We start from the raw sequence: 230,686 nt of genomic DNA, 5'->3' as shown, positions 1-230,686 counted from the left end.
AATATTACACTTGGTGTGAATTATTTACTTTTTGCAGCTAAGTTTTTGAAAAAAATTGCTCCCTGGGTGGACATTGAGGTGAACGAAGAACATTTTAAAAAGAAACAGGGAACATCCGGAACAGCAGTAAAAATAGCAGAAGCTTTGGATGTTGATACAGACAATATAAATTCAGTGAGGGCAGGAGGTATCGTTGGGAAGCATGAAGTGATCTTTGGTTTTCCTTATCAAACCGTGCGCTTAATCCATGAATCGATCTCAAGGGAAGCGTTTGGAAACGGCGTTGTTTTTGTTGCTGAGAATCTGGAAGACAAGCAAAAAGGATTATACAATTTTGAAGATATTTTGTCGCCTTATTTTGCGGTTTAGTTATACTGCAGATTAATTTTACCCCAAAGAGTTAAAGCGTTGGACTTACAACTTAAAAGAGATACTTTGTTTCTCGGCGGCTTTGCAAGATTAAATTTTAGGCCTTTTAAGTCTGAAAATGTTTGCAAAACCGCCGAGATGCAAAGTTTTATTACTTTCTAAAAATAATAGCTTTTGTATATTCAGCATTCATTTTGGCAATCGAAAGAATAGAAATGCCTTGCGGACATTCGATTTCGCAGGCTCTGGTATCTGAACAATTTCCAAACCCTTGAGCATCCATTTGCTGTACCATTGTTACAGCTCTTTTTGAAGCTTCGATTTTTCCTTGCGGAAGCAACGCCAAATGGGTTATTTTGGCACCCACAAACAAAGCAGCACTGGCATTTTTACAAGTTGCGACACAAGCGCCACAACCAATACAGGCGGCAGCATCAAAAGAAGCTTCGGCAGTTTCGTAAGAAATCGGAATACTATTCGCCTCAGGCGCCTGACCTGTAGAAGCGCCAATAAAACCACCGGATTCGATAATCGCATCAAAGGCAGACCGATCAATTTTTAAATCCCTTAAAACCGGAAAGGCTTTTGCGCGAAAGGGTTCTATATAAATAGTATCGCCATCTTTAAAACTTCGCATGTGCAGTTGGCAGGTTGTCGTATTTTTTAAAGGACCGTGTGCTCTTCCGTTAATCATAACACCACATTGTCCGCAGATTCCTTCACGGCAATCGTGGTCAAATTCTATAACGCGTTCTTTTTTCTGAATTAGCGATTCGTTCAAAAGATCCAGCATTTCCAGAAAAGACATGTGTTCCGAAACTTCGTCGATTTCATAATCTATCATTTTTCCTTTGTCGGAAGCGTTAAGTTGTCGCCATATTTTAAGATATAGTTTCATATTCTAAAGCTTTTGATTATTTGTAACTTCTAACTGCCAGTTCAACTGATTCAAATACCAGAGGTTCTTTGTGTAATTCCGGTTTTTGTCCTTTTCCTTTCCATTCCCAGGCAGAAACATAGCAGAAATCTGCGTCATTGCGAACCGCTTCGCCATCAGCAGTTTGGTATTCTTCCCGAAAGTGTGCGCCACAAGATTCTTCTCTTTGTAAGGCATCATAACACATTAATTCGGCCAATTCGATATAATCGGCAATTCGTCCGGCTTTTTCGAGTTCACTATTTAGAGTATCATCTCCGGTAATCAGTAAGTCTTTTTCAAAAGAAGCTTTTAAGGCTTTTATATCTTCAATAGCTTCTTCAAGTTTTTCTTTGCTTCTCGAAAGTCCGCATTTTTCATAGAGCAGCCTTCCAATTTTTTTATGAAAATAATCTGTCGAAAGCGTTCCTTTACTATTTAAGAATTTATCTAATTGTGCTCTGACTGATTTTTCGGCTTCTTCAAAAGCAGGATGATGAATATCTGGTTTAGGCGCGTTTAATTCTCCTGCCAAATAATTCGGAATCGTGTAGGGTGCAATAAAATACCCATCAACACAAGCCTGAAGTAATGAATTTGCTCCCAGTCGGTTTGCTCCATGATCGGCAAAATTGGCTTCGCCTAAAGCAAATAAACCCGGAATAGAAGTCATTAATTCATAATCAACCCAAAGTCCGCCCATTGTAAAATGTGCTGCGGGAGAAATAAGCATAGGTTCCTTATAAGCATTGATTCCGGTAATTTTCTCGTACATCGCAAAAAGATTGCTGTATTTGGCTTCGATTTTATCCTTTCCCTGAGCTTTAATAGCATCCGAAAAGTCAAGGTAAATAGCGTTTTTCATTGGACCAACACCATGTCCGGCATCAATTCGTTCTTTTGCTGCCCTTGATGAAATATCACGTGGAGCCAGATTTCCGAAAGAAGGATATTTACGTTCTAAGTAATAATCCCGTTCTTCCTCGGGAATTGTATTTGGATTTCTGTCGTCCTGAGCAGTTTTAGGAACCCAGATTCGTCCGTCATTACGAAGCGACTCCGACATTAAAGTAAGTTTTGACTGATTGGCTCCGTGTTGCGGAAGTGAAGTAGGATGAAACTGAATCCAGCTAACGCCTGCCATATAAGCACCTTTTTTATGTGCTCTCCAAATAGCAGAACTGTTGCATCCCATTGCCAGTGTAGAAAGATAATAGACTTTTCCGTAACCGCCTGAAGCCAGTACAACGGCATCTGCAACATGACGTTCAAGCTCACCGGTTTCAAGGTTTCGTGCAATTATTCCTTTTGCTTTTCCGTCAATAACGATTAGTTCCAGCATTTCATGTCGGGTATGTAAGTCTACTTTCCCTAAAGATACCTGTCGCAATAATCCCTGATAAGCTCCCAGTAAAAGCTGCTGTCCGGTTTGTCCGCGTGCATAAAACGTTCTGGAGACCTGAACGCCTCCAAAAGATCTGTTATTAAGATATCCTGCATATTCTCTGGCAAACGGAACGCCTTGAGCTACAGCATGATCAATTAAATGTGCAGAACATTCTGCCAGACGGTAAACATTGGCTTCGCGAGATCTGAAATCACCACCTTTTATGGTGTCATAAAACATTCTGTACGTGCTGTCTCCGTCGTTTTTGTAGTTTTTGGCAGCATTAACACCGCCTTGTGCTGCTACGGAATGTGCTCTTCGGGCGGAATCCTGAAAACAAAATGACTGAATGTTATAGCCTTGTTCTGCCAGCGATGCAGCACAAGAAGCACCGGCAAGACCGGTTCCAACGACAATAATATTCAGTTTTTTTCTATTGGCAGGGTTTACGAGTTTAGCTTTTGCCTTGTAGTTATTCCATTTTTCTGCAAGAGGACCTTCTGGTATTTTGGAGTTTATCATTTCTTTTTGGATTTAAAATGAAACTAATCTTTAAGAAGCTGTAATTTACTACAAAATATTGATTTTTAAAAGGCTAATTGGTTATAAATCTTCCATAATGATAAAAAAGGGAATTAACACATAGCAACAAAGCTTTAAAATTAAAAACAGAAAAAGATTTCTAAAAAATAATGAATTTATCACATCGTAATGTGTTTTATCATAAGTGAAACTTTTTGCAGTTTATAAAACTATGTTGCTATATGTTTAGAATAATGAGTTCAATTTTATTGTTTACTAATTGATATTGCTTTAGTGGTAAGATTGGTTTTTACAAAATAAATTCCTGTTGGATGTTCCGAAATAGAAATTAGACTTCCTTTTCCTTGTTTAATTTTAATTCCTAAAGGCGAATAAACACTCCATTCTGACTCTTTGGATAAATGAAATATTCCGGTTGAAGGATTAGGGAAAACGGTAATTTTATTTGATTCTCCATTTGGATTTTCAATACCCAGATTACAGTTATGTACCATAAAAGGTGAATTGTTTTTGGTATTATTTCCAATTGAATTGCTTACGGTTAATGAAACAGTTTTTGTTCCTTCTGTACCATAAATTACAGTATGAGGACCAACTCCTGTTGCTGTTTGAGGTTGTGCGCCTTCACCAAAATTCCAGGTATAATTATCAACTGTTCCTACAGAAACGGAGGTAAAAGTAACAGCGGTATTTAAACATCCCATTTGTGGGCTTACTTCATAATCTGCAATAGGAGCAGTGGTGCTTCCCGTTAGAACAAATTCCATTTTATTGATGTTGATGTCTCCTTCTTCAAAAAATAAAGTAATAACATGTGTTCCCTGAGTTAAAGGTACATTAGGAATCGTGGCGGTTTGCCATGCCTGAAACCCTCCGGTATTAGGAATATTAACGGTTCCGGTTACATTGACACCATCAACTTCAAGATGTAATTTTCTGGTATTGTAAGGTGATGAAATTCGTAAATTGATATTATAATTACCAGTTGTATTTACTCTTGAAGTATATTTAAGCCATTCATTTTTGGCTACATAGGCAATATTGAATCCGCCTTCACTACAAACTTCAGTTCCTACGCCATCGCCAGGTCTGTAGGCTGTATCACCACCGCCATTGCTGTCGAAATAAGCTCCGGGACCAACATCATAATTTTCGGCTTCTATTACTCCCGGAATTTGTGCCACAAGGCCTAAGTAAGGTGCATTAGGAAGTGTTGTTGCGGTATAAACTGCCGTATAAGTTACAGTTCCTGTTGCAGGGGCTTTAAAAGTCTGATTGACTGCTCCGCCATGATTCCAATGATCAAAATCATACCTGATATTGCCAACATATTGTGGAGTAGGTGCATTTAAGGTTTGTACAGCAGCATTTGCAACAACTTGTTTTGTTGAAGGCGCTGTAACTGGTTTTTGATTAAATTCTAAAGCTAATAGAGCAGGAGTACTTGTTACAGTCACATCAACTAAATTAGGTTTAATGTCAACAAAAGCAGAACCTGTTAAACCATTACTATCCGTTACTTTTACAGTAAATCGATACCACACATTTGGTGTTTTTTCACCCTGATTTGATGCAGTAAAATCTCCAAATTTTACGCCTTGAGGACTTGCTCCCGGATGTGAATGTCCGGCTCCGGGAACATCTTCATGAAAAAGATCAATATTCCAGGAATAAGCACTGGCAGGCATTACACCATCTTCAATGTCTGTTGCTGTTGCTTCAAAGTGAACGAGATCATCCGCATTCCATTTTAGTGTTGGTAACGGAGATACGATACTTACTGTTGGTGTATTATTAAAAGGAGTTACGGTAAGAGTTGCCGCATTACTTGTCGCATTTCCGGCAGTATTGGTTACAATAACTCTGTAAGCTCCTGCATTTACATTTGTTACATTCGAAATCGTGTAAGTGGCTGCATTCGCTCCGGGAATATCTGTATTATTAAATTGCCATTGATAGGTGAGTCCCACACCACTTGCTGAAACTGTAAAAGTTGCAGGAGTAGTTTGCATAATGGATTGTGATAAAGGATGATTTACGATAGTAGGTGCAGCAGTTGTAATATAATCAAGTTTGATTAAAGCGCCATTGTTTCCGTAAGCACAATAATAAATATAACCATCGTTGCCTAACATCATTCCGAGTGCTTGTTGTTGGGGAGCGGAATAAAATTCGGTAGAAACCGGATCTGTAACATTCGGGTCGAAATAACGGATTTCGTTTCTCACATAATCTTTAATGATAAATTTATTTTCAAGATTTGGATAACGCGGTGTAGTAGGGTTGTACAAAACACCATTTGTTAAAGCGTTTCCAATACTTCCTGTGGCATAAGTAAAGATAGGATTGGTAAATAAATTGATTTCGGTTTGTTTACCGTCACCTCCCTGCGGATGCCCCCAGGCATAATTACGAATTACCGGATTGCTGATTTCATTAATTTCTTCCCAGGAAGTTCCAACATCCAGCACAAATAATTTATTGGCTTTTGGATTGGCTACTAATCTCCAGGGATTTCTAAAACCATATACCCAGATACTTTGTCTTTGTAGAGACCCGCTTCCGTAAAAAGGATTTCCGGGAGCGGGTTGCCCATCCTCGGTAAGACGAAGGATTTTTCCTTTGTAAGTATCAAGATTCTGAGCATTTGTATTTAATTGACTATCACCAACGGTAACATACAGAAATCCGTTAAAGAATTTAAGATCACCGCCATTATGAAAGCCATCTCCAATAGGTTCCAGTAATAAAATTTCCTGTCTGCTTATCACCTGATTAGCATTGTCTATTTTAATTCTTTCAATGCGATGTCTGATTACGTTTTCATTAATTGCATAAAACACATAAATGTAACCATTTGTGGCAAAATCAGGATGTAAAGTTAGTCCCAGTAATCCTTGTTCCTTATCTGTAATAGTGTTTACTGTAAAAACAGTTGAGACAGTATTATTCTGAAATACTTTTACAATACCGGCTCTTTCAGCAATAAATATACGTCCGTCAGAAGATTGTTCCAGGGCTAATCCTTCTTTGATTACTGCTGTGGGAGCTACATTTTGTGTAATATATTGACAATTGGCCTGCCAGGAAACCAGTAAAAAGAAAGCAGAGCATAAATACACAAACTGTCGCCTTTTTCGAAAATTGGAAAGTAGATTTTTTTTCATAATTATTAAGAATGAATTTATAATTTGGGTAATCAAATATAAGTTTTCTTTATAATTATCTCATAACCAATAATTTCATTAAGATGTAAATTCCCCAATCTGTATAGTACAGTGATTACATCTGATAAGGATTTGATGTGTTCTGTAACTGTATGTTTTGTCTGAATTGAAGAGAAAAAAATCTGATTACTGCTTGATAAACTTTTCTACATTGGGAATTTTCTGCAAAGATTTTGTGTTTTCTTCGAGAAGTTTAGCAGCAGCTTTGTTTATTTTTTTCGACGGAATTGATTTCCACTTTTCTAAATCTTTTTCGTAATCATTATGAAATAAGTAGCGTGATAAATCTCTTATGACACAAAAAGCGGCGATTGAATGCCCATTTTCGCTATCGTAATTGCCATTATTAATAAAAAACTGTAATCTTTTGTATAAGCCGTCCTGAGAGTATAGAGATAACTCAGTCAATTTTCCTCTGTATTCTAAATCGGCAGAGCCAACACCTTTTAAATTTGGAAATAATTTGTAGTCAGCAAAATGTCTGCCTTCATGTCCAATATAACTAACTCTAAAAGCTTCTGACTTTAAATCATATGATTTTTTTACACAAAATAACGCTTCTTTTGTTGCCCATCCGGCAGGATAATAACGTCCTAAAGTAGCATATTCGCTCCAGCCCAGCGTTACAAAATCATCCATAAAAAATACTTTTACCGGAGTTTCCTTACCATCATAATTGAGGTTATAAATAGTATCTTTTTCTGTTTTCCAGACTAATAAATCATATAAACCTCCTGTTTTTCCAAATCCTGTAGTATGATATCCTAAATCAGAAATGTATTTTTTTTGATAGATATTGATACTGTCTGCATTTAATGTTAAGTTTTTTGCCGGAGGAAAGTTTGTTTTAAGAAAATTAGAAACATTTTTCATGATGAGTGTATCGGTTTTCTTTTCTTTATTCAAGAAAGAAAATCTCCAGTAATCTCTGTAAATCTTTAATAATTCATCTATTTTAGATTTTCGGGTTTCTAAAAAATCACTTTTATCTTCTTCAAATTTAAATCGGTTTTCGAAATCAGTTTTGAATTTTAAGTCCTTTTTAGCTATTTTTTTAGTTGGATCAACTTCCAGTAATGGCAAAGCCAGTCTGGGATTTCCATCTAAGGCAAGAGAATAAATTTTCGTATAATCGAGTTTTATACTGTCATTTTGATTGGTTTGAGCTTTTAATTTCGAAAATGAAATGAAAGTAAAAATTAGTAAAGTAACGAGTTTTAAGGTTCTCATAATAAAAAGATTAAGTTACATCAGGTTTGATTGAATAATGGTTTTTTATCTATAGAGACTATTTTTTTGATTTTGTTACAGTTTTGTTTCTCACTTTATAAAAAAATAAACCCGACAGGTTTTTAAAACTTGTCGGGTTTAGATTTTGTTAGAGGATCTAATGTCCAATAATTTCTTTTCTGTGCAAAGTTCCCCATTCATTCAATGCTCCAATAACATTGTATAAAGTGTGGCTGTGTTCTGTTCTTGCATATTCTACAGTTGGAGGAAATGTATCATATACTGTTCTGGTAACGAGTTTATTTATTTCCAGATCTTTAAGCTCTTTCGAAAGCATTTTGTCCGTAATTCCGTTTATATCTTTAGAAATTTCCTTAAATCGTTTAGGTCTGTTTGATAATGCAATCAAAATAGGCAATTTCCATCTGCCACTTAAAACTTCCAGGGCATCTCTTACCGGTAATAATGCTGCAAGACACTCCTCTGGCTGACAGTCCATTTCTTTTGTTATTTCGCTCTTTGTTTTCATGTTTATGATGTTACTATCCTCAAGGATAGCGCTATCCTTGAGGATAGTACTATAAAAGAGATAGCAAATGTAGATAAGTTTGTATCACAAAACAAAATTATACTAAGTATGAGTAAAAAGATTCTGAATATAGTAACAAGCGTCAAAGGAGATGCTTCATTTAGCAATAAATTATCGAATGCCGTTCTGGAAAAACTTGCAAAAGAATATCCACAAAGCGAGGTACAAACTTTTGATCTTTCTAAAACACCATTACCTTATCTTGATGAATTACAGCTTAATGCATTTTATACACCTGCAGAAACACATTCTGAAAACCAGCTGGAATCTATTAAGCTTTCTGATGATGCCATACAGGATTTATTAGAAGCCGATATTATTGTTATTGGTGTTCCAATCTATAATTTTGGAATTCCTGCATTATTAAAAGGATGGATTGATCAGGTTGCCAGAGCGGGTAAAACTTTTAGTTACGATGAGAATGGGCCAAAAGGTTTAATAAGCGGTAAAAAAGTTTATTTATCGGTTGCTTCAGGAGCTGTATTCTCTGAGGGGCCGTACAAAAGTTATGATTTTGCAGAGCCGTACTTGCGTGTTGTTCTTGGGTTTTTAGGAATTACCGATGTGACTACTTTTCGGGTAGAAGGAACTGCTATCCCTGATTTTGCTGATAGTGCTTTACCAAATGCTTTGGCTGCGGTCGAAGAATTTGCTTTCTAAATTGAAAAATAATACGATAGTTGAACATTTTCGTATGCATAAACCCAACATACTTTATCCTTAGGATTGAAGATTGTTGGGTTTTAAATTGTTTTAAAAAAAGATTGTTCAACACGAATTACACTAATTTTTAGTCACAAAAGTTTAAAAATGATTGGTGAAAATTCGTGGCTAAAAAAAAGAAATCTACTTTATTACTTCTCAATAATCATAGTAACACCTTGTCCTCCTGCAGCACAAATAGAGATAAAACCTCTTCCGGAACCTTTTTCGTTTAATAGTTTTGCCATAACACCAATGATTCGGCCTCCGGTTGCGGCAAAAGGATGTGCGGCAGCAAGGCTGCTTCCTTTTACATTAAGCTTTGTTCTGTCAATAGCTCCAAGAGATTTTTTTAAGCCTAATTGAGCGCTTAATTCAGGACTTTCCCAAATTTTTAAAGTAGCCAAAACTTGTGCGGCAAAAGCTTCGTGAATTTCATAATAATCAAAATCCTGTAAAGTCAATCCGGCTTTGTCGAGCATTCTGCTGGCAGCAAATAAAGGAGCTAATAAAAGATTTTGCTGATTTTTGACATATTCAATGGCAGCAATTTCAGCAAAAGTAATGTAAGCCAAAACAGGCAACCCTTGTGCTGCAGCCCATTCTTCACTGGCTAAAAGAATACAAGAGGCACCATCTGTTAGCGGTGTAGAATTTCCGGCGGTCAATGTTCCGTTTACTTTATCAAAAGCGGGTTTTAATTGAGATAATTTTTCAATGGTACTGTCTTTTCTTAGATTATTGTCTTTTTCTAATCCGTTAAAAGGCGTAATCATATCGTCAAAAAAGCCTTCATCATAGGCTTTAGCCATCTTTAAATGACTATTAAGGGCTAAATTATCCTGATCTTCTCTTGAAATTTTATAGTGTTTGGCGGTAATTTCGGTATGACCACCCATCGAAAGTCCGGTTTGCGGTTCTTCATTTTTAGGGACCAAAGGCGATAAATCTTTTGGACGAAGTTGTAAAAACAACCTGATTTTTTCTCCTAATGATTTTGCTTTTCTGGCATTGAGTAAAATCTTTCTCAGTTTTTCGCTTACCGCAATTGGCATATCACTAATAGAATCTACACCTCCGGCAATTCCTGAATCTATTTGACCCAACGCAATTTTATTAGCAATATAAATGGCACTTTCGATTCCGGTATCGCAGGCTTGTTGCAAATCACAAGCAGGAGTTGCAGGATCAAGTGACGTTTTCATTACACATTCTCTGATTAGATTATTGTCGTAAGTATGTTTGATTACTGCACCTCCGGCAACTTCGCCTAATAATTTTCCCTGTAAATGGTATTTATCAATAAGACCATTGAGTGCAGCAGTCATCATTTCCTGGTTTCCAACTTCGGCGTAAGCTGTATTGGCGCGTGCAAACGGAATTCTATTATAGCCAACAATGGCAACTTTTCTAGTGGTGGAGGTATTGTTCATAGCAGGATTTTTTGTTTTGCAGATTAAAGATAAGCAGAGTTATTTATTATTTAATGTTTTGTGTGACATATTGTTTTAGTTTTTGTGCGATTAGGATTAGGATTTGTTTTTTACAATTATATTTATTTAGATTGATTAAAAATAATTTGGATAACAGATATTTAGCTTTTACTTTTGCGTGCGAAATCAAAACCAATTAAAATGAATATCACAATTATTAGAAAAGTTCTATTTTGCCTGATGTTTTTGACCTCGTTATCCATGATAGGTCAGGAGCTGGGAAAAGTAACCGGAAAAGTTTCTTTAAACGGAAATGTACCGGCAGAAAATGTTTCTGTTGTTCTTAAAGGAACAAAATATACAGCCGTTACGAATGAGCACGGACAATACGAAATTAAAAACGTCAGACCTGCTGCTTATACGATTAGCATTCGTGCTGTAGGCATACATGCAATCGAAGATCAGATTACAGTAAATGCTAAACAAACAACGATTAAAAATTTTATGCTTTCTGAAAGTCAGGAAGATCTTGATGAAGTTGTAATTACGAAGAATAAGTACAAGCAGGATAAACCTTCATTGTCATTACGTCTTCAGACTCCTGTACTTGAAATTCCTCAAAACATTCAAATTGTAAGCGGACAAACTTTAAAAGACCAGCAAATTATCAGTATGAGTGACGGAGTTATTCGTAATGTGAGCGGTGCCGTACGTTTAGAGCACTGGGGAGATTTGTACACAAACATTACAATGCGTGGATCTCAAATTCAGGCTTTCCGTAACGGATTTAATGTTGTTTCTTCTTTTTGGGGACCACTTACAGAAGATATGAGTTTTGTTGACCATATCGAATTCGTAAAAGGTCCTGCAGGATTTATGCTTTCGAGTGGCGATCCAAGCGGACTTTATAATGTGGTAACTAAAAAGCCAACCGGAATTACTAAAGGTGAGGCTACCGTAATGGCAGGAAGTTATGATTTTTACCGAGCGAGTGTTGATCTTGACGGAAAATTGGATAAAAAAGGAAAATTATTGTATCGTTTTAATGCAGCAGCGCAAAAAAAAGGTTCTCATCGTCCGTTTGAACACAATGATCGTTATGTAATTGATCCGGTGATTACGTATCAGGTAGATGATAAAACAAAATTTACAGCTGAATATAATTTTCAGTATGCAAATATGACAGAGATTGGTTCGTACTATGTGTTTGGTCCGGGATCTGACGGATATGCAACTTTACCTGTTGGATTTACGATGACGCAACCAGGATTACCTGATACTAATATTCAGGATCACAGTGGTTATTTAATGTTTGAGCATAAGTTTGACGATAAATGGAAGCTGACTGCGCAGACTTCTTATTTTAAATACATACAACAAGGTTATAGTTCATGGCCAAGTTCTGTTGGGCCAACTGCAGATCTTGCAAAAAATGAACTGATTAGAAATGTTGGTATTTGGGATGCAGAAAGTAATATGTATTTAGGTCAGATATTTTTGAACGGGAAATTCAATACAGGTGGCGTTACTCATAAAATACTAACCGGAGTAGATTTAGGAAGTAAAGATTATATGGCTGATTGGGGACAATCACATGATCTTGATACCAAAGTCAATCCGTTTAATTTACTAAACCCAAATTATGGTACTCCGTCTAATGGATTCCCTAATTTTGATCATACTACACCGCTTTCAGTAAGAGCGAAAGCTGCCGGTGGTTTAATAAATACAGATTATGCTTCGGGATATGTTCAGGATGAACTTGGCTTTCTGGAAAATAAATTAAGACTTACTCTAGCTGCAAGATACACCTGGATTAAACAGGCAAGCTGGGGTGGCGACCCAATTTCTGACACTCATATTACACCTCGTGCCGGTTTAAGTTTTTCTGTAACAGAAAGTTTAGCTGTTTATGGATTGTATGATCAGGCTTTTATTCCGCAAGCCGGAATTATAAAAAGCGGAGATAAAGTAAAACCTCTTACAGGGAATAATACGGAATTTGGTATTAAAAAAGACTGGTTTGACGGAACCTGGAGCACAACATTATCTGCTTACAGCATTTTAAAACAAAACGAACTTACATCTGATCCCTCAAATAAACCGGGAGAAATGTATAGTGTGGTTTTGGGTGAAAAAAGAGCAAGGGGAGCTGAATTTGATTTGAGAGGAAAAATTTTGGATGGTTTTAATGTGATTGCTAATTATGCTTTTACTGAATCGATAGTGCTTTTATCCAATACGCCAAGTATTGCTCAGGGAAGTATTGTTCCGGGATATGCAAAACATACTGCAAATGCATGGTTAAATTACAGTATTCAAAACGGTACATTTAAAGGTTTTGGGGCTTCTATTGGAGGAACTTATCTTGCAGGACGCCAAACCGATAACTGGGGTGTAGGTCTTGAGAAACTTCCTAATTATTTTAAACTGGATGGAGGTTTGTCTTATGATACTAAGAAGTTTAAAATTACGGCAAATGTATTCAATATCTTAAACGAATACCTTTATAGTGGTTCTTACAATGAATATCTTAAAGCCTATTACTGGCAAACAGAACAGCCAATTAACTTTAGAGTTGGTTTAACATATAAATTCTAAAGTATAGTTTTTTTACTTTATATAAAAGCATCCGTTGTAATGGCGGATGCTTTTGTTTTTTGAGGTTAAAAGTTTTAATATAATACAAACTCTTTTAATCTTTAAATCTGGGATAAAAAAGTTATCCTTTTTGAATTAACGGAATAACCTTAGATCCTATAAGTTCTATAGCACTCATTAATTGTGTATGGGTTAGTCCGGCATTATCCATTTGGAATGTAAACCTTGAAATTCCGCCAAGTGATTCGCTGTGACGTAAAATTTTCTCAGCAATACGTTCAGGATCTCCAACGATTAAAACGCCCAGATCATCAATAAGCATATCAAATTTATCTTTTGTTACCGGCGGCCAGCCGCGTTCTCTTCCTAGTTTTGTCCAAAGCTCGGCATAACCCGGATAATATTCTTCGACGGCTTTTGAAGTAGTGTTTGCCACAAAACCAGGCGAATGCAATCCTACTTTTAGCTCTTCGGGTTTGTAGCCTGCCGCTTTTCCGGCTTCACGATACAAATCGATTAAAGGGCGAAAACGATGTGTCTGTCCTCCAATAACGGCAACCATCAAGGGTAAGCCTAAAGAACCTGCCCTTACAAAAGATTCAGGAGTTCCTCCAACACCTAACCAAATAGGCAACTCTTTTTGTAAAGCTCTCGGATAAACAGGAAGATTGTTTAAGGCAGGGCGAAATTTGCCCGACCAGGTTACAAATTCATTATCTCTAATTTGAAGTAATAAATCTAATTTTTCTTTAAAAAGGGCATCATAATCGTTTAAGCTAAATCCGAAAAGGGGATAGGCTTCAATGGCAGATCCGCGGCCTACTACAATTTCGGCTCTTCCTTTTGAAATTAGGTCCAGAGTTGCAAAACTCTGATACAATCGCACAGGATCAGCAGCACTTAAAACCGAAACAGCACTTGTTAGGCGAATACGCTTTGTTCGGGCAGCAGCGGCACTTAATATTACGGCTGTAGCCGAATCTAAAAATTCCTTTTTATGATGCTCGCCAATTCCAAAAACGTCAAGTCCGGCCTGATCTGCCAGCTCGATTCTCTGTAGTAATTGTTCCATTGCATCGACACTACTTAAAGTGTTGTTGTCTCCGTACATTGCCGAAGCAAAGCTGTCTATTCCTATTTCTATCATAATAGTAAAGGTATTAAATTTTTATTTTTTCAGGAACATAAATTTGTTTTTAAAACGACTTAAAAATAATGATCTGTACCCTTAAATTAAATAGTTTTTGTATCTGTATCCGGTTGCTTTTGAGTGGTAATTTTGAATAGTAATTTAATAACTATAGCAATGGATACCACGACTACCACTAACATTCAATTTGATCAGATCAATTTATCATCCTTAAAATCTGTAGTGAATATTTACCAAAACAAAATGAATCATAACGATCATTTTGAAACAAAACTTTTGCCATTTACAAACCATTTCGGACTTCCGTTAAGTATTGCTTCTTTCGAAAATAGAGTAGTAGGTTACGCTTTTGTGATATTTAATAAAGCGGGAAAAACTGAAATTAATTCGTACTGGGAAAAAGAATTTTACAGCATTGAAGCAGAGCATGATTTGAAACTTCACGCCGAAAAAACGTTTGACTCGATGTTTAAGGATACTGAAACACGCATGATTAAATTTCAAAACGCTACCCAAAGATTATCAAATTGGTTAAATAGTTGCAATTAATATTAAAGGGTTACAGATGTAATTTTTGTAAATTTACCAGATACAGATTTAGAAATGGCAAAAGAGATTTTATACTTAAAAATTGCAAATATCATTGAGGAACAAATTTTCTCCGAAACTTTAAAAATCGGAGATAAGCTCCCGTCTATTCGTGCCTTGCAAAAATTGCACGATGTAAGTCTGAATACTATTAAGCAGTCATTTTTAGAATTAGAAAGTAAATCACTGATTGAATCCAGACCAAAATCAGGTTTCTATGTGAGTAAAACGTCTAACAGAAAGTTGTCTATTCCGTCAATGAATAAGCTCAAATTAACAGAGCAAAAAATGACTTCGGAAGATTTGATCGCAAAGGTTTTTGACAGTTTGAGCGATAAGAATATTACCCGGTTTTCTATTGGAGTTCCGGATCAGAGTTTGTTGCCTATTGCCAAGCTTAACAAAGGTCTTGTTAAAGTAATGCGTAATTTAGAAGAAAGCGGTACGAGTTATGAACCTGTTCAGGGAAGTGCCAATTTAAGACGAAATGTGGCAAAATGGGCGATTGTACTGGAAGGAAAACTGACAGAAGATGATTTTGTTACGACATCAGGAGCCATGAATGCTATTTTTAATTGTTTAATGGCCGTTACGAAACGCGGAGACACGATTGCGATTGAAAGTCCGGTTTATTTTGGAATAATTCAGGTTGCACAAAATTTAGGACTTAATATTATCGAATTGCCAACACATCCTACTACGGGAGTAGATTTGGAGGCTTTAAAAAAGGTCATTCATAAAGTTGATGTATGTTGTTTTATGAGCAATTTTAGTAATCCTCTGGGGAGTCTGATGCCGGATGAACATAAACAGGAACTGGTAAACATGCTTACCCATCATAATATTCCTTTGATTGAAGATGATTTGTATGGCAATTTGTTTTTTGGAACTACTCGCCCAAAGCCTTGTAAATATTACGATGAAGCAGGAATTGTGATGTGGTGCGGATCTGTTTCAAAAACGTTGGCACCCGGATATCGGGTAGGCTGGGTGGCACCCGGAAAATTTAAAGATAAAATTATTAAGCAAAAAATGGCCCAGACGGTTTGTATGCCTTCGTTATATCAGGAAGTAATTGCTGATTTTCTGGAGCATGGCAGATACGATCATCATTTAAGGACTTTTAGGAATACATTGTATACTAATTCGCTTCATTTTCAGCGTACTATTGAAGATCATTTTCCGGAAAATACCAAAATTTCACAACCTCAAGGTGGTTCTTTTTTTTGGCTTGAATTAGATAAAAGTATTGATACAGCTGTTTTGTATGATAAAGCAATCCATCAAAAAATAGGTTTTGCTCCGGGCAGAATTTTTACACAACATGACCAATACCATAATTGTATGCGCCTTAATTTTGGTCTGGAATGGAAAGAAAAGGTAGAACTTGACCTGAAACGTTTAGGACAATTGATAAAAAACAGCCTTTGAGGTATTATATTAAATTGAGTTTCTAAAGTTTATTTTAACACATAGAAACATAGGGTTAGTAATAAAAAACTATGTTTCTATGTGTTTAATAATTTACACACCACATTTAATTATTTTGCAAATCGTTTGTGAAAAGTGAAATTTTTATCTCTAATTTACTTTTTAATTTAATGAGAAAATCCAAATGAAACACTAATCAGAATGATTAAAATAACAATTAGCGTAATGGTTACATACAGATAATCTTTTTCTAAAAGGAAAGAAAACAAGGATAGTAAAACACGCAATACCGGCGTTAGAAAAAGTAAAATAATCCCAACAAATATTAAAGATTCTCCATTGCCCTGAATGGCACCGTGATAGATCGATGAGATTACCTCAAAGATGTTTTGGTCATTTTCATGAAATACAGAATAGTTTTCGATATCTGTACTGTGTCCCATTAAATATACAATTCCGCCAATAAAAGCTACTGATAAAGAAATCCAGACACCGTAGCGTAATAAATTCCCAATAATGGATTGAAAATCTTTTTCTCCAAATTTTTCGTGTTGCATAGTCTTAGATTTTTCCATTAAGTCCGTTGTATATCATGTTCACTGCAAGTACAAAAATCAGGCAGGCAAAAAAGATTCTTAGTTTTTTTGGGTTTGTTCGTACCAATACTTTGGCTCCTGCCATAGCGCCAAACAAAACACCTATGACAACCGGCATACAAATTCCCGGTTCGATATATCCTTTTTGGATGTAAATTACAGAACTTGCCATTGCAGTAACTCCCATCATAAAATTACTGGTTGTAGTCGAAACTTTAAACGGGATTCTCATGATATTGTCCATGGCAATTACTTTAAAAGCTCCGGAACCAATACCTAATAATCCGGACATCATTCCGGCGATTCCCATCATACCAAAACCGCCTACTACATTTTTGGTTCCGTAATGAATTACTTCTCCATCGTGTGAAGGATAAGTTCCTTCTAATCGTAATTTTTTGGCCAAAGGACTGGATTCTAAAACAATGTGCTCTTCTTTTTTACGAAGTGAATTTATAGCTGAGAAAATCAGGGTAAGTCCAAATAAGACTGCGATGAATGAGGTAGGAGCTATGGTAGAAAGCAAGGCTCCACAAACGGCTCCGATGGTTGTGGCAATTTCGAGAAAAATTCCGAGTCGCATATTGGTAATTCCTTCTCTGACATAAGCTGCGGCAGAACCTGAAGAAGTTGCAATTACCGAAACCAAAGCTGCACCAATTGCATAATGTATGTCAACGCCAAGAATGACTGTTAAAAGGGGAATTATGATAATTCCGCCACCTAAACCTGATAATGAACCAATAAAACCTGCTAAAAAAGCACCAAGAATCATAATCAGGGTAAATGTAAGTACTGTCATTCGAATAAATTTTGTTGCCGCTAATTTACGAATTGATATTAGTTCCTGAAAAATTTAGGGACTTAATAAAAACTTAAAAAAAACACAAAGGCTGAAAAAAGGATGATTTACAGCTGTATACACATTGGTAAAATTAAATACGGAACAGGTTTTTGAAACCTGTAAAGAGAAACAATATCAATTTTATTCTAAAATTTATTCAGTAAGGATTTTGCAAAAAATAGTTTTGAGCGTATTTACAGAATTTCTCTTTCAGGGAATAAATATTTTATAAAAACAATTGCCCTAGCCCGGACAGGAACGGCATCCTTTGTCTCCCTTCTTTAGGGAGGCAAAGATATAGTGGATGGCCGGATTAGCTTCTAATCAATAAAACGAATAAACTATTTATGATCGACTGCAAAAGAAGTTTTGCCAATAACGGAAAGCAATAAAGCTGCCGCAGCGCTGGTTAAAACCGAATAATCGAATGGAGCTTTAATAGTTGATGAAGTTGCCATTGCGATTGCAAAAAGCAGGAGCAGGGCTGATGTACCTAAAGCTGAAATTCGGGTTTTGAAACCAATGATTAAGGATATTCCAAATACGATTTCGAAGAATGTTGCGAGAGCTCCCAATATTCCTGCTACAGATTTACTGGTAAAAGAGTTTAAGGTTTGGGTGTAGTTGATAAAATTATCCCAATTTCCCCATGCTACTCCGGGTGTTCCGGGAGCGCCCCAAAGTCCGAAGCGATCTGCAACTGCCGAAAGCATGGTGATTCCTAAAACAACTCTTAAAATTAAACCTGCCTGTGGTATTGATATGTTTTTCATTTGGATGATTTTTATATAAAAATAGAGATGTTTAAGGAAATAGAGGAGAAAAATTCAATTTCTTTTAACTCATTTAAGAAACATTAAAACCATCTTCTTTGTCTTTAAACGCCCAGGTTGCCATAGCTTCGATAACCGGCAACAGTCCGTTTCCGGAAGCACTTAAGCTATACGTTACAAAAGGTGGTACAACTGGTTTTGCTTCGCGAATCACGAGATTATCGGCTTCGAGTTGTTTGAGATGTTGAATTAACATTTTTTCGGTCACGGCAGGAATGGCTCTTTTTAGTTCGCTATAGCGCAACGGACCACTGGAAAGATGATATATAATAATAGGTTTCCAATAACCTCCAATTTTTTCCATTACATAAGTTACAGGACATTTTTCTAAGGCATATTGCTTATTTTCCTGAATTGTTGACGATTCTTTGATGGCTGTCATAGTGCATACTTTAGGGTAAGTACTTGTATAAAAGTAAGTACAAATATACCTTTGTTACTGCTAATAAAAAAATAATTTAGAGATGAAAATTACAATTACAGGTTCATTAGGAAATATAGGAAAACCTTTGACCACAAAACTTATAGCTTCAGGACATGAAGTAACTGTTGTGAGCAGCAATACAGAGAGAACAGCAGCTATTGAAACTTTGGGTGCCAAAGCAGCAATTGGCTCTGTAGATGATATTGCTTTTTTGAAAAGCGCTTTTGCTGAAGCCGATGCTGTCTTTGCGTTGACACCACCCAATATGGGAGGAGTTAATATTATTACTAACACTACAAACGCGGGTAAAGCTCTGGCAGAGGCTATTCAAGATGCAAGAGTGAAACGTGTTGTCATGTTAAGTAGTATTGGTGCTGATTTGCCGGGAGAAACTGGTCCAATTACCGGATTACATCATATTGAAAAAATTTACGAAGGAGTTGCAAATACTTCATTTACGTTTCTTCGTGCCGGATTTTTCTTTACTAATTTATACCATGATATTCCAATGATTAAAGGTGCCGGAATTATTGGATCTAATTATCCATTAACTATTATGATTCCGTTTGTACATCCTGAAGATATTGCAACTGCTGCAGCCGAGGAATTACAAAAAACATCAGGAGCAAGCGTACGTTATATTGTGAGTGATGTTCGTACCCCAAATGATGTTGCAACTGTTTTAGGTCTGGCAATTGATAAACTGGAATTACCCTGGGTTGAGTTTACTGATGAACAAGCGCTTGGCGGAATGAAACAAGCAGGTTTACCGGAGGAAATAGCTGAATTGTATACTGAAATGGGAGCAGGCTTAAGAAACGGGAAAATTCAGGAAGATTTTCTGAGTCATAAAACTGCTGTTGACGGAAAGATTAAACTGGAAGATTTTGCAAAGGAGTTTGCTGAAAAATTCTAAATATCTGATTACTATTTGTAAAATGATATCAAAAAGGGAATAGATGAAAGTCTATTCCCTTTTTGATTTTAATAAATGATTTCTTCAAAATAGAAATCATTATTTCCAGTTGAAATTATTTTATAGTGATTGCCATATTGGGTGTTATGATATCACCAGAAACTCCGGAATATCTTTGTGCATATATTTCTATGTAATCGTTATTAGATAATTCAACAGATCCGTTTATTGGAAGAACGACAATATCATTTAAAACGGCACCTCTTCCATAAATTTTATATTGTGTTAGAGGAGTACCATTTTTTGAAATGTAAATGATATAAACTGCTACTCCCGGAACCTGAAAAGATATTGACCCCGCAATTTGAAAAATTCTTTTCTTTTTACCCATATAACGCAGTCTGTTGTTGTTATTTGGTGATGCATCCAATGCAAATCGGAATAAATTATAAGAGGTTGAATTTCCAAGAACTTTTACTGTATTACTTGGATTTGAAAGGTTGAATGTTGTAGCGGCTCCAGATCCAACAGTATAGTCCATTGCAAAGTCACCTACTGCATTTGCATCTGCTTCTGTAGGTAATCCGGCAGATCTTACAGTCCAGTTGTTGTTAAAATTATATCCTGAATAAGTCCCTACCGTATATGGTTTTACATACCCAGCGCTATTAGCACCCGTAAATACTACTGATTCTAATACAGCGTCACCGCTTATAACCGGGTTTCCGGATACATCAAATCCTATTGCTGAACCATCAACCTGACTAAAACCGCCTTGTTTTTCTACCAGCACAAAAGTTCCGGTTAGTTTTTCATAAGTTCCGGTATTATTGCCAAACCATCCTAAATTGCTTAGTAATAATTGTGTAATGTTATTGTAGGTAATTCCGTTTGTATTTCCGGTAAACTGGATAATACTAAGAAACACTAATCCAAAACCGGATATGGTGCCTACGGTATTAGAATTTGAAACAATACAATCTCTAAAGATTAGATTTTGAGTTGCGGCTCCGCTAAGATTAAAAACATTACCGGCAGTAGCCGTTAGTGTTAAGCCTTTAATGCTTCCTCCATTTGCGCCTTCAAAGATATTCCCTGAAGATCTTATAATGACATCGTCATTTACATCTAATCCCTGAATGTAAGCATTGTTTAAGTCTATAGGAAAGTTAAATGTCACGGTTCCATTAATTTCATATAAGGTATTAGAGCTTAATACATATTTACTTCCTCCGCCGGCAGCAAGTTCAGTAGCGAGAACAGTAGCTAAAACATCTGTAGATTTGATACGTTTGAAATTGATTCTACCAGGTGAACCACTTACAATTGGCAGCCAGGTTGAAGTACTGGATGAATAATAATAGAATAATTTTAAATCAGTATCGTATACCATTAGTCCATCTGCCGGGGTTGTGATGGCATTACGCTGTACGGTGGTCATTCTTGGGGTTAACATCCCTTTTGTGGTAGAGGTAATATCCAGAACAGAACTTGCATTTGGTGTTACTGTTCCAATTCCTATTTGTGCATTTCCTGTTAAGGTAAAAAGAATAAAAAAGAATAATAATAATACTTTATGATTTTGAAGAGTAGGTTTAGTGATCATAATTTCTAATATTAAATTAATTATTGGATTTTTTGGATATGATTATTTAGTGGAATTTGAAATGATAATTTTTTCTTTAAATCGCTGATTATTGTTGGTTAAAAACTCTACGAAATAAACTCCATTACTTAATCCGTTAGTCGAAAAATTGTAATATTGCTCAGTTCCCAGATTTTTTTTAGATAAAACCATTTTGCCCGATACATCATAAAGTTTAAATGAACTTATAGTTAAATTGTTTGGATTGGAGGCTTTAAGATTACTGTTAATATTATCCTGCGTAATAATAAACTGTTTTGTTATATTGTCATCAATACCAAGTGTTGTTTCCTTTTTAAAAACAATCTTAAATCGGTCAGAATATGTTCCCGGAGCAACTGTAACTTCATAGGATCCGTTTTTTACATCATGATAAGATGTATCCAGTGCATCATAGATATAAATAATTTGTGAAGGGTTGAAGTTGAGTACTTCTGGTATATAAAATTTAAAAGTACTACTAGTGGTTACTTTTACATTAAGATCAATTTTCTTTGTTTCATCAAAGTTTACTCCCTGAATTACGTAGCTGTTATCTTCTAACCAAAAAGTTACATCATTGGGAAGGTTTTCGTCTACATTTAAAGCATCAATACCAATGTCGATTCCGTCTGTAGCCTCTGGTACAAGAACCAATGCTAATTGTCTTGTAAACTGGTTATTGATAATTGTGTTTAATTTAAAATGAGGAACGATGTCATCAATAGTTTCTTCAGATTTTTTTGTGTTTTCTGTACTTTTTTCCTTTGGAATGTTTTTTTCGAATTGTGATGATCCTGCACTTTCTTTAACAAAAATACGCTGAGTATTTTTGAACGTTGCAGTTCCGTTAGCATTCGCATAAATTATAAATCCCTGACCAATAGGAGAATATCTTCTGTCTATTACAAGTCCTGATGATAAACCGGTGGTATTGAGAGAACCATCTCCATTATAAGAATTAAAAGTTGCGGGAACATAAACCCCTGAAGAAGTTAAATTTACAGGAGAATATGTGCCATAACCTCCTCTGTAATTTACTAAAAGATGAGAATTGACTGTTTTATCCTGTTCCCAAAAATAAGCAATTCCGGCAGTGGCTGTATTGGATGCATCTAATAGAAAAGCATTCAAATGTAATGCAGATGGATATGGATTTCCTGTTAAGGTGGAGTTATTTGCACCCAAAGTGATAGTAATACTACCATCATTTGGTTTTCCTCTAAAGTCATATCGCTGTGCACTACCAGGGTTATTTGTTATTCCGGTTCCTTCAGGATCTGTCGCATCCGTTCCGCTGGTACCTTTCATGGTAAAACCTTCTCCGGGAGCTAAAGTTGTCGCTCCTCCTACAAAGATCCACTGCGAATAATTATTTGCATTAATTAGTTTAAAAATCCACCCTGAAGCAATTGCAAGTGGATTAGAAGTTCCGTCAGAATTAGTATTAGGCAGAATAACGGGAGCGATTGAAGTAGTTGAGGTAGTTGGTCTTGCTAACATCGTAATGCCAAAATTTTCATTTCCGGAAGTAACAGAAGCATTTCCAACCGGTGAACACCAATAATTGTAATTAAAATTATTCGAAGTGCCTTCCTGATAAACTGATAATACACCAGCTCCGCTATTGGATGAAACCCCGGTAGTTCCTTGTAATAATTGAGAATTATTTCGCAAGTATAAATTTGAGGTTGAGGCTAAATTTATGTCCTGTTGTACGTATAAAACCTCATTTTTAACATACATGTTTGCGTTAGGACTAAAATAAATCTGTGAGATACTTTTTGTAGAAATCAGTATCAAAATAAGTAATGTTGTTTTCTTCATAACCTGTTACTTTTAGTGGACTAATAATTCGGAATTTCAATTTATCATCTTGATTTTATTCTTCTTTCTGATAGAAATTAGAGGAAGATTATAGTTTGACTTTTTAGAAAAAAAATGCCTCATATCTACATATTAGTAATATCCAGATTTGATATTTATAGGTACAGGAGTACCTGTCAGAAGAGATATTGATTGTAATGGTAAAGGGAAGGGAGCAACATACATTTTAGTTGCAAAACTAATAAACGGTACTAATGGTGACTTTAACTTTTTGATATTCATATGATAATTTTAGATTTGGGTGGATAAAATTCATAAAAACGGAAATTATTTTACTGAGAAAAATAACAGTAAGAATTATTTTATAAAAAGTAAGAACGGCTTATAGTAAAATTATATTTTTCAGAAAATCTGTATAATATGTAATTTTTTGGCTACGAAATAATAATGGCACAATGTGTTAAATCATAAAAATATCTTGTAAAAAATAGCTTACTTTTGATGTAGGAATTGTATTTTTCGTATTTTTTTAACAAATACACTTTGTAGTATAAGTAAGATATTTGATTAAATATATTGAAAAAAATCCTATTTATTTTAAAATGTAGACGATTAATTGAAGTGATTTCCTATGTCAATATCAAAAAACGTTTAAGTCTAATTATAAAAAAAAGGAAACAAGAAAAACTTTATAGAAAGAATAAAGAATGTTCTTAAAAGAAAAAAAGAGCTGATCGTAAAATCAGCTCTTTTTTATACTATTTAAGTTTGTTATAATTTATGAAAGCATATCATTAAGAATCCAGCCAGTTTTTAAAATTATTAATTTCTTTTTTGCTTAAAATAATAGGTTCTGTATCCGGAACAATTACATTTAATAAGATTTCGATTTTCTGGCTCGAATGTTTTATTATTTCCTGGATATGATGGCGGTTGATAATGTATTTTCGATTTATTTTAAAGAAAAGTACAGGATTAAGTTTGTTTACCAAATCTTTTAGATTGCTGTTATATAAATAACTACTTCCTGTATTAGTATAAATAAACATATGTTTTCCTGTGGCATAAAAATAAGTGATCGAAGTATCATTTATAGAAAGAAGTTTGTCTCTGTGATTGACCAAAAAATGATGCTGAATACTACTCTGATTTTCAATTTCAACCAAAGATTCTACAATTTGGTTGGTATTAAAAGTATTTTTTATGTTTTTATACTTTAAGAGTGCATCTAATAATTCTTCTTCTTCATAAGGTTTTAAAAGATAATCTATGGTAAAGTGTTTAAAAACTTTTACGGCATAAGAATCGTAAGCAGTAATAAAAATAACGGGACACGAAATAAGAGTTTGCTCGAAAATATCCAGGCTTTTGCCATCGCCCAAATGAATATCCATAAAAGCAAGATCAACGATGTTTTCTGTAAAAAAGGCGACAGCATCTTTTACTGATTTTAGTATGGTTATTTCGTTTATCGAAATTATATTTTGTTGTTCTAATATTGATTTCAGATAGCTTGAAGCCAGATGTTCGTCTTCAATAATAACTATTTTCATTTCGTTTAATTTTCTGTAAAGTTAAAAAAAAAGCTCCGTTAAAAACGGAGCTAATTTTTTTTACAAATCAGGATTATTTAAACGTGCATCCAGAGGGAATGGAAGCGTATAACGCGGATCATTTTCTATTAACGTATAATTATCACCATTGAAAGTATGAATGATTTGTTTTTGAGTTGTTCTTCTTAAATCAAACCAACGGTGGCCTTCTACAGCAAACTCACGTTGTCTTTCCTGAGCAATAAAATCAAGAAGCTGAGTTTGTGTCATGGCAGCAATCGATGTACTTAATGTATTAAAAGCTGTTGCAGTATATCTGTTTTTGATAAAAGCTATTACAGTTGTTCTTGCTGTTGCAAGATCGTTTAATTGTGCTGATGCTTCGGCTTTAGTCAAATACAATTCAGATGTTCTAAAAGTACATTTTTGAGCGATATCACCACCTTTTCTAAATCTGTATCTGCTTCCGCTTGCCTGATAATACAAAGCAAAACGCAAATCGTTTGTTTTGTCATAAACGCCTGTTAAAGTTGGCGCAGCATATGATGTTCCTTTTAAAAGATTAATAAAAGGATCCTCAAGTGCTAATATAGATTCTGGTCCGTTGTAAAGATTTGGTAAAGCAGCAGTAGTGTTTAAGTTGATTAAAGCACTTTTGTATGTCATTGCTTTATCTGCAGCAGCAATAGCTTTTGCCCATTCTTTTCTGTATAAGAAAATACGAGATTCCATTGCATACAAAGCAGCTTTAGAAAAACGGTAGTTTATACCTGCTGTCTGAGTGTCTAAATTCAATAATTTGCTAGCCGCTTCATCATCAGATAAAATCTGGTCGTAAATAACAGCAACACTTTGAGGAACGTAAGCCTGCTCTAAATCTATTTTTAAAGCCAACGGAACACCTCTGTCTGTTGCAGCTGTTGCAGCATTAAAAGGTTTACTGAAGATATTCAATAAATCAAAATAAGTTAATGCTCTTAATGCATAAGCTTCTCCTATTAGTTGATCTTTCTCTGCAGAAGGCGCTAATTTTGCGCTTGCTTCATTGATGATAACATTGGTATAGAAAATTCTGTTGTACAAAGCAGCATAAGGAAAACTGTTTGTAGTTTTATCAGGATTGGCATCGTTCCAGATATAATGATCTCTGTAGAAAGTAGCATTATCATTAAATTCATCTAAAACCAATTCGTCTGCTCTGATAGCAGATAATGCTTTATGAATAGCAGTTGTAGAATAGCCGCTTGTCATTACTGCTCTGTAATCAGTTAAAGTTTCCGGAATTACTTTACCTACCGGCTCAACATCAAGATAATGATCACAGCTTACAGTAGTAATGGCTACACCGGCAAAGAATACGTATTTTAATATATTTTTCATTTTAAATCAGATTAAAAAGTTAGGTTACATCCTAAAGATATTGATCTTGGGATTGGTTGTGCATAGATATTTCCGTACGTTTCAGGGTCAAAGTAACCTTTATAATTAGAGCTGATTACAAATAAGTTTCTTCCTTCGATACTAAATCTAACATTATCCATAAACAATGTTTTTGTCGCTGTTTTAGGCAATGAATATCCTAAACGAACGCTGCTTAAACGCATATAGCTCATTTCATGAACCCAGGTATCTAAATAGTTGTAAACATTAAGTGGTGCTCCTGCTGGAGAAAACCATTGGTAAGCCATCCATGAATCTCCTGTTCCTGAAGTTGCACTAGTAATTCCAGGTATGTTCGAACCTGTGTTAGTAGGCGACCATGCATTAAGTATATCTGTAGTGTAATTTTGACCACGATCTACTTGTGTACCATTAAAATTTGGTCTTTCAACAACAGTTTGTTTAAGATTGAAAGTGGTAGCAATAGTAAGATCAAAATTATGAACTTTAAATGTGTTGATAATACCACCAGTAAATTTAGGATCTGCATCTCCAACATAAGTAAACAAATCTCTTGTTTGTTCATCTGTAAGTTTTGATTGCGAGAAAACTCCAGGGAAAAAATCTGCATAAGGATCAAAAAGACCAAAAAGAGTTTGCGTGTTTACAGTTTCTCCTTTTTTATTTACAAATAAAGGGAAACCACTTTCGTCAATTCCGTTAGTTTTTAATGCAAATACAGCATTAACAGGTAATCCTTGTCTTGAAGGTAAATAGCTGTTAGATCTTATCTGGATACGATCAACAGTACTCTTATTATGAGCAAAATTAATAGTCGTGTTCCATTTAAAGTTCGGACGGTCAATGTTTCTTGTAGACAAAGAAATTTCATACCCTTTATTCGTTACCTGAGCCCAGTTAGCGTTTGTAAACTCAAAACCGTTTTCAACAGGAAGTGATTGTAAACCAATTAAATCAGTACTTTTTCTTCCGTAAACATCAGCTACAATGTTGATACGATTGTTGAATAAACCAAGATCCATCCCAAAGTTGGTATTCTCCGTTTTTTCCCATCTTAATTTATCATTTGGAGGAGAAATTACAGTAATAACAGGTTCTGATTGTCCAGGTAAAATAATAGTTGTCTGATTTGTTCCAACAACATACGGAGAAGTATTTTTATCGATATTTCCTTGTAAACCGTAAGATGCACGTAATCTTAAATTAGAAACTATTTCGCTATCTTTTAAGAAATTTTCTTCAGATACTGCCCATGAACCAGAAACTGCCCATAATGGTAAGTATTTGTATTTAGGATCTACACCAAATAAATCTGAACCGTCGTAACGAACACTTCCAAAGAAAGTATATTTTCTGTCATAAGTATAAGATGCTGTTGCGAACATTGATGCAAATGCATTTTCGTTTTCACTCTTTAAATACGTTCTATAGTTTAGATTAGATGCATAAGCCTGAGTTGGAAAAACAATTTGAGTTGTACTCAATGTTTTCGGGTCGAAACCAAAACCTTTTGTATTAATAGCTGTGTTTTTGTTTTTTCTTAATTCATTACCCACCATAAATTCTAACTCATGTTTTCCTCCAAGAGTAGTACTATAGTTTAACATCGTTTTCCAGTTATATTGAAAAAAGTCAGTGTTTGAATTTTGAATAATTCCCCCAACAGGAAGGAAATAGCTATAAGCTCCATTTGCAAATACACTTGTTTTTTCTCTTTCTTTTCTTGTAAAGTAAGTGTCTTTACCAGCATATTTTTCAGAAGCATTGTTGTCAAACTGTAAACCAATTTGTGTACTTGCTTTTAATCCTTTTACAATATTATAATCAACGTCAAGTAATGCTTTTATTGATCTTGTTGTCAATTCGTAATTGGTATTTTCTCTTTCTTCTAAGTAATTAAAAGGAATATATACACTTCCATTTCCATATCCGGTCATGTCTTTATCATAATTATAACTTCCATCAGCGTTTATTGGAGCTAAATATGGATTTGCATTTCTGGAATAATTAGCAGGATTGGTAAAAGTGTCTGTATCTGAAATATAAGATGATTTTTTGCTTTGTGTACCAAAAATTCCAACACCAACATGTAATTTATCAGTTACATCAAAGTTGTTTTTTAAGGTAAGGTTGTATCTGTCAAAACTAGTTCCGATAGTAGCACCTTCTTCGTTGTAAGCTCCTAAAGAGAAATAGTAATCAGATCTTTCTCCACCACCAGATAAACTTAATGTATATTGTTTGTTGATGGCACTTCTATACAATAAATCGCCCCAATTGGTATTGATGTTTCTTAAAGCGTTGATTGAGTTTTGTGTTGTTGGACTTAGAGACGAAAAACCTCCCGATCTGTAGGCTCCTAATTCATTAGCCTGTTTAAGAATGCGGGAAATTTCTCCGTTACCGTCTCTGTAAGTCAAATCTTCTCTTGAAGCCAGCGAAAGTTCAAAATCTACTTTTTGAGAAGAATTTAAAAGGTTTAATTTAGAAAAATCAGGTTTTTGAGTCACGAAAGTATTGACATTCAAATCTACTTTCATACTTCCTTTTTTTCCTTTTTTAGTCGTTACCACGATAACACCGTTTGCAGCTCTTGCCCCGTAAATGGCAGTTGCAGCAGCATCTTTTAATATGGTAATATCTTTAATATCTTCAGGATTTAAACCTGCGATAGAAAAATTGCTTAAAACATCGATATTGTCTTTGTCATAATTTTGAGGAACATCATTTCCTTCAAGTGGTAAACCATCTAAAACCCATAACGGATCCTGTGCACCATTAAGAGATGCAGTACCACGGATTCTGATTTTAGAGATCGTTCCCGGAGCTCCCGTTTGTTGTGTTACAGCAACACCTGCAACCTGACCAATTAACATTTGATCTAAACTCGCCACACCCGCTTGTTTGATATCTGCCATTTCAACTTTTGCAACAGCTGATGTCAGTTTTCTTTTTTCGATCTTTTGGTAACCTGTTACCACGATTTCTTTTAATTCGGCTACATCAGATTTTAAAGAAATAGTATAGTTATTTTGTGAAGTAATATCAATTGTATAAGGTTGGTAACCAATATAAGTTACTCTTAAACTTTTCATATTATTGTTGATTTTAAATTCAAATGTACCGTCAAAATCAGTTACGGTTCCAAGACTCGCACTTTGTATAACACCTTTTTGTTGTGTATTGTTTGATACGGAAGTGTTTTCGACAAAAACAGTAACTCCCGGTATCGGTAGTCCATCTGCGGCATCAAGTACTTTTCCCTTAATAGTCCTTTCCTGCGCATACCCCGACAGGGCAAGAAGGAAACTCAGCATGTAAAATAGATTCTTCATTAGGTTATTTTTGGATTGTGTTAAATTATAGTGTGTTGTTTAATGCTCTTTCTATACGTTGAATCAGGTCAAAATAATGGTTTTTGGTTTCCTGATTTCCAATGTTTCTTTTCGTTTTCAGTAATTGAAGAATCTGATTTAATTCTCCTTTTTTATCAGAGGTAACTTCAGAAACCCTTTTTAGTGAAGACTGATTAATGTTACGTGCCATTTTAGCTTCATCTAAATAATCACATAAATGAGGCATGCTTAAAGTCTCTTCTAACTGAATAATTTTCTTGGTATCTGTTTTTTCAAAAAGTTTATTGGTTGAAACAATCAATACATCCACATAGTTTTTCTGAGTCATACGCTCCATGATCGTAAGTGATTTATTCTGGATTGTAGGAGCAAAAATGCTTTGGTGAAGTGTTTTGAATAATTGAGTTACCGTGTATACATTTTCTTTAGCTTCATTACGCTGAAACAACTCATTTTCTGTAATTCTCAATAAACGATCATCACTTAATAAATTGTACATAATTCCGTATTGTAACTCTCTTGCCAATGTATATGGCGTGTACTCATAAGGTCCAAGCGGAGAATCTTTTAACGGATTTGTTTTGTCTAAAATCGGGTTAAAGAACAACCATTCCGGAAGTTTAATACTATTGTTTAATAAGTACGAAACCGCTCTTTTCTGGATCGCTGCCGGAACTGCAACATAACTTGGTTTGTTGTCTCCATGAACTGTTGTGTTCAGGTAAATTCCTCCAACATTAGATAATACGTGATAGTTGTAAAGATTCCATTGTCCGATGGCACCAATATAAAGTTTACCGGTTTCATAGTAAGACGCATCTTTGTCATACGTCCATTCCAGGATTTTACCCACAACTCTTTTAAGATTTTTAAGTCCGTATTCGCTAGCTTTCATAGCATCATCACCTAAATCTTCTGATTGTGAACGCGGATCAATAGTGCTGTCACCATCTTGTTGTTCTCCATAGAAATAAACTGGATCATTTTGGTGTTTCGAAATCAATGCGTTCAAAGCATTGTGTTCTTCTGTTTGGTCAGCATACCATCTGTAACCCCATTCGATAGCATATTTATCGTATTCACCAATTTTTGGAGTAATTGCTTCTACATGATCTTCAGGCTGTGCAATATAATTGTAACGTGCATAATCCATGATCGATGGTGCAGTTCCGCCCATTTTTGCCGTAAAAGCCGGAGATCTCAAAGATTCTACAGGATAAGCAAATGAAGCTCCCATATTATGTTTTAAACCAAATGTATGACCTACTTCATGAGACGATACAAAGCGAATAGCTTCTCCCATGTGTTCATCACTAAATTTGTTTCCTCTTGCTTTTGGGTCGATTGCCCCGGTCTGAATACGCATCCAGCTTTGTAATGATGTCATTACATTATGCCACCAGATAATATCAGACTCGATAATTTCACCACTTCTTGGGTCTACAACTGCAGGTCCCATAGCATTAGATTTTTGAGAAGCTACATATGTAATTACAGAATAACGTACATCATCAATATCAAAATCAGTATCTTCTTCAGTTGGTTCCTTAGCAATTACAGCATTTTTAAAACCTGCTCTTTCAAAAGCTGCCTGCCAGTCACGAACACCAGCAATGATATAAGAACGCCATTGTTTTGGTGTTGATGGATCGATATAGTATACAATAGGTTTCTTAGGTTCTACTAATTCGCCTTTGCGGTATTTTTCGATATCCTCTTTTTTAGGTTCTAATCTCCAGCGTGTGATGAGTTCTTTCTCCAGCATCGCATGCTGACTGTCGCTAAAATACCAGTGTTTTTCAGAGAAATATCCAATACGCTTTTCTGCAAAACGAGGCTGCATGGGTACTTTATCCAATAATATAATATTAGAAGTTACACCAAGCGTAACCGAAAGGGCAGGACCACCTTCGCTTACAGAAGTCGTAAGCTGGGATTTAACCACAATATTTTTAGGGAAAGTTTTCACACCTTCTATATACGAAAGGTCAGATTTTACAGATCCTCCAAAACCAATGTTGCTTAAAACATCATTGAAACTTTTTTGCTTTCCGTCAAAAACCTTATTTGCTTTAATAACTACCGATGTCGAATCGTTGTTTTTGGTTTCAATATCAAAAACTTCTATAATAGATTCAGAGAAGTTACTGTTTACCGAAGCCGTGATAGCGTCTCCAACCGGAGATGAAACTTTAGGTACAGATGATTTTACCCAAACTTTCTTAGCTACTAAGTCTTTATGAAAAGTGATGATCTTATTTTCATAATTCATACCTTTATTTAATCCTGCATCATTAACCGGTAAAGGAACATTTGAGATTTTGTTTACTATTAAAAATTCTCTTTGAAAAAGCGAATCGTTGATCTCTAAATATAAATCTGTTTTTACCTGAATCGTATTGAACAATCCTTTCTTGAAAGTTCCTTTTTTTATAAGATCATCATATTTTTGTCCTTTCGAATTTTTTAATGAATCTTTAACTTGTTCTGTCTTGTCTTCTTTACTCTTTTTATTCTTTTTTTGAGCAATCATAGTACCTGTATTCAATACTAACAACGCTAATGCGATATTTTTTAGATTCCTCAACAATGCCTTTTCTCTCATAGAAAGTTAAGTTTAGGTTAATTTTTGGCTAAAAATATTGCACGGATAACGTTTAAAAAAACAAAAAGGAGTGAGTGGCTTTTTTTCGGGAGTGAATGTTTTTTTTTATCCAATTAAAGGTAAAATGCAAGTAAAATCGCCATCTTTTTTGAAAGCTTTAAAATCATTTTTACCATAATAATTATAGATACTTTCTAAGTATTTGTGACCAAACTTAGATTCTTTCTCGATGTTTTGCTTTTCGTTTAAATTATTGGTAATAATTACAGCGTTTTCTTTAATATCAATAGTGATATTTAAAGGATTTTCTTCAGAAGCGATATTGTGTTTAATCGCATTTTCAACCGCGATCTGAAAAGCAAGATAAGGCACTTTTTTAGCCAGTATATTTTCGTTTTCAATATGAATAGTAAAAACAAACTCTTCGGTAAAACGGGTTTGCTGCAAAAAGATATACTTTTCTATAAAAAGTAATTCTTCCTGAACTGTTACTATATTATTAACAGGAGGATTGATCAGATAGCGATAGATTTTAGAAAGGTTCAGAGTAAATTTTCGCGCCACACTGGTATTGCCTTCAATTAACATATAAAGCGAATTCAGGGAATTAAATAAAAAGTGCGGATTAATTTGCTCCTTTAACTGATGTAGCTGAATTAAGGCTTTCTCTTTATTGATCTTTTCATTTTCTAAAAGCAAATTGTTTTTTTCTTCCGAAAGCAATTGTTTTTCCCTAAATGTTTTGCGGGTAAAAAGAGTAAACAAATAAAAGAATACAATTAAGATTGCTGTAGTAATGATATAAATTAAAGAGGCGTATTTTTTAACCGCATTCACATCCTCGTTTGTAATTTCTTTAGCAAAGTTGACAGAAATATACCAGTTTGTACCTTTTACATTGAGTCGTTTGGTGTAACGCACAATATCCAGTTTCAGATATTCTGATAAAGCAATCCTTCTGCTAAAACTATCTTTTTTCTTAAAAGTAGTATCCTGCACCGGAAAATTTGTAATCTTAAAAATATTCTTTTTGAGTAGTTTTACTTCGGGATGATAAATAATCGTTCCTTTTTTATCAAATACAAAAGCATAATTGGGAGCTTTTTGATCAATTGTAGAGAAATACAATTGCAGCGATTGCAGGTCAATATCGTAACCGTATCGAACTATGGTACCATTTTTAGCAATATACCTGTAATAAATGCGCCAGAAAAAGTTTTGCTGATCTTCGACAATACTATTAAACTCATGCAGTTTTCCATATTTTGCGACAAAGTCAGTAATCGAATTTTCGAGATCAGGATTGTTTTTAGCACTCGTAAATTCTATTTTTTGATCGTTGATCTGGAACCAGTTGTTCTTAACCAGACTATCATTGGCATGAATGGTACTTAATACTTTTAAGTTATCAGCTAAGTTGGCAGCATTGCTAATATCGACCACGCGTTTTAGTTCGTTTTGAGTATCTAAAAAACGGGTTAATTCCTGAGCAATAACTTCCTGTTTCTTTACAAAACTGCGTTGCGCAGTTTCAGTATTCGATTTTTCGGTGATTTGAGTCATTAAACCACTCAATATATAAATAGAAAGCAGCGTAAGAACAGTGAAAATGATTCCTAAAATAAAGAAGTTCCTGCCGGAAAAGGTATTTTGCAATGTAAATTTCAAAAGTAACTATTAAAAAAATAAGAGAATATTTAAGCTCTTATTGCAATGTGGTATTAATTTTTTCGTGTGCAAATATAAAACTTTTTGACTGATACACTTTTAGTTATGAAATCTTAACACATATTTCGGGTAGTCGTTTAGTAAAAATCTTGTTAAGAGAGAAAAGGGGATGAAATTGTTTCAGGTTTCAGGTTTGGCTTGAGTAGATTTAACCGCAAAGAGCGCAAAGTTTTTTTATTTTTCTGTAAGTTTAGAAAGCACAAAGTTCGCAAAGCTTTGTATTTAAACTTTGCGAACTTTGCGTAAAACTTTGCACTTAAATTACAAAGTTATCCTATTCTCATTTCAAACCTGAAACCTGAAACAAAAACTAAGAAATCTGAAGATGTTCCAGTTTTTTACCTACCAGAGTTTTTTCTCCAACAATTTTAAAACCTAATTTCAGATACAGTTTTTTGGCTCCCGGATTTTCTTCTTCAACCAATAAACCCAAAGTCTGTTTATTTTTGGTTACAAATTCTTCAATTAAAAACTGTAATATTTTAGAACCAATTCCTTTTCCCTGACATTTAGGATTTACGCCTAGAGAATCAATGTAAAATTCACCACTTTGAGTTTCATCTTCAGGATCAAAACCAGGATTAAAATGACTTCTCACATATTCAACAATTGGTTTTCTGAGTTCATGTAATTTTCCTCCGTCATAAACCGCAACAGCACCTATAATTTCGTTTTCATCTACAGCCACAAAACAATTTTTATAAGAGTATTGATTGTCTTCTGATGCTACAAAACGGAGCATAAAAGCATAAGCCTTATCATAGTCTTTTTTACCAATAAATTTATAGATTATTTCCTCCATGGCCAGCAATAAATGTGTTGCTACAGATTCTGAATCTTCAAAAGTTGCTTTTCTAATCATCATGTTTTTTCTTTTAGATGCTACAAAATTACGGTAACTTTTAAATATTAGCTTTTTTTAGCCATTTAATGCTAAAACAGATCGTATTTTTTGAATTTTTGACAAAATGAAATGGGATGAAAAATTTTTTTAATTTAATTTAAATTGTTTAAAATCAGGTGTTTATGTATATTTTTTGAAACGCTAAAATCCAAAATTACATCAAACACAAATCCATTTTAAAGTTGATGTTTAAGACCAGATTATCTTTTGCTGAAATCATTTTTTGTAATAAAAAAGCTAATTTTTAAAGCTTTGTTGTTGATAACTGTTGCTTGTAATAGTAAACCTTAAACCGTTTTTTTGTGTTGATAAGTCTATTTAGAAAAGTTATAAATAGCTGATGTGTCGGGTATTAGCCAATATTATGTTACTGTTAATAAAAAGTGCTTTTTTGCCCCTTTTCAGGAGGTTGAAAACTGTTGATAATTGAACGGATTTTTAACATCAAAAGTAGGCCAAAAGAAGAACTGTGGGTTAATTTTGTAATGATAAAAATGATGTTTAAATCCCCAATAAAACAATTCATTTTTATTCCAGGTAAGTCACCATTTAAATACTATATATATGTCTATATTCGATAAAAGAATCAATTATAAACCTTTTGAGTATCCGGAGGTATTGCAGTTTACAGAAGCCATTAACAAAGCCTACTGGGTTCACACCGAAGTTGACTTTACGGCTGATACACAGGACTTTCATTCGCATCTGAATGATGCTGAAAAAACGGCTATAAAAAACAGTTTACTGGCGATTGCACAAATTGAGGTAGCTGTAAAAAGTTTTTGGGGAAATATATATGAACATTTTCCAAAGCCGGAATTCAATGGTTTGGGAACTACTTTTGCCGAATGTGAATTCAGACATTCAGAAGCCTATTCGCGTCTTTTGGAGGTTTTAGGATACAATGATGAATTCGAAAAACTGATGGAGATTCCGGTAATCCGCAAGAGAATCGATTATCTGTCAGATGTACTTAAAGATACCAAGTCTCAGGACAATAAAAAATACGTCGTATCACTGATCTTGTTTAGTATTCTGATCGAAAATGTTTCTTTATTTAGTCAGTTTGCCATTCTGTTATCGTTTACAAGATTTAAAGGATATATGAAAAACGTAAGCAATATTATTGCGTGGACTTCTATAGACGAGCAAATTCATGCCAATGGTGGTATTTTTATCATTAATAAAATACGCGAAGAATTTCCGGATTTCTTTGATGAGGAAACTTTAAACCTTGTTCGTGAAAGCGTTAAAAACTCAATAGCCGTAGAAGCTGATATATTAGACTGGATATTTGAAGAAGGTGAAATCGAAAGTATCAAAAAAGAAGATTTGGTGAACTTCATGAAATTTAGAATCGACGAAAGTCTGACTCAAATTAATATTCCAACCATATTTAATGTTCCATCTGAAGATTACAAAGCGATGGCATGGTTTGAAGAAGAAGTTTTTGCCAACAGTCTTGATGATTTTTTTGCCAAAAGACCTGTAGAATATACCAAGCACGACAAAAGTATAACCGCAAACGACCTCTTCTAAAATAGCAAATTACAATTATGAATACAATAGATACAACTTCAGGAAACAGCCTTCCGTTAAGTGAAGCAGATAATAAAATGTGGTGGAAAAACTCTGAAAGTGAACAAATTTTAAATCGTGGTTACCTTTTAAAAGGCGAAACTGTAGAAGGTGCAATTGACAGAATTTGTACAGCTGCAGCAAGAAGACTTTATAAACCGGAGTTAAAAGATTCTTTTGTAGAAATGATCGAACGTGGCTGGATGAGTATCAGTTCGCCGGTTTGGGCGAATATGGGAACAGAACGCGGATTGCCAATCTCATGTTTTAATGTACATGTTCCTGATGAAATCGAGGGAATTACACATAAATTAGGCGAAGTTATCATGCAAACTAAAATTGGTGGCGGAACATCTGGTTATTTTGGGGAATTGCGCGAAAGAGGAAGTGCCGTAACCGATAACGGAAAGAGTAGTGGAGCTGTTAGTTTCATGAAACTTTTTGATACAACTATGGATACGATTTCTCAAGGTGGCGTTCGCCGTGGTGCTTTTGCAGCCTATTTAGATGTTGATCATCCGGATATCGAGGAGTTCCTGAAGATTAAAAGCATCGGAAATCCAATTCAGAACTTGTTTACCGGAATTTGTGTGCCTGATTACTGGATGCAGGAAATGATTGATGGTGATGCAGATAAAAGACAGGTTTGGGCTAAAGTGCTGGAAAGTCGTCAGCAAAAAGGATTACCTTATATCTTTTTTAGTGACAACGTAAACAAGAATAAGCCACAAGTTTATAAAGATAAAAACCTGCGTATTAATGCCAGTAACCTTTGTAGCGAAATCATGTTGCCATCAAGCTTTGATGAATCGTTTATTTGCTGTCTTTCATCAATGAATCTGGAGCTTTACGAAGAATGGAAAGATACCGAAGCTGTTAAGTTAGCGATCTTTTTCCTTGATGCCGTTTTACAGGAATTCATCGAAAAAACCGAGGGAAATTATTATTTGGCAGCAGCGAATCGTTTTGCCAAAAGACACCGCGCCCTTGGACTTGGTGTTTTGGGCTGGCATTCGTATTTGCAAAAAAATATGATCCCGTTTGAAGGAATGGAAGCCAAAATGAAAACCACAGAAATATTCAAACATATTAGTGATAAAGCCGATAAAGCGACTCAGGATCTGGCCAGAATTTATGGTGAACCGGAATTGCTTAAAGGTTACGGAAGACGTAATACAACTACAATGGCTATTGCGCCAACGACTTCATCATCGGCAATTTTAGGACAAACATCGCCAGGAATTGAGCCTTTTAGCAGCAATTACTATAAAGCAGGATTGAGCAAAGGTAATTTTATGCGTAAAAACAAATACCTTAAAATTTTACTGGAAGAAAAAGGTCTTGACAATGAAGAGGTGTGGAGAGAGATTATGCTTAATGGCGGAAGTGTTCAGCACATGACGCAATTGACACAAAACGAAAAAGATGTCTTTAAAACCTTTAAAGAAATCAGTCAGTTAGAAATTGTACAACAAGCAGCAATTCGTCAGAAGTTTGTAGATCAGGGACAAAGTTTAAATCTTAATATTCCGGCAGAATTGCCAATTAAGGATGTAAACCGCTTAATGATCGAAGCATGGCAATTGGGAGTTAAAAGTTTGTATTACCAAAGAAGCCAAAGTGTCTCTAAAGAATTGGTTACAAGTTTGGTAACTTGCAGTAGTTGCGAATCATAAAAATTTAAGCCGGATTTATTGTCCGGCTTTTTTATTGTAATAATTTTTGTCCACGGATTATACAGGGAGAACGGGTTTTCGCTGATTTTATGTTTTAATCTGGGGAATCTTTATCAAAGTTGCTATCCACATTTTTGTCATCCCGAGGAACGAGGGATCTTCGCAAGCAGCTCGACAATTTAAGAAAAATACTTTGCGTTAGTTTCTTGCGAAGATCCCTCGTTCCTCGGGATGACAATGATAGTGGTTACTTTGTCGAATTATGGATGCTATCAATTAATTCTTCAAATAAAAAAATAACAAAAGACTGCCTTTCTGAGACAGTCTTTTTGGATAATAAAAAAACAAAATATTAGTGGCTTTTACTATTTTCAAAACCAAGTAAAGTAATCATATAAGGCGTATTTGATACTTTTATTTTCCTTGCAATGTTCATAGTGGATAAGTTTAGCTGCAATAATTCTCCTGTAGATGGAGAGGTAATGTAGGCAAACTTTTCTGTTAACTGCATTTGCGGCTTCAAAGTAGCATCACTTGCAGTTTCCGGAATTATTTTTCCTTCTTTTTCAACCTGTAAAGTTGTTAAGTTGAATAATTTAAATTCACCTGAAAACAGTAAAACGCCTAATTTGCTGGTATTGTAACTTACTTTGCATTGCATAATTGTAGTGCTTTGCAAAATAGGTTTGATGGTTGCATTAACAATATCGATTAAATAGGCTCCTTTTGCGGCTGTGAAACCTATAAATTTTCCTTTGGCCTTAGTTTCTAAAATTGTTCCAAACCAGGCAGTTCCAAAATCTTCAGGATAAGTAATAAGTTTTTGTTTCCCAGAGCTTTCTACCACAAGTACACCACTTGCTGAACCAAAAACAGCATAAGTTCCATCAGAAGCATTTCCGTGAATTCCTTTTGTGGCAACAGTAGATTCGAACAGCGTTTTACCGGTATTATCAATAATTTTTACTTTTTCAGGCAATGTTCCTGCAACCGAATTGTCTTTTTGGGTAATCGCATAAGTTCCGTTCAAAAAAGTAGCCATAGCGCCGTGATGTGCCAATAAACCTGCATTGACTACCCTGAATTTAGATCCGGCGGAATTGATTTCAGATTCTTTGGCTACAGATAAAGTACCGTCTCCGTCATTAAAAGTTAATAATTCTCCGATTTTGCTTTTAAAATGAGTAGGCATAAGTGATTGCCCGATTAAAGCACCAAATTTTGGAACTCCGTCTACATCGACATGATCACCGTGACTTTCGAATCCGCTGTCAAAAGTCTCAACCGTATTGTCTGCTCTGTGAATAATTCCGGCATATCGGCCCGATTCTGTTGTGTAAAGTGACGATTTAGCAAATTTAGCATTAAAGGAAGATGTTGTGGCATCAAACGGATTTACGAGTGTAATTGCCGTTGTTTTTTCATCAGAAAGTAATACCCGTAAATATTTATATTCTGTAGATGCTTCATCAGGAGTTGGAGTAGTGTTCTCATCGTCATTGCTGCAAGAGAGCGCAAAAGTGGATAAAACAAATAGGAAAACGACTTTGAAATAATTGTTTTTCATGATAAACGTGTTTAAATTAATTTAGGTTTTAATAGAATTTACAGATTATAATTTGATAGTAACAGGCATAGATTTGTAGACACTCAGATTGTAAGTCGTGTTTTTATAAAGTATAACCCAGTTGTATTGTCCGGATTGCCACGATTTGTCTGCCGTTGTTGGGTTCGCCTCGGCATCTTTGTCAGCACCAACCACAATACTTTCGCCGCCCCAAACATCATTGATCTTTTGCAGCGTAGCAATTTTTGAAGCTGCCGGAAGACCTTTATGTTCTGCCTTTGTGATGATGATGACTTTTTTTAAATCAAGATTATCGATGCTTTCAGGATAATAGTTAAGGCTCTTTTTTATTAAAACAGAATATAAAATTCCATCACCCATAATCTGACTTACTTGTGCATGAGCAGTAATTTTATCGTTCTTTTTAAAGATCAATTCCGGTTCTACCCAGGTATTCATGTAATAAATCAGATCATCGTTTCGCGAAAGCATATCACGGCCAATTAGCGGATCTGCAGGCATATTTGCAGGATCTGTAATAGTAAGTTCTTCTTTGATTTCGAGTTGGGATCCGTTTTCATCCAGTACAATAAACGAGAAATCATATTTGCCTTCGGGAGCATCGGCAGGAATATTAAAATGCTTGTGTACGTTGGTGTTTTTGGCTCCTTTGTATTCTGCAAAAGATAATTCGAACTTCCAGTCTTTGGTGTATTTTTCTCCTTTTTTTGGAAGTATTTTGAGTTGTACATCGGCTATTTTATTCCCGGCAATCACATCGGCATTAAAATGGAAATCACGGCCAATTAAGGCTCGTTTATTATTGGCAGTTCCAATTTCAACATTTGTAGCTGTTGGTTTTGGAACTTCGTTAGTATCGTCGTTATCACAAGCTGTAAATGCAGTGCTGACAACCAGGAACAGAAAAAATAATTTTGCTTTTTTCATAAGGAAATGAGGTTTGTTAATTGGATTCATATGAATTGTTTTGATGGATTAAAAAAGGAATTTTTACAGACAGAATAATGTTCCTGCCTGCTTCGGGAAGTTCGATCAGCCTGTAAAAGCTGGTATGATTGAGGTATTTTGTGTTAAACAAGTTTTGAATTTGCAGACTGATTATAAAATCCTGTTTTCCTGCTTTTGCTTTAGTTCCCAAAGCAAGGCTGAAAACATTACTGCTGGCGGTTTTCTTTTCCGGAGGAACAATTTGATTTTGCTGTGCGGTGTATCGATAATCCAAAGAAAAATAAGTGTCTTTTAAATTTTTGATTTCCGGATTATAACTCAGTCCAAACAAAACCGAAGCAGGCGGAGAAAAGGGCAGTGTATATCCTTTTTTGCTTCCTGATAATTGTTCAGAATACAGATATTCAGCCAGAATTTCACCACTTAAATTCCTGAGAAACTGATAGCGCATTTGCAATTCGCCTCCATAACGCATGACTTTGCTTTGCTCATATTCGAAAACCTGATTGCCTGCGCCGTAATAAATATCATGTTGCGAAGTAGGATTGAGGTAAATATAATTGGGGAAATAATTAAAAAACGGACTCAACTGTACAGACCAGTTGTTTTCCTGCCATTCTGCACCAAGATCTAATTGATAAGAACGTTCTGCCGACAGATTAGGATTTCCTTTTTCGAATCTGAAATAATGATAATTCACTCCGTTTGAAGCCAGTTCCTTGGCAATAGGCATTCTAAAACTCGTTCCTAAATTGGCTTTAAGAGCCCATTGCCCCGGAGTATAATTTATACCCGCAGACCAGTTGAAACTGCTGAATGTTCTGGTAAGTTCTTCAGATCGTTTTAAGTATTGCAGACTAGTCTGACCATTTTCGGTGACTTCGCTCTGAAACCAATCGATATAGGGTTTCATTTCGATTTTGCCATAATCCAGACGAATTGCACCATGAAACAGCCATGAATCATTAAGCTGAAACTTGTCATAAACAAACAATCCGGCATTCGATTGCTTAAAAGCAGGGATTAGAAAACTCCAGCCGTTAATTGCATTTTGTTGTTGCTCGCCATTGATCCCTAAAGTAAATTGATGCTGACCTGCCGAAAACTCATCTTTGACAGCTACAGAAAAAACGTTTTTATCATATTGTCTCTCTAAATCTTTTGGTGCATACATATCCTCAGGATAAAGTGGAGGCATATAGCCATGATTGACGTAATGGCTCCATTCCCGACGGAAATTTTGCTGAAAACCCAATTGCGTTTCCAGCTTATGAATTCCTGCTGAAAAAGAAGTGGTATTACTGATTTTAGTATGTGTCACTTCCTGAAAAGGCAGCTGTATATCCCGACTCGATTTGTCATGAAGTGCGGTATCAACGTTTCGGGGTTCAAGGCCGTGAGCATTGGCAAAAAAGCCACTTTTGGTGTAAATGTTACTGACATAAAAAACAGATTTAAATTGAGCAGTAACATAGCCAATACCTCCGTGCAAATCGAGTTCCCGTCCAGCTGTATTACGTAAGTGATTTTTGTAAAGCGGAACTGCATAGTTGTAAACTTGTACAATATCTGTAGGAACACGGTAATCGCCGTAATCCATAGCAGTTATTCGCGTATCAAAGAACCATTTTTCGTTTCGTCCAAATAAATTGAAAGATCCTCCAAATTGCTCGTTATTGCTTTTTCCGGTAAAATCAATACTTCCGCCTAAAACATTTTTAGCAGGATAAGGGACAGGTTTTATGTTTACTGCACCACCAATAGCATCAGACCCATACATAAAAGAAGCCGGACCTTTGATGATTTCAACCCGATTTACAGCATATTGATCGATTTCTAAACCATGATCTGCGCCCCATTGTTGTCCCTCGTGTTTAATTCCGTTTTCTACAACAATAACCTGATTAAAACTCAGTCCGCGAATTAACGGTTTTGAACCTCCGGATCCAATAGAAATGGTTTTAACACCCGGAAGTCTTTGCAAAGACTGCATAAGGCTTCCGCCGAGATTTCGCTGGATAAAACTACTGTTAACCGTTTCGATATTAAGTGATTCTTCTTTTTTTCGACGCGATTCATAATAATCTGTAATCACAACTTCCTGTAATTCTTTTACTTCCGGATGCAGAAAAATGTCAGATAGTATTATTGAACTTTTATCCAAAGAAAGCTTGACTTCATAAGCAGCATAACCGGCATAATGTATTGTTAACCTCGTAGGATTTTCAGGCAATTGAGCAAAGAAAAAATGACCTTTTTTATCGGTAATGGTGCTAATTGAAGACGGAAAAAGGGTAACAATAGCGCCCTCCAGCGGTTTATGTCCGTTGGAAAAAACGCTACCGGATATACGAACAGATTGCGCCAATGCTTTTGTAACTATAGCAAAACAACAAAGCAGCAGGAAAAAAGTTCGTAATCGATCTGAATTAGTATCGTTCATTAAAAACTGTTATAAAATTTTAATACTTAAACCTTTAATACTTTGCCAGCCTTCTTTATCGGTTAAGCGAATCATGAAATGATAATCGCCCGGATCAATATCTGTCGGGATCGTAATTTCCTGAACAGCTTCGTAGCTTTTTTGTCCGTTTGGAATCGTAACCGAATTGATGTACAACATTGGATTCACGGGTTTTTTGACAGGTTCTGGAGCACAATTGTTGACTTCGGTGCTGTGTGTATGATGGTCAAAATTGTGGTGAATGTCCAGACTGTAAGATCCCAAAGCAGCATTATCTGTAAATTTTGCCCTGAAAGTAATTTTTTGCCCGCGAGAGATTTCGCTGCACTGTATTGGGAATGCATTTGAAGCCGAAATATCAATTACAGGGTATTCTGTATCAATTTCGTTGTTGTCACTGCTGCAGGATACAAGAGCAAAAAGACTTATTACAAAGACAGTAAGAGTTTTAGTTTTCTTCATTTTGGTTCGTGTTTAAAGGGTTCATATGTGTGAAATTTGAATTACTACGAAAGGAAATTTTTATAGCAGACAGTAAAAGAAAATCAATTCTATAACCATTGAACAGGCTATAAAACAGGATTTCTGCTATCTGATTTTTGAAAAGTAAAAGGAAGTTGTAAAATGAAAAAAGTAAACGCAAAACGAACTATAGCAGTGCTTAAGCGCTATTCAATTTCAGGATATTGAATTTAATAGCAATAGAAAATAAAGGATAAGACTATTAATCCCGATTTGATTTTAGACAAAGCAATTTTACTCCAACAGGAGAAACTTTGACAAAATCAGAATAGGAAATCGTTTTTCCGGACCATAAAAGATTATCAGAAAAAAGGGAATAGTAAGAATCCGGAAAAAGTAAACTCTTTTTCGGCATTATTTAAATCTAAAACCTAATAAATACAAATCAGCTTGAATTGAAATGATTTACTTTCTATGATTTTAGACAACGGGAGGTGCTCTGAGAGAAAATAAAGAACCCTTAAAAAACTCAGAAAATGAGTCAGCATAAAAAGGTACAGAATGAATTACAGTACTATTTTTATAAAACTGAAAAGTTACAAAAGAGAAAGTTCCAACAGGACTAAACTTAAAGTGGCAAATAGCACATTCTTCGTTAGAATGATCGTGTACTTTAAATTCACTTTTATCAGAATGGTAAAGTTGTTTTATGCTTTTATGCGAAGCATCATGACTTTGAATATGTTCATAAGAATGTATTGCCGGAAATAGTATTGCAAATACTACTATTAGCGGCATTAAGAGATTAATAATTTTAAATTTCTTTTTCATTCTGATGAATCAGTACTTAACAGTAAAGTTTATGCAAATATAAAACTCTTATTTACAAACGCAACATTGTTTCATTAAAAAATAAATCAAAGTTAAATTTTATTAGTTGTAAAGTATAAAGCCTTTATATTCAATGACTACGTGGCTAAATGGGGTGTGAAAAAATGCCTGAATCAGACCTTAGATTTTAACCTGCTCAAAGTTTCCTGCGAAATATTAATGTACGAAGCGACAATTTTATTGGGTAAACGTTTTACAATTGCGGGGTTTATTTTAAGCAGAAGCTGGTATCTTTCGAGTGCATCCATCGTAGTAAACGACATTAGTCTGTTTGTATTATTCACATAAGCCCTTTCTAAATAAGCGCAATAAAACGGCATCCATTCCGGTATTGTTTTGAGCAAATGATTAAAATCTTCATGGCTGATATACAAAAGTTCAGATTTTTCGATTACCTGAATGTATTCTGTTGAAGGGATTTTGGTAATAAAACTCACTAATGCGGTGGCAATTTGGTTTTCGAAAGCAATATAACGTGTTACATCCTTTCCTTCTTCGTTGATATAATAGATTCTCAGACATCCTTTTCCAACAAAATAAGTATTCTGACTTGTTTGTCCTGCCGTAAGTAACAGCTCGTTTTTGCCCTTTTTTAAAGGTTTAAAATAAGATAAAATCGTATGGAGATTTTCATCAGAAACCTCAATACGATTTTTTATATAATCACCAAGTTGCTCGTATATCATATTTTACTAGTAATCTCTCACAAATTTGCGATAGTAAATAACATCTTCTATAGATAAAACTACCAAATCGTGTTGTACCGCAAAGCTAATGATTTTGTCAAGTTTAGCCATACTTCCATCTTCGTTCATTAACTCACATAAAACGGCTTCGGGTTTTAAACCTGCTAATTTCATTAAATCTACGCTGCCTTCAGTATGTCCGTTGCGTTCCAAAACGCCGTTGTTTTTTGCACGTAACGGAAAAATATGTCCGGGTCTTGCCAGATCAGATGGTTTTGCATTTAATGCACTAGCCGTTCTAATGGTAGTAATTCTATCTGCTGCCGAAACTCCCGTTGTAACACCTTCTTTTGCTTCGATTGTTATCGTAAAAGGAGTCTGGAAACTACTGGTGTTTTCTTTTACCATATAAGGCAATTCGAGTTCATCTGCTTTTTCATTAGTCAGGCAAAGACATACAATTCCGCTGCATTCACGTATCATCATGGCCATATCCTGAACGCTGATATTTTGTGCCGAAAAAATCAGATCACCTTCGTTTTCTCTGTCTTCATCATCAATTAATAAAAAACCTTTTCCGTTTTGTAGCTGTCTGATTGTATTTTCGACACGTTCTACACTGGTTAAACCAAATTTTTCTAACGGATATGCTATTGTACTGATCATTATATTCTGATGTTTAATAATTAATGAGCAGCAAATCTAAAGTTGTTTCAGATGTAAAAGTTTGATCTAGGTCAATAAAATGGGCTTTGAATTTGACGGTTTATTTTTTGAAGCCGGACAAATCAAAACAGTTCAGATATTCTCATGTTCCTCATTTGAATCTGTTTACTACAGAACACCATACTTTTACCAAAACCCGTATAAATACGCATTGTCTTCTCTTTTTTTATTAGTATATCTTCCTCTCCGGATGCTATTTATCAACTTAAAATGCTCACTCTGATTATGTTTATTTTGTTAGTCTTTTATATCAGGAAAGAGACCTTGTAAAATAAGGTTTACTAATTTGTGCTAAAGTTTGGTAATTAAACCAGAAGCTGTGAGAGTTACTAAATAAATCCCATAAGAATTTTGTATCTTAGGCGTATGAACTAAATTTTACCCTGATCATCAACTACTTCCCTGATCAGAATTAAAATTACAAAACGATAAACAATGCCCTGGAATCCCGAAATTTATAATAAGTTTAAAAATATTCGTTATCAGCCTTTTTATGATTTGATTGATTTAATTCAGCCCGTAAACGGAATGAAAGCCATAGATTTAGGTTGTGGTACAGGAGAACAAACAGCAATTTTAGCTCATAAATTTTCGCAGGCAGATTTTCTGGGTGTTGATTCTTCGGCAGAAATGCTGGAACAATCAAAGGCTTTAGAAACTGATAATTTGCATTTTCTGAAAGCGACCACCGAAGAAATGATACAATCCGGCGAAAAATGGGATTTGATTTTTAGTAATGCCGCTTTGCAATGGTCAAATGATCATGAAACCTTATTTTCAGAATTGATCGATTTGGTAAATCCAAAAGGTCAGTTTGCGGTACAAATGCCGGTTCAGCCAGAAAACAAACTCAATAAAATTCTTCTCGAACTGGTAAACGAAGAACCTTTTCAATCTTACTTAAAAGAATACAAAAGAGATTCTCCGGTTTTAAGTATCGATGAATATGCACAAATCCTTTTTGATGGCGGACTGGAAAATATAACGATCCTGCAAAAAGTATATCCAATAATTGCAAACGACCACGATACACTTTATAGTTTTATTTCAGGTTCAGCTTTGATTCCGTATATAGAACGTCTCGAAGGCGAGCAGCAGGCACTTTTTATTAAAACCTATAAAGAAAGAATTGCGGAACATTTTCCTAAGCTTCCTGCAATATATTCTTTTAAAAGACTTTTGCTTTATGGAAGAAAAAAGTAATATTAGATTGTTTTTCAGCCATTAAAAAAGAAATAAAAACACCATAAAAAAACTCCCGCTTATCTTGTAAACGGGAGTTTTGTTTTAAAATATTAAAAGAAAAATATATTATTCTTTATACAGGATAATAGTGGCTTTATATCCGGTACCCACATTCCATTGACTAGCCTGAATAACAGTGCCTTTATCATCAAAAACCTGAAATTCGGCAGTATTAGGCGAAGCAGAACCTTCGTTTAAGGCTTCAAAATCTATTTTGTTGATTCCTTTTACCAAATCTATTTTGAATCCCTGAAAATCTCCATTTAATAAAACTTCAGGCACAATGACTTTATCATTCAGGTACACTTTGATTTTATCGCCATCTACAAAAGCAGCATCACGATAACGAATGGTCGAAACGGATGAGTTGGTTACAAAACCTCCTAAATATTCATTTCGTCTGTAAAAAATTCCCTCAACATTGGCTTCCGGTTTGTAGAGATTATTGTTTTTATAAAGATCCTCAGGATTAATTTTTAAAACAGTTGGCTCCTTTGGAAGCGGATTTTCCGGAGGTGGAGGAGTTTCTGTTGGAGGTATAGGTTCTTTAAACTCAGAATTTTTTGAAGGAATAGGTTTGTATTTTCCATTCACTTCCTTTTGTGCATATCCGTTTAACGTAATACCAATTATAATAAGTAAAAAGTGTAATCTTTTCATATGTAAATTAAATGCAATTAATAAATAATATCCTTTTATATAAACAGGTAAACAAGGCATTTATTGCCCTTATAAGGTTCTTATATTAATTTGAATACTTACTAAGTTACGCATTAAAATTGGTTTTTTAATGGTTATTTTTTATAGTATGGTTTTGGTTTACAGTTTTTTATGTTTGCTAAATGCTCTTTTTAAGACAAGACTAAATAATCTGTTTTACATTCAGAAAAAAGTTAAACTATAAATGGAGTTTACATTTTAATTTTTTACAGTTGCTGAAAGGTATTAAAATGAATGTTGAACTTTTTGTGCATTTGTATAATCTAAATATAAAAATGGAGTTATGAATGGCTTAACCATTTTTAGGCACATGTTTAATTTATTTGTCAATATATACTTATTTTAAAGGTTTTCAGCGATATTGGAACAACCTAAACACTTCTTAATGTAGTGTTTTTTACACGCTTATTTTACTGGGATTTTCTACAAAAAAAGACTGATTTTCAGTTGACAGATAACAAAAAATATTGTTCATTTGCGCTTTAATTTAGAATAAGTATAAATAAGAATAATATGAAAAAAATAATACCAGTTTTTCACTCTTCTTTTAAATTTCTATTTCAGAAAATAGAAAGTTTAAAACTTAATTTTACTCTTTTAATTTCGTTTTTTCTGTTGATGAATATTGGTTTGCTTCAGGCTCAGACATCGTATACAGGGCAAATTACAGGTGTTGTGATCACAAACGACGGAACAGCAGGACAAGGAGTAGTGGTAAAATTAAGCGAAACCAATAAAAGCGCCGTAACCAATTCTGCCGGAAATTATGAGTTTAAAAAACTTCCATTAGGTAAATATACGGTAGAAGTGATCATGAACGGATATGCGCCAACCGTTGAAACTGTAGAGATTTCAGAACAGTCTCCATCAGCAGTGGCAGATCTTAAGTTAAACTCTTCTTCTCAGAATCTTGAAGATGTCGTAGTTCGTTCGGGAGGAAATCGTTTTGCGAAAAAAGAAAGTATCGATGTGGCTAAAATGCCATTAAAAAACATCGAAAATTCGCAGGTTTATATCATTGTAAGCAAGGAATTAATGAAGGAACAAGTAGTAACAGATTACAACAGTGCGTTTAAAAATGTTCCCGGTGCCGGTATTGCCGAAGTTCGAAACCAAGGCCGTACGACTTCAATGTCAAGAGGTTTTCCGACTCCGCAAGTGGTTAGAAACGGAGTAGGAAGTTTTACTTATACCACGATTGATCCTTCAAATTTAGAGCGTATCGAGGTTATTAAAGGGCCATCGGCAACGCTTTTTGGAAGTACATTGTCTTCTTTTGGTGGTTTGTTTAACCGCGTTACAAAAAAGCCTTTTGACACTTTTAAAGGAGAAGTTTCATATTCGGCAGCGAGTTGGGATCTTAACCGTTTAACATTTGATGTAAATACGCCACTAAATCAGGATAAAACTGCTTTATTGAGGATTAATACGGCAATGCATAGCGAAAGAAGTTTTCAGGATGCCGGATTTAATAAAAACTTTTCGTTTGCGCCAAGCTTTTCCTATGAAATAAACGATAGATTAAGCCTTTTGATTGATATTGAATTTAGTGCTTACAAAGCTACTTCGCCAACCAGATTGGCTCCGTATGCAAAAGGAACAGCAACGAGTATCGAAGATCTTCAGATTCCGTATAAACTATCTTTTGCCAACAATACAATTAATTATACGAGTCAGCAATACAATATATTCGCTCAGTTAAAATACAAAATGTCTGACGAATGGACTTCGCAAACCGTTATATCACGAACAAGATCATCATCTGATGGTTATGTGGTAGCTTTGCAAATGATGTCTAACACGACCATAAGACAACAGGTAACATATCAGGAATCTCCATTTTACGGAACTGATATTCAGCAAAATTTTATCGGAAAGTTTAATATCGGACCACTTAAAAACAGGGTAGTAGCAGGGTTCGATTTTTACAGCCTTCGTGCCACGCGTAATGATGCTATTGTAAACATGCCGGCAATGGATTATAAAAAGCCGGGAGATGCTTATAACAATTTCAATATCGAAAGAGTTGCGCCGCTATTTGCAACGGCAAAGTTCAACAACTTTGTGTCTAACAATGAAAATACCTATAGTGCTTATGCATCAGATGTTTTGAATGTAACTGACCGATTAATCGCGATGGCAGGATTACGTGTCGATCGTTATGAAAATAAAGGAACCTATTATCCAAGTCGTGATTCTATTGCAGGAAATTATAATCAGACAGCATTATCTCCAAAATTTGGTTTGGTTTATCAGCTTATGAAAGATAAAATTGCTGTTTTTGGAAATTACATGAATGGATTTAGCAATGTTTCCGGTTCTGATTTTAACGGAAACACCTTCAAACCTAATCAGGCGAATCAGTTAGAAGGAGGGTTTAAGTTTGATTTAAACAAAATATCAGCAACTCTTAGTTATTATGATATTAAAGTAACAGATATTACCCGTGATGATCCGGATCATGTCAATTTTTCAATCCAGGATGGTACCCAGGTCAGCAGAGGTTTCGAGGCTGAGTTGATTGCAAATCCTATTTCGGGATTAAATATTGTGGCGGGTTACACTTATAATGACAGTAAATATACCAAGAGTAACGCCAGTGTCGAAGGTTTGCGCCCGTCTACTTCCGGATCGCCGCGAACGGCTAATTTATGGGCGAGTTACCGTGTAGTAAATGGTTCGGCTAAAGGTCTGGGAATTGGTTTTGGAGGAATTTACGGAAGCGAATATTATCAAACCAATACCACTACTTTTAAGTTTACAATTCCGTCGTATACCGTATTAGATTGTTCTCTTTTTTATGATCAGCCAAAATACAGACTGGGTATTAAAGTAGACAATCTGACAAACGAAAAGTATTGGTCATACCGCCTTGCTGCTCAAAACCCAACACGTATTACAGGAAATATAACGTTTAAATTTTAAAACGGTTTCCTGAAAAAGAATAATTAAAAAGAGGAGAACTTAGGTGGAAGTAATGCCACTAAAGTTCTCCTCTTTGATTTTAATATGATTTGAAATTCCGCTTTTAATGCGAAACGAATTTTAGTCCAATGATAGAACCAATCAAAGTACTGAGAAAAAGTATTCTTAAGAAAGTTACAGGTTCTTTAAACACAATAATTCCGAGTAAAACAGTTCCAACAGCACCAATTCCTGTCCAGACCACATAAACAGTTCCTATGGGCAAAGCCTGAATAACTTTGATTAAAAGTCCCATACTCATTACGATCGAAATAGCAAAAGCCACATACCATAAATACATTTCGTTTCCTGTAGTTTCTTTTGCTTTTCCTAAACAAAAGGCGAAGATTACTTCAAATAATCCCGCAATCACTAATAATATCCAATTCATCTTTTTATATTTTGGTACAAAATTCCGAAATGGAGTACTGGGAAAATTTTACAAATGTTAAAAAATGAAATTATTTTATTTCAGACCTTATGCGGCTTAAACTTACCTGAGTTATGCCTAAAAACGAAGCAATATGTCCTAATTGTATGCGTAAAAGCAAATCAGGATTGTTTTGCAGTAATTCTGCGTAACGTTCTGTAGCGGTACGAAATTGTCTGGATATCAAACGTTCTTCTGTTTTAAGCAATTCTTTTTCGGCAAACTTTCTTCCCCAGTTCGCAATGTGAATATCATTGGCAAAAAGTGTTTGTAGTTTCTCGGTTTTCAAATGATACAATTCACAATCTTCCAATAATTCGATATCTTCGTAACCTTTCTCATTGGCGACATAACTTTTCATAGACAAAAGTGTGTCTCCTTCTTTGCCAAACCAAAATGTCACTTCGTTGCTGTCTCTGTTGGCATAAGCCCTGGCAATCCCTTTTTTGATGAAATAAATACTGGTTTCTATTTTTTCGGCTCTTATCAGGATATATCCTTTTGGATAACTGATTTCGTCGACACAGTTTTCAAGCAAAAGTCTTGATTTTTCCGGTAAAGAATATATCCGATTTAGTATTTGTGGTATTTCCATTATCAGAAATTATTTTTAGTTTTAAAAAAAGCTGGTGTTTTTAAATCTCTTTTGTTAATCGATCCATTTCTTTCAGTAGCGTTGGAATCCTAAATTCACCCGCCATACTTTCGACTTTTTCGAAAGCATCTTCCAGATCAATACCAATGGCTGTAACATATAAAGGCTTTTTACTATCGCCTCTTACCAAAGCTTTTTTATCTTTTTCGATTGAGGCAAAATTGGTTTTGGCAACACCAATTATTGGAATTTCCCTGTTTAGTTTTTCATACAAATGTCCGCCTAAACCATATTTTTTATCATCATCCAGATAAACAAAACCATCTATAATAATAACCTGAACCGTTTTTAAATCGATTTGATTTAATAAACTCAAAATACAGGGCAATTCTCTGCGATAAAATTCTCCCGGAACATAGTCTTCTACATTTTCGATTATTTCAGTGTGAACTTTGTAGTTTTCACTTTCATTCCAGTTTAAAAATTCAAGACAAACAGTTTTGGCTTTTCCGTCAAAATAATACGTATCAAAAGCCAGTATTTTAGCATTATGGGTCATAGTTTTTTGGGTTTCATAGTATCAACGATATTTGAGATTGTGGTACTATTTTATTTTAGATATGAAGATAAACATTGCGTTGTAGCGCAATGTCTGCTGATTTTACAAATGCTAATATAAAACTAATTTCAGGATCAGAAATAAATTATTTTTGAGTTGTATTTAAGATTCTCATGAACAGGATTTTTTCTTATTTTGATTTAGGACAGAAGAAGCACAATCAATGAAAAAAAAGTTAATTTAAGAGAATGTATTATAACGACTACAAAAAAATAATCTGAAATTAATAATATTTCAGCATTTTATAAATTATGCTGGTATAAATTAAATTTCTATTATTGAATTCTTATAAAATGGTAAAACTTGCTTAGATCTTACTTAAGGTTAGGAATTATTTTGCCACTTGCCTTAAATTTGTGAGGTGCGAAAAATTATTAGTTACATATTCATCTTTCTAATTGTTTCCAATATTGGATTCTTTCAGCAGTTTTATAAATTGCCGGTATTGATCGAACATTACAATGAACATCAGCAAAGACATAATGTAAGTTTTATTAATTTTCTGGAAATGCATTATTGGGGAGAAGACATCAACGATAATGATTCTGATCGCGACATGCAGCTTCCGTTCAAGCATATTTCCAGCGCTTCGTTTCAGTTGGTATTTATTCCCACAGAAAAACACTCTTTTGATATTCCTTTTAATGCTGATTTTTCAGAATCAGACATAATTCCGTTTACTTCAAACTTATATTCTAATCCCGCTTTATTTTCGGTATTCAGACCTCCTTTGGCATAATTTAATTTTCTAAGATTTTTATTGTGGTCATGACATTTTTATGTTTTGGCTATAACAGTATTATTTCAAAAAAATTAAATAAAATTATGCTCAATAAGATCATTCAATTTTCAGTTAAAAATAAACTGGTAATTGGGGTTTTCACTTTGCTGTGGATTATCTACGGTGTTTTTGAAGTTACCCGTTTACCAATTGATGCCGTTCCTGACATTACCAACAATCAGGTTCAGATTATTACAACTGCTCCGTCTTTGGGAGCAGAAGATGTAGAACGTTTAATCACTTTCCCTATCGAGCAGGCGATTAGCAATATTCCGCAGCTTAAAGAAAGCCGAAGTATTTCCCGTTTCGGACTTTCGTTAGTTACGATTGTATTTGCCGATGATACCGATGTATATTGGGCACGTCAACAAGTGGCAGAACGTTTGCAAAAAGTAGAAATTGCAGAGAATGCCAGTATTCCAGAAATGGCTCCGGCAACAACAGGTTTGGGCGAAATCTACCAATATGTTTTAAAACCACAACCCGGTTATGAAACCAAATATTCTCTCGAAGATTTACGTACCATTCAGGATTGGACGATTCGAAGACAACTTCTGGGAACTCCCGGAATTGCAGATGTGGCAACTTTTGGAGGAAAGCTAAAACAATACGAAATTGCTGTAAATCCGTCGAGATTAAAAGCACAAAACCTGACTATAAAAGAAGTTTTTACAGCCTTAAGCAGTAATAACGAAAATACGGGAGGTGCTTATATTGAAAAAGGCCCAACTGTATTATATATCCGAAGTGTTGGATTAAAGCGAAATATTAAAGACATTCAAAATATCATTGTCAAAAATACACAGGCAGGAACGCCAATTTTAATCAAGGATATTGCCGAAGTAAAAATGTCCTCGGCGATACGTTACGGCGCTTTAACGACAGATGATATTGGTGAATCTGTTGGTGGAATCGTGATGATGTTAAAAGGCGAAAATGCCAATAATGTTATCGTCGATGTAAAAAAACGTGTTGCCGAAATCGAAAAAATTCTGCCAAAAGGCTTAAAAATAGAACCTTTTTTAGATCGTACCAAAATGGTTGACAATGCGATTGGTACAGTTGAGAAAAACCTGATCGAAGGTGCTTTGATTGTTGTTCTGGTTCTGGTGCTTTTTCTGGGGAATTTAAGAGCAGGATTTATCGTGGCTTCTGTTATTCCGCTAGCGATGCTGTTTGCCATTATTATGATGAATACTTTCGGCGTAAGCGGAAATTTGATGAGTCTTGGTGCTCTCGATTTTGGTTTAATTGTCGATGGCGCCGTGATCATTGTCGAAGCAATTTTACATCACATTCATAGTGCCAAAAAATACAAAGGAATCGATACCATTTCGCAGGAAGAAATGGATAAAGAAGTGACAGGTTCTGCAGGACGAATGATGAATGCTGCAGTATTTGGACAAATCATTATTTTGATTGTTTACCTGCCAATATTATCACTTGAAGGTATTGAAGGGAAAATGTTCAAACCAATGGCACAAACCGTTGCATTTGCCATTTTGGGTGCATTTATTCTGTCACTTACTTATGTTCCAATGGTAAGCGCTTTGTTCATCAGCAAAAAGGTTAGTCATAAACTGAATCTTTCTGACCGAATTATGATAAAATTGGAAGGGCTTTATGAAAACTGGCTGTCCAAAGCTTTAATGATGAAAAAAGGAATTGTCATTTCGGCCTTTGTTTTATTCGGGATTGCTTTGCTGATTTTCAGCCGAATGGGAGGAGAGTTTATTCCGCAGTTAGAGGAAGGAGATTTTGCTGTAGAAACCCGATTGTTGTTAGGAACTAATCTTTCGACAACAACAGAAACCATTCAAAAAATTTCAAATAAACTTAAAACTGAATATCCAGAAGTCGAAAAAGTCGTTTCGAGAATAGGAAGTGCTGAAATTCCAACCGATCCAATGCCTATTGAAGGCGGTGATATGATTATTGTGCTAAAAGATAAATCAGAATGGACAAGTGCTTCTTCGTTTCCCGAACTGGCAGATAAAATGACCGAAACCGTAAAACAAACAGCTCCGGGAGTTACAACAGGTTTTCAGTTTCCGGTACAAATGCGTTTTAATGAATTAATGACCGGAGCCAAACAGGATTTGGTTTGTAAAATTTACGGAGAAGATTTAAATAAACTAGCTGAATATGCTGAAAAACTTGGTTCAATTAGTAAAACGGTCGAAGGCGCAACAGATTTGTATGTTGAAAAAGTAACCGGAATGCCTCAAATCGTGATTGATTATGACTGGGCAGAAATGGCGAAATACGGGATTTATGTTTCAGATATCAATCAAACCGTAAATGCTGCGTTTGCAGGAGCTGTAGCCGGAAGTATTTACGAAGGCGAAAAGCGTTTTGATATGGTTGTAAGAGTTGAAGCCAGCGGAAGAAAAGACATTTCGGATGTTAGAAATCTATTAATTTCTACGCGTTCGGGAATGCAGATTCCGTTGTATCAGGTGGCTTCGGTAAAAGAAGTGGAAGGACCTAATCAAATTCAGCGTGAGGATGCTAAAAGAAGAATTATTGTTGGATTTAACGTAAGAGGCCGTGATGTAGAATCGATTGTGGAGGAATTACAGAAAAAAGTCGACAGTCAAATCAAATTTGATCCGGGATATTACATTACCTATGGCGGTACTTTCGAGAATCTGCAACAGGCAAAATCACGTTTGGGCATTGCTGTTCCGGCAGCTTTGTTTATGATTTTGGCTTTATTGTATTTTGCTTTTAGATCTTTTAAAGAAGGAATTATCATTTTTACCGCTATTCCGTTATCTGCAATTGGTGGTGTTTTTGGACTTGCCTTGCGAGATATGCCTTTTAGTATTTCAGCTGGTGTTGGTTTTATTGCTCTTTTTGGTGTAGCCGTATTAAACGGAATTGTTTTAATATCTGAATTTAACCGAATACAAAAGCAGGGTGAAATTACAGATGCGTTTCAAATTATCATTACAGGAACCAAAAACAGGTTACGTCCTGTATTAATGACCGCTGCGGTGGCCTCTTTAGGGTTTCTGCCAATGGCTTTGAGTAACGGAGCAGGAGCAGAGGTTCAACGCCCGTTAGCAACAGTTGTTATTGGCGGATTGATAACAGCAACTTTGCTGACTCTTTTTGTACTTCCGGCAATTTATTTAATGACGTATCATACTAAAGTATTTTCGAAAAAAATCAAAAAACATAAAATGGATAAACTGAGTTTATTGCTTATAGCTTTATTGATTACAGTTTCAGTACAATCGCAGCAAAAACCTGTTTCTCTGGATGAATCTTTGTCGATTGCACTTCAGAATAACAGAAGAATTAAATCGGCTCATCTTAATGAAAAGTCTAAAGAACAATTGCAAAAATCGGCTTATGATATTCCAAAATTGGCTTTAGATGCCGATTATGGTCAGTTCAACAGCGGCGTTAATGATTCCCGTTTTGGCGTGAGTCAGACTTTTGCTTTCCCTACTTTGTACAGTAATCAGAAAAAAGCTTTGCAGGAAAATTATAATGTTGCCAAAGCTGCTTCACAACTGACTTCGCAACAGATTAAATCGAATGTGAGAAGCTTGTTTTATTATTATATCTGGCTGAATAGTAAAAAAGAATTATTGGCTTACGCCGATTCTATCTACAGGTTAATGGAACAGAAATCTGATTTGCGTTATAAAACGGGAGAAACTAATGTATTAGAAAAAAGCGCTTCTCAATCGGCAAGACAGTTTTATACCAATCAGCTTACGATGGTCAATAAAGATATTGCAATTACGTTGAAATCTTTTAATACCATATTGCAGGATAGTGTGGTGCATGTTCCGGCTTCGGCAAACATTAAAAATGATTTTGCTATTTTGTTAAACGAAAAAATTAATACAGCAGAACTTCCTCAAATTCAACTTTCAAATCATGAAGCAGAAGCTGCAAAATGGAAATGGAAAGCCGAACAGGCTAAATTAATGCCGGATATTACAGTAGGATATAATAATTTAAGCATCATTGGTGCACAAACCAGTGCTGCAGGGCAGGAAGTATATTACGACAGCAGCCACAGATTTAGTTATGTGAATTTGGGATTATCTATTCCGCTATTCTTTTCGAGTCAATCTTCACGCAATAAAGCGGCAAAAATCGAATACGAAAATTACAAAATGATGGCCGAATCGGTAAAAATCGAAATGACAACAGAAATCGCCAACGCTGTAAGTGAAGCCGAAAAGTATAAAGAAAGCCTTTATTATTATGAAAACGAAGGACTTAAAAATGCGACTGTTATTATTGATGCGGCAAATAGTCAGCTGGAAAACGGTGATATTGATTACTTGCAATGGGTTTTAGTTGTAAATCAGGCGATTACCATCAAAAATGAATATCTCGACAGGATTAACGATTACAATAAAGCGATCATAAATCTTCAAACTCTCACTAATTTATAAGATAATGAAAACATATATCATCACGATTTTTGGTCTTTTGTTTCTGGTTTCGTGCCATAGTGATAAAAAGAATCAGGAGAAAGAAACAGTGCAAAAACAGGAAAACACCATTCAGTTAAGCAACGAACAAATTAAAAATGCAGGACTTGTTGTGGGAAATCCGGAAGAAAGAACAGTAAAAGGAATATTACAGCTTCAGGGAACTGTAACCGTTCCGCCAAAAAGTGTCGTTTCGGTTAGTATTCCGCTTGGCGGCTATATAAAAAAAACAAATTTAATGGCAGGAATGCATGTTCGAAAAGGGCAATTATTAGCCGTTGTCGAGGATATGCAATACATACAACTGCAACAGGATTATCTTACGGCGAAAGAAAAATTTCAGTTGGCTAAAAGTGAATACGACCGCCAAAAAGAGCTAAATGCGAAGAAAGCAAGCAGTGATAAATTGTATGAACAAACAGCTACAGAAATGCAGACACAGCGTATTTATATGGCTTCGCTGGCACAAAAATTATCGTTATTAGGGATTAATGTAAAAACGCTTTCGGCTTCAAATATCAGTAAAACGGTTTCGATTGTTTCGCCTATAATTGGTGTTGTGTCTAAGATTAATGTAAATGTCGGGAAATATATTGCCCCAACAGATATGCTTTTTGAACTAATGGAAATGAGTGATATTGTATTGGTTATGAATGCTTTTGAAAAAGATGTTCATTTGCTTTCGACAGGACAAACAGTAAGTGCTTTTACGAATGCTAATCCTTCGAAGAGATTCTCTGCAAAGATTGCGTATATCAACCGCAGTCTTAACGACGATCGTGCTGCTGAAGTTATTTGTAAAGTTAATCAATACGATAACGCATTAATTCCGGGACTTTTTATTAATGCTGAAGCAGAATTTGAAAACGAAAAAGCCATTACAGTTCCGGAAGATGCAGTAGTAAGATGGCAAGGTAAGTTTTTTGTTTTCGCTTTAAGCGGAAATAATCAATACAAAATGGTTGTGGTAGAACCGGGAACTACGACTGATGGTTTCCGTCAAATTAAATCTTCGGTAATTGATAAATCGTCAAAAATTGTAATTAAGAATGCTTATACGCTTTTGATGACTTTTATGAATGGCGGAGATGAATAGGTAAGTCGAAAGTTTAAAAGTCATAAAGTCAAAAGAACTTATTTTAATTAATGTTGTTAGAATCAATTTGTAGCGTTCTCTCTGATTTTTAAACTTAGGATACTATATGTGATTTTTGCTTAAAAAAGAAAATTTAGTTAATTGTTGGTAAGAGGGCAGTCCGGATTTGGACTGCTCTTTTCTTTTTAAGTAGTCTGAACCCCAAAAATATATCCTACAAGTGCTGACATTACCATTGCAAAAGTTCCCCAAATACAAATACGAAGCACTGCTTTTAATATGTTTGAGCCTCCTACTTTAGCCGCTAAAATTCCTGAAAAAGCCAAAAAGAGTATCGAAAAGGCATATTGATAGAATACCATATCGTGTATGGGAGCAAAAATTGCCACCAAAACTGGAAGCAATCCTCCAATAATAAAGGATACAGCCGATGCAAAAGCAGCTATTAGTGGATTTGCCTGTGTGATTTCGTTTATTCCCAGCTCATCTCTTGCGTGTGCTTCGAGCGCATCATAAGCCGTTAGTTCCATAGCAACCTGTCGGGCTAAAGGTTTACTTAGACCTCTTTGTACATAAATATCAGTGAGTTCTTCGAGTTCGATTTCGGGCATGGTTTTCAGGGCATGACTTTCCCTTTTTAAATCAGCTGCTTCAACATCAGATTGTGAACTTACAGATACGTATTCTCCTGCTGCCATAGAAAGAGCTCCGGCTACCAAACCTGCTACTGCGGCTAGTAAAATAGGCTCTCGTGTAGTAGTGGCTGCAGCAACACCAATAACTAAACTGGTTGTAGATAAAATTCCGTCGTTTGCACCCAAAACAGCTGCTCTTAACCAGCCGCTTCTATTGATATAATGATTTTCAGCTTCCATTAGTACGCTTTTTGTAATTTCATTATGAAGTTACTCCAAAAAAGCGTTTGGTTACCAGAGAAAGGCTAATAGAATGATTCTAAATTTTCAGAGGAATAGATAGATCTTTGCAATATTGAGCTACTGAGGTGAGGATTGATATTTTTTCTGAATCAAAATATATTTCGCTCCTCCGGAGCTTTTTTATTTTTCTTATTGCAATTCTATAAATATTTTACCCCGCTTGGGGTCTTGCGGATAGAATAATTTTTTATAAATATTCCAGCTATTTTTTCAGAATCTAAATATATTTCGCTTCTATGGAGCTTTTTTATTTTTCTGATTGCAATTCTATAAAAATTTTACCCCGCTGGGGTCTTGTGGATAGAATAATTTTTTATAAATATTCCAGTTTCAGAGAAGCGAAATGTTTATAGCAAAGAATAGATCTTTGCAATATAAAGCTCCATAGGAGCGATATTTTTTCAGAATCTAAATATATTTCGCTTCTATGGAGCTTTTTTATTTTTCTTATTGCAATTCTATAAATATTTTACCCCGCTGGGGTCTTGCGGATAGAATAATTTTTTATAAATATTCCAGCTTCAGAGAAGCGAAATGTTTATAGCAAAGAATGGATCTTTACAATATAAAGCTCCGGAGGAGTGATATTTTTTTTCAGAATCTAAATATATTTCGCTCCTATGGAGCTTTTTTATTTTTCTTATTGCAATTCTATAAATATTTTACCCCGCTGGGGTCTTGCAGATAGAATAATTTTTTATGAATATTCCAGCTTCAGAGAAGCGAAATATTTATAGCAAAGAATAGATCTTTGCAATATAAAGCTCCATAGGATTGATATTTTTTCTGAATCAAAATATATTCCGCTCCTCCGGAGCTTTTTTTATTTTTCTTATTGAAATTCTATAAATATTTTACCCCGCTGGGGTACTTTAAAGAATAGTCACCACTTTTTCAAATCGCCCGTGATGGCTTACCGAAACATCCTGAATTGTATTTTGAGAAGTGAGTAAGTAGGGAATACCATTTTTATCTTTTAGAATAGACTTTCTTTCGATTTCTGTTACATTATTCAAATGGTCTAAAAGATTAGCTGCAATACTATGAATATGGTCTGTAGAAAGAGTTGTTTTGGTATAATAAACATTTTCAAAACAGGTAACAATGCCTGTAGCAGTATTCTGGTTTTGCGATGTGATAGAACAGACGAGTTTTTGTGGTATGTATTCCCTTATTCTGGTTTGCCGGTTATAAATTTTATAAGCTGCTTCTTTCATGCTCCAAAGCTGCCAAACCATAATTTCAGGATTTGTTGCCTTCGAAATAAGCAATTGTTCTTCAGGGGTAAATATTTTTTGTATAAACCCCTTGCGTTGCCAATTGCTTTCCTGTCGTGATTGCAGAATATCTATGACATCATTGCCAATCATTTTTCGGCGAGTTTGGCTCCGATGATTTCTACGGCAGTTTTTACATTGAGCATACGCTGCATATCGGCATTATCAATTATGATGTCAAAAGATTCTTCGATATCTAGTACAATATCTACCAAGTTAGCCGAATTGATATTCAAATCGTTAATGAAATCAGTGTTTTCTGTAAGGTTATCATACGCCTCGGTATTGGTTGTGTATGGTTTTATAATCAATTTTAATTTAGCGATAAGTTCTTCTTTGTCCATGTGGCTTATTGGTTATGGTTATAGTTTATATTTTTTACAAAAGACAGGAATTGATATTACAATTTATAATAAAAATTTCTTAAAAATAATACAAGCATTTACATCACCAAAACCAAAACTGGCTTTGGCAATTATAACAGGATTAATTTCGATTGTTTTTAAGGGTACTTTTGATGAATCAATTAGTTCAGTAATTTCCGGATGAAGATCGTCGCAATTGGTATTTCCAAATACAAAACCTTCATGAATTTGTAATATTGCAGCAATACTTTCGATGCTTCCTGCAGCGCTTAAACAATGCCCGGTCATACTTTTTAAGGAATTGATATACGGAAAATCTTTTCCTTTTCTGTTTAGTGCTATAGTCCAGTTTTCAATTTCAAGGCTGTCTTTTGTGGTTGCGGTAAGATGTCCGTTGATAGCATCAATATCAGTTGCAGAAATTCCTGAATGATGAATTGCATTAGTAATGCAACGTTGTACAGCTGTACTGTTGGGAGCTGTCATGCTTCCGTTACCGCGTTGACCGCCCGAGTTTACATTACCACCTAATATTTCGGCATAAATAGTTGCACCACGTTCTAAGGCACTTTCTAAATCTTCGATTACCAATGCACCAGCGCCACTTGCAGGGACAAATCCTGCAGCCGAAGCGCTCATTGGTCGGGAACCTTGTTCGGGACTATCGTTGTATTTTGAACTGCATACCCGAAGCGTATCAAAGCCGCCCCAGATATATGGTCCGCTATCGCCGGTACTTCCTGCCAGTATACGTTTTGCCTGTCCGGATTGTATACGGTCGTATGCCATCAAAATAGCTTCGGTTCCTGTTGCGCAGGCTGATGAATTGGTAGTAATCTGATTGCCAAGTCCTAATTTTCCTCCTAGATAAGCGCTAATACCGCTATTCATGGTTTGTGCGACAACCGTGCTGCCTAATCTTCGAACCTGAAGTTCATCTATTTTATAAATACTTTCACGAAATTTATCAATTCCTGATGTGCCGGAACCAAAAATTATTCCACTGTCCCAATCTGGTTCTTCGTTAGTTTCTATAGCTAATCCTGCATTTTTCCAGGCTTCGATACCTGCAATTACACCATACAAAATACCGGTGCTGTTAAAACCACGTAATTCTAATTCTGTAAAATACTGTGCTTTTAATTCTTCAGATATTTCAGGTTTTCCGGCTATCTGACAAGAGAATTGCAATTCCTGTAACTGAGGGTCGTGACGGATTCCAGATATTCCGTTTTTTATGGCGTGGCTAAATTTGGTAATTCCGACTCCGTTTGGAGCCGCAACGCCTAATCCTGTTATTACAACTCGTTTACTCATAATTTATTTGTAATCATACCGGCCAAAATGCCTTTGCAGACTTCTTGTCCGGCTTCGTTTGTCATCACTACATCACATTTTAGTTTTCCAAATCTGAAAAATGATTTTTGAGAAGTCACTGTTACTTTTTCGTTAGGATATACAGGTTTTAAAAATTGCATATCGGCTGATGTAAAAGCGATTACGGTATCTTTGGTAAAAGTATCGCCTAATAAATAAATACCCAGACAAACCATACCAATTTGCGCCATCGTTTCGGTGAGAATTACGCCCGGAGTTACAGGATTGTCTTTAAAATGCCCTTTATAAAAGTCAAGATCTTCCTTAAAAGTATAAGTTCCTATAGCACTATTTTCATCTACATGCAGTAATTCGTCTACAAACAGAAAGGGTTTGCTGTATGGCAACAGATCTAAAATATTTTTCGAGGTCATGGTTTATTTTGTTTAATAGTTTGATGTCTGATTGAATGCGGATTTTAACAGATTTATTTCGTAAAGACGCGGATCAAAATGAATTTTTTTATTGCACAAGGTTTCAACCTTAGGGTACAGATTGTGATCCTATATCCGCGTTTAGTTTTGTATAATAAATTACCATTGCAATAAAACACGTTGTGCCGAAAATCCGGGACCAAAACTTAACATTAATCCTTTTTCTCCTGCTTTTGGTTTTTTATCCATGATTTCCTCTAAAACATACAATACAGTTGCACTCGACATATTGCCATATTGTTTAAGTACTTCTTTAGTGGCTTCGATATTTTTTCCTAATCCGGAGAAAAGTGTTTCTACAGTGGTAACGATTTTTTTTCCGCCAGGATGAAATATCATATGATCAATATCTTTGATTTCTAAATTGTTTTTTTGAAGAAAAGGATGAATAATATCGCCAAAATGTGATGAAATGGTTTCCGGAACTTCAATATCCAAAACCATTTGAAGTCCGGTGTTGGTTAATTTGAAGCCCATCATGTGTTCGGCATCATAAAAATGATACATTTCTTCGTTGAGTATTTCAGGGCCATAATCGTCTTCATAAGAAGATAATAAACAACAAGCTGCTCCATCACCAAAAATAGCAGCACTTACAATATTGGGCATCGAAAAATCATCAAGCTGAAAAGTTGCTGTTGGAGATTCTACTGCTATAACAGCAGCACGTTTTCCGGGATTGGCTTTCAGGAAATTTTTAGCATATATAATACCTGATATTCCTGCAGCACAACCCATTTCAGTAACGGGAAGCCGCACAATATCCTGTCTTAATTTCATTTTATTGATAAGATAAGCATCTAATGACGGAATCATAATTCCAGTGCAGCTTACAGTAATAATATAATCCAGTGTTTGCGGATCCCATTGGGCTTTTTCGAGTGCTTTTTGTAAAACCTGTTCGCCCAGAATAATAACTTCCCGACTATAAATGTCGTTTTTATCTTCAAAAGAAGTTGCTGTAAAGACTTCCTCAGGATCCATTATCGAGTAACGTTTGTCTACAGCGGCGCCTTCAAATATTTTTTTGACTTTTTTGATGAAACGTTCGTCTTGTCCGTGAAGCCAGCCTTCCAGCATAGGAAGTATATCAGCCGTTTCACGGGAATATTGTGGCAGTTGCCTGGCAACAGTTATAATTTTTACGCTCATTTTTTAGTAATTATCCACTGGTAGCGAAAAGCCCATTTCCAGTGTATGGTATAGTTTTTTAGATTTAGTTTTTTGGAGAAGTCTTCCAGTTCGTCTTTTTTAAATCCTCTTAAAATAGAGACCAGTCCATCTTCACGTGACATTTTTTTCAAATTAAAAATAACGCAAATCAATTCAAAAAGGCGGTATGCTAATTTGCTGCGATGTAAATCGTTAACAATAATACCGGCTTTGGCATTCTTATTAAAGATAGTAATTATATTTAATATTTCGTCATTGGAAAAATGGTGCAGGGTGAGGGTACATAAAACAATATCATAGGATATGTTTTTAAATGTTTCGCTAAAAATGTCAATGCATTTGTATTCGATATTTGAATATTGGGTTGATAATGTTTTGGCATAATTAATCGTAAAATCATTGGCATCAATACCTATAAGTTTAAAATCTAAATTGTTTTTTTGACCAAACTTCGCCAGCATGCGCAACATGTCGCCATTGCCACAACCAATATCGGCAATTGTAATGGTTTGATCTTTAGGATATTTTTTTAGTATTTTTTTGATTCCGTGTAATGTAAGTTGGTTACCACCTAATAATTGGTTGATTTGGGCAATCTGATCCAGAGCAGCTTGTAATTCTTCTCCCTGAAGAGAAAAATCATCCATTATTTCGGTTTCCTGTGTTCTGTATTGTGTATTTACACTCATTTAGTTGATTGCTATAGGTTTACCATGCGTTTGTTTGATTATTGTAGGCAGTATTCCTGGAAATGAGGCTACTATGGCAACAAGTGTATTGGTGATATTTTTTTGGGTTAAGATTTGTGCCAGAACCCGACCCATAAAAAGCCTTTTCCCAAAATGTTTCTTCCATTCTTTGATATAGGTTTTTTCTAATGTTTCCCGGGATATTTTTTTATCCGAATAATAATCCAGAATTAATTCTGATGCTATTTTAGCGCTATGAATCGCCATTGCCATTCCGTTACCACAAAGCGGGTGAATAAGTCCGGCTGTATCGCCAATCATTAAAATATGGTTTTCGACAGCTTGTTTTTTATCAAAAGAGATCTGACTTATGGTCAATGGTTTATCAAAAAGAAGTTGACTGTTCTCAAAAATGGCTTTAAGATGTTTGTTTTTATAAAGCACATTTTGCTGATACTCTTCAATGTTTTTGTATTGCTTAAAAGTGGCATAATCTGCCAGATAACAAATGTTTATAATGTTGTTTTCGACTTTAGAAACACCACAATAGCCGCCTTTGAAGTTGTGCAAAGCCACAATATCATTATCGAGATTGCCTGAATAATGGGCTTTTACTGCGAGCCACGGTGATTTTTTATGAATGAAATTCCGATCCAGAACCTGATCAACATTGGAACGTTTGCCAAAAGCTCCAAGAACTATTTTAGAAGTTAAAATTTGACCGGAAGTTGTAACAGTAAATACATCATCACTGAAAGAAACAGCTGTAACGGTTTCTTTTATAATACTACAATTGTTTGCCAGTGCTTTTTGATATAAAAACTGATCCAGTTCATATCGGCTAATGCCAAATCCTCCTAACGGAAGTTTTGCTGTTGCTTCTTTTCCGTTATTGGCGGTAAAGGCAAACTTCGAAATATTTGTGGGATTTAGTTCTGAAACATCGGCGCCAAGCCATTGCAAATAGGGAAGGATCTCATTAGAAATATATTCTCCGCAAACTTTATGTCGGGGATAAGCCGATTTTTCAATCAATACTACTTTTAAATCTTTTTGAGACAGATGTATAGCTGCAGTCAAACCCGCAAGTCCGCCGCCAATAATCAATACATCGGGATTCTTTTCCATATCACTAATTTAGAAATTATATCTTAGATAATGATGAAGATGATGCGATTAAGTTTGTCTCAAAAAAATAAATTAAGTGCTCAATAAATACGAAGTTATGAGAGATATCTATAAAAAGAGTCCCCCAGTTTCATAAGGTTTGAAACTGGGGGACAAATAAAAAAAAATAAAACACAATCTTTAGAACGAATACCTAACACCAAGTTGTCCTTGGAATCTTGAAGCTAATTGATCTACAGTATAAGGTGTTGAGGTTGGCTTTTGGAAAGTATAAGTTGGATCGCCAGTAGCAACTCCGCCTAAGTTTCCTGATTTTGTTAACCCCAAATTTGCTGTTGAATTGTAAGTGTTTGGAACGAAATAACTTCTTCCCCAATCTTTATTGATAAGGTTTCCGATGTTTGCCATGCTAAATGAAACCTGGAATGTACCAACTTTTGCAACTTTGATTTCATCCATTAATTTCAAATCTGCCTGAATGTTCCATGGTGTAGTATCACCATTTCTTTGTGTAAATGTTCCTCTTCTGCTTTTTAAATAGTCGTTACCATTGATAAAAGCTTCGTAATCTGCAACTTGTTGAGCTGCTGTAGCTGATGGAACTCCTGCTGCATTTACTCCAATATATTTTGCTGCTTCTGTTGCATCTTTAAAGATATACGCTAATCCTGCTGCTTGTCCTGTTCCTGCAATTGTAGAGTTTACAAATCCCCATGAGAACGGATTTCCTGATTGTGCATTAAAGTACACATTAGCAGAGAAAGTATTGTTATCAGCTAATTTTACTGCATATCCTACGCTAGAAACGATTCTGTGTTTGATATTGAAGTTAGAAGTTGCCAATTGAGGATCATTAGGTGTTAATGACTGGTTCATCTGGAAGTTACTTTCCATAGAGTTACGGATTCCGTTTGTAACGTCTCTTGAATCTCCGTAAGTATAAGCAACCATAAAGTTCATACCAAAATCATATGTTTTTGTGATCATTTCAGTGATGCTGTATCTGTATCCTTTATTTGTATTTGAAAGCAGGTAAGCATTTGAGAAAGCAGGGTTGATATTTGCTGCGTAAATTGGCATCTGATGATTAGTATCATAAGAGAAATACGTAGGATTATCTGTTTTGTTTACTTGTTGAAATTCTAAATCACGAATTACTTTTGTATAAATACCTTCAACTGTAAATTTATATCCGTCGAAAGTTTTGTCGATGGCAAGAGAGTTTCTTAAAACAGCCGGCATTTTAAATTTATTGTCAACTAAATCTGCCTGTACTTTTGGTGTTGCATCATGGTATCCATTTAAACCGTTAGTTGCCAAAGGATCACCAGCTGCTGCAACCTGAGCAGGAGTAAGGTTATTTTTGTCATAACTTCCGTAACCTACACCATCATTGTAATAAGCATATCCTAACCATGCAAACGGAATTCTACCTGTAAATACTCCTGATCCACCTCTTAAAACTAAGGTTTTGTCTTCGTCTACATTATAAGTAAATCCAATTCTTGGAGAAACTAAAGCTGTACTGAAAAAGTTGTTTTTAATTTGGCTTAAAGGTGTGTACTCATAAGTTGTTCCGTAATTTGGATCAGCCGGAGAGTTTTGTACTTGCGGGCTTAATTTTGGTTTATTTGGTACATCTGTATAATCAATTCTTACACCTGGTGTAACTTTTAATTTGTTACCAATTCTAATTTCATCCTGTACATAAAAACTATAAAGGTTTACTTTGAATTTAGCATAAGGATCATTAAAAATCTGATCTCTTGTTGAACCATCAAAAGGATAAGTTCCACGAACACGAGTAGGAAGTTTATTGTAGAAATCTGCAAGAGATTTGTATGAAACTCTTCCGTTAAGAGCATTTACGAATCCGTAGTTGATGTCGTAAAATTCGTTGTGAGTACCAAATAATAAAGTATGGTTTCCTGTTTTATAAGTAAGGTTGTCTGTGATTTCAGCAGTGTTTTGTTTCATGTTAAAAACAGTTGCTTCACGGTCATTTCCTAAGAAAATAGTTCCTCCGTTATACCCAATCTCTGCTTGTGGAAACATAGCATTGCTTGATTTTGGATCACGGTAATCTTTAATAGCTGAGTAACTTGCAATAAAAGAGTTAGACCATTGGCTGTTAAAGTGGCTTTTTAATTCTAAAACCGTACTAATAGATTGGTTTTTTTGAGTAAAGTCCATGCTTGAGAACCTGAAGTTTGCTGCATCACGCTCTAAGTTTGAAGCCTGAGAGATAACTGTATTGTTTCTTAATGAAAGAGAGTGCTTGTCATTAATTTTCCAGTCTAATTTATTGAAGAATTTCTGGCTTTTTGCAAAGTTATTGTATGAACCGTAGCTTCCCGGATCAAATCCGTAGTTGGTTTTAACGAAATTAGCAATTTGTTCTGCTGTAGCATTATCAACTAATGAAGTTAGTTTTCCGGCAGAGTTTGTTTGTCCTGCATTGTAAAACAAAGGATCTGTTCTTTCAGCATATTCCATATTGGTAAAGAAGAACAATTTGTCTTTGATGATTGGTAATCCTAATCTGAAACCAACCTGGTAATCACCAAAAGCACTTGGCATTTTAGAACCGTCACCTGCATTATTAGGACCTGTGATAGCGGCGCTTCTGCCATAACTATAAATAGATCCGCTTACTTCATTTGTACCGCTGCGGGTAACTGCATTTACACTTCCTCCTAAAAAGTTTCCTAATTTAATATCATAAGGAGCAATATAAACCTGAATATCCTGAATCGCATCTAAACTGATAGAGTTAGAACGTGTACTGCTTCCAGGCATACCCGAAGTTCCTGATTGTCCTCCTAAAGACGGGCTAAAACCAATTGCATCATTGTTTATAGAACCATCAATTGTTACGTTATTGTATCTGAAGTTAGTTCCTGCAAAAGAGTTGTTAGAACTTTGTGGAACCAGTTTGGTAACATCCTGAATTCCTCTGTTGATTAACGGCAGACCATTTATTTGTTTTCCGTTAATGTTTGTACCGTTGTTTTTCGAAGAAGGTTTTGAGCTTGTAATCACTACTTCTTCTAATACATTATTGTCTGCTTTATTAAGCACAATAGTTGGTAAATCATTATCACCAAGAGCTAAATGTATTTGTGCATTCGAGTAATCTTTGGTGTCCTTGCTTTTAATTTCTAATTCGTAAGGTCCACCGGCATTTAAATTTTCGAAACTAAATCTACCTTGTTTATCAGTTACAGCTCTGTAAACTGAATTGGTAGGTAAATGTGTTAATGTAACCTCAGCGCCAGTAAGGGGACTTGTTCCATCATTTACTTTTGCCGTTAAGGATGAGGTTGTAATTTGGGCAAAAATGTTTCCCATTACGAGAAGCATCACAGCCGAAAAAAAGAGTTTTAGTTTTGTCATTGTTGTTTAGTTTTTATTTGACAAAGAAACTGCCTTTGTTTCGATCAGATTTAACGCTTTTGTTAACATAAAATGATAAAACCATTTATTGTTAACTTAAAATTACGAACGTGATATTTTTGTAAAACCGTTTTAGGTCTTTAAGATCAGCAGTTTGAATGAAAAAACTAAAAAATAACAGATTAGATTTGTATTTAAAGTAGATTAAAAAAAGATTAGAGTGTTAATTTAACGTTACCGAAGATAAAAACGACCGCAATAGGTTATTGATTTTTTAATGCAAAAAAAATGAAATTACTTAAGGGAATAACAAAGAAAAGGAAGTTCCTTTTTCTAATTCAGATGTTAGAGTTACATTAATTTCGTGAAGTCTCAGAATTTGCATGGTAATAAAAAGCCCCAATCCCTGTCCCTGAATATGGCGTGTATTATCACTTCTAAAAAAGAGTTCGAAAATAGCATCTTTATCAGTATCTGAAATTCCGGGACCCTGATCTGTGATTTTTATTTCCAGTTTTCCCTTGTTCGAATAGGCAAAAACATCTACTGGTGCAGGTGATGAAAATTTTATGGCATTGTCCAGAATATTATATAAGGCAATAAACAACATATGCTTATTGGCATAAACAGATAGTAAATCTTCGTGATCTGCAATAGCATTAAGATGCACAGAAACTTTAGATTCAGGATATTCAATAGCTTTCTTTTCCAGAACATTCCAGAGTATTTCATCTATACGAACCATTTCCATTTGTTGCGGTTCCGAAAGTTCAAGACCCGATAATACCAAAAGTCCTTCAAGAGTTGCTTTAAGATGTAAAGTGTCTTTTCGAAGTGATTTTAATATTTCCTCATATTGTTCGTTGGTTCTGGGTTGCTGTAGCGAAACATCAATATCTCCTATAATAATAGTAAGTGGTGTTTTGAGTTCGTGCGAAACATTTTTCAGAAAATTCTTCTGAATCATGATACCGCTTTCGAGTCTTTCTAAAAGATAATTAAAGGTCGTAGCCAATTCTTTAATTTCATCTCTGCCGCTGGTTGGTGATACTTCTAATCTCGAATGAAGATTTTCAGTTGTTATGGTATTTACTTTGGCAATGACTTCTTCAAAAGGACGAAAAGTTTGTCTGGCTAAAAATGTTCCCAAAAGATAATTAAGCGGAATTCCGGCAAGATAAAACAGGATGAACATAAAGCCAAGAATCTCGAGCTGACGATTTCCGGCACGGTCAATTCCGGAAACCACAATAATAAAATCTCCCTGATTGTCTTTGTAGTATAATCCAACAAATTGTCTGTCGTTAATAGTAAAAGACAGGATTGTATTTTTGACTATAGCATCTAAGTACTGATCGCTTAAATTAACATCAATATGATCCTGTACAAATATTTTTTTTGTTTTGGCGTCATAAACCCGTATCGATTCATTGTTGATTCGTTTGTACTGAATTTCTATCTGACGGTAACGCGCACTGTTGATTTCTTTTATTTCGTCTTTTTCAAAATAAAAAAGGGCAGTAGTCATGGCATGATCTTCCAGAGTATCAAAATAAAGATCTTTCATGTGACTGGTAAACAAGAGAAATGATCCGGCCATAAGCAGCCCGACTATAAAAGCAAAAAGCAGTGTAGAATTGACTGCTAATTTATTTTTAAGATTCATAACTCTTTTTGTTTGAGCATATATCCTGTTCCTTTTATGGTATGAATTAATGGAGTAGGGAAATTTTTATCTATTTTATTACGTAAATAGTTAATGTAAACATCGACTGTATTTGATGTGGTATCAAAATCGATATTCCAGACTGCCTGTGCAATTGCAATTCGGGATAAAGCTTTCTCGCGGTTTTTCATAAAAAAGATCAAAAGCTTCAGTTCTCTTGAGGATAAGTTGAGTTCTTTTCCGTCTCTTGTGGCACTTTGTTCTTTCATATTAATCTCGACTCCGGCATAGGACTGAAAATCCAAAATTCCTGAGCTAAATTCGGCACGACGAAGCTGAGCATTTATTCTGGCAAGCAATTCTTCAAACAAAAAAGGTTTTGCGAGATAATCGTCGGCTCCGGCTTGTAATCCTTTTACTTTTTCCTGTGGTGTATCGAGTGCACTTAAAATAAGAATAGGCACTATAATTTTTCGGCTTCTTAAAACTTCGCAAACTTCAAATCCTGTAATATCAGGAAGCATAATATCGAGAATAATAATATTATATTCATTTTCCATGACTTCTTTTATGGCGTCAAAACCTTTGGTGATGGTTTTAACCTCATAAAGTTGTTCCTCAAGTCCTCTTGTAATAAATGAAGCCACTCTTGGATCGTCTTCAACTAATAATACTTTATTCATAACCAAATATAATTGGAGTGTTTATTATCATAATTTAGGTAAGGCAATAATTATTAGCATTGTTTACCGGCATTATTTTTTTATCGTTTAATTCTAAAAGTGTATTCTCGATCATTTGCGACATAGCGTCTAATGCCAGATCATTGGGCTGTAAACCAAACGGATTTTCGAGTTCATCGGCAATAGCTTCAAGTGCGACAAAAGTATAAGCTATAAAAACAATAATAAATGGCGTGATCCAGCCCATTGTTTCTACAAAACCAAAAGACAACAGAAAGCAATAAATGTAAACTGTTCTGTGCAGCAATACACTATAGGTATATGGAATTGGTGTGCCGGCTATTCTTTCACATCCGCCAACAATATCAGAGAGTTTGTTCAGATTTTCTTCAAAAGCCAATTGCGTAATGCTGTCAATTTTATTATCTGATTTGGCATTTTTTACCCAAACGCCTAATTCACGTAAAATAATAATGGGTTTAAAACGTACTTCTTTAAGCTGTTCTGCAAATTCTGCCGGTAATAAACGGTTCATGTCCTGAGTCGGATCAGTTTCTCTAAGCTGATGTTTCAGGCTATATACAAAAGCAATAAGCAAATTAGTAAAGTGGTCGCGTTTGGTTTGATATGCCGCATCGTTTATCAATGTAATACTTTGTCTGGCAAGAGATCGTGTGTCATTAAGCAAAGCGCCCCAAAGTTTTCTGCCTTCCCAGAAGCGGTCATAACTCACACTATTTCTAAATCCAAGAAATATGGCAAGTGCAATCCCGAATAAAGTAAAAATAGCAGGATTAATGTGTAAATTATATTGTATGAGATAAGGTTTAAAATAAACCACTGTAAACGAAAATAACAGCAGCAATAAAAGCCTCGGAAGCAGTTGCGGCAAAACAGAACCTTTCCACTCAAAGAGCATTTTAAACCAGGTGTCTTTTTTCTTTATAATCATTAGGAATGATGATGGAATTATTGGTATAAAAGTAATTAAAAGTATTTCCGATCACAAAAAAAAGAGAATGAATGTTAGGGGATATTAATTATATGGAGCGTAAGTAAAAGATTTCGAAAAAAGTTTATATTTGAAATACGATTATACGTTAAATTAGCTGAATCAAATACATCCTGAAATTTCATTTTTAAATAACTATTGCACTTTATGAAGATACTTTTAGTCAAAACAATGTTGTTTTTAATGTTCTTAACCCTTTTTTCCTGCGATACTAAAAAACAGAAGCCAGAGCCAAAACCTTATAAAGCCGGAGTTATTTTATCTTTTGATGATGCGTATGTCGATGAATGGTTTGAAGCAGATCAGGCTTTGAAAAAATACGGATGGAAAGCTACTTTTAATGTTTGTCGAATAGATTCGATAGGAGCGCCACAAATCAAGAAACTGCTTGAAATGCAAAAAGAAGGTCATGAAATTGCAGGACATGGCTACCATCATTACAATGCGGTTAAATTTGTCAAAAAACATGGAATTGACGCATACATGAAACAGGAAATAGATCCTATGATTGTTTCTATGAAAAAGAAATCTTTTAAAGTGACCACCTTTGCATATCCTTATGGAGAAAGGTCTGATGCATTGGATAAAGCATTATCGCCTAAATTTAAAATTATAAGAGGCAGGGCTTTTGGCGGTGAAGTTCCTGAAAAACAAGACAGCTATTTTAATAACTCAAAAATTGTTTTTGCTTTTGATATTGATAACAGTCACATTCATTTTAGTATTCCTTATGTTTTGGAGCTAATGGATTATGCCAAAAAACACAATAAAATCCTGCTTTTATGCGGTCATAAACCGGTAAAAGATGTTACAGAAAACTATCAGGTAAAAATTGAAACCCTGGAGTTTATTTGTAAATACATGAAAATTAACGATCTTAAATTCTATAAATTATCTGATTTGGATGATTTGCTTCCTGAGCAATAATTTTTATCAGGATTTTACGATTTGAGAGGAATTAGCAATCTATCGTAAATAAGCCACGAATTCACGAATTTTAAATTTGCCGGATTTGCATGAGAAATTAATATAATCCTTTAATCTGTGACATTCCTTGTATTTAAGGTTTTATCACTTTGGATAAAATTCGCGGAATCTGAATCAAATCATAATCATCATTGAAAACAATGTATTGATTGTGCCACGAAGGAGAAAATTTGTTCTTGAAATCCCGAAGACCTTTGTAATGTGAAAACGATCGTACTTTTTCGTAAGCATATTTCATCGATTTTTCCTGAATAGTTTGAGGGTTTTCAATACCGCTCATCGGAGCAAGTCCAAGATCGACATGAGTAGTATTTTTTGACTTCAGATAATTAAAAAGTGCTACCATCATAAAATCGATAATCCCATTTGGGGCATCATCTGTTTTTCGGATTAAATCATAAGTACCTTCATTTTTTCTGTAATCCGGAATAATGTTTAGAAACGCGAGAATTTTACCTTCGTTATTTTCGACTGTAATAATGGTTTGGTTTTTAAGTTCTTCCCACAAAAAAATCCCCTGAGAAAACAGCATTTCTTTTCTTGACGTTTCCAGAAGCCACTGATCGCTCACAGCTTTAATTTGCTGCAGCAAACCATCTTTTACGGGAGGTTCATTTATCGTAGCCTGTAAGCCAAGATCTGTAATTTTTTTTAATGAATTTCGAAGTGATTTTCTGCTTTGTCCTTCAAGACTAAATTCCTGTAAATCAACAATTGCTGCCTGTCCCAGAAAAAAGTATTTCTTACCGAGTTCAGTATAGGTTTTTAAGTTTTTTTCAGGTATTCGGTAATAAATACTTCTTAATCCAAAATCATAGCAAAATTGATCAAATTCAATAATACAAAGCCTGCTTTCTTCATAACTTCCTGCAACAGGATTTTCTAATACAACTGCAAAATTTCCGGATAAACGATACGAAATAAAAGCATTTTTACTTTTAGAAATAAAGATCGATTTGTCAAAATACGTTTTAAAATAATCCAGGCTGGAGTTTCCGTATTGTTTTAAAAGCCCGTCAGCAATTTCTTTTTCTTCTGTCGTAACCGTATTTTTTAATATAGAAGGTTTTACCAGAGTATAAATTAAAAAAGCAAACGAAACAAAGCCGCTAATTTTAAGTGAAAATAAAAAATGCATCGCAAAAGTTCCTGTTGGATGCAGATTATCACTTCCAAAAAGAAAATAATTCTGAAGCGTATACCGAACAGATTCAATTAAACTGAAATCAATATTAAAGTGTTTTTTATCAAAAAAGTAAAAACCTAAAATACCATAGATTAAAACAGCCAGAATACTTAGCAGTGAAGTTTGCAAACCTATAAGACCAAGTCTGGGGTTTGTTTTTACATAATATTCCTTTCTTGTAGCGATTAAAACAACAATAACCAGAAATGCGATAGTAGATTCTTCAAAGTCAATGGCTTTAGTAAGATTTCCAATCAGGGAAAGTACAGATAAAGATAGTGCAAACCACCAGGCTGCACGAAGCCCTTTAAGCATAAAAGCAGCAGTAACTAATGAAAACAAACCACTTGCCAATACCAGATAATTTGAGGTATGAATAGCTTCTATTGGCAGAAAATTTTTAAGCGCTATAAGTCGGCTGTTAATAGCGGGAGTCAGCACAGATATAATATTGATAATTCCAAGCGTGAGCAGTAACAAAGCCGGAACAACCCGTAAAAGAAATTTATGAATTTTGGACAAAAACAAAACAATCCCCGCAAACAGAGGAAGCCAGAATTCGAAAACCCGATAAAAAAGAGTAATGGCAACGGCTTCCATATTATTAAAACCGTATTGTATTAAAACATAACTCATCGATACTTCAACAGCGCCTAAACCTCGTAAAAATGGAGAAATAATCAAAAAGATTACAGCAACTACATAAGCCATTGCTGCCGAAAAAAGTGAAGGTTCAAATTGCAGCGCTTTCATGGCAATATAAACATGTGCAATACCAACGGCATCGATCAATAAGGAGCACAGGATTATTTTAAAAAACTTAATCCGGTTTATTTTATGCTCATGCAAATCAATCAGAAAAGGTTCTATTTTAGGAAAGCTTTTTAGCAACAGCTTGTAGAAATTTCCTTTTTGAATTATAGAATTAAACAAAACCACCAATAGTGGTAAAATAACAATTACCAATGCAAGAACAAGCCATTCATGATAACCAATGCTTCCTTTTAATAAAGAAAACAAAAATAACGGTATCGCAAAAAGTATAACAGATACAATGCCAACGAATCCGTAAATGGCTGAGGCAAGATGAACTTCTGTTTTAGTGATTCCTTTTTTTAATAAAACATCTGTAAAAAAGAAAAGAGAAGTAATGCCGCCGGCGGGAATAAAAACACTGATGAAATTTCGTTTTAAAAATAATGTATTGGCATCTTTCCAGGTTATTTTGGCACCAATAGCAGAAAATGAAACAACGTACATTAATCCCTGTAAAAAAATATATAGAACTGTTACGAGTAAAGCAATCAATATCCATAGAGGTTTTGCCTCAGTAATGCTGTTTTTAATCTGATACAGTTCGCTTTGTTCCTCTTTAATAAACCAAAAGCCAATCAGAAAGAAAATTAAAGTCAGAACGATTTGCCCCATTAATTTGCTGTTTTTAGAGAAAAAAGCAGCGATTTTTTTTAGGAGTGCGCTAAAATAAGCAGTAGTGTTTTTTATCTCTTTCATAAGAATAGCCATTATTTACTTTGTGATAAAAACCGGTTGTTATTTCATTTTTAAGACAAGTTTTCTCTTTTAAAATCAGATAATTGTTCAGGCAGAAAACAAATCTGTAAAGAGAAACACCAGTTAAAAATAAGCTTATTTTTTGTAAGATAAAAACTTAAATTCGATTTGTTAAGATATAAATAGAATCAAAAAATAATGTACATTTATGCATCAATTGTAATAAAAAATATGGATCATAAAAAACAAGTCTTTCAGACTGAAACCAAACTACGTTGGAGAACCTTTCAATGGTCAACCAGATTGATTATTTTTCTCATTCTGATGTTGATTCCTGTTTTTATTATTACACTGCATCGCGGGTTAAAACCTCCATTGCCTATATTAGGAAATGATACTTTTGCTCAAAAATTGGTTAATCCAAGCACTCCGGCTGAACTTACTACCAAAGAGCTTAAAAAATACAAAGGTTTTACCAGTTTTTTGCGATCAAAGTCAAAGATGGAAAACCTTAAAAAGCAGAATCAGGGAATTGATTTTCCTGAAATTCGTGCTGCTTTTTATGTAGATTGGGATCCGCAAAGTTTATTTTCACTCCAAAAAAATATTGGCAAACTCAATATGGTCATTCCGGAATGGTTTTTTATTGACCCAAAAACAGATTTGCTGCGCACAGAAATTGATACTGCAGCGTTGAAGATCATGAAAAAAGCAGGAATTAAAATTGTTCCGCTTATCAATAATATTAACGAATCTAAAGGAGAAGGTGAGTTTGATGGCGATATGATTCATCGCATATTACATGATGATGTAAAAAAAGAAAGACTAATTAATGATATTATAAAGAACCTGAAAAAATATAAACTTCAGGGAATTAATATTGATTTTGAAGAATTTAAAGAAACCGGTGACGAACCTATTATTGCTTTTCAAAAAGAACTTTATGAAAAACTGCATGCAATGGGATTTCTCGTTACGCAGGATATCATGGCAAATGACGAAGATTTTAATATAAAAGCATTGTCAAAATACAATGATTATATGTTTTTGATGGCGTATGATGAGCATTACAGCGGAAGTGTTCCCGGTGCTATTAGTAGTCAGAAATGGATAGAGCGAATTCTGGATCAGGTTGCAAAAGAAATTCCGTCAAATAAAATTATTCTCTGTTTTGCCGGTTATGGTTATGATTGGGAAGAAAACAAAGAAGCCGTTACCGTAACTTATGATGAAGCTTTATCGCTGGCAAAACAATATGGGGCAAACATTATTTTTAATGATAACAGCTATAACAATTCCTTTAATTATACTGACGGAGCAGGCAAGAAACATCAGGTTTATTTTGCAGATGCCGCTACCAATTTCAACACCATTCGTTTTGCAGATGAGTACGGAACTGCCGGAACAGCATTGTGGAGATTAGGCAGCGAAGATGGCAGGTTATGGCATTTTTACAATAGAAGTTTAACAAACAAAAGCGTTGCCAAAACAGCTTTTGATTTTAGCACTTTAGAAAAAGTACACATGATTTTTTCTACACCGGATTATATTGGTGAAGGAGAAATCCTGAACGTGCTTACAGATCCGCAGCCCGGAAAAATTAAACTTCAGACAGATCCAAATGAATCTATTATCACTGAAGAAAAATATTTAGAATTGCCTACAAAATATGTCATCAGTAAGTTTGGAAACGTGCACAAGCAAGTAATCCTAACGTTTGATGATGGTCCGGATCCAACTTATACACCACAAATTTTAGATATTCTGAAACAGGAAAAAGTACCCGCAACATTTTTTGTGGTAGGACTTCAGGGAGAAAATAATATTCCGCTTTTACAGCGAATTTATGAAGAAGGACACGAAATTGGTAACCATACATTCACACATCCAAACATTGCTTTGGTAAGTAAAGAAAGAGCTTCGGCAGAAATGGAAACAACGCGTCTACTTATAGAAGCTGTTACAGGACGAAGCACAGTTCTTTTCAGAGCACCTTATAATGCAGATGCTGAACCCACAACAGAGGCAGAGCTTAGACCTGTTGCCTTAAGTAAAGCCCAAAATTATTATACTGTTGGAGAAAGTATTGACCCTAATGATTGGGAAAAAGGCGTTTCGGCAGATAGTGTTTATGCAAGAGTAGTCAGAGAATATGAAGCTGATCCAACCAAAGGAATTATATTGCTTCATGATGCCGGAGGAAACAGAGAATCGACTGTGGAAGCCTTGCCACGAATTATAAAATATTTTAAAGACAAAGGAATTCAGTTTACCACCGTTTCGAAGTTATTAGGTAAAACTAAAAACGAGATTATGCCCAAGGCAAAAGGTAATATGATGACGATTGACAATATTATTTTTGATCTGGGATACTGGTTCGGCCATTTTATCACAGCCGTATTCTGGATTGCCATTTTACTTGGGTTCTTCAGGATTTTATTAATGGCAATTATGGCATTTTTGAAGAAATGGAAAGACTATAAATATCCATTAAATTATAACGAAATAAACGAAAATCACCCCAAAGTGAGCATTATCGTGCCGGCTTACAATGAAGAAGTGAATGCCGTTAAAACGATTCATAATTTGTTGAGACAGGATTATCCTAATTTTGATATTATTTTTGTTGATGATGGCTCGAAAGACACTACATTCAGTCAGGTCGATACCGCATTTAAAAATCATGATGTAGTAAAAGTACATACCAAAATAAATGGAGGTAAAGCATCGGCGCTTAATCACGGAATTGCAATTACCCAAAGTGATTATGTTGTTTGTATTGATGCAGATACTCAGCTTAAAACCGATGCACTTTCGCAATTAATGAAGTGTTTTACATTACAATTTAAAAACAACGAACAAGTAGGAGCTGTTGCCGGAAATGTTAAAGTAGGAAACGAAAATACCATGCTCGCCAAATGGCAAAGTATTGAATATACAACTGCACAAAATTTTGACAGAAGAGCTTTTGACTTAATTAACGGAATCACGGTTGTACCGGGAGCCATTGGCGCGTTTAGAAAAGAAGCAATTGAAAAAGCCGGAGGTTTTACCACAGATACACTTGCAGAAGATTGTGATTTAACAATCAGGATTTTACGAAACAATTATCGAATTGTAAATTGTGTAGAAGCTGTTGCAGTAACCGAAGCACCGGAAACTTTGAATGAGTTTATGAAACAGCGTTTCCGTTGGAGTTATGGTATCATGCAGGCATTCTGGAAAAATCGTGATGCTTGTTTTAATCCAAAGTACAAAGGTCTCGGAATGGTTTCGCTGCCTAATGTATTAATCTTTCAGATTGTGCTTCCTATTTTTGCCCCATTGGCAGATTTAATTTTGATTCTAAGTTTAATCTGGAATCATAATGATACCGATAGTTTACATAAAATTGGTATTTATTACCTCGTTTTTATGTTGGTTGATATGCTGGTGAGTGTGATTGCTTTTATTTTTGAAAAAGAAAGGTTAAGCAAATTAATCTGGCTTATTCCGCAACGATTTGTGTACCGACAATTAATGTATGTTATTTTATTCAGAGCGATTAAAAGAGCGATTAAAGGAGAAAGTCAGAGTTGGGGAGTATTAACGAGAACCGGAAACGTTGGATCTTTAGAGTAACTTAAGGATCCGACGGTTTTATAAATCAGATTGTTTATTTTGACGATTTGGTTAATGTTGTATTCTGGAGATTTTAATTCAAAAAAAAGTATTTAATTTGTAGAATAAGTTCTACATATAGTTTTAGAATGTTCTACATGATATTAACTTAGAGCCTGCTACTTTTGCAACTCATTAAAAAAAATAAAAGCATATTTATATTCCAAAAACAAATTAAAATATGTACATTGTTTAAGCATATTTAATCAATTAAAAGGATCACCCCAAATCTCTTTTAAATATTTGTTGTCGTTATAGTTCATGCTAATTTGCAGGAACTTTACTTGATTATTATGCAAAACAGACTATGTTTTCTTGCACAATAAAAAAAGATTAGCGTCGATTGATTTTGATTAGTAATACCCTAATTAAAATCTAAAAAAAATATTTACCCAAAATGTAGTACATCATTCATGATGGTACTTCTGATACCTAATTAAAAATAATTATTTGAGTTATTGATTTTGTTCTATACTCATTATTTTTTATCATTTAAAAATATAAATTTTGATTAGAAAACATTTATTGAATAATACGTTTAGTTTCCTGAAACTAAAATTCAAACACAGAAAAATAATTCACTACACTTTAATAGCATGTGTTATTTTTTTGCAATTAGTAGTTGTAATCATCTGGTACAATGAATCTTCTAATGAATCTGAGATGTCCAAAGCTTTAGATTCTATGAATTCTATAAATCAGGTTTCCCATTTTACCGGAAGGATAAATAATTCATTTGTTGATTCTCAAAAGAGTTTTAGCACCTATATCAAAAATAAAGATGAAGCATCTTTTAATGATTATACCACTTCATTAAACGAGATCAGTCGTTTAATTGATAGTCTGGGTGTGATTACTAAAAGTAACAAGGAGTTTATGAAGATTCTAAAAGAAAAGAATCAGTCAGAACATACCATTGAGACTTTAAAATCAGATATCGATTCTATTATCGAAATGCAGACCAATCCGGATAAAAACAACGCATCAAAACCATTTAAGCTGAATAAATTTGAATACAAGAAAATTTTAGACAGCATCAAAACAGACTCGTATATAAAAGTTGACAGTGTATCAAGAAAAGGATTGTTCTCCAGGCTTGGTGATGCTTTGGCAGGAAAAATGAATGTACAGAAAGAGCAACTGAACATAACGGTTACAATGAAATACAATAACAAAGTAGTAACCGGAAGTATCGAAGAACAGTTTAATAATTTGTTTAACACAACCAATAAATACTACGAAAATCAATTTCAGCATTTAAAAAAGTCGTTTGCAAGTTTAAGAGATCAGGATTCTAAATTAACAGAGCTTAACAACAAGTTACTGGATTTAGAAGCAGAGATAATGCCTAATTACAACAAATCCTTAAATACGCTTCAGGACAATACCCAAAAGCAGTTACAAAATCAATACAACTCCAATAAAATAGTCAGAAGTTATACTATTGCTATTTTGATACTGTTGATGTTCGTGATATCGATCATACTTTTTAGCTTTACCAGAATGGCTTTTCAGTATGAAAACAGGTTAACAATCGCTCAGATCAAAATTAGAGAAAGCCTCAATTTTAAAAACAGAATTATGGGAATGATCAGTCATGAAATCAGATCACCTCTCAGCATCATTACTATTTACAGCAAAATGATAAGTTCTTCTATAAAAGATCCTGAAATAAAAGAAACATTTAAATCGATTCAGTTTACAACAAATTCACTGCTTCTTTTGGCCAATCAAATTTTAGAATATTCTAAAGAGGAGAATTATGCACCAAGATTAAATAGCAAACAATTTCATTTAAAAGAAGAAATCAATCAGATCATTTACTCGATGACTTCATTGGTAGAAAGCAAAGGAAATAAAATAGAAGTTAATTCTAATTTGATTTCTGATTTTGAAGTTTATTCTGATGCGGCAAAAATACATCAGCTTTTTTATAACATTATTGGTAATGCCAATAAGTTTACAAACAACGGACTGATATTGATTAAAATTGATTCAGAAAAAGCTGCTAATAAAAAGATCAATTTAAAAGTCGAAATCAAAGACAATGGAGTTGGTATTTCAGAAAATGATTTAAAAAACATATTTGAGCTTTACTATCAGGGAACCGTTTCAGGAAAGGTAAATGATCTTGGAGTAGGCTTAGGGCTTAATTTATGTAAAGAAATTGTTGAATTATTTGGAGGCGAAATAAGCGTGTTAAGTAAGGAAGGTAAAGGCACAACGATTCTATTTAATTTGATGTTAAGTTTAGTTTAAAGCATAAATGGCATAGATATATTTTGTAAATTACCAATAGAATAGTTTAAAAAGCAATTAAGTTTGAGAATAGAGCTGCAATAATTTTAATTTATGTAAAGGAAAATGAATTCAACAAATAACAGCTATATTTTTTTAGTCGCTGATGACCATAGCGTAGTAAGACAAGGCGTTTCCCTTATTATCAAAGAGGTTTTTCTGAATGCGACAATTTATAAAGCAGGAAATTTTAAAGAGACGTTTAATATTTTAAAAGAAGTAAAAGTAGATTTATTAATATTAGATGTAAATTTTCCAGATGGTAATAGTATAAATGTAATATCAGAAATCAAGATACTTCAGCCGGATATTAAAATACTAATATTCTCGGCTTATGATGAAAATATATATGCTATGCGTTATTTAAATGCGGGTGCGTCAGGATACCTGAATAAGGAAACGACAGAAGACGAAATGAAAAATGCAATTAATACCATGATTGCGTCAGGAAAATATATTACGCAAAATATCAAAGACAGAATTTTAGATTCGTATATCTCAAAAAAGCCAACAAACCCTTTAGATCTCTTGTCAAACAGAGAGATAGAAGTGGCTCAGCTTTTGATTAAAGGCTATGGTAATCTGGAAATACTAGAACTTCTGAATCTTAAAAAAACTACTGTAAGTACCTATAAAAACAGGATTTTCGAAAAACTGGAAATTGACAATCTGGCTGATTTAATCAAGTTTTTCCAGCTTTATTATGATGAATAGTCAAAGCGAATTCAAATAAAATACTTCTTTACCGAATACATTACAGAAAAACAGGAATCTTTTGATTCCTGTTTTTTTTTAGAATTAGCGGTTCTTATTTAGAGGTATTTTCTGTAGAAATAATTCTACAGCAAGCCGTACATTATTCTATAAAGTATTGATTTTATTGAGTGTATTTTTGTAATGTCAGGTAGAAAGAAGTACTCAGGTTATTATAAAATGATAAATCAACGAGGCATAACTTCCTGACTTAAAAATAATCTTTTTGTTGCTGCAGGCGGTTTTTGTTTGTGTTTTTTGGAATTTATACAATGCAGGTCAATTTTTTAGAAGATGACCGTCTGATCAGCAAATAGATGTTTTATTACTTAAAAAAAATAAATTTTAAGAAATAGAAAAATGGCAACGGAGAGAGAATGTATGATAGTATTAATATATAGGGATATGCAATTAAAAAAGGCTACAGAAATCTCTCCTTGTCATTATATGTTGTCGCAAACAAGTTTTAGGAATATATGTTATAGAAATATATTAACCAGATTTTATTAAATCATAAGTGTTTTAAAAATTAAGTAATGTTATTTTAAAAAATAAGAGTATGGAGTTCGATTTTTATAAAACAAAAAAAAATAAAAGTACTAATGTTTTGAAATCTAAACTATTTGATCAAATTCAGGATGCTTTTTTTGTATTTACGATTTCAGAGCATAATGATTATGATATGCCATTTATTAGCGATTCAGCATACGAAATGTTTGAAATCCTTCCAAATGATATGTTTACAACAACAATCCTTTCTGTTTACGATCGAATACACTTACAAGATAAAATTTCTGTAAAACAATCCCTGATTGATTCTATCAAAAAAGGGCAAAAATGGAACAGTACTTTCAGGGTTCACTTACCCATAAAAGGTTTATGCTGGTTTAAAGTCACATCAAAAAGAGAAATAAACAATGACGGAAGTATAGAATTATATGGACGTGTAACTGATATTACGGATTTAAAAGAGCAGGATTCAAAGCTTAAAATTTCTGAAGAGTGCTTTAATTTTGCTTTAGAAACTTCAAATTCAGGTATCTGGAATTGGGATTTGACTGAAAATAGAGTTAATTATTCTGAACAATCTTTAAAAATATTAGAGTCAGATACTTCAGCTGGTATTCCTGTTCCGGCATCATGGGACGATATTGTTCATCCGGATGATCTTAAAAAATATAATATGGCTCTTGACGATCATTTTGAAAACAAGACATCATGCTATGAATATTTTCATCGTATCCTGACCCCGAATAATAAATACAAATGGATCCTTAGCAGAGGTAAAGTGGTAGAACGCGATGTTAATGGAAAACCATTAAAAGTTGTTGGTACACATACTGATGTTTCATCTCAAAAAGAAAAAGAGCTGGAACTGATGAAAAAAATGGAATTATACAGTGAAAAAAACAACAGATTACTGAATTTTTCGCATATCGTATCGCATAATTTAAACTCTCATGCCGGTAATTTTAAATTGCTTCTGGACATGATCGATTTAGAAGAAAATTTTGCTGAGAAGCGCGAAACTATGAAATACCTGCGTACCGTTTCTAATGATCTTAGTAAGACAATTGAAGATTTGTCTCAAATAATCAATATGGAAAATAATACTGAAATTGTTGTAAAACCTTTGAATTTAAATGATTATCTGGGCAGAGTGTTAAATATCGTTAATGCTTACAGTCATAAAAATAATGCAACAGTTATAAACAACATTCCTCAGGAAGCAACCATTAATTTTAATCCGGCTTATCTTGAAAGTGTCCTGCAAAATTTATGTACAAATGCAATCAAGTACGCTAATCCGGATAAGCATTTGACTATTGAATTTGATTTTTTTACAGAAAATGAAAAGAAAGTATTAACCATAAAAGACAATGGTTTGGGTATTGATCTTAAAAAATACGGGCATTTAATTTTTGGAATGTATAAGACATTTCATAAACATGAAGAAGCAAACGGAATTGGACTATACATTACAAAAAATCAGATTGAGTCTATGAACGGAAGAGTATCAGTAGAAAGCCAGGTAGGAAAAGGAACCACATTTAAGATCACTTTTAATGATTAGAACAAGAATAATTTAATATTTAGGATTACATCAAAATTAATTTAGAAATGGAAAAATTTGTAATTAATAAAAACAAAAACGGAGAATATCTATTTGATTTCATAAATAACGAAGAAGAAGTTATTTTGAGAAGTGGAGCATATACCAGAAAATTTATGTGCATAAAAGGAATTGAATCAGTAAAAGCCAATTCGCAGGAAGACCTGAAGTTTTTTCGCAAAAAAACTCCGGATAACAGGAGATATTTTAATCTGAAAGCCTTTAACGGAAGAATTATAGCCATGAGCACGATGTTTAAAGATAAGCTTTCGTGCGATAACGAAATTGAATCCTTTAAAACAAAAGCCCTTGATGCCCCAATCGAAGACAGGTCAGGTAATAATAAAAGTGGCAGAAAGACACGTAATATAGCAATACAGGCAGTTTAATAAATTGTGCTTTCAGAAAGAGGTTCAATTATTAATTTTTTAGGAACTAATAATTTCAAAAACTTATTTTTTTATCCAGCAAATAAGATCGCAAAAGCGGTCTTATTTGCATGGAGTAAAGTGATCTTTTTTTAAACAAAAAAAATAACTATAAATGTCTTATTTTAATTGTTTTATGTCTTTTTGTAGATGCTTGATATTTTTTTCTTAAGGTATTTTTGTACTTGTTTTTCATTCAAATGTTTTTTTGAATGAATAGGTTTAAAGTTGCAATAGAATGATAAGAGAAAAAGCAAAAGTTTTAGTACGGGATAATAAAGGACTCTTTTTTAAAATGTTTAAAAAAGAACTTATCAATGAGTTTAATCTTATTGAGAATCCTTTATTGACAGAAAATCAAACTGAGTTAAAAGATTTGAATCGTTTTATATTTGTAGTTTACAATACATTAGAATTAGCAGATTTTTTGAAACAGGAAAAAAAAGGTTGCGTATTCTTAGTCTGCCTGTTTAATAAACGTTTACGAGGCAATAGTTCTTTTATGGAAGAAATTAATGACTTAATCATGCTGGATAGCTACAAAACAAAAAGAACGATTGTTAAAGATCTAAAATCGCATCTCAAAAATAATGCTTCAGGATTTAAAAATGATGTATTGAATTTATATAAAAGCCAAGCCTTATTTCACGGATTTTTTAAAACAGTATTCCTATTTGTATAATTAAACTACTGAGAATTACTGTCTATAATACTTTGCACACTTTGTATAAAAACTTCTGTATTGTTGATTTCGCCTTTAATGTATATATCGTAATGGCTTAGTTTAAATTGTTCCAGCATATCTTTTTTAAGATATTTGATCATAGATTCAATACTTCGGGTGTCATTTTCGTGATTTCTTTTTAATTCACGCTGTTTGCTTTCCAGATAAGCTAAAGTCTTTTTTAATCTTAGTACATTTATTTTCTCCACACTTAAATAATCTTAAATTTAGTAAAAACAACGATAATCAGGAATAAGATAAAATTCAATATTTTTCCAAAAACGTAACAGTGAATTGAATTTATCTTATTACAAGACTATCGTTTCTGACAAATACGTTTTAATTGACTTTTTAGTTTTGAAATATAGCTCAAAAAATTAAAAAAATATTTAAATTTTAAAAAATATTGAGTTAATGTGTTGTAATCCTTTTGTTTATGTTTTTATTTGAATAAGAAAAATATTTCTTTTTTTTCTTTGCAACTCAATTTTAGATTACATTTTCTACTGTTATAAAAGTTAAAATAGAAAATATCTAAAAAAAAAGCACCATAAACATCCAGGCTGTATCTTCTTTTTCAGGAAAATACAGCTTGGATTAGTGTTATTTTAAATATACTTATTTTACAACTGTAGCTTCCAGTTCTACTTTTAAAGTCTCAAACAGACTTTTAACTTCTAATAGAGTAGTAGCCTGTTTCATACCGTGTTTGGCTACCCAATCCTGAATAATGTCAAAGTTTGGCCAAAGTTCAGCAGTATTAGTTGTATAGATATTTAACCTGACAATACCTTTGCAATCGTAACCAGCCTCGGTAATTACCTGTTCCAGATTTTTTAATGCCAGAATTATTTGTGATTTCATATCGGCATTGCTTGAAATTCCGTCGGCATTAATGGCGGTTTGCCCGGAAACATATAATGTTCCTGTTGGATTCTTTACTTCAACAGCTTGTACATAACTGCGTTTATCCTGCCATTCCCAGGGATTAATTGCTCTTTTTTCCATTTGATTCGTTTTTTTAGTTTGTGCCAGTACAGGCATCGTAGTGAATAATAGTAATACTAAAAGATTTGCTGTTTTTTTCACGATTACAGTTTAAAATTGATACTGCAAAATTGAAAATAACAGCCGAAATGGAGTGTTGATATTTCTCACGAATTTAAAGTGAGTTATATCACATTAAGAAGATAATCTACTTAAAGTTTCGCGGGAAACGCCCAGATAAGAAGCAATAAGACTTTTAGAAACACGTTGAAACAGTGAAGGATATTGTTTTAAAAGCTGCTCGTAGCGTTCCTTTGAGTTAGAAGTTTGCCAGGATATAATACGGCGTTGTGATCCAAGAAAGCCAAAAGTTGCTTTTTCCAGAAAAAAACGCTCCATTTTCTGTAGCCCGTTACATAGTTTTTGATAATCTTCAAATGAGCAGCAAAGTACTTCTGTGTCCTCAAGGCATTGTAAAGACATTGTCGCTTCAGATTGGGTAAAAAAGGCATAATAATCACTTTCCCACCAATCTTCCATCGCAAACGAGACAATGTGTTCTTTTGCATTTCCATCCGTATAAACCAATTTCAAAAGTCCTGAAATCACAAAATAAGAATACTTTACAGGATCACCTTCCTGAATCAAAAATTGATGTTTTTTGAATTTCCTACTGCTAAAATGTGAGTTTACAAAGGCAAACTCATCATCTGTCAGCGGTATTATTTTCTCGATATGTTCTCTGAGGTTGGCTTGCATCTTAGGTCAAAGTTATAGAAAAATTAGCAAGTAAAAGATTTTAATTGAAACTATTGAATTTTGATATTTACATAACAAAAACATTAATTTACTGTTTAAAATGTAATTTTTCTGCAGAATACTTCTTTTTGTAAAGATAATTATATCTTTACGCCAGATTTTGGTCTGTTTTCTTTAGAATTTTTTGAAGAAAACAGTTAAAAGGGAATCAGGTGTAAATCCTGAACAGACCCGCTACTGTAAGTTCTGTATAAGTCTTTAAACGTTACTAATGCCATTGTCCCGCTGCGTGGATGAGAAGGTTGTTTTAAAGATGGAACAAGTCAGGAGACCTGCCACAATCACATAGTTTAAGACTTTCGTGGAATAAAGTTGAACAACAAGAAACCAACCTGTTATTTTTTATAACGGGATCCTTCTTATTGCTTTTTGATTATTACATCCGCGAAGTTTATTTAATTAAAACAGTGATGTATTATACAAAAAAAGTACTCTTATTTATTTTTCTATTTTTTGCTCCATTTTTACTTCATTCGCAAGTATCTAATGATAGTTTACGGGTTTTAAAAGAAGTCATTCTAAAAGGAAAACCATATCAGGAAGTAATTCCCGTTCAGACACTTTCAGGAAAATTACTGGAAAATTTAGCCAGCCATAATGTTGCCGATGCCCTTCGATATTTTGCAGGAACCCAAATTAAGGATTATGGTGGACTTGGCGGACTTAAAACAGTTGATGTGCGTAATATGGGAACACATCATGTGGGTGTTTTTTACGATGGCATTCAGTTGGGTAACGCACAAAACGGAGTTACGGATTTAGGAAAATATTCTCTGGATGATATGGAATCCCTGACAATGTACAACGGTCAGAAAAGTGAAATTTTTCAGTCAGCAAAAGATTTTGCAGCCGCTTCTACCATTTACTTAAGAACCAAACGACCTGTTTTTGAAAAAAATAAAAACACAAATCTGTTGGTACGGTTCAAAACAATGTCTATCAATTATTTTGATCCATCCTTTAGATGGGAACAAAAATTAAGTGACAAAGTAAGCATGAGCGTAAGTTCTGAATACATAAAATCTAATGGTCAATATAAATTCAGGTACAAAAGAAATAATCTTGACGGAACAGTCGCCTATGATACAACTGCCACCAGACACAATAGTGACATCGAAGCACTAAGGGTAGAATCCGGACTTTATGGAAAAATAAATAATGGATCATGGGACGCTAAAGTTTATTATTACGATTCAGACAGAGGAGCGCCCGGAGCTATTGTAGAAAATAAATTTTCAGACGGTTTCAGGCAATACGATAAGAACTTTTTTACACAAGGAACTTTCATCAAAGATTTTACAAAAAGATATAAATTTCAGGCAAAAGGAAAATTTGCATACGATTATACCCATTATGTTGCCAGAGATACAACCAATATACTCGGTGAAACCGTAACCGAAGGAGCACAATCAGACGATAGTTATTATCAGCAGGAATATTATGTTTCAGCTGTTAACATGTACAGTATATTACCAAACTGGGATGTTTCGCTTTCTACAGATCTTCAGTACAACAAACTAAATGCCACAAGAAAAGGGATACAGACTCAATTTTCTTTTCCGCAACGCTATACTGCATTAGTTTCACTTGCCAGCACTTACAGACTTGGAGGTTTTAAGGTTTTGGGCAGTGTTATTGGAACTCATGTTAAGGAAGAAGTACGGTACAATGCAAAAGCTCCTGATAAAACAGAATTTACTCCGGCATTATTTTTAGGTTACACACCATTTAAAGATTACGATTTTAACCTGAGAGCCTTTGCAAAACGCATTTTCAGAATGCCCACTTTTAACGATTTGTATTATACAATGGTTGGTTCCAGTACCCTAAGACCAGAATATATGAATCAGTACGATGTTGGGTTTACTTATAATTTACCTGTAGGGAAAGAGTTTTTTTATAAATTTTCTATTCAGGTTGATGGTTATTATACCAATACCAAAGATAAAATTGTAGCAGCTCCAACAGGAAATTTATTTCGCTGGATGATAACCAACATCGGACAGGTAAAAGGACAGGGAATTGAATCTGTTGTTAATATGGGAATGCATATTGACAAAGTAAACCTGGCAGCAAATCTAACATATACCTATTCTCAAAGCCGGGATTATACCAGGTTTGCAGGTTTAGAATTATCCTCTTACGGCGATCAGATCCCGTACACACCATGGCATAGCGGCTCAGCAATATTAAATGCCGATTATAAAACCTGGAATTTTAACTACAGTTTTATCTATGTAGGCAAACGCTATAATGGCAATGTAAATAACATAAAGGTAAACGAAGTACAACCCTGGTACACACATGATTTGGCAGTACAGAAATCTTTTACCATACGTCACTATCAAATGAAAGGAGCAGTAGAATTAAACAATGCTCTTAATCAGCAATATGAAGTGATTTACAACTATCCGATGCCGGGGCGTACGTTAAAATTTATAATTAGTATAGAACTATGAAAAAGATCACGACAAAAATAATTTTCGGTTTATTTATAATTCTTGCTTTTAATTCCTGCAGAGAAGAAGAAACCATTTTCCCATCCAGTGATAAAAGTGTTGCAGCTCCCAGAAGTGACGGGAAAATAGAAGGTTTTTATCTTCTTAATGAAGGTAATATGGGAATGAACCGTGCGAGTATTGATATTTTCAATTACCGAACAGGAAACTATACTACCGATATTTATTCAGAACGAAACCCAACTGTTATAAAAGAGCTTGGAGATGTTGGTAATGATATAAAGATCTACGGAAATAAAGTATATGCCGTTATAAATTGTTCCAACAAAGTAGAAGTAATCGAGAAATGGACGGCAAAACGCATCAAAAAAATAGACATTCCCAATTGCCGTTACCTGGCTTTCTACAAAAACAAAGCCTATGTGAGTTCGTATTCAGGTCCCGTAGCAATCAATCCGAATGCCGAAATTGGTTTTGTTGCCGAAATTGATACCACATCATTAGAAATAAAAAGAAAAGTCACAGTAGGTTATCAACCCGAACAAATGGTGGTGCACAACGGAAAATTATATGTAGCAAACTCCGGCGGTTACCGGGTGCCTAATTATGACAGAACAGTATCTGTAGTTGATCTGGAATCCTTTACCGAAACCAAAAAAATAGATGTGGGAATAAATCTCAATAGCATGGAAATAGACAGCAGAGGAGATATTTATGTGAGTTCAAGAGGAGATTACTACAATACACCTTCTAATTTATTTGTAATTGACAGCCAGACAGATGAAAAGAAATTACAGCTTGATATTCCGGTTTCAGGAATGTGCCTGGTAGATGATTTATTGTATTTCTACAGTGTATCATGGAGTTACCTTACCAATAGCAATAAAGTAACCTATGGAATATTAGACACAAGAACTAAAAAGGTAATTACGAATAAAATCATCACGGACGGTACAGATAAACAAATTATGATTCCGTACGGACTTCAGGTAAATCCTGAAACAAAAGAAATTTATATTACCGATGCTCAGAATTATGTCGTAACAGGCTATATCTATTGTTTTACTCCCGAAGGAAAATTGAAGTGGAAAACAACAGCAGGAAATATTCCGGCACACATGGCTTTTATAACAAAAAACTAAAGCTGTACAGAAACAAAATATTAATTCTAAATTTTATTGAATATGAAAAAAAATCCTTTTAAAATTTTAAAAATGACGTTACTGTCAGTTTTCTTACTGGGATTTATCGGATGCGGAACCGACAAGGAAGAAGATTTGGGAATTCCGGCAGAATTACTAAAAGATTCCTACTCAATAGACCGCTTTAAAGTACTCAATATTGCTCCAAACTTGCCTGCGAATTCACAAGTAACCTGGATGGCAAATGATTCAGTGATTTCCCAAAGTGCCCAATTGGATTTTATTAGTCCGTATTTAAAAAACTATACACTGACTTTAAAATTAGAAGTAAACGGAATGGTGAAAACCTACACATCATCAATCAATGTCACAAAAGAAACGGGAACTTATAGTAAATATATATCAAATGTATTTGATTATCGTCCTGCAGTGGGCCAGTTTACTAATGAAATTCCAAAGTATCTGCCCGGAAATACGGATGCCAATCTGATCAGTGGAGCAAAAAAAGCCATTGTTGGTTCAAACACCAGCATGATATCGTTGGGTGGTTTTGGAGGTTATGTGGTATTTGGTTTCGATCATACAATTCCAAATATGAATGGTCGTGATTTTAAGATTTTAGGAAATGCATTTTGGGGTAATGAAGCTAATGAAGCACGTTCAGGATCATGCGAACCGGGTATTATTCTGGTGGCTTATGACAAAAACAAAAACGGAAAGCCTGATGAAGACGAGTGGTATGAAATAGCAGGAAGCGAGTATTTTAAAAATACTACTATCAAGAATTACAGCATTACTTACTTTAAACCGGACCCTAATAAACAGCCGGTTGCAGGAGAAGAATTCTGGCAAACTGATACAGAATATATTAAATGGCAGGATAATCAGGGAAAATTAGGTTATAAAACCAGAAACACATTTCACGATCAGAGCTATTATCCCTTATGGATTTCTGAAGCATCATACAGCCTGAAAGGGACAAGAATTGCAGACAATTTTTACGATCAGAGTGGTGCTGGAAATTATTGGGTAGGCAAATCGTTCGATTTTGGTTATGCCGATAATGCCCCAAATAACGATGAAGGTTCTAATATCGATATTTCGTGGGCTGTAGATAAAGACGGAAAATATGTAAAACTACCGGGAATAGATTTCGTTAAAGTATACACCGGAATTAATCAGGAAGCCGGATGGCTGGGAGAAGTTTCGACAGAAGTTTCAGGAGCTTATGACTTATACCTTAAATAATAAATTTTAAATTAAATATAATATGAAGAAAAATTACCTTTTAATACTATTATTGTTCTTTTCATTTCTGAGCAATGCACAAATTACCGTACAGGGGGTACCCAGAAATGATTTAAAACCAACAACAACGACTAAAAAACAGCAAAGTAAAAGCGCTGCAACAACAACTTTTGCTGATATTCAATATTGGGTAGGTACAGGTTCTAATCAGGCTGCGTTTGCGGTTCAATGGAATGATGGCAAAAATTCTGATGCCTTAATCTGGGGTTTTAGATGGGATGGAACTGCAACTGGAGAAGATATGATGAAAGCTATTGCAAAAGCAGATCATCGTTTCTTTACTTTGCTTTATCAGGGAACACAGTTTGGTTCTGCAATTGGAGGATTAGGTTTTGATTTGAACGGTGCAAATACAAACGGACTTTATAAAAGCGGAAATGTTACTTATCCTTATTATCCTGTAGATGGTATTGTAAATTCAACGTCTTACGACTTCGATGAATATACTGTAATTGATGCCAATGATCACTGGCAATCAGGATGGACATCCAAAGGATATTGGTCTTATTGGGTGAGAGATGCTGTTGAGGATGATTTTGATTACTCCGGATTGGGAGCATCAAGCAGGGTTTTACAAAATGGTTCTTGGGATGTATGGAATTTTAATGTTTTATTTGCTCAGGAACCAACCGTAACAACATTTACCCCGGTTACGCCTTATGTGAATGCTATAGATTTTACAAAAGGGTATTTTGTAGTAAACGAAGAATGGTTTGGACATACAAACGGATCAGTAAATTTTGTTGATAATACAGGAAATATCAACTATCGCGTTTACAGTACCAAGAATGAGAATAAGGCTTTTGGAGCTACTACACAATACGGAACCATTTACGGAGACAAATTTTATTTTATTTCTAAGCAAGCTGCAGATGGCGGAGATACCCAATATACTCCGGGAGGAAGATTGGTGGTAGCCGATGCATTAACAATGAAAAAAATTGCCGGATTTGATAATATTGGTGGAGGAGACGGGCGCTCTTTTATTGGAGTAGATAAAAATACAGGTTACATAGGTGCATCAAACGGTGTTTTTGCTTTTGATATTGCCAACATGAAGGTAGGAGATATGGTAACAGGAACAGGAGGCGGAAGCACATATGCAGGACAGATCGGAAATATGATTCGTACCTCTCAATATGTGTTTGCTGTAAAACAAAATGCTGGAATTCTGGTAATTGATCCAAAAACGAATACCGTTATTAAAACCATTACAGGAGCATTTCATTCAGTTACACAAGCGAAAGACGGAAGCGTTTGGGGAATCCAGAATCAAAAAATAATTAATATCGATCCGATAACTTTTGTTGCAACCGAATATGCAATTCCAACCACTAAATATTTAGGATCATGGGGTGCCTGGAATGCAGGAAGTTTTACCTACAGTACCAAACAAAACGCTTTGTTTTGGATGAACTCTGTAAATTCTTTTACATCAGGAATACAAATTGTAAAATTTGATATCAATACAAAAACATTTAATGAAAATTTTGCCACACTTCCGGGGCAAACAGGAACATACAAACAAATTCCTTACGGTGCGGCATTACGTCTTGATCCGATAACTGATAATTTAATTGTTAATACAACAGAAAGTGGTTATCTGGCACATTTTCAGAAAAACTGGATTCATACATACAGTAATACAGGAAGTTTAATTGATACCAAAATTTTAAACGATTATTACTGGTTTCCAGCTATAACAGTTTTCCCTGATAATGCAGCACCGGTAATTAGCAGTACTTTGCCTTCGCAGGTTTCAGTAAATAATCCAACTGTAATTGATTTAAAAACAGTGGTTTCAGATGATGATAATTTAGCAGTAGCCATTGTAAAAACAGTAAAATCAAATAGTGATACAGCTGTTGTTTCTGCAGTCATAAATACAAATGACGAGCTGGTTTTAACGCCTAAAACGTCAGGTGATGCGACAGTAGTAATAAGTTTTAACTCTAACGGAAAAGTAGTCGAAAAATCAATTACAGTCAATGCATCAACTAATTTAGGAACAGGTGATTTTACAAAAGTCAAATTAGCCATTTATCCTAATCCGGTTTCTGAAATTCTGAATATTCAGACCGAAGATCAGGTGTTGCAGGTTACAGTTTATGATGTGTCAGGAAAAACAATCCATACACAGTTTAACAACAACCAAGTCAATGTAAGCGCTTTTGTAAAAGGATTGTACATTATTAATGTGGTGACTGATAAAGCCAATTATGTACAGAAATTTATCAAGAATTAATCAGGTATTGATTACTGAATGATAGAAAAAAAGCCCCTTTACCAAATTGGTAAAGGGGCTTTTAGTTTTCAGTATTGTAATTACACATTATTGAAGCGATTCTAAAAATGAAATATAATCCAGTGCGTTCTTTTCGATTCTTTCTTCAATCGCATTATGTTCAGCACCATAAAAAGCAAATAAAGATTTGTAGTCAGCTTTTATGTAATTAAAAGTAACTTCAAAAGGAGCAGTAAGTTGTTCTAACGTATATTTATATTTTCCGTTTTCACTGTAATCTTCCTCATTAATACCCGCAGAAACAGACAAAGCAATTTTCTTTCCAGCTACTTTATAACCACTTTTACTGCCATAAGCCCATCCGTACAACAATACTTCATCAAGCCATTTTTTTAAGAGTGGCGGGCAATTGAACCAATATAACGGAAACTGAAATACAATGGTATCATGATGTTCGATTAACTGTTGTTCTTTTTCAAAATCAATTTTTTCATCAGGATATACAGCATACAAATCATGAAGTGTATATTGATCAGGATATTTATTTAATTCTTCGATCCATCTTTTGTTTATTACAGAATTTTCAATTTTTGGATGAACTATAATTACAAGTGTTTTCATTTGATAGGTATTAAAATTTAAAGCAACAAATATGTAAACTTCAAACATATAGAACAATAAGGGACGAATTAATCATATAGTGATAAATTAATCACTATCGATTTTTAGCATAAAAACAGCATTTGTCTTTACTTTTGTACTCTAAAAAGAAATGAATATGTATCAGCGAAAAATACCCATTGATTATAATTGCGGACTTAATGTTGCCATGGAAGTAGTGGGTTCTAAATGGAAATTTTGTTTGCTGGATGAAATCTCAAAAGGTATAAAACGACCTAAAGACCTTGTTAGTGCCATTAATGGTATTACCAAACGTGTGTTGCAAAATCAATTAAAAGAGTTGGAATGTCACGGACTTTTAGGAAAAACAGTTTACAATGAAATTCCCCTAAAAGTAGAATATTATCTAACAGCATCCGGAGAATCTCTAATGCCTTTAATTTCTGCGCTTGACAAATGGGGACTTGAATTTGCGCCTCAGCTAAAAATGATTATCGAGAATCAAATGCAGGAAACAGAGTCGTAACAGTTTCAATTTCGAAAGCTCCATCCTTTTAAAATTGTATAAGTTAAATGATAAAAAGATTAGTAAGTTTTTGATTACCTTTATAAGAATCATTTAATGGGCAATTTATGGAAAGTAATTCTGATGTCGAAAACAGTTTTTGGGATTTAAGTATTGAAGACGCTTATAAAAAAGTAAATGCAGGGGCAAAAGGACTCGAAGATTCAGAAGTCCCGAGAAGATTGAAACAATATGGTCCCAATACCTTAAAAAGTAATGCCAACACTTCGATGTTTATTCTGTTTATTTCGCAGTTTAAAAGTCCCATCACCATTTTACTTATTATCGCTGCGATACTATCTGCAGGTTTAGGAGACATTTCAGATACCTTAATAATTCTCTGCATTATAATATTAAGCAGTCTTCTTGGTTTTTGGCAGGAAAAAGGAGCAGCAAATGCCGTAAAAGAACTATTGAAAATGGTTCGCTTAAAATGCAGGGTTATCCGCAGCGGAACTTCAAAAGAGATAGCCGTAGAAGAAGTCGTTCCGGGCGATATAGTCACATTATCAGCCGGCGATATTATTCCTGGCGATTGTCTGATTATAGATTCAAAAGAATTATTTGTCGATGAAGCCGCTTTTACCGGAGAAACCTTTCCGGTAGAAAAGAGTAGTGGTAAACCACTTCCGGCAGATACTGTACTTTCTAAAAGAAGCAATACTTTGTTTATGGGAGCAAGTGTTATTAGCGGAAAAGCAACAGCACTGGTAATGGCAACCGGAAAACAAACAGAATTCGGGAAAATATCCACCAATCTTCAGTTAAAAGCACCAGAAACAGATTTCGAACTCGGAATACGCAAATTTGGATATTTGCTTATGGAAGTTACACTGGTTCTTGTTATTATTATTTTTGGTGTAAACGTTTTTCTTCATAAACCCATACTGGATTCCTTTTTATTTTCGCTGGCACTTGCGGTAGGATTGACACCACAGTTACTTCCTGCGATTATTAGCGTTAATCTTTCGACAGGAGCAAAACGAATGGCTAAATTACAAGTAATTGTAAAACGCCTTTCTTCGATTGAAAATATCGGAAGTATGAATATTCTTTGTTCAGATAAAACAGGAACCATAACCGCAGGAAAAGTAAATTTAAAAGATACACTGGACATCAGCGGAAACCATAATGATAAAGTATTGCAATATGCGTGGTTAAATGCCTCTATGCAACAAGGATTTAGAAACCCAATCGACGAAGCAATTTGTCTGGCCTATAAAGAAACATCCAATGCATTTACAGTACAATCAGAGATTCCGTACGACTTTATCCGAAAACGTTTAACGATAGTAGTAAAAGGAGAAAAAGAAAATCTGGCCATAACCAAAGGTGCTTTAAATTCCATATTGGCAATTTGCAGTAAGGCTGAACTTGCCGAAGGTAAACTAACTGATCTATCCGATTCTAAAGCCTCGATTCAGGAACAATACGAAAAATTAAGCGAAGCTGGTTTCAGAACTTTAGGCGTAGCTTACAAACCCGTTTCTGATGCAAAAGGATTTACCCGTGACGATGAAAAAGATATGATCTTTTTAGGATTTATAACCTTATTTGATCCGCCAAAACCAAATGTAGAAGCTATAATTGCAAAACTGAATACACTGGGAGTAAAACTAAAAATTATTACCGGAGATAACGCCCTTGTAGCAAAAAGTCTGGCTTTGCAGGTAGGCATAAAAGATCCCAAAATATTGACTGGTGCCGAATTGCAAAAAATGACCAAAGCCGCACTCATGCATCAGGCAACCCGTACCGATATTTTTGCAGAAGTTGAACCCAACCAAAAAGAACGTATTATATCTATATTAAAAAGCGGAGGAAATGTAGTAGGTTTTATGGGCGATGGTATAAATGATGCTCCGGCGCTGCATACTGCAGATGTGGGAATATCTGTAGATACGGCAGTAGATGTAGCCAAAGAAGCCGCAGATATTGTATTATTGAGTCAGGATCTGGGAGTTTTGACAAATGGTATTGTCGAAGGCAGAAAAACATTTACCAATACCATGAAATATATCTTTATGGCAACCAGTGCCAATTTCGGGAATATGTTTAGTATGGCAGGTGCCTCTTTATTTTTGCCGTTTTTACCTTTATTACCCAAACAAATTTTACTGACTAATCTTTTAACGGATTTTCCGGAAATGGCTATTGCCACAGACCGTGTCGACGAATTAAATATTCAGGCACCACAACGTTGGGATATAGCCTTTATCAGAAAGTTTATGATTGTTTTTGGCCTTTTAAGTTCCGTTTTTGATTTTCTGATGTTTGGTATTCTGTTGTTTATTTTTCATGCCAAGGAAAAAGAATTTCAAACAGCCTGGTTCATAGAATCTGTAATTTCGGCAACCTTAATTGTATTGGTTGTTAGAACCAGATTACCATTTTTTAAAAGCCTGCCTGGTAAATATTTAACCATTGCAACTGCTGTAATTGTCTTATTTGTGCTGGCATTGCCTTTTACGCCATTTTCAGAATGGTTCGATTTTGTAAAATTACCATTTATGCTTTATGTATGGATGTTTTTACTGATTGCAACCTATATCATATCTGCCGAAATTGTAAAGCACAAGTTTTATAAAATAATGATTAAAAAACATCGGAAATATCGTTAACCGTTTGTCAAAAACGTTAAGTTTTCTTTCTAATTAATTTATCTTTTATTTATGATTAAAAGGAGAGGTACTTCGGTAAAAGTGTTAAAATAATCACTATATTTGATATAGTTATTCGTTTTATCTACCATTACTATGAATAATGTACCAAATTCCCCTTTTTAATCAAATCCATAATACGCTTAAAGCATTTTTATTATCTAAGTCTCAGGTTATAATTTATTTTTTTAATTTAAATTAAATTCAGGTATGAGGTCATTTATGATAAATACTTTAATGGTGATTTTGATTACTCATTCGGCACATACAATTGCACAAACGACTGAACAAAATCAATTACCTAAAGTATGGAATCTTGAACAATGTATTGCTTATGCAAAACAGCAGAATATCCAAATTAATACCTTACGGCTCACTACTAAATCTACAGAACAGGATTTACTATTGTCTAAAGCAGCAAAGCTTCCTAACCTTTTAGGAAATGCGTCGCAAACTTTTACCAATGCAAAAAATGCTGATTTAGTCGTAGGAGGTTTTCAGACCCAATCGAGTTTTGCGGGCAATTATTCATTAGGTTCATCGATGGTTTTATATAATGGAGGATACCTGAATAATGATATTAAACAAAAAGAACTCTTTATCAAGTCAGCTCAGTTTAATGCCGAAGCTGCTGAAAACGATATTACCATTCAAATCACACAAGCATATCTGACCATTTTACTGGCAAAGGAAAATAGTGTGTATTTAAACGAGATTGTAGAAACTTCGAAAGCACAACTCAAATTAGGAGAATTAAAATACAATGCCGGAAGTATTGCCAAAAAAGATTTTGTTTTACTGAAAGCACAATTGGCAACCGATAACTTTAATTTAGTTAATTCTCAAAACACCGAGCGCCAAAATGTGCTGACCTTAAAACAATTATTGCAGCTTCCGTCAGGATATGAATTAAATATTCAAAAGCCGGAAACTCTCGAAGCTACTTTACCGGTAATCAATCTGGAAGAAGCGCAAAAAATAGCCTTAGAACAAAGACCGGAGGTAAAAAGCATTTTGTTAGAGAAAGAAGCTGCCGATTTAGAATTACAAAAATCCAAAGCCAGTTTTTTACCTACACTTAGTGCAAGCGGAACTTTGGCTTCTGGCTATTCAGACAATCAAAGTACACCTTATCCTGCACAATTAGACAATAACTTTTATCAGCGTCTGGGGCTTTCGTTAACGGTTCCGATCTTTAATAATCGAATTGCGAAAACAGGAGTCGAAAAGTCAAAAATTGCTATTGATCAGTCCAAACTAAATGTTACAAACACAGAAACAGTACTTTCTCAAAAAGTAGAGCAGGCGTACATTAATGTCCTTAATGCGCAATCTCAGTTTACTGCTGCTCAGGAACAGCTTGATGCCAACACAGAAAATTATCGAATTGCCAACGAACAATTACGATTAGGAGGCATAAGTACAGTAGATTATTTACTCGAAAAGAATTTATATGTTCAGGCATTCCAAAATTTTATACAAGCAAAATACAATGCTGTTGTAAGTTTAAAAATATACGATTTCTATAAAGGAGATTCAATCAAACTATAAAAAGAGCAAAATGAAAAAAAGTAAATTAATAATTATCATCATCATTGGAGTTTTACTTATAGGATGTATAGGATATTTTATTTTTCATAAAGAGGATAATAAAGTAGAATTGATTACAGAAAAACCACATTATGGAGATATTGCAACGAGTGTAACGGCAACCGGAAAAATACAGCCGGTAGATACTGTAGCAGTTGGTACACAGGTTTCAGGAACGATACAAAAAGTATTTGTCGATTTTAATTCGGTGGTAAAAAAAGGAGAATTACTGGCTCAAATCGATCAATCCTTATTAATTGCCCAAGTGCAGCAAATTACAGCAAATTTGCAATTGTCGAAAAACAACCTGAGCTATCAGCAATCTAATTTTAACAGACAAAGTGAATTATACAAAGCAGGAGGAATTAGCAGAGCTGATTTTGAAACGGCAAAAAACCTTTACGAAGTAGCCAGAGATAATGTAAACAGCGTGGCGGCTCAACTGCGATCTGTACAAAAAAGCCTTTCGTTTACCAATATTTTTTCACCCATAGACGGAACAGTTCTATCCAGAAAAGTGAGCCAAGGACAAACCGTAGCAGCGAGTTTAAATACACCAACCTTATTTAGTATTGCCAAGGATTTAACCAAAATGCAGGTTCAGGCCTCTGTTGATGAAGCTGATGTTGGGAATATAAAAGTGGGAGAAAGTGCGACTTTTACCGTTGATGCTTTTCCGGATGATGTGTTTAAAGGTACCGTAATGGAAGTACGTTTACAGCCCACAATTTCGGCAAATGTTGTTACGTATACAACCATTATCAACGCTCCAAATAATGATTTAAAATTAAAACCCGGCATGACGGCCAACATTATTATTTATACCAATGAAGTAAAAAACACCCTGCTTATTTCGGCGAAAGCCATTGCTTTTCAGCCTGATTCTACATTAGGAAAACAATATAAAATCAGGAAACTGTCTTTAGGAAATCATAAAGGAGAACACAAAGGCAAAAACGGAAATAAATATGGAGGCAATTTAGCATCAAATAACAAAAAGCCGGATACGATTGACCATAAGAAAGCAATTGTATGGAAAAAAGTTGGCGATTCGATTATCCCGAAACACATCCGAATAGGATTGGATGATGATATCAATGTGCAGATTGTTAGGGGAATAACAGCACAGGACGAAATCATTACCGGAGTAAATGCATTAAAGCAGGCTAAAGGAGCTAAAGCGACAGATTCAAGTCCGTTTATGCCAAAACGAGGCGGCGGAGGCGGCGGAAAAAGATGATAACAGTTGAGAATACAAAAGAAATTGTGATGGGAAAAAAGATTCTTGAAATACAAGACCTCAAAAGAGAATTTACCATGGGATCAGAAACTGTAAGAGCTTTAAAAGGTGTTTCTTTTGATGTGATGGAAGGCGAATTTATTACCATTATGGGAAGTAGTGGTTCCGGAAAAACAACAATGCTTAATATTTTGGGATGTCTGGATAAACCATCAGAGGGGAATTATATACTGGACGGAGTAAATGTCAAATCATTATCTAAAAATGAACTGGCAGCTTTACGAAACACGAAGATTGGTTTTATTTTTCAGTCGTATAATCTTCTGGCACGTACTTCGGCAATAGAAAATGTAGAACTTCCATTGTTGTATAATTCTAAAATTTCTACCAAAGAACGACGGGAAAGAGCTATAAATGCTTTAGAAGCTGTAAAACTCGCTGACAGGCTGGATCACTTTCCGAACCAGCTTTCGGGAGGACAACAACAGCGTGTGGCTATTGCGAGAGCTTTAGTAAACGATCCTGTAATGATTCTGGCTGATGAAGCCACAGGAAACCTGGATACCAGAACTTCCTACGAAATCATGGCTTTGATTCAGGAATTAAATTCACAGGGAAAAACAATCATTTTTGTAACGCATGAACCGGATATAGCGGCATTTAGCAGCAGAACAGTCACACTTCGTGACGGAAGAGTAACAAAAGACTTTAATAACCAAAACATAAAATCTGCTAAACAAATGCTGGCCGATTTTCGTGTAGATGAAGATTATAAATATGAAAATAGCTAATCTTTTTCTAATCGCCTTAAAAGCACTTCGCCGTAATAAACTTCGTGCATTGTTGACTATGCTCGGGATTATTATTGGTGTGGCTTCTGTAATTGCAATGGTTGCAATAGGACAGGGCTCTAAAAAAAGCATTCAGGATCAATTGTCCAGTATGGGATCGAATATGATTACAATTCGTCCAAACAGTAATGTGACCGCCGGAGCACGTCTGGATATTTCGAGTGTTCAAACTTTAACGCTCAGTGATGTTGATGCACTTAAAAAAGAATCAAAACATCTCAATGCGATTTCCCCTGCAGTATCCAGTAAAGGTCAGGCTATTAATGGAGCTTTAAACTGGCCAACGAGTATGCAGGGCGTAAGTGTCGATTATCTTAAAATTAGAGACTGGCCGCTCAAAGAAGGAATTGCTTTTAGAGAATCAGATGTACATACGGCAAATAAAGTGTGTTTGATCGGACAAACAGTTGTAGACAATATATTTCCGTATGGAGTAAATCCTATTGGGCAAATTATTCGATTTAATAAAATTCCGTTCAGGATTATTGGGGTTTTACAATCCAAAGGAGAGAACGCATTCGGACAGGATCAGGATGATATTATTATTGCGCCTTTTAGGACAGTGCAAAAAAGAATAACAAACTCTATTTATCTTCAAAATATCTATGCTTCGACAATAGACGAAAGTCAGACACAAATGGCAACAGATGAAATCGAACAGATTATGCGTACAGCACATCGGTTGAAAGCCAAAGACGAAGATGATTTCTCCGTACGAACACAGGCTGAGTTAATTAATACTTTTAGCTCGACAAGTCAGTTGCTGACCGTGTTATTAACGGCAATATCAGGAATCTCGTTATTGATTGGCGGAATCGGAATTATGAATATTATGTATGTTTCGGTTACAGAACGAACTAAGGAAATTGGTTTGCGTATGTCTATAGGAGCAAACGGAAGGGATATTTTATTGCAGTTTTTGGTCGAAGCTATATTGATCAGTTTAACCGGAGGATTAATTGGAATTGTATTGGGAATTATAGCATCTGAGCTGATACAGTTCTTTTTACACTGGCCTACTTTGATTTCTGAATCTTCTGTGATACTTTCATTTTTAGTTTGTGCGATCACCGGTATTTTCTTTGGTTATTATCCTGCACTAAAAGCATCTAAATTGGATCCGATAGAAGCTCTGCATTACGAATAATATTTTTATATTTAAGTTTTAAATTTATTTCTATAAAGTGATGGTTTTGATGAAGAACACAGCACTTTTAATCTTATAAAATCATATTAACTTTGAGTACAACAGAATTTTTCACCCGACTTATAATCGCTTTATTTGCCGGATTAATTATAGGTTTTGAGCGACAATGGCATCATAAAGAAACCGGCTTAAAAACCAATATGCTGGTAGCAACAGGAGCAGCTGCCTTTGTATTGTTATCGATAAAAGTAGCCGCTACAGAACCTAATATCGATGTAACCCGTATTACAGCTCAGGTGGTTATGGGAGTTGGTTTTTTGGGAGCAGGAGTCATCTTTAGAGAAGGGCCAAATGTACACGGATTAAATTCTGCTGCCACAATATGGTGCAGTGCAGCGATTGGATGTATTGCCGCGTCAGGGTATTTTGCAGAAACTTTGATTTGTACTTTTCTGGTTACTACCGTAAATACCGTTATTGAACCTGTCGAAAGATGGATGAGAAACAGAAAATAAAAGCACTGGAAATCATAATAAATTGTAAGGAAGAGTAAGCAAAAGTTATTCTTCCTTATTATTTAAGCCCATTCCCCAAAAGTGTTATTTTCATTGGGTAAATAAGTAAGATATTGTACCATTCTTGGTGTTTTGCCTTTATTGGGCGTTGCACAATGTGGTAAAGTATTGTTCCAGATTATAAAATCGCCTGCATTGCCAATTATAGGTTCAGATTGCAGTGTTTCGACTGCCAGATCTCTCGGATTTTGATCAGCGGGAATGCTTTCAATCCATTCTTCTATTTTGTTATGAAATCCCGGAACACAATGAAAAGCGCCATCATTAGCATCGCAGTCTGTAAGATAGAGCAGTCCCTGAAGTCCAAATGCAAAAGGAGGTTTTATACTGATGTCCCAATGAAGCAGACTTCCTAAAAAACTAAATTCTTCAGTTTCAGGAGGATTAAAACTTACTTTATCAATTGTTTTGTAAAGGTTGGTTGTTTTATACAATTGCTCGTAGGCTTTTTTTATTTTTGGAGAAAGCCTGTTTCGGTTTAACGTTTCATGATCCGAAAAGTTAAGCATTAAGCCTTTTTGATCTTCATGTCTTTGATACCAGGTTTCTTTTTTGTCCGGATCCATCTTTAAATAATCCCAAATTGCCTGTTCAGTAGCTTTACAATCTTCTTTTGAGATGGCATCCTTTATTACGATATACCCATTTTTGTTCCAGAATTGAAGATCCTCTTCAGATAATACATCCTCAGTAAGAATTTCGGTTTCTGTAGTTTGGTTTCTTTGTCTGTTATTGATCCAGATTTTAAAATTTTCAAAATCAGGTTTTTCAAAATATAAAAATTGTAGTGTTTCTTCCATACCAATACCCAATTGATATAAGGCTTTTATTTCTGCATTCCAGGTTTGAGTATCATTGGTAACAGCAACATTTGAAGGATGCAAGGTACGTGTCCACAATTTTTCAAGAATCGTCCAGGGCATAATTTTACTTTTCGGTTTTTATGAGATTTTTAAGTGATGAAAATAAGATTTTATAACTGCCAGATAACATGTAGTGGTTTGTTCATCCAGGGATACTTTACAATAGAAAAATAAAAAGGAGATTTGCGTAATAATATATCATAAGCTCTTTTTTGCACAGTAAGTTCCCATTTGTCTTCTAATTCTATAAGATTCCCTTCTCGAATAAGCCAATTGCCTCTAAAACCAGTAAGGGAGGAATCCTTAGCTTCTGGCCAATATCCTATTGCTGCGTATAGTAATCCATCTATAAGGGATCGTTTTTCTTCAGACATTTCAAATTCATTTGAAATAGTATCATTTACCGAAAGTCCGCACAATACTTTATTTAGAGATAAAAAATCCTGATCTGTGTAAGTTAGTCCGGTAACAAGATATTGCAAACAATGTACAGCCTTAATCTGGTTTTCTGTACTGGTGAACTTTTTTTCTTCAGTTAGCTTAAGTCGGTGAAATAATATATCAATAAAATTATTTAAAAGCACAATCCCTGCGTTTTCAACCAGAATGCCATTTTTATTTAAAGCGGCTTGTTTTTTAAGGGACTTTATTGGTTCGTTTTTAGAAGGTGTTTCCATGTTGATTTCTTCAATTAAGTTAACATCTGAAAAGGTGAAATAAATATAAGAATCATTTTTCAATGTGCCATACGTATTTATACCTGATATCAGGTATTTAAGACTTTTTTTAATTGACATCAGGAAACCTGAGCAAAAATATTTTCGTTATATAACCGTTTGATTATCATTAGTTATAAAAAAAAGATCCACATCATAAACTTGATGTGGATCTTAATATTTTTAGTTTTTAAAATCTGTTATATAAACTTTTAATTATCGCAAAACATACCAATTTGCTTTAAATGTCTTTCTGTCTGGTATTTATTAAAATTGTCCCATTTTGGCGGATAACTTGTTTTTTGCCCGTACATAGCATCCAAACAAATATTATTGTCTTTGTATTTATCATGCAAAACAGACAAGATTTTAAAGAAAAATTCATCTAACATTACAATAGCATTAAATTCAGATTTTAATGTATCATAATTTTGATCTGACGGATGAATTAATTGCAGTAAATCTAAAACTTCCGTTTTTTCTTCTTCATTGATTTCTGTTGCATAGCCCATTTTTAAAGTTTTAAAAACCAGATTATTCCAGACTTTACTATCATGTCCCCATTGAACGTCAGGCAAATTCAAAGAATGCTCACAAATCAGGATAATAGAAAAAAGGACGTCATTTAAGTATTCTGCCGGAAATTCGTCAAAGCTTCTAAACTCAAAACCACTTTGATACATTTTTTCCTGATTAAAATCAAGACCTACTTCCGAAAGCATTTCATATTCCATATCTGCTTCAATTTGGTCACGCCACCAAATGTTTTCTTCTTTTTCAAATTTGAGCAGTTTTCTAAAATTCTCGACATTGTAAGTTAGTATTTTTCCTTTTGGCATTGCTTTGTTGTAAGTTCCTACACCAATGTAGCGGGACATAGCATTTCTCATTGAACCCAAAGTAAATTTTTTGTCTAAATTGTAAGTGTTACTTATTACACCCATTATATCAGGACTTCCAAGAGTAGCAATAAAGAAAGGTTCAAACCATTGCAGTAAATAAATAGCATTGGCGTGTGTTCTTTCAAATTCATTGTAGTCTACAATCCTGCTATCTTCTGTTAAAGACGGCAAAGTAATGTGAAAATGATAGGTTCCGTTATTAAATAAAACAAGATTCTCCTGATTGGTCATAAACATATTTAAGCCATTGTTGTAATCAGGAAAATTTAATTTTCCTTTTAATACAGACGATTCGTTGATTTTATTTAAAAATAACTTTTTAGTTGCCTTTAATTCTTTGCAGGAATCAGCTATTGTTCTGTTTTCAAAATATTTGGTTACAAATTCGATAGAATCACCATCAAAATGAACAGAACCCATTGTTTTATTTCTTTGGGTAATCATACTTTGAATATTGTATGGCTGATCTTCAAGGAAAAGTTCCATGATCGATTTTCCAAGATATTCAGGATTCTCGGTAGGCTGTGCGCTTACCTCCCCAGTTTCGGTATCAACCAGTGGCTTTACCGGTGATAATGTTTTATGCTGATAGTTAATGTCGAGTTTTTCCAGCGAATGGCTGTTCATCATTCGGCTCACGGTATAATTCTCATTCAAACTAAAAGCTTTCTTTAATATTGGAGTTAAGCTCTCCGGTTTATAGCATTTTCGATAGTCAATGCTGTATTTCTCAAATCCAATTTTTTCTTGTATAAATTGACCAGAAACTATTAGGGATTCTTCAAATTGCATGTAGGTTTCGTTTTCCAATCCTATTCCCCAATAATATTTTTTTGTCTGATTGTCTTTCATTTATACTAATTTCTTTTTTTAGGGTTAATTAAAATATTTAAATCGTTTATTTTTATTCGGAAATATAAAATCAAGCCTGTTAAAATCAGGGACAAGAAACCTTATAACGGATTAAGCATAGATTTGCCTCCATTAAAAAAGTTTTCGTTTACTTTTAAAAATATAGGAATTTATATTTCAGAAATTTTGCACTTATAATAGCATAAATAGCGAATTAAAAAGTAAAATTTTATAGTAGGGTTATAAAATTAACGTTGTAATTAATCACTTTTATATCAATAATTTAAGCAGAAAAATAGCCAAATCACAACTTTTGCTATTCTTATTTTTTCTAAGTTGCAAAAGTAGTTTTTTATTATGTCATTTACAAGTAGTTAACCTCTTGAAAATCAATAAAAATTTTAGATGTTTGACAATGTGATGAATTGGTTTTATTTATTCATGATAATAAAGCACGTACGAGGAATATAACGCATCATTCCACCAGTCTTTTCGTACTTCCGAAAAATAATTATAATTTAATTTACCTGCTTGCGACTGCAATGGGTAAACCACTACGTTATTTTCTCTGTAAGCTTTATGCAGATCTGTTTCGGGAACAACCGGAACGATATGTCCGGAAAGACCTTTTTCTTTTCTTTTGGCGCAAATTATTCCAATTCCACCGTTTTTATTTACTTCATTTTGAATTTCATCAACACTAAACATTCTTTTCCATCCAAAAGAAGTTCCCCATTGCAAAAACCAGTCATGTATGGCACTGGAGTAGATACGATCAACAGTTTGCTCAAAAACAGCTTCTATTTCCTGTCCCGATAATATTTTTTCAAGAGATTCGTCTGTCCACCAGACCGTAGGAAGATATACTTTAGAGAAATAGCAATAATCATAAGAATAGACATTGCAATAGGTGTCTTCTACGGTTCTTTGATATCTAATACTTTTTTCGACATTAAGCTTGTCAATGAGTTGATGAAGGCTTTCTTTTTTAGTATCAGGATTAGTCAGATCTCTATAAGGAATAGTAGAATCCATAATAGGTGTTTCCTTCATTTCCATAGAATCTAACCGGGATTTCGGATCAGGTAATAAATCGGCTTTCTTTAGTGTATTGTTTGGTATTGTATTATCGCTCAAAGGCAATAATCCCAGTATATCTTTTTCCATTCTTGACTGCTTAAAAACGTTGGCAACGCTGCACCAATTATCTGTTTACATCATGTAATTTTGCCAACTAAAAAGTAAATATAGGGATTTTAAATTTTTTAAAGACGCATACTAAATGACAAATTGTGAAAGTTTTAAGATTGATTTTAAAACAAGATCTGTTAAATGATTGCGGATCGGATGAGTTGACAATATAAAAAGAAATGTGTGTAATGTGGTATCAAAATGATAAGATCCTATCATTTTGATAAAAAGATCAGCAATCAATAATAATCAGTGATTTTTATAAACGAATCATTAACAGCTTATTATAATGTAATTTTCTTAGTGCTATCGATATTGGTATGCGTTTCGATAAAGTATTTTTCTATTCTAAAATAAAATAGAAAAAACGGTATCAAATATGAAAAATCAGCAACTTACCATAAAACCTTCAGTCAAAGACAGATTGTCTGACACAAGTACCCTATTGCTTCAAAACGAAGATTCTGAACCGCCGGAAGATTTCAAAGTAGCAATCACTAATGCCAGCGATGCCTTTTGGATAAATGAAATTTGTGATGTTACATTATCATCTGCTTTAGCGAGAGGAACAGGGATCTCAGGCCGTTCTCCGGAATTGCTTGCAGAAAAAATGAGAAAAGGGGAGGCTGTCATTGCTTTTAGTTCAGATGGAACATGGGCGGGTTTCTCTTTTATCTCTTCCTGGGATAACGGAGAATATGTTTCAAATTCCGGATTAATAGTAGCACCTCAGTTTAGACATACTGGTCTGGCAAAAAAAATTAAAAGAAAAATTTTTGAATTAAGCCGACAAAAATATCCACATGCCAAAATATTTAGTTTAACTACAGGCTTAGCGGTAATGAAAATGAATCATGAACTTGGCTTTGAACCGGTCACTTATTCAGAGTTGACAAAAGATGATGTTTTTTGGGAAAATTGTAAATCCTGCATCAATTGTCCTGTTTTAATGAGTAAAGAAAGAAAGAATTGTTTGTGCACTGCAATGCTCTATACGCCAAAAAATCATCTAATTTCAGAGCAGTCTATAAACTAACAAAATTGATTTTTTTAAATTTTTGTATCTAAAACCCTTAAAGTTAAATAGTATAGTTAACTTTAAGGGTTTTTGTAATTGTTTTGTTTTCAGTGTTTTGTGTTAAATTACTAATCGATTAGTTAAATTACTAACAAATTAGTTGGTCTACTAATTAATTAGTAGTATCTTGCACTAAAATATTTTACAATGATAAAACTAGCCAAAAGAGAAGAACAGATTATGCAGGTGTTTTGGGATTTAAACAAAGCCTTCATACGAGATATTATTCCATTATTACCAGATCCAAAACCACATTACAACAGTGTAGCAACCATTGTTAAGATATTGGAAGAAAAAGGGTTTCTAAATCATGAAACTGCAGGAAACATGCATTGTTTTTTTCCGGTTATCAGTAGAGAAGAATACCAGCAATTTGCACTAAAGGATATCGTAAGTCATTATTTTGATAACTCTTATCCCAGAATGTTAGCCTTTTTTGCCAAAGAACAAAAACTTTCAGAGAAGGAATTAGATGAAATAGTGAACATCATTAAAAAAGATAAAATATGATACCTTACATTTTGTATAGCGCGCTTATTCTTTCTGCCTGTCTGGTCTTTTATAAGATATTGTTACAGAAAGAAACCTTTTTTTATTTGAACAGATATGTGTTGTTAACCTGTATGATCCTGGCTTTTGTTTTGCCTTTGATTCCGGTTCCGCAACAATTATCGCTTAGAAATAGCCCTGATATAAAGCATTATACAATTGCTAAAACTTCTCCTAATACGATAAACACTGCCGAGTTAAAAGAACTAACTGTAAAACAGGAGGCTGTACAGGAAACCCAACAAATCATCAATGTTGAGGTTGTATTAAAATGCCTTGTTTATTTGTACTGGTTTGGAGTAGTAGTTTTTGGACTGAATTTTTTAATGCAGGCTATTCTGTTATTGTACAGAGCATATTCCGGATCGGTAATTCAGGATGGTAAGTTTCGTATTGTTGAAATAACAGGTGATAAAGCTCCCTGTTCTTTTGCCAATAATATTTTTATCAATCCTGAAAAGTACGATTGGGACACTTACAATCAGATTTTGCTTCATGAAAAAATTCATATTGAGCAAAAACACACTTTTGATCTTCTGCTGGCTGAGATAGTAATTATTTTTCAGTGGTTTAATCCTTTTGCATGGCAATGGCGAAAAGCATTAGAAATTAATCTCGAATTTTTGACAGACGACCAAATGCTGCAGCAAGATACAGTTGAAAAAGAAAGTTATCAGTTTAGCCTGCTTAAAGTAGCGGCACCACAATTTCCATTGAGTCTTACAACCAATTATAATCAATCACTTTTAAAAAAACGAATCATCATGATGAACTCAAAAAAATCAAATGTGCACACGACATGGAAATATTTTTTCCTGTTGCCACTAATGGTTTTATTTGCCTGCCTTTTTAATCAACCGGCAGCGCAAAGTCAAAACCTGACCTCTCAAAAAGAGTCGAAAGAATCTAAAGAAGACGTGAACATTCAAAACGGAATGAAAACAGACGGAAACTGGTTTGCTACGATCAAAGGCAGTACCATTAATATTCAATTTAAAAGCGATGAAAAAGATATATCTTCAAGTACTTTTGAATTGAGTGATTTTGATAATCTTCCAAGAGATAAGCAAGGCGTATTTTCGCTAAAACGTGAAGCAGGAACCATGACTTTTACAGGAAAATTTGAAGGAGACAGAGGAATGGGAACTTACAAATTTACTGCCAATAAAGAGTATAGTACTGCAATGGTTAAAGAAGGTATAGATGTTGTAAAAGATACTGATCTTATGGTTTTCTTTATGGTAAACATCAAACAATCGTATGTTCAGATGTTAAAGAAAAACGGTTATACGAAACTGGACAAAGATCAATTGATTCCGCTTGCCGCTTTAAACATCAACGAAGCTTACATTACTTCTATCAAACAGGCAATTCCTGATATGGATCTGGAAAACATGATTCCTTTTAAATCATTGGGTGTAGACAAAGCTTATATTGAAGAAATACGTAATGCAGGTTATAAAGATTTATCTCCGGACAACATTATAGCATTAAAATCTCAGGGAATTAATGGAAAATATATTGCTGATTTCCGCAATTCTACCAAAACAGATAAAGCTAATGGGAATAATGATGATAAAGGAAATGATGCTGATATCATCGCATTTAAATCATTAGATATTGATCAGGAATTTATAAACTCTTTAAAAAAAATAGGATATAATGACCTTTCTAATAGCGACCTAATGGCGATGAAGTCGCTAAATGTAACACCGGAATATATAAACAGTTTTCAAAAAGTGGGATTCAAAAACATTAGTGTAAGTGATTTAATGGCGATGAAGTCTCTAAATATAACACCTGAATATATAAACAGCTTTCAAAAAGCCGGATACAAGAACATAAGTGAAAGTGATTTAATGGCTTTAAAATCACAAAATATAACACCGGATTTAATACAACAGTATAAAGATCTTGGTTTTAGCGATGTAAATCTCGAAGATGTTATTGGAGCAAAAGCAATTGGAGCGACACCATCTTTCATCAAATCAATGAAAGGAAAAGGACATAACTTTAAAGATTTAGGAAAGTACATTCAGCTAAAAGTTGCCGTTCAGAATTAAAAGACTAATTCTGTAATCTAATAAAACATCAGAGTTGTAAGATAAAAAAAGCCCAAACCGAAAGGAATGGGCTTTTTTTCTGATAGAAATAACCAGAAAATGTAATTATAATGAAATTGTTACATTTTTTTTAAGACTACACTTTTTCTGATAAATTTTAGAATAAAATTGCTGTTCTTTGTATCTCATATTTATTGAAGAAAATAAATAAGATAATCTTGACCGGAAATACTGTAGTACAATATTATTTTGGACATTGAGTTAAGATTAATCATCAGGTTTATGTTATGGACAACAAAAAGTTTATTTTAAGTTTAAAAAAAGGTAATGAGGCTTCTTTCAAAGAAGCTTATCTAAATTACTACGATAAACTAATAAACATTGCCAGACGTTTTAACTTTACTGTTCTGACTCCACAGGACTTTGTTCAGGAAACTTTCTTAAGGCTTTATAATAAAAGAGAGTTGCTCAATGAAGATGTTTTGTTTGATAAACAATTGTTTACTATTTGCAAAAACATCATCATCAATCATGTTAACAGAGAAAATAAAGTAATTCAGCTTGATTCTTTTCAGTTTGAAACAGTACAAGAGGATACTGAAACAGGAATTTTTGAAGAAAGAAGAGAAAAATTACATAGTTTTATAAATCTTCTTCCGGAGCAGCAACAAAAAATATTTACGTTACACAAACTGGAAAACCTTAGTTATAAGGAGATTGCAGCAATTACAGATCTTTCTGAAAAGACAATTGCCAATCATATTTACCTTGCCAGTAAATTTATTCGAAAAAAAATCGAAGACCATTAGGAACTTTTATATTCTCGTTTGTTATAGATATAAACGGAAACATAAAATGCATATTGAGTCTTATAAAACAGATATTAAAACCAAAGAAGAAGCAAGCTTTATTGTAGTTCTTCTACAGTTTGTTATTTCTGATTGTATAATGAATTTTGACCTGGAAGACCACAATCGTATTCTAAGAATCGAAACAAACAGAGAAATTAAAGAAATGGTTTATGGTGTTTTTAATAAACAGGGATTTTATTGTCAAAAAATTTAACGCTCAAAAGATATGGATGATAAGAAATTAGAGGAAGAATTGAGAAAAATATGGGATGAAACTCCTGTTGCACATTCGAATAATGAAAAAGAAGCTTCCTGGCAGGAATTCCAGTCAAAGGCATTTTCTTCAAAAAAGCAAAAAGGTAAACCTTGGCGTTATTATGCCGCTGCGGCAGCTATTTTAATTTTTGCTCTTGTAGGTACCGGAATATATTTTAAAAGCAGTCCTGTAAGCAACCATGTTACACTGGCAGAAAGTATCATTTTCGAAAATACAAGTACAGTCACAAAAACGCTGGTTTTGCCAGACAGTTCAAGAGTAGAGGTAAGTCCGAATTCTAAAATTGTATACGCGGGTAATTTTGCTGCTAATCGAAAACTTCAAATTACGGGAGAAGCTTATTTTAAAGTCAAAAAAGACAAAAAACATCCGTTTGAAGTATTTTGTAATGAAACTACAACTACGGTATTAGGAACTTCTTTTACAGTGAAAGGATTAGATCAAAAAGAAGTAACTGTAGAACTTTATGAAGGCAGCGTTCAGATGAATGTAAAAAATCAGGATCAAAAATGGATACTGAAACCCGGAGAAAAGTTTACCTACGGAAATCAAACTGCGGTGGTAACAGAATTTGACAGGTTTATGGATTTCGATAATCAAAAGCTAAGTGATGTGAGTACTTATATTGAATCGAATTACGGTTACAAAGTAATTATTCCGCAAGAATATAATAACCAGCGAATTACAGTACGAATAAATAAAAAAGAAGATTTGATAATAATTCTTCAGTTAATATCAGAAATGTATAACCTAAACTATGAAGTAAATGAAAAATTAAAACAGATTACTTTTCAATAGAAAAGAAAAGGATGTCCTAGCCGCGAAACTAAACATCCTTCCTATGAGCAGGATAGTATAAAACTGTCCCATTTAATAATATTCAAAAATACAAAATTTCATGAAGCATATAATTTCAGCATGCTTTTTTTTATTCAGTTGGTGTATGTTCGCCCAAAACATAACTGTAACTGTAGATAAAACGGTAACTCTAAAAGAATTCTTTAAGCAAATTGAAAACCAGTCTGATTTTAAATTTGCTTTTACAGATCAAATTAATACCAATCAGCATTATTTTACCAAAAAAAATACCTACAGCAATATCGGAATAAAAGAACTTATCAATGATTTGAATAAAAGTAGCACTATTCAATTTTCAATTGTAGGTAATAATATTTTTGTAAAGCAGAAATCATCCACAAAAACAGCTAAAAAAAAAAATAAGCTGAGTGGTCAGGTTCTTGATGAAAACATGGCGCCGGTTATTGGCGCAAATGTTTTCATCAAAGAACTTTCTTCGAGTGCAACAACAGATGCAAACGGAATGTTTTCTATGGAAGTGGATAGCGGAACTTATACTGTTTTAGTGAGTTATTTGGGACTAAGAAACAAAGAAAAACAAATCACGGTTTCTGATGATACAAAGATAAAAATCAACATGGATTCTGACAGCCAGCAACTGGATCAGGTGGTTATAACCAGCAACAAAGCTGTCGATGTGAGAAATACACAAATGAGTGTTAATAAACTCTCTATGACAGAAATTAAAAAAATACCTGTTGCTATGGGAGAACCGGATCCTTTAAAATCAATATTGACTTTGCCGGGAGTTACCAATGCCGGAGAAGCCTCGTCTGGTTTTAATGTTCGTGGTGGTGCTGCAGATCAGAATTTAATTCTTTTAGATGGTGCGCCGGTATATAGTGATTCGCACATGTTTGGATTTTTCTCTGTTTTTAACGCTGATATTGTAAGCGGACTGGATTTATACAAAGGTGGAATTCCGTCTAAATTTGGAGGACGCGTTTCTTCTGTTCTTGATGTAAGTCAGCAAACCGGAGATTTTGAAAACTATAAAGTAAACGGAGGAATTGGTTTAATCTCAAGCAGACTTTTAGTACAGGGACCCATACAAAAAGATAAAGGTTCGTTTATCATTGCAGGACGTGCTTCTTATGCTCATTTATTCCTAAAATTGGCAGATAATAAGAACTCGGCAATGTTTTATGATCTGAATGCTAAATTCAATTATCGTTTGGGAGCTAACAATTCTATTGCATTTTCAGGATATTTTGGAAACGATGTTTTTGATATAAACGATCGTTTTTCAAGTACGTTTGGAAATACTATGGGAATCCTAAGCTGGAAACATAAATTTTCAGAAAATTTAAATACAAACCTTTCTGTTTTCTACAGTGACTATAAATTCAATCTGGGTTTACAGATGGAAAACTTTAAATGGAATAACAATATTCAGACTTCAGGTCTTAAATATGGATGGAACCATACAATATCAGATAAGTTTAAACTGAATTACGGAATCGACGGTCAGTATTATAACTTTAACCCCGGAACTGTAGAACCTACAAGTCCTGATTCTCAGTTTAATTACAAACAACTGGACAGGAAATATGCTTTTGAATCATCAGTTTATCTTGATTTTGAAAATCAGCTGACCAAAAAACTAAACTTTCGTTACGGACTTCGTTACAGTATGTTTTATCGTTTAGGTAATGAAAATATTAATACGTATGAAGACGGAAAAGCAGTAGTATACAATCCGTTATATCATATTTATGAAAAAGGTACTCCAACAGGAAGTATAGCTTACGGAAAAGGAAAAACGATAAGCAAATTTGACAACTTCGAGCCACGTTTAGCCTTATCATATGCCTTTAATGACGATGCTTCTGTAAAGGCAAGTTATAACAGAATGGCGCAATACATTCATATTTTGTCTAATACGCAGTCTCCATTGCCAACCAGTATCTGGACACCTAGCGGACCTTTTACAAAACCACAATTGCTGGATCAGTATGCAGTAGGATATTTTATGAATTTTAAGGATCGTGATTATTCTTTTGAAGGAGAGTTGTTTTATAAAAAGATTCAAAATCGCATCGACTACATTGATGGTGCAGATATATTGGCAAATAACGAAATCGAGCAGGTTATCTTAAACGGAAAAGCCAGAGCTTATGGTATGGAATTGTTGTTGAGAAAAAACACCGGAAATTTTACCGGATGGATTTCTTATACATTGTCAAGAGCAGAACAAAAAACGCCGGGAAGAACTCCTCAGGAGCCTGGAATTGCGAATGGTGACTGGTATTTATCCGGATACGATAAATTGCATAACCTGAGTATTGTAGGCAGTTATGAGTACAGTCCTAAGTGGTCTTTTAATGCTAATTTTACCTTACAATCAGGTCAGCCTGTAACGTATGCTAATGGTTATTATGAATTTGGCGGAATCAACATACCAAATTATTCGCTTAGAAATGAAAACAGATTACCACTTTTTCATCACTTAGACCTTGCAGCAACTTATACACCTAAACCGGATAAAAAGAAAGGATGGCAAAGCTATTGGGTATTTAGCATTTATAACATTTACAACAGAAAAAATGCTGCTTCGATGACATTTGCAACAAATGCTGATACGGGAGTAAATGAAACCAGACGACTTTCTATTTTCGGAATGGTACCTGGGATTACTTATAATTTTAAATTTTAATGAATATGCAAAGTATTAAAATGTATACTTTTAAAAATAAAGCACTGGTTTTATTCAGTCTTCTTTTTGTGCTGTTTTTTTCATCGTGTGAAGATGTCGTAAACCTTGATTTAGAAACTGCTGATCCAAAATTAGTTATAGATGCTGAGATTATCTGGAAAAAGGGAACAAGCGGTAACGAGCAGACCATAAAAATCAGTAAAACAGCTCCTTATTATAATAATACAACACCAAAAGTTTCCGGTGCAAGGGTTAGAGTTGAGAACAGTAAAGGAGATGTTTTTACTTTTAATGAAACCACTCCGGGCTCTTATGTATGTACGAATTTTGTTCCTGTTATAGATATGGATTATGTATTGTATGTCGAAGCTGAAGGACAAAAATTTACAGCTGCAGAAAAGCTGACTTCTGTTACACCAATCGATAAAATAGAGCAAAATATCGTTCCGGATTTTTCGGGAAAAGATGTAATAGAGCTAACATTTTATTATAAAGATCCGGCAGATCAGGTCAATTTTTATCTAACAGATTATAAGAGTTCTTTCTTGCTTTTTCCTGAATATGAATTAACAAAAGATGATTTTTTTAATGGAAATCAGGTAAGCACACGTTTCTCAAACGAAGATATGAAAGCCGGAAATACAGTAGAGATTACACATCGTGGTATTTCGAAGAAATTCTATAACTACATGAACTTGATTTTGGAAGTATACGGAGGAAGTCCGTTTTCGATTCCGCCGGGTAATATCAGGGGAAATATCATAAACACAAACGATTCCAATAATTTTGCTTTTGGTTATTTCAGGCTTTGTGAAGCAGATAAAGTTTCTTATTTGGTAAAATAAAGATTAGGTTTTTAATATTGATTTGTAATGGCATCTGGCATATAAAGAAATTTATGTCAGGTGCTTTTTTTATTTTCTATAAAATAGCTGATTTAGGTTAGTCATTTTCAAATTTAATTTTTTCAAGTTAATAGTGTGAATGTAGTGTCTGATTGATAAATAAAATTTGCTAGTTTTACTAAAAAACAAATCATGATAAAAAGAATATTATATCTATTTCTGGTTTCAATTGCTGTAATTTCATGTAAAAAAGAAAACGAGGTAAAACATATTAAAACTTCTTTTGGAGTAGTAACAAATCTTAAGGGAACAGATTTATTTTCTAATAATGATTTATCTCAAAAAAAAGATCATTTAAATTATGCAGCTAAAGTCGAAATCATTTCTTTTGATACTGTAAAGAAAATTTCAAAGATTTTATACAACCGTCAGGAATTTTATGCAAATAGTGCGGATATGGAGTTGCTTTCTAAAGAAGAAAACGATAAAAGTTATTTTACAAAAGACTGTTATTGTTTAATGGGCTTGAAAGAAATAAAGACAATTAACTATCCTACGAAGTATGATACAGTATATTATTTTATAAAAGACAATAAAATACGATTTATAAAAGAAGTATCCTGTTATAAACCTGACTATGAAACTTATATAATGCATGATATAGAAATGAGCAAAGAAGATTATAATTCTGCCGGACCAAATTTTTATTCATATGTTACAATTGACAGAAATAATTTTTTGATGGGTACTTTTTTTACAGATCAAAATAAATCTTATTTAGAATGTTATAATAAAAAATCGACTTACGAAGTTGCTAAAAACTCCAGTAAACTGTCTGAATACTACAAAACTGAAGATTTTAATTATGCTATGAGTTTATTTAATGCAGATCTTTTATTTGCAAAAATTGACAATGAAAATTTTGTAAAATCTTTAGATAATTTTGACTACAAAAAAGAAGATATTTATATTGAACAGGGTGATTTGAGTTTAGAAAAAAATATTAATATAAAATTGTATAGTTTAAATAATTTAGAACCTGTTGCCTACAATGATTATACAATATTTTTTAATTATTTGAGAGAGTTTAGAATTGTTAAAAAAGATGGTAAGAAAAGATATTTTGTAAAAATCAATGTAGTAGAAAATGAAAGTTCTAATATAGCGGGAGAATATTATATTGACTTAAAAGAAATTGCAACGTTTGCTTCAATAGCCGATTAATCTAATAAATTTATTTCAAAAATGAAGAATAGTATAAAACTAGTTGCCCTTTTATTTTTGTTTAATAATTGTAAAAAGGAAACTAAAAATGATTTTAATAAAACTGATATAAAAAATGAAAAAGTTGAGAAAGTTGAAATTCAACATGCTAACAATGATCAACTAAATAATTTTATTGGAGATTACGAATATAAAAACACCAACAATCCTAAGGAAAGTCTTTTATTGATTTTGAAAAAAACAGATATTAAAAGCGTTCCTGATTTTGAAGGATATTCCTGGGAAGAGAAAAATGAAAAGGGAGAAGTTGCCGAAATGACGCTAACAGGATTTTTTTACGGAAATACAGATTTATTCGACGAAGAAAGAGAAGGTTATGCTCCAGGTTTTTTTGTTGTGAATGTTCAGGCTGAACCATTAGAGGAAAATTTATTAAAAGTAAATGTAAAATTAGATACTTCGGATATTTTGTCAAATCCTGTTGAGCCGCCCATGACATCTGCAAAAGAAGCTTTAGGAAAAGGAAATAAAAAATGGGAGATAACAGAGATGAATATCGCCAAAGAACTTATTTTTGAAATGAAAAATTCAAAAGAGCTAATATTAAAATCTGATTCAGCCTTGGATGAAAAAATATTTAAAAAGACAAGATGACCAAAAAAGAAATTGATTGATATTACTCTCAAAGAAGGAGATAATTTTCAAATTTTTGACCCTAAAGATTATGATAGAAAACATCAAAATGATGAAAATAAATCTTTAGATATGCTATCATAGATCTATAATCTAATCACAACTTGCACCGTATAAGTCTAATCCTCCAAGAAGTATTGTTTTAAATGTATTGTCTTTTTGGAGAATGAGTATTCTTCTTTCAGGAAATTGACATTTCGATTTACCTGAAATTTTTCCCCATAAAAAATCATCATTATAAGTAAAATATGCAGGACCTATATTAGCATAAACTTTTGTTTTAATGCTATCGTCATATCTATAAACTACACTGTCGTCAAATTTTTGAATTTTTCTTTGAATTTCAAAATAATTTTTTCCATAATTAAGTTTTAATGGTTTGTTTGTACAGAAAAGAGGTTTGCCATTTTTTGCGGTATCAAAATTTTTAATAGTTAGTCCAATAAAACTTTCTCTGCAATCATCAATTCTACAAATTACTTCGTCTGCAGTCATTACTGAAAAGCCTTTAGTTCCATAAACATAATATTTTGGATCGATAATTTTTCTTATCTCATTCTCCAATCTTGTACTTTTAATAAGCTTAACGATTCCTAAAGTGTCATAATATTCAATTTTTCTAATTTTTACAGATGAGGGATTATAAAAGGCAGATTCTAATGAATCTGTTTCATTTATCCTGGTATAAATTTTTTGATATTGAGATATGCTATCAGATTCAAACATTGTAATAACAATTGCTGTTGTATTGTTTGCCAGATCATAAACAGGATAAATTGTGTTATTTGTTATTTCTGATTCTAATTTTTTAGTATCATCTGTTTCTTTCTTTAATGAAATATTCTTTTCTTCTTTATTTTTATTCTGGCAAGAGATAAAAAGAGAAAATGAAATTATGAAAACTAGAATAATTGTTTTTCGCATTGGAAGTTTTTAAATTATCAAATGGTTTTGAAATGTTTTATAAATTTGATTAACAGCAACTTATAACAGATACTGCTTTTTTAAGTTTTTTTGAATAGCCAATATAAGAAGTATCTTCTTCTGCAAGTGAAATGCTGAACAAAGGTCTTTTATCATTTTGGCATTCTATAAATACATCATAATTTTCAAAGTTTTCTCTTGATTCTCCCAAAACAGGATCCTTTTTTATTTCATTTTTATCAGATATATCCGTTAGCGAATTGATGTCTAATATTTCTTTGGCTCGGTTCAGGATATTTTTTTCCAATTCTTCATCGCTTTTAATAAATTCTAAATCATAACCATTTACAATGTATCTTGTGGTAAAAGATCTTTCGTATATCAATTGCCCTGCATTATTAAAAATTTGAAATACGGATGTAGTCTGATTTATATTTCCTTTAGGAATAGTAAAAATGAATTTATCATCAGTTGATAAATCTGAAAATTTCGCAAATACAGAGTCTTTGAATTGTTCTCTAATTACGGTATTACTATCATCAAAATATACCGTTTCAATTGTTTTTACGGTGTTTAGAGTATCCTTTTTGGTTTGAATATCTTTTAAGCTGTCATGTGCAATTGCAGTCTTCTTGATTTCATGCTTTTCAGATCGATTGCAGGCATAAAAAAATAAAATAGCTAAGAAAAAAAATAAAGTGTTTTTAAACATGGTTGATGGTTAGATAGAGTTATAATGAAATTAAATATACATAAATCTTTTAGGCTGTCTTAGTTTTTAATAAGTCTGTTTTGAAGTAAAAATTTTAGACAAATTATTGTGTTTTATCTTTTGGTCTGTTTAATAATTTCTTTTAAAGTCAGCCATTGTTCCTTTTTGATAGTTTCGTGTCCGCTTTCCTGAGTATGATGACCTGTAAAAAATAACACAGGCATTTGTTTTTGCGATTTTGGGTCGTTTTCCTCGTTACCATCTCTGATGATTTGATGGTTTAAAGAGCAAAATAATTCAGTAACAGTTCCATTTGTTCTTGCTTTTATATTCTTAATATCCCACGGATAACCCCAATATTTTTTTTGATTTTCAATTATAACCGGATTTATATAAAGTAGTGTAGATATTTTTCCGGTTAATAAATTTAAATCTGTAATTGTATAGTTTGCTCCCTCTTCGTCGCCAACTGCTTCAAACATTTCAGGCTCAGGATCGCTGTCTAAATTGATAAACCAGCGATAATAAAAACCATCTGTATAATGTTTTGCTTTTCTAATAGTTTTATAGTCTGATGAAACCCAGTATTCATTACCAATACCAAGTGAGTCAACTTTGGCCTGACATATATAATCAGGAATATTATCACCTGTAAAATCGATTGCTTCTACATTTTCAATTTTTTCCTCAATAAACTTTGCAAGTTGATCTGTTACAGGTATCTTTTTTGACTTTATAAAGTAAACGTCTTGAAATGTTTTTGATGAATCTGCTGTTGCAATTTCATTAGTACTTTTTGCTTTTTGTTCTGTAGTGTCTGAATTTACAGCATCTTTTTCGGTTTTTAAAGTGTCTTTGCACGAAATGAAAAGTCCGGATAAAACGGCGAATAGTAAAAATTTCTGTATCATAAATGTCTTTGACTTTAAAATTTTATTTCAATCTCGTAAATCATTAAAATTCGATTGAAAGATGATATATCCTCTTTTAGAAATACAATAGTACTATTTTTTTAGGTTTGTTGAGAAATAAACTCATTAGCTAATTTTTTCAGAATACAATATGATTTGTCCGATATTCCCCCTTTGCTTGTCTTAAATGTACTGTAGGCTTGGTAATTAAATATTTATATTTGTTTATGAAACTTAACTAATACTGAAAATGGAAAAAATCGAACATATCAATTACATCAAAGCACCTCTTGAAGATGTTTATAGCGCATTGACAACTCAGGAAGGACTTGGAGCTGTCTGGACAGAAGAGTTAATTGTAAAAGCAGAATTAGGTTTTGTCAACGAATTTAATTTCGGGGATAATGATAATACAAAAATGAAGATAATCGAATTATCTCAGAATAGAATAGTATGGGAATGTATAGCATCTGACCCGGAATGGATTGGAACAAAAATTTCATTTGACCTGATACAAAAAGAAAAAGTAACGGCAATTGTACTCAAACATTTTGACTGGCGCGAACTGACTGAATTTTACCAATGGTGTAATTACAATTGGGCAATGTTTTTATTGAGTCTTAAAAGTTATTGTGAAGATGGGGAAGGAACGCCTTATCAAAAACGCAAATTCTAACTTTATTAGATTGTGAAATAGAATAGAAAAAAGTAAAAGCCCACTCAGGAGAGTTGGGCTTTTAGTTTAGTATGCTAATTTATGCATGTACTTTTTCTTTTATTTTTTGAATGATTTCCAGAGATCTGTGTTCAAAAACAGACTGATCTACAGGTACAACAACAGATTCAAATAGTTTCATTAAATCCTCAGAATGATTTGATACTTTTTTTGTCTGAATGTTAAACGGAATAAACTTTATCCATAGAATTGCCTTTAACTCGGTTTCGGCTTCATTCCACATTTTCATTTCAACCAACAAAAGATTATCGGCATACTTAATGAGTTGTGATTCAATAACTACTGTTTCCATAGTTGAAGCCGGTTTCAGGTAACTAATTTGATTAGAAGCAACTACCCAGCTTAATCCTGTTGTTTTCATGTATTTAAATACATCAAGATCGTAATGCTCTGCAATTTGATCTTCACGGGTATTAATAAAGTATTCTAAATACTTTGAGTTGTTTAGATGATTAAAAGGATCGCAATCCTGAAATCTAATTTTTCTTTTGGTTTTTAATATTTTTTCCATTTTACAGAGATATTATATCACATACCAATCGGTATCTGACGGGTTAAATTTTTTTTATTTCCTGATAGCATTAATTATTGAGCTGTCTATAAAGTCCATAGCATTGTCAATATAACTTTGATCATTATGTGTAAATGCCAAAAGTGAACTTCCTTCAATGAGAGATAAAAATATTTTAGCATACTTGACAGGATCAGTATTATGCTGAATTTCATCATTTGCAATACCTTCTTCAATGATATTAGTAAGGCCTGAAGTAAATTTTTGAGATAAATTTTGTGCTGTTTTAAATAACAACGGATTGATAAATTTAGTATCAATTCCAGCCCTCAACATAGGGCATCCACCTCTGTCTTTCACTAAATCATAATAGCTACGATGATAATTTGTAATTGCATACAACTTATTTATACTGCCTTGTGTATTGGCAACAAGTTTAAACAGAGGAGTTATAGCAAGGTTTATATTGAGTTGAAATGACTTTAATGCCAGATCTTCTTTATTTGTAAAATTGCAGTAAATAGCACCTTTGGTCAGACCAGTTGCATTTGTAATATCAGTAAGGCTGGTTCCAATGTATCCTTGTTTATTAAAAATAGGAGCGACTTTATCTAATATAAATTCAGAAGTATTCATGGCTTAATGAAATAAGATTCAGAACAAATATAATGATAAATACCGATCGGTATGTAACAAAAATCAACATTTTAAAATTTTTATCAGAAAATCAAAGCTCAAGCCAATAAAAATCAAACTTTACAGGATTATTTTTTATTTATAAAGAAAGTGGGTACGTTACGAAATGGGTACAAAAAAACTCTAATTTATAATTAGAGTTTTTTTAGTAATTAGTGCAGAAGCAATTATTTAATAAACTTCAGAATATCGTTATTGATCGTATCAGCCTCTGTTGTTGGCATACCATGAGGAAATCCGGGATACGAAATTAGTTTTCCGTTTTTCAACAGTTTAGCAGCTCTGTGCGCCTGATCATAAGGAACAATCTGATCATCTTCTCCATGCAATACCAGAACCGGAATTTCTAAACTCTTTAAATCTTCTGTAAAATCTGATTCAGAGAATGCTTTTATACCTTCGTAGTGAGCTAAAACAGAACCCATCATTCCCTGACGCCACCAATTATGTTTAATACCTTCCTGAACTGTTTTTCCTTCACGGTTCCATCCATAGAAAGGAATCGGAAAATCATAAAAATACTGTGCTCTGTTAAATCCTGTACCTTTTCTTATTTCATCAAAAACAGACAATGGCACACCTTCAGGATTTGTTTCAGATTGGATCATTATTGGTGTTACTGCGCTAATTATTACTGCTTTGGCAACACGTTCTTTTCCGTATTTTGCAGCATAACGTATTACTTCGCCACCACCTGTGGAATGTCCAACATGTATAGCGTTTTTTAAATTAAGAGCAGCTGTCAATTCTGCTACATCTGCTGCGTAGGTTTCCATGTTGTTTCCCTCAGCACTTTGTCCTGAACGCCCATGTCCGCGTCGGTCATGTGCAATAACACGATATCCTTGTTTAAGGAAAAACATCATTTGGGCATCCCAGTCATCGCTGGATAATGGCCATCCATGATGAAAAACAATTGGCTGTCCTGTTCCCCAATCTTTATAATAAATCTCTGTTCCGTCTTTTACTGTAATTGTGCTCATTTTGTTTTGGTTTTAGATTAATAAATTTTAAAAGAAAATTTTCTAACTGCGTATGTAATTAAATAGCTGTTTAATGTACTGGCTGTTGTCGAATTTCTGATACAAATTTAGATACACAGTAAAGTCCTGTCGATTAATCTACATTAAGAAATAAATGTTTATACCAAATTTCCTGACCACATTTAATATTTTGTATTCTCTAAAAAATTTTGGCTGTATTGACAACCGGCTTAAAATAATTCCAGTTGGTTATTTGGATTAGCAGGTTTTGCTTTGGGAGGTTTTGCTTTGGGAGGTTTTGCATCACCAAAAACAGTTTTCCCGCCATATTTGTATGATTCATCACGTTCTCTCTGAATCAAGGCGTCAAAGTTTGCATTGGGAGTAAAGCTTTCTTCGGCTTTTTTTGAGATTTCAGATAATTTACGAATGGCTTCTATTTTATCACTATTACCAATTTTAGCACGATTAATTGCCTTTTGTAAAGTATTTATAGTCTCATCATATATTTTTACCGGAACAGGAAACGGATGTCCGTCTTTTCCTCCGTGAGCAAATGAAAAACGTGCAGGATCTTCAAATCGGGTAGGAGTGCCGTAAATGATTTCGCTAACCAGTGCCAACGATTGTAAAGCTCTTGGTCCCATTCCTTTTAAAAGTAATAGTTCTTCAAAATCTTCCGGTTTATTTTCATGAGTAGTCCAGAGCATTGCGCCCAGTCTTTTCATATTGACATCTTCCATTCTCACATCATGATGCGCAGGCATAGCAAGATATTGCATTTCCTTTATGATTTTTGCCGGTGATTCTTTCGATAATTCTAAGATGCCTTCTCTCGATTTTGCGGCTTCTCCGGCAGTAAGGTTTAAAATACTACCTTGATTTTCACCATAAATAAAGGTATGAGGTTCATTTATAAAAGATTTTACATCAGGCGAATGCCAGTGATATCTTCTGGCTGTTTTAGAGTCAGGGTTCATTCCTTGCTGAATAACAGCCCATTGCCCTTTATTATCAACAATAAAATTATGTTGGTATAACTGAAATCCATCCTGAATAGCTGTGTTATCAACTTTGGCGGCAAGCCTGCTGCAATTTGCAAGAGTATTGCCATCAAGCCCTGTTTTATCCCCTACAAATAAAAGTTCCTGTGGTGTTAAAAGGGAATGTTTTCCTTTGCCTTCGCAGATATATATACCTAATTCTTTTGAATGCGGGTTTACTGATTTTTTTAATGCGCCAAGTACAGAAGTTGTAATTCCGGATGAATGCCAGTCCATTCCCATCACGGCACCAAAACTTTGAAACCAAAACGGGTTACTTAGTTTACTGATCACTTCGGCAGTAGAAAATTCCAGGGCAATAGTTTCTACAATAGCAAAACCAAGTTTAGACATTCGCTCAGAAAGCCATAATGGAACCTGTCCATAATGTAAAGGAAGATCTGCTGTACCGGAACGTTTCATCTGATGAGTTTGAATTTATACAAAAATACGTAAAAATACTTCGTAGCGTATGATTTGCTCTGTAGTTTGACAATACAGATTATCGCTATTTAATTAAAATTCAGGATTCAAAAAGCTAAATTTAGAAGTGCCCTTTACATTTTTTGAAAAAAGTTAAGAAGTAAAAAAAACTATTCGTTGATTTTTATAGATTTGTAAAATCTAAGCATTTCCAAAAATTAGTTGAGAAACTATTATAAAATCCGAAGACAATGAAATCTGTTACCTCTATATTTTTATTTTTAATGCTTGTCTGTTCGAACTCTTACTCACAATTGAGTTCAGATAAAATATTCGAAAGCTTTAAACAAGGAGAACGGACAAACTGCTCATCTATTGCTTTTATCAAAGCTTCTTTAAATGTTTATGGATTAGACAGCCTTTTTGTTATTGAAAATGTAAACGATAGTTTGCATAAAATAACATTAAAAAACAACGCATCCTTTGAGTTGAAGAAAGAAGAAATACATAAAGCTAAAATTTCTGCCGGTTTTGTATACATCAAAGACAATAATGAAAGCGAAAGAATAACAGACTATGCGGTATTAACTTATGCTGTAATGGCAAAATACAAGCAAATTATTGATAAGGAATCGACTTTTGACAGAGCATTAGAGGATTTAGAAGATGGTGCAGTATATACACCAACCATTTATAAATATTTAGGTTTTTCAATAGGCAAACAGATACAAAAACTAAAACGACAATCCGGAAGTGAATTTTGTGGAGTTGTTGCGTGGTCAACAGCACATGCTGTTTTTGTTTGTGAAGAATTTATGGATTACTATGGCACCAGAAAAAGTATATGGATAAAGTATCCGGGACGTTTCAGAATCATCAAGTCATAAAAGAAAGATTCTTTTTTTTAGTATAAATTGTATTATTTTTCTTCTAAAATTAATTTGTTAAAATTTTTATAAAAAAAAGAAATCAATACAGTTGCAAATTAAGTTAATTTATATATTTTTGTTTTTATCAAAAACAAATGACCCCAACAAAATGAACAGCAAGATTATAATACTAAGTATCCTTTTCTTCTTGACAACAGGTGCAATTTCTGCACAGGCAAAAAACGCCCCAAGAAGTATTATCAGTACAACCGCGTTAATCCGTAAATACCATGATCAAAAAGAATTGAGTGGTATGCAAAAAGGAGAACTTCTGGAATTGTACATTGAGCGTATTAAAGTTTTAGTAAAAACGCTCCCTTACATTGCTTTGGTAACTAAACCAGGTGTTACAATGGCAGACCTTGGTATTCCGGACGATGGTGACCACAAAAAAATATTAGATGCTCAGGCAGTAGGAACTACAACTTTCTTAGATACTACAGTAGAGTTTCAAAGAAAAATGATGCCTTACTCTGATAAAGGAAACCTTATCGCGGCAATCTTATTCTACGAAAACACATTAAAGTCTTTACACGAATTCAACGAATTGAACGAAATGTAATAACATAAGATCATAAAATTTAAAAACCTCCAAAGTCATTTGATTTTGGAGGTTTTTTTATTTGAAATAATTTGTCTGCAATGAGGATGTTTTACTTTATCCAGCCCGTTTTTTTTCTCCATTCGATGATTTCCTGTTTTCGTTTTTCCTGATCTTTTGATGGGGATTGATTTTCTTCTGCAATACGTTTACGCATGATTTCTATTTGATCTTCTAAAGTAGGAAGGCCTATTTGTTTTCTTCTTTGATTTACTTTGGTTAAATCATCAAAATAGTTAGGGCTTAATTCTCCATTTTCATCCCAATCAAACTGAGTTCCGTAAAGTTGTGGTTTATCTTCAAAAACAGCAATTCGATCAGTCAGGTAAGCTAAGTTTATTGGATTTGCTTTATTCTTAGTAATGGCTTTTTTTAATTCTTCTGCGCATTTTTTCATGAATTCCGGCTGTCCAATAGAGTGTTGTATAATGAGCCATGCTGCTTCGCTGGCTTCAGTGCCTACTTTATCAATTGTTGGATAACCTATTGTATCGATTATATCATTTAACAACTGAGCATTTTTGTTGTGTAGTTTTTCTATCTCCTTGTTATAACCATCTGAAAGCTCTTTTTTTTCTATAAGACTTTCTCTGAGTTTTAAATCAGCATTTTTTAATTCAATAATTCTTTCAGCAAAAATATTATAGTTCATTATTGTAGAGATTTAAGGAAATTAATCATAAGTTTTATAATTAGATATCGATAGTATAGATTATAAAATTAAGGCTATTTTTTTATTGTATACTGCAAAGAGATAATGTTTAAATTTTATGAGATTGATAAATCAACCTTAAGTGCAGTCATTTTTTAAATTCGTATAATTGATTAATTAAGATTATATCAGCTCTATTATTTTTTAAGGTACTATAATAAAGTATTTCTATTATTGAGTTTTAAAAAAGAGAATGTCATTAAAAATAATATTAATTTTTTCCATATTCTCAATCTTTGGCTTGCATTATGAACTTTTAAATCTATATCACTTCTTGATTTTTTATTTTTAAATAAATTACCAATGTGTTGATTGTTAGTTGTTTGTGTTTTAAATAATTTGTTTAAAGTCTTGATTTTTAATGCATCTTTTTTTTAATTTCTTTTTTAGATCTAGTTTCGTTATAGCCTTATTTATAGGAACTTACTAACTAAAAAACCGAAATTATGAATGAACAATTACATGTTATTTTTTTTAAAAGAGCGAAATATTTTCATATAATATGGATTTTTTTTGTCCTCTTAACCTCAAATTTATATGCACAGCGTGGTTATTATGACGCACCATATAAAAGGTATGAAGCCAACTTAGGTCAATTGTCTAATGGAGCCACGGTTACTTCAAAATCATACATACAGGCTTATCTTCAATCTGAAGCCTCAGATCAGCAATGTGTAAACATGTCGGCAACCAATGCTACGGTGCAATGGACACTTTCAGAAGCAGCAGACGGACTTGTAATTCGCTACAGTGTACCTGATGGACAAACGGGAACTTTGGGCGTGTACAACGGAAGCACAAAAATTACAACACTTACACTGACTTCGACCTGGTCCTGGGAATATTTGTGGAGTAACGGAAACCCAAATAATACAGGAATTACAAATCAAAATCCAAGAATGCGATTTGATGAAGTACGCTATAAACTTCCAAGTAAAATAGCTGCATCAGGAACGTTAAGACTGGTAAGAGAAACAGGTAATATCCATTTGGATTTTGCAGAAATGGAACCTGTTTCAGCGATCGTTACAGCTCCGGCTGGTTCAGTGACTTATACAGGAAACGGAAGCGATCTTCAGACTTTTATTGATGCAAACGGAGGTAAAAAAATATTTGTTCCTGCCGGAGTTTTTAATGTTAATCGTGAATTGTATTTTGGCTCTGCCAACACTTCATTAATTGGTGCCGGAATATGGTATACCCAGATTAATTTTACCAATACCAGCAGCGGTAACGGAGGATTAAGAGCAAACGCAAGCAATATTTCGTTTAGTGATCTTTATTTGACAACCAATTCTGCTTCGAGAAGTAATTCTTATAAAGCCATAAATGGTGTTTTTACTTCTGGTTCAACAATAAAAAATATTTGGGCAGAACATTTTGAATGTGGCGCCTGGATTGCACAATATAATGTTGGCGGACCGGCAATTGCCGATGGATTTACTTTATCTAATTGTCGTTTCAGAAACAATTACGCGGATGGAATTAATCTTTGTAAAGGAACTGCAAATGCCATTGTTGAACATTGTAATTTTAGAAATAACGGTGATGATGATCAGGCGATCTGGTCTGCTGATGGTCTGGAATGTGTTAATAATACTTTTAGATACAATACTTCAGAAAACTGCTGGCGTGCTTGTGGTTTAGCTATTTATGGCGGAAAAAATAATAAAGCTTACAATTTAATTATAAAAGATAATTTAGAAGCAGGTATCAGAGTAAGCAATAATTTTCCGGGAGCACCATTTAATAATGATGGCATGCACGAAATACACGATATCACAGTATCGACTTGTGGAACTTTTAATGATACGTACAACAATCCGGTAGCAGCAGTAGATATTTTTAGTGCTACTAATGCAGGATCTCAGGTTAAAAATGTTCAGCTTTATAATATTGACATTTTAGATTCAAGAAATGATGCTATTTCTATAAGTAAAAGATCAGGAGATGGTATTTATAACCTTAGTTTTAAAGATATAACAGTTAACGGAACCGGTAAAGAATTTCCAAATAACAATGCACTTAACAGAAACTGGGGCAGAGGTTATTTTGTACTTATTGCAGGTTCTCCGGCTGGAAACGGAACTTATTGCAACATGAATTACTCTAATAGAGGAGGTAATGCAGCATCTAATGAAGAAACCAGTGCAATTGGTACATTTTCATGGACAGCGGCTTCTAATTGTTCAGGAACACCAATTGTTGCGGTTACAGGAGTAACAGTTTCACCAACAACAGCGACTTTAGGTGTTGGTGCAACACAGCAATTAACTCCAACTGTTGCTCCGGCCAATGCAACAAACAAAACAGTAAGTTATAGTTCTAATAATTCTGGTGTAGCAACCGTAAATGCATCAGGTTTAGTAACAGCCATTGCTTCGGGATCTGCAACGATTACTGTAACAACTCAGGATGGTGCTAAAACTGCGACTGCTGCAATCACGGTAAATTCATCAAATGTTGCGGTAACAAGTGTAAGTCTTAGTCCTTCATCGGTATCATTAGCGGTTGGGGCAACACAACAATTAACAGCAACGGTTCTGCCATCTAATGCTACTAATAAATCAGTAAGTTACGCTTCAAATAATACAGGTGTGGCAACAGTTAATGCAACAGGTTTGGTAACAGCTATTTCAAACGGAACTGCAACGATTACAGTAACAACCGCAGATGGAAATAAAACAAGCACGGCTGCAATTACGGTTAGCACAGCAACCGGAAACTATTTTACCATTAAAAATAAATGGACTAATAATTATTTATACGATGCAGGAGCTAATGTAGGTTACGGAACTACTGTTGCAAACAATAATTACAAATGGGAAAAAGTTGCCGTTGATGCCACTTATTTTATATTAAAAAATGTAGGTACCGGAGATATAATGCATATCGAAAACTTAAACGGAGCTGTACAATGTACAGCAGGATCATCTGACTGGTGGAGTGCGCAATGGTCAAATGAAAATGTAGATGGTACCTGGGTGAGAATTAAAAACAGATGGCAGACAGGAAGCATGATTCATATCGAAAATCTAAATGGTTCTGCACAGTATGCCGGAGCTCAAAACAACTGGGAAAGTGCGCAATGGCAGTTTCAATCTGTTTCTACATCAAAAAAAGCAGATCTTAATGTGGAAGAAGTAACAGCCGGGGATAATATTGCAATTAGTATCTATCCGAACCCGGCAACCCACAATGAATTTAATATTGTTCTGCCGGAATTAAAGTCGGGAGATGCAGCTACAATTACTGTTACGGATATGAATGGAAGAAAAGTTTTGGTAAAGAAACTAAATGTTTCTTCAAAAATCAATCATGATTTGGCTTCAGGAATATATGTTGTTACTGTAAATGCTGGCACTTATAATGTTTCTAAAAAACTCATTGTAAAATAAATAATCATACTAATTTTAAACAACCTCCAAAGTCATTTGATTTTGGAGGTTTTTTTTGATGCTGAATTATGAAATGAAAAAATAGTACTGTAAATACTTATTCAGGTTTATACCTCTTTTACATTTGCAGCTTTTAGCATTAAATAGTGTAGTTCTATATTTTGCACAAAAGGCTTTAGCAGCTCAGCACCCGGACCAAAAGCCGCAAGCTCAACATAATCACCGGAGTGGTCCATACTGATCCATCCTACATTATTATGTTTTTTCTGAATTTCTGAATACGCTTTAAAAGGCAGTTTTTTGTAATTGTAAAGTCCGGTTTCCTGCTTTTCAAGTCCGGAATAAAAGTTCAATAAATATTTAGCTTCATCGTCTGTAAGGCTAATTTTATTGGTTTGGTATATCCAGTCTTTAATCTGCTGCAAATTAAAATCGGCATGAATAGCATTCAGGATATACTCATTAGTGTATTTATAATCTGCGATGCTGTTGAAATTTTTTACTGCATCGGCTCCATATATAAGCCCCGGATTTGCATTTCCGTGGTCTGTTGTTATGATAACCAGAGTCTCACTATCTTTTTCGGCAAAATCAATCGCCGTTTTTACGGCTTCATCAAAAGCCAGCTGATCGTGTATCAACGCTGCAATATCATTGGCATGTGCTGCCCAGTCAACTTTTCCGCCTTCAATTAAAAGCACAAAACCATCTTTATGATCTTTCATCTGATTGATTGCTGCAAGACTCATTTCTGCCAGAGTCGGAGTCTGCTGTAATTCAGGAATGTTGGTTCTGTCTATCGAATAGGGAAGTGCTCCAGATGCAAAAACACCCAATGTTTTTGTTCCTTTTTTTACTTTTTCTAAATCTGATTTTTCTTTTAAAATCTGATACCCTTTTTGTTCGTAAATTTTATAGATATCTTTTTTGTCGGATCTTTTTGAAGGGTTGAAAAATTCATCACCGCCTCCCATCATAACATCAAGACCAAGATTCGCATACATTTCTGCAATTTCGTTTTCGGCATTTCTGCTGTCTGAATTCACACAGAAACCAGCCGGAGTAGCATGGGTAATCGTGACAGTAGTTACACATCCGGCTTTTTTACCTGCATTTTTGAATTTTTGCCATATCGGAAGGTATTTTTCTCCATTAGGTCCTATGTTTAGAACACCATTTTTAACGCGGTGTCCTCCGCCAAAAGAGGAGCTTGCGGCTGCAGAATCAGTAACAGCAGAGCTTGCAGAAGCGGTGTCCATTAAAGCTCTTGAGACTTTATTTTCAGTATATAGATTTATCCAGTTTCCGTTTTTTCCTAAGATGTTCTGAGAATACAAATTTGCCATCTGAAGTGTCCCTGAACTCATCCCATCACTGACCATGAAAATGATATTTTTTGCTTTTTTACTTTTTCTGGATATTGCTTCTAAATCATTCGAAAAAATAACCGACGGACTAATGGTAAACAGTCCGGTTAATAGTGTTGAGCCTTTTAAGAATTTACGCCTGTTCATTTTAATTTTTTTAATGTACAGACAAATTAAAAACATTTTTATATTTAATGCAACTTTATTGCGTTAAGTAATTGTTTCTTTTTTACTCAGCCTCCTGAATTTGCTATGTGTAATGACTTAATTTAACATTTAAGTTTCAGATATATTTCAATCTTAACCTTAAAAAAATGTGTTTAAATAAATTGTTATTAATTTGTTAGTAAATAATGATTTGTCTTCGATTTTTTAACAGATCAAAAAATAAATATTTTCTACATTTGATAGGAATAAGATCTTTATTAATTTAAAAATACTTGTAATGGAAAAAGCTATAAAACTAAAAGTTCGTAAGGAGTTGGATAGTCAACAACAGTTCAATATAATTAAATTAAAGGGAAGTTTAATTTCTAAGGGATACACAGAAATTATACATATTCTGGATCAGGATGATGAATTCCATATTAACTCTTTTGAAACTCCGGTTGAAAGTAAAACCGAAGTTCAGGAATTTATCAATGCTTTTATCATTAAAGAAAATCTGGCAGATACAATATCGCTTTTTAGATAAATAGTAGCTGTTGATTAACCATATCAATAAAAAACCTCCATTAGATATAATGGAGGTTTTATGTTTATTCCGAAGTAGTTTCAAGTTTAAATAGCGCTTATAAAAATTTGGTATAAAATTGAGTTAGCTTAGTCACTGCCTGATTTACGTATTCAGGTTTCCAATATGTTTCGATATGAGTTGCGCCATCAATAAGAAATAATTCTTTATTTTTTGCATTAACCGCTTTACCAAATGCATCTTCGGTCATGTAATAGGAGTCAGCTTTGCTGCCTGCAATCATAAGTAAATGTTGTTCAATTAAATCCATATTGGTTGCAGCATCAAAAGTCATTAAATCCAGTAAACTGCTTAAGGTATATTTTGCACTTGAGTTTGGATGTGAATATGTTATTGTATAATATTCAATTCCTTGTCGGTATAAATCTACCGGAATACTGGCAATCTGTTCTTTTGTCATCGGAGTGCTGCTATTGTTTGCATATAAAATTTCACCTCCTGCAGCTTCTTGTGCCCTGGCATCTGAAGCCTGTTTAAGTCGTTCCTGAATTGTAGAAAGTTGCGAATTCATATATCCATTACGTCTTACAAGTCCTGAGTTAAACATACTCAAAGTTGCAACAGCTTTAAAACGTTTATCTGATTGTGCTGCTTTTAAAGAATAACCACCACCGCCACAAATCCCTAATAAACCAAGTTTTGAGGTGTCAACGCCAGCATATTGAGAGATGAAATCTGCCATAGCATATATATCTTCGATTCGGTTTGCCGGTTTATCAACATTTCTGGGAAAACCACCACTTCCGCCCTGATAAGCGGCATCTGCCGTAATTGTAATGTAACCCTGTTCTGCTAAATGTTGTGCATATAAACCAGATACCTGTTCTTTTACACCGCCATTTGGATGTGCAATAACGATAGCCGGATATTTATTTGAAGCATCATAATTAGCTGGTGTATAAACATTCGCTACTATAGTAATATCTTTAATTTTATAACTAACAGGATGAATGTTAACCTTTCCTTTTATATTTTCAGTAATAGCTCCATCGTATACCAAGGTATAAGGATTTTGCTCACTTTTTTTGTTTTCATTATTTTTCATGTAGATATTTTTTAAAATTTCTTTTATTGAATTGCTTTCTATTGGACCTGTTTTGATCTGAAGAATTTCTGCTATATTGTTTAATTGCGTTTCGGTAATTCCGTTATAAATACCAACATTGATATGGGAACGTAATTGTGTTTCGGCATTGCCTAAACTTGCCAATGTGGCTATTGTGACTATTTCTCTGGTTTTAAAATCTAAAATATCACGGCTAAAGATATCTGCAAAAAGGTGTTCTTTCAGGAAAACATCAATAATAGGGGCAAAATCAGCTGTACTTGTTTTCATTTCTTTGCCCAACAGTTTAGTCTGTAATGCGGTTCCTCTTTTCAGTTTATTTTCATTGGATGTTACAGGAGAAGAGCTTTTTCCAACTTCATCATGAATTCCGTTTTTTTTGCGCTCTTCCAGGACTGTAATAAAAGTGCTTAAGGCATTTAAAGTGCGCGGAAAACCGGCATAAGCATATATCTGTATGATGATTTCTTTTATTTCATTGATACTCAGTCCGGCATCCAAACCACTATTTAGGGAAATACGTAATTGAGTCATGTCTCCTTTGGTCGTAAATGCAGCTATTGGAACTATACTTTGTTCTTTTCTGGTCAATGGTTTATCTGTTTTCATATTTGACTGAGCGCTTAATACATTTATAAATCCTGGTTGAATTGTTAGTAATAGTAAAAAAAGGAGTGATTTTATCTGTTTCATATTCAGTAGTTTAAATTAATAGTACAAATTTCTTTAAATTAAAAAGACTGAAGCTTATACCAATTACGGAATTGCTTACCAATATTACAGATTGACAAATGTTTAAGAAAAAGGCACTCTTTATTTTATAGCTTTGTATTAAATTAAACCATATTTAAGATGGATGATATTATAAAATTCGATACGATAAGCCAATACAATGCTTTTAACAGACAGGAAACATTACATCCTTTAGTAAGTCTTGTTTATTTAGATAAAGCTGAACCAAGACAACATCGAAAGCTGAATTATAGTTTTTATACTGTTTTTTTAAAGCAAATCTATTGTGGTGATCTTCGATATGGTTTGAGTAATTATGATTATGAAGAAGGAACACTGATTTTTTTGGCTCCCGGTCAGGTTATTGGTCAAAATAGCGATGAATATTATCAGCCACAAGGCATTGCTTTAGTATTTCATCCTGATTTACTGCATGGGACATCTTTGGGCAAAACGATACAACAATATAGTTTTTTTTCTTATGCTTCAAATGAAGCATTGCATTTATCAGAACAGGAAAAACAAATAATTGTAGATTGTTTCAATAAGATTAATTACGAACTTCAGCATGCCATCGATAAACACAGCAAGCACTTAATCGTAGCAAATATTGAATTGTTCTTGGATTATTGTACGCGTTTTTATGATCGTCAGTTTATTACCAGAGATACGGTACACAAAGGAATTTTAGAAAAATTTGAAGATTTACTGAATAATTATTTTTCTTCTGATAAACCTTTAAAAATGGGATTGCCTGCTGTTGCGTATTTTGCTGACGAATTGAATTTGTCTGCTAATTATTTTGGTGATTTGATAAAAAAGGAAACCGGAAAAACAGCTCAGGAATACATACAATCTAAAGTTATTGAAGTGGCGAAAGAAAAAATATTTGATCAAAATAAGTCTTTAAGCGAAATTGCTTATGCATTAGGTTTTAAATATCCACAGCATTTTACCCGTTTATTCAAGCAAAGGGTGGGAGTTTCACCAACAGAATACCGACTCCTGAATTAAAAAAACTGAAATTGTAAAATATAAAAAACGCTTAAAACATTCTATTATAGATTGTGTTTTAAGCGTTTTGTTTAAATAATAGGAACCGAATCTTTTACATTGTTATAAAATAACCGATTACAGGATCTTATTGCTGTAAAAAATAATAATTACAACGATGGCGTTTGCTGGTGTAATTGACATTTTTATATGATCCTGAAACGGGTTCAGTCCAATCTTGACGAATGATGTATAAACCTTTCATTGTTGGATAAAATACTGCTTCACCATCTTTATTCAGGATTAATTCTTTCTCCCAGTTTTCAGGATTAAAAACACGAAGTTTTGTTCCTGCTTTTGTAGGCTTGCCATCAAAATAAGCTTTTACTGTTAACTTTCCATTTTCAGAAATCGTTATTAAGTCAAGCTTCTGGATGGGATGACTTTCTGGTACACTAAAATTCCCCACATTATATATCGCAGCTATGTAGTCTATTGGCAAAATGTTTTCACCTCCGGAAGCAGAGCGATCTACAACAGGATGTTTATCATTAATTCCAATAATGCGATATTCTCCATCTGCTTTTGGAGTAAAAACAGCCAGCCACGAATCTTTTTGAAGTGTAAGCTTTAATTCCTGTTCATTGCCTTTAGAATCTATAATACGCATTCGAAAATCTCCTGCTAATTGCAATTCTTTTCCGGTATCACGATGACGTATGCCATATTCATCCATACTGCCATAACACAATTCGATATTTACAGGCTCATTGATTTTGTTGCTGCCTTTTACATCAATCCAATAAGCACTTGCGAGTACTTTGGGAGAAAACAGGTACAAACAAAAAACAATAGCAATCCTGATGAATAGTTTATTTTTCATGTAAAGAAAGATCTTTTAAAATTTCAATGCAAAGCTACCAATAAACTGAGCAGGCATTTGTGGTGTAAGCCTTACATTCCAGGCTTTTTCGCTGGTAAGGTTATTTACTTTAAAACTTATTCTGTATTTAGGCTGGTCATAATATAAAGCAGCGTCAAACATCTTATATTCAGGAATTGTAACTTTAGTTGTTTGAGTATTGATCACATAAGACATGCTTCCGTAATTACCTCCAAAACCAGCACCTAATCCTTGAAATTTACCTTCCGGAATACGGTAGCTTAACCACACGTTTACAGTATTTGCAGGACCAGAAAGAGCAGGGCGTAAGCCATTTACCGTTGCATCAGCCTTAGTATATTTACTGTCATTATAAGCATATCCGGCAATTACATTGAATCCTGAAAATGGATTTGCTGTAAACTCAGCTTCAAAACCTTTGCTTCGTTGCGTACCATCCTGAATAGAATAAGTAGGATCTGTAGGATCTTGTCGTAATGAATTTGCAACCTGAATGTCATAATAACTCAAAGTACCCACAAGGCGGTGATTAAAAACATCTCCTTTTACACCAAATTCAAGTTGGTTGGCATGTTCAGGTTTAAAAGCTGTACCATCAAGAGCCTGTCCGCTTTTATTTAAGAAACCATTCATATAATTCGAAAACAATGATAAATGATCTTTACTTAATTCATATACTAACCCCATTTTTTGAGAAAGTGAAGTTTGGTTGTACGGTCCGGCGGAAGTACCATTAGCACCAAGTCCGCCAGCAGTAACACCTGTAGCGATATTGTAAACACCAAGATATTCATAACGGTCTACACGTAAACTTGCCATTGCTAACAATCTGTCTGTTACATTAAACACATCAGATACATAAACAGCATACGTATTGTCTCTGTTTTTTTCTTTACGTAAAGTACCTTTTCCTGCCTGAGCCATTGCATTTACAATTTGCAGGTTTGTACCCGAATTGGCTGGAGGATTAATAAAATCGAAAGTATCAGTATTGATCGTTAATCGGTCAAAATCATTGTAATTGTTATAATAATCCAAACCTACAACCATACGATTTCTAAACTTTCCGATTTTAAAATCACCAATAAAGTTTTGCTGGATATCTGTTGCAATAAAATTCGTATTTCCTGAAATTACCTGTACACGGGCTGTGGTATCACTCATTGCATTTATTGCAGTTATGTTACCATCGATGGTAGAACGTGCTCTGGAGAAAATAGTCTGAGAAGTCCACTCTTCAGATATTTTATAATTAATTTGTCCAAAGATATTTAACATCTGTGTATTGTAAACCAAATCATTACTCATGAAAGTTCTTTTGTAAGGAAAGGCAATGTCAACAATAGAGCGGGTTGTATTACTTTTATTGTAAGGATTAAAACGTACTACAGAAGTTCCTTGTTCCTGACCAAACTCTACATCAAGCAATAACGAAAGTTTGTCTGTAATTTGATATGAGAAACTTGGCGCGATACTTATGTTTTTGGTAAAACCAAGATCCTGAAAGCTCTTTTGTTGTGTTGTGGCTCCGTTAAGCCTGAATAAAGCTGTTTTATCTTCATTTACAGGAGTGTTTACATCTACAGTAAGACGGTTTAAATTATAGCTTCCGCCAGAATAGGCAATTTCTCCGCCAAAATCATTATACGGTTTTTTAGTTACACGATTGTATACACCACCATAACTGCTGGCTACACTTGCACCAAATAATGTTGCCGAAGGGCCTTTGATGGCTTCTATACGTTCAAGATTTACCGGATCAATTGAAGAAAAAGCTTGTCCGGCTACACCATTACGTGCATTTGGTTCAGTTTCAAAACCACGGGAACGAAAAGTTACACGTCCCTGATTGGCAATCATTGGCACACCTGCACCAGGTACATTTTTAGAGATACTTCCCAAGTCAACTGCGGATTGCTCTATAATCAATTCTTTAGATACTGTATTGTAAACTTGTGGATTTTCAAGGTTTTTTAGAGGTAAACGGGCAACATATTTACTTTCTTTTTTAGAAAATCTGTTGACATTTCCGGAAACAGTCACTTCTTGTAAAGCCATAACGTTTTCTTGTGGTAATTGATAATCAACAGTTGAAATTTCTCCTGCAGTTACAGTCGTTTCAATTTCTTTTTCGGCAGCACCTAGAGCTTGTATTTTAATATGATATGTAGCAGGAGCAACATTTTTAAAACTATAATTACCGTTTATATCCGTAAGAGTAGAACGGTTTAATTCGACAATAGAAACAGATGTTGAGGCAAATGGCTGACCATCAACCAGTTTTATTTGTCCTGAAATAGTACCCGTTGATTGGGCAAAAACAGAAGTTGTGCTTACCAGTAGCGTTACCAGAAAACAGTATAAAAATCTATGCATAAAATTTAAATTGAGGGTGTTTATAAGAGCCGCAAAAATAAACAATTATTTAGATTTAGTCTTAATTAAGTAATTTTATTCACGATAATTTTATATCTGTGAGAAACTCTGAAAATTCCGATTTTCTACAGATTTTGCTCTTATAAAGTCAGTTTTGAGTAGTATATGCGGGAAAATAGCCATAGCTTTTTTAGCGAACATTATTTTAATCAGAAATGTAACTTTAAAAGAGAAAAATATATAAGTATTTATTGTTAACTGTATATAATTATTATAGTACATCCAATAATCATGACAACTCCAATAATACCAAGAGGACTTATCTTTTCATTTAAAAACAGAACAGAGAGAATGATGGCAATGGCAACACTTATTTTATCAACTGGGGCGACCTGTGAGACTTTTCCAATTTGTAAAGCCTTAAAGTAAAAAATCCAGGACAATCCGGTAGCAATTCCTGATAAGCATAAAAAAATTATATTTTGCTTCGTGAGCAAATGAATTGTATTTGTACCACCTCTAAAAAAAGCAATTCCCCAGGCGAGAATCAGGATAATAACAGTTCTTATAGCAGTTGCTAAATCAGTATCGACTCCTTTAATTCCCATTTTAGCAAAAATGGCTGTCAACGCAGCAAAGAATGCAGAAAGTAAGGCAAATATCCACCACATAATTTCTAATTTTTAAATTATTAACTAGTTAAAAAAGCAAATTAAATGTATGATTTAGTTTTTAATTAGAATTTACAGAATTTATTTTTATTCAGGATAAATTCAAAATTCAGGTATTATTTTGGGGTCATAAATTTTTGATATGCGCTATTTTATTCTGGTTTTTATTTTCTCGTTCTCTATTGCAGTTTCTGCACAATCATCAAATACAAAAGGTAAAATCACTGGTAAAGTGATCGATTCCGAAAGCAAACTTCCCATAGAAATGGCAATCGTAAGCGTTTACCGTGTGGGAGAAAACAAAGTATTAAATGGTCAGGCTACTGATCAGAATGGAGTGTTCACAATTGATAATCTTCAGATGGGAGAGTATCGCATTACTATTGATTTTATTAGCTATAAAGAGATTGTATACAATGCTGTAAAAGTTAATAATGCAGCAGGTTTAACAAATTTGGGAAACATTCTGCTTGTTCCTTCCTCCAATCAATTAGATGAAGTAAAGATCGTTTCAAAGACCCAAACCGTTCAAAATAAAATTGATAAAATGGTATATAATACCGCCAATGATCTTACCAGCCAGGGTGGTGTTGCTACTGATGTTTTGAAAAATGTTCCTATGGTAAGCGTCGATATTGACGGAAATGTAGAATTACAGGGAAATCCTAATATTCGTTTTTTAATCAACGGAAAACCTTCGAGTATATTTGGTGCCAGTGTTTTGGATGCCTTACAATCTATACCGGCAAGCCAGATTAAAAGTATAGAGGTTATTACCAGTCCGGGAGCCAAATATGATGCCGCAGGAACAGGCGGAATTATCAATATTGTGCTGAAAGAAAGCAAAGTTCAGGGAATCAACAGCAGTATCAACTTATCTGCAGGAACCCGATTAGAGAATGGTTCTTTTAACTTAAATGCCCGTAAAGGAAATTTTGGTGTTGGAGTTTATTTTAGCGGCAACAAACAGCTAAATACAAAAACAAAAAGCTCAAGTGACCGTATTTCATACAATGCGGCAAGAGATACTATCAACAGATTGTATCAAAACGGGGTGAGTCCTTTTACCAGAAGTGGTTATCAGACCGGTATAAATGCAAACTGGAGTATTAGCCCAAAAGATGAATTAACCGCTACTTTAGGCTACAATCATTTTGAGAACAATTCATCAGGAATGACATTGCAGGATCAACTTTCATCTTTGTCTAATGGAACAATTTTATCAGAAGTGATCAGTGAAAGAAATTCAGTGAGTAATTTTAAAAATAATGCTACAGACTGGAGTTTAGGTTATAAAAAGACCTTTGAAAGAGAAGATCAGGAATTGAATTTTCTGGTGACTTCAAGTTCTGGTAAAAGTACAAATGATGCTTCTCAGCAAACCGTTTTTCAAAATGATGTTTCACCTGTTTCGGGGTTAAGAAGCTATAATCCGGGACAAGATCATCAAATAGACTTCTCTCTCGATTTTGTGCGCCCAATAGCCAAAGGATTTACGCTCGAAATGGGTTCTAAAGTTTCATTGGAAAAAATTGACAATCAGGTGGTGACGGATACTCTGGCACTAAATGGTTCGTATGTCAATAATCAGGGACAAACATATGGTTTTCAGTACAAACGAAACATATATTCGGCTTATTTATCTACTTCTTTCACTTTATTTAAAAACTTTTTAGAAGGAAGAGCAGGACTTCGATACGAGCGTACCAATACCACTGCTGATTTTGTTGGTATTGCTATTCCGGGTTATGATACTTTTGCACCATCTTTTACGGTTCAGCATAAATTTAGCGATAATCAGTCGGTAAAATTTTCTTATAGTTACCGTATCGAAAGACCGGATTATGAGGAGCTGAATCCATTCTTTAACATTAGTGACCCTCATAATATCAGTACTGGAAATCCTTTTTTAAAACCTGAAATCGGAAATCGTTTTGAATTGGGATACAGTAAAACATTTGCAAATAATGCGAATATTTACTTCTCAGGCTATTACCGCCGAAATACAGATGATATCCAGAGTTTTACCACGTTTCATCCGGTACTGGATGTCAACGGAACAGAGTATACAGATGTTACCCTGACACAACGTTACAATGTGGGAACTCAAACTGATATTGGTGCCAGTATATTTGGTTCGGTTAAACTCGATGATAAACTCAATATCAGAACCACTCTCGAGTTTGGAGACAGAACGACCACTAATCCTGCTTTACCTACAGTGAGCGGTTTTAATTACAGAGCAAATTTAAATTTAAGTTACCAGTTTGCGCCTTCTCTAATGGGAGAGATTTTTGGAAATTACCGATCTTCCCAGAAAAACCTGCAAGGAAACCGACCTGCTTCATTTTTCTACAATATGGCAATAAGAAAGCAGTTCTTGCATAAAGCGGCAAGTTTGGGTATTACAATGGCTAACCCTTTTAATAAATATATGAGCCAAAAATCTACCCGATATGGCGATAGTTTTAATCAAATTAATATTAAGGATATTCCTGTTCAGTCTTTTGGGATTTCTTTCAGCTACAAATTTGGAAAACTGGAATTTAAAAAAGGAGATTCGGATAATAATAATGAACCGCAACAGCCTACAATTTAATTCAAAACAGAGCATTGCTTAATACAATATTAAGAATTGTAAGGGTTTAATTCAGAATTAATTCAGGATTGAGATTCAACTTTGTATAGAATTTAAACCGCTTATTATGAAATATTTATCAGTGCTTTTGTTTTTGTTCTTCGTTCCTTTTTTGAAGGCTCAAAATATAAAATTATCCCATGAAATTAAGGTCGAAGGAAATCTGGGATGGGATTATTTATCTGTTGATGAAGTGGCGCAAAGACTATTTGTTTCTCATGGAAATGTGGTGAATGTTATCGATCTAAAAACGGAGAAAGTTATAGCTACAATACCTGATACCAAAGGAGTTCATGGAATTGCCATAGCAAATGATTTAAATAAAGCTTTTATAACTGACGGGGCTGACAATGCTATTTCGATAATTAACTTAAACACTTTTGAACTTATTGAAAAAGTTGTAATTCAGGGAGTAAAACCTGATGCGGTGCTTTACGATAAGTTTTCAAAAAAGGTATTTGCATTTAATGCCAAGAGTAATGATGCTACCGTTTTGGATGCGCTTAGCAATAAAGTTATTAAAACAATTCCACTTGATGGAAAACCTGAATTTTCAGCAACAAATGCTAAAGGATTAGTGTATGTAAATATTGAAGATAAAAATCAAATTAAAGTTATCGACACCGAAAAACTGGAAGTAATACATTCCTGGGATATTTCTCCGGGTGATGAACCTTCAGGATTAGCTTTTGATTTGGTTAATAACAGACTTTTTAGTGTTTGTGGAAATTCAATATTGGTGGTAACGAATGCCGATACCGGAAAAGTAATCACCACATTACCAATAGGAGAAGGATCTGACGGTGTGTTTTTTGATGAAAAAAGAAAGTTGATTTTCAGTTCAAACGGATCAGGAACCTTAACGGTTATTAAACAAAAGGATAAAGATCATTATGCTGTTGTACAAACAGTTAAAACTGTCAAAGGAGCAAGAACTATTACGATGAGTAAAACTACTGGTACATTATATCTTCCAACAGCTAGTTTTGGTAAAGCTCCGGCTCCAACAAATGATAACCCAAATCCACGTGCTCCAATTATTCCGGATTCTTTTAAGATTCTGGTAGTAAAGTAATTTCATATAATTTTTGAAATGCAAAAAATGAAATGGTATCTTTTTTTGATGCTTGTTTTAATAGGTTCCAAATCTTTTTCTCAGGAAAAAGATTTGTCTTACTTCATTGACAAAGCAAGAACAAATTCCCCTTTACTGGCAGATTATCAAAACCAGATTAAGATCTCGACTCTGGATAGTCTCCTAAACAGGGCTTCTTATAAAACTCAGGTTGCAGGAAATTTAAATGCCAATTATGCTCCTGTTATTAACGGTTATGGTTATGATACAGCTTTGAGCAACGGCCAGATGGTTTCGGCTTTAGTAGGGTTTAATCAAAGAATATTAGGCAAAGGTCAAATTAGTTCACAAGCAGAATCGTTTAAGCTAATCAAGGATGCTCTTATCATTAATAAAAAAGTAGCAGTAAAAGATCTGGATAAAAGCATTATCTCGCAATACATCACCGCTTTTGGGACAGAAAAGCAAATGGCTTTTAATAATAAGGTTACCACACTTTTAAAAGAAGAAGAGGTTATTTTAAAAAAGCTGACTAAAAATTCCATCTATAGACAAACAGATTATCTGATTTTTAATGCCACCATAAAACAACAGGAACTTACGGCTCTGCGCTTAAAGCAACAATATCAAAATGATCTCGCGCTTTTAAATTATCTAACAGGAGAAAGAGATACGACACTTGTAAAACTAAAAAGCCCGGATTTAGTAATAAAAGCTGATAAAGAACAGGGGAGTATATTTTTAAAACAGTTCGAAACGGACAGTTTAAAAATCAAAAACGCAGACAAACTCATCGATAACAATTACAAACCAGCGCTTTCTCTATTGGGAGACGCGGGATACAATTCAAGTTTTATCTCTCAGGGATACAAGAATTTCGGTTTTAGTGTGGGAGTTGGGCTCAGTATTCCTATTTATGATGGAAACCAGCGCAATCTTCAGCATCAAAAAAATAGCATGGCGCTGGCAACAAACGAGAGTTATACCCGAAATTTTAAAAGACAGTACGAACAGCAATTGCTTTTGCTTAATCAAAAATTCAATCAGAGTATAGAAACCAATAAGATGTTGCAGTCACAGCTTTCGGTAGCAGAAGCACTTATTGAGGCGAATAAAAAATTATTGCTGAGTGGAGATGCTCAGATTACCGAGTACATTATTGCGCTGAGTAATCTTATTTCGATTCAGGATGCTATCACACAAAATAGCGTAAACAATCTTCAAACTATTAATGAAATCAATTACTGGAAATCCAATGAATAAGAACAAACATAAAACAATGGGATTTTTATTTCTAATGGTACTGTTTTTAGCTTCCTGCAATAAAACGGCGCCAACAGAAGCACCTGTAGAGGTAAGCGTTCCGGTAACGGTAACGCATATCGACACCACAGGAATTGAAAGTTATATTGATTTGAATGCAACAACGGCTTATTTAATCAAAAACACGGTTAAAGCCAATACAACAGGTTATCTGGAACTTGTAAAAGTAACATCAAATGATTTTGTTTCGAATCATCAATTATTGTTTTCATTAAAAACCCGTGAGGCAAAGGTTTTGGGTAATACAATCAATAAAATTGATCCAAGCCTGAATTTTGGTAGCGCTATACAAGTCAGAGCGACCTGCGATGGATTTGTAAATGCCGTAAATGTTCAAAAAGGAGATTATGTTCAGGATGGTGATGTATTGGCAATTATTAATGATGCCAAAAGTTTCTCGATTGTTTTAAGTCTTCCGTATGAACTCAGAAAATTTGTACCTCTCAATAAAATATTAAATGTCTCTTTGCCTGATGGCACTACAGTTCAAACACAAGTAGACAAGTATATGCCCACTGTTGATCCGGCATCGCAAACTCAAAATGTGATTTTAAAAAGTATTAAAGCAGTCAATATCCCGGAAAATTTGATTGTAAAAGTAAGGATTGATAAAACGACTGATAATAAAACAATAAGCCTTCCTAAACAGGCTGTTCTGAGTGATGAGACCCAAACTGATTTTTGGATTATGAAAGTGACGAGCAAAAATCTGGCGGTAAAAGTTCCGGTAAAAAAAGGAATCGAATCTGCCGATAAAATAGAGATACTTTCTCCAAAATTAAAAACCAGTGATCAAATTTTGCTCACCGGAAATTATGGAGTAGGAGATAGCATCAAAATAAAAATCATCAATAAATAAGCTCATGATACCTTTTTTTGCCAGACATAAAAATGGACTCAGCACTATCATCTTCCTGATTTTATTGGGCGGAATATTTTCGTATTCTAAAATGCAGACAGGATTATTTCCTGAGATTACATTTCCGAAAATAAAAATCATTGCAGATGCAGGACAACAGCCCGTAGATAAGATGATGATTACGGTGACGAAACCTCTTGAAACGGCTATAAAAAAAGTGCAGGGACTTCAAGCAGTTCGAAGTACAACAAGCAGAGGAAGCTGTGAGATTTCTGCTTTTATGGACTGGAATGCTGATATTGATCTGAGTAAAACCAGAATTGAGGCTCAGATTAATCAGATAAAAAATGATCTTCCGCCGGATTTACAGGTTACTGTCGAAAAAATGAATCCATCTATTCTGCCCGTGATCGGATATGCTATTAACAGTAAAGAACGTTCTGCAGTAGATTTAAAAAAGATTGCCAATTATACGATAAAACCCTTTCTGTCGCAGATTCAGGGAACAAGTGAAATTCGAATTGTTGGCGGAAAAGAAAAAGAATACTGGTTGTCACTCGATTTTCAAAAAATGAGTGCTTATGGCATTACGCCAGCTATGGTTACGCAGGTTTTTACTGAAACCAATTTTATAAAATCGAATGGTTATCTGGCAGATTATCACCATTTGTATTTAACGATTACTGATGCTCAGCTGGATAAAAAAGATGAACTTGAAAATCTGGTTATTCGAAATAATAGTAAAGGCATTGTTAGATTAAGCGATATCTGTTTGGTAGAAATCAGAGAAGCAAAAGAATATATTAAAGTCAATGCTAATGGTAAAGAAAGTATTCTGATTGCGGTTATAAAACAACCTGATGCCAATCTGATAGAAATGTCGGATGCCATGAATAAAAAGATGACCGATCTTAAAGCAATTCTGCCAAAAGATATTACCATCAAACCTTTTTATGAGCAGGCAAATTTTGTAAATGATGCTGTAAAAAGTGTTACAGACAGTTTGCTTATCGGATTGTTTTTGGCGATTATTATTGCAGTATTGTTTTTAAAATCGGCAAGAGCCAGTGCTACAATTTTAATTACGATTCCGGTTACGCTTTCTTTGACACTTATTGTGTTGTATTTTACAGGTCAGACTTTCAATATCATGACACTCGGCGCGATTGCGGCTGCCTTGGGACTAATTATTGATGACGCCATTGTTGTTGTAGAACAGATTCATCGCACACACGAAGAACATCCGGATGAACCAGCGGTAACATTGCTTCAAAAAGCGATGAAATATTTATTGCCTGCTATGACAGGTTCTTCGATCAGTACCATTGTGATTTTTATTCCTTTTGTTTTAATGAGCGGAGTAGCAGGATCGTATTTTAAAGTTCTGACCGATACGATGATTATTACTTTGATATGTTCTTTTCTCATAACCTGGCTGCTGCTGCCCGTAATTTATTTATGGCTGTCTCCCAAAAAAGCCTTTTTAAGCAAAAAAGAAGATGTCAATCATGAAGTTAAAAAACAAAAATGGGTTTCGTATTTTATCGAGAAACCTGTTTTAAGCATGGTTTTCTGTTTAGTATTATTGCTTTCGATATTTTTAATCCTTCCTAATCTTGAAACAGGATTTTTACCTGAAATGGATGAAGGGAGTATTGTACTGGATTACGAATCGCCACCTGGAACTTCTCTTGAGGAAACAGACCGAATGCTTCAGGAAGTCGAAAAGATCATCATAAAAAATCCCGATGTAGAAGCGTATAGCCGTAGAACAGGAACACAAATGGGCTTTTTTATTACAGAACCTAACACAGGAGATTACCTGATACAATTAAAAAAAGACAGATCAAAAACGACTAATGATGTTATTGATGATATAAGACTGAAAGTTGAAAATAGTCAGCCTGCACTTCGTATTGATTTTGGTCAGGTAATTGGAGATATGCTTGGCGATCTTATGAGTTCGGTTTCGCCTATTGAAGTCAAGATTTATGGAAATGACCAAACTAAATTACATCAAATAGCACACGATGTTGCCACTCTTATTGAAAATACTAAAGGAACTGCCGATGTTTTTGATGGTACAGTATTAGCCGGACCAAGTGTAAATATTGAACCTAATTATTCTTTATTGTCACAATATGGAATAACACCAGCCGATTTACAATTTCAGATGCAGAGTCAGCTGGAAGGAAACATCATAGGTACTTTGCTCGAACAGGAACAATCAACCCCAATTCGTCTTATTTATAAAAACTCGGAGAAACGAAGTCTGGATCAGATGAAACAACTACAGGTTTTTCTTCCCGGAGGGCAGTCTATTCCGCTTTCGAATCTGGTAAAAATAACACCAGAGAAAGGAAGTGCTGAAATCCAGCGAGAAAATCTTCAGATGATGAGTGTCGTTACAGGAAGACTCGACAACAAAGGACTGGGAACTGTTATGGCCGAAATTCAAAAAAACATAAAACAACATATTGTTTTGCCACAAGGCTATTATATCGAATACGGAGGGGCTTACAAAGATCAACAACAAGCCTTTAGCGAGTTGTTGCTAATTTTGGTTACATCGTCACTTTTAGTCTTTGGAGTAATCTTGTTTTTATTCAGGGATTTTAGGGCAGCATTGGTTATTCTTCTTATTTCAGTATTAGGAATTTCCGGAAGTTATTTATTGCTTTTCCTGACCAATGTGCCGCTGAATGTGGGCAGTTATACCGGAATCATTATGATTGTGGGGATTATCAGTGAAAACGCTATTTTTACTTTTCTTCAATTTAAAGAAACCTATAAGCAGACTTTAGATATTAATCAATCCCTGATTTATTCCATTTCTACAAGGCTCAGACCTAAATTAATGACGGCTTTAGGAGCAATTATTGCCCTTATGCCTTTGGCAATTGGAGTAGGAACGGGATCAGAACTTCATCAGCCTTTGGCGATTGCCGTTATTGGTGGTTTCATTGTCGCTATGCCTTTATTGCTTATCGCACTGCCAAGCTTATTGGCTTTCATCTATAAAAATCCTAAACACCTTACTTATTTATTATGAAGCAAAACTACGTTAGTCTGATTGTCAACGTAATATTCATTTCTAAATTTTTCTAAAATGCTTAAAAATTTTTTATTATTCCTCGTCAGCATTACAGCTGTTAATGCGCAAAGTAGTGTGTCCGATTCTATAGTAGTGAAAGATACCGTACAAAATTTGAAGTTCAACTATAAACAATTAATCATCCCGACAGTATTAATTGGTTATGGTTTTATTGGTCTTGAAAGTGATCAGCTTAAGAGTTTTAATACTCAGATCAGGGATGAAGTTAAAGAAGATATCGACAATAAAATTACTATTGACGACTTTTCGCAATATGCTCCCGCAGCTTCTGTTTATGCCCTGAATGCTATGGGAATTGAAGGTAAAAACAATCTTAAAGACCGATCTATAATTTTAGCAACTTCATATCTTATGATGAGTACTACAGTATTTGCATTAAAAAAGATTACTAAGGTAGAAAGGCCGGACGGAACCTCTAACAATTCCTTTCCGTCAGGACATACAGCCAACGCTTTTGCGGGAGCAGAATTTCTTTGGCAGGAATACAAGGATAAATCTATCTGGTACGGAATCAGCGGATATATCGTGGCAACCGGAACCGGATTGTTCAGGATGTACAATAACAGACACTGGCTTACGGATGTTGCTGCAGGAGCCGGAATTGGAATTCTGAGTACAAAAGCGGCATATTGGCTGTTTCCTTATGTAAAAAACACCATTTTCCCATCAAAAGAAAATAAAGTGACCTCTATGATTGCCCCGTTCTATAATGGAAAACAAATGGGAGCAGGAATGGTTGTGCAGTTTTAGTTTTTCGGAATCAGCAATAGAATTCAATAGTAATAATTTTTAAACACCACAGGGCTGATTTCAGTCTTAAAATTTACTGTAAATGAAAGCCTCAAGCAAAGTAAACGATGTTCGGAGAACTACGATGCGTTTTTTAACCAAAAACATTGGATCTTCTCAAAAGAAAGGAACTAAAAGTATAACGGATCCGGCAAGGATAAAACAAATTTTGATTTGCAGGCCAAATGCAAGACTGGGAAATTTGTTGCTTATTACTCCTTTAATTAAAGAAGTCAGCGCAGCTTTTCCTGAAGCCAAAATTGATCTTTTTGTTAAAGGCGGACTCATGCCGGTTATTTTAAAAAATTATAACCAGATTGGTGAGATTATTATACTTCCTAAAAAGCCTTTCAGCAGCCTTTTGACTTATTTGAAAGTCTGGCTAAAAATAAAGCACAAAAAATATGATCTGGCGATAAACGTTGACAAAGATTCTTCTTCAGGCAGACTGGCTGTTGAACTTTCTAAGGCTGCGTTTAAATTTTACGGAGATGATCTCAACGAAAACAGCCTTAAAGCGGATGACTATCTGCATATTGCCAAATATCCGGTTTACAATTTCAGGGAATTTTTGAAAAGTCTTTCTTTAAAGGATACCAATGAACCTATCTCAAAAACAGATCTGAGATTAAGTGATACGGAATTAGCTCAAGGCAGAAAAATTCTTTTGGATAAGTTTAATAACGAAAAGAAAACGATTGCCATTTTTACCTATGCGACAGGCGAAAAATGTTTTTCTGAATTCTGGTGGACGGATTTTTATGAGCTTTTAAAAACAAAATACGAACGCGACTATAATATTCTTGAAATTTTACCGGTCGAAAATGTCTCTCAGATACGATTTAAGGCAACTAGTTTTTACAGTAAAGATATACGCGAAATAGGGGCAGTTTTAGCCAATACAGCTTTATTTATCGGAGCTGATAGTGGTATAATGCATCTGGCCAGTGCTTCACATATACCTACAGTAGGATTATTTTGTGTGACTAATCTTCAAAAATATGAACCTTACGGATATGGTTCTAAAGGTGTTGATACCAATGCTATGGTGAGCAAGAATCAATACATCGTAACTATTGACGAAATTTTACTGGAGAAAGAATAGTTTTTTACTTTTCCATTGTGTAAATTATTTTAACACACAGAAACATAGATTTCGAATGCTTAGCACATAGTTTATCTATGTGAAAGAAAGGTAATTTCTTTTTTTACTCTTTTTTGATCCTAAGGTCTATGTTTCTATGTGTTTAAAAAACAAGTCAATATTCAGAATTGAAAAACTAGAATTTGTAGCTGTATCCGAAACGTATTACTTGTGTTTCGTAATAATCCTTACTGTTATAGCTAAAACCTTCACCTTTTATTTCTCTTTGAATGCTTAATGTATTGAAGATATCTGTAGCATTCAGAAACACTTCGCCTTTGCCTTTTTGTACTGTCTTTTTAATTCCCAGATCAACAGAAAATCGGGAACCAATTTTTCCTTGTGGAATAACATCCGGTGCGAGATAAATAGCAGAAACCTGACCTTTTAAGGTTTTGTTGAACTGCAGGGTATTATTCCATTTTAAATTCCCGGAAACCATTTGCTGGCGTTCTCCGTTATAAATACTCGGGACAGGATATAAGTTCGTAACCGTAAAGGCATCTATGGTATTTTGATACAGGTTTCCGTTGATATTAAACGAGTACCAGGAAGTAATTTCTTTAGAATAAACTGCTTCAATTCCTACTGAACTGCTTTTGTCTGCGTTTTGAAATACATTATAAATCAAAGTACTTCCGGGAACAGTAGTAGCAATACGGGCAATTGTCCCGTTTATGATTCTGTAATAAACTGCTGAAGTAAAATATCCTTTTGGCATGGTGTTTTTATATCCCACTTCAAAAGCGCTTGTAAATTGCGGACGTAGCGCAGGATTTCCAACTTTTATAATTTCGGCATCATCATATTTTGGAAAAATACGAATATCCACTTCGGCAGGTCTGTCTACTCTGCGGTTATAGAAAGCCGTAATTTTGTTTTTATCATCGATTTTATACCCAAAACGCACATTAGGAAAAGGCTCTGTATAATTGTAACCGTTACTTTTATAAGTTGGATGATCCGGATTAACATCATATTGCAGTTTTACATATTCCAGGCGCAATCCAAGTTCAGCTTCAATTTTATCCGTTTCAAAAATATAATTAGAATAAAGAGCAGGAATAATTTCTTTGTAATTTGCCCATCCGCCCGCATTTGCATCAATAGGGGAATTTTGCCCCGGAAAGAATTGCATATTGGTTGGAATTTCGCGGTTTCTGAATTTAAAACCAGTTTCAAATCGGCCATATTTCAAAGGCTTGATATAATCAAGATTAATATCAATTACTTTTTCATCAGATAAGAGCTTAAAAGAATCTTGTCCGGTAAAATCAGGCATTGTATTGGTAAAAAAGTATTTTTCGTCTTCGCGATGATAAGTATAGTTCACTCCGGCATTTAACTTATGTCCCGGCTGGCTGAATTTATGTTCATAAGAAGTACTCGTCATTACCGTTGTTTTAAGCTCATCTTCCAGAAATGACCAAAGTCGCAGCCTTTGAGAATAATCCTGATTAAAGAAAGGCTCGTCGCCGTTGTCTATGATTTTTTCACTTCCGAAAAGTCCGGAAAAAGAAAAACTATTACGATCGTTATAATTCCAGTCTATTCCTGATTTAAGAGTTGTAAAATGAGTATTACGATTTCTCACAGTTTGCTGATTGATTACAGCACCATCATCATAAGTTCGGGTTACGAATTCGTTTTTATTTAATGTTTCTGTATAGAGATAATCCGCCTGAACATAAGCGTTAATCTTTTCCTTGCGATAATTTAGTGAAAGTGACGGATTTATTTTAGGCGTCATCTGGTACTGCGGACGAATATCCGGCAGATTGGCTTTTCGTTCCCAAAGACTTCCATATCCTGAGCTGATTCCTACTTTGCCATTAAAGCCTTCCTGTTTGTTTTTTTTATAAATGATGTTGATGATGCCCGCATTTCCGTTGGCATCAAATTTTGCAGAAGGGTTGTTTATGATTTCGATTTTTTCAATGGCAGATGCCGGAATATTATCAAGACCGGATTGGTTTCCAAAACCAGTCAGGGCAGTTTGTTTTCCGTCGATAAGTACCATTACTTTATCATTGCCGCGCAATTGTACTTTTCCGTCGTGTAGTGTTACACCCGGAAGACTTTGCATAGATTGAAGGACAGAGCCTCCGCTTTGGGTAATATTATCGGCTACAGAAAATACTTTCTTATCCATTTTGCTGCTTATTTCAGCAGTTTTTGAAGTTACGACTACTTCAGATAAAGTATTGATATCTTCTTCGATCTCGATGATATTGAGATCCAGAAAATCAGAGAGAGTGCCTACAAAAAGGTGTTGAGATTTGGTTTTATAACCTACAGCTGTAATTTCCAGCGTATAATTTCCTGATGGTACTGCCGGGATATTAAAACGGCCTTCTTCGTTTGTAACGGTACCGGAGAGCATTTTTTGGTCTTTTGCAGTTTTTAAAACTACATTCACATAAGGAAGTGTCGTTTTTGAGTTCTTATCTTTAATTAATCCTGAGATTGTGGCTGAGTTGTTTTGTGCCGTGACATTGTAAATTTTCATTACAAGAAGCGACAATACAAAAAATATCTTTAATTTCATTTTTATAGTTTTAATCTGCTGTGCTTTTAATATAAGTTCCTTGTTTGTCAAAAATAAGGTCAATAGAAGTTACCTGAGCCTCAAAAGTTACAGTACCGTGGGCATCTGTAATCATGGCTGCTTCTTTAATCTGTTTGTTTTTATATGTTTTTTGAATATAAGCCAAAGCTTTGGCAGGCAGTTTCTTTACGCTGATTTCTTCTTCCGTTTCCAGGATGTTACCATTAGAATCCAAAAGCATGGCGTGTGCAGTTTTACCAATAATAAAACTGGCTTCATAATTTTCTTTTTCCTTTTCCCACTTCACATTGGTCTGATCAGGATAGGATATCAAAAAGGTCGATTTGACGATGTTAGGTACCTCTTTTTCCTTTATTTTTTGCGCTGTGGCAAATAAAGAAAAAAGCAGGGCTAAGCATGTTAGGATTGAATTTTTCATAAGTACTATTTTTTTAATTGATAAAAAACGTAGTACAAAGATCAAATGCGAATCTGTAGGAAGTTTGAATTTCTTAAAATTTGACGCTAAAAATGTGGAAATTATTATCGAAAGAATAGCTTATTTCCCAGTGATTAAGTTCTGTGATTTTTTTAATGATTGCCAGACCAAGCCCATTTCCCTGAGAAGAAGGATTGGTTTTGGAAAAACGGTTAAAGAGCTTTTCAATCTTTAGAGGTGTAGTCTGACCATTGTTTGAAAATATTAATTCATTCTCTAAAGTTTTAATGATAATCTGCCCGTCTTTTTCATTATGGCGAATCGCATTTAAAAACAAATTATTAATCAATACCTCTGTGAGTGCCGAATTTCCGTTAATCGTTAAAGTAGCAGTAAAGTCTGTTATAATAGTCAGGTTCTTGGCATTAGCCTGTTCTGTAAAAAAGTCCAGATGCTTGTTAATATAATCATTAAGAACAATGGTATTTTTTTCGAGAAAACTCTCATTGTCAATTTTAGAGAGTAGCAACAGGTTTTTATTAAGTCTGTTAAGTCTTGAAACATCGGTATTTAAAGATGAAACCAGTTCAGACTGTTCTTTGTTCAGGTTTAACTGAGTGAGTGTATCAATTTTTGTCTGAAACAAAGCTAAAGGAGTCTGAAGCTCATGCGCAGCGTTTTCAACAAATTCTCTCTGACTTTTATAGATGGCTGTGTTTTTTTCGATAAGCCTTTCTAAGCTTTTATTAAGACGATCAAATTCATCAATATCTGTTGGAATAAAATGTGGCGGTTTGTTTTTGTCAATTTCAAAATCTTCAATCTGATTGAGTGTATTATAAAACGGACTCCAAATCTTAGCAGCAGTTGCTTTTGAGATCCAGATAATTCCAATCAAAAGCATAATAATGATAAACAAAAACATGCCGGCAATGCTAAAAACCATTCCCTCCATTTCCAGCAGGTTGATTTTTTCGGTATACGTATATTTTTTCCCATTTATGGTTACAGGCGCATAGAGTACACGAAAAGGTTCTCTTTCTTTTGCAATCGAATCATACAGCATTTTCCCCACTATAGAATCATTGTCAACGCCCATATCCGATACGATTGTTACTTCATGGTTGTATTTGTTCCATAAGTCAATATCGGTTTGCGAAAAATTTTTATGACTTTCTTTGATAAAAGCACCTTTATGAAAATGAAGCACTTCATCAGTTTCATAAATATAGAGATGTTGACAGATAAAATAGAATAGGGGTGCTGCTATCAATAAAATAATGATAGAGTAAGCCAGAAAGCTGTTGGTAGTTTTATGAAGCAGTTTTTTATTATTCATTTTCCCATTTATATCCCAAACCGTAAACTGTTTTAATATAATCACCGCTTCCTGCCTGAGAGAGTTTCTTTTTTAGGTTTTTGATATGTGCATAAATAAAATCATGATTATCAAGCATATCTGCCATATCTCCGGAAAGATGTTCTGCAATCGCTGATTTGGATAATACCTTATTTTCATTCCCAATTAAAAAAAGAAGCAAATCCAGTTCTTTTTTAGTCAGATCTAATTTAGTGTTATTTACTACTACAGATTTAGAGAGTATATCAATAACAATTTCATTAAAAGTAATATTGTTATTTCCTTTAAAATTTTTACGGCGTATCAATGCCTGCATTCGAACCAGAAGTTCAGATAAATGAAAAGGTTTAGTCAGGAAATCATCTGCTCCAAGATTAAATCCTTCAAGGCGTGTTTCGAGTGTTTCTTTAGCAGAAATTACAATTACACCATCAGTTTTATTTTTTCTTTTGAGTTCTCTTAGTATATCAAATCCATCGCCATCAGGCAGCATTAAATCCAGAAGTATGCAATCGTAATCGTAAGAATCAATTTTACTCAGTGCCAAATTATAGTTTTCGGCCATTTCGCATTGAACTCCGTTGGTTCTAAAATAGTTTTTGATGCTTTGAGCAATTTCCAGCTCATCTTCTATTATTAAAATTTTCATGCTGCAAGTTTATACCTAAATTTTGAAGAAAAGTTGAATCCGCAATGATTTGTATTTATTTTCTAGTAAAGTCTAAAGTTATGATTTAAGCATAAAGATAGAAATATTTTATTTCCTATAGTCAGGTTTAAGCTTTTGTAAACAATCTCCTTTTTTAACATTTATGGCATAGAGATTGATAAGAGATTGATTTTTTAACGATAGTCCTGACAGTAATTTTTTTGTTTTATTAAATAAAAATAAATCATAATGATAAATATAAAATATACTTTTTAATGATGCCTTTATACAATATTTGTAATTCGCTGATATGGAGTTTGATAAGATATAAAGAAGTATTTCTGAGAAAAAAATACACAAATAAATATAAATTCTAAATTTCTTCTAAATTGACCAATTACTTTACCTTTTATTAAAGAGCCAGACATGAACAGTAAAAAGAGATTAGCTAAACTTGCAGCCGACAAATTTTATGCATTATTAACAGTTTTGCCCAAAAGATGGATAGGTTCCTAAGCCAATAAAAAAAACTTATTGCTGCATTTAGATCGTCCTTCGTCATTGTTTTTTAGGTTAATGAAAGAGCACCATTTTAAGCTGTCAATGGTTTGAGGACCAAATTAATGTATAAAAATATCTATAAAAAATCAGAATGAATACAAGTGTTATTAATAATTGTTCGAGAATTAAACCTTTTTTACTTTTTTTACCCCTGTTTTTCTTAATTGCCATTGTTTTATTTTTATATAGTAAAGGTGCTTTGTGTGCTGATAAATATGTACAAATTCAAAAAGACAGTTTCTTTTACATTAATCATCATTTAGGACAATATCCAAATCTGGAATACAATCTGACCCAATTTGGAGATGCTCTGGTTTTTTCTTCTTTTTTAAGCATTTTGGTTGTATATGCCCCTAAAGTATGGGAATCTTTACTATCAGCATTATTAGTTTCTCTTCTTTTTTCATGTCCGCTAAAAAATATATTTGCAGTTCCAAGACCAGCTGCAGTATTTGATAATAATAGTTTTTTCATTGTAGGAAAAGCAGTATGTGGTCACAATAGTTTACCTTCCGGTCATTCCATAACGATTTTTGCAACACTTACGATTTTAATGTTTGCTTTTATGCCTAAAGATTTAAAATTTAAAATATTATGGATTTTTGGAACCATCATTATAGGATACATTCTGGCTTTTACAAGAGTAGGTGTAGGTGCGCACTATCCGCTTGATGTAATAACAGGCAGTATTATTGGATATATCTCCGGAATTTTGGGTATTTTTATCAGCCGAAAATATAGAATCTGGAGCTGGATTAATAATAAAAAATACTATCCCGTTTTGATTTTATTATTTGCGGTTTCATGTATTTTGTTAATCTGCAGAATAATTAATGATAATTTGATCATCTTTTATTTAGCATTTATTAGTTTAGCCTTTTCATTATATAAAATTACTAGTCTTTATGTTAAAAAATAATTTAAAAATAACTCATTTTGTTTTATTAATGAGTATTTTAAACTTTCTGTTCTTTCACTTACCGTTTTATACTTACGTCTTTAATAATGTCGATTATAAAAGTCTGAGTGGTATCGTATTGATTATAAGTTTAGTAGTTTTAATGCTGGTTTTAAATGCTTTTGTTTTTTACCTCATATTTACTCTCTCGCGTTATGTTGGTAAATTTTTACTGGTGTTATTCTTCATGATCAATGCCATTGCGGTTTACTTTATTAATACCTATAGTGTTATCATAGATGAAAGTATGATTGGTAATATTCTTAATACCAATTATGAAGAGTCCAGCAATTTTTTCTCGATTAAGTTAATTCTATACATTATTTTCCTTGGGATTCTTCCGAGTATCTATATTATTAAAGTGAAAATAATAAATGAAACGCTGAAGAAATTTTTCACCATTTCTTCGATCACTTTGGTATTTATTGCTGTTTTAGTATTTGCCAATGCAACGAATTGGCTGTGGATTGATAAAAACTCAAAACAATTAGGAGGTCTTGCAATGCCGTGGTCATATTCTGTAAATGTTTCGCTTTTTTATATTCATAAATTCAAAAAGAACGAAAAAGAAATTTTATTGCCAAATGCTGTAATAAAAGACAATCAAAAATCAGTTGTTGTTTTAGTGATTGGAGAATCAGCAAGAAGACAAAATTTCTCTTTATATGGCTATAAGAAAAACACAAATCCATTGCTTTCTAAAACAGAGAATTTGTTTCATTTTAATGCCACTTCCTGTGCTACCTATACTACTGCAGGTGTAAAATGTATTTTAGAACATACCAATAGTGATGATTTATATGAAATATTACCTAATTATTTGTATCGAAATAATGTAGAGGTTATCTGGAGAACAAGCAATTGGGGAGAACCTCCGGTACATATCGAAAAGTATCAGAACAGAGATGTTTTAAAGAAAGATTGTAAAGAAGATTGTGATTATGACGAAGTTTTATTGACCGGACTAAAAGAACAGATATTAGCCAGCAAGAAAAATAAAATATTGATTGTATTACATACCAGTACCAGTCATGGTCCAACATACAGCAAAAAATACCCGCCAAGATTTGAAACTTTTAAACCTGTTTGTAATAGTGTCGAATTAGGAAAATGTTCTCAGACAGAACTTCTTAATGCATATGATAATACTATTGTTTACACAGATTATATTCTGCACAATGTAATTGAAGATTTAAAACAGCTAAAAGAGTATAAAAGTACTATGATTTTTGTTTCGGATCATGGAGAATCTTTAGGAGAAAAAAATCTATACATGCATGGAGTACCAATGAGTTTTGCGCCTAAAGAACAATATGAAATACCTTTTATCGTATGGGTATCTGATAATTCGAAACAACTTAAGCCAAATAAAGAATTGTCTCAAAACCATGTATTTCATAGCGTTTTAAATTTCTTAAACATTCAAAGTCCGGTTTATAATGAACAATTAAACATTTATAAATAATCAGGATTTTTGTAAACACTTGAAACCCTTAGTCCACTAGAAGAATAATAATATATGTTTATAGCATATACTTTTAATCTTTCGTATGATTAATTAATTGATTTTTTTTTTGAATACTTACACAGAAAAGGAATGAACATTGTTCATTCCTTTTTTTTTTACTTTAAGAAATAAAATCTTACTGCTCTAATCTTCAAATACAATTTCTAAAATCTAATTTGGATATACTAATTATCGAGTGATAGTCCCGTTTCTTTTGCCATTACTCAAATTTATAAATTGTTAAAATTTGCAATTTAAGATCTTCTGTTTAATAAAAATCTTACACAAGAGGGAAAATAGAAATAACGGTTAACTTTCTTATTTGTAATGTTTTAAAGTTTTACTAAAATTTTAATTAACATTTTTTTTTCAAAAAAAACATTTAAAATTTTGGAGTTCGTTTTTTTAATATACTTTTGTTCTATCAAATTAGTAGAATTTAAAATTAGTTAATACAAAAACACTAAAGACTATCCAATATATTTCATTTTAAACAAGTACGAACCATTAGGTTATTTATAACTCCAGGTTACATTGTTAAAAATCCTTCAGTCTTTAATTCATATAAATTTTTAATAAAATAAGCACATCCTTGAATTACAGGGAGGTATAATCTTGTGTTAAGATCAATTTAAATAATAGTAATCCAAAATAAAAAAAAATGAAAAAACGAATGTGTTGCAGATGATAATAAAAAACCATTTCTGTTGCAGCAGAAATGGCGAAGCTTAAAGAAATTGTACATCTCTGTAAGGAAAGTGAAAGAGGAGTAAATCCGTCTTCGTTTGCCTTACTTATTAAACTAAAACAAAGTAATGAAAAAAAAATTAAATAGATATATATCGGTATGTATTTTGTTGATTTCCATAGGTATTAAGGCTCAGGAGACTAAACCGTTAATACAGTCCAAACTAGAAGGAACAGTAATCGATGCTGTTACAAAAGAACCGGTTATAGGGGCTTCGATAAACATTAAAGGTACTACACACGGTGCTGTAACTGATTTTGACGGAAAGTTTTATTTCCAAACAGGACAAAAGTTTCCTTATACATTAATCGTAAGTTTTCTGGGCTATAAAAAAGCAGAAATCGTAGTAAATTCAAACCCGGTTACGATTAGTCTTTCTGAAGAACAAAATGCGTTATCAGAAGTTGTAGTTACTGCACTGGGTATTACCAAAGAAAAGAAATCTTTGGGATATACTACTCAGGCATTAAAAGGCAAAGAGCTTTCGGATACCAAAGAAACCAACTTTTTAAATAGTCTTAGCGGTAAAGTGGCAGGAGTACGTATCACCAATTCGCAGGGAGATATGGGTTCTTCCCGTATTATCATTCGTGGTGAAACGTCTATATCCGGAAATAACCAGCCTTTATTTGTGGTAGACGGAGTTCCGGTAGATAACTCACAATTAGGGAGTGTTGGTGGAGCTACCCGTGATTTCAGAAATGCAGTTGCCGATTTAAATCCGCAGGATATTGAAACATTAACGGTGCTTAAAGGCCCTAATGCTGCTGCTCTTTACGGATCGCGTGCTGCACATGGAGTTGTTCTGATCACTACAAAATCAGGAAAAGGTCAACAAGGACTGGGAATAACAGTTAATTCCGGTATTACACTTTCTCAGGTTGCTACATTGCCAAGCTTCCAGAATTCATTTGGACAAGGATCAAACGGAAAGTTTAGTTATGTAGATGGTAAAGGAGGCGGAATTAATGATGGAGTTGATGAAAGCTGGGGACCTAAACTTGATGGACGTCTTATTCCTCAATTTTATTCAAATGGAGTAGCAGTACCTTTTGTAGCACATCCTGATAATGTAAAAAACTTCTTTAATACGGGTCTTACTTATGACAACAGTGTTTCGATAGCTAAATCAGATGAGAAATCAGATTTTCGTTTAGGAGTAAACAATCAAAAACAATTAGGAACAGTACCTAACAGTGAAATTAACAAAACAAACTTTAGTATTAATACAAACTACCAAATATCGAAAAGCATAAAAGTGGGTGTAACAGGAAACTATATTGTTACAACTGCTCCAACTTTGCCAGGTGGACCATCAGGTAACCGTGCTGCTGGTGTAATGCTTCAGTTTCTTTGGTTCGGACGTCAGGTAGATACGGATCAGCTTAGAAATAACAGAGATGTTAACTGGAACAATAGTTATTATAGTAATCCATATTGGAATGCTTATTACAATACGACAAGTCAGCAACGTAACCGTTTTATAGGAGATATTCATTTAGAAGCAAAAATTATCGATGGGCTTCTTTTCAAATTCCGCACCGGAGTTGATTATTATAATGATCGCAGAAAATACCAGATTAAATATGGTACAAACGGAACTCCTTTTGGATCATATGCTGAAGATGCTTATACAGTAGACGAAAGAAATACAGAAGGTATCCTGCAATATACTAAAAAAGTGAACGATGATTTTAGTGTAGATGCTCTTGCCGGATTCAACGTTCGTAACCATAGCGATGCAAACAATTATCAAAAAGCACCACGTCTAGCGGTACCTGATTTATATACATTGACCAATTCGAGAGATCCGTTAACATCATCGAATTTATTCTCAGAATTAAAAGTATACAGTGCATATGCTTCAGCACAATTAGGATATAAAAATTATGCGTTTTTAAACGTTACCGGACGTAATGACTGGTCATCGACATTGCCAAGCAGTAACCGTTCTTATTTTTACCCTTCTATTAGTGGTAGTTTAGTATTGTCTGATGCTTTAAATTTGAAAAGCAATACACTTGACTTTTTAAAGTTACGTGGTGGTTGGTCTGAAGTAGGTAACGATGCAGATCCGTATCAATTGGCAACAGTTTACGATTTTCAAACTGCATTCGACGGAAATCCAATTCAAACTTCTTCTAAAAAGAAACTGAATGAGAACCTGAAACCGGAAACAACCCGCTCTACAGAGTTGGGTCTGGAATCTTCTTTCTGGAAAAACAGATTGCATCTTGATCTTGCTTATTATAACACCAATAGTTTTGACCAGATTCTGGAAATCAAAACAACTACTGCGAGCGGTTATAATTCGCAATTAATCAATGCAGGTAAAATAAACAACCATGGTATAGAAGTTCAATTGGACGGAACTCCAGTTCAGACTCAGAACTTTAGATGGAACGTGGGTGTAAATTACTCAAAGAACACTAGTAAAGTTGATGTTTTAGATTATGAAAAACAAATTCAAAACTATACAATTGCTACTTCAGGAGGTGTTGATGTACTGGCATCTGTAGGACAGGCTTATGGTGCACTTTATGGTACAGCTTATTTGCGTGACGCCAATGGAAATATTGTAGTAGGAGCAAATGGTTTACCACAGGCAGATCCGCAAAAGAAAGTATTAGGACATTATACTCCGGATTTTTTAGGCGGTATTACCAACACATTAACCTATAAAAATCTTGAACTTTCATTTCTTGTTGATGCCCGTGTAGGTGGAGAACTTTTTTCAGGAACCAACAGAACAGGTAATTATACAGGTGTATTAGCGCAAACACTTCCGGGTCGTGATGCTGCAAATGGAGGATTAAGTTATTATTTGGCAGGAACAACAAAAACATTATTAAATGGCGGAACTGCCCCAAGCGGAGCTGTGGTATATGATGACGGAATGATCTTTAAAGGAGTATATGCTGATGGAACTCCAAATACTTCAGTACTTAGTGCTCAGGAATATTACAAAGCATCATACAATATTAGTGAAGCTTATATCTACAGTTCAACTTTTGTAAAACTAAGAGAAGTAAAATTAGCTTACAATTTCAATAAAGCATTTGCTAAAAAGCTAGGTTTTCAAGGCGCAAGTATCACTGCGGTAGGTCGTAACTTGTTCTTTATCTACAAAGACGTACCTAATATTGATCCTGAATCGGCTTTCAATACCGGAAACGGACAAGGATTGGAAAGTTTGGCATTGCCAACTACCAGAAGCTTTAGCCTTAATGTTAATCTTAAATTTTAAAAACACGAAATCATGCTAAAAAAACTAGCCTATATAACGCTGTTTGCAGTATCATTGGTCTCTTGCAGCGACAGTCTGGATGATGTTAATAAAAATCCAAATGCAACCGAAACACCATTAGCCCCTTATTTGTTAACAGGATCTTTAAAACAGGGTGCTGATTTATATTGGGGTTCAGATAATAACTTTAATTCATCTTTGTTATTTGTTCAGCATTGGGCTAAAATCCAATATACGGAACCGGACAGATACGATGTATCGAATACTTCATTTGCTTCTTTGTGGAATACTGGTTATGCCACTCTGATTACAGATTTGAATACTATTATAAAATTTCCGGATCAACAGGCAAATTCAAATTATAAAGGAATTGCACTAACGCTGCGTTCATGGACATTTTTATTGCTGACAGATGCTTATGGAAGCATTCCTTATAAAGAAGCAGGTCAAAAAGTAACACCGGCATACAACACTCAAAAAGAAGTCTACACAGGATTACTGGAAGATTTAAAACAAGCTCAGTCTTTACTGGGGACAGCAAATGGTGCCGTAACAGGTGACCTGGTTTATAAAGGAGACATTGCAAAATGGAAAAAACTGGTAAATTCACTTCGTTTACGTATAGCATTGAGAATTTCAGACAGAGAACCTGCTTTAGCTAAGCAGGCTGCTATTGATGCCACAAGCGATGCCGGAGGATTAATTAGTAATAATGCTGAAATTTTTAAGTTTACTTATATCAGTTCACCTCAGCAAAATCCTGCATCGGCATGGTTTGAAACCCGAGATGATTTTCGTATTTCAAAAACAATGGTGGATAAATTAAATGAGTTGTCTGATCCGCGTTTACCTGTTTATGCGCAGTTACCAACAGATGCAACTGTAGGGAAATATGTTGGTGGAGCTAATGGATTATCAAACAGTGACGCCAATAGCCAGGGGTTTGCAAAAACATCAAAACCGGGGACTTACTTCCTGACTTCGACATCTCCGGCGGTTATTGTTTCTTATTCTGAAACACTTTTCAATCTTGCTGAAGCGGTAGCTCGTGGTTATATTGCAGGAGATGCAGAACAACTTTATAAAAGTGCTATTACAGCATCGTTCAATCAATTTGGTATTACAGATGCAACAGCTATTTCTAATTATCTGAATCAGGCAACTGTGAAATATGATGCAACCAATTATGCCAAATCGATAGGGACACAAAAATGGATTGCCTTTTTCGGACAAGGTCTTGACGCTTTCACAGAGTGGAGAAGGTTAGACTATCCGGTATTAAAAGCAGGTCCGGCTACAGTTTTGAACGGACAAATACCTTCACGTTTCTTTTATCCGGGTACAGAGCAGTCATTAAACGGTACCAGTTATCAGGCTGCAGTATCTGCTCAGGGAAAAGATTTGCTAACTACAAAACTATGGTTTGATGCAAAATAAGACAGATTTTAATCTGCATTTGCTATCCAGCTAAACTGATTTACTGAGAATAGAATTTTTTAGACCAGGCCCTGCATCAATAATTTGATGCAGGGCTTTTTTTTGTTTATACGGAGTAAAACGCTTCAACTAATCCCACCTGTACCTTAAAATAAATTTGAAAAGCTTGCTGATCGGTGAGTTTTAAAATATTATGTATTCTGTATTTTTATTTTTACATTTTTTCAATAATGTCATTTTTTTATGATAAAAAAGAAATAAAATATATTAGTGAGATTTTTTTATCCCTAAAAACGTATTTTTTTATCCCTTCTGAGAACCATTATTAATCAATTTTGCAGCACAAATTAAGAATCAGTTGAACCAAAACGGAACAGTGATTTTCAAAAACTAACTATTGATTAACCAAAAATCAGAAACCAAAAATGACAAATTTTATTAGGATTAAAAAAAGTCCTAATGGTGTATCTGGATTTAATTTGAAAAAGAAAATGATCATATTTTGTGTATTATTTTCTTTATCTCAGGTCCATGGATATGCTATTAGTTCTAAGAGTACCACAAAACCACAAAATGTACAACAGCACAAAAACATTCAGGGACAGGTCAATGATGAAAATGGTTTACCGCTGCCAGGCGTAACTGTTTTAGAAAAAGGAAGTAAAAATGCCGCCTTAACAGATTTTGACGGAAAGTTTACTTTAAAAGTAGAAAACGAAAATGCAGTATTAGTATTTTCTTTTTTGGGGTATACCAATACTGAAGTTTCCATAAAAGGAAAGTCAGTTGTAAACGTGAAAATGCAAAGAGCAACAGCTTCATTAGACGAGGTAGTTGTAGTAGGGTATGGTAAAATGAAGAAAAAGGATTTAACAGGAGCCATCGTTCAGGTAACACCCGACAGATTAGCAAACCAGAATCCGCAGACCGTTCAGGATATATTGAGAGGTACTCCTGGATTAAGTGTCGGTTATGACCCTTCTGCAAAAGGAGGAGGAAGAATGCAAATTCGTGGACAAGGTTCTGTTTATGATCCCAGAAAAGAAGGCGTACACAGTTCACCACTTATTATTTTAGACGGAATGCAATTCTATGGTGAGCTTTCAGAAATTAATCCTGATGATATTGGACAGATCGATATTTTAAAAGATGCATCGGCAGCATCTGTATATGGTGCGAAAGCAGCAGCAGGGGTTATTATTATTTCGACCAAAAAGGGTAAAACCGGAAAACCTATGGTTAGTTTTACTACCAATACAACCATTAGCAATAAAAGTGCCTACCGTGGTGTATATTCTCCGGAAGGATATTTAAAATATCGTGAAGACTGGGAAACTGCTCAAACATATGGTGTTAATACAACAACGGGACAATACGAAGCATGGATATCAGGAACCGTTGCCAATGGAAAACCAGGATATTTCTCAAATCCTAATGATTTATCCAAATGGGGTATTACCGAAGCGCAATGGTTAGCGTATCAGCCAGTTTCACAAACAACAGGAAAAAGCTCGAAAGAAGTATGGGGAACGCGTTTAGGATTGAATTTTGATCCTTCACTGATGGCTAATTTCCTTGCAGATAAAACACACGATTGGAGTAATAGCTCTTTTAGAACGGGAATTAATCATGATTATAATTTAAGTGTTTCCGGAGCAAGCGACAAAGTAAATTATTATGTGTCTTTTGGTTATTTGAATTCACAAGGAGCTATTGTGGGGAACGATTATAAATCAGTTCGTTCAAATATGAAACTTGATGCTAAAATTACAGATTGGCTTGACTTTGGTGCAAACGTTAATTTTCAGGATCGTTCAGATGGAGATATTACTCCCTCTTTAGATACACGTTCGGGGTTTAACAACATGATGAGAACCAGTCCTTTTGGAACCTTTATAGATGCAAATGGCAACTATGAGAGACAACCGATGGGGAAAAATGTTTCCGGACAAAACTACAACTATTACTACGAACGCCAATATATGGAGAAAGAGACTGGATACACCATATTGAATAGTATTTTCAATGCAAAAGTAACGCTGCCTTTGGGTATTACTTATTCGTTTAACATCTCTCCTCGTTATCAGTTTTATCATGATCGCTATTTCAGATCAACACAAAACCCCAATTGGCCGGCAGCTACTACCGGGGCAAATAGAAATAACTCCACGAATTTTGATTACAACCTGAATAATACATTAACCTGGGATTATACCATTGCTGAAAAACACCACATCGTAGCAACTTTTGTTCAGGAAGCTGAAGAACGTCGTTATTGGTCAGATGGAATGAATGCCTATAATATTCAGCCTTCAGATGCTTTAGGGTTTCACAATGTTGCTACGGCAACAATGGCCAATAGCGAGCTTAGATCAAAAGACACACATGAAACAGCAGATGGATTGATGGCAAGACTTTTCTACTCATATGACAATCGTTATATGCTGACAGCTACTGTTCGTCGTGATGGATATTCGGCATTTGGAGCTTCAAACCCTTACGCAACTTTCCCTTCTTTTGGAGTAGCATGGAACTTTAAAAATGAAAGCTGGTTCAATTGGGATGCGATGTCTACAGGTAAATTACGTTTGTCGTGGGGTGAAAATGGAAACAGATCGCTTGATGATCCGTACATTTCTTTGGCAAACTTAGTTAATACCGGAACAATGGGATATTTAGATCCTTCAGGAAAAGCTCTTGAGATTAAGTATTTATCACTTGATCGTATGGCAAATCCAAATCTGGTATGGGAAAAAACAGCCTCAACCAATATTGGTCTTGACTTAGGTTTCTTAAAAGATCGTATTACTGCCAGTGTAGATGTTTACAGAAAAAATACCCATGATATGATTATGAGTCAGGCATTACCTGGTTTTACTGGGTTTTCATCCATTGCAACCAATCTGGGAGAGGTACAAAATCAAGGTTTTGAGTTGAGTGTTAATACAGTTAATATGAGAAAACCAAATTTTGAATGGCGTACTACATTTGGAATATCGTATAACCAAAATAAAATTGTTTCATTATACGGCAACATGGTAGATGTTAAAGATGCTAATGGCAATGTTATTGGAAAAAAAGAAGGTGATGATTCAGCGAATGGATGGTTTATAGGAAAACCAATTTCTCAAATCTGGGATTATAAAATAACTGGAATCTGGCAAAAAGACGAATGGAAAGAAGCTCAAAAATATGGACAGCGTCCCGGAGATCCAAAAGTAGAAAATAGCTATACAGCAGATGATGTAGATGCGGTAGGAGCAGATGGTGTTCCTTATAAAAAAGCAGTTTATAATGAAAAAGACAAGCAGTTTTTAGGAACTTCGAGTCCTCCTGTACAGTGGTCGCTGCGTAATGATTTTAAGATTTATAGAAATTGGGATTTAGGCATCAGTATGTATTCTTATATGGGACACAAATCACTTGATTCCAATTATATGAATACTTTCAACGATTCCAGTTTGTATAAATTCAACTTCAATCCTTATGTAAATCCATATTGGACACTTGATAATCCAACCAATGACTGGGCACGTCTTGATGCTAAAGGACCTGCTGGAACTCCGGTTGCACCGGGAAAATTGTATGATCGCAGTTTTATTCGTCTGGACAACATTTCGGTGGCTTATACGCTTCCCAAAGATCTTTTAGATCGCGCACATATTAAAAGTATAAAAATTTACGCTTCAGTTCAAAACGTAGCGACATGGTCTGCTTCTAAAGAATGGAAATACTATGGAGATCCGGAAACAGGAGGATTGGCTACTCGACAGTTTAATTTAGGTTTTAATTTCCAACTTTAATAATTACTCAACAATGAAAAGATATATAAAAAATAAAATTACAAGACTGGTACCTTTTGTGGCATTGGCTGTGTTGTCTGGTTCCTGTTCAAAAGATTTTCTCGATTCAGACCCGCTTTCCTTTTATGAGCCTGATGCTACATTTTCTACCGAAGCCGGATTGCAGGCAACTTTAGCACTGTGCGACAAACAATTGCGTAATAATTATATTCACTTTAATGCTGCGAGTGTTAGTGTGCCTATTGGTACAGAATATCTTTTCTCTGACATGGCGCAATACGGAAAAACAGATACAGGCAGTAATATAGCTGATTATGCTGCTACTGTTGTTCCTACAGGAACCTTTCAAAGAGACGTAGGCGAGTCGACTTATCTTGGTTTTTTCTGGACTGAAGCCTATACAGGTATTAAAAATGCTAATACCGTACTAACGTATATTGGTAATATAAAAACCTTATCTGAGGAAGTTAAAAATAAATATATCGGACAAGCTTATTTTCATAGAGCATACCGTTATCTAAATCTCGTATATCAATTTGGAGACATACCATTGATTACTAAAATTTTGGAAGTTCCAAAGCAGAGTTATTATTCTACTAAAAAGGAAGCCATCATAGAAATGATTACTGCAGATATGGAGAAAGCAGTACAATTTGTGCCAGAGCAGTCAAAGATTGGTTATATAGGTATGGTGAGTAAAGGAGCATGCCGTCAGTTACTTATTAAGTGTTATTTAGCATCCGGTAGATTTGCTGATGCCGAAGCACAAGCTAATATTTTGATTAATCAATCCGGTTACTCTTTGGTGCAAAACACTTTAGGGATTTTTGATCCGGGAGGAAACCCTACAGCATGGCCTATTACCAGAAACGTGATCTGGGATTTACACAGACCTGAAAACAAAGTTATCACGGCTAATACTGAAGCAATCCTGGTTGCGCCAAATGGAGGAGCACAGTCCTTTTTAGTATTTAATTCGATGAGAATTTTTGGACCTAACTGGAACGATGCAAATTTAATTACGCCTGATGGTAAAACAGCCGCACCTCGTTTTCCATTGACTGATAAAACGAATTATAATGCAAAATATGATTATCAAAGAGCAATAGGGCGTGGTATTGGTACTATTAGTGGTTCTTATTATTCGCAGCATCCTATGTGGGTTGTGAACGGTGTTGAAGACAAACAGGATCTTAGACATAACAGCACCGTGGGTAACTGGGTGAATATGGAAGATCTTAAATATGCTCCCGGAGCAGGTGGTAGTGCTACATGGGCTGGACAGAGCTTTAGAATGAAGGATGCATCTGGCAAACTGTTAGCACAAGATTCTATTCGTGATTGGTATGATTTTCCACATTATAAAATCTTTTTGCACGATGTTGTAGCCGAAGGGAATCCGGCAGCAAATGATTTTCAGGGTGCTACTGCGGGAGCCAGTGCACATTTGTATATATATCGTTTAGCCGAAACTTATCTATTACGTGCCGAAGCACGTTTTTATCAGGGTAATAACAGTGGAGCAGCCCAGGATGTGAATGTTGTAAGAGCTAGAGCAAAAGCTTCACAAATGTATAGCACAGTAACTATTGGTGATATTTGTGCAGAAAGAGGAAGAGAGCTTTATCTGGAAGAATGGAGAAATGTAGAGTTAAAACGTATTTCGCACTGTCTGGCTCTTAGCGGAAAACCGGACGAATGGGGACATACTTATAGTAAAGCCAATTGGGACAAACAATCAGGAACAGATGCGGCGGGAGGAAGTTATTGGTACCAGCGTATTGTACATTATACCCTTTACAACAAATATCCGGCAGGTATTTCTCTTAAACCGGGTGTTAAGTTTTATACAATGGATAAACGTAATAACTACTGGCCAATTCCGTATAGACTTGCTATAGAGCCTAATATTAAAGGTCAGTTAAGTCAGAACTTTGGTTATGATGGCTATAATGCTGGTGTAAAAGTCTGGGACAAATGGCAGGATGCCGTTGATGACGAAAGTAAAAACTAATTTTTTTTTCTTTAGACCGAAGTATAAAAAACGCTAGACTATTTAGTCTAGCGTTTTTTATTATCCATTAAAATAGACAAAAATTGATTTATTTAATAATCATATGAGCTGTTTATTAAACAATCCTATCAATATAAAATTTTACTATTTGTAAACAAATTAAGTTAAGTCGCGATCGTTTCGATAATCTGTCCAAAACTAAAATTACCCGAAAAATACAATACTAAATACATCTGTTTTAGTAATTACCTCTTATTTGCTGGCTTTATGGGGCTTTCTTGCATTATTACAGGTTTTGTTTTTTACAAATCCTTAACAAACAGTATGCTGTAGTTTTCATTTCTTTAACAATTCCATAATTTTAATTTTTTCACTATTTGTAAAAATCATAGTTAATTTGCTGTAATAAATTTAATATTTGTAAACAAACTAACCATGAAAACAATTTACAAGGCAATTTTTATTTTATCTCTTTTGCTTTTTGCGGAAAACATGACGGCCCAAAAAGCAACAATTAGAGGAACAGTTACCGATTCACAATCTCCATTGCCGGGAGCTTCTATTATATTATCAAACAATCAAAAAGCAACAACTGATTTCAGTGGATATTTTACCATTCAGGATGTAAGATCAGGAAGCTTTGAATTGCAAATCTCTTATATAGGATACGAAGTAAAAACGATTAAAGTTGAAGTAAAAGAAAATCAACAGTTGAATTTAGGAATCATTAAACTAGAAACCAATTCAAAAGAATTAAATGAAGTAGTAGTAAGCGGCATGAGCCAAAGAAACAGCGAAGCAAGAGCATTGAACATGCAAAAAAAATCAATGAGCATTGTAAACGTAATTGCGGCTGATGGTATTGGTAAATTACCGGATCGTAATGCTGCCGAAACCGTTCAGCGTATGCCGGGAGTTTCTATCGAACGCGATCAGGGCGAGGGACGTTTTGTTTCGGTACGTGGATTACCGCCTTTTTGGTCATCAACAACAATTAACGGAAACAGAATTCCAACAGCCGAAGAAGAAACAACTTCCAGAGCTACCGCATTTGACTTTTTTCCATCAGATTTAATCGCTTATGTAGAGGCTACAAAAGCTATTACGCCAGACATGGACGGAGATGCCATTGGCGGAAGCGTAAATTTTACCACACAGACAGCTCCAACCAAAAAAACAATTAAAGCGAGTGTTTTTAGTGGCTACAATCAAAAATCAGATAAAGGAATTTACAGCGGATCACTTACTATTGGTGATAAAAGCAGAAACGGAAAGTTCGGTTATATTATTAATGGAACGTATTGGGACAGAAACTGGGCTACAGACAACTATGAAGCCAGAAGAAATGGTGATCAGGGAGTTTACCGTTTAGAATTAAGAGATTATACCGGAGTTAGAAAAACAACGGGCTTAAATGCAGCAATGGAATTTAATCCGTCATCCAGGGATAAAATCTTTCTAAAAGCGACTTATGGCGGACTTTCTGACGAAGAAACGCATTATAAACACCGTATCAGATTTGATAAATTCAGCAGTGCAACAAACGCTTTAACGGTAGAACAGCAGGACATTCACAATGAATTAAAAACGCAGTTTATTGGTATCGATTTAGGTGGAAAACATCAATTGGCTAACGGAAATTTAGACTGGAGCCTGGCTTCTTACAGAAATCAGTTTAAATACGGAAATATTCCAAATGCAGAAGACAACAGTTATTTCTTAATTCAGTTCAATCAAACCGGAGTAGGCGTAAAACCAGAATATTTGAATACGATTCCGGTAGCCAATGGCGGAGCAGGAGGTCCAAGAGCGTATTGGGTTGCAGATGGCGGAATGCTGGATCCTAAAAATCCAAGATCAATATTTGATTTTTACTCAGATCCAAATTTCAAAACAGATCCGGCAAAAATGAAATTTTCTACACTTGAATTGTACAAAATCAGTATTGTAGAGCGTGACAATATTATTGCAGCAGTAAACTACGAGCATAATTTTAATGAAAGCCTGAAATTGAAGTTTGGCGCGAAACTAACAGATAAAGATCGTATTGCCACTTTTAGAGATGAATATTACAGCTGGACAGGATCTCCAACACCATTTTTATCCAATTATGGATCTGATTTAATCAATCAGCCTGGAGGAACAAATTATATGCGAAGAGAAACAGGAACCAATATTGGGAACACATTTGGTCCGGTTTTGTCTACTGACGGAATGACGAAGTTATTTAATACCTCAAAAGGAAACTTGGTTTTAAACCCTGTTGATTCTCAAATTCCGGAACTAGGAAAAGGTCTTGGAAGAAACTTTAATGTAGGCGAAACCACTTCATCTGCTTATGCAATGGCAACTTATTTATTAAACGATAAATGGACCATTTTAGGAGGGGTCAGAGTAACCAATACAATCACACAAGTTACAGGTAAAACAGTAGAAAATGATGTAGTCGTTGATGCAGAAAACACCAAAACATACACATCAGTATTACCAATGCTTCATATTAAGTATTCTCCAATCGAGAATTTAAACTTACGTTTTGCTACAACAAGAACATTTGCACGACCAAACTTTGGAGATATTTCGCCGGCAGGTTCCTTAAATACAATTGATGGAGAGTATGCAGGAGGAAATCCAAATCTGAACCCAACTTATTCCTGGAATTTTGATTTACTGGGAGAATATTTCCTTGATGAAGTAGGAGTAATCAACGCCGGAGTATTTTATAAATCGATTACAGATCCAATTTTTGATGATACGTATCAGGGAACTATTAACGGGATCCCAAATATAGAAATCAGTTCACCTGCAAATGGAGGAAATGCATGGATTGGCGGTGTTGAATTTGGAATTACAAAAAGATTCAGCTTTTTACCGGGATTCCTGAAATATTTTGGAACTCAGATCAATGCCACACTTATGAATTCTGAAATGAGACTGGGAGAAAACACCAATAATCCGGATGGAAGAAAAGTGTCAACGCCCTATCAGGCAAAAGAATTATACAATGCACAATTGTTTTATGAAAATGGAAAATTGAACGTAAGAGCAGCATTCAATCACAAAGGAGCTTATGCCATAAGTTTTGATGCCAATGCTAAAAATACAGATATGAATGATATTTATTATGGTAAATACAATTCACTGGATTTCTCAGCTTCTTATAAAATAGGCAATCATTTTACCATTTTTAGTGACCTGAATAATATCTTGAACGAGCCTTTGATGTATCATTTTGGAGAAACACCTAATCGACCAAAACAAGTGGAGTATTATGGAGTAAAGTTCAATCTTGGTCTTAAATATAATCTATAGACAACTATAAGTTAACCTGTTGGGTGTTGGTCCGTTTTATTTTTACAGTTTATTTTTTTTAAACGACCGCATCCAATAGGTTTTATACCGCTCTAAATACCACAACTATCACTCAAACCCTAAGAAACAAATGACTGCAAAAGCATCTAATTTCAGTTTTATATTAAAAACCTCCATAGCCGCATTTGGAACTTATTTCTGTATGTATGCTTTCAGAAAACCTTTTACTGTCGCAACATTCGATAATATGTCTTTTTGGGGAATCGACTATAAAATTTTATTGATTCTCGCACAGGTTTTAGGTTATACACTTTCTAAGTTTTTAGGAATCAAAATTATATCCGAATTAAAATCATCTAAGCGAACCCTGTACTTAATCAGTTTTATAGCCATTTCAGAACTCGCATTATTAGGTTTTGCGTTAGTTCCCGCGCCTTATAATATTCTGTTTCTATTCATAAACGGATTACCGTTAGGAATGATCTGGGGAATTGTTTTTTCGTATATCGAAGGAAGAAAAACAACCGAATTACTAGGCGTTATTTTATGTTCCAGTTTTATTGTTTCTTCAGGAGCAGCAAAATCTGTTGGTGTATTTGTATTGAAAGTTTTGGGCTGTACAGAGTATTGGATGCCTTTTGTTTCCGGACTGATTTTCATTGTTCCTTTGGTGATATTTTCCTTATTTCTGGAGAAAATTCCAAACCCTGACAGCGAAGATTTAGCCTTACGATCAAAACGAAAACCACTTGGCAAAAAAGAACGCGCGTCATTGTTCAGGCAGTTTGCATTTCCGTTAACAGCAATTATTGTATTCTATGCTATGCTTACAGCCATGAGAGAATTCAGGGATAATTTTGCCAGAGAATTGTGGGATTCATTAGGGTATAAAGAGAGTATTTCGATTTATATGTATTCAGAAATTCCTATTGCAATCTCGGTTCTGGTTATTTTAGGTTTTTTAGGAAGCATGAAAAATAACTATAAAGCCTTCAAAAATTATCATTTGGTATTATTTATAGGTTCAGTACTTATTGGCGTAACTACTTTCTTATTTCAAAAGCATTTATTGTCGCCACTTCCGTGGATGATCATCTCAGGATTTGGTATGTATATTTGTTACATTCCGTTCAACGGTTTGTTTTTTGACCGAATGATTGCCACTTATAAAATAGACGGAAACACCGGATTTTTAATCTACATCGCTGATGCTTTTGGATATTTAGGAAGCGTTTTGGTCTTATTCTTTAAAAATTTTGGAGACAAGGATATTTCCCTCCTCAGCTTTTTTACCACTTGTATTTATTTGTTATCCTTTGTAGGGATTATAACCACTGTAATGTCGTTTAATTATTTTAAACGCAAATTCAAAAAACACATAAAAATTAACACAACTCCTTTATACACCTGAATAAAGGAAAAATTATAATACATAAAAACAAATTACACATGAAAGATAAATATGATTTAATCATAGTTGGATCAGGGGTTTTGGGCACATTTCATGCCTATCATGCCTTATTAAAAGGAATGTCAGTAGCTATTTTAGAAAAAAACAGTAAACCCGAAGGCGCAACTGTTCGAAATTTCGGTCAGGTTGTACCATCAGGAATGGACAGAAAATGGCAGAATTTCGGTAAAGAAAGCTTAAAGATTTATAAAGATATTCAATCGCAGTTTGATATCAGCATTCGCCAAAACGGAACCGTTTATCTGGCATCAAACGAAGAAGAAATGCAATTGATAGAAGAACTTCACGAGATTAATATAGCAAACGATTACGAATCTAATTTGCTGACCAAAGAACAATGCCTGGCAAAATACAATGGTTTGCGATCTGATTATTGTACAGGAGGATTATTTTTTCCACAGGAAGTTACAGTAGAACCTTCGACCATGATTCATAAGTTACATCAATACATGACCGCCAATTTAGGTCTTGATTTATTCATGAATACAACCGTTGTTCATACCGAAGACAGATTTAGTGAAGTAATCGCAACAACTTCGGCAGGTTTGGAATACAAAGCTTCGAAAATCATTATTTGTAACGGAAGTGATTTCAAGATTTTATACCCGGAAATTTATAATAACAGCGATCTGATTGTTTCTAAACTTCAGATGCTGCAAACCAAACCACAGCAAAATTACAAGCTGGACGGTTCTATTTTAACCGGATTAACAATTAGAAGATACGAATCTTTTGAAGAATGTAAATCGTACGCTGCTATAAAAGCAAAAGAAAACCCGGAAAGTTTTGAGAAAAAGTACGGCGTTCACATCTTATTCAAACAAGCTTTAGACGGATCTGTAATTTTAGGAGATTCGCACGAATATGCTAGTGCAAAAGAAATAGATTCCTTAGGATTTGATTTGAATATGGATATAGACCATTTTATGATTGAAGAAGCCAAAAAAATAATCGATCTGCCTACATACGAAATTCAAAGCAGATGGTTTGGGATGTACTCACAATGCAAAACCAAAGATATTTTTGAGCATACAATCGATGAAAATATTCACATCATCACCGGAATAGGTGGCAAAGGAATGACTGGAAGCGCCGGATTCGCCAAATACAATATCGATAAAATTTTTAACGCTTAAGCTAAAGAAATATAGTCACAGATTAAGGATTGAAAAGATTACTGCGTGAAAAATTAAACACATAGAAACATAGATTTTAGGTATAAAAAGGAACGTTAAAAAGAAATATATTTCTTTCACAGAGATAACTATGCGATTTATTGTGAGTGAAACGTCTTTTTTACGAATTGCAGTCTATGTTTCTATGTGTTAAAAATAATTACACTAACCTATATTCTCAAAACATGTAAAATTGCATGTTCTCAAAAAAATAAATACACACAAAATGAAAATGAATGAAATTGAAATGGTTGTTTTTGATATGGCAGGAACAACAGTAAATGAGCAAAATATAGTATACAAATCGTTACATAAATCCATTAATAAATTCGGGATCGATGTATCGCTGGAGCTGGTTTTGTCATTAGGAGCAGGAAAAGAAAAATACCAGGCTATAAAAGACATCTTAAAATACATCAACATAACCGACACAGAAAAAACAGACCAAATATTTGAATATTTTATCGAAATACTGGATCAGGAATATTTAACCGCAAAGGTTTTGCCTATTGATGGAGTTGAAAACGTCATGAAAAACCTAAAAAATGATGGTGTAAAAGTTGTTTTAAACACAGGTTACAACAGCCAGGTTGCACATGCATTATTAGAAAAATTAAATTGGGAAAAAGGCATTCAATACGATGCTTTAATTACAGCCGATGATGTTGAGCAGGGAAGGCCTTTTCCTGATATGATATTCAAAGCCATGCAGCTTTTTGATATTGCAGATGCTTCTAAGGTAATCAAAGCAGGCGATTCTGCCATAGATATTGAAGAAGGCAAAAATGCTAAATGTGGCATTACCATTGGGGTTTTATCAGGAGCACAAACCAGATTACAGCTCGAAGAAGCCAAACCCGATTATATATTAGATTCTCTTGCTTCGCTATACAGCATTATGAATTAAAATATTTTTAAACACATAGAAATATAGAATTTAGTCGCTAATGCTAATCAAAAGTACAAGACAAATCCCGGCGGATTTTATATTTATAGCTTTTGATGATGACCTTTGTCAAGCCTCATCGGGGCGATATATATTGCGCAATGTCGCTCCGCTGGAGCTTTAAAATTGGGAATCATATATTGTTATACGTATTTCGCTTCGCAGGAGCTTTTAATAAAGGTTCTGTTTTTTAGCCGCTAATGCTAATCAAGAATATAAAACAAATCCCAGCGGGATTTTATATTTATAGCTTTTGATGATGACCTTTGGCAAGCCTCATCGAGGCGACATATATTGCGCAATGTCGCTCCGCTGAAGCTTTTAATAAAAGTTCTGTTTTAATACAAACGTATTTCTATGTGTTAAACAATTAAACTAATTAGTTAGAATTAAATCCCTGCAGGAAAAAGTTTTACAAGTAAATTAATAGTAACCCATAAAATAATTCAATTCAATGAAAAAGATTTTTAGATTAAGTTACGTTACAATTCTTGCAAGTGTGCTTTTAGTCACTTCATGTACCAATGATACAACGCTTGCGAGCGATGAGAATGCAGTAAATGCAAAAACGATTTCAAAAACAGGTAAATCTGCGTTAAGCAGCGGTACTAAAAAATTACTGATTATTGGTATCGATGGCTGCCGTGGTGATGCTTTAATGGCTGCAAATACACCAAATGTACACGGTTTACTTTCTAATTCAGTTTACAGTCTTGATGCTTTAACAGAAGCTCCAACCTGGAGCGGAAACGGCTGGTCTACTATGTTAAGCGGTGTTACGCATTTAAAACACGGAGTAACAGACAATTCATTTTCAAGTCCGAATTTTGGAACTTATCCAAACTTTCTAAAACGTCTGGAGACTTATAACTCGGGATTAAAGACAATGTCAATTGTACATTGGGCGCCAATCAATACGTACATCGTTGACGGAATTGATGTTGAAAAAACACTAACGACCGATTTAGCGGTTAAAAATGAGGTGGTTTCTGCACTTACAAATGACAATCCGGATGCTTTATTCCTGCATTTTGATGATGTCGATCATGCAGGCCACAGCTACGGATTTTCGATCAATGTTCCGCAATATAAGTCGTCTATTGAAACTACAGATGGTTATATCGGAGAAATCCTGACAGCTTTAAAAAACAGACCTAATTATGCCAATGAAGACTGGCTGGTTATCGTTGCACCGGATCATGGCGGAATTGTTACCGGCTCAACTGGATCTCACGGCGGAACATCTTATGAAGAACGCAATATTTTTACGATCTTCAATAATAAGAATTTCACTTCGACTAAAATTGAAAAACCGGTTGATCCTGCAACATCTGTTACTGGTAAATTTGCCAATTTTAATACCAATAGCATTTATGTTTCAACAAATAATGCGCTTTACAATTTCGGAACTTCAAGTTTTACTGTCGAGTGCAGAATAAAAACCTCAGGTTATTCAAGTGATCCATCAATAGTTTCTAATAAAAACTGGGTAAGCGGTAAAAATCGCGGATTTGTAATATGTGCCAATACCGGAGGAACCTGGAAAGTAAATATTGGCGATACTCAGAATCGTGTTGATATATCAGGAGGAACAATCAATGACGGCAAATGGCATCATTTGACCTTAGTGGTAGATCGCTCAGCTAAATTAGTAAAAACGTATCAAGACGGCGCATTTGTAGGTCAGGCAACTATTGTAGACAGTTTTGGAAGCCTGACTTCAGGATTGCCTTTTGCTGTTGGACAAGACGGAACGTTAACTTATGGTGCAAATGTAAACGGTAATATTGCTGAAGTTCGTGTTTGGAATAAAGCCCTTTATGAAGCTTCAATTTTTAATTATACCTGTTCATCTGTTACGTCTTCGCATCCTGATTATTTAAATCTTATAGGATATTGGAAAGGAGATAACGGATCCGGAAACAGTTTTACAGATTCAAGTTCAAAACAAGTAAACCTTATTTTTCCTGCTACGCCAACCTGGACAACCAGTACAGCATCTTTAAAATGCGGAACTGCTACAGGAGTTGTTCCAAAAATGGTAGATATTGCTTATTCATCTTTGCAATGGTTTGGAGTACCAATCAACTCAGGATGGTCATTAGACGGACGTTCCTGGCTTCCTGCAGGAAATTAAATTATATTTAGAATTGTGTTTTTTGTTTTTTTAAGGTTATCTCCGTTTTGGAGGTAACCTTTTTGATTTCTTATTTAACCGTAAAGCACGAAAGTTTTTTTACAGTAAAGACTTTTAAAAACGCAAAGTTCACAAAATTATATGGATAGAATAATAGCCACGAATTCACGAATTATTTTTGATAATCTTTGAAATTAAAAATAATTCTTGAATTCGTGGCTAAAAAATCTTTGCGTTCTTTGCGATTCAAACCTCTAACTATTACTTTCAGAATAAAAATAAAGCACAAGCATCACACAATTTTCCTGTGTTCTGTTTTCGGGAACGTGCGGAAGTCTTCCGTTAAAGCATATTGAATCACCTTCATTGACAAGAACCTCAACATCATCTATAATGTAGGTTACACTGCCTTTGATAATATATTTAAATTCCCAGGCATCAGTAATAACTTTATCACGTTTACTTCCGGGCTCTACTTCAAGAATTACAGCTTCAAAACCAATAGAATTAATGCTTTTACTAAAAATATGATAGTAATTAAAACCTTTGGTTTCTGATCTGTCTTCTTTTTCTATTTTTTGATAATCCTCTTTTTTGATATGAATGAATTTGGCATTTTTTATATTTTTTACGCCTTCAAAAAAATAAGTAACATCAGTATCTAAAGAATGTATGAGTTCAATTAAAACGGGTAGGGAAGGAATGGTTCTGCCATTTTCAATTCTTGAAATTAGTCCGTTGCTGACTCCGGCTCTATTGGCTACTTCGTGTATCGTTAAGGCATTTTTCTTTCTGATTTCTTTTAATCTTTTCCCGATGCCAATTAAAAAATCTTCCATAATCTAAAATTCACTTTAAATGGTAAATATAGCATAATAGAATTAAAAGTTTTAAAGCAACAGTAAGAAGATTGTTAACTCAGTCAGTTAATTAGAGTAATAATCAACTTATAGATCTTTTATAAAACAAACAATGCGTTCTACTTCTGTAAAACCAATTTTTTTGTGAAAATCTATACTGGCATTATTCGTTGTGCTTGTATCAGAAGCCAGTTGTTTATAACCTTTTTCCCTGCACCAGTTTTCTGCAAAATCAATCATTTTTTTTGCAATTCCCTGTTTTTGATAATCCGGTTTCACATAAATTGCCTCGAGGTAGGCAATGGGTAAATCTGTTGCACCTTCGACATAATCATTTCGGATGCTGATATGCAAAAATCCTACATAATGTTCCTGAGCCTTATACAAATAACAAATTTCATTTGTGGAACCTATTATCGCTTTATAATTCTCAAATTCTTCTTCAAATTCACAATCATCCCAAAACTCTAAAACAAGTTCTATAAGATGTTTAAGGTTGTCTGTTGAAAGTTCTTCCATTTTCTAGTTGCCAATAAAAAGTTTTAAAAGTAAATATACTAAGCCTGTTCCTGATATTAAAAGAAAGTTAAGCCAAAACTCCAGCCCACCCATCCGAGCATACCTTTGCCATTATCTTTTATGATACTATAACGCTCGGTTCGATCCTGTACAAAAGTTGACGGATTATTGTCAGGAGTGTTTTTATCTCTTTTGTCGGATGAATAAATATTAAAAGAAGGTCCTGCAGACAGGGCAACACCTTTGAATATCCGAAAGGTAAAAGGAGCATCGAATTTGTATAAAAAGTTATAGTAATCCCAATTGCCTAGATAAAGATATTGCATACTGATTTCAGGATTATAAGTAAAACGGTTTCCTAAAAGAATGTTTTTTCCTAATCCTATTCCAAAAGAGCTTAGTTTTTCTTCATTATTTCGATCGCTTCTTCCTGCCATCAAAATGGTATAAAGTTTATTATCTCCTGTTTTTACTGCAACATTTATATCTGATATTTCATTACTGGTAACACTGATTTTTTGGTAGCCATCCTTCTTAAAATTTAATAATCCAAAACTATAACCTGATGGCGAATTGGTGAAATTAACTAACGCTAACTGAACACCATCGAGTTCTTTGGCATAATTAAAAAGTCCGGCGATCTGAACACCGCGAACTTTTTCATTTCCGGTATTATAAATACCGGAAATCTGCAATCCATTTTGAGAACCTTTTACGGTATTATGAATAGCCGACATTTGAATGCCTTTAGAATCTTTATGTACATTGTTATAAATCCCGCTTATTTGCAGACCAACCTGCGAACCTTTTACGCTGTTATGAATGCCGCTCATTTGCAAGCCTTTCAGATCACCAAATACATTATTATAGATTCCGGCTAACTGAACTCCATTTACAGAACCTCCAACGGTATTAAAGATACCGGCCATTTGCAATGCATTGACATTCATTCGGTCAATATTATAAAGACCAGCTATTTCTAAACCTCTGACACCGCCTGTATATCCTCCTAATAAGTTAAGAGAAAAACTACTGTTAATCTGTGAATTCATCATGCCTCGTGTACTTAAACTTGGAATTAAAGAAGCTTGTACAGGAGCGTTAGAAATAAATCCGCCCAAGTTAAGTGATTGTATTTTTTGTTTGGAAGAAATAAAGAAACGACCAATTCCCGTTCGTTCAACTGCCGAGAAATCGCCATCGACATAATCTGATGATGATTTTCTGGAACCCATTTGTATTTTAATTTCCGAGAGAAAAATGGTGGTAATAGTTTTGTAGTTTTCTTTTACAACCGTCAGCTCGATGGTTTCGGGTACATTTTTAAGCCGAAGTTCAAAAAAGCCTTCTTTATCTGTTAAGGTAGACTGCAAAGCATTCTTTTCATAGACACTGGCATTTTCAATCCGTTTGTTGGTTTTAATATCCATTATGTAGCCGTTTACAACCTGATGTTCGCCCACTACACTGTTTTTTTCTAATACAAGTGCAAGTTCTAAAGGTGCATAACGCAGAATAATAAAACCTTTTGATTCTTTGTATTCATATTTACTACCCAGTAACTGGTCCAAAACATCTTTTATTGTAGATTGTTTGGCATGAATGCTAACAGTACTGTCTTTTACAACGAGTTTACTGTAGTAAGCAAATCTAAAATTTGCTTTTTGCTCCATTAAATCTAAAATATGACCCAGTGGTTTTTGATCTGCATCGACAGACATTTCGGTATCTAACATAGATTGGGCATGAGTGCTGAAAAAAGCACCTGAAAGCAGTAAAAATAAAAGTAGTAAAAAATTAAATTTGGAGTTGGCAGGCATATACGAAAGAATTACTCTAATATAATTTGGTTGTTTTTGTGTTCAATTTCAATCCTGAAGGTTTCCTGAATTACTTCTAAAACCTGATCTAATGATTGATCTTTAAATACAGTGGTTAATGGTTTTTCTTTTAATGAAGGATTTTTAATAATGATATTGACATTGTATATTTCATTAAGTGCCTCAACTAATTCCCCTAAAGGAGTTTCATCACAAACGAGCTCCTTATTGCGATAATAGTTGTACAATCTGCCTTTGCTGATGCTTTTTAATAACTCCGGTTTTTGATCAGAAATAATTACTTTTTCACCGTGTATTAATTCTACCTGATCTTTGTTTTTGCTCACTTTTACAATTCCGGTTTCAACATCTACGGTTGTTTTTCCGTTTTTGTTTTTCACATTAAAAGAGGTTCCTACAACTTGTACTGTAACATCGTTAATTTGAATGATAAACGGTTTTGTTTTATCTGGAGAAACATTAAAAAAAGCTTCTCCTTTTAATGTAACAGGACGGGTTTTACCTGTAAACCTGCTGGTATAAGATATTGATGAATTTTTGTTTAAAGTGACCGTTGTACCATCTGGTAAAGTATCGTTTAGAGTAGTGTTTGATGCATATATGCGGATTAATGTATTAGCTGATTTGTTTTCGAAATAAGAATACCCTAACCATCCTAATGTGCTAATTAGAACAATAGAGGCAACAATGCGAAGCCAATGTGTTGAAGATTTTTTAGGAGTTAGTACCGGAACCTCTTTTTCATGAATGCGGTTTTGCAGCCGTTTCCAGGCAGCATCTTCATCTACAGTTTTATTTTCGGCAGCAAGCACAAGACTGTCTTCCCATATCTTTTTTAAACCATTGTAGTAATTCAGGTTTTTTTCATCGGCGTCAAGCCAATTTTCTACTGCTGCATTTTCGGTTGCATCAGTTTCGCCAACTAGATATTTCACTAGTAAATCATCGTTCATATTCATATTGTTCTGGCTCATGATCTTCGGATTAAATATAATAAGTGCAGCAGGAATGGAAGATATTCAACCAGTTTAGATCGCAATACTTTAAGGGCTTTACCCATTTGATTTTCAACTGTTTTTACCGAAATATTCAATTGATCGGCAATTTGCTGGTATTTGAGTTGTTCAAAACGACTCATTTGAAAAATGGTGCGGCATTGCTGTGGTAACTCGTTAATTGCTTTTTGAATATCTTTTTCGAGTTCAGTAGCAATCATCTGGTTGGATGCATCCTGATTTGCAGATTCCATACTGCCTGAATATTGTAGCTGAAAAGAGGTCTTTATTTTTAAATGTTTGAGATGGTTTAGACTTTCATTATGAACCGATCTGTAGAGATAAGCCTTTAATGAATCATCGATTTGAAGTTGATCTTTTTTCTCCCAAATCCTAAAAAATACATTTTGTACGATCTCTTCGGCAATGATATCATCTTTCATAAAAGTATAGGCAAAAGCATGAAGGTTTCTAAAATACATTTTAAAAACCTTTTCAAAAGCAGCTTCGTTTCCGTTCTTTATAGAACTAATATACTCGATATTGCTATGTTCCACTAATACGTTTTGACATTCAATCAAAGATATATCTTTTTATATTTAATATTATTTTTTTGATTAATTGAAAGAGGAGTTAGGCTGATCGTATATAATGTTATGATTGACCAATAACTGAATAAAGGCATCAATCGTAGTATCTGCATTGAGGTCTGTGTTTAAACTAAACTCATAACAATGAATAATACAGCTGTGATCTGAGAGATATGTAAAGGATAATCCTTTGTCTGTTCCTTTTGTAATGACGATTTCACTGCCTAAGGTTTCTACACAATTATCTTTTCGGTTAAAGTATTCGAAAAGCTGTTGTTGAAACTGTTTTTGTTTTTGATTTGTTCGCATGATGCAGTTAATTTAATAGGTTGAGTCGTTTCTTTTTTCAATTTTTGTTTGGCAATAGCATCAGGGCTGGCAAAAATGTAATACATTTTTCTTTGAAACCCTTTTGCCTTTTTTACATCGGCAATAATATCCTGAAACTCATGAATATTGAGATATAACGGATTGAGTTTGCTTTTAAGTAAACTGGTAATGCCATAACGTGGTTGCTCTTCTTCATACTGAAAGGAGTCAAATATATGGTCCCAAATCATAAATGTTGCGCCAAAGTTTTTATCCAGATATTTTTCCTGACTTCCGTGATGTACGCGATGATTTGAAGGTGTTCCGAAGTATTTTTCAATAAAGGGATGGAGTTTTCCAATGGCTTCGGTATGAACCCAAAATTGATACAAAACGCTCAGCTGATTGGCAATGAAAAATATGGCAGGATGAAACCCGGCAAAAATTAACGGAACAAAAAATACAATTTTAGCATACTGAAACCAGCTTTGTCTAAAACTTACGGTAAGATTATAATGTTCAGCAGAATGATGCACAACATGAGTTGCCCAGAAAAAACGGCAATAATGAGAGATTCGATGTGTCCAGTAAGAACAAAAATCATACAATACAAAACACGGAATTAAACTCCACCAGCTAAATTCCATTCGATAAGGCAGTATATTGTAAACCGCTACTACGGCGTAAAGCAATCCGGTTTTCATCAATAAATTAACGCTTAAATTGCCCAGTCCGATCAAGACAGATCCTAAGGTTTCTTTTTTATCATATTCTTTTCGTTCTAAAAAGTAAAAAACAACAAATTCCAGTACAGTAAAAACCAATACAATGGGCAATGCATAAACAATTAGATTAGGAGCACTTTTTTCGACTTCGTGAATTCTTTCTATTGCAATGGGCTGTGCGCCAAAGATGCTCAGCTTGATAAATAAGTAATTGATGATTTTGATCATGATGATTGTTTTGAGATTGAATTATGTGATTTGAATGTTGATTGTAAACAGAGAATGATGTAATTCGACTTGTTGGCATATACCATTTGCAAAATGATAATCATTGTAATTTCCATCAGGTAAGACAATGCGATAGGAGTGATGGTCTGTTTTTTTGATGGCTAAGAATTGCTGAAAACTATCAGAATAAACCTGATCTTCATGGAGAGGTTCTTTACTGTAAAGTAACATCAAATTATAATCGATATAAGATTGATTAATTTGTCCTTTCTTATTTTCTGCTAAGGTTTTATAACCTGAATCTATAAGTTGGGTCGTTTTATTGGCTTTCTCTTTTCCGTTAACATGACGTTTTACGTAGGACGACATTAATTTACCGTTTTTAAAATGAGAACCTTCTTCGGTTTTTACATCAATACCAAAAATTAACCGGGTTTTTACTTCCGAAGAAATTTTTAAAAAGACTTCATCATTATTGGTTTTTTGATAAAATTGCATTTGCCCAATGACAGTGCCATTGCGGAGTACATTGTAGTTTACTGTTTTTTCCTGCGCCTGAAAAGTTATTGTAAAAAGAAAAAAGAGTATGGCAATTTTTGCCTGAAGGTTGAATTTTTCAAGCAGGAAAGCGTATTTTTTAAGTAACCAAAATAGTAATGCAGCAGTGATAATTGTGAGTATCATAAGGCAATCTGAGATTAAAAGTTAATTAATTGTACTCTTGTTATAGTAGTAATACAATCGAATCACATTTTACCCCTATGTCCTTTTTTTATTTTTTTTGAAATTATCGTGTCTACAGACAAAAAAAGGCAAAACGTTGATAGTTTTGCCTTTTAGTAAAGTGATTTCGACCAGAGAATTAACTCATAAACAATCCCTGAAATTTTACAGATATAACTGTTTTTGTTCAAATAATCAGATAAAAACAATCACGACCGGAATTATAGATTTTTGAAACTATAACCAATAGTAACAAAAAAACTCTCGTTGTAGATCTTCCATTGCTGTTGGGTGTTGGCATTTTCTATTAAAGGAACAAAACCCCGAATGTATTTTGCACCCATATTAAAGCCATTAGAAAATTCATAGTTTATACCCGTAACAAATCCTGCATCCATTTTCTGGCTGTATTGACTTGGCGCTTGTCCGGTGCCGTAAAATGATTTATCGGTATATAAATTTCCGTCGGCATCTTTTCGTTGTATCGAAGCATTTAATAAAATACCAATATACGGACCTGCATAAAGCTGTATTCCTTTATAGTAAAAAGTGGGACTTGCAGGAAACAATTCGATGTACTGACGTTTGAATTTACTTTTAAAAACATCATTAATGCTATCATTTAACTGAAGTGATATAAACCTTTGACTATAATACAACTCATGTCTTAAAGCGAAGTGTTTTGATATTCTGTTATCAAGAGTTATTCCTATTGCTGCGCCATTTAAACTTTTAGATGATCCGCCTGTAGAAAAGCGATCTGTATCGTTACCGTTTAAGTACGATCTGTTTATACCACCACTAATACCAAAAGTTAGTTCTCCTTGCTGTGCACTGATCTTTAATGCAAAAAAGAAGAGAAAGAAAAATATAAATGTATGTTTCATTATTTCAGAATTATTTTAAAAATTGATATCCCAGATACCCGCTGTTTTTTCTACTTCTACCAATGCAGCTGCATAATTAAAAAGGGTTTCCTGATAGCTAAGTTGTGTCTCGTTATACGTTCGCTGAGCATTTAGTACTTCTAATAAAGTTGTTTCTCCACGTTTATAGCTGTAGACTTTTCCATCGAGTATTTTTTTTGCATTAGCCAATAGGCCTGTATTAAATTGTCGAAGTTGTTTTTGTGCCGTGAGATATGTAAACCAGGCTTTTCGAACTTCGGTCTGAATTTGTAATTCTGTTTGTTTATACAATACATCGGCTTGTTGTAAGCTATATTCGGCAGCTTTTAGTTCTCCTTTGTTTTGATTTGAAAATTTAAGCGGAATGGTAATTCCGGCAGAAACAGCATTTGAAGACGGAGTAGGAGCTACAATGTTAGTGACCACAGCTGCATTTGTAACACCAAGGCTCAACCCGAGATCTAAAACCCTGTTGGCTTTAGTTAATTTTAAAACATCCTGAGCAACATTTTTATTCTTAAGTGCCGCCAGCAAATCTGTTCTGTTGTTTTGAGCCGTAACGATAAGTTCATTTAGATCAAATACCCGGTCAAATTTGGTAAGATCTCCTGACGGGGAATACAAAGTATCAGCTTTCTGAATTCCTAAAGTTGTATTTAATTCTAATAAGGCCGTTTTCCAATCAGATTCACTTTGGTAAACATCATTGCGCATTGAATTGGCTTCAAGCTGACTCTGACGGGCATCAATTTCAGTAATACTTCCTAATTTGAACCGAATACTGTCTGTAGCAGCAATGTTCTTAAGAATCGAATAGGAGTTCAGTTGTACTTTAAAAATTTCCTTTTGCTTTAAGCTGATGAGGTAATTTAAAGTAGCATCTGCCCGTAGGTTTCTAAAATAATTTTCTAATAAGGTTTTGGTTAATTCAGCTGTACTTTTAGCTACATTTATTCTGGCTTTTCGTTTTCCGCCCATTTCTAATGTCCAGCTTATCTGGGTAGAAAAACCATAACCCATTTGCATTCTGCGTTGACCGGTATCACTGGCTCCTATAGCGAGTTCCGGATCCGGAAAAACTTTTGAAGCTTCTGTATTTGCTTGTGCAATAGCGATATTAAATTTCTCAGTGGCATATCCCAGATTATTTTTGCTAACGAGGGCCAGAAAATCCGGATAGTTTATTTTTACGGAGGTAAATGTGGTATCAATTTGAGCATTTGATACTGCCGGAAAACTCAGCAATATCAAAAAGATTACCCATTTTTGTTTTCTATTTTGAATCATAAAGTAGTGTTTATTGATTATCAATTTTAGATTGAATTGTCTGGTCTCCTAAATCAAATTTTTTCTCAATCAGATAATAAAGTGATGGCAAAGCAAAAAGAGTCAGAATGGTAGAGAATAACAATCCGTAAACGATAACAGTTGCCAAAGGTCTTTGTACGTCGCTGCCTATACCTGTTGCCAGTGATGCAGGCAATAATCCCAGTACAGCAACTGTTGCGGTCATTAGAACAGGTCGAAAACGTTGCTTTGCACCATTGGTTACAGCTTCAATCAGGGTCATTCCGTTTTTGCGTAGCTGGTTAATGTGAGAGATCATGATGACCCCATTTTGTATCGCAACTCCAAATAAAGCTATAAAACCAACTGCAGAGGAAACATTTAAGGTCATACCACGAACATTTAATGCCAGCATACCGCCAAACAATGCGAGAGGAACAATACTCATTAACAATCCGGCCTGACGAAATTGACCAAATGCGCCGTATAATAATACAAACATGATCGCCAGTGCCAAAGGAACAATAATGGCAAGATGACTGTATGCACGCTCCTGATTTTCAAATTGACCTCCCCATTTTAGCTTAAATTCTTCATGGTTGTATTTTACTTTTTTTTCAATTTTGGCTTGTGCTTCTTCTAGAAAAGAACTTAAATCATTTCCACGCAGGTTTAAACGAACGGTAAGATGACGTTTGTTCATTTCACGGGCAATAGTACTTTCCCCAGTATTGAGTTTGATGTCGCATACTTGTGATAATGGAATCTTGATTCCTTCAGAATTGGTCAGCATTAAATTCCCGATTTTTTCCGGATTGTTTCGGCTTTCTTCGTTGTATCGTGCTGTAATATCATAGACTTTATTGCCCACAAAAATTTGCGAAACTGCTTTTCCTCCCATAGCGACTTCTATAAGTTCAGATACATCATCTATATTTAAGCCGTATTGTGCTATTTTTTGACGATCGGCAATGACTTGTACTTGTGGCAATGGTGGTTCCTGATCTATGGCAAGATCGACAGCGCCTTTTACGTTTTTTAGCGTTTTAATAATATCTTCGGCAATTCTTCGGGTTTCTTTATAATCTTCTCCATATACTTTTACAACTAATTCGCTGTGTGCTCCGGATATTTTATCCATTACACCATCGATCATAGGTTGCGAAAAACCAATATTATATCCGGGCATATTAGCATATTCAGCAGCAAGTTCTTTGATGAGGTCATCTTTTGTTTTTCCTGATTTCCATTGACTGTATGGTTTTAGGCCAATACTGCATTCGTAATGTGAAGGAGTCCAGGCATCAGTTCCGTCATCATTGCGTCCTGCCTGTACCATCATATAAGTTACCTCTTCATGTTTTAAAGTTCTGTGTCGTAATGTATCACTCATTTCTTTAGATTTCTCTAAAGTGATTCCCGGCGGTAACGAAACCTGTAACCAGATGGAACCTTCGTCTAAGGGAGGTAAAAAATCCTTTCCAACTGTTATTGTAAGAATTAAAGCAAGAGCCAGCACACCAATTAAAGGGGCAAATACTCTTTTTGGAGCCTGCATTATTTTTTGAATTCTTTTGTGATATGCCTCCGTCAGTTTATCCAGCCATTTGTTATGATACATTTTTTGAGGCTTGCGATAGATAAAATAAGCCAGTCCCGGAATTAGCAATAAGGCGACTAATAAAGCACCGAAAAGCGCATAACCAACAGTAAATGCCATTGGCGTAAATAACTTTTTTTCTACTCGTTCAAAAGCAAACAATGGCAGGTATGCTGTAATGATGATAAGAGTAGCAAAAAAGATAGGGCGGGCAATACTTTTTACACTGCCGGCAATGCTATTTTCGGTGAGTTCTTTGGTTTGGTCATCTTCCCGTTTTTTCAGAATAGTTTCCATCATTACAATGGCGCCATCTACAATAATTCCAAAATCAATTGCGCCAAGCGAAAGCAAATTGGCAGGAATATTTGTGAACTTCATTAAGATAAAGGCAATTAAAAGCGAAATAGGAATTGTAATAGCGACTAATAATGCGCCTCTCCAGCTGCCCAGAAAAACAATTAAAACGATGATTACTAAAGCCATTCCTTCCAACAGCGTATGCGAAACGGTTGTAAGCGTGGTGTCGACCAAATTGGTCCTGTCCAGAAAAGCATGAATTTTAACTCCCTCGGGAAGATAATTTTGATTTAAATCAGCTACAGCTTCATTTACCCCTTTTAATACCACTGATGGATTTTGGTTTTTAAGTAAAAGCACAATTCCTTCAATATTATCAGAGTAATCTGCTCCTCGTTTGTCTGTATATCCTAATGCGCCTTTACGTTCGAGATTTCCGTATTTTAGTTTTCCAATATCGTTGAGGTAAATAGGCACTCCGTTTACAGATTTGACTACAATACGGCTCATGTCATCGAGATTTTTTACCAAACCAATACCGCGTACGACATAAGACTGATCACCTCGATTGATAACACTTCCGCCTACATTGGCATTGTTTTTTCCAATAGTTTCGGTTATCTCACTTAAGGATAATCCGTATTGTTCTATTTTGCGCGGGTCCAGTTCAACTTGATATTGTGTAGTGATTCCTCCAAAGTTGGTCACATCTGCCACACCAGAAACCTGTTTGATACGTGGCACAATGGTATATTCCTGCAGTTCACTTAATTTTCGCAGATCATAGTTTTTGCTTTCAATGATATAACGATAAATTTCACCCGTGGGAGAGGTTAGCGGGTCTAATCCCGGTGCAGCTCCGTATGGTAATTCGACATCGTTTAGTCGTTCCTGAATTCGGGTTCGGGCAAAGTAATCTTCGACGCCATCATCAAAAACAATGGTGACCATAGATAAACCAAAGGTGCTTTTGCTTCGCATGACGTGCATGCCCGGTAAGCCGTTAATAGCACGTTCGATTGGAATCGTGATTTGCTGTTCAACTTCTTCTGCAGCAAGTCCGGGAACCTGCGTTACAACCTGCGAAGTCACATCGCCAATATCAGGATAAGCTTCAACCGAAAGCTGTGTCCATGAATAATAGCCAAATAAAGAAAGAAGGAGAAATAACGCCAGAATTAGCCAGCGTTTTGCTATTGTTGTTTCGAATATGTTTTTTTTCATTTTTTAAGGTGCTGAGATACTAAGGTTCTGAGGTACTGAGAAGCTAAGAGTCTAAGGTTTTGAGGATCGATGCTTGGGTGCTTTGCGGTTGTTTAAAAGATTTCAACTTTATATCTTTAGTGGTTAATTTTCCAGATTATTTTGCTTCTAAAAGATAAAAGGCTCCTTCGCTTATGATGGTTTCATTTGGTTTTAATCCGGATAAAATGGCTATTTTTCCATTTTGGGATACTCCGGTTTCTACATAACGGCGTGTATATTTTCCATCAGCTAATTGTACAAATACAAAACTTCTGTCGTTGAATTGTAACACTGCTTTTGCAGTAATAAATAATGTATTTACAGGGGTATCGGTAAATTTTACAGATACATACATTCCCGGTTTAAGGATATGGTTTGGATTAAGACATTCAATTAAAACCTGTACACTTCGGGTGGTTTCGTCGATTATTTCATCGACATGGTATATTTTTCCGATGATTTTTTTGTCGAGATAAGCTCCAGCCTGAATTTCGGCCCCATCAAGTTCATGAATAAACTGAATGTCTTTTTCTTTAATTTGTCCGGCTACCCAAACTTTTTTCAGATCGGCTATTTTGGCTTTTGGCGCATCATCTTCTTTTATATATTGTCCCATTACCAGCTCATTTGCAATGACTTCTCCAGCGATAGGAGAAGTAATGATTAAAGGCTGACCGAATACCAGTTTATTGGTATTAACACCAAATATTTTTAGACTGGCAACAGCATTCTGATATTCTTTTTCGCTTACTTCGAAGCTGCTTTCTGCTTCTTCCAGATCTTTTTGAGAACCCACGCCATTGTTTTTTAAATCCTGCTGACGTTTTAAAGAAAGTTTGGCCACCTGATAACCTGATTTTGCCTGAAAAAAGCTTTTTTGAGCAGCTGTAAAATCAGGTGAAACCATTTCAAACAAAGGAGTTCCAGCCTGAGTTTTCATTCCCAGTCTTAAATGTACTTTGGTTACCCTTCCGGAAAACGGAGGAGCAATTTCGGCATATGCATTAGGAATGGCTTTGACTGTGCCAGCTGTTTGTAATTCTAACTGAAAGGGCTCACTTTTTACTTTTTCAAGTTTTAACTTACCGGCAATAGTTGATTTTGACGGAATTATAATCGTATCGCCCTGCAAAGAAAAAGGCTCGTTTTCTTTTGTTTCTGTTTTATGATTGCAGGCTAACAGAATTGTTGCGACCCATAATGCTAACAGAAGATTCTTATATTCGGTTTTTTTACTGTTGATGTTAAACTTTTGAAGTTTGCAGTTGATTTTAGTGTTTAGTATCATACTTTTTTAGTTTTATAACCATTGATTAAATTTTTTGATAAACCATGTTTTTACAAATTGTGTTAGCAGGCAATAGCAGGTAAGTATTCCAAACAACCATGGAAAATAACTTAGAGGAAGCGGCTGCATTTTTAGCATGGATGCCAAAGGCGAAAACGGAATCGCGATACCTATCAGCATTATTAATGTTGTTAGTGCTACGACTGGTGTTGCTGCCCAGCTTTGTATAAATGGAATTTTTCTGGTTCGGATCATGTGTATAATCAGGGTTTGAGAAAGCAATCCTTCTATAAACCAGCCACTTTGAAAAAACGATTGGAGTTCCGGACTATTGGCTTTGAAATAACAGAACATCACGGCAAATGTGGCAAAGTCAAAAATGGAGCTGATAGGGCCTATAAAAAACATGAATCTCTGAATACTTGAAGCATCCCATTTTTTAGGTTTTTTCAAAAAATCTTCATCCATTCGATCCCACGGAATAGCAGTTTGTGATATATCGTATAATAGATTTTGCGTTAATAATTGCACCGGAAGCATTGGTAAAAAAGGCAGGAAAGCGCTTGCTCCAAGCATGCTGAACATATTACCAAAATTGCTGCTGGCAGTCATTTTAATGTATTTGATGATGTTGCCAAAAGTTCTTCGGCCATAAATAACTCCTTTACGCAATACCATGAGATCTTTTTCTAACAAGATGATGTCGGCACTTTCTTTCGCAACATCTACGGCAGTATCTACACTAATGCCGACATCTGCTTCTTTTAGTGCGGCAGCATCATTAATACCGTCTCCCATAAACCCAACAGTGTGTCCTTTTGCGCGTAATGCTTTTACGACTCTTACTTTTTGTAACGGACTGAGTTTGGCAAAAATGGAAACATCATCAATACGTTTCTCCAACTCTAAGTTTGACATTGATTCTAATTCGCTGCCTAAAAGGATATTTTTTACTGGAATACCAACATCATTACATATTTTTTTAGTTACAATTTCATTATCACCTGTAAGTACTTTAACACCTATACCTAATCCCTGAAGCGCTGCAATACTTGGTTTAGCCGATGGTTTTGCAGGATCAAGAAAACCAATAAAACCAGTCAGGGTAAGATTGTTTTCATCTTCTAAAGAATAGGTTAGCGGATGTTTTCCGTCAAATTCGCGAATGGCAACCAGCAATACTCTTAAACCTTCTTCATTCATTTTTTTTGAAGTCTGCAAAACAGTATCGTGCATCTTTTTATCCATTGGGATTACTTTGTCATTCTCCAGATGCAGTTCTTTGTCTTCACCCGGATCGAAGCTATGCGAGCACAAATCCAGAATTTCTTCGACGGCGCCTTTACAAATTAAAAGATGGTTTCCGTTTCGCATTTTAAGAATTACCGACATGCGTCTGCGTTGAAAATCAAACGGAATTTCATCTACTTTCATAAAGTATTCTTCTACTTTTAGATAATCATGAAGTTCAATATGCTCTAAAACCGCTTTGTCGAGTATGTTTTTTAATCCGGTTTGATGATAACTATTCAGATAGGCCCATTTTAAAACTTCATCATCTTCTGTTCCCAAAACATTCAAATGTTTTTCGAGTACAATTTTATCCAATGTCAGCGTTCCTGTTTTATCGGTACAGAGAATATCCATAGCACCAATGTTCTGGATTGCATTTAATCGTTTCACAATTACCTTGTGTTTACTCATATTCATAGCGCCTTTGGCAAGATTGGCCGTAACAATCATAGGTAACATTTCAGGAGTAAGGCCCACAGCAACGGCAATAGCAAACAATAAGGCCTGCATCCAGTCGCCTTTAAGGAAACCGTTTATGAGAAAAATAACAGGAACCATGACCAGCATGAAACGAATTAGTAAATAACTTACTTTGTTTATTCCAATATCAAAAGCGGTTTCAGGTCGGTTTCCCAGAATAGTTTTACTAATGCTTCCAAAATAAGTACGGTTTCCGGTTTCAACTACTATTGCTTTTGCTGTACCGCTTACTACATTGGTTCCCATAAAACAAAGATTATGAAGTTCTATAGGCTGTTTCGTATCAGCATCACGAATGGGTAAAAACGTTTTTTCTACAGGCAGCGCTTCTCCGGTAAGCATTGATTCGCTAACAAACAAATCTTTGCTTTGCATAATGCGGCAATCAGCAGGAACCATATCTCCGGCAGACAAATACAGTATATCTCCCGGAACAAGTTCAGTCATGGCGATTTCTCTTTTGCCTATAAATTTTCGCAGTACAGTAGCGGTAGTTTTTACCATACTTTTTAGCTTATCGGCTGCCCGATTGCTCCTGAATTCCTGAAAAAATCGAAGTAAAGCACTAAATAGCACCATAACTGCCACCATGATAACGGTTTTAAAATCGGCTTCTCCAGGAGCTGCCATCCAGATATCGACAATAAAGGATATTGCGGCTATAATGAGCAGGATAAAAATAAACGGATTGATAAAGGCTTTAAATAATTGGTTTAACCATGAGGGTGCCTTGTCATGCTGTACTTCATTGGGACCGTATTTTTTAAGACGATCATCAGAAGTTAGTTTCGTAATTCCGGCTTCTGAGCTTTCGAGCATGGCATAAACAAAATTAGAATCGCTTCTGGAAGCATTCCGCAATTTTGTAGTTGTTCCTTCGTTCATTCCGTTGCTGTTGGTTAAGGAATAGAAGGGGTGCTTAATTTTATCTTTTACACTCATTTCTTGTGATTATTAGATATTGATTAAAAAAATTAGGACTCCTGTAAAAATCATAGCTATGGCTATAATTTGGGTCAACTGAATCGCTTTGCCGGAATTGAAGTTTTTAAAAAGCGAGCCAATCAATAGAAAAAACAGTAAGCATGGAATTACGGTTTTGTAAATTGCAGGCTGATCGATCTCTAAAAAACGCAAAGCAAAACCCAGTACAAAAACATATAATGATGTAGCAAAGGCTATGTTTAAAAAATCGTCGAGATTGGGATAAGTTTTGTTATGAATTGGTTTAAGTTTAAATTCCTGAATCATTTTTAATACTATAGAAAACAGCATAAATAAGGCAATCCATTTACTGTGATTCTTTAAGTTCATAAGTTGAAACGAAGCAAACCAATATCCGTATTTTAAGACCTGCAGCTGAATGGTAAACAAAACGATTTGTACCCATATTGCTTTTCCTGATTTGATAAGTGTAATGTTATTCATGTTCATTTTGGACATTATCAGATTATCTGCTGCAATGCCTGATGTGATTAAAAGAACCGCTATTGAAATGGAGAGTGCCATAGGTTATAAATCAGTTTGTGTTCCCATAATTTCCCAGCTCACTTTTATTACTTTTTCCTCGATAGTCAATCGGCTGGCCATTTTTTCCATCAGACTATCTTGAGAAGTAATTGCTTTTATTTCGGCTGTTATAATGGCTATAGATGGGTCGTGATTGTCGTCGCTTGTGAGTGATTTTAACAGTAATGAATCTTCATTTCCTAAATTTTGCATCAGCATGACACGCAAGTGGTTTTCGACTTCTGTTTTGCATTTTATGGTAAAAAGATAATCGGTTGGTATATTCAAGGATTTTATAGACTGCAAGCGGTTTAGTTTTAAACCCAGAGGGCGGAGTATGAGATGAGTAATCATCACGGCAGCGCTTACAATCATAGCCTCGGTATACAAACCAATACCGGTAAGCGAACCTACTGCTGCTGAACACCAAATGGTTGCTGCTGTATTGAGTCCCTGAACGCTTAAACCATCTTTCATGATAACTCCAGCACCCAGAAAACCAATTCCGGATACAATTTGAGCGGCAACTCTGCTTGGATCAGCGCCATTACCTAAAGAAACTGAGAGCAGGATAAAAGCTGTAGAACCAAGAGAAACAAGAGTATTGGTACGAAGCCCTGCATTTTTCTGACGCCATTGTCTTTCGATTCCTATTGCTGCCCCAAGACCTGTGGCAAGCAAAATGCGGGTTGTAAATTCATAAGTTGTAATCATCGTATACCTCCTTTTCTTTTTTATGGTTGATGCTGTATAAATGAACTTTATGATTTGTTCATTTTACCAATCCAACAATATTGTTTTCCGACTTTAATTCCGGCGGATTGAAACGCTGGAAAGCAGCTGTTTCTAAACCACGGCGCAAAATTAGGCTGGCTTTACAGAAAAGGCTATTAGAGATGTTTTAGAAAAAAATTAGAATTTTATTAGAAAGAAATAGAAGCCTGGTTTGTATCAAAAAAGCAATAAAAAAGCCTGAAGTATTATTTAAGATAACACTTCAGGTTTTGATTTTATGAATAGGTGAGTAAGCTGGAAATTTTAGAGTGAAGGAAACTGTATTGTAAAGGTAGTTCCTTCGTTTTTCTTTGAAAAGACAGTGATTGTCCCGTTATGAAGCTGAATAATTTTTTTTGTCAATGAAAGTCCAATACCATTTCCGTCGGCGTGAATTTTATTAGAGCCTCTGTAAAATGGTGTAAAAATATGTTCTAGTTCTTCTGTTGAAATTCCGATTCCGTTATCAGAAAAATCAAGTTTTATTTTATTGTCTGCAAATGAAATTGAAACATGACTTTGATGATCTTCAGAAAATTTGCAGCCGTTTTCGAATAAATTTACAAAGGCAACTTTAAGCAAATATTCGTTTGCATTGACTGAAATCTGATTATCATCTTCGAAATCATTTTCAAAATGAATGGCAATATTACAATCAGGATTTGAATTTTGGACTTGCTGACGGGCATCAAGTAAAACTTCATCAATACGAACGGCTCTGAATGCAATTTCTGATGGATCATAATTTGCTTTAGCAAGATCAAGTAAACTATTCGAGAGTTTTGCCAGTTTTTTAGCGTCCTGCAAAGTGTTTAAAATCACTATTTTATATTCACTGATATTACGTTCTTTATGAGTAGAAAGTTCTAATTCTGCAATGATGGCCGAAAGTGGCGTTCGTAATTCGTGAGAGATATTCGAAACAAAATGTTTTTGGGAATCAAAGGAATTCTCGAGACGGTTTAGCATTTTATTGAAAGTAGATGCCAGTTCAGAAATTTCATCTTTACTTTCGGTAGTATCCAGACGTAAATCGAGATTTGTGGCAGAAATCATTTTTGCTTTATCGGTCATTTTAACAATGGGTTCAAAGGCTTTTTTGGAGAAAAAACGACCCGCCATAAAAAGAACGACAATAGATATAATAAAAACAATAATGCAGGTTTCTAGCAGGTTATAAAACTTGATATATCCAAATTCATCATATGCTGCGGCTGTAATAATGTATTCTTTCCCCTGAAATTGGTAAGTCATTCCTATAACCTGCCAATCTTTTTGATAAAATTTTATTTCGCCTTTTTGGGCAATTTCATCAATCATAGGCTTTGTTTCTTTTACAACATCAATATCTACGGCATCATGATATAATAATTCAAAAGAAGGCTTGTAAATAGCAACCTCGACTTCATTTAAGGTTGTTCTGTTGTTTCTGTAGATGTTTTGTAATGTTTTGCTGTCTACTTTAGCATTCAGAAAGATATTGGCTTTGGTGATTGCTTCTTTTTTTAGTAAGGCATAAAATTCCTTTTCTCTGTTTTCTTTAGCCGAAAATAAGATAATGGCAGCAAACACTAATAAAATAGTGGCTGTGATAAGCGTAAATAATATGGTTAGCCGTGTTCTGATTTTCATTCTACTTTCAAAATAAAGCCCATTCCAGATCGGGTATGTATGAGTTTTGTATCATAATCTTTATCGATTTTCTTTCTCAGATAATTGATGTAAACATCGATAAAATTTGTTCCGGTATCAAAATGGGTATCCCATACTTTTTCTGCAATTTCTACACGCGATAAAACCCGTTCCGGATTTTGCAGCATATACTCTAAAAGCTTAAATTCTTTTGGAGTAAGGTTTATTTCGATTTCATTTCTTTTGACACTTTTAGTCTGCAGATTCATTTCAAGATCATTGTACTTCAAGATAAATCCAACATTGTTTGTAGTGCTGCCATTACTGCGTTTTAATAAAGCCCTTATACGCACTAACAGCTCACGCATTTCAAAAGGTTTTGTCAGGTAATCATCGGCACCAGCATCAAATCCTTCTACTTTATCATCTGTAGAACCTAATGCTGTGAGCATGATAATAGGAAGATCAGGTTTTATCTGACGAAGTTCTTTGCATAAATCAAGTCCGTCAAGTTTAGGTAAAATAATATCGGTAATAACCAGATCGTACTGATTACTAAGCGCTAGTTTTTTTCCTGAAAGACCATCATAAGCGATTGTTGGAGAAAATCCATGTTCATGAAGTCCTCTCTGGATAAGTTCTGCTACTCTTTGGTCGTCTTCTATTATTAAAATTTTCATCTTTACAAAGTTATAGTATTGAATGCAAAATAGATGAAAATTAATTAATAAATGTATAAGAATGGGGAGCTGACAGAAATGAAATTGAAGTAATTTTTAAGGATTTTAGATATTCTAATCCTACTTATGAAAGGGTAATATTCTGGGGTTGAAAATTAAAATTAAAAAGTTATTCTGCTGAAAAATATATACTTTGATGTACCAGGTTTGTTAAATCTTTAGTTTATAATCAGATGGGTAAAGAGTTGATTTAAAACTTGTAATAGATTAGTTAAATTTAATGAATTTGATTTTTATCTGGTACATCAAAGTATATAGTTGTTTTTGTTTTGATTTATTGTAATTACAATTTTGCAAGTACCAGATTGAAATTTACTTTGATTTTATCAGACACTTTTTTACTGACCAGTTTCGGAATTTCAATATCAAAGTCTTCCGGTTTTACATCAAAATTTCCGGTTACCGTAATTTTTTCATCTGCTTTTAAAATTTTGGCAGTTGCAGTTATTTTTTTTGTTTTACCATGTAAGGTAAGATCGCCTGAAATTTTAAATACATTGGCTTTAGAGGAGAGTTTTGTACTATCAAAATCTTCGACTTTTCCTTTAAAGGTAGCTTTTGGGTACTTGTCTGATTCTACATAATTTTCATTAAAGTGTTCTTCCATTAAAGCTACTTTAAATCGAAATCCTTTCATGAGTGTTAAAACTGCAATTTCTCCTGTAGAAGATTCTAAAATAGCCGAAGTGTTTTTATTTTCTGCTGCTACTTCTTCAAAAGAATCAACAGTAGCTTCAAATTTTAAACTTCCTGTTTTTGTGGTATATTTTTGAGCAGAAATATGAAATATTCCAAGAAACAAAAATAAGAGTACAATTTGTTTTTTCATTTTTTTAGTGTTGATTTATTTTTCTAATAATCCATCCGTATTCCATTGAAGGATTGTGTTTATTTTGTCCTGAGGCATTCTTCCGGCCCTTGGCATTTGTCCCGGGGTTCCGTTTTGCTGCTGAATTCGAACTAAAAAGTTGGTGTTTACCAAAGCGTCTTTAACCTGGGCATATGTTTCTAACGGTAAAAGTTTGGAACCAGAATTATGACAGGCGATACAATTGGCATCAACAATAGCCTTGACATTTGCGTTGTAGGTAACCTTTTCTACGATAACTGTTGGTTCCTGCAAACTCTCATAAGTATTAGATTCACATGCGCATAACGACAGTATGATACCGGATAGGTAAATGTATTTTTTCATATTTTATACTTTTAAAAAACTCTATATAAATTAAACCCAAAGAAGAAATCGCCTTTGCCCCAATCTCCGGATGCACTTGTGAGGTAGCCGCTTTCGGTCATAGATTGAGAATTTGTAAACATCAATTGAAAAATATGACCGCCGGTTTCTATGTCCAGTCCCACTGATAATGGATTGTTATAAAAATTAGGCTTATTAAAATTTGCACCATATTCTAAATTAAGTGAGAGTCTTTTGGTTAGTTTTACTCTTCCGCCAGCACCCAAAGTAAATTGATTGTCATTTTCTATATCCGGATTGTAAAGGTTTTTATGGATATATGACGGAACCAATTCCAGAGATAGTCTATCAGAGAATTTTCTTGAAATAAGAAGCTGATTTACATAGGTTAATCTGTCAGAAAATTCAATTTTAGGGTAATCGTCTTTTTTTAATCCGCTATTAAAATCTATCGTACTATAACCCACAATGTCAAAAGGAAAGGCTTCATTTTGTCTTATAAGCCTGTATTTTAATGAAGCTTCGTTCATTTTTAGTAAAGTATGATGTGATGCACTTACAGAAAGCCAATCGGTAATTCCGTAAATTCCTCCAATTTTTGTTGTGGCATTATCAAAACCAAAGAATTCAGAAATTCCGCCTTTTACAGTACCAAACCGATGTGATATGACAATATACAGTTCTTTTTTGGCTGCTAATTTTGTCGATTGTAATGTTATAATTTGCAAACCTTTAAAAGTTGCGGTAGCATTTTTATCGACTACTTGTGTTGAATCCAGAGTGGAGAGTAAATCTTCCTGTGCATTGCCATAAAGACAAATTAAAAAACTGGCTATTAGAAATATTTTTTTTTTCATATTTAATGTTGTTGTATACTGCATTGATCAAATTTTACTACTCCGAATAAATCATCAAAACCAATACATCTTCCTTTTATATTAATAGGTTTGTTTAGGAAAGCCTTGTTTACTTTTTCATTCATTTTACAAAATACAGTACCATCTACTGTCATAGTAGAATCAGTAGCTTCTGAGACTATTCCTTTAATTTCAATGGTTTTGTTTAGATATTTTGAATCTCTTTCTTTGGGATCGAGTGTATATTCTTTTTCTAAATTTTTAGCAGTAATAGTCAGTATTGATTTTTCAGCATTGATGTCCCGGGCATCTTGATACAAAATATTCTGATAGATATAATAGGGGCCAAAACTGATGACTAACAGTACGATCAAAATTTTGATTTTTGTTTTACTCATATTGAATTTTATGATTTAAATTTTTGAAGTAATCTACCGGAATCCTGCTTTTTATTATTTCAAATTAGCCCAATTTCCATTGGACTAATTTGAAATATGTTATGTTTTGTTAGATTGCCAGTGGTGCGTCTTTTACAGGAACCGGCCAAACACCCGGGCTTGGAAAACTTATTCCTTTATTTGCTCCTCTTACTCCGGCATCTTGCCCAAAATAATATAAAGGCCAGCCGTTGTAAACCAATTGTGATTTACCAAATACACTAATGACAGAAAACTTAGACTTGTCAAGAATAGAAGGAATTACAATTTTATCTGTTTCATATATTGGCCAAACAGCATTATTTGAAAAATCAGATTTGGTAAAATTGTTTTTCTTGAAATTGTCATTTTTAAAAGTGTACAAAGTGTTTCCTAAAGCATCTGTAAAATAGGTCGTTAAACCATCACCAACCGTATAATCTGATTTGTAATTTTTTGTGTCATGTCCTACAAGCTGACTTTTTACGAGCATGATAGAATAATCCGGTTTTGCAATAAACCAAATACCACCAACTCCGTCTCCGGTTGTCTGACCTTTAATTTCCGGAGTGTTTATCCCGTTTACGCTTGGTGCATAATAGTATAATGGCCATCCTTTGTAGGTAAGTTGTTTTTTATTTGATGGAGTTGTAATAGTGCCAAAATCAGAGAATGTTAATCCTGTCCCTAATTTGTCAGCTGTTAAATTATCTACATAAAATGGAGGCCATACAGCTTCGCATCCGCCTGTACATGAGGCTTGCCCTTTTGCATCTGATCCAAAAAAGTATAAAGATTTCCCGTCTTTATCAGAAAGGTAAGACCCTAAAGTGGTACTTACAGAAAGGCTAACTTCTTTTTGTGCTTGTGGTGGGGTAGGTGTAGTATCTTTGTCATTACTACAGCTTACGAAAAATGTTGCCACTATAACAGCAACTACGGCAAATTTAATTTGTTTTAATTTCATTGTTCTTTAATTTAGTTTATATCGAAAAGGGAAATAAGCTTTACCGATTAGTAAAGTATTTTGTTGTAATTTATATCAAGAAGTTATGCTTGATTTTAATGAATGTTTCGTTTCAATAATTTTATGGTTTATCGTTACGAACTGTCATTAAAAAAATAGCCTTGATGGTAAATTATCAAGCGTTTTAATGGGGCCATTTTTCTATTTTTTTGATAAGGTTCAATAGTAAAACAGCCTTGAAAAGGATTACCCTACCAAAGAATTGATCTTTTTATAAAAAAAATGTAAGAAGGACGGAGATTTTTTAGAAATAGTATTAGAATGAAACTCTAAAACTCATGTTTGGAGTTCTTTGCAGTGCGAAAGTCTCAATTTCTTCTATAGAGTTTGTTAGTGAACTAACTCTGTAATATTCGCTGATTTCATTTTTTCTGTTCAGAATATTTAATATCGACAGACCTATTTTGTATTGAATTCCTTTTGTAGTTTCCCATTTATAAGTAGAAGAAATGTTAACCTGCGAAAAAACATGTAAATTGGTATTGTTTGGTTTATTGTAAACCAATACAGGATCTGAAAGATTGATTTGAGAGAAATCAGGAGACGTTTTTGGCCTGCCCGAAGACCATTTTGTACCCAGCGCAATCTTGAAATTGTTTCTCTCATAAATTCCTGCCCATGATACGGTATGCATTAACTCAAAGTTGTTAGGAAAGCTTGGGTATTGATAATTAGAAAAATGATAATCATTATGGTTATAGGTATAACTGAGCCAGGTCAGAAAGTGATTCATCTTTTTCTGAATCAGCATTTCTGTTCCAAAAACTTCATAATCACCGGTCATTTTAACAAACTCTAACTGGTTCTGAAATCCCTGACTGGATGTTGTAATTCCGGACACTTTTTTATAAAAGTTTTCTATATCCAGCAACCAGTCATTTTTTTGATAGAATAAATTAAGAGAGATTTGTTTGCTTTTCTGAATGGGTATTGTGGTATTATTTGAAACAATCCAACGTCTTTTTTCAATACCAAAATAATCTTTTTGCAAATCAATAATCTGTTGCGAATTTTGGCTTTTTAGTTCGCCCAGCAATTCTAAGTTTAGATTTTTATTGATACCATAACCAAATTGAATTCGGGGCTCTACAATGCTCTTTCTGAATTTTTCGATATAATTAATGCGTGTTCCTATCTTAAAATAGATTCGCGATAGTGTATCGTTGTATTTCCCTTCAAAAATTAGAGCATGGGTTCTCAGTACGTCTTTTTCTTTACGATAAAAATCAGGATTAGCAACCTGCTCTAAATTGGTAATGCCAATTTCATTGAATTGATAGCCATCATTAAAACTAAACCTGGAATTAATGATATGGTTGTTTTCTAAGTTAATTCCGTTATTACTTACCTTATTTTCCTGAATTACAATTTGATCTTCATCTGTAGTTTTCTGGTTGGCAAAAAGTTCGTACGAAGAGTTATAAACATTAATTTTAGTGGTATTGAAGTTGTTCCAGTTTCTCTTCCAGGACAAATTTCCACCATAGTTTTGTTGTCGTAAAATGTTGTTTTGAGATTTGTTTATATTGTATGAAGCGGCACTTTTAAAAACCTCCAGATTGTCTTTAATCGTAATTAAATCCAAAATAATCTGGTCTTTTTCGCCTATTTTCTGTGCATATTTTAGTGTAGCGTCATGGAAGCCAAATTTTTTATCACTGCGATAATTGACATTTTGTTTGTCTGAAAAATCAGTGATTGTAGTGTTTTGAAATACTTTATTGAAATATTCCTTGTATGTAGGTGTTTCCAGAAAATCAGTAATTGATTTACGTGCTGAAATTTCAATATAACTTTTTTTAGAAAGATTATATTTTGCATAAATATCGGCATTGATCATGTTTATTCCCGCACTGACAGTATTTTTTTCTGTTGTTTCGGCAGTAGAAGAAATAGCGACTACACTGGAAACACTTTCTCCGTAAAATGCCGAGCTTCCGTTTTTATAAATAGAAATAGTGTGTGCCAAATTGGGATTAAAAACAGATATCAAACCGAAAAAATGTCCGGTTTGAAACATTCGTATCCCATTCCATAAAAATAAATTTTGATCGTGTGTACCACCGCGCACATTAATGCTTGCGACACTTTCGTCAAGACTGTTTACACCCGGAATTTGCTGCATAGTCTGTAAAGCGTCAGGTTCGATAAGTCCGGGCAGAATACTGAATTTTTTAGGTTTAATTTCAAATGATCCATCTGTGTTTTTTGAAATTCCTGATGCCAAAATCGCACTCGCTTTAATTTCATGCAGCTCTGTAATTTCAGGTTCTAATACAATTTGGAGACAGTTTTTAGAATCCTGATTTCCCAATACAATTCTTTTGGTGAGAAAACCAACATGACTGATCGAAAAAGTAGTGGCATCTTCTTTTTTAAACTCAAAATAACCGTTTGAATCAGATGTAACATGAGTTTTGTTGAGTAAATTAATATTGGCATTTTCAACAGGTTTTCTATCTATACCGGAGGAAATGTAACCGCAAATTTTCTGAATTTCATTCTCTTTTTTATAAATATTGATGAATTTGTTTTCTATGTTTTCAAAAGACAAATTGGTTTTTTTAGCCAGATATTGTAGCTTTTGGTCCAGGGAAAGTGATTTTTTTGGAGGATTTAATTGCAGGTTAGAGATGTTGTCTTCGGTGTAATTGAAACTAATCAGATGCTGCTGTTCAATATCATTTATGATTTTCTTTAATGGCATAAGTTTTCCTTTGTCCTGAGCAGAAAGGTTCAGGACAAGGAAAAATGAGATAAACAAAAAATGAAATGATTTGGGGAGCAGCATTTATTTTTCGTCAAAAATTATTTTATTTTTTGAGACTTTTTTAGCCTCTAAATGGTAAGTTGTACTAATAATTTGTAATGCCACATCTAGATCTTTAGTTGGTAATTTCCCTGTAAACAATGAGGTTGTATCTTTCGCATTCAGCTCTATGGTAATATTGTATTGTCTTTGAACTTCATCTAACAGGCTTTTAATATTTTCTTTGTAAAAAGATATTTGATTGTCGATCCATTCCGGTTTTGGCGAATCTACAATGGCGCTGAATTGTTTTCCGTTTTCAAAAGTAACGCTCTGTCCGTGCGTTAATAAAATCTGGGTGTTGGCATAATTTACTTTTACACGACCTTCATAACATACTACATCAAATCTGTTTTTTCGGGCCTTAACATTAAATTGAGTTCCTAAAACGGATACTTTTCCCAGTTTGGTCTGTACTACAAATCGTCTGCCTTTGGCTACCCTGAAATATGCTTCACCTTTTAATTCAAGGTTTCTGTTGTTGTCCCAATTCCATTTTTTATAACTTATTTGAGAACCGGAATTTAGAACCACTTCAGAATTATCAGGCAATGAAAAAGTAGTTCGTTCTCCAAAATCTGCTGTTTGTGTTTGAGGTACAAAAAACTTCATGGCAAACGTAATTCCAAAAGCTAACACTAAGATTGCAGCTGCTCTAAACATCCATTTTTTGTATAACGGAACTACTTTTGGAGCGACTTTTTTCTGATTCAAAATGTTAGACAGTATAGCATTTTCATCCAAATCACCTACTTCCAGATGATTGGTATAATCTTTTATCTTTTGGTATTTTTCAAAATCGGGACTTGCTTCAAATTCAGCTAATTCATCCTGAGATAAATCATTGTTAAGCCATTTTGCTAATAAGCGATTTTTTTTCATTGTACTGTACTATATTATTAAAACAATTAGAACTATAATTACCCTACTTTTATAAATCAATTTCTTTACGTAAGCTTAATAAAGCTAAATGAATGCGTTTTTCTACCGCTTTTACACTGATATTCAGTTCTGTGGCGATCTCGCTGTATTTCTTCCCGTCAACCCTATGCATTAAAAAAGCAATACGCTGTTTTTCGTTTAAGTTTTCAATGGCTTTTAATAGTTTGGACTGAAATTGTTTTTCTTCCAGAATATATTCGGGACTTTCATTTGTTTTATCTAAACCTGTGAAGTTTTTTTCATATCTCAAAACAACTTTCTGATGCGCAACTTCGTTGAGACTTTTATTGTTTGCAATTGTATAAACATAAGACTTTGCTTTTTCCAATGGTACCGAAGCGCAGTTTTGCCATAGTTTTACAAATGCTTCCTGAGCTACATCTTCTGCCTGGTCTACATTGCCAAATTTGTAAAAAAGAAAATTCCGAAGTGCTTTTATATGACTTTTAAAGAAAGACGAAAAGATCATCTCGTCGCAAGTGTTTGATTGGTTTTTAGTTGGCATTTCAATTTTCAATTGGTATGGTGCAAAAGTATTTGTTTTTAGTTTAAGTAGGGTAAAAGCAAAGCTGATTGTTTTACAGATGCAGGAAATGTTATTTTCGTGTGATAATTAGGGATTTATATAACAAAAACGAAACCCCTGACACCGAATTTATTAAAAGACAGTTTCTTAAAAATTATTACATTTGTAAAAATATAAATATGCCATCTTTTAAAAAATATTTATCACTAGTAGCTTTACTGTTCTTAATGTCTTGTCAAAGTGAATTACAGGAACAAGATGATAATCCACAAACAACAGTAACAAATGTTTCTCCTCTTACTACTTATTTACAAAGGGTTGCCATGGTTTCAACAGTGCAGGACAATGTAATCGACAGGTCTAGTTACTGTACTATAAAATTTCCTTATACTGTTACTGTTAATAATGAAAAAATTGCTGTTAATACTGCTGCCGATTACCAAAAAGTAACAGATAATATTAATGCAAATACATACGATGATGATATAGTAAAAATAGACTTTCCTGTAACGATGGTCTATTATAATTATATCGAAAAAAATATTCAGAATGAAACTGATTTTAACGTTTTAATCGATTATTGGAATCTTCACCCTGATTTGTTATCAAAAATTAACGGACTGAATATCAATTATCCTATTACAATTAATATTTACGACAGTGCTAGTCAAATTGCAGGTTCTGCCTCTATAGTAAGCGATCTTGCATTTTTTAATTTCATAAAAAACCTGAACAGCAATCAATATATTTCTTTAAAATATCCAATTGCCATTAGAGACTACAATAATCAGACTAAATCTATTGCAAGTAATTTAGAGTTCGAGAATGCTATAAAATATGCTATTGATTACTGTCCGGAAAACAACATTGTAACTCTTGATTTTGTAGAAACACTAACAAAAGGCGCCTGGGGAATACCTTATTTTTTTGATAATTCAGAAAAAACAGCAACATACAGCGGCTATTCATTTGTTTTTAAAAGTGACCAATCAGTTGTCGCAACCAAAGGAGCAGTTTCTGAAACAGGTCAATGGGAAACGACCGTACAATACGGAGTTAAACAATTAAAAATAAATTTCAATACAGAATTACTGGGTAAATTGAACGGTAACTGGAAGTTGTTTGAATTTAATAATTCGCAAATAAGACTTCGTGATGTGAGCAATAGTACTAAATATCTTTATTTTGAAAAAAAATAAATTTATGAGGAGAATGACTTAAAAAACTGCAATTTTTCCTGTTTGCGTCTCGCCTGAGGTTGTAATTATTTTATAGATATAAATTCCTGAGGCCGTATTTTTGAGATTGATATTATTGATTTTTGAAACTAACGGCGAAGTCATTGTGTTTTGTCCACTAATATTGTACAAATAGAAAATAGCATTTTCCTCTTTTTGGGTTTGAATATTTAATTCTTCATTTTTGCTTAATAGTGTAGGGTAGACATAAAATAAATCATTGCCTAAATAATTGGTATCCAGAATCAGAGAACTTATTATGTTATTGTTTTCTAAAATGATGTTTATTTTATACTTATTGCTGCCTTTTATGGGAGCAACATCTAAAAAAGAGACTGTTTTTGAATTGATGTCATTTATGGTACTAATAACATCTTCAGTGTTATTAATTATTTTTACTAACTCAATTCTTTTGATATTGTACAGGCTAAAAAGGCTGGCATCAACTTTTACTTTGTTGTCGTCATAAACTTCTGCCAAAGTCAGCTCAAAATAGCAATTTGAGTTTTGAGGATACTGTAATGTCGATTCACTTTTGATGCCTTCGTTATTGTCAAATACAGGAATAACAGTGTAAATTTTTCCATCTGTATAAGTATAATTAGCTTTTGAGATTTGTTCTTTAAATTTTAAAGAATCTCCTGTTAGTTCATAAATATTAAATAAAGCAACATCAGCAGGCTGGTACCAATTAATTTCTGTTGTGCCATCGCAAACTAAGCTGGTACTGATATTTAGATCGTAAGAAATCGTAAAAGGGTCAGAGATATAATCAGTATTGCCAATGGTCATTTTTAATTTTGCTTTTGAGAATTTTTTTTCTGTTGGTGTATAAGTAAATTGTTCATTATTGAGGTTAATGCTGTTTGCAATAATTTCCCAGGTCAGCCCATTATTGTAACTAATAGACAATTGCCCGGAGCTGCCTGAAAACGACGAACTCCATTTGAAAGGAGAAATGGTTTTACCATCATAAGGAAAATTATCATTATTCATGGGATAATTCCATTCAAATCGATTTTCCAATTCATATTCGTAAGCAATGCTGTATTGCTGAGTTGCATTTGAGATGTAAGAACCTGTAACATTTATGGTATAAGATCCCGATACTGGATTTTCAACCGTTATTTGTTCTACAGTATTAATTTTATCTTTTCCCCTGACTGCTGACTGCTGAGGAGTATCAGGATTAAGAATCCATGGTAAAAAAGAGGTATTGTCAGCCGAAATAACCTGCATGTCTAAATCGTTTATCAAACTTATATTGCTGTTGATTGCAGCGGGTAAGTCGTTCCATACCAATGTAATTTTTAAGTTTTTTGCATTTGCCGGAAGCGTAATAATATGTGAATTTATCTGACCAGATGTCAAATTACCGGATATAATTCTATTTTCGGTAATCGTTTTTAAACTTTTATCTGCATCTATATTGCCATAACCATAGGTAAAATCCGGACCCGGATTACCTAAATCTTTTGCGCTATTAATTAAAATTGCTTTTGTCTGGATATTCGTCAATGAGCTATTGTATATGGCTTTATAATGCTGTTTCATAAGCGTAATAATTCCTGTAGTTAATGCCGTAGAATTTGAAGTTCCTTGTGTACTAAAGGCTACTAACTCTGGTTTTATCCGGCCGTCATACGCCGGACCTTTTGAAGAAAACGGCATAATTATTTCGTTTTGGTCGATACAACCCACCACGATACTATTTTTGGATTGTTTGAAATTACCAGTGATCGATTTATAGCCCTGAAGTCCACTGTTACCAGAAGAAAAACAATGAGTGAGATCAGTGTTTGAGTACAATTGCGAGTCATAAGCATTGGCAAGCGAACCATAAAAATTCTCAATCACTGTACCATAAGAATGATTTTGAGTGGTAACGCCCTGTAATGTTACAATTTCATCAGGATAAATATTCGAAAAGTCTGACGATTGTATCTTCGCTTTTTGTGCGACACCTTTTCCTAATGCAGAACTATTTCCTAATCCGGAAACTATAGTGGCCATAGCCGTTGCATGACTCGATACAATGGCTGATTCTGTTACAGAAGGAATGTGTTTGTTTAACAAATCAATATCATTTACATCAAAAAAATCATCTTTGATCGATACAACTTGATTTTCGCCTGCTAAAAGCGGAAAATTAGCATATACTTTATTTATGGAGTTGATACTGAAATTCTGATCTATTATTTTAGATTCACTTTTTGGTTGGAGTGATTCCTGGGAAACAGAAGATACACTGCTCAAAGTTATAACCTCATCAATAATTTTTTTGGAGTCACTTTTTATAGCTATAAGATGGTTGTTCAGTATTTTAATATCAGAAATATTAATTGATTTCAAGTCCGCAAGTAATGCTTTGAGAGTATCGGTTGCTATTATATATTGCTTGTCTTGGCTATGATTTGAAAAGTTTGGCGGTAATTTCCATAAATTATTAACCGGAACAGTCTTTTTTAAAGTCAGATTAGACCTTAGACTTTTATTTTCTACAATACAAAAAGTACTGTCGAGTTTCTTTACAACCTTGTATTTATTGTGATGTGCATTTTCTAAAGTGGTTAGGTAGTATTTATCAAATTTTCTTTCGTTTTCTTTTTTTAAGTATTGATTCCATTTTTCAGACCCTTGAGAGAAACTGATTGTCGTTATCATAAGAAGGAAAAAAGTAATTTGTTTCTTCATTTATTGTAGGTTTTAGTACAATTATAAGCATTCTTATCGATGACGCAAAATTGACTATTGCAGTTGCTTATGATTTTTTAATTTAAATAATACAAAGATGAAATTTTTGTTTAATGATTTCTATTTGAAATATTTATCTGTTTTGGGCAAGTCAAAGTTATCAAAATATTTGTAAAAATTTTATGATCTTTTATTTCATTCAGGTTCTTCTAATTCTGTAGAGGTATTATTCTCTTTTTATTATCCTTTTTGGTGTTTTAAATGTCATCTAAAATGGCAAAATTATTTTTAAACACTTGTTAAAAATAAAATAATATAGGAGGATAATTATGTCTAATGAGTTGATTTATATTTAGTTATTGATTTTACTGGGCTTCCCGTAATAATCAGATAATCAGTATTAAAAAAAGCATAAAAAAAGACTGTTAAAAATGTTAAAATTTCATCTTATAAGTATTTTAATATTAAAATTTGTATAAATTTGGAGACAAATATTGTTAATATTTTGTGAAGAGCCCCTATTTTATCAACTTATTTTTCACTACCAAAAAAACCTATTATGAAAAAAATTAAGTCAATTTTAGCCTTATCAATTATGGCGCTAACGTTGTTTTCCTGTAACAAAGAAGAGGAAGCAACCCAATCTCAATCTCAATCCAATAATGGATCACTTAAAGTGACAGAAGATGTGTTAAAAAAAATTAGTGCACTTTCACTAAATAACACCGATGTTCAGGTAATTAAGAATACTAAATTAGATGGTACTACTGAAGATGCATACCTGATTGAAGGATGTATCGTTATTACGGCAGATCAATTAAACAAAATGGATCTTCATGGAGGTATTACTACAGAACAATACCGTACAACTAATTTAGTAGCTGCTCCAAAAACTATTAAAGTTGTTGGACTATCAGGAACTGGTACAACAGCTCTAAGTACAAACATGCGTGCTGGATTACAAGCGGCAATAAATAGATACAATAATTTAGGATTGTCTATTAACTTTACGCTAACTTTTAGTTCCAGTACTGCAGGTGCAGATATCGTTGTCCGGAGACAAACGGGATCTGCTGGCGGAGTAGCAGGTTTCCCTTCAGGAGGAGCACCTTATAATTCAGTTACTTTATATTCTGGATTAGATACTTATTCTACAGGTGTAAATGCGCATGTATCTGCACACGAAATAGGCCACTGTATTGGTTTACGCCATACAGACTGGTTTAGCCGTCAAAGTTGTGGGCAAAATTCAAACGAAGGAACAGCTGGTGTTGGAGCAATCCAAATACCGGGAACACCTTCAGGATATGATGCAACTTCTTACATGAGAGCATGTTTCGGTTCAAATGAAACCGGAGCTTTCAATGCTAACGATGTTACAGCTCTGAATTATTTATATTAGAAGTTGAATTAGGAGTGTTCTTTGCAAAATATAAGAGGCTGTTTCACAATTTGTGAAACAGCCTCACTTTTATTGAATATTTTAGACTAATAAAAAAAACAGCTTGTTAGGCTGTTTATCTATTTGCTTGGGGCAAAAAAGGTATTATATGCGAAGGATTTTAATAGAGAGACTCATTTAATTCTGGTGCTTTGATTTTTTTAGAAACAACTCTAATTTGGTAAGCAGCAGTTTTTCCGCTTTCAGTTATTTCTAAGGAATAAATTCCGGCAGGATGATTTTCTAAACTAATTGTTTTTGAAATTTCTAACTTATTAATTTCAGATTCTCCTTTGTAAATTAAATTGAGGTTTTGATCATAAATGGAGAAAAATGAATTTTCAGCACTATCAAGAGGAAAGCTTTTCATTTCTCCATTTCCGGTTATAATATTAAGAACATAGTCTTCTTTATTTTCGCCCGGGTAGGTATAAATTGAGGTAAGCAATAGGCCTTCAATCAGACCTGTTGTACTAAATTTAGTCATTTTTGTAATTGTTTAATTATCAAAATAATCGAGGCGCAAAATTATAAATAAATTTAAATTTTGTTCAAAAAAAACCTATTAATATATGTGTAAAATGCTGAATTGTAAATGTTTCGGTGTTTTTGTTAAATTTTATACAAAAAATGCAATTGTAGCGTATTCTTTTTAAGGGTAATAAAAAAAAACAAATTGATTGTCAGTTTATTAATACCGCAAAAAAGGATTAAAAATGGAGAATAATTTTTTTTTGGTATTTTTTGAATAGAAAAAGAAGAAAATTTAGGTTTCTCACAGTCATTTATTATAATTTTTTGAAATAGAATTTCGTGTATTGAGCCTTTTAATTATATTTTGAACTATTCAACTTTATAGAATGCAGGATGTTAGGATTAAAGCCTTTGTAACAAAATTATATTTTTGCGTCAGATAAGGAAAAAAATTATGAAAAGAATATTTACCCTTACACTTGCCTTTATAGCATGCAGTATGACTGCACAAACTAAACTCCTGCCGGGAGATAAGACTATCGAAACAAAATGGATTAAAAGTGAAAAGTATGCTATGAACTGGTATGCGATGAAAGACACTGCAAAATTCGAAATTGCCAAAATTATTACGACAGTCAATCCAACAAAAAAGGATCTCACTATCATTACTGATGTGGAAATTAAGAATGCAAAAGTAAAATGGGTAGATTCAACCATTGTTGCCATGCCATCACTTGCTCCGGTGTATCATTCATCTTTTAATATGCAAAGGGATATTGTTTTAAAATATGGCAAGACGGTAACCGGTTACCACACTGCTAAAGGAAAAGAAAAAGAGAACATTAGCGAAACACTAACTGATCCTTGTTTTGACAGCAGTTTTTATCCTTATTTACTAAGGTTACTGCCACTTAAAGAAGGCTATACAAAAGAGATTGCTATTTTTGATTATAATCCTCAAAAAACAGGATTATTTACAGCATCAGTTAAAAGTGTAAAATCAGATACCTGCAAAACTAAAAAAGGCAAGCTGGAAGTATGGGCAGTTACTGTGGCTGACGAGATAGGAGGAAGCGCAACAAATACAGTGACCTATTATATTGGCAAAACCGACAGGAAATTGTGGAAACAGGAATTTTCAGCCCGCGGACAGCACTTCGTAATGGAAGTGAGTGAATTGTAATAATTTGATTAACGAGTTGTTTATTCAGTACAAAAATAATAAATCATGATTATCGTAAAAGTTACTTACACAGTACAACCCGATTTCGTTCAGAAAAATCAGGAAAACATACACTTGTTTATGGCCGATTTTAAAAAAATGAATACAGAAGAATTTAACTATGTTTCCTATTTGTGTGGCGATGGAAAAACATTTGTTCATCTTTCACATTATCAAAACGAGGAAATACAAAAGCAATTGCTTCAAACCCCTTCTTTTCTGTCTTTCCAAAAACAACGGGACGAAAGCGATTTGGAAAATGAGCCACAGATAGAAGTAATGAAGGTAGTCGATTCTTCACATAATATCTTTTGATATTTAAGTATGAAAAAAGGCTGTCCTTTCGGGCAGCCTTTTTTCAAAAAAATAAAAAAACAAGGTAATAATTTTTAGAATGAATGCGCAAGACTCACTGTCATACGAGTTCCGTTTTCTTTTACATAACTCATGTTGTTAACCTGCCATTGTGAAATTACAGAGTAGTAGTCTTTGTTAAATAGATTTTCTACTCCCAGGCGAAGGGTCGTTTTTTCCCTGAAAATATAACTTGTTGAGAGGTTAAAAGCAGTAAATGATTTAATAGGGCCTGTGCCATAAGTGTATGCACCCTTTACCGGTTCAAACCTGTCCCTGCCCGAGGTACTAACCATCTGGGTAAAGATCGACCAGTTTTCGATTGGTCTGTAGACTGCAAAAGCTGTTAATTTAGGCGGATTAATGCGGTCTCCTCCAAGATATACTTTACCTGTGGCTGTTTCTCTTTTACCTTCGGTATAGGAGTAGTTTGCTCCAAGATCAAATTTAGGGTGTAATCTGTATTTGGCTCCAAATTCAAAACCATATATTTTCTCAGGCGAGCGCGAAATCTGCGGATTACCGTCTACATATACATAAGAAGCACCCAGTTTAGAGGTACTGTAAAAAACGGCACCTTCATAGGATAAATCAGAAACGGCCCCGGAGAATCCCACTTCGTAATTATTTGCTACTACTGCTTTAATTGAGGTATTGCTAACTGTGTTTTCTTTAGCTGCTCGCAAAACAAGGCCTAAATCAGCAACACTGAAACTTTGTGAAAAACTGGCAAAAGGCTTAAAAGCATTCCATTTTGTATAACGAAGCCCTGCATTAAACATCAGCGTATTAAAATTTAAATCTCCGCCATTAACTGCGATACCGCCTCCAACATAGGTGCTGGTCACATAATTACGGATTGCAATTGTAGTGTAATCAGGTACAGAGATATGAACATTCTCTAATCTTAAACCGGTCTTTAATACCAAATCAGGTCCAAACATATTCTTGATCTGAAAATAAGGGGCAAGGTTAGACATTTTCATTTCCGGAATAACCAGTCTGCCGTCTGTTAGATGTGTATCTGTTATGTCAGAAAGTATGTCAAGACCATAAGTCACATTTCCATTAATAAGACTGCTCACTTCATAAGGGCTGTTCATATTAAGACGAAATCCAAGCTTTTTACTTTGTGTTGCCGGCTGACCATTGTTTTCGAAAAAGTCACTATAATTAATTACTGTCAAATAATCCTGAAAATATAAAATAGCACTCAGATCGGTATGTCCTATAATATTTTTTCCGGTATAGGTCAAACTTGCATTGTGATTGTAGGGCGTTCCTTCAGGTTCTCCTGGTCTCTGACCTTTGATACCGATGGTTGGCCTGTCAAAGTTTCCATAAACACCAGCCTGTGCAATGTAATCAGTTACCTGAGTACTTTTGTAATAATTGTACATGACCTCCAGACGATTATCGGAATTAAAGTCATAACCAAGTTTTGCAAATGCATTCCAGTTTCTCAAATCATTCATACCATATTCCGGCGAAAGTACGCGTCCTTTTGCATCACGGTAAAGTCCTGTTTCTTCATAACGGCCGCTGGCGACATAATCGAATTTACCTGTTTTACCGCTAAAGAGCTGTGATATAAAGAATCCGGCTGTTTCCTTTGGTTTTATTAATGAAAAAGCGCTTCCTGCTTCGGTAGTTCCGCTAAAGGCTTTGTTCTGATCTGCCTTTTTTGTGATGTAGTTAATTAAACCGCCGTCAGCACCGTTACCATAAATAGCAGTCGCTCCTTTGATGACTTCCACGCGGTCCAGTGCCGCAGGGTCGAGCGAACGAATATCTTTAGCACCATCTCTTAAGGGAGTAGACTGCGGAATACCATCGATCATAACCAGAACCCGACGTCCTCTGAGGGTTTGTCCCAGATTTGAGGTTCTGTTAGTACTAAAGCCCAGTCCTGGCACAGAAGCTCCCAAAATATCACTAAGATTGGTACTTATGCTCAATTGCTGCTGAAGCTGTTTTTTAGAAATAAGAGTTACTGAGGAGGGAACCTGATCAAGACTTTCCGGCTGTCTGGTTGCAGAGATTACTACTTCCTGCAGTTCATTATCAGATTTTGATTTTCCTTTAATGGTATCCTGAGCTGTTTCCTGTTCTGAATTATTGTTATTTGATTTTTTCTGCTGTGCGGATAGAGAATTTACTGCTAAAAGAAGCAGCATAGCGGGTACATAAAATTTCATTTTTACTTATTTAGACTTAATTAAAATAATCAAAAATAAGTAAATAGAGCTGTTTATACAATCTGAAAAACTGGCTTTTTTGTTACAGATCAGTATAGCTTAACTCTAAAGAATTTTTAATGATCTGATATACAGATTCATTTTATGTTAATGTGATTGTCTCCAGTTTCTGAAAAAAATATATTTTAATGAAATCTTAAGGAAGTTCAAGACTTGCATCTGAAAAAAATAAGGTTTTAGGATGTGCTAAAGGCTTCTCGAATACTCCATAAAAAAGGGATTTCAGGTATTTTGACCTTAAAAACAAGCATCGATCAAACCTGATTAAAACAAGGAAGCACAAAATTTTGTTTAAAGTTTTTGTAAAAAACATTAACTTTAATATTGATTGTAGCTTTAATCAAACCTACAATAGTTTATTGATTTGATTTTATAGTGATAAAATTAATTCAAAAACCTCATTCAATAAATTTTATCTATCAGAGGAGAATTAGAAATGATAAACACTCGGAATTTTCTCTTTACAGACTTAGTAATTTAGTAAAAAATAAAACTTGAACTATGGAGAATCAATCAAACGACATTAGTAAGTGTCCTTTTCACAATGGCAGTATTGACAAACAGGCTGCATCAGGTACAAAAAACAATGACTGGTGGCCAAAACAGTTAAAGGTAAGTATTCTTAGACAGAATTCATCTTTATCAAATCCTCTAAATAAGGACTTTGATTATGCCGAAGCTTTTAAAAGCCTTGATCTTGAAGCGGTAAAAAAAGATCTTCACGAACTCATGACAGATTCGCAGGATTGGTGGCCTGCTGATTTTGGTCATTACGGTGGTCTTTTTATTCGTATGGCGTGGCATAGTGCCGGAACTTATCGTGTACATGACGGACGAGGTGGTGCAGGAGCAGGGCAGCAGCGTTTCGCACCATTAAACAGCTGGCCTGATAATGTGAGCCTTGATAAAGCGAGAAGACTTCTCTGGCCTATAAAACAAAAATACGGGCAAAAAATTTCGTGGGCAGATTTGATGATACTGACAGGAAATATTGCGCTGGAATCAATGGGATTTAAAACATTTGGATTTGCAGGAGGAAGAGCAGATGTCTGGGAACCGGATGAATCAGTTTACTGGGGTTCTGAAACGACCTGGCTAGGAGGAGACGAACGTTATAACAATGGTTCTGATGGTGTACCAAAAGATCACGGAGTGGTTTCATCTGATGATGATGCCGACGGAAATGTTCACAGCAGAAATTTAGAAAAACCGCTTGCCGCTGTTCAAATGGGACTTATATATGTAAATCCAGAAGGTCCTGATGGAAATCCTGACCCTATTTTGGCAGCAAAAGATATACGCGATACATTTGGCCGAATGGCAATGAATGATGAAGAAACAGTTGCCTTAATCGCAGGCGGACATACCTTTGGTAAAACTCATGGAGCTTCTTCTTCTGATCATGTAGGCAAAGAACCTGAAGCAGGAGATCTAGAACTACAGGGTTTTGGCTGGAAAAATAGTTTTGGTTCAGGAAAAGGTGCCGATGCCATAACAAGCGGACTAGAAGTTACCTGGACTAAAACACCTACACAATGGAGTAATAATTTCTTCGAAAACTTATTTGCATTTGATTGGGAACTATCTAAAAGTCCAGCCGGTGCACACCAATGGGTTGCAAAAAATGCAGAAGCTATTATTCCGGATGCTTTTGATAGCTCAAAAAAACACCTTCCAACGATGCTTACTACCGATTTGTCATTAAGACTAGATCCGGAGTATGAAAAAATATCACGTCGCTTTTTAGAAAATCCTGATCAATTTGCTGATGCGTTTTCCCGAGCATGGTTTAAATTAACACATCGTGATATGGGACCACGTGCCCGTTATCTTGGATCAGATGTTCCTCAGGAAGTATTATTATGGCAAGATCCTATTCCGGAACTAAACCATAAATTAATTGATGAAAGTGATATAAAACAGCTTAAAGAAAAACTGGTAAATTCTGGTTTAAGTACAGCTCAGTTAGTTTCTACAGCATGGGCTTCTGCTTCTACATTTAGAGGTTCAGACAAACGCGGAGGTGCAAACGGCGCACGCATCAGACTGGCACCACAAAAGAACTGGGAGGTAAATAATCCTGCAAAACTTGGACAGATTTTAAACAATCTGGAAGTCATTCAAAAAGAATTCAATGACTCACAAAATGATGGAAAAAAAGTTTCACTAGCCGATCTTATCGTTCTCGCAGGCGCTGCAGGAGTTGAAAAAGCTGCCAGAGAAGCTGGATATACTGTTGCAGTACCTTTTACTCCGGGTCGTATGGATGCATCTGCAGAAGAAACAGATGTTGAATCATTTGGATATCTGGAACCTAATGCTGATGGTTTTAGAAACTACAGAAAAACAAAATCTACAGTTACAACAGAAGAACTGCTTATAGATAAAGCTAATTTATTGACACTTACAGCGCCTGAACTTACAGTACTTTTAGGAGGTTTGCGTGTGCTTGATATCAATACTGACGGTTCAAAAAATGGTGTTTTCACCCATCGTCCGGGTCAGCTAACCAATGACTTTTTTATCAATTTATTGGATATGAATACACAATGGCAGGCAGTTTCTAATGATAAAGAATTGTATGCAGGAAATGACAGAAGCACCGGACAACCTAAATGGATGGCAACACGTGCAGATCTTGTTTTTGGATCTAATTCAGAATTAAGAGCTGTAGCAGAAGTATATGCCAGCACTGATGCACATGAAAAATTTGTAAATGATTTTATCGCAGTATGGACTAAAGTCATGAATTTAGACAGATTTGACCTGGTTTAGTTATTTCTGATTGTTATCATTTTAAAAAAGACGCTGTATATCGGCGTCTTTTTTTTTGAGATATTCTCTTATGAAAAGTTTCTTTCTCAAACTACTATTACAAAATTTTGTAATCTAATCGAAGTTTTAGCATAATGCATGTTTTGTACGACTCCTTTTTTAACTTATCTTCGCTGTTTATACATTCCAAAAACATTTAACTCCTTTTAAAATCTAATTTGTGAAACAAAAACATGAAGATCTACAAGACAATCAGCTTAAACGCGGATTGACTAACCGCCATATTCAGTTAATTGCCTTAGGCGGATCGATAGGAACAGGTCTTTTCCTTGGTATTGGCCCGGCTGCGGTACTAGCAGGACCATCTGTTATTTTAGGATATGCCGTTGCCGGAATTATCGCTTTTTTTATTATGAGACAACTTGGCGAAATGGTTGTCGAAGAGCCTGTAGCAGGAAGCTTTAGCCATTTTGCTTATAAATATTGCGGTTCTTTTGCGGGTTTTGCATCTGGTTGGAATTATTGGATTCTATATATTTTAGTAAGTATGGCTGAACTTACAGCCATTGGTGTTTACGTACAGTTTTGGTGGCCAGAAATTCCGCTGTGGGCATCCAGTTTATTTTTCTTTCTGGTTATTAATGCTTTAAATTTTGCTTCTGTAAAAGTGTACGGAGAAACTGAGTTCTGGTTTTCAATTATAAAAGTTGCCGCCATTATTGCCATGATTCTTTTTGGTACTTACTTGCTTGTAAGTGGTACAGGAGGTGAACACGCTACGATTCATAATTTATATAACGATGGAGGATTTTTTCCAAAAGGTTTCTTCGAAAAAACTACAACGGGCAGTTTTCAGGGATTATTAGCTGCAATGGCACTGATTATGTTCTCTTTTGGTGGTTTAGAACTTATTGGAATTACCGCTGCTGAGGCCGAAAATCCGGAAAAAAACATTCCAAAAGCAACCAATCAGGTTATTTATAGAATCCTTATATTTTATGTGGGTGCATTGGTCATTTTATTTGCTTTATCGCCCTGGAGACAAATTACGACAGACAGTAGTCCGTTTGTAATGGTTTTTCAAAACTTAAACGGAATGGAATTTGAACTTTTTGGCAACAAAATATTTTTTACAAAACTTATTGCCAATGTGCTTAATTTAATTGTGTTAACTGCCGCTTTATCAGTATACAATAGCAGCGTATACAGCAACTCACGTATGTTGTATGGTTTAGCAGATCAGGGTAGTGCGCCTCAATTTTTAAAGAAGTTAAACAAACAATCAGTACCGGTTAATGCCATTTTAATTTCTTCATGCTTTGCGGCCATCTGTATTTTAATCAATAAAGTAATCCCGGAAGAAGCTTTTAGTATTTTAATGTCTTTAGTAGTATCTTGTTTAGTGATTAACTGGGTTATGATTTCGTATACACACCTGCAATTTAGACGTGCAAAAGACAAGGAAAACATAAAAACCAAGTTTGCATCGATATTTTATCCGGTAAGCAATTATATCTGTTTCGTATTTTTATTGGGTATTTTATCCATCATGTGGATTACCGATATGAAAATATCTGTAGAATTAATTCCTATTTGGCTGGGTATTTTGTTTGTCTTTTATAAAGTTTTTAAAACAAATAAATAAGCAGTTTTTACTGTATCTGGCGAAAATTTTTAAACACATAGAAACATAGTTAGTTCTTTATCTAAAAAACAATACAAAAAGAAACTAGTTTCTAACACATAGTTATGTGTTTTATTAATAGTGAAACGACTTTTACTGTAAAGAAAATTTATGTTTCTATGTGTTTAAAAAACAATTAAACTCAACGATTTATTACACATGATTAATACATTTTCTGATAGCAGCCAAATAGAAGTAGTTTCTACTTTTTCTGAACTTGTACAAACCAATTTCAAAGGAGAAATGAATGCTTTATGCTGGTACAGAAACCTGGATGGCGATTTTAACGAGATTGTAACCAAATTATCTTTAAAAGAAAATATAACCGAAGTTTTTCCCGAAGACCTCATCGCGCTCCAACTCTCAGAAAAAGGAAATACAGCAAGACAAATAATCTTAAATGATTTACAATTACTGGCTGATTTTGGCGCTTCGCCTTCTTTGAATTTACTGAAATGTTACGAACGTGATGATGAATTTGATTTTATCTCGACCGATGTGTATTCGTTTCATGTCGATCGTTCGCCCATTGCAACCGATACTTTTTTATGTACCTATCACGGAGCAGCAAGCGATATCGTTTCTAATTCGCAGGCAGAACAAAAAATCCTGATTCCGGAGATACGTGCAAAGCTAAAAGAACTTCATGATGGAGCTGAGAAAGAATTCGAAGACTTTTTGAAAGAAAATTATTTTGATTTGCATTATCAGCTGCATCCCGATGCAGAACCTATTAATTTGGGGTTAGGGCATCTTTGGCGACTGGCTGTAGATCATCCAAAACAAGAAGTAAAGCCTTGTATTCACAGGGCTCCAATAGAAAATGAAGGCGAATATAGGTTGTTGTTGATTTGTTGATGAAAACTAATTGTGTATATTTGATCTATGAACAAACAGACACCTTTTTCGGTATGTGGAGAATCATTGTCGGCTCCAATGCACATTTGCGGTTTTTTCGATTCCAGAGAAAAGCAATATGAGGTCATCATTCCTTATATTCTGGAAGGACTCGAAGCCAATGATAAAGTAGTTAATATCCTTGAAGGAAACCGACACAGCGAACATTGCCGTTGTCTGGCTGATAATGGAATCTCTATTGCTCAAAAACTGTCAAGCGGTCAATTAGAAGTGCTGGCATCTGAAAATAGTTATATTAAGGATGGTGAGTTTGCTGCCGAAAAAATGTACAAAATGCTCGAACAAACTTTATTATCAGCTTCAAGGGCTGGTTATGATAGCGTAAGAGCGTGCGGCGATATGGTATGGGCGCTCAAAAACCTGCCGGGAACAGATGAACTTTTAGAGTATGAAGCCAGACTGAATCTTTTAACTCCACAACATGCGGTTTCACTAATTTGTATGTACGATATTAGTAGTTTCAGCCAAAACACACTTAGAGATATATTGCTTACACATCCTTATGTGATCAAAGACGGAAAGATCAGCAAAAATCCACATTATGTTGAACCTTTAGAATTGATTTCAAGTCTTTCGCATTCCCGATCTGGTGCGCTGAAATCTTAAGTTTTTATCTTTATTTGTTAGTTCATGTCTTTGAATTATAAACTAAAATGAAAGAATTTATCAAAAGAATATTCAAGAAATCAACTTCGAAAGAATTTCTGAATGTCGAAACCGAATTAACCGAAAATTGGATCAAATTTAATAATGGAAATTCAATTGGAAAGAAAGGTTCTGAAGGTGGTAAGATTTTAAATGATCAAGAAAATATAAATGGTGCGAGAATAACAATTGAAGCCAATGCTGGGAGTATCCCTTTTGCTATTACACTTGGAATTTATGGATTAATGTTTCACACAGAATTTTTTAGTGAAATAGAAATCGCTACTGAATATTTCGAAAGGAAAAAAAATGAAATTGACAGAATTCTAAAAATGTTTGAAATTCCACAAGACAACCAAGATTTAGAATGGGAAAATAAAAAGGATGAGTATTTAGAAAAATTAATTTCTGAATAAATTTCCCCGCTGGTGCGAGCGTCTCGCTCGTGAGCGCAAAGTTGTTTTGTTCTAAAAAATTATCTATCTAATTTATAAAAGTTTTAGAGATTAGTAATTAGTCTTCTTTGTCTGGGCACGAGCGAAACGCTCGCACCAGCAGGGGAAAGCAATTTATTAGATGGCACTCCCGTTATGATAAAGCATGTAAATTATCATAGATATAATCTACAACAACCCTTTAATGATCATTATCAATATTTTGAATTTCAACAAACTTTAAACTAACATGTTATGAGTCTAGCAAATCAATACAACTTAAATTTTCATATTTGGACGTTTTCTGATGGTATTACAAAAAAAGCCAGTATTGGGGTTTCATTAGTGAATGGTTCCACTAAAAACCACGAAATAGCGAGCTTTTTAGAACCTAATGGTATTCGTTTAACACAAGAAATAATAGATGACATTAACTCTTTAAATTTAGATCCAAATTTACCATTTAATAACTATGTTATTTGGGGAGGGAATCAAGATGAAAGCGTTGAAATAAAATCTGCCCCATTTAGAGCTGTTTTTAATAAAACAGGAAAGCCAGTAGAAATTCCAATTGCCGATTTTTTACAAATTTTGCAAGAGTGGAAAGATTTTCTGCAAAACATACCTAATCCACATTGGCTATCTAACAGGTAAAGGCCCGATCGCGCAGATTTATCCCCCCGCTGGCGCGAGCGTCTTGCTCGTGAACACAAAGTATTTCTTACATTAGCTCAAAAATGATAAATGAGCAGAAAATACAAATTTGGAGAAAAAACTGGAGCCTACTTTATAAGTTTTGCTACGGTTTACTAGATAGATGTTTTTACAAGGGAAGAATATTTTGGAAACATTGTAGAGTCATTAGATTACTGCAGAAAGAAGAAAGGAATGGAGATTTATGGCACTGCATAATGCCGAGTCATATTCATTTAATTTTCAGGTCTGAAAATGGAGACCCTTCCGGTCTTATTAGAGATTTTAAAGGTTTTACTTCTCGAAAAATGCTCAAAGTAATTGAAGAAAATCCACAAGAAAGTAGAAAAGAATGGATGCTTTGGATGTTTGAAAGAGCTGGAAAGAAAAACAGCAATGTGAAATTCAGGCAGTTTTGGCAGCAAAACAACAAACCTATTGAAATCTGGTCTTTTAAAGTTTTTGAGCAAAAATTAAATTATATTCATAACAATCCGCTAGAAACTGGTTTTGTTACTAATCCTGTAGATTGGAAATACAGTTCTGCAAGGAATTATGGTGATAATGATCAGACTGTCTTAGAAATTGATATTAATTGATATGCTTCACGTGCACGAGCGGGACGCTCGCGCCAGCAGCGGGGGGAGATTTTTAATGCCTTTATACAATGTTTTCTTCTTAATGCTAATGTAGTTTTTGATACTTTCGTTTAGTCTTAGTCGTTGACTCATTATAACTCGTAATAAGGATTGTATAAGAGATTAAAAAAACAGTATAAATACCTATTGTGGTTTAATTTGTTTATCATAAATTAGATTTAAAATCAAGTAAAACAATGGATTAACTTCACTTGTCAGACTTGTTGATGCAATAATGGCAATGCCATTTCGATTTCACTCACTAAATTTAATTGTATGGATAAACAAATAGAATTTCACCAGTTTATATCCCAAATTGTTCATAATGAAATGGATGAAAACCAGCAAAGCATTTTCTTAGTAGAAAAAGAGAGAATAAATCGGCTTTTTGAAACAGAAAGTATTGAGGAGTTTACTGAAATAAGAAAAACAAGCGGTTTAGATTTTGGGTTTGGTATCGAAGAAGCAAACGAAATAGTAAAAAATGTATTAGACTTAGGTTCATTGATTGTTTCAGTCTTTTCATTGTATTTAGCTTACAAAACTTACAAGAAAACTGAAAAAAATGAGAGACTTAAAGAATTGGAAGACAATTGGAAAGCAATACTAATTATAGATCAACATATTGATGAAAAGGAAGCTGAATTGATTGTGAAAAAATATTCTCCCTCATTAAAAAAGTTAATCAAATGACTTTCTCTGAATCTTTCGCAATATCACTAACCATATTTTTTGTTTGGTATTTATTAAGTAAATGTTTGCCAAAGAAATTGAATCAAATCATCGAACAGAATTTGCTCAAAATCAAGAGTTAATAAAAATAGGAAATATATCGCAATATTTAATATGAAATGAAATTATGAATGAATTCGTTGAATCATCTAATGCTAAAACTAACACAGAAATTAAATTAGAAAATCAAAGAAAAATTGATTGGATTAACATGAAAATATGGTATGAAAAACGGGCAAAAAAACAAGGAAGTGGTTTGATTTTTCAAACAGTTTTATTTTTTTTATTCTTATTTGCTGTTCCTTTAATTACGCAAAAAGGCATAGATAATCAAAGATTGATAAAGGGAGTTGAAGACAGGCAATGGAATCAATATAGTTACCAAACAAATGATGATAAACAATTTGTAGAAGATAACTATAAAAGATTTATGGAAGATGAAAGAGACGAGGGAACGTCTTTACCATATATGGTGGTGATTTCTATTTTAACAATAATTCAAATAAATATTTTTTTATTCACTGGGATTAAAAATCGACTAAATGATATAAACTATACAAAACTGACAAGAGATTCATTTAATGGAATTTGGCTTACTATTGATGAACTAGCATCTTCTATGAATATTCAGTCTAAAAGCATAAATATTTATTATTTGCATACAAATTCATTTGAAGCCCATGTTTTGAAAAAAGATAATAAAATATTACTTTATTTAACACGAAATATAGTTTCGTTTTATAGCCAAGATAAAGAAAAGTTTAAATCAATTATTGCCCATGAACTTGGACACATTTTGCAAAATGATTCCCGCTTTATGTTAGTTGGATTAAACCTAATGATTATTCCAACATTATTAGTTTTTATTGGCGGTTTTCTTTTACTTGTTTCAGGAACTAGTCTTGAATTGTTTAGTTCATTTGGTGGAATAATTTTTTTAACTTTTTTTAAATTTGTTACTAAAAGAAAAGAGTCAGAATTTTTAGCCGATACAGCATCTTTATGCTATTTGGAAAGCACACATATTCTTGAAGTGATAGAAGCATCTGAAGTTACTACTGCAAAGTTTTTTTATCCGACAAAAAATGAAAGAGTTGTATATTTAAACAATGTAATTAAAAGGTTCACTTTATAAGTACTGTTATCAACATGGGTTTGTTAAAATTGATGTGGGAATGAAGTAATTGAATGTTTGCAATTCTAAGAATTATTTGCAATAAATTGATCTGACGTGTTTCGATTTCTTCTCTTCACAAAACTTATAATATCCATGTTTTAGAGATCTCCCTGATAGCGCGAGCGTCTCGCTCGTGCACTGAATGCACGAAATCAATTAAAATTATTATTTAGAGATAGTTACCGTAAACGTACTTCTGAATTCAAAACTTACGTTCACGAGCGAGACAGGGGGGTAGATAACCATTTTGAAACTAAGAAAAAAAGAATATATTAGCATAGTTAATATTTTTTGTAAATACCTCATTTATTTTAAGTTATAAAATTCAAAATAGTATCTTATGGATGTTAGGAATGAATATCTAAGTTTAAAAGAAGAATACGATGATTTCTTAATCGAAATCAAAAGAATAATTGAAAAGATACTTAAGGTCAATAATATTCCCATTGCATTCGACATCCTTGGAAGAACTAAAACTTTAGACTCTATAGAAGAAAAGTTATTAGCAAAAAGATATACAATAAAAGAAAGCATTACGGAACTTAATGATTTAGTTGGGATTCGCATTGTATTGCTTTTTCCAGGACTTAAAGATGATGTCGTAAATTTACTTTCTGAAAAATTTCAAGTAATGGATGTCATTCAAAAGAAAATTCCAGTTGATAAATTTGGTTATAATTCAGTTCATTTAATTTTAGGAATTAAGGAGGAATGGTCTCAATCATTGAATTTTGAAAATCACTCATCAAAAAAAATTGAAATTCAAATTAGGACTGTAGCTGAGCATATTTGGGCGGAAACATCACATGTTTTATTTTATAAAAAAGAGGAGAATATTCCGAATATAATTAGACGAGATTTTCATAGACTCTCTGCATTATTAGAAATTATTGATGAAAATTTGCAAAACATCAAAAATAGAGTTGAGTATCACTTTACTGAAGTCCAAGAAAATGAGTATGATGAAATTTTAATTATGGATTTGAATCCCGAAACTTTCAAAAGAGTAATGTTGAAGAATTCAAATGGATTGTATGATTTTGAAGATCAGAAAAATAAAGAGTTGAGTTCAAGAATAGAGAAAAATTATAATATTTTAAATGCGGGTTATTTAGATACATTAATCATGGATAAAATCGATCTACATAATCTAAGTTCACAAGAATTTGTTCAAAAAGTGTTGGAATTACTTGATGACAAACTCGATTCGGAAGAAAAGAAAAGTTATGATTCTAAACCAAAGTAAATAAAGAATGTTCTTGAATTTTAAAGAATCATAAATAAACAAAAGAGACTTTTTGAGTCTCTTTTTTACAATTAATATATCTTTATAAATACTTACTTCCCAATCAATATTTCAAGCCTAACTATCATTTCATCTTTCTCTTTCAACATAGGCTCGTACAACGCAATTTTTTCTTCATAAAGTTGAATCAATTTTTCAATTGGATGAATATTAGTTGTTCCGTAATTAAATTAATTACTGAAAGCATGTTCTCCAAAAGATAAATATTGTTAATTACGAAACCCTTTAATAATTCTATCTAGTTCTTCTGTATTTTTGTTTTCACCATTAAAACTATCCATGCTTCTTTGAGATTTAAACCATTCCAGGTTATTAGTTTTATTGGTATGGTTCCAAATCATTTCATAATCATTCATGTATTTATATTTGATATAAATCACCCCATTTTTTACAATATATTCTTGATGCTCTCTTTCTAAAACCCACTTTATATTTTTATAAAAATTTGAAGGAGTTTCATTTTTTTCAGCGATTCTATAGAAGTCATTTTGAAAAAATACTATTTTACGATTAAATATTTTAACTCGTTGTGCATCATTATTTAAGATCACAGGACGAAGTTCTACATACCTGTTTTGCCAATAATAATAAATAGAAAATAAAACTATTAGAATGGCGAATGTTACGTAGATCTTTTTTTTCATTTATTTTAAATTAATACTTAAACCGCCTAAAAAACCTGATTGAAAGGTTTTATTAAAACTTTGTTGCCATTCGCTTTTCATATAAATTTTCCGCAGCAATAATTTCCCTTTGTTTTTTCAACCAGTTAAAGTCATTGGTTTTCTACCAAATTTGAAACATATAAATGACTATCATATCTAGAATAGGGTTTAAAAATATCACTAAAAGGTTAGATTTTATTTTTTGAATAAATTCGAATATTTTTTAGATACGTAATTTAAAGAGTTTAGAAGTATATTTTTTTTATGTTTATTCAAACTCTTGATTTTTATTTAATTAAAACAAAAAAGAGACTCAAAAGTCTCTTTCTAAAATCAATATATCTTTATAAATACTTACTTCCCAATCAATTTCTCAAGCCTCACCATCATTTCATCTTTCTCCTTCAACATTCTTTCATACAAAGCAATTTTTTCTTCGTGAAGCTTTAAAATTTCTTGCAATGGATTAACATTATAAGTACCACCAGAATTACCAATGAATGCTTCATCATGAAAAGTATTAGAAATAATATTTATCGCTTGTTCTTCATCAAAATTCTGAAAAGCTTCAACAGGAATTTTTAATACGGCTGAAATTTGTTTCAAGAGGTTTTCTTCAATTACATCTTTCTGCTCCAGCATAGAAATTTTCTTTTGGTTCCAGTCTTCGCCCAGATCATAAGCCAAT

Annotated in this window: 176 protein-coding genes, 2 pseudogenes and 1 riboswitch (2 of these 179 cut by a window edge); of the genes and pseudogenes, 79 read left to right on the top strand and 99 right to left on the bottom strand. The window is 34.2% G+C overall.

Translation table 11 applies throughout. The features are described 5' to 3' along the window. Positions 1 to 369: the 3' portion of a dihydrodipicolinate reductase C-terminal domain-containing protein gene (locus A4F88_RS03810; protein WP_068841176.1), read on the top strand. The gene continues 381 nt to the left of window position 1, outside the view; only the last 369 of its 750 coding nucleotides appear in the window; the start codon falls outside the window, past its left edge; its stop codon occupies positions 367 to 369. A 151-nt stretch (positions 370 to 520) separates the two neighbouring features. Here the strand turns inward: A4F88_RS03810 and A4F88_RS03805 are convergent, their stop codons facing one another. The 5 genes from A4F88_RS03805 to A4F88_RS03785 form a co-directional block, all read right to left on the bottom strand. Continuing rightward, on the bottom strand, positions 521 to 1,267 hold the full coding sequence (locus tag A4F88_RS03805) for a succinate dehydrogenase/fumarate reductase iron-sulfur subunit (protein ID WP_068841175.1): 747 nt from the start codon (positions 1,265 to 1,267) through the stop codon (positions 521 to 523). A gap of 16 nt (positions 1,268 to 1,283) precedes the next feature. Next, the gene (locus A4F88_RS03800) at positions 1,284 to 3,194 is read right to left on the bottom strand and encodes a fumarate reductase/succinate dehydrogenase flavoprotein subunit (RefSeq protein WP_068841174.1); all 1,911 of its coding nucleotides are present in this window, start codon (positions 3,192 to 3,194) and stop codon (positions 1,284 to 1,286) included. A 266-nt stretch (positions 3,195 to 3,460) separates the two neighbouring features. After that, positions 3,461 to 6,382 (bottom strand): PQQ-dependent sugar dehydrogenase, encoded by a 2,922-nt coding sequence (locus tag A4F88_RS03795; protein ID WP_068841173.1) that lies wholly within the window; start codon positions 6,380 to 6,382, stop codon positions 3,461 to 3,463. 186 nt (positions 6,383 to 6,568) lie between these two features. After that, entirely contained in the window at positions 6,569 to 7,672 is a 1,104-nt protein-coding gene (locus A4F88_RS03790; RefSeq protein WP_068841172.1) for a hypothetical protein, read from the bottom strand. 157 nt (positions 7,673 to 7,829) lie between these two features. Further along, entirely contained in the window at positions 7,830 to 8,201 is a 372-nt protein-coding gene (locus A4F88_RS03785) for a winged helix-turn-helix transcriptional regulator (RefSeq protein WP_068841171.1), read from the bottom strand. A 108-nt stretch (positions 8,202 to 8,309) separates the two neighbouring features. On the opposite strand from A4F88_RS03785, the gene A4F88_RS03780 reads away from it, so the two are divergent. Further along, the gene (locus A4F88_RS03780) at positions 8,310 to 8,921 is read left to right on the top strand and encodes an FMN-dependent NADH-azoreductase (RefSeq protein WP_068841170.1); all 612 of its coding nucleotides are present in this window, start codon (positions 8,310 to 8,312) and stop codon (positions 8,919 to 8,921) included. 194 nt (positions 8,922 to 9,115) lie between these two features. Here the strand turns inward: A4F88_RS03780 and A4F88_RS03775 are convergent, their stop codons facing one another. Then, positions 9,116 to 10,396 (bottom strand): acetyl-CoA C-acetyltransferase, encoded by a 1,281-nt coding sequence (locus A4F88_RS03775; RefSeq protein WP_068841169.1) that lies wholly within the window; start codon positions 10,394 to 10,396, stop codon positions 9,116 to 9,118. 201 nt (positions 10,397 to 10,597) lie between these two features. Here A4F88_RS03775 and A4F88_RS03770 point away from each other — a divergent pair, with 201 nt between their 5' ends. Then, the gene (locus A4F88_RS03770; protein ID WP_068841168.1) at positions 10,598 to 12,997 is read left to right on the top strand and encodes a TonB-dependent receptor; all 2,400 of its coding nucleotides are present in this window, start codon (positions 10,598 to 10,600) and stop codon (positions 12,995 to 12,997) included. Between the two features lie 121 nt (positions 12,998 to 13,118). On the opposite strand, the gene A4F88_RS03765 is transcribed toward A4F88_RS03770, so the two are convergent. Further along, entirely contained in the window at positions 13,119 to 14,141 is a 1,023-nt protein-coding gene (locus tag A4F88_RS03765; RefSeq protein WP_068841471.1) for an LLM class flavin-dependent oxidoreductase, read from the bottom strand. Between the two features lie 162 nt (positions 14,142 to 14,303). Here A4F88_RS03765 and A4F88_RS03760 point away from each other — a divergent pair, with 162 nt between their 5' ends. Both A4F88_RS03760 and A4F88_RS03755 read left to right on the top strand, forming a co-directional pair. Then, a complete protein-coding gene (locus tag A4F88_RS03760; RefSeq protein ID WP_068841167.1) occupies positions 14,304 to 14,696 on the top strand; it encodes a hypothetical protein in 393 nt (130 codons plus the stop codon). Positions 14,697 to 14,750: 54 nt separating this feature from the next. Further along, a complete protein-coding gene (locus tag A4F88_RS03755; protein ID WP_068841166.1) occupies positions 14,751 to 16,166 on the top strand; it encodes an aminotransferase-like domain-containing protein in 1,416 nt (471 codons plus the stop codon). A gap of 167 nt (positions 16,167 to 16,333) precedes the next feature. Here A4F88_RS03755 and A4F88_RS03750 read toward each other — a convergent pair whose 3' ends face one another. The 4 genes from A4F88_RS03750 to A4F88_RS03735 form a co-directional block, all read right to left on the bottom strand. After that, a complete protein-coding gene (locus A4F88_RS03750; protein WP_068841470.1) occupies positions 16,334 to 16,723 on the bottom strand; it encodes a DUF1634 domain-containing protein in 390 nt (129 codons plus the stop codon). A 4-nt stretch (positions 16,724 to 16,727) separates the two neighbouring features. Beyond that, entirely contained in the window at positions 16,728 to 17,564 is an 837-nt protein-coding gene (locus A4F88_RS03745) for a sulfite exporter TauE/SafE family protein (RefSeq protein WP_068841165.1), read from the bottom strand. A gap of 383 nt (positions 17,565 to 17,947) precedes the next feature. Then, positions 17,948 to 18,379: a DoxX family protein gene (locus A4F88_RS03740; RefSeq protein WP_068841164.1), complete on the bottom strand. Its 432-nt coding sequence runs from the start codon at positions 18,377 to 18,379 to the stop codon at positions 17,948 to 17,950. A 73-nt stretch (positions 18,380 to 18,452) separates the two neighbouring features. After that, positions 18,453 to 18,821 carry a winged helix-turn-helix transcriptional regulator gene (locus A4F88_RS03735; protein ID WP_068841163.1) on the bottom strand — a complete coding sequence of 123 codons (369 nt, stop codon included), beginning with the start codon at positions 18,819 to 18,821 and terminating at the stop codon, positions 18,453 to 18,455. An 82-nt stretch (positions 18,822 to 18,903) separates the two neighbouring features. Between A4F88_RS03735 and A4F88_RS03730 the strand changes: the two genes are divergently transcribed. Continuing rightward, complete coding sequence (locus A4F88_RS03730) at positions 18,904 to 19,779, top strand: NAD(P)H-binding protein (protein ID WP_068841162.1); 876 nt, start codon at positions 18,904 to 18,906, stop codon at positions 19,777 to 19,779. Between the two features lie 115 nt (positions 19,780 to 19,894). Here the strand turns inward: A4F88_RS03730 and A4F88_RS03725 are convergent, their stop codons facing one another. The 8 genes from A4F88_RS03725 to A4F88_RS03690 form a co-directional block, all read right to left on the bottom strand. Then, positions 19,895 to 21,385, bottom strand: a complete 1,491-nt coding sequence (locus A4F88_RS03725) for a hypothetical protein (RefSeq protein WP_068841161.1) — start codon at positions 21,383 to 21,385, stop codon at positions 19,895 to 19,897. Between the two features lie 42 nt (positions 21,386 to 21,427). Then, a complete protein-coding gene (locus A4F88_RS03720; RefSeq protein ID WP_068841160.1) occupies positions 21,428 to 23,230 on the bottom strand; it encodes a T9SS type A sorting domain-containing protein in 1,803 nt (600 codons plus the stop codon). Positions 23,231 to 24,024: 794 nt separating this feature from the next. Further along, the gene (locus A4F88_RS03715; protein WP_068841159.1) at positions 24,025 to 24,783 is read right to left on the bottom strand and encodes a LytR/AlgR family response regulator transcription factor; all 759 of its coding nucleotides are present in this window, start codon (positions 24,781 to 24,783) and stop codon (positions 24,025 to 24,027) included. Between the two features lie 60 nt (positions 24,784 to 24,843). Continuing rightward, positions 24,844 to 26,163 (bottom strand): RagB/SusD family nutrient uptake outer membrane protein, encoded by a 1,320-nt coding sequence (locus A4F88_RS03710; RefSeq protein WP_068841158.1) that lies wholly within the window; start codon positions 26,161 to 26,163, stop codon positions 24,844 to 24,846. An 11-nt stretch (positions 26,164 to 26,174) separates the two neighbouring features. Then, positions 26,175 to 29,519: a SusC/RagA family TonB-linked outer membrane protein gene (locus tag A4F88_RS03705; RefSeq protein ID WP_068841157.1), complete on the bottom strand. Its 3,345-nt coding sequence runs from the start codon at positions 29,517 to 29,519 to the stop codon at positions 26,175 to 26,177. Between the two features lie 25 nt (positions 29,520 to 29,544). Beyond that, complete coding sequence (locus tag A4F88_RS03700; RefSeq protein ID WP_068841156.1) at positions 29,545 to 32,145, bottom strand: zinc-dependent metalloprotease; 2,601 nt, start codon at positions 32,143 to 32,145, stop codon at positions 29,545 to 29,547. A 105-nt stretch (positions 32,146 to 32,250) separates the two neighbouring features. Then, entirely contained in the window at positions 32,251 to 33,813 is a 1,563-nt protein-coding gene (locus tag A4F88_RS03695; protein ID WP_068841155.1) for a histidine kinase, read from the bottom strand. 370 nt (positions 33,814 to 34,183) lie between these two features. Then, the gene (locus tag A4F88_RS03690) at positions 34,184 to 34,738 is read right to left on the bottom strand and encodes a GNAT family N-acetyltransferase (RefSeq protein ID WP_068841154.1); all 555 of its coding nucleotides are present in this window, start codon (positions 34,736 to 34,738) and stop codon (positions 34,184 to 34,186) included. 603 nt (positions 34,739 to 35,341) lie between these two features. Between A4F88_RS03690 and A4F88_RS03685 the strand changes: the two genes are divergently transcribed. Further along, the gene (locus A4F88_RS03685; RefSeq protein WP_068841153.1) at positions 35,342 to 36,316 is read left to right on the top strand and encodes a ribonucleotide-diphosphate reductase subunit beta; all 975 of its coding nucleotides are present in this window, start codon (positions 35,342 to 35,344) and stop codon (positions 36,314 to 36,316) included. 17 nt (positions 36,317 to 36,333) lie between these two features. Next, positions 36,334 to 38,031, top strand: coding sequence for a ribonucleoside-diphosphate reductase subunit alpha (locus tag A4F88_RS03680; RefSeq protein WP_068841152.1), 1,698 nt, complete (start codon positions 36,334 to 36,336; stop codon positions 38,029 to 38,031). Between the two features lie 352 nt (positions 38,032 to 38,383). Here the strand turns inward: A4F88_RS03680 and A4F88_RS03675 are convergent, their stop codons facing one another. The 7 genes from A4F88_RS03675 to ribB all read right to left on the bottom strand — a co-directional run bounded on the left by A4F88_RS03675 (position 38,384) and on the right by ribB (position 45,736). Further along, entirely contained in the window at positions 38,384 to 39,598 is a 1,215-nt protein-coding gene (locus A4F88_RS03675; RefSeq protein WP_068841151.1) for a hypothetical protein, read from the bottom strand. A 45-nt stretch (positions 39,599 to 39,643) separates the two neighbouring features. Next, positions 39,644 to 40,546 (bottom strand): DUF4625 domain-containing protein, encoded by a 903-nt coding sequence (locus tag A4F88_RS03670; protein ID WP_068841469.1) that lies wholly within the window; start codon positions 40,544 to 40,546, stop codon positions 39,644 to 39,646. 16 nt (positions 40,547 to 40,562) lie between these two features. Further along, the gene (locus tag A4F88_RS03665) at positions 40,563 to 43,010 is read right to left on the bottom strand and encodes a TonB-dependent receptor (RefSeq protein WP_068841150.1); all 2,448 of its coding nucleotides are present in this window, start codon (positions 43,008 to 43,010) and stop codon (positions 40,563 to 40,565) included. 9 nt (positions 43,011 to 43,019) lie between these two features. Further along, complete coding sequence (locus tag A4F88_RS03660) at positions 43,020 to 43,493, bottom strand: DUF4625 domain-containing protein (RefSeq protein ID WP_068841149.1); 474 nt, start codon at positions 43,491 to 43,493, stop codon at positions 43,020 to 43,022. A gap of 480 nt (positions 43,494 to 43,973) precedes the next feature. After that, positions 43,974 to 44,291, bottom strand: a complete 318-nt coding sequence (locus A4F88_RS03655) for a hypothetical protein (protein WP_245179016.1) — start codon at positions 44,289 to 44,291, stop codon at positions 43,974 to 43,976. 206 nt (positions 44,292 to 44,497) lie between these two features. Next, complete coding sequence (locus A4F88_RS03650) at positions 44,498 to 45,070, bottom strand: Crp/Fnr family transcriptional regulator (protein ID WP_178368477.1); 573 nt, start codon at positions 45,068 to 45,070, stop codon at positions 44,498 to 44,500. Between the two features lie 6 nt (positions 45,071 to 45,076). After that, positions 45,077 to 45,736, bottom strand: a complete 660-nt coding sequence (ribB, locus tag A4F88_RS03645) for a 3,4-dihydroxy-2-butanone-4-phosphate synthase (RefSeq protein WP_068841147.1) — start codon at positions 45,734 to 45,736, stop codon at positions 45,077 to 45,079. A 495-nt stretch (positions 45,737 to 46,231) separates the two neighbouring features. Here ribB and A4F88_RS03640 point away from each other — a divergent pair, with 495 nt between their 5' ends. Beyond that, positions 46,232 to 46,999: a methyltransferase domain-containing protein gene (locus A4F88_RS03640; RefSeq protein WP_068841146.1), complete on the top strand. Its 768-nt coding sequence runs from the start codon at positions 46,232 to 46,234 to the stop codon at positions 46,997 to 46,999. Between the two features lie 108 nt (positions 47,000 to 47,107). On the opposite strand, the gene A4F88_RS03635 is transcribed toward A4F88_RS03640, so the two are convergent. Then, positions 47,108 to 47,701, bottom strand: a complete 594-nt coding sequence (locus tag A4F88_RS03635; RefSeq protein WP_068841467.1) for a hypothetical protein — start codon at positions 47,699 to 47,701, stop codon at positions 47,108 to 47,110. Between the two features lie 573 nt (positions 47,702 to 48,274). On the opposite strand from A4F88_RS03635, the gene A4F88_RS03630 reads away from it, so the two are divergent. After that, positions 48,275 to 50,686, top strand: coding sequence for a TonB-dependent receptor (locus tag A4F88_RS03630; RefSeq protein ID WP_073075409.1), 2,412 nt, complete (start codon positions 48,275 to 48,277; stop codon positions 50,684 to 50,686). A gap of 103 nt (positions 50,687 to 50,789) precedes the next feature. Here the strand turns inward: A4F88_RS03630 and A4F88_RS03625 are convergent, their stop codons facing one another. The 3 genes from A4F88_RS03625 to A4F88_RS03615 form a co-directional block, all read right to left on the bottom strand. Continuing rightward, the gene (locus A4F88_RS03625) at positions 50,790 to 51,116 is read right to left on the bottom strand and encodes a DMT family transporter (protein ID WP_068841145.1); all 327 of its coding nucleotides are present in this window, start codon (positions 51,114 to 51,116) and stop codon (positions 50,790 to 50,792) included. 70 nt (positions 51,117 to 51,186) lie between these two features. Then, on the bottom strand, positions 51,187 to 51,750 hold the full coding sequence (locus tag A4F88_RS03620; RefSeq protein ID WP_068841144.1) for a Crp/Fnr family transcriptional regulator: 564 nt from the start codon (positions 51,748 to 51,750) through the stop codon (positions 51,187 to 51,189). Positions 51,751 to 51,790: 40 nt separating this feature from the next. Next, on the bottom strand, positions 51,791 to 52,309 hold the full coding sequence (locus A4F88_RS03615; RefSeq protein WP_068841143.1) for an endonuclease V: 519 nt from the start codon (positions 52,307 to 52,309) through the stop codon (positions 51,791 to 51,793). A 421-nt stretch (positions 52,310 to 52,730) separates the two neighbouring features. Here A4F88_RS03615 and A4F88_RS03610 point away from each other — a divergent pair, with 421 nt between their 5' ends. The 3 genes from A4F88_RS03610 to A4F88_RS03600 all read left to right on the top strand — a co-directional run bounded on the left by A4F88_RS03610 (position 52,731) and on the right by A4F88_RS03600 (position 58,709). Then, positions 52,731 to 53,108, top strand: coding sequence for a hypothetical protein (locus A4F88_RS03610; protein ID WP_068841142.1), 378 nt, complete (start codon positions 52,731 to 52,733; stop codon positions 53,106 to 53,108). Between the two features lie 86 nt (positions 53,109 to 53,194). Continuing rightward, the gene (locus A4F88_RS03605; protein ID WP_068841465.1) at positions 53,195 to 57,574 is read left to right on the top strand and encodes a CusA/CzcA family heavy metal efflux RND transporter; all 4,380 of its coding nucleotides are present in this window, start codon (positions 53,195 to 53,197) and stop codon (positions 57,572 to 57,574) included. Positions 57,575 to 57,578: 4 nt separating this feature from the next. Further along, positions 57,579 to 58,709, top strand: a complete 1,131-nt coding sequence (locus tag A4F88_RS03600) for an efflux RND transporter periplasmic adaptor subunit (RefSeq protein ID WP_068841141.1) — start codon at positions 57,579 to 57,581, stop codon at positions 58,707 to 58,709. Positions 58,710 to 58,894: 185 nt separating this feature from the next. On the opposite strand, the gene A4F88_RS03595 is transcribed toward A4F88_RS03600, so the two are convergent. The 12 genes from A4F88_RS03595 to A4F88_RS03540 form a co-directional block, all read right to left on the bottom strand. Further along, positions 58,895 to 59,584: a VIT1/CCC1 transporter family protein gene (locus A4F88_RS03595; RefSeq protein ID WP_068841140.1), complete on the bottom strand. Its 690-nt coding sequence runs from the start codon at positions 59,582 to 59,584 to the stop codon at positions 58,895 to 58,897. Between the two features lie 935 nt (positions 59,585 to 60,519). After that, a complete protein-coding gene (locus tag A4F88_RS03590; protein ID WP_068841139.1) occupies positions 60,520 to 61,017 on the bottom strand; it encodes a 4'-phosphopantetheinyl transferase superfamily protein in 498 nt (165 codons plus the stop codon). After that, the gene (locus tag A4F88_RS03585; RefSeq protein ID WP_068841138.1) at positions 61,014 to 61,268 is read right to left on the bottom strand and encodes an acyl carrier protein; all 255 of its coding nucleotides are present in this window, start codon (positions 61,266 to 61,268) and stop codon (positions 61,014 to 61,016) included. The genes A4F88_RS03590 and A4F88_RS03585 overlap by 4 nt, the downstream gene beginning before the upstream one ends. A gap of 63 nt (positions 61,269 to 61,331) precedes the next feature. After that, on the bottom strand, positions 61,332 to 62,606 hold the full coding sequence (locus A4F88_RS03580; protein WP_068841137.1) for a beta-ketoacyl-[acyl-carrier-protein] synthase family protein: 1,275 nt from the start codon (positions 62,604 to 62,606) through the stop codon (positions 61,332 to 61,334). Next, on the bottom strand, positions 62,603 to 63,040 hold the full coding sequence (locus tag A4F88_RS03575; protein WP_068841136.1) for a 3-hydroxyacyl-ACP dehydratase FabZ family protein: 438 nt from the start codon (positions 63,038 to 63,040) through the stop codon (positions 62,603 to 62,605). The genes A4F88_RS03580 and A4F88_RS03575 overlap by 4 nt, the downstream gene beginning before the upstream one ends. A 159-nt stretch (positions 63,041 to 63,199) precedes the next feature. Next, positions 63,200 to 64,252 (bottom strand): type III polyketide synthase, encoded by a 1,053-nt coding sequence (locus tag A4F88_RS03570; RefSeq protein WP_068841135.1) that lies wholly within the window; start codon positions 64,250 to 64,252, stop codon positions 63,200 to 63,202. After that, the gene (locus A4F88_RS03565; RefSeq protein WP_068841134.1) at positions 64,249 to 64,962 is read right to left on the bottom strand and encodes a methyltransferase domain-containing protein; all 714 of its coding nucleotides are present in this window, start codon (positions 64,960 to 64,962) and stop codon (positions 64,249 to 64,251) included. Before A4F88_RS03565 ends, A4F88_RS03570 begins: the two co-directional genes overlap by 4 nt. Next, complete coding sequence (locus A4F88_RS03560; protein ID WP_068841133.1) at positions 64,963 to 66,090, bottom strand: NAD(P)/FAD-dependent oxidoreductase; 1,128 nt, start codon at positions 66,088 to 66,090, stop codon at positions 64,963 to 64,965. It abuts the gene before it with no gap. 180 nt (positions 66,091 to 66,270) lie between these two features. After that, positions 66,271 to 69,486 (bottom strand): TonB-dependent receptor, encoded by a 3,216-nt coding sequence (locus A4F88_RS03555; protein WP_068841132.1) that lies wholly within the window; start codon positions 69,484 to 69,486, stop codon positions 66,271 to 66,273. Positions 69,487 to 69,784: 298 nt separating this feature from the next. Beyond that, a complete protein-coding gene (locus A4F88_RS03550; protein ID WP_245179013.1) occupies positions 69,785 to 71,152 on the bottom strand; it encodes a HAMP domain-containing sensor histidine kinase in 1,368 nt (455 codons plus the stop codon). Then, positions 71,149 to 71,835 carry a response regulator transcription factor gene (locus tag A4F88_RS03545; protein WP_068841130.1) on the bottom strand — a complete coding sequence of 229 codons (687 nt, stop codon included), beginning with the start codon at positions 71,833 to 71,835 and terminating at the stop codon, positions 71,149 to 71,151. The genes A4F88_RS03550 and A4F88_RS03545 overlap by 4 nt, the downstream gene beginning before the upstream one ends. A 34-nt stretch (positions 71,836 to 71,869) precedes the next feature. Further along, positions 71,870 to 72,787: a bestrophin family protein gene (locus A4F88_RS03540; RefSeq protein WP_068841129.1), complete on the bottom strand. Its 918-nt coding sequence runs from the start codon at positions 72,785 to 72,787 to the stop codon at positions 71,870 to 71,872. Between the two features lie 207 nt (positions 72,788 to 72,994). Here A4F88_RS03540 and A4F88_RS03535 point away from each other — a divergent pair, with 207 nt between their 5' ends. Next, positions 72,995 to 73,774, top strand: a complete 780-nt coding sequence (locus A4F88_RS03535; protein ID WP_068841128.1) for a polysaccharide deacetylase family protein — start codon at positions 72,995 to 72,997, stop codon at positions 73,772 to 73,774. A 133-nt stretch (positions 73,775 to 73,907) separates the two neighbouring features. On the opposite strand, the gene A4F88_RS03530 is transcribed toward A4F88_RS03535, so the two are convergent. Continuing rightward, positions 73,908 to 76,532, bottom strand: coding sequence for a phosphatidylglycerol lysyltransferase domain-containing protein (locus A4F88_RS03530; RefSeq protein ID WP_068841464.1), 2,625 nt, complete (start codon positions 76,530 to 76,532; stop codon positions 73,908 to 73,910). A 231-nt stretch (positions 76,533 to 76,763) separates the two neighbouring features. Here A4F88_RS03530 and A4F88_RS03525 point away from each other — a divergent pair, with 231 nt between their 5' ends. The 6 genes from A4F88_RS03525 (at position 76,764) to A4F88_RS03500 (ending at position 86,466) form a co-directional block, all read left to right on the top strand. After that, complete coding sequence (locus tag A4F88_RS03525) at positions 76,764 to 80,153, top strand: trifunctional glycoside hydrolase family 18/polysaccharide deacetylase/glycosyltransferase family 2 protein (RefSeq protein WP_068841463.1); 3,390 nt, start codon at positions 76,764 to 76,766, stop codon at positions 80,151 to 80,153. A gap of 546 nt (positions 80,154 to 80,699) precedes the next feature. Further along, on the top strand, positions 80,700 to 82,451 hold the full coding sequence (locus A4F88_RS03520; RefSeq protein WP_073075410.1) for a sensor histidine kinase: 1,752 nt from the start codon (positions 80,700 to 80,702) through the stop codon (positions 82,449 to 82,451). A gap of 105 nt (positions 82,452 to 82,556) precedes the next feature. Further along, the gene (locus A4F88_RS03515; protein WP_068841126.1) at positions 82,557 to 83,204 is read left to right on the top strand and encodes a response regulator transcription factor; all 648 of its coding nucleotides are present in this window, start codon (positions 82,557 to 82,559) and stop codon (positions 83,202 to 83,204) included. 598 nt (positions 83,205 to 83,802) lie between these two features. Continuing rightward, positions 83,803 to 85,317 carry a PAS domain-containing sensor histidine kinase gene (locus tag A4F88_RS03510; protein WP_068841125.1) on the top strand — a complete coding sequence of 505 codons (1,515 nt, stop codon included), beginning with the start codon at positions 83,803 to 83,805 and terminating at the stop codon, positions 85,315 to 85,317. Between the two features lie 47 nt (positions 85,318 to 85,364). Then, a complete protein-coding gene (locus A4F88_RS03505; protein ID WP_068841124.1) occupies positions 85,365 to 85,745 on the top strand; it encodes a YegP family protein in 381 nt (126 codons plus the stop codon). 277 nt (positions 85,746 to 86,022) lie between these two features. Continuing rightward, positions 86,023 to 86,466 carry a hypothetical protein gene (locus A4F88_RS03500; protein WP_068841123.1) on the top strand — a complete coding sequence of 148 codons (444 nt, stop codon included), beginning with the start codon at positions 86,023 to 86,025 and terminating at the stop codon, positions 86,464 to 86,466. 5 nt (positions 86,467 to 86,471) lie between these two features. Here A4F88_RS03500 and A4F88_RS03495 read toward each other — a convergent pair whose 3' ends face one another. The 3 genes from A4F88_RS03495 to A4F88_RS03485 form a co-directional block, all read right to left on the bottom strand. After that, complete coding sequence (locus tag A4F88_RS03495) at positions 86,472 to 86,717, bottom strand: hypothetical protein (protein ID WP_068841122.1); 246 nt, start codon at positions 86,715 to 86,717, stop codon at positions 86,472 to 86,474. Between the two features lie 409 nt (positions 86,718 to 87,126). Next, entirely contained in the window at positions 87,127 to 87,516 is a 390-nt protein-coding gene (locus A4F88_RS03490) for a RidA family protein (RefSeq protein WP_068841462.1), read from the bottom strand. Between the two features lie 174 nt (positions 87,517 to 87,690). Continuing rightward, positions 87,691 to 88,254, bottom strand: coding sequence for a Crp/Fnr family transcriptional regulator (locus A4F88_RS03485; protein WP_068841121.1), 564 nt, complete (start codon positions 88,252 to 88,254; stop codon positions 87,691 to 87,693). Between the two features lie 144 nt (positions 88,255 to 88,398). Beyond that, positions 88,399 to 88,608: riboswitch (cobalamin riboswitch) on the top strand. A gap of 116 nt (positions 88,609 to 88,724) precedes the next feature. Between A4F88_RS03485 and A4F88_RS03480 the strand changes: the two genes are divergently transcribed. The 4 genes from A4F88_RS03480 (at position 88,725) to A4F88_RS03465 (ending at position 95,468) form a co-directional block, all read left to right on the top strand. Continuing rightward, on the top strand, positions 88,725 to 90,773 hold the full coding sequence (locus A4F88_RS03480) for a TonB-dependent receptor (RefSeq protein WP_068841461.1): 2,049 nt from the start codon (positions 88,725 to 88,727) through the stop codon (positions 90,771 to 90,773). Continuing rightward, on the top strand, positions 90,770 to 91,915 hold the full coding sequence (locus A4F88_RS03475; protein ID WP_068841120.1) for a beta-propeller fold lactonase family protein: 1,146 nt from the start codon (positions 90,770 to 90,772) through the stop codon (positions 91,913 to 91,915). The genes A4F88_RS03480 and A4F88_RS03475 overlap by 4 nt, the downstream gene beginning before the upstream one ends. Before the next feature lie 72 nt (positions 91,916 to 91,987). Next, positions 91,988 to 93,163, top strand: coding sequence for a cell surface protein (locus tag A4F88_RS03470; RefSeq protein WP_394332899.1), 1,176 nt, complete (start codon positions 91,988 to 91,990; stop codon positions 93,161 to 93,163). A gap of 22 nt (positions 93,164 to 93,185) precedes the next feature. Then, positions 93,186 to 95,468: a T9SS type A sorting domain-containing protein gene (locus A4F88_RS03465; RefSeq protein WP_068841118.1), complete on the top strand. Its 2,283-nt coding sequence runs from the start codon at positions 93,186 to 93,188 to the stop codon at positions 95,466 to 95,468. A gap of 87 nt (positions 95,469 to 95,555) precedes the next feature. Here the strand turns inward: A4F88_RS03465 and A4F88_RS03460 are convergent, their stop codons facing one another. Next, a complete protein-coding gene (locus A4F88_RS03460; RefSeq protein WP_068841460.1) occupies positions 95,556 to 96,089 on the bottom strand; it encodes an NAD(P)H-dependent oxidoreductase in 534 nt (177 codons plus the stop codon). Positions 96,090 to 96,240: 151 nt separating this feature from the next. On the opposite strand from A4F88_RS03460, the gene A4F88_RS03455 reads away from it, so the two are divergent. From A4F88_RS03455 to A4F88_RS03425, 7 genes are all read left to right on the top strand, one after another. After that, positions 96,241 to 96,615 carry a winged helix-turn-helix transcriptional regulator gene (locus A4F88_RS03455; RefSeq protein ID WP_209442817.1) on the top strand — a complete coding sequence of 125 codons (375 nt, stop codon included), beginning with the start codon at positions 96,241 to 96,243 and terminating at the stop codon, positions 96,613 to 96,615. A gap of 107 nt (positions 96,616 to 96,722) precedes the next feature. After that, positions 96,723 to 99,275, top strand: coding sequence for a magnesium-translocating P-type ATPase (mgtA, locus tag A4F88_RS03450; RefSeq protein WP_068841116.1), 2,553 nt, complete (start codon positions 96,723 to 96,725; stop codon positions 99,273 to 99,275). Positions 99,276 to 99,524: 249 nt separating this feature from the next. After that, the gene (locus A4F88_RS03445; RefSeq protein WP_068841115.1) at positions 99,525 to 100,865 is read left to right on the top strand and encodes a TolC family protein; all 1,341 of its coding nucleotides are present in this window, start codon (positions 99,525 to 99,527) and stop codon (positions 100,863 to 100,865) included. 10 nt (positions 100,866 to 100,875) lie between these two features. After that, positions 100,876 to 102,144 carry an efflux RND transporter periplasmic adaptor subunit gene (locus A4F88_RS03440; RefSeq protein ID WP_068841114.1) on the top strand — a complete coding sequence of 423 codons (1,269 nt, stop codon included), beginning with the start codon at positions 100,876 to 100,878 and terminating at the stop codon, positions 102,142 to 102,144. Positions 102,145 to 102,173: 29 nt separating this feature from the next. Beyond that, positions 102,174 to 102,935 (top strand): ABC transporter ATP-binding protein, encoded by a 762-nt coding sequence (locus tag A4F88_RS03435; protein ID WP_068841459.1) that lies wholly within the window; start codon positions 102,174 to 102,176, stop codon positions 102,933 to 102,935. Then, entirely contained in the window at positions 102,922 to 104,142 is a 1,221-nt protein-coding gene (locus A4F88_RS03430) for an ABC transporter permease (protein WP_068841113.1), read from the top strand. The genes A4F88_RS03435 and A4F88_RS03430 overlap by 14 nt, the downstream gene beginning before the upstream one ends. Before the next feature lie 92 nt (positions 104,143 to 104,234). Beyond that, a complete protein-coding gene (locus tag A4F88_RS03425; protein WP_068841112.1) occupies positions 104,235 to 104,657 on the top strand; it encodes an MgtC/SapB family protein in 423 nt (140 codons plus the stop codon). Between the two features lie 62 nt (positions 104,658 to 104,719). On the opposite strand, the gene A4F88_RS03420 is transcribed toward A4F88_RS03425, so the two are convergent. From A4F88_RS03420 to A4F88_RS03405, 4 genes are all read right to left on the bottom strand, one after another. Further along, complete coding sequence (locus A4F88_RS03420; protein WP_068841111.1) at positions 104,720 to 105,640, bottom strand: phytanoyl-CoA dioxygenase family protein; 921 nt, start codon at positions 105,638 to 105,640, stop codon at positions 104,720 to 104,722. A 50-nt stretch (positions 105,641 to 105,690) separates the two neighbouring features. Next, positions 105,691 to 106,377 carry a contractile injection system tape measure protein gene (locus A4F88_RS03415; RefSeq protein WP_068841110.1) on the bottom strand — a complete coding sequence of 229 codons (687 nt, stop codon included), beginning with the start codon at positions 106,375 to 106,377 and terminating at the stop codon, positions 105,691 to 105,693. A 131-nt stretch (positions 106,378 to 106,508) separates the two neighbouring features. Beyond that, positions 106,509 to 108,050: a hypothetical protein gene (locus tag A4F88_RS03410; RefSeq protein ID WP_068841109.1), complete on the bottom strand. Its 1,542-nt coding sequence runs from the start codon at positions 108,048 to 108,050 to the stop codon at positions 106,509 to 106,511. Positions 108,051 to 108,485: 435 nt separating this feature from the next. Beyond that, positions 108,486 to 109,217, bottom strand: coding sequence for a hypothetical protein (locus A4F88_RS03405; RefSeq protein ID WP_068841108.1), 732 nt, complete (start codon positions 109,215 to 109,217; stop codon positions 108,486 to 108,488). 403 nt (positions 109,218 to 109,620) lie between these two features. Here A4F88_RS03405 and A4F88_RS03400 point away from each other — a divergent pair, with 403 nt between their 5' ends. The 10 genes from A4F88_RS03400 to A4F88_RS03355 all read left to right on the top strand — a co-directional run bounded on the left by A4F88_RS03400 (position 109,621) and on the right by A4F88_RS03355 (position 120,296). Then, positions 109,621 to 110,277 (top strand): acetyltransferase, encoded by a 657-nt coding sequence (locus A4F88_RS03400; protein ID WP_068841107.1) that lies wholly within the window; start codon positions 109,621 to 109,623, stop codon positions 110,275 to 110,277. A 189-nt stretch (positions 110,278 to 110,466) separates the two neighbouring features. Further along, positions 110,467 to 110,829, top strand: a complete 363-nt coding sequence (locus A4F88_RS03395; protein ID WP_068841106.1) for a BlaI/MecI/CopY family transcriptional regulator — start codon at positions 110,467 to 110,469, stop codon at positions 110,827 to 110,829. Then, entirely contained in the window at positions 110,826 to 112,931 is a 2,106-nt protein-coding gene (locus A4F88_RS03390) for a M56 family metallopeptidase (RefSeq protein ID WP_068841105.1), read from the top strand. Before A4F88_RS03395 ends, A4F88_RS03390 begins: the two co-directional genes overlap by 4 nt. A gap of 287 nt (positions 112,932 to 113,218) precedes the next feature. Continuing rightward, on the top strand, positions 113,219 to 113,740 hold the full coding sequence (locus A4F88_RS03385) for an RNA polymerase sigma factor (RefSeq protein ID WP_068841104.1): 522 nt from the start codon (positions 113,219 to 113,221) through the stop codon (positions 113,738 to 113,740). A gap of 46 nt (positions 113,741 to 113,786) precedes the next feature. Continuing rightward, the gene (locus A4F88_RS03380; protein WP_068841103.1) at positions 113,787 to 113,996 is read left to right on the top strand and encodes a hypothetical protein; all 210 of its coding nucleotides are present in this window, start codon (positions 113,787 to 113,789) and stop codon (positions 113,994 to 113,996) included. 12 nt (positions 113,997 to 114,008) lie between these two features. Further along, positions 114,009 to 114,857 (top strand): FecR family protein, encoded by an 849-nt coding sequence (locus A4F88_RS03375; protein WP_068841102.1) that lies wholly within the window; start codon positions 114,009 to 114,011, stop codon positions 114,855 to 114,857. 100 nt (positions 114,858 to 114,957) lie between these two features. Next, positions 114,958 to 117,573: a TonB-dependent receptor gene (locus A4F88_RS03370; protein WP_068841101.1), complete on the top strand. Its 2,616-nt coding sequence runs from the start codon at positions 114,958 to 114,960 to the stop codon at positions 117,571 to 117,573. A 5-nt stretch (positions 117,574 to 117,578) separates the two neighbouring features. Next, positions 117,579 to 118,418 (top strand): DUF4249 domain-containing protein, encoded by an 840-nt coding sequence (locus tag A4F88_RS03365; RefSeq protein WP_068841458.1) that lies wholly within the window; start codon positions 117,579 to 117,581, stop codon positions 118,416 to 118,418. A 192-nt stretch (positions 118,419 to 118,610) separates the two neighbouring features. Continuing rightward, complete coding sequence (locus A4F88_RS03360; RefSeq protein ID WP_068841100.1) at positions 118,611 to 119,642, top strand: hypothetical protein; 1,032 nt, start codon at positions 118,611 to 118,613, stop codon at positions 119,640 to 119,642. A gap of 21 nt (positions 119,643 to 119,663) precedes the next feature. Further along, a complete protein-coding gene (locus tag A4F88_RS03355) occupies positions 119,664 to 120,296 on the top strand; it encodes a hypothetical protein (RefSeq protein WP_068841099.1) in 633 nt (210 codons plus the stop codon). Between the two features lie 132 nt (positions 120,297 to 120,428). Here the strand turns inward: A4F88_RS03355 and A4F88_RS03350 are convergent, their stop codons facing one another. The 3 genes from A4F88_RS03350 to A4F88_RS03340 all read right to left on the bottom strand — a co-directional run bounded on the left by A4F88_RS03350 (position 120,429) and on the right by A4F88_RS03340 (position 122,882). Further along, positions 120,429 to 121,259: a hypothetical protein gene (locus A4F88_RS03350; RefSeq protein WP_068841098.1), complete on the bottom strand. Its 831-nt coding sequence runs from the start codon at positions 121,257 to 121,259 to the stop codon at positions 120,429 to 120,431. 49 nt (positions 121,260 to 121,308) lie between these two features. Further along, the gene (locus tag A4F88_RS03345; protein ID WP_068841097.1) at positions 121,309 to 121,971 is read right to left on the bottom strand and encodes a hypothetical protein; all 663 of its coding nucleotides are present in this window, start codon (positions 121,969 to 121,971) and stop codon (positions 121,309 to 121,311) included. Between the two features lie 113 nt (positions 121,972 to 122,084). Beyond that, complete coding sequence (locus tag A4F88_RS03340) at positions 122,085 to 122,882, bottom strand: hypothetical protein (protein WP_068841096.1); 798 nt, start codon at positions 122,880 to 122,882, stop codon at positions 122,085 to 122,087. Positions 122,883 to 123,132: 250 nt separating this feature from the next. On the opposite strand from A4F88_RS03340, the gene A4F88_RS03335 reads away from it, so the two are divergent. After that, a complete protein-coding gene (locus tag A4F88_RS03335; RefSeq protein ID WP_068841095.1) occupies positions 123,133 to 123,558 on the top strand; it encodes an SRPBCC family protein in 426 nt (141 codons plus the stop codon). A 79-nt stretch (positions 123,559 to 123,637) separates the two neighbouring features. Here the strand turns inward: A4F88_RS03335 and A4F88_RS03330 are convergent, their stop codons facing one another. From A4F88_RS03330 to A4F88_RS03315, 4 genes are all read right to left on the bottom strand, one after another. After that, positions 123,638 to 124,129: an acyl-CoA thioesterase gene (locus A4F88_RS03330; protein ID WP_068841094.1), complete on the bottom strand. Its 492-nt coding sequence runs from the start codon at positions 124,127 to 124,129 to the stop codon at positions 123,638 to 123,640. 54 nt (positions 124,130 to 124,183) lie between these two features. Continuing rightward, a complete protein-coding gene (locus tag A4F88_RS03325) occupies positions 124,184 to 124,765 on the bottom strand; it encodes a TetR/AcrR family transcriptional regulator (protein WP_068841093.1) in 582 nt (193 codons plus the stop codon). Between the two features lie 227 nt (positions 124,766 to 124,992). Then, a complete protein-coding gene (locus A4F88_RS03320; protein WP_068841092.1) occupies positions 124,993 to 125,808 on the bottom strand; it encodes an alpha/beta fold hydrolase in 816 nt (271 codons plus the stop codon). Between the two features lie 230 nt (positions 125,809 to 126,038). Then, the gene (locus tag A4F88_RS03315; RefSeq protein WP_068841091.1) at positions 126,039 to 127,274 is read right to left on the bottom strand and encodes a DUF763 domain-containing protein; all 1,236 of its coding nucleotides are present in this window, start codon (positions 127,272 to 127,274) and stop codon (positions 126,039 to 126,041) included. 251 nt (positions 127,275 to 127,525) lie between these two features. Here A4F88_RS03315 and A4F88_RS03310 point away from each other — a divergent pair, with 251 nt between their 5' ends. Together A4F88_RS03310 and A4F88_RS03305 are read left to right on the top strand one after the other, a co-directional pair. Continuing rightward, entirely contained in the window at positions 127,526 to 128,161 is a 636-nt protein-coding gene (locus tag A4F88_RS03310; protein WP_068841090.1) for a hypothetical protein, read from the top strand. Between the two features lie 151 nt (positions 128,162 to 128,312). Further along, positions 128,313 to 128,765 carry a hypothetical protein gene (locus tag A4F88_RS03305; RefSeq protein ID WP_068841089.1) on the top strand — a complete coding sequence of 151 codons (453 nt, stop codon included), beginning with the start codon at positions 128,313 to 128,315 and terminating at the stop codon, positions 128,763 to 128,765. 91 nt (positions 128,766 to 128,856) lie between these two features. Here the strand turns inward: A4F88_RS03305 and A4F88_RS03300 are convergent, their stop codons facing one another. Then, entirely contained in the window at positions 128,857 to 129,456 is a 600-nt protein-coding gene (locus tag A4F88_RS03300) for a DUF6624 domain-containing protein (RefSeq protein WP_068841088.1), read from the bottom strand. Between the two features lie 506 nt (positions 129,457 to 129,962). On the opposite strand from A4F88_RS03300, the gene A4F88_RS03295 reads away from it, so the two are divergent. Continuing rightward, the gene (locus tag A4F88_RS03295; RefSeq protein ID WP_068841087.1) at positions 129,963 to 132,914 is read left to right on the top strand and encodes an Ig-like domain-containing protein; all 2,952 of its coding nucleotides are present in this window, start codon (positions 129,963 to 129,965) and stop codon (positions 132,912 to 132,914) included. A gap of 107 nt (positions 132,915 to 133,021) precedes the next feature. Here the strand turns inward: A4F88_RS03295 and A4F88_RS03290 are convergent, their stop codons facing one another. After that, positions 133,022 to 134,428, bottom strand: a complete 1,407-nt coding sequence (locus A4F88_RS03290) for an alkaline phosphatase (RefSeq protein ID WP_068841086.1) — start codon at positions 134,426 to 134,428, stop codon at positions 133,022 to 133,024. A 298-nt stretch (positions 134,429 to 134,726) separates the two neighbouring features. Here A4F88_RS03290 and A4F88_RS03285 point away from each other — a divergent pair, with 298 nt between their 5' ends. Continuing rightward, positions 134,727 to 134,975 carry a hypothetical protein gene (locus A4F88_RS03285; protein ID WP_068841085.1) on the top strand — a complete coding sequence of 83 codons (249 nt, stop codon included), beginning with the start codon at positions 134,727 to 134,729 and terminating at the stop codon, positions 134,973 to 134,975. 97 nt (positions 134,976 to 135,072) lie between these two features. On the opposite strand, the gene A4F88_RS25115 is transcribed toward A4F88_RS03285, so the two are convergent. After that, positions 135,073 to 136,794: a carboxymuconolactone decarboxylase family protein gene (locus tag A4F88_RS25115; protein ID WP_082815687.1), complete on the bottom strand. Its 1,722-nt coding sequence runs from the start codon at positions 136,792 to 136,794 to the stop codon at positions 135,073 to 135,075. 159 nt (positions 136,795 to 136,953) lie between these two features. Between A4F88_RS25115 and A4F88_RS03275 the strand changes: the two genes are divergently transcribed. Further along, positions 136,954 to 137,847, top strand: coding sequence for a helix-turn-helix domain-containing protein (locus tag A4F88_RS03275; protein WP_068841084.1), 894 nt, complete (start codon positions 136,954 to 136,956; stop codon positions 137,845 to 137,847). A gap of 127 nt (positions 137,848 to 137,974) precedes the next feature. Here the strand turns inward: A4F88_RS03275 and A4F88_RS03270 are convergent, their stop codons facing one another. The 3 genes from A4F88_RS03270 to A4F88_RS03255 all read right to left on the bottom strand — a co-directional run bounded on the left by A4F88_RS03270 (position 137,975) and on the right by A4F88_RS03255 (position 141,777). Further along, positions 137,975 to 138,709, bottom strand: coding sequence for a hypothetical protein (locus tag A4F88_RS03270; RefSeq protein WP_068841083.1), 735 nt, complete (start codon positions 138,707 to 138,709; stop codon positions 137,975 to 137,977). A gap of 15 nt (positions 138,710 to 138,724) precedes the next feature. After that, positions 138,725 to 141,106 carry a TonB-dependent receptor gene (locus tag A4F88_RS03265; protein WP_068841082.1) on the bottom strand — a complete coding sequence of 794 codons (2,382 nt, stop codon included), beginning with the start codon at positions 141,104 to 141,106 and terminating at the stop codon, positions 138,725 to 138,727. Positions 141,107 to 141,360: 254 nt separating this feature from the next. Continuing rightward, positions 141,361 to 141,777: an EamA family transporter gene (locus tag A4F88_RS03255; RefSeq protein ID WP_068841080.1), complete on the bottom strand. Its 417-nt coding sequence runs from the start codon at positions 141,775 to 141,777 to the stop codon at positions 141,361 to 141,363. Positions 141,778 to 141,919: 142 nt separating this feature from the next. On the opposite strand from A4F88_RS03255, the gene A4F88_RS03250 reads away from it, so the two are divergent. The 7 genes from A4F88_RS03250 (at position 141,920) to A4F88_RS03220 (ending at position 152,681) form a co-directional block, all read left to right on the top strand. Beyond that, positions 141,920 to 144,376 carry a TonB-dependent receptor domain-containing protein gene (locus A4F88_RS03250; protein WP_068841079.1) on the top strand — a complete coding sequence of 819 codons (2,457 nt, stop codon included), beginning with the start codon at positions 141,920 to 141,922 and terminating at the stop codon, positions 144,374 to 144,376. Positions 144,377 to 144,482: 106 nt separating this feature from the next. Continuing rightward, complete coding sequence (locus A4F88_RS03245) at positions 144,483 to 145,490, top strand: YncE family protein (protein ID WP_068841078.1); 1,008 nt, start codon at positions 144,483 to 144,485, stop codon at positions 145,488 to 145,490. A 27-nt stretch (positions 145,491 to 145,517) separates the two neighbouring features. Continuing rightward, the gene (locus tag A4F88_RS03240) at positions 145,518 to 146,753 is read left to right on the top strand and encodes a TolC family protein (protein WP_162268780.1); all 1,236 of its coding nucleotides are present in this window, start codon (positions 145,518 to 145,520) and stop codon (positions 146,751 to 146,753) included. Next, positions 146,722 to 147,672 (top strand): efflux RND transporter periplasmic adaptor subunit, encoded by a 951-nt coding sequence (locus A4F88_RS03235; RefSeq protein WP_082815686.1) that lies wholly within the window; start codon positions 146,722 to 146,724, stop codon positions 147,670 to 147,672. The genes A4F88_RS03240 and A4F88_RS03235 overlap by 32 nt, the downstream gene beginning before the upstream one ends. A 4-nt stretch (positions 147,673 to 147,676) precedes the next feature. After that, positions 147,677 to 150,724, top strand: a complete 3,048-nt coding sequence (locus tag A4F88_RS03230) for an efflux RND transporter permease subunit (RefSeq protein ID WP_068841076.1) — start codon at positions 147,677 to 147,679, stop codon at positions 150,722 to 150,724. A 57-nt stretch (positions 150,725 to 150,781) separates the two neighbouring features. Then, positions 150,782 to 151,537 (top strand): phosphatase PAP2 family protein, encoded by a 756-nt coding sequence (locus A4F88_RS03225; RefSeq protein WP_068841075.1) that lies wholly within the window; start codon positions 150,782 to 150,784, stop codon positions 151,535 to 151,537. 82 nt (positions 151,538 to 151,619) lie between these two features. Next, a complete protein-coding gene (locus A4F88_RS03220) occupies positions 151,620 to 152,681 on the top strand; it encodes a glycosyltransferase family 9 protein (RefSeq protein ID WP_068841074.1) in 1,062 nt (353 codons plus the stop codon). Between the two features lie 175 nt (positions 152,682 to 152,856). Here the strand turns inward: A4F88_RS03220 and A4F88_RS03215 are convergent, their stop codons facing one another. The 4 genes from A4F88_RS03215 to A4F88_RS03200 all read right to left on the bottom strand — a co-directional run bounded on the left by A4F88_RS03215 (position 152,857) and on the right by A4F88_RS03200 (position 157,716). After that, on the bottom strand, positions 152,857 to 155,268 hold the full coding sequence (locus tag A4F88_RS03215) for a TonB-dependent receptor (protein WP_068841455.1): 2,412 nt from the start codon (positions 155,266 to 155,268) through the stop codon (positions 152,857 to 152,859). A 10-nt stretch (positions 155,269 to 155,278) separates the two neighbouring features. Continuing rightward, positions 155,279 to 155,707, bottom strand: coding sequence for a PepSY-like domain-containing protein (locus A4F88_RS03210; RefSeq protein WP_068841073.1), 429 nt, complete (start codon positions 155,705 to 155,707; stop codon positions 155,279 to 155,281). Positions 155,708 to 155,780: 73 nt separating this feature from the next. Next, positions 155,781 to 157,046 (bottom strand): sensor histidine kinase, encoded by a 1,266-nt coding sequence (locus A4F88_RS03205; protein WP_068841072.1) that lies wholly within the window; start codon positions 157,044 to 157,046, stop codon positions 155,781 to 155,783. After that, positions 157,039 to 157,716: a response regulator transcription factor gene (locus A4F88_RS03200; protein ID WP_068841071.1), complete on the bottom strand. Its 678-nt coding sequence runs from the start codon at positions 157,714 to 157,716 to the stop codon at positions 157,039 to 157,041. Before A4F88_RS03200 ends, A4F88_RS03205 begins: the two co-directional genes overlap by 8 nt. Before the next feature lie 652 nt (positions 157,717 to 158,368). On the opposite strand from A4F88_RS03200, the gene A4F88_RS03195 reads away from it, so the two are divergent. From A4F88_RS03195 to A4F88_RS03145, 11 genes are all read left to right on the top strand, one after another. Next, positions 158,369 to 159,196 carry a phosphatase PAP2 family protein gene (locus tag A4F88_RS03195; RefSeq protein ID WP_068841070.1) on the top strand — a complete coding sequence of 276 codons (828 nt, stop codon included), beginning with the start codon at positions 158,369 to 158,371 and terminating at the stop codon, positions 159,194 to 159,196. Next, a complete protein-coding gene (eptA, locus tag A4F88_RS03190) occupies positions 159,183 to 160,700 on the top strand; it encodes a phosphoethanolamine--lipid A transferase EptA (protein ID WP_068841069.1) in 1,518 nt (505 codons plus the stop codon). Before A4F88_RS03195 ends, eptA begins: the two co-directional genes overlap by 14 nt. An 857-nt stretch (positions 160,701 to 161,557) precedes the next feature. Then, positions 161,558 to 164,737 carry a SusC/RagA family TonB-linked outer membrane protein gene (locus A4F88_RS03185; protein WP_068841068.1) on the top strand — a complete coding sequence of 1,060 codons (3,180 nt, stop codon included), beginning with the start codon at positions 161,558 to 161,560 and terminating at the stop codon, positions 164,735 to 164,737. 12 nt (positions 164,738 to 164,749) lie between these two features. Then, on the top strand, positions 164,750 to 166,174 hold the full coding sequence (locus A4F88_RS03180) for a SusD/RagB family nutrient-binding outer membrane lipoprotein (RefSeq protein ID WP_068841067.1): 1,425 nt from the start codon (positions 164,750 to 164,752) through the stop codon (positions 166,172 to 166,174). A 425-nt stretch (positions 166,175 to 166,599) separates the two neighbouring features. Beyond that, on the top strand, positions 166,600 to 169,977 hold the full coding sequence (locus tag A4F88_RS03175) for a SusC/RagA family TonB-linked outer membrane protein (RefSeq protein WP_068841066.1): 3,378 nt from the start codon (positions 166,600 to 166,602) through the stop codon (positions 169,975 to 169,977). Positions 169,978 to 169,990: 13 nt separating this feature from the next. Continuing rightward, positions 169,991 to 171,991: a RagB/SusD family nutrient uptake outer membrane protein gene (locus A4F88_RS03170; protein WP_068841065.1), complete on the top strand. Its 2,001-nt coding sequence runs from the start codon at positions 169,991 to 169,993 to the stop codon at positions 171,989 to 171,991. A gap of 435 nt (positions 171,992 to 172,426) precedes the next feature. Continuing rightward, on the top strand, positions 172,427 to 175,303 hold the full coding sequence (locus A4F88_RS03165) for a TonB-dependent receptor (RefSeq protein ID WP_068841064.1): 2,877 nt from the start codon (positions 172,427 to 172,429) through the stop codon (positions 175,301 to 175,303). A 130-nt stretch (positions 175,304 to 175,433) separates the two neighbouring features. Beyond that, a complete protein-coding gene (locus tag A4F88_RS03160) occupies positions 175,434 to 176,714 on the top strand; it encodes a DUF5690 family protein (protein ID WP_167349253.1) in 1,281 nt (426 codons plus the stop codon). A 38-nt stretch (positions 176,715 to 176,752) separates the two neighbouring features. Continuing rightward, positions 176,753 to 177,910: a TIGR03364 family FAD-dependent oxidoreductase gene (locus A4F88_RS03155; protein WP_068841063.1), complete on the top strand. Its 1,158-nt coding sequence runs from the start codon at positions 176,753 to 176,755 to the stop codon at positions 177,908 to 177,910. A 265-nt stretch (positions 177,911 to 178,175) separates the two neighbouring features. Continuing rightward, the gene (locus tag A4F88_RS03150) at positions 178,176 to 178,856 is read left to right on the top strand and encodes a phosphonatase-like hydrolase (RefSeq protein ID WP_082815685.1); all 681 of its coding nucleotides are present in this window, start codon (positions 178,176 to 178,178) and stop codon (positions 178,854 to 178,856) included. 493 nt (positions 178,857 to 179,349) lie between these two features. Next, positions 179,350 to 181,032: a DUF4983 domain-containing protein gene (locus tag A4F88_RS03145; RefSeq protein WP_068841062.1), complete on the top strand. Its 1,683-nt coding sequence runs from the start codon at positions 179,350 to 179,352 to the stop codon at positions 181,030 to 181,032. A gap of 254 nt (positions 181,033 to 181,286) precedes the next feature. Here the strand turns inward: A4F88_RS03145 and A4F88_RS03140 are convergent, their stop codons facing one another. From A4F88_RS03140 to A4F88_RS03025, 25 genes are all read right to left on the bottom strand, one after another. Then, on the bottom strand, positions 181,287 to 181,871 hold the full coding sequence (locus tag A4F88_RS03140; protein WP_068841061.1) for a helix-turn-helix domain-containing protein: 585 nt from the start codon (positions 181,869 to 181,871) through the stop codon (positions 181,287 to 181,289). A 108-nt stretch (positions 181,872 to 181,979) separates the two neighbouring features. Next, positions 181,980 to 182,411 (bottom strand): aminoglycoside 6'-N-acetyltransferase, encoded by a 432-nt coding sequence (gene aac(6') / locus A4F88_RS03135; protein ID WP_068841060.1) that lies wholly within the window; start codon positions 182,409 to 182,411, stop codon positions 181,980 to 181,982. Between the two features lie 56 nt (positions 182,412 to 182,467). After that, the gene (locus tag A4F88_RS03130) at positions 182,468 to 184,231 is read right to left on the bottom strand and encodes an STN and carboxypeptidase regulatory-like domain-containing protein (protein WP_068841059.1); all 1,764 of its coding nucleotides are present in this window, start codon (positions 184,229 to 184,231) and stop codon (positions 182,468 to 182,470) included. A gap of 11 nt (positions 184,232 to 184,242) precedes the next feature. After that, positions 184,243 to 185,226, bottom strand: a complete 984-nt coding sequence (locus A4F88_RS03125; RefSeq protein WP_082815684.1) for a FecR family protein — start codon at positions 185,224 to 185,226, stop codon at positions 184,243 to 184,245. Further along, positions 185,223 to 185,804, bottom strand: coding sequence for an RNA polymerase sigma-70 factor (locus A4F88_RS03120; protein ID WP_068841057.1), 582 nt, complete (start codon positions 185,802 to 185,804; stop codon positions 185,223 to 185,225). Before A4F88_RS03120 ends, A4F88_RS03125 begins: the two co-directional genes overlap by 4 nt. Before the next feature lie 60 nt (positions 185,805 to 185,864). Further along, positions 185,865 to 186,146, bottom strand: coding sequence for a hypothetical protein (locus tag A4F88_RS25330; protein ID WP_143154984.1), 282 nt, complete (start codon positions 186,144 to 186,146; stop codon positions 185,865 to 185,867). Next, positions 186,071 to 187,099, bottom strand: coding sequence for a sterol desaturase family protein (locus A4F88_RS03115; protein ID WP_082815683.1), 1,029 nt, complete (start codon positions 187,097 to 187,099; stop codon positions 186,071 to 186,073). The genes A4F88_RS25330 and A4F88_RS03115 overlap by 76 nt, the downstream gene beginning before the upstream one ends. A 21-nt stretch (positions 187,100 to 187,120) precedes the next feature. Continuing rightward, a complete protein-coding gene (locus A4F88_RS03110; RefSeq protein ID WP_068841056.1) occupies positions 187,121 to 187,783 on the bottom strand; it encodes a DUF6134 family protein in 663 nt (220 codons plus the stop codon). A gap of 260 nt (positions 187,784 to 188,043) precedes the next feature. Further along, complete coding sequence (locus tag A4F88_RS03105; protein WP_068841055.1) at positions 188,044 to 188,709, bottom strand: outer membrane beta-barrel protein; 666 nt, start codon at positions 188,707 to 188,709, stop codon at positions 188,044 to 188,046. 15 nt (positions 188,710 to 188,724) lie between these two features. Beyond that, a complete protein-coding gene (locus A4F88_RS03100; RefSeq protein WP_068841451.1) occupies positions 188,725 to 190,017 on the bottom strand; it encodes a TolC family protein in 1,293 nt (430 codons plus the stop codon). Between the two features lie 10 nt (positions 190,018 to 190,027). Then, complete coding sequence (locus A4F88_RS03095; RefSeq protein WP_068841054.1) at positions 190,028 to 193,141, bottom strand: efflux RND transporter permease subunit; 3,114 nt, start codon at positions 193,139 to 193,141, stop codon at positions 190,028 to 190,030. 136 nt (positions 193,142 to 193,277) lie between these two features. Beyond that, the gene (locus tag A4F88_RS03090; protein ID WP_082815681.1) at positions 193,278 to 194,450 is read right to left on the bottom strand and encodes an efflux RND transporter periplasmic adaptor subunit; all 1,173 of its coding nucleotides are present in this window, start codon (positions 194,448 to 194,450) and stop codon (positions 193,278 to 193,280) included. A gap of 12 nt (positions 194,451 to 194,462) precedes the next feature. Beyond that, complete coding sequence (gene mgtA, locus A4F88_RS03085) at positions 194,463 to 197,165, bottom strand: magnesium-translocating P-type ATPase (RefSeq protein ID WP_082815680.1); 2,703 nt, start codon at positions 197,163 to 197,165, stop codon at positions 194,463 to 194,465. A gap of 12 nt (positions 197,166 to 197,177) precedes the next feature. Continuing rightward, positions 197,178 to 197,732, bottom strand: a complete 555-nt coding sequence (locus tag A4F88_RS03080) for a manganese efflux pump (RefSeq protein WP_068841053.1) — start codon at positions 197,730 to 197,732, stop codon at positions 197,178 to 197,180. Positions 197,733 to 197,735: 3 nt separating this feature from the next. Next, positions 197,736 to 198,446 carry an MgtC/SapB family protein gene (locus tag A4F88_RS03075; RefSeq protein ID WP_068841052.1) on the bottom strand — a complete coding sequence of 237 codons (711 nt, stop codon included), beginning with the start codon at positions 198,444 to 198,446 and terminating at the stop codon, positions 197,736 to 197,738. A gap of 324 nt (positions 198,447 to 198,770) precedes the next feature. Beyond that, complete coding sequence (locus tag A4F88_RS03070; RefSeq protein WP_068841051.1) at positions 198,771 to 200,138, bottom strand: sensor histidine kinase; 1,368 nt, start codon at positions 200,136 to 200,138, stop codon at positions 198,771 to 198,773. Further along, a complete protein-coding gene (locus tag A4F88_RS03065; RefSeq protein WP_068841050.1) occupies positions 200,135 to 200,818 on the bottom strand; it encodes a response regulator transcription factor in 684 nt (227 codons plus the stop codon). The genes A4F88_RS03070 and A4F88_RS03065 overlap by 4 nt, the downstream gene beginning before the upstream one ends. 343 nt (positions 200,819 to 201,161) lie before the next feature. Beyond that, on the bottom strand, positions 201,162 to 201,707 hold the full coding sequence (locus A4F88_RS03060) for a YceI family protein (RefSeq protein ID WP_068841049.1): 546 nt from the start codon (positions 201,705 to 201,707) through the stop codon (positions 201,162 to 201,164). 15 nt (positions 201,708 to 201,722) lie between these two features. Then, on the bottom strand, positions 201,723 to 202,073 hold the full coding sequence (locus tag A4F88_RS03055) for a hypothetical protein (protein WP_068841048.1): 351 nt from the start codon (positions 202,071 to 202,073) through the stop codon (positions 201,723 to 201,725). A gap of 11 nt (positions 202,074 to 202,084) precedes the next feature. Further along, positions 202,085 to 202,930, bottom strand: coding sequence for a DUF5777 family beta-barrel protein (locus A4F88_RS03050; protein WP_068841448.1), 846 nt, complete (start codon positions 202,928 to 202,930; stop codon positions 202,085 to 202,087). 2 nt (positions 202,931 to 202,932) lie between these two features. Next, the gene (locus A4F88_RS03045) at positions 202,933 to 203,304 is read right to left on the bottom strand and encodes an OB-fold protein (RefSeq protein ID WP_162268779.1); all 372 of its coding nucleotides are present in this window, start codon (positions 203,302 to 203,304) and stop codon (positions 202,933 to 202,935) included. A gap of 133 nt (positions 203,305 to 203,437) precedes the next feature. After that, on the bottom strand, positions 203,438 to 204,313 hold the full coding sequence (locus tag A4F88_RS03040) for a COG4315 family predicted lipoprotein (RefSeq protein ID WP_068841046.1): 876 nt from the start codon (positions 204,311 to 204,313) through the stop codon (positions 203,438 to 203,440). A 316-nt stretch (positions 204,314 to 204,629) separates the two neighbouring features. After that, positions 204,630 to 207,137, bottom strand: a complete 2,508-nt coding sequence (locus A4F88_RS03035) for a TonB-dependent receptor (RefSeq protein WP_245179010.1) — start codon at positions 207,135 to 207,137, stop codon at positions 204,630 to 204,632. A gap of 27 nt (positions 207,138 to 207,164) precedes the next feature. Next, positions 207,165 to 208,064 carry a FecR family protein gene (locus tag A4F88_RS03030; protein ID WP_068841044.1) on the bottom strand — a complete coding sequence of 300 codons (900 nt, stop codon included), beginning with the start codon at positions 208,062 to 208,064 and terminating at the stop codon, positions 207,165 to 207,167. A gap of 49 nt (positions 208,065 to 208,113) precedes the next feature. After that, entirely contained in the window at positions 208,114 to 208,629 is a 516-nt protein-coding gene (locus tag A4F88_RS03025) for an RNA polymerase sigma factor (RefSeq protein ID WP_068841043.1), read from the bottom strand. Between the two features lie 200 nt (positions 208,630 to 208,829). On the opposite strand from A4F88_RS03025, the gene A4F88_RS03020 reads away from it, so the two are divergent. Further along, complete coding sequence (locus tag A4F88_RS03020; RefSeq protein WP_068841042.1) at positions 208,830 to 209,849, top strand: hypothetical protein; 1,020 nt, start codon at positions 208,830 to 208,832, stop codon at positions 209,847 to 209,849. 18 nt (positions 209,850 to 209,867) lie between these two features. Here A4F88_RS03020 and A4F88_RS03015 read toward each other — a convergent pair whose 3' ends face one another. Further along, positions 209,868 to 212,582: a S8 family serine peptidase gene (locus A4F88_RS03015; protein ID WP_068841041.1), complete on the bottom strand. Its 2,715-nt coding sequence runs from the start codon at positions 212,580 to 212,582 to the stop codon at positions 209,868 to 209,870. Positions 212,583 to 213,141: 559 nt separating this feature from the next. Here A4F88_RS03015 and A4F88_RS03010 point away from each other — a divergent pair. Further along, the gene (locus tag A4F88_RS03010; protein ID WP_068841040.1) at positions 213,142 to 213,984 is read left to right on the top strand and encodes a M57 family metalloprotease; all 843 of its coding nucleotides are present in this window, start codon (positions 213,142 to 213,144) and stop codon (positions 213,982 to 213,984) included. 160 nt (positions 213,985 to 214,144) lie between these two features. Here A4F88_RS03010 and A4F88_RS03005 read toward each other — a convergent pair whose 3' ends face one another. Then, positions 214,145 to 214,510 carry a secretion protein gene (locus A4F88_RS03005; protein WP_068841039.1) on the bottom strand — a complete coding sequence of 122 codons (366 nt, stop codon included), beginning with the start codon at positions 214,508 to 214,510 and terminating at the stop codon, positions 214,145 to 214,147. A 441-nt stretch (positions 214,511 to 214,951) separates the two neighbouring features. Between A4F88_RS03005 and A4F88_RS03000 the strand changes: the two genes are divergently transcribed. Continuing rightward, on the top strand, positions 214,952 to 215,680 hold the full coding sequence (locus A4F88_RS03000; RefSeq protein WP_068841038.1) for a DUF3108 domain-containing protein: 729 nt from the start codon (positions 214,952 to 214,954) through the stop codon (positions 215,678 to 215,680). A gap of 45 nt (positions 215,681 to 215,725) precedes the next feature. After that, the gene (locus tag A4F88_RS02995) at positions 215,726 to 216,034 is read left to right on the top strand and encodes a hypothetical protein (RefSeq protein WP_068841037.1); all 309 of its coding nucleotides are present in this window, start codon (positions 215,726 to 215,728) and stop codon (positions 216,032 to 216,034) included. A 74-nt stretch (positions 216,035 to 216,108) separates the two neighbouring features. On the opposite strand, the gene A4F88_RS02990 is transcribed toward A4F88_RS02995, so the two are convergent. Further along, entirely contained in the window at positions 216,109 to 218,271 is a 2,163-nt protein-coding gene (locus tag A4F88_RS02990) for a TonB-dependent receptor (protein WP_068841036.1), read from the bottom strand. Between the two features lie 561 nt (positions 218,272 to 218,832). On the opposite strand from A4F88_RS02990, the gene katG reads away from it, so the two are divergent. The 10 genes and pseudogenes from katG (at position 218,833) to A4F88_RS02940 (ending at position 229,273) form a co-directional block, all read left to right on the top strand. After that, a complete protein-coding gene (gene katG / locus A4F88_RS02985; protein ID WP_068841035.1) occupies positions 218,833 to 221,106 on the top strand; it encodes a catalase/peroxidase HPI in 2,274 nt (757 codons plus the stop codon). A gap of 220 nt (positions 221,107 to 221,326) precedes the next feature. Then, positions 221,327 to 222,751, top strand: a complete 1,425-nt coding sequence (locus tag A4F88_RS02980; RefSeq protein WP_068841034.1) for an amino acid permease — start codon at positions 221,327 to 221,329, stop codon at positions 222,749 to 222,751. A 198-nt stretch (positions 222,752 to 222,949) separates the two neighbouring features. Beyond that, a complete protein-coding gene (locus A4F88_RS02975; protein WP_068841033.1) occupies positions 222,950 to 223,648 on the top strand; it encodes a DUF1826 domain-containing protein in 699 nt (232 codons plus the stop codon). Positions 223,649 to 223,675: 27 nt separating this feature from the next. After that, positions 223,676 to 224,314 (top strand): MEDS domain-containing protein, encoded by a 639-nt coding sequence (locus tag A4F88_RS02970; RefSeq protein WP_068841032.1) that lies wholly within the window; start codon positions 223,676 to 223,678, stop codon positions 224,312 to 224,314. Between the two features lie 47 nt (positions 224,315 to 224,361). Next, positions 224,362 to 224,769 carry a hypothetical protein gene (locus A4F88_RS02965; protein ID WP_068841031.1) on the top strand — a complete coding sequence of 136 codons (408 nt, stop codon included), beginning with the start codon at positions 224,362 to 224,364 and terminating at the stop codon, positions 224,767 to 224,769. 273 nt (positions 224,770 to 225,042) lie between these two features. Next, positions 225,043 to 225,441 carry a hypothetical protein gene (locus A4F88_RS02960; RefSeq protein ID WP_068841030.1) on the top strand — a complete coding sequence of 133 codons (399 nt, stop codon included), beginning with the start codon at positions 225,043 to 225,045 and terminating at the stop codon, positions 225,439 to 225,441. Between the two features lie 90 nt (positions 225,442 to 225,531). After that, positions 225,532 to 226,079 (top strand): annotated as a pseudogene (locus A4F88_RS02955) (REP-associated tyrosine transposase). Between the two features lie 315 nt (positions 226,080 to 226,394). Next, positions 226,395 to 226,811, top strand: coding sequence for a hypothetical protein (locus A4F88_RS02950; RefSeq protein ID WP_073075412.1), 417 nt, complete (start codon positions 226,395 to 226,397; stop codon positions 226,809 to 226,811). 166 nt (positions 226,812 to 226,977) lie between these two features. Beyond that, entirely contained in the window at positions 226,978 to 227,985 is a 1,008-nt protein-coding gene (locus A4F88_RS02945; protein ID WP_068841028.1) for a M48 family metalloprotease, read from the top strand. A gap of 382 nt (positions 227,986 to 228,367) precedes the next feature. Beyond that, positions 228,368 to 229,273, top strand: coding sequence for a GTP pyrophosphokinase (locus A4F88_RS02940; protein WP_068841027.1), 906 nt, complete (start codon positions 228,368 to 228,370; stop codon positions 229,271 to 229,273). Positions 229,274 to 229,365: 92 nt separating this feature from the next. Here A4F88_RS02940 and A4F88_RS25705 read toward each other — a convergent pair. The 3 genes and pseudogenes from A4F88_RS25705 to A4F88_RS02930 all read right to left on the bottom strand — a co-directional run. After that, positions 229,366 to 229,485: pseudogene (locus A4F88_RS25705) on the bottom strand (XRE family transcriptional regulator); the annotation flags it as partial. A 57-nt stretch (positions 229,486 to 229,542) separates the two neighbouring features. Continuing rightward, positions 229,543 to 229,977: a hypothetical protein gene (locus A4F88_RS02935; RefSeq protein ID WP_068841026.1), complete on the bottom strand. Its 435-nt coding sequence runs from the start codon at positions 229,975 to 229,977 to the stop codon at positions 229,543 to 229,545. Positions 229,978 to 230,352: 375 nt separating this feature from the next. Then, on the bottom strand, positions 230,353 to 230,686 hold the 3' portion of the coding sequence (locus A4F88_RS02930; protein WP_068841025.1) for a helix-turn-helix domain-containing protein. It continues 71 nt past the right edge of the window; only the last 334 of its 405 coding nucleotides appear in the window; its start codon lies off the right edge, out of view — the gene reads right to left on this strand; the stop codon is at positions 230,353 to 230,355.

The organism is Flavobacterium chilense (assembly GCF_001602525.1).
GTDB classification, from domain to species: Bacteria; Bacteroidota; Bacteroidia; order Flavobacteriales; family Flavobacteriaceae; genus Flavobacterium; species Flavobacterium chilense.
The sequence above is the reverse complement of the archived record's forward strand: the minus strand, read 5'-3'. Positions and strand labels throughout refer to the sequence as shown.

Bases quoted from the DNA above. Each gene is read 5' to 3' on its own strand.
- A4F88_RS03805 (WP_068841175.1), bottom strand. From the start codon at position 1,267: ATGAAACTATATCTTAAAATATGGCGACAACTTAACGCTTCCGACAAA.
- A4F88_RS03800 (WP_068841174.1), bottom strand. From the start codon at position 3,194: ATGATAAACTCCAAAATACCAGAAGGTCCTCTTGCAGAAAAATGGAAT.
- A4F88_RS03795 (WP_068841173.1), bottom strand. From the start codon at position 6,382: ATGAAAAAAAATCTACTTTCCAATTTTCGAAAAAGGCGACAGTTTGTG.
- A4F88_RS03790 (WP_068841172.1), bottom strand. From the start codon at position 7,672: ATGAGAACCTTAAAACTCGTTACTTTACTAATTTTTACTTTCATTTCA.
- A4F88_RS03785 (WP_068841171.1), bottom strand. From the start codon at position 8,201: ATGAAAACAAAGAGCGAAATAACAAAAGAAATGGACTGTCAGCCAGAG.
- A4F88_RS03780 (WP_068841170.1), top strand. From the start codon at position 8,310: ATGAGTAAAAAGATTCTGAATATAGTAACAAGCGTCAAAGGAGATGCT.
- A4F88_RS03775 (WP_068841169.1), bottom strand. From the start codon at position 10,396: ATGAACAATACCTCCACCACTAGAAAAGTTGCCATTGTTGGCTATAAT.
- A4F88_RS03770 (WP_068841168.1), top strand. From the start codon at position 10,598: ATGAATATCACAATTATTAGAAAAGTTCTATTTTGCCTGATGTTTTTG.
- A4F88_RS03760 (WP_068841167.1), top strand. From the start codon at position 14,304: ATGGATACCACGACTACCACTAACATTCAATTTGATCAGATCAATTTA.
- A4F88_RS03755 (WP_068841166.1), top strand. From the start codon at position 14,751: ATGGCAAAAGAGATTTTATACTTAAAAATTGCAAATATCATTGAGGAA.
- A4F88_RS03750 (WP_068841470.1), bottom strand. From the start codon at position 16,723: ATGCAACACGAAAAATTTGGAGAAAAAGATTTTCAATCCATTATTGGG.
- A4F88_RS03745 (WP_068841165.1), bottom strand. From the start codon at position 17,564: ATGACAGTACTTACATTTACCCTGATTATGATTCTTGGTGCTTTTTTA.
- A4F88_RS03740 (WP_068841164.1), bottom strand. From the start codon at position 18,379: ATGAAAAACATATCAATACCACAGGCAGGTTTAATTTTAAGAGTTGTT.
- A4F88_RS03735 (WP_068841163.1), bottom strand. From the start codon at position 18,821: ATGACAGCCATCAAAGAATCGTCAACAATTCAGGAAAATAAGCAATAT.
- A4F88_RS03730 (WP_068841162.1), top strand. From the start codon at position 18,904: ATGAAAATTACAATTACAGGTTCATTAGGAAATATAGGAAAACCTTTG.
- A4F88_RS03725 (WP_068841161.1), bottom strand. From the start codon at position 21,385: ATGATCACTAAACCTACTCTTCAAAATCATAAAGTATTATTATTATTC.
- A4F88_RS03720 (WP_068841160.1), bottom strand. From the start codon at position 23,230: ATGAAGAAAACAACATTACTTATTTTGATACTGATTTCTACAAAAAGT.
- A4F88_RS03715 (WP_068841159.1), bottom strand. From the start codon at position 24,783: ATGAAAATAGTTATTATTGAAGACGAACATCTGGCTTCAAGCTATCTG.
- A4F88_RS03710 (WP_068841158.1), bottom strand. From the start codon at position 26,163: ATGAAAAATATATTAAAATACGTATTCTTTGCCGGTGTAGCCATTACT.
- A4F88_RS03705 (WP_068841157.1), bottom strand. From the start codon at position 29,519: ATGAAGAATCTATTTTACATGCTGAGTTTCCTTCTTGCCCTGTCGGGG.
- A4F88_RS03700 (WP_068841156.1), bottom strand. From the start codon at position 32,145: ATGAGAGAAAAGGCATTGTTGAGGAATCTAAAAAATATCGCATTAGCG.
- A4F88_RS03690 (WP_068841154.1), bottom strand. From the start codon at position 34,738: ATGATGATTAGAAAAGCAACTTTTGAAGATTCAGAATCTGTAGCAACA.
- A4F88_RS03685 (WP_068841153.1), top strand. From the start codon at position 35,342: ATGTCTATATTCGATAAAAGAATCAATTATAAACCTTTTGAGTATCCG.
- A4F88_RS03680 (WP_068841152.1), top strand. From the start codon at position 36,334: ATGAATACAATAGATACAACTTCAGGAAACAGCCTTCCGTTAAGTGAA.
- A4F88_RS03675 (WP_068841151.1), bottom strand. From the start codon at position 39,598: ATGAAAAACAATTATTTCAAAGTCGTTTTCCTATTTGTTTTATCCACT.
- A4F88_RS03670 (WP_068841469.1), bottom strand. From the start codon at position 40,546: ATGAAAAAAGCAAAATTATTTTTTCTGTTCCTGGTTGTCAGCACTGCA.
- A4F88_RS03665 (WP_068841150.1), bottom strand. From the start codon at position 43,010: ATGAACGATACTAATTCAGATCGATTACGAACTTTTTTCCTGCTGCTT.
- A4F88_RS03660 (WP_068841149.1), bottom strand. From the start codon at position 43,493: ATGAAGAAAACTAAAACTCTTACTGTCTTTGTAATAAGTCTTTTTGCT.
- A4F88_RS03655 (WP_245179016.1), bottom strand. From the start codon at position 44,291: ATGCCGCTAATAGTAGTATTTGCAATACTATTTCCGGCAATACATTCT.
- A4F88_RS03650 (WP_178368477.1), bottom strand. From the start codon at position 45,070: ATGATATACGAGCAACTTGGTGATTATATAAAAAATCGTATTGAGGTT.
- ribB (WP_068841147.1), bottom strand. From the start codon at position 45,736: ATGATCAGTACAATAGCATATCCGTTAGAAAAATTTGGTTTAACCAGT.
- A4F88_RS03640 (WP_068841146.1), top strand. From the start codon at position 46,232: ATGCCCTGGAATCCCGAAATTTATAATAAGTTTAAAAATATTCGTTAT.
- A4F88_RS03635 (WP_068841467.1), bottom strand. From the start codon at position 47,701: ATGAAAAGATTACACTTTTTACTTATTATAATTGGTATTACGTTAAAC.
- A4F88_RS03630 (WP_073075409.1), top strand. From the start codon at position 48,275: ATGAAAAAAATAATACCAGTTTTTCACTCTTCTTTTAAATTTCTATTT.
- A4F88_RS03625 (WP_068841145.1), bottom strand. From the start codon at position 51,116: ATGAATTGGATATTATTAGTGATTGCGGGATTATTTGAAGTAATCTTC.
- A4F88_RS03620 (WP_068841144.1), bottom strand. From the start codon at position 51,750: ATGGAAATACCACAAATACTAAATCGGATATATTCTTTACCGGAAAAA.
- A4F88_RS03615 (WP_068841143.1), bottom strand. From the start codon at position 52,309: ATGACCCATAATGCTAAAATACTGGCTTTTGATACGTATTATTTTGAC.
- A4F88_RS03605 (WP_068841465.1), top strand. From the start codon at position 53,195: ATGCTCAATAAGATCATTCAATTTTCAGTTAAAAATAAACTGGTAATT.
- A4F88_RS03600 (WP_068841141.1), top strand. From the start codon at position 57,579: ATGAAAACATATATCATCACGATTTTTGGTCTTTTGTTTCTGGTTTCG.
- A4F88_RS03595 (WP_068841140.1), bottom strand. From the start codon at position 59,584: ATGGAAGCTGAAAATCATTATATCAATAGAAGCGGCTGGTTAAGAGCA.
- A4F88_RS03590 (WP_068841139.1), bottom strand. From the start codon at position 61,017: ATGATTGGCAATGATGTCATAGATATTCTGCAATCACGACAGGAAAGC.
- A4F88_RS03585 (WP_068841138.1), bottom strand. From the start codon at position 61,268: ATGGACAAAGAAGAACTTATCGCTAAATTAAAATTGATTATAAAACCA.
- A4F88_RS03580 (WP_068841137.1), bottom strand. From the start codon at position 62,606: ATGAGTAAACGAGTTGTAATAACAGGATTAGGCGTTGCGGCTCCAAAC.
- A4F88_RS03575 (WP_068841136.1), bottom strand. From the start codon at position 63,040: ATGACCTCGAAAAATATTTTAGATCTGTTGCCATACAGCAAACCCTTT.
- A4F88_RS03570 (WP_068841135.1), bottom strand. From the start codon at position 64,252: ATGAGCGTAAAAATTATAACTGTTGCCAGGCAACTGCCACAATATTCC.
- A4F88_RS03565 (WP_068841134.1), bottom strand. From the start codon at position 64,962: ATGAGTGTAAATACACAATACAGAACACAGGAAACCGAAATAATGGAT.
- A4F88_RS03560 (WP_068841133.1), bottom strand. From the start codon at position 66,090: ATGGAAAAGAATCCCGATGTATTGATTATTGGCGGCGGACTTGCGGGT.
- A4F88_RS03555 (WP_068841132.1), bottom strand. From the start codon at position 69,486: ATGACAAAACTAAAACTCTTTTTTTCGGCTGTGATGCTTCTCGTAATG.
- A4F88_RS03550 (WP_245179013.1), bottom strand. From the start codon at position 71,152: ATGAATCTTAAAAATAAATTAGCAGTCAATTCTACACTGCTTTTTGCT.
- A4F88_RS03545 (WP_068841130.1), bottom strand. From the start codon at position 71,835: ATGAATAAAGTATTATTAGTTGAAGACGATCCAAGAGTGGCTTCATTT.
- A4F88_RS03540 (WP_068841129.1), bottom strand. From the start codon at position 72,787: ATGATTATAAAGAAAAAAGACACCTGGTTTAAAATGCTCTTTGAGTGG.
- A4F88_RS03535 (WP_068841128.1), top strand. From the start codon at position 72,995: ATGAAGATACTTTTAGTCAAAACAATGTTGTTTTTAATGTTCTTAACC.
- A4F88_RS03530 (WP_068841464.1), bottom strand. From the start codon at position 76,532: ATGAAAGAGATAAAAAACACTACTGCTTATTTTAGCGCACTCCTAAAA.
- A4F88_RS03525 (WP_068841463.1), top strand. From the start codon at position 76,764: ATGGATCATAAAAAACAAGTCTTTCAGACTGAAACCAAACTACGTTGG.
- A4F88_RS03515 (WP_068841126.1), top strand. From the start codon at position 82,557: ATGAATTCAACAAATAACAGCTATATTTTTTTAGTCGCTGATGACCAT.
- A4F88_RS03510 (WP_068841125.1), top strand. From the start codon at position 83,803: ATGGAGTTCGATTTTTATAAAACAAAAAAAAATAAAAGTACTAATGTT.
- A4F88_RS03505 (WP_068841124.1), top strand. From the start codon at position 85,365: ATGGAAAAATTTGTAATTAATAAAAACAAAAACGGAGAATATCTATTT.
- A4F88_RS03500 (WP_068841123.1), top strand. From the start codon at position 86,023: ATGATAAGAGAAAAAGCAAAAGTTTTAGTACGGGATAATAAAGGACTC.
- A4F88_RS03490 (WP_068841462.1), bottom strand. From the start codon at position 87,516: ATGGAAAAAAGAGCAATTAATCCCTGGGAATGGCAGGATAAACGCAGT.
- A4F88_RS03485 (WP_068841121.1), bottom strand. From the start codon at position 88,254: ATGCAAGCCAACCTCAGAGAACATATCGAGAAAATAATACCGCTGACA.
- A4F88_RS03480 (WP_068841461.1), top strand. From the start codon at position 88,725: ATGTATTATACAAAAAAAGTACTCTTATTTATTTTTCTATTTTTTGCT.
- A4F88_RS03475 (WP_068841120.1), top strand. From the start codon at position 90,770: ATGAAAAAGATCACGACAAAAATAATTTTCGGTTTATTTATAATTCTT.
- A4F88_RS03470 (WP_394332899.1), top strand. From the start codon at position 91,988: ATGACGTTACTGTCAGTTTTCTTACTGGGATTTATCGGATGCGGAACC.
- A4F88_RS03465 (WP_068841118.1), top strand. From the start codon at position 93,186: ATGAAGAAAAATTACCTTTTAATACTATTATTGTTCTTTTCATTTCTG.
- A4F88_RS03460 (WP_068841460.1), bottom strand. From the start codon at position 96,089: ATGAAAACACTTGTAATTATAGTTCATCCAAAAATTGAAAATTCTGTA.
- A4F88_RS03455 (WP_209442817.1), top strand. From the start codon at position 96,241: ATGAATATGTATCAGCGAAAAATACCCATTGATTATAATTGCGGACTT.
- mgtA (WP_068841116.1), top strand. From the start codon at position 96,723: ATGGAAAGTAATTCTGATGTCGAAAACAGTTTTTGGGATTTAAGTATT.
- A4F88_RS03445 (WP_068841115.1), top strand. From the start codon at position 99,525: ATGAGGTCATTTATGATAAATACTTTAATGGTGATTTTGATTACTCAT.
- A4F88_RS03440 (WP_068841114.1), top strand. From the start codon at position 100,876: ATGAAAAAAAGTAAATTAATAATTATCATCATCATTGGAGTTTTACTT.
- A4F88_RS03435 (WP_068841459.1), top strand. From the start codon at position 102,174: ATGGGAAAAAAGATTCTTGAAATACAAGACCTCAAAAGAGAATTTACC.
- A4F88_RS03430 (WP_068841113.1), top strand. From the start codon at position 102,922: ATGAAAATAGCTAATCTTTTTCTAATCGCCTTAAAAGCACTTCGCCGT.
- A4F88_RS03420 (WP_068841111.1), bottom strand. From the start codon at position 105,640: ATGCCCTGGACGATTCTTGAAAAATTGTGGACACGTACCTTGCATCCT.
- A4F88_RS03415 (WP_068841110.1), bottom strand. From the start codon at position 106,377: ATGTCAATTAAAAAAAGTCTTAAATACCTGATATCAGGTATAAATACG.
- A4F88_RS03410 (WP_068841109.1), bottom strand. From the start codon at position 108,050: ATGAAAGACAATCAGACAAAAAAATATTATTGGGGAATAGGATTGGAA.
- A4F88_RS03405 (WP_068841108.1), bottom strand. From the start codon at position 109,217: ATGGAAAAAGATATACTGGGATTATTGCCTTTGAGCGATAATACAATA.
- A4F88_RS03400 (WP_068841107.1), top strand. From the start codon at position 109,621: ATGAAAAATCAGCAACTTACCATAAAACCTTCAGTCAAAGACAGATTG.
- A4F88_RS03395 (WP_068841106.1), top strand. From the start codon at position 110,467: ATGATAAAACTAGCCAAAAGAGAAGAACAGATTATGCAGGTGTTTTGG.
- A4F88_RS03390 (WP_068841105.1), top strand. From the start codon at position 110,826: ATGATACCTTACATTTTGTATAGCGCGCTTATTCTTTCTGCCTGTCTG.
- A4F88_RS03385 (WP_068841104.1), top strand. From the start codon at position 113,219: ATGGACAACAAAAAGTTTATTTTAAGTTTAAAAAAAGGTAATGAGGCT.
- A4F88_RS03380 (WP_068841103.1), top strand. From the start codon at position 113,787: ATGCATATTGAGTCTTATAAAACAGATATTAAAACCAAAGAAGAAGCA.
- A4F88_RS03375 (WP_068841102.1), top strand. From the start codon at position 114,009: ATGGATGATAAGAAATTAGAGGAAGAATTGAGAAAAATATGGGATGAA.
- A4F88_RS03370 (WP_068841101.1), top strand. From the start codon at position 114,958: ATGAAGCATATAATTTCAGCATGCTTTTTTTTATTCAGTTGGTGTATG.
- A4F88_RS03365 (WP_068841458.1), top strand. From the start codon at position 117,579: ATGCAAAGTATTAAAATGTATACTTTTAAAAATAAAGCACTGGTTTTA.
- A4F88_RS03360 (WP_068841100.1), top strand. From the start codon at position 118,611: ATGATAAAAAGAATATTATATCTATTTCTGGTTTCAATTGCTGTAATT.
- A4F88_RS03355 (WP_068841099.1), top strand. From the start codon at position 119,664: ATGAAGAATAGTATAAAACTAGTTGCCCTTTTATTTTTGTTTAATAAT.
- A4F88_RS03350 (WP_068841098.1), bottom strand. From the start codon at position 121,259: ATGCGAAAAACAATTATTCTAGTTTTCATAATTTCATTTTCTCTTTTT.
- A4F88_RS03345 (WP_068841097.1), bottom strand. From the start codon at position 121,971: ATGTTTAAAAACACTTTATTTTTTTTCTTAGCTATTTTATTTTTTTAT.
- A4F88_RS03340 (WP_068841096.1), bottom strand. From the start codon at position 122,882: ATGATACAGAAATTTTTACTATTCGCCGTTTTATCCGGACTTTTCATT.
- A4F88_RS03335 (WP_068841095.1), top strand. From the start codon at position 123,133: ATGGAAAAAATCGAACATATCAATTACATCAAAGCACCTCTTGAAGAT.
- A4F88_RS03330 (WP_068841094.1), bottom strand. From the start codon at position 124,129: ATGGAAAAAATATTAAAAACCAAAAGAAAAATTAGATTTCAGGATTGC.
- A4F88_RS03325 (WP_068841093.1), bottom strand. From the start codon at position 124,765: ATGAATACTTCTGAATTTATATTAGATAAAGTCGCTCCTATTTTTAAT.
- A4F88_RS03320 (WP_068841092.1), bottom strand. From the start codon at position 125,808: ATGAGCACAATTACAGTAAAAGACGGAACAGAGATTTATTATAAAGAT.
- A4F88_RS03315 (WP_068841091.1), bottom strand. From the start codon at position 127,274: ATGAAACGTTCCGGTACAGCAGATCTTCCTTTACATTATGGACAGGTT.
- A4F88_RS03310 (WP_068841090.1), top strand. From the start codon at position 127,526: ATGAAATCTGTTACCTCTATATTTTTATTTTTAATGCTTGTCTGTTCG.
- A4F88_RS03305 (WP_068841089.1), top strand. From the start codon at position 128,313: ATGAACAGCAAGATTATAATACTAAGTATCCTTTTCTTCTTGACAACA.
- A4F88_RS03300 (WP_068841088.1), bottom strand. From the start codon at position 129,456: ATGAACTATAATATTTTTGCTGAAAGAATTATTGAATTAAAAAATGCT.
- A4F88_RS03295 (WP_068841087.1), top strand. From the start codon at position 129,963: ATGAATGAACAATTACATGTTATTTTTTTTAAAAGAGCGAAATATTTT.
- A4F88_RS03290 (WP_068841086.1), bottom strand. From the start codon at position 134,428: ATGAACAGGCGTAAATTCTTAAAAGGCTCAACACTATTAACCGGACTG.
- A4F88_RS03285 (WP_068841085.1), top strand. From the start codon at position 134,727: ATGGAAAAAGCTATAAAACTAAAAGTTCGTAAGGAGTTGGATAGTCAA.
- A4F88_RS25115 (WP_082815687.1), bottom strand. From the start codon at position 136,794: ATGAAACAGATAAAATCACTCCTTTTTTTACTATTACTAACAATTCAA.
- A4F88_RS03275 (WP_068841084.1), top strand. From the start codon at position 136,954: ATGGATGATATTATAAAATTCGATACGATAAGCCAATACAATGCTTTT.
- A4F88_RS03270 (WP_068841083.1), bottom strand. From the start codon at position 138,709: ATGAAAAATAAACTATTCATCAGGATTGCTATTGTTTTTTGTTTGTAC.
- A4F88_RS03265 (WP_068841082.1), bottom strand. From the start codon at position 141,106: ATGCATAGATTTTTATACTGTTTTCTGGTAACGCTACTGGTAAGCACA.
- A4F88_RS03255 (WP_068841080.1), bottom strand. From the start codon at position 141,777: ATGTGGTGGATATTTGCCTTACTTTCTGCATTCTTTGCTGCGTTGACA.
- A4F88_RS03250 (WP_068841079.1), top strand. From the start codon at position 141,920: ATGCGCTATTTTATTCTGGTTTTTATTTTCTCGTTCTCTATTGCAGTT.
- A4F88_RS03245 (WP_068841078.1), top strand. From the start codon at position 144,483: ATGAAATATTTATCAGTGCTTTTGTTTTTGTTCTTCGTTCCTTTTTTG.
- A4F88_RS03240 (WP_162268780.1), top strand. From the start codon at position 145,518: ATGAAATGGTATCTTTTTTTGATGCTTGTTTTAATAGGTTCCAAATCT.
- A4F88_RS03235 (WP_082815686.1), top strand. From the start codon at position 146,722: ATGAAATCAATTACTGGAAATCCAATGAATAAGAACAAACATAAAACA.
- A4F88_RS03230 (WP_068841076.1), top strand. From the start codon at position 147,677: ATGATACCTTTTTTTGCCAGACATAAAAATGGACTCAGCACTATCATC.
- A4F88_RS03225 (WP_068841075.1), top strand. From the start codon at position 150,782: ATGCTTAAAAATTTTTTATTATTCCTCGTCAGCATTACAGCTGTTAAT.
- A4F88_RS03220 (WP_068841074.1), top strand. From the start codon at position 151,620: ATGAAAGCCTCAAGCAAAGTAAACGATGTTCGGAGAACTACGATGCGT.
- A4F88_RS03215 (WP_068841455.1), bottom strand. From the start codon at position 155,268: ATGAAATTAAAGATATTTTTTGTATTGTCGCTTCTTGTAATGAAAATT.
- A4F88_RS03210 (WP_068841073.1), bottom strand. From the start codon at position 155,707: ATGAAAAATTCAATCCTAACATGCTTAGCCCTGCTTTTTTCTTTATTT.
- A4F88_RS03205 (WP_068841072.1), bottom strand. From the start codon at position 157,046: ATGAATAATAAAAAACTGCTTCATAAAACTACCAACAGCTTTCTGGCT.
- A4F88_RS03200 (WP_068841071.1), bottom strand. From the start codon at position 157,716: ATGAAAATTTTAATAATAGAAGATGAGCTGGAAATTGCTCAAAGCATC.
- A4F88_RS03195 (WP_068841070.1), top strand. From the start codon at position 158,369: ATGAATACAAGTGTTATTAATAATTGTTCGAGAATTAAACCTTTTTTA.
- eptA (WP_068841069.1), top strand. From the start codon at position 159,183: ATGTTAAAAAATAATTTAAAAATAACTCATTTTGTTTTATTAATGAGT.
- A4F88_RS03185 (WP_068841068.1), top strand. From the start codon at position 161,558: ATGAAAAAAAAATTAAATAGATATATATCGGTATGTATTTTGTTGATT.
- A4F88_RS03180 (WP_068841067.1), top strand. From the start codon at position 164,750: ATGCTAAAAAAACTAGCCTATATAACGCTGTTTGCAGTATCATTGGTC.
- A4F88_RS03175 (WP_068841066.1), top strand. From the start codon at position 166,600: ATGACAAATTTTATTAGGATTAAAAAAAGTCCTAATGGTGTATCTGGA.
- A4F88_RS03170 (WP_068841065.1), top strand. From the start codon at position 169,991: ATGAAAAGATATATAAAAAATAAAATTACAAGACTGGTACCTTTTGTG.
- A4F88_RS03165 (WP_068841064.1), top strand. From the start codon at position 172,427: ATGAAAACAATTTACAAGGCAATTTTTATTTTATCTCTTTTGCTTTTT.
- A4F88_RS03160 (WP_167349253.1), top strand. From the start codon at position 175,434: ATGACTGCAAAAGCATCTAATTTCAGTTTTATATTAAAAACCTCCATA.
- A4F88_RS03155 (WP_068841063.1), top strand. From the start codon at position 176,753: ATGAAAGATAAATATGATTTAATCATAGTTGGATCAGGGGTTTTGGGC.
- A4F88_RS03150 (WP_082815685.1), top strand. From the start codon at position 178,176: ATGAAAATGAATGAAATTGAAATGGTTGTTTTTGATATGGCAGGAACA.
- A4F88_RS03145 (WP_068841062.1), top strand. From the start codon at position 179,350: ATGAAAAAGATTTTTAGATTAAGTTACGTTACAATTCTTGCAAGTGTG.
- A4F88_RS03140 (WP_068841061.1), bottom strand. From the start codon at position 181,871: ATGGAAGATTTTTTAATTGGCATCGGGAAAAGATTAAAAGAAATCAGA.
- A4F88_RS03130 (WP_068841059.1), bottom strand. From the start codon at position 184,231: ATGCCTGCCAACTCCAAATTTAATTTTTTACTACTTTTATTTTTACTG.
- A4F88_RS03125 (WP_082815684.1), bottom strand. From the start codon at position 185,226: ATGAGCCAGAACAATATGAATATGAACGATGATTTACTAGTGAAATAT.
- A4F88_RS25330 (WP_143154984.1), bottom strand. From the start codon at position 186,146: ATGCGAACAAATCAAAAACAAAAACAGTTTCAACAACAGCTTTTCGAA.
- A4F88_RS03115 (WP_082815683.1), bottom strand. From the start codon at position 187,099: ATGATCAAAATCATCAATTACTTATTTATCAAGCTGAGCATCTTTGGC.
- A4F88_RS03110 (WP_068841056.1), bottom strand. From the start codon at position 187,783: ATGATACTCACAATTATCACTGCTGCATTACTATTTTGGTTACTTAAA.
- A4F88_RS03105 (WP_068841055.1), bottom strand. From the start codon at position 188,709: ATGAAACATACATTTATATTTTTCTTTCTCTTCTTTTTTGCATTAAAG.
- A4F88_RS03100 (WP_068841451.1), bottom strand. From the start codon at position 190,017: ATGATTCAAAATAGAAAACAAAAATGGGTAATCTTTTTGATATTGCTG.
- A4F88_RS03095 (WP_068841054.1), bottom strand. From the start codon at position 193,141: ATGAAAAAAAACATATTCGAAACAACAATAGCAAAACGCTGGCTAATT.
- A4F88_RS03090 (WP_082815681.1), bottom strand. From the start codon at position 194,450: ATGATACTAAACACTAAAATCAACTGCAAACTTCAAAAGTTTAACATC.
- mgtA (WP_082815680.1), bottom strand. From the start codon at position 197,165: ATGAGTGTAAAAGATAAAATTAAGCACCCCTTCTATTCCTTAACCAAC.
- A4F88_RS03080 (WP_068841053.1), bottom strand. From the start codon at position 197,732: ATGGCACTCTCCATTTCAATAGCGGTTCTTTTAATCACATCAGGCATT.
- A4F88_RS03075 (WP_068841052.1), bottom strand. From the start codon at position 198,446: ATGATTACAACTTATGAATTTACAACCCGCATTTTGCTTGCCACAGGT.
- A4F88_RS03070 (WP_068841051.1), bottom strand. From the start codon at position 200,138: ATGAAAATCAGAACACGGCTAACCATATTATTTACGCTTATCACAGCC.
- A4F88_RS03065 (WP_068841050.1), bottom strand. From the start codon at position 200,818: ATGAAAATTTTAATAATAGAAGACGACCAAAGAGTAGCAGAACTTATC.
- A4F88_RS03060 (WP_068841049.1), bottom strand. From the start codon at position 201,707: ATGAAAAAACAAATTGTACTCTTATTTTTGTTTCTTGGAATATTTCAT.
- A4F88_RS03055 (WP_068841048.1), bottom strand. From the start codon at position 202,073: ATGAAAAAATACATTTACCTATCCGGTATCATACTGTCGTTATGCGCA.
- A4F88_RS03050 (WP_068841448.1), bottom strand. From the start codon at position 202,930: ATGAAAAAAAAAATATTTCTAATAGCCAGTTTTTTAATTTGTCTTTAT.
- A4F88_RS03040 (WP_068841046.1), bottom strand. From the start codon at position 204,313: ATGAAATTAAAACAAATTAAATTTGCCGTAGTTGCTGTTATAGTGGCA.
- A4F88_RS03030 (WP_068841044.1), bottom strand. From the start codon at position 208,064: ATGAAAAAAAATCGCTTATTAGCAAAATGGCTTAACAATGATTTATCT.
- A4F88_RS03025 (WP_068841043.1), bottom strand. From the start codon at position 208,629: ATGCCAACTAAAAACCAATCAAACACTTGCGACGAGATGATCTTTTCG.
- A4F88_RS03020 (WP_068841042.1), top strand. From the start codon at position 208,830: ATGCCATCTTTTAAAAAATATTTATCACTAGTAGCTTTACTGTTCTTA.
- A4F88_RS03015 (WP_068841041.1), bottom strand. From the start codon at position 212,582: ATGAAGAAACAAATTACTTTTTTCCTTCTTATGATAACGACAATCAGT.
- A4F88_RS03010 (WP_068841040.1), top strand. From the start codon at position 213,142: ATGAAAAAAATTAAGTCAATTTTAGCCTTATCAATTATGGCGCTAACG.
- A4F88_RS03005 (WP_068841039.1), bottom strand. From the start codon at position 214,510: ATGACTAAATTTAGTACAACAGGTCTGATTGAAGGCCTATTGCTTACC.
- A4F88_RS03000 (WP_068841038.1), top strand. From the start codon at position 214,952: ATGAAAAGAATATTTACCCTTACACTTGCCTTTATAGCATGCAGTATG.
- A4F88_RS02995 (WP_068841037.1), top strand. From the start codon at position 215,726: ATGATTATCGTAAAAGTTACTTACACAGTACAACCCGATTTCGTTCAG.
- A4F88_RS02990 (WP_068841036.1), bottom strand. From the start codon at position 218,271: ATGAAATTTTATGTACCCGCTATGCTGCTTCTTTTAGCAGTAAATTCT.
- katG (WP_068841035.1), top strand. From the start codon at position 218,833: ATGGAGAATCAATCAAACGACATTAGTAAGTGTCCTTTTCACAATGGC.
- A4F88_RS02975 (WP_068841033.1), top strand. From the start codon at position 222,950: ATGATTAATACATTTTCTGATAGCAGCCAAATAGAAGTAGTTTCTACT.
- A4F88_RS02970 (WP_068841032.1), top strand. From the start codon at position 223,676: ATGAACAAACAGACACCTTTTTCGGTATGTGGAGAATCATTGTCGGCT.
- A4F88_RS02965 (WP_068841031.1), top strand. From the start codon at position 224,362: ATGAAAGAATTTATCAAAAGAATATTCAAGAAATCAACTTCGAAAGAA.
- A4F88_RS02960 (WP_068841030.1), top strand. From the start codon at position 225,043: ATGAGTCTAGCAAATCAATACAACTTAAATTTTCATATTTGGACGTTT.
- A4F88_RS02950 (WP_073075412.1), top strand. From the start codon at position 226,395: ATGGATAAACAAATAGAATTTCACCAGTTTATATCCCAAATTGTTCAT.
- A4F88_RS02945 (WP_068841028.1), top strand. From the start codon at position 226,978: ATGAATGAATTCGTTGAATCATCTAATGCTAAAACTAACACAGAAATT.
- A4F88_RS02940 (WP_068841027.1), top strand. From the start codon at position 228,368: ATGGATGTTAGGAATGAATATCTAAGTTTAAAAGAAGAATACGATGAT.
- A4F88_RS02935 (WP_068841026.1), bottom strand. From the start codon at position 229,977: ATGAAAAAAAAGATCTACGTAACATTCGCCATTCTAATAGTTTTATTT.